This window comes from Nocardia macrotermitis, from assembly GCF_009604405.1.
Lineage (GTDB): Bacteria > Actinomycetota > Actinomycetes > Mycobacteriales > Mycobacteriaceae > Nocardia > Nocardia macrotermitis.
The window spans coordinates 114,604-345,289 of sequence record NZ_WEGK01000009.1 but is presented as its reverse complement, the minus strand read 5'-3'; the positions used below and the strand labels follow the sequence as shown (position 1 = coordinate 345,289).

The window sequence follows — 230,686 nt, the reverse complement described above, 5'->3', positions numbered from 1 at the left end:
GGCCGCGGTGCTGGTGGTTTCGACCGAACTCGGCGAGCAGCTGGTCGGCTACGTGGTCCCCGCGCCGGGCGCGCACCTGGACGCGGAGGCGCTGCGCACCGCGGTCGCGCGTCGGCTGCCCGCGTACATGGTTCCGGCCACCATCGTGGAGTTGGCGGAATTCCCGCTGAACCCCGCCGGCAAGCTGGACCGCAAGGCGCTGCCGCGTCCGGTGGTGGCCGCCCGCGAGTTCCGGGCCCCGGCCACGCCGATCGAGGAGATGGTGGCGGGCGTCTTCGCCGATGTGCTCGGTATCGACCGGGTCGGCGCGGACGACGACTTCTTCGCCCTCGGCGGTAATTCGCTGGTCGCCGCGCAGGTGGTGGCCCGGCTGACCACGGCGCTGGACGCGCGCATCTCGGTGGCGGCGCTGTTCGACACCCCCGTGGTCGCGGATCTGGCCGCCGGAATCGTGCCCGGTTCGGGCAATACCGCGAGCCGCCCGCCGCTGGTGCGGGCCGAACGTCCGGAGCGGGTGCCGCTGTCGCTGGCACAGCAGCGGATGTGGGTGCTCAACCAGATCGATCCCGAATCCCCCTCCTACAACCTGCCTTTCGCGATCCGCCTGAGCGGGACGCTGGACGTGGACGCCCTGCGCTCGGCCGTCCTGGACGTCCTGGACCGGCACGAGGCGCTGCGTACCCGATTCCCGGTCGCCGGGCCCGGCGGCGAGCCCTACCAGGAGATCTGGTCGGTGGCGCGCACGCTGCCGGACGGGCTGGTGGTGGAAACCGCCACAGTCGAGGATCAGGACCGGATCGCCGAGCTGATGTCGGCGGGCTTCGATGTCACCGAACAGCCGCCGGTGCGGATCCGGCTGTTCTCCGACGCCGCAGGCCGCGAACATCTGTTCGTCGTTGTGGTGCACCACATTTCGGCCGACGGATCGTCGCTGGCGCCGTTGGCCCGCGACCTGGTCACCGCCTACGTGGCGCGGCAGGCGCAATCGGTGCCGGGCTGGGCGCCACTGCCGGTGCAGTACGCCGACTTCGCGCTCTGGCAGCGCGCGGTGATCGGCACAGACGACGACGAGAGTTCCGTCGCCGCACAGCAATTGCGGTTCTGGCGCGATCAGCTGGCCGCGATGTCCACGGCCGCGCGGCTGCCGCTGGACCGGCCGCGTCCGATCCGGCCGTCCGGACGGGGCGCGCTGGTGAACGCGGTGATCCCGGCCGACGCGCACGCTGGGCTGACCGATATTGCGCGCGAACACAATTCGTCATTGTTCATGGTGGTGCACGCGGCGCTGGCGGCGCTGCTGGTCCGGCAGGCGGGCGGCTCGGATATCGCGATCGGCACCCCGATCGCGGGCCGCGGTGCCGCCGAACTGGACGATCTGGTCGGCATGTTCGTCAACACGCTCACGCTGCGTCTCGCGGTGGATCGCGGCGCGCCGTTCGGGGCGCTGGTGGATCGGGCGCGTGCGACGGATCTGGCGGCCTTCGGACATGCGGATATCCCGTTCGAGCGAGTGGTCGAGGCCACCCAGCCCGCGAACGCGGACGCGCTGCTCCAGGTCGTGCTGTCGTTCCAGAACATGGAACAGGCCGAACTCGAACTGCCCGGCCTGACGGTCGCGGCCCTGGACACCGGCCAGATCACCGCCAAATTCGATCTGCTGGTGACCGTGGAACCGAACTACGGCCCGGACGGCACACCCGATCTGCTGGTCGCCGGATTCACCTATGCGACAGACGTTTTCGACGAGGCCACGGTGGCCGGGATCGCGCAGCGGTTCGAGCGGTTCGTCACGGCCGTCGCCGCCGATCCGACGCTGCTGGTCGGGGATGTGGATCTGCTGGACGCCGGGGAGCGCGGACCGGTCGCACCGCCCGCGCCGAGCGCGCCGCCGGTGGTGGAAACCGTTGCGGTGCCGACACTTCCGGACCTGCTGTACACCGCCGTGGACAACAACCCGGACGGCATCGCGGTGGTCTTCGCCGACGCGGCCGGGCAACTGTCCGAACTCGAATACCTCGACCTGGACGAACGCTCGACGCAGTTGGCGCGGGTGCTGATCGAGCGCGGTATCGGCCCGGAGGATCTGGTCGCGATCGGCATTCCGCGCTCGCCGGAGTCGATTCTCGCGGTCTGGGCGATCGCCAAATCCGGCGCGGGATTCGTGCCGGTCGACCCGAACTATCCCGCCGACCGGGTCGCGCACATGCTCGCCGATTCGCGTGCGGTACTGGGTATTACCGTCGAGGCGGTGCGCGCGGATCTGCCGACACAGGTGGAATGGCTGGTGCTGGACGACGCCGGGACCGAGCGGTTGATCGAGGCCGGTTCGGCCGATCCGATCACTGACGCGGACCGGCTGCGGCCCTTGCGTGCGAAGCATCCGGCGTACGTCATCTACACCTCGGGTTCGACGGGCCTGCCCAAGGGCGTGGTCGTCACGCATGCCGGTCTGGCGAGCTTCTGCGAGGAACAGCGCGAGCGTTATCGGGTCACGAGTAGTTCTCGCACACTGCATTTCGCCTCGCCGTCGTTCGATGCGTCGATTCTGGAACTGCTGCTGGCGCTCGGTGGCGGCGCGACCATGGTCATCGCCGCGCCGACCGTCTACGGTGGCGCGGAACTGGCCGCGCTGCTGGCCCGCGAACGGGTCACGCACGCCTTCATCACCCCCTCGGCGCTGGCCTCGGTCGATCCGAAGGGGCTGGACAAGCTGCGCGTGGTGATCGCCGGTGGCGAGGCGTGCCCGCCGGATCTGGTGCAGCGCTGGGCGATTCCGATCGGTGGCCGCCGCACCCGCGAGTTCTACAACGGGTACGGGCCGACCGAGACCACCATCATGACCAATATCAGCGCGCCGCTGGTGCCCGGTGAGACGGTCACCCTGGGCGGGCCGATTCGCGCCATCACCGAATACGTGCTGGACGAGCGGTTGTCGCCGGTGCCCGATCGCGCGGTCGGCGAGCTGTACATCACCGGTGCGCAGCAGGCGCGCGGATATCACGAACGTCCCGCGCTGACCGCGGCCCGTTTCGTGGCGAATCCGTTCGATCCCAGCGGTTCCCGGCTGTATCGCACCGGGGACCTGGTCCGGCGCACCTTCGACGGCGAGCTGGAATACCTGGGCCGCAACGACTTCCAGGTGAAGATCCGCGGCTTCCGGATCGAACTCGGCGAGATCGACGCGGTGCTGGCCGGGCAGGACGGTATCGACTTCGCGGTCACCGTCGGGCACGAATTGCCGACCGGTGCAACGATTCTCGTCTCCTACGTGCACGCCTCCGCCGGTGCGGTGGCCGATGCCGACGAGCTGATCGCGGTCGCCGAACGCCGGTTGCCCGCGCACATGGTGCCCACCACGGTCATGGTGCTGGACCGGATCCCGCTCACCCCGGTCGGCAAACTCGACCGTGCCGCACTGCCCGCGCCGCAGCTGCACACCCGGGAGTTCCGTGCCCCGTCCGGTCGGCTGGAGCAGGTGGTGGCCGAGGCGTTCACCGAATTGCTCGCTCCCGCAACGCCGGTCGGCGCGGACGACGATTTCTTCGAACTCGGCGGCAACTCGCTGATCGCGACCCGGCTGATGGCGCGAATCGGCGCGGCATTGGACGCGCGGGTCCCCGTGCGGCTGCTGTTCGAGGCCTCGACGGTGGCGGCGCTGGCAGCCCGGTTGCAGGATCAGGCCGTGGCTGACAACCGTCCGGCGCTGGTGGCCGGGCCACGGCCGGAACGGATTCCGCTGTCCCCGGCCCAGCGCGGCATGTGGCTGCTGAACCGCTTCGACACCGCGTCGGTGGCCTACAACGTGCCGATGGCGGTGCGGCTGCGCGGCGAACTCGACGTGGACGCGCTGCGGGCCGCGGTCGCGGACCTGGTGACCCGGCACGAGATTCTGCGCACGGTGTATCCGCTCGCGGCCGACACCGGTACCTCGGGCGGGGATGCCGCGACGCCGGACGACGGTCCGGTGCAGGTGATTCTGCCTGTGGCGCAGGCGGTTCCGCCGCTGCAGGTGCAGCCGGTCGACCCGGCCGGGATTGCGGAGGCGGTCGCCGAACTCGCGCGGACCGAATTCGATCTCACCGTGCGGGTGCCGCTCGTGGTCGCGCTGTTCGATCTCGGTACCGGTGGATCTGCCTCGGGCGAGCGCGAATACGTGCTGGCCGTGGTGGTGAATCACATTGCGGCCGACGGCTCTTCGATCGGACCGCTGGCCCGCGATCTGATGCTGGCGTACGCCGCGCGCAGCGCCGGACATGCCCCGCAGTGGGAGCCGCTGCCGGTGCAGTACGCGGATTACAGCATCTGGCAGCGCAGCGTGCTCGGCACCGAGGACGATCCGGAATCGCTTGTGGCCCAGCAGATCTCCTACTGGCGCAGCGCGCTGGAGGGCCTGCCGGATCAGCTCGATCTGCCCTCGGACCGTCCGCGTCCGCTGCTGCGTTCCTACACCGGCGGACGCGTCGAGGTCCGGATCGACGCCGACACCCACCGGGCTCTCGCGGAATTCTCGCGGGCGCACAGCGCGACGCTGTTCATGACCGTGCACACCGCCCTGGCGGTGCTGCTGGCGCGACTGTCGGGCACCGACGACATCGCGATCGGTTCACCGGTCGCCGGGCGCGGTGACGCCGCGCTGGACGATCTGATCGGCATGTTCATCAATACGCTGGTCTTCCGCACCCGCTACGACGCCGGCGCCACGTTCAGCGAACTGCTCACCCGCCAGCGCGACGAGGACATCCGAGCCCTCGCCAACGCCGACGTCCCGTTCGAACGGCTGGTCGGCGTGCTGGATCCGGTGCGTTCACCGGCCCGGCATCCGCTCTACCAGGTGGCGCTGTCCTTCCAGAACCTCGCGCCGGTGGCCCTGGAGATGCCCGGACTGGGCGTCTCGGGATTGGATATCGGCGTGGAGGTGTCGCAGTTCGATCTGCACTGGATGATCGGCGACACCTACGACGCCGAGGGTGCGCCGCAGGGCATCGGCGGCATCGTCACCTATGCCTCGGACATGTTCGAGCACAGCACGGTTCAGGGTTTCGTGGATCGCTTCGTCGGGCTGCTCGGCGTCCTGGCCCGCGATCCCGAGGCGGTGCTGGGCGATATCGACGTGATCGATGCCGCCGAGCGCGCGGAACTGCTGCGTGAGGCGGTGGACACCGCGCACGTGGTGCCCGATGAGCTGCTGCTGAGCGGATACCGGCGCGCGGTCGCGGCGGATCCGGACGCGGTGGCCGTGGTGCACGACGAGACGGTCTGGACGTATGGGGAGTTCGACGAGCGCGTCAACCGGCTGGCCCGGTATCTGATCGGCCGCGGCATCGGTCCGGAATCGGTTGTCGCGCTGGCGATTCCGCGTTCGCCGGAACTGATGGTCGCGATGTACGCGGTGCTGACCGCGGGTGGCGCCTACCTGCCGCTGGACCTCGGACATCCGGCCGGACGCATCGCGTACGTCCTGGAGACGGCCGAACCCGCGCTGCTGCTGACCACCGGCGGTGCGGTCGTACCGGGTGCGGACGGGATCGATCTCGACACGCTCGAGCTGTCGGAATACTCCGCCGCACCCGTCGGCGCGGACGAACTGCGCGCACCGCTGCGCGCCGCCGATCCGGCCTACGTGCTGTTCACCTCCGGGTCGACGGGCCGCCCGAAGGGTGTGCTGGTGCCGCACGGCGCGATCACCAACCAGACCGCCTGGATGGCCGAGCACTACGCGATCGTGCCGCGGGACGTGTACCTCCAGAAGACCGCGACCACGTTCGACGTCTCGCTGTGGGGCTACTTCGTGCCGCTGTGGGCGGGCGCGCGGGTGGTGCTGGCCGCACCGGCCGGACAGCGGGACCCGCGCTATCTCGCGGAGCTGATCGAGACGCATCGGGTGACGGTCACCGATTTCGTGCCCTCGGTGCTCCAGGTGTTCCTGGCTGCCGCGCAACCCGCGCAGGTGACCTCGCTGCGGGCGGTGTTCGCGATCGGCGAGGCGCTGCCGCCCGGCACCGTCGCCGAATTCGCCGCGCTGTCCGCGGCCGGGCTGCACAATCTGTACGGCCCCACCGAGGCCGCGGTCTCGGTGACCTACCGGCCCGCCTCCACCGAGGACCGCACCACCGTGCCGATCGGTGTGGCGCAATGGAATACGCGCACCTACGTGCTGGATTCGCGGCTGCGGCTCACCCCGGCCGGGGTGGTCGGCGAATTGTATTTGGCGGGAACGCAATTGGCGCGCGGCTACATGCGCCGACCGGATCTGACCGCCGATCGGTTCGTCGCCGATCCGTACGGGCCGTCCGGCGCGCGGATGTACCGGACCGGTGATCTGGTGCGGCGCCGGGCCGACGGCGTGCTGGAATACCTGGGGCGCAGCGACTTCCAGGCGAAGATCCGCGGGCACCGGATCGAACTGGGTGAGATCGAGACCGCGCTGCTGGACGACGCCTCGGTCGCTCAGGCGGTCGTGGTGCTCGCGCCCTCGGAGATCGGTGATCAGCTCGTCGCGTATGTGGTTCCGGCGGTGGAGAATCTGTCCGTCGATACCCTGCGCGCGTCGCTGACCCAGGTGCTGCCCTCGTACATGGTGCCCTCGGTGGTCATGGTGCTCGACGAGATGCCGATGAACGCCAGCGGTAAGGCCGATCGGAAGGCGTTGCCGCGGCCGGTGTTGCGGACCCGCGAATTCGTCGAACCGGCCACCGACACCGAGCGTTCGGTCGCCGCGGTCTTCGCCGAGGTGTTGCAGCTCGACCGGGTCGGCGCGGAGGACGATTTCTTCGCCCTGGGCGGTAGTTCGCTGCTGGCCTTCACCCTGCAGCGCGGTCTGAACGGCCGACTCGGTATCGATGTGCCGATGGCCGCGCTGTTCACCGCGCCGACCGTGCGTGCCCTGGCCGCGCGGATCGACGAGCCGGGTGAATCGGCGGTCGCGGTGACCGATCCGCGGCCCGCCATGGCCGCCGACGCGGTGCTGGACTCGGATATCGACGCGGCCGGTGTGCTGCCCGCGCGGGCGGGCGAGCCGCAGGACGTACTGCTCACCGGCGCAACCGGATTCGTGGGTACGCACCTGCTGCACGAGCTGCTGGAGAGCACCTCGGCGCGGGTGTGGTGCCTGGTGCGCGGCGAGGACGATGTCCAGGCGGACAAGCGGATTCGGGAATCGCTGGCGCACTACCGGCTCTGGGACGAGGCGTACGCATCCCGGATCGTCGCTGTCGCAGGCGATCTGGGCGCACCGCGGTTCGGGCTGGACCAGGCCGGGTACACCCGGCTGGCCGAGCGGGTCGACGTGATCTTCCACAACGGCGCGCGGGTCAACCACATCGAGCCCTACGCGCGACTGCGGGCGGCCAATGTGTCCGGTACGCGGGAGGTGCTGCGGCTGGCCACGAACGGGCGGATCAAGCCGGTGCACTACATCTCCACGGCCAACACGGTGATTCCCGTCGCGCTGACACCGGATTTCACGGGTCCGGAGGATACCCAGTTGAGCGTCGCGGAGGTGTCCGACAACGGGTACGTGGCGAGCAAATGGGTTGCCGAGCAACTGGTTCGGCAGGCGGGCGAACGTGGCGTGCCGGTGCGGATCTACCGTCCGGGCCTGGTCTCGGGTGATCCGCGCAGCGGTGTGAACAGTGCCGACGACTCGTTCTGGAATATGATCCGGGCCGCGGCCATCCTGGGTCTGGCTCCCGACACCGGCGACGCCGCGATGCCGCTGATTCCGGTGAACTACGTCGTCTCGGCGATCGTGGCGCTGGCGGCGGAACCGGCCGACGGCACCGCCTACCACCTGGTGAACCGGACCGCCGTGCGGATCGGCGAGATCTTCGAGGCCATGCGCCGCAACGGAATTCCGGTCGAGATCGCACCCGTCGAGCAGATCGCGGCGCGGTTGGCGCAGGAGGCTGCCGCCCGCGATGCCGCCGGTGACGACTCTCTGGTCCGCGCGGCCCTGGTGAGCGGCAACTACGGAGCCTCTCCGATCACCGTCGCCGACACCCACACCCGCGAGGCCCTCGCCCGGTACGGGATCGCCTGCCCGCCGGTCGATTCCGACACGTTGGACGCGTACGTCGCGGCCTTCGTCGAGTCGGGATTCTTCCCGGCGCCGGCGGGGGAGCAGGTCGGGGAGGACTGATCTGTCGCGCGGGTGTCACTGTGGCGCAAGCATTTACGTGCCGCAGTGACACCCGCGCCGATCAGGATCCTGGCATGAGGATCATCACTGGGGCAGTCGCGGAACGGTTGATCGACTGTTCGGGTGTCTTTGGGGCGTAGGTGATTACGGGTCGCAGCGACGTACGTGCGACTCGGTAGTCGATCCTTCGAGGTTGGTCGATCCTTCGCGGTCTTCGAATGTGTCTGGCGTTCCAGCGATTACGCGCGGGGCGGCGGAGCTGGATCGTCCGAGGATCAGATGGGCCGCAGGTCGATCATCTTGCGGAGGCGGGCGCGATCGCGTTCGAGGCGACGGGCCTCGTAGGCGATGGGGAAGTAGCGCAGGCGCTCGGGGAGCAGGGGGACGGTGCGGCCGACGAGCCAGCCCAATACGCGCAGGGTCGCCTCGTCGGTGGTCGACCAGTTCAGGCCGAGTTTCTCGCGGGCGACCTCGGGGGTGGTGCCAACGGTGAAGAAGTATTGCAGCCGGCTCACCGGCGTCGTCGCGGCGCGCCAGACCGGTGTGAGCGGGCGGGGGAGGAACGACGGTGGGGCGATGCGGCGGCTCACCTTCAGGAAGTCGTAGGCCACGGGGGTCGCGGTCAGCTGGTTCTCCAACTTGTCGTGGAAGTAGTCCAGCCATTCGCGGTAGGTCGGCGGAATCTCCTTGGGCGCCACCGAGAAATTGCGCATCAACTGCACGACCTCCTGGTAGTACTCCTCCTTGTCGGCCTCGCTCAGTGGCGTGCGGGTGAAGGGTTTCGCGCCCTCGGTGTAGGCGTAGACCGCGGTGTGCAGCACCCACGCCCACGGTCCCGACGACAGCGCGGTATGCCGAACACCCTGTGCGTCAACGGTATTGAGTGTGGTGTGCATCTTGCGGAGCCGATCCGCCTCGGCCAGGGCCTCGTCCCCGGCGTAGATCCACATCATCACCGAGGCGATACTGCGGAACGCGCGGCCCATCGGATCGGTGCGGAAGGTCGAGTGTTCGTCGACGACCGCCGCGATCGTCGGCTCCATCGTCTGCAACAGGAACGCCGAGCCCGAGGTGAACGGGAAGGTGACCAGTCCGACCTCGTCCCACATCCGGCTCTCGGAGGTGAACGGCCGACGGGCCGGAAGTTCGCGGTCGGCTGGTTCGGTACGTGTGGACGCGGTCACGGGTGATCTCCTTCGATCGCACAGGCAGCGCATCTTCTCGATGATGAGAAGGTTGTCGTAAAAGTCTCTCATCATGTCGCCGGGCTGGCAAGGTCTGCCGATCCGGTGGAAGAATGGAGTTCTTACCAGATACGGAAGGGAGAGTGATGGCGATGATCCACCCGCACCACACCATCCATCGCCCCCTGCTACCGACGCTGCGCGCCTACCTGCACCACCCGCTGCGGCGTCACCCCCTCACCCGCGAGGAACGCCGCAACCTGGCAACCTCCACCGCCCACCCCGCGGTGTACAGCGCGTCCCTGGGTTGTCATCCACATCTGTGACGCGCCTGTTCAAGGCGAGCACCGAATAAGTCCGGGTACCAACAGGATTCGAATATTCCCGGCATGCGGGCGGACGCTCCGATCGGTCCGGGGTGACCGCGGGGACGACGAACAGCGCTTGCTCTCATGGAAATTCGGATTTGCCAGTGGGCACGCCGGGAATGGGCAGCCGGTATCTTTGGCCTGGTGGCAATGTGGAAAACCGGAGTCGCTGTGCTGGCGGCCGTCTTGGTGTCCTCGTTCGGTACGGTGACCGTCGACGCCGCACCCACCCGGCCCGCCGAATCACGCGCCCCCACAGGACGTTTCCAGGAGCTACTGGTGCCGTCGAGCATGGGGCCGATCCCGGTGCAGGTGCAGTGGGCCGCGCACGGCGGCAGCGCCGCGCTGTATCTGCTCGACGGGTTGCGCGCGCCCGCCGATCACAGCCAGTGGGTGAGCGATACCGACGCGCTACGCCAATTCGTCGGGGACAACGTGACTCTGGTGTTCCCGGTCGGCGGCCATTCGAGTTTCTACACCGACTGGTACCGCCCCAGCAGCACCAACCACCAGCGGTTCACCTACAAGTGGGAAACCTTCCTGACTCGGGAACTGCCCGCTTACCTTGCCGGATACGGTGTTTCGCGCACGAACGACGCCATCGTCGGCGCCTCGATGGGTGGCGACGCCGCCGTGATCCTGGCCGCCCACCACCGCAACCAGTTCCGCTTCGCCGGGTCCTTCTCCGGATTCCTGAACCCTACCTACCCGCTCTGGAACGAGGGCATGCGCGCGGCCATGTGGGACGAGGGCAACTTCAACGTCGACGACATGTGGGGCCCACCCGGCGATCCGGCCTGGAACCGCAACGACGCTGTCGCCCAAGCCGATTCGCTGCGCGGCCTGCCGATGTACATCTACTCGGGCAACGGTTCACCCGGGCCCCTCGACGCATCCCACGCCGTCGGCGACACGGTGAACGCGATGGGCCTGGAATCCATGGCCCGGATCGCCGCCCAGATCTTCCGCGACCGCCTGCACACCCTGAACATCCCCGCCCGCATCGACATCACCGACGGCACCCACACCTGGCCCTACTGGCAACGCGCCCTCGCCACCGTCCGCCCGATGATCCTCGCCGCCCTCGGCGTCCACTGACCCGAACACGAAGAAGTCCGCCCGCCCCGCGAAGTGCTTGCGGGACGGGCGGACTCGTGACGAACCGCTACGACTTACACATCGTAGTACAGCTCGAACTCGTACGGGTGCGGGCGCAGGTTGATCGGGGCGATCTCCTGGTTGCGCTTGATGTCGATCCAGGTTTCGACGAGGTCCTCGGTGAAGACGTTGCCTTCGGTGAGGTACTCGTGGTCGGCCTCGAGCTTGTCGATGACCGACGCCAGGCTGGTGGGGGCCTGGGCGATGTTCTTGGCCTCCTCCGGCGGGAGCTCGTAGAGGTCCTTGTCGACCGGGGCGGCGGGCTCGAGCTTGCGCTTGATGCCGTCCAGGCCGGCCATCATCATGGCGGCGAAGGCCAGGTACGGGTTGCCCGAGGAGTCCGGCGCGCGGAACTCGAGGCGCTTGGCCTTCGGGTTGTTGCCGGTGACCGGGATACGCACGGCGGCCGAGCGGTTGCGCTGCGAGTACACCAGGTTGATCGGGGCCTCGAAGCCCGGGACCAGGCGGTGGTACGAGTTGACGGTCGGGTTGGTGAACGCCAGCAGCGACGGGGCGTGGTACAGGATGCCGCCGATGTAGTGACGCGCCAGATCCGACAGTCCGGCGTAGCCGGCCTCGTCGTGGAACAGCGGCTTGCCGTCCTTCCACAGCGACTGGTGCACGTGCATGCCCGAGCCGTTGTCGCCGAACAGCGGCTTGGGCATGAAGGTGACGGTCTTGCCCTCCTGCCACGCAGTGTTCTTCACGATGTACTTGAACAGCTGCAGGTCATCGGCCGCGGCGAGCAGGGTGTTGAACTTGTAGTTGATCTCGGCCTGACCGGCGGTGCCGACCTCGTGGTGGCCGCGCTCCAGCTCGAAACCGGCGTTCTGCAAGTTGGTGGCGATCTTGTCGCGCAGGTCGACGTAGTGGTCGTACGGCGCGACGGGGAAGTAACCACCCTTGTTGCGCACCTTGTAACCACGGTTCGGGGTGCCGTCCGGGTTGAACTCCGCACCGGTGTTCCAGGAGCCCGACACCGAGTCGATTTCGTAGAACGCGCCGTTCATGGCCGAGTCGTAGCGGATCGAGTCGAAGATGTAGAACTCCGCCTCGGCGCCGAAGAACGCGGTGTCCGCGACGCCGGTCGAGCGCAGGTACTCCTCCGCCTTGCGGGCGATGTTGCGCGGGTCGCGGCTGTACGCCTCGCGGGTGAACGGGTCGTGCACGAAGAAGTTCATGTTCAGCGTCTTCGCAGCCCGGAACGGGTCGATCCGCGCGGTGCTGAAGTCGGGCAGCAATAGCATGTCCGACTCGTCGATCGACTGGAAACCGCGCACCGAGGAGCCGTCGAACGCCAGCCCCTCCTCGGCCAGATCGGCCGTGAACGCCTTGGCCGGGATCGAGAAGTGCTGCTGTACACCGGGCAGGTCGGTGAATCGAATATCGACGTATTCGAGTTCCTGCTCCTTGATGTAGCTGATGACCTCGTCGGCCGTGCTGAACGCCACTTGTACTCCTTACGGGTCGGTTCCCAGCCCGTACCGATTGCTGGGTATCGCTGCTTGACGGTATGGATGCGGTGTTTCCCGACAATCAAGGCTGTGTTTCGCCAGTGTTACACGTGCTGCTGGGCGGGGTGTACGCCTCCCCGGCGGACCGGGGTGACGCTGGTATCGCCCAGCCGTGCTCGACCAGCAGGAACATCCTGCCACCGGAGGGTGGGGTGCGCGTGCACCGGTTGCGCAAAAATGTGGCCGACATCTCGGTGCCCGGCGTCCGGTTCACAGTTGGTGAACATCCGGGGTCACCCGATCGGGGCGTCGCGGGTCTCGGGCATCCCCAGCACGACCGCGGCGCTCGCCAGCGACAGTGCCAGCACGTAACCGGCGAACAGTGTCGCGTGCTGCGAAGCGGTGAGCCAGGTCTGCAAGTACGGCGCGGTCCCGCCGAACACCGCCGTCGCGATCGCGGCGCCGAGCCCGCTGCCCGTGGCGCGGATTCCGGTCGGGAACAACTCGGCGTAGACGGCCGGGATGATCGCGGCGAACGGTGCCAGGAAGACCATCGCCACGATCAACGCCACGGCCAGTTGCCAGGGGCCGCGGCCGAGCAGCGCGGTCAGCGGGAAGATCACCGCCGCACTGCCGAGGTTGGCCAGCAGCAGCACGGGTCGGCGGCCGATCCGGTCGGCCAGCGTGCCGTACAGCGGCAGCATGGCGATCATCACCACCGAGGCCAGCACGCTGATCCACAGCACCTGTGCCGCGGGAATCCGGTGCGCGGCCACCTGCTGGGCCGGGGTGCCGATCACCCAGAGGTAGAAGGTGACGGTGCCGCCGAGCGTCAGGCCGAACGCTCGCGCACAGCCGATCCGGTGCGTCCACAGGCCCCGCCACAGCGGCACCTCGGGCGCGGTGTTGCGGCTGAAACTCGCACTCTCGGTCAGCCGCAACCGCATCACCAGCGTGTACGCGCCGACGACGCCGCCCAGCAGGAACGGGATCCGCCACCCCCACGCCCCCATCTGCGCCTTGCTCAGCACGCCGGAACCGATCGCGCCCAGCACGGTCGAGACGATGATTCCGGTGGTTCCGGAGATGTAGATGAACGCGCCCCACCTGCCACGCCTACCCGGCGGCGAGGATTCGGCCAGATACGTCTGCACCGCGGGCATCTCGCCACCGTGACCGAGCCCCTGCGCCAGCCTGGCGATGACCAGCAATATCGGTGCGGCCAAGCCGATCGCCGCGTGCGTCGGACTCAACCCGATGAGCAGGCTGCCGCCCGACGCCAGGGCGATCGATCCGATCAGAGCGGCCCGTCGGCCTCGCCGATCGGCATACCAGCCGAACAGCAGGCTGCCGATCGGCCGCATCACGAATCCGACCGCGAACACCGCCAGAGCCGACAGCAGAGCGAGCATGCCGGTCGCGGCGGGGAAGAACTGGTGCGCGAAGAACGGGGAGAAGGTGCCGAAGATCGCCCAGTCGTACCATTCGAGCGCGTTACCGGTGCCTGTCGAGAGCAGGGTGCGCCAGGTGGGTGGGGGAGTGCCGGATTCGGTTGCATCCGGGGGATCTTCTTGTGGGAGAAGACTGTTCGGCTTGTCAGGTACGTCGACATGGTCGGGGTGTGCGGCAGATGTACTGGTGGACATGGGATTTCCTCGGGAATAGCTGTTGACCGGCTGGAGTCTTGATGGGCGGATCCGGTTGGTGTGCGAGCCTGGAGCCTCCGCGCCGTGTGCGGGCGGGTGTTGGGCGGAATGCGAGAGAGACTGCGCGGCAACGGGCTTCGGTATCGCTGTGATGGCTCGTCGTTGGACGCTCGGCACCGTTGGGTGTGGAGCTCTGTGGCTGATGCGAGTCGGCGGTCGTCGCGTCGTGTGGGGCTGTGCGTTAGTCGGATTGTGGAAGGGGTTGCGCGGCAATGGTCTTCGGTGGCGCTGTGCTCTCCGATCGCTGGGAGGTCGGTTCTGTCGAGTGTGGAGCTCTGTTGCTGGTGTGAGCCGGGGGCGTCGTGTCACGTGCAGTCGGGTGTCAGGCGGAATGTGAAAGAGACTGTTCGGCAATAGTCTTCGATGTCGCCGCGATCTCCAGTCGGCGGAAGGCCAGTTCCGCCAGATAGGAAGCCCCGTCGGAGAGGATCGTGTCGTCGAAAATCGCGTAGGGGGAATGGATATCGGGTGCGGTGGCCGGGTCGGTGTCCGGTGGGCAGGTGCCGAGCAGGATCATCGCGCCGGGTATGTGATCGAGGATGTTGGAGAAGTCCTCGCCCGCGCACAGGGGTTGCGGCAACTCCTCGAAGCGGTGCGGACCATGTAACGCGGTGGCGACGTCGGCAGCGAAGGCGGCCTCGGCGGCATCGTTGACGGTGGCCGTGACATACGGCGTGACGTGTGCGTCCGCCTCGACGCCGAAGGCATGTCCGATCGACCGACAGGTCCCGGACAGGCCCGCTCGCAACGCATCTCGGATCTCCGGAGTGTGCCAGCGCAGCGTCCCCCGGAACTCCGTGCTGTCGGGGATGACGTTCCCCGCGCTGCCCGCGTGGATCGCCCCGATGGTCAGCACCGCGGTGTCCTGCGGGGCGACGGTGCGGGTGAGCAGCCCCGGCAGGGCGGTGATCATCGCGGCCGCGGCCCCGATGGTGTCGCGGGCCAGATGGGGTGCCGAACCGTGCCCGCCCTTGCCGCGCACCGTGACGTGCAACAGATCGCCCCCAGCCAGCAGCGCCCCGGGACGGGTGGTCAAGACCCCGTGCGGGAAGCGGGCCGACATGACGTGGATCGCGTACGCGGCGATCGGCGGCGCGCCCGCCGCCTCGAGCACCCCCTCCCGGATCATCCGGGCGGCCCCGTCCTGTCCCTCCTCGCCGGGCTGGAACATGAAAATTACGTCACCCGAAAGGTTTTCGCGTCGTCGCGCGAGCAGATGCGCGGCCCCGACCAGCATCGCGGTGTGCAGATCGTGCCCGCAGGCGTGCATCGCCTCGACGCGCGAGGCATAGTCCAGGCCCGTGCGTTCGGCCAGCGGCAGCGCGTCCATATCGCCGCGCAACAGCACTGCCGGACCCGGTCGGCCGCCACGCAGCACCGCGGTCACCGAGCCGAGTTCCTGTCCGAGCGTGAGTTCCAGCGGCAGACCCGCCAGCGCGTCCAGCACCCGCCGCCGGGTTCGGGGCAGATCCAGGCCGAGTTCGGGATCGCGGTGGATCGCGCGACGCAAACGGACCAGATCCGCTTGCAACGCTTGGCTTTCTGTCGATGTCGGCATCGCCGGGACCTCCTGTGGTGCGGAATCGTGACAGGATGGCGAGCGGAGCAGAAGAGTCGGTAAATCTGCCGGATATTTCGAAAATTGGTGTCCCGATGCAGGATTCTGACATCGACCTGGACGAGCTGGATCTCGCGGTGATCAACTGCCTGGAGATCGCACCGCGCGCCTCCTGGCAGCGGATCGGCGCGGCGCTCGAGGCCGACCCGGCGACCATCGCCCGGCGCTGGCAGCGCCTGAGCCGGAGCCGGGTGGCCTGGGTGAGCGGTCGCGCGTCCGGACTGCCCGACGCGTGTCAGGCCATCGTGCTGGTCGACTGCGCGACCGGAGCCGCGAACGACACCGCGCAACAACTGGCGCGCTGGCCGCACGTACTGAGCGTCGAGCACATCAGCGGCAGTCACGATCTGTCGTTGCTGATCACGGTGCCCGGGCTGGGTGCGCTCTCGCGCCTGCTGCTGGAATCGCTCTCGGCCGTGCCCGGCGTCGTCGCGACCCGCACACTGCTGATCACCCGGACGTTCCGGCTCGGCGACCACTGGCAGTTGAACGTCCTGGACGCCACCCAGCGCGCCCGGCTGGCGGCCGGTGTGCGCCCCTGGCCCGATCGCCCACCGCGCCCGCGCCCCCTGGACGTCTCCGATCGAACCCTGCTGCTGCGTCTCGGCGAGGACGGCCGGACCGCGCTCTCGGATCTCGCCCGCGAAACCGGCCTCAGCATCAGCACGGTCCGCCGCCGGATGGACGGGATGATCGCGGGCGGACAACTCCAGGTGCGCTGCGATATGGCGCTGTCCCTGTCGGGCTGGCCGGTCGGCATGTGGGTGTGGGCCCGCGCCGACCCGAACGACCGGCGCACCATCGAGGCGCTGCTCGCCATCACCGGCGCACGCGTGTGCATGCGGGTGTCCGGCGGTGAACCGAACCTCGTCGTCGGCTTCTCGCTGCGCACGGTGCACGAGGTGCCGGTGGTGGAGTCACGAATGTCCGTCGAGGCGCCGCGACTGCGGATCCTGGGCACCTCCATCGTGCTGCGGTTCATCAAGCGGATGGGCCGGGTGCTGGACGCCGACGGTCGTAGCCGGATGGTCGTTCCGATGGAGATCTGGGCGGATCCGGGCGAGCCGCCGCGGTAGCCCGCCCCACCCTCGGGATCGACCTCGCGGCGCGGGGATACGATTCAGGAATGGCACGTATCACCGGTTCCTGGCTGTCCGGACCCAGTGCGGCGGGTTCCGGGGATCCGCTGCCGGACGAATATCCGGGCAAGTTGCTGGGACTGCCGAAAACCGGGGTCGGTTCGCTGGCGCCGATGTCGCGGCGCATCGTCGGCATGTTCGTCGACTGGATCATCTCGACCGGTATCGCCGCGCTGATCGTGCGGCCCGATCCCGCGCGCATCATCGCGCACACCCACGTCGCGGCCGGGCAGCAGCCGCCGACCAATTTCGAGGCCGTGACCAGTGCGTTGTCCACGCCGACGCTGCTGGTCTGGTTCATCATGGGCGTCGTCACGGTGACGTTGTTCGGATTCACCCCCGGCCAGTTCTTCCTGCGGATGCGGGTGGTGCGGGTCGATCTCATGGAGGCGCTCGCCGAACAGGGCAAGGCCGGTACGACCACGTCGGACGGCCGGACCAGGCCGCCGGGGTTCGACGCCGGAGTCGGTATCGTGCGCGCGCTGGTTCGTCAGGTGCTGCTCATCTTCGTGGTTCCCGCGCTGTTCGCCGATTCGGACGGCCGGGGTATGCACGATCGCGCGACCGGAACCGGTCTGGCCCGCACCCGCTGACCGCACACGCAGAAGGCCCGCGTTCCGGAACGCGGGCCTTCTGCGTGTGATCTTCGTCCGAGCCGCTCAGCTGCGGCGACGGACGGTGCGCTGCACGCCACGCATCTTCGCGCCGCCGGGCAGCGGACCCTTGGGCAGGGCCGGGCCGCCGCGGGTGGCGAGGGCGGACAGGCGGCCCTCGATCAGATCCATCCGCTTGGCGTCGATGTTGCGGGGGAGTTTGGTCAGGTAGCGCTGCAGGTTCTTGAGCGGGATCTGACCGTCCTCGTTACCGATGACGACGTCGTAGATCGGGGTGTCGCCGACGAGGCGGGCGGTCTTCTTCTTCTCCTGGGCCAGCAGCGATTTGACCCGATGCGGGGAACCCTCCGCGACCAGGACGACGCCGGGCAGGCCGATCACCCGGTGCACCGCGTCGAGCTGCGCGGTGGCCGCGACGGCCTGGGTGGGCCGCCACTTACCCTGCAGGTTGTCCAGCACCCACCAGGCCGCGCCGGGCTGATCGTCCATCCGGGCATACGCGTTCTTTTGGGCGCGGCGGCCGAAGATGATGAACGCCACCAGACCGCCCAGCACCAGGCCGATCGGCAGCAGGTACCACTGCATGTGCACGAGCAGGCCGATGACCACCAGGATCACCGTGATGCCGACGAAGGCGCCGATCATCAGGGGCAGCAGCAGCTTGTCTTCCTTGCGCTGCATCTGGAAAACCTGCCAGAGCTGCTTGCGCCGCTCCTTGGAGGCTTGTTTGCGCGCCGCCTTCTCCGCGGCCTTCGCTTCCTTCGACGGCTTGGAACCGCCCTTGCCTGCTGCCATGGTTCTCAGAATAGTGTGCGGTGATCGGCGATGACGCACCGGTGAGCGAGGTCGGCGGCATTCGTGGTTCAGGCGGGGGTGTTCATCCGGGTGCGCATCGAATCGGCGAGTTGACCCGGCATTGCCTCGTGCCGGATGTACGTCCGGGTGAACTGGGCCGCGCCGTGGGCGAGGGAACGCAGATCTATCGCGTACCGGTCGAGTTCGAGTTCGGGCACCTCGGCGCGGATCACCGTGCGCGCGCCGGAGATCGGTTCGGTGCCCAGCACCCGGCCGCGGCGGCTGGACAGATCGCTCAGGACCGTGCCGACATGTTCGTCCGGGACCGTGACGTGCACCTCGGCGATCGGTTCGAGCAGATGTAGCCGGGCGGCGGTGGCGGCCTCGCGCAGGGCCAGCGCACCGGCGGTCTGGAACGCCGCGTCGGAGGAGTCGACCGAATGCGCCTTGCCGTCGTACAGCGTCACGCGGATGTCGACCAGCGGACAACCGGTGGCCACACCGCGGGCCGCCTGCGCTCGCACCCCCTTCTCCACCGACGAGATGAACTGTCGCGGCACGACTCCGCCCACCACCTTGTCCACGAATTCGATGCCCGCACCCTCCGGCAGCGGATCCACCTCGATCTCGCAGATCGCGTACTGGCCGTGGCCGCCGGACTGTTTGACGTGCCGCCCGCGCCCGGACGCGCCGGTGGCGAACGTCTCCCGCAACGCCACCTGGTGGTCGACCAGATCCACCTGCACCCCGAACCGGGACCGCAACCGTTCCAGCGCGACATCGCGATGCGCCTCGCCCAGACACCACAGCACCAGCTGATGGGTCTGCCCGTTCTGTTCCAGATGCACCGCGGGATCCTCGGCGACCAGCCGGGCCAGGCCCTGCGAGAGTTTGTCCTCGTCGGCCTTGCTGTGCGCCCGCACCGCGACCGGCAGCAGCGGCTCGGGCATCGGCCAGGGCTCGATCAGCAGCGGAGAGTCCTTCTGGGACAACGTATCTCCGGTCTCGGCGTGCCCGAGCTTGGTGACACACGCGATATCACCGGCCACGGCCTCGGCGACCGGGCGCTGCTGCCGCCCGAACGGTGCCGAGATCGCGCCCACCCGTTCGTCCGCGTCGTGATCGGGTTCGGGTTCGCCGTGTCCGCACGGGGTGTGGCCCCACACGTGCACCGTCTCGTCCGGGCGCAGCGTGCCCGCGAACACCCGCACCAGCGAGAGCCTGCCGACGTACGGATCGGACGTCGTGCGGATCACCTCCGCGGCCAGCGGCGCGTCCGGATCGCAGCACAGCGGAGTCGGGGCCGAACCGTTGCCCGGACAGGTCGCGGCCACCGAATGCTCTGCGGGCGTGGGGAATCCGCGCGTGATCAGATCGAGCACCTCGACCATGCCGAGCCCTTCGCGCGCACCTTCGGGCGGCGGCGCGGCGAGCAGGATCGGATGGAAGGCGCCGCGCGCCACCGCGCGTTCGAGATCGGTGACCAGGGTGTCCAGGTCGATCTCCGCGCCTTCCAGGTAGCGGTTCATGAGGGTCTCGTCCTCGCTCTCGGCGATGATGCCCTCGATGAGCTGCCCGCGCGTCCGCTCGATCAGCGCCGCCTGTTCGGGGGTCGCCTCGGTGCGGGTGTGCTCGCCTTCGGAATAGTCGAAGACCCGCTGGGTGAGCAGATCGATCAGCCCGGTCACCGGGCGATGCCCGTCCGCGCCCGCCGGTCCGTACACCGGAAGATGCAGCGGCAGTACGCTTTCGGTCGCGCCGCCGCCGAGCAGTTCGCGGCAGGTCCGAGCCATATCGTCGAAGTCGGCGCGGGCGGCGTCCAGATGGGTGATCACCAGCGCCCGCGGCATCCCGACCGCGGCGCACTCCTCCCACAACGCGAGCGTCTGCCCGCCCACCCCCTCGGCCCCCGCCGCGGCCGAAACAATGAAAAGGGCCGCATCCGCTGCCCGCAGACCGGCCCTGAGCTCTCCGACGAAATCGGCATAACCCGGTGTATCCACCAGATTCACCTTGATCCCGTCCCACGCGACCGGCACCACCGACAACTGCACCGACCGATGCTGCCGCTGCTCGATATCGTCGTAATCCGACACACAGGTCCCGTCCTCGACCCGCCCCGCCCGGTTCACCGCCCCCGTGGCCATCGCCAGCGCCTCCACCAGCGTCGTCTTCCCCGCCCCCGAATGCCCGACCAACACCACGTTCCGAATCCCGTCGGGCCGATCGGCCAAAACAGCCTTCCCCTCGCCCCCAGCGGACGAACTCACTCTCTCGGCCATCTTGTGCTCCCGAAGTCTCCTCGAGCCCCGATAAACACCACGTGTGGTTTTATCCGAGTTTCCCCCGATGTCACCGAGACATCAACGCCGCGACTTCAACTTTTCAGCGACCCGAGTAGCGATCTCGATGATCTGAGCGGCCTTCCACCCCACCACCCCGATCTTCGTCTCGGGCGTATGCACGAGGATCTGCCGAATACTGGCGATCTCCTCGGTGGTGTCCCCGGAGTCTTCGTCGACGACCAGCGCCCCCACAGCGTCGGCCGCCCGCAGCCGTTCGGTGTCGATGATCTGATAAGGCGGGTAGTCACCCGTGTAGACCTCACCGGCACGAATACGCCTGAATTCATCCGGCGAGGTCACCTCCGGCACCATCCGCACCTGGATGCTCCGAGGCCCCCCGGGCTCTGCCCAGTCACAGTCGACAGTGCCTGGGACCAGGTCAGGATCCGGTTCCTGCCGCCACACCTGCAACCCAGTGATCTGATCGCGAATCAGGTCGGCAACCACCTGGCAGTCCAATGTTCGTGCCGCAGGCGAAGACTGAGCGTTCACAGGTGTCACCTCACTGTCGCTGGTCGCCGTGCCACAGCCGGAAACTGCCGCGACGAGGATTATCGCACCGATGACAGGTGCGGTTACTTCACGCGCTCGGCGTCCGATTCGCGGTCGAAGGTTCCGGATCATTGGCATCTGGGTTTCTGGAGTGTAGGAAAGGCGGTGATGATGCGGCCGTTGTTGGCGTCGATGACCACGTTCGACCACTGAGTCTTACCGGTCAATCGACCGTCGCGTTTGACGTACTCCCACAACTGCAGTCCGAGAACATATGTATTGTTCGGCAGGCTGTAGCAGGCAACATCGGGTTTGCGCAGGGTCTTCTCGATGATCCGGTCCGCGTTGTCCCGCCAGTTGTAGCTATAGTCGACGGCTCCCCACTTCCGGTCGTGCTGTCTGCTTTGAAGGTGTCGGTAGCCGTATCTGTCGTTTCCGCATTGCAGCACGGATTGGCCCTCCGTGAAGACCCTGTCGCCGATCTTGATCGTGCCGCGGTCGAAACTGCGAACCGTCTTGTCATCAGGGGAGTTGATGCCGCATGCTCCCCAGGTTTTAGCCTCGTGGAGATACGGTTCGATGGCTTCCCGAGGAGTCGGGGGACGAGATGATGGCGGGCTGTACGAACACGCTGCGTTGGCCGGATGCCCTGGCAACGCCGGTGGAACATACCCGGGGACCGGGATGATCGCCTGACATGGATTGGGGGCCGGTTGCGGGGCTGGCGGCGTCAGCGCGGCCGCCGGCGGCGAAACCGAAGTCGTCGACGGTGGGGCAGTGGGAATCGTGGTCTGTGGTGCGGGAACTGCGGGAGTTGGGAGACCTGGAGGTGGGGGCGGCAGAGACGGCAGCGTCGGCTCTTCGATTTCCGGGAAGTTGCCGAAACAGGGCCACCCCGGGTGCAGGATCTGCCAATCCGGGCACGGCACATACGGATTGATCGGCTTGGCCTCGGCCTGCGACGCGGTACGGGTGCCGGTGACAGCCACACCGAATACCATCACCAGAACCACCACCACGGTGAGCATTCCCACCCGGTGTCCGAACCGTGTCACCGTCCGATCGGCCGACATCGGTTGTCTCACAGGTAGATCGGGTCGCCGTACACAGACAGGGCATTGTCCGCAGTAGGCGTGGAGATCCTGACCTGCGCGTACGAACGCAAACTGACCGGCCCCATACAGCCGTCGATCTTGATGTGGACCTGATCGGAAGTGATCGATCCGTGTCGACCAGTCAATGGCTTGGTGCCGAACGGAATGTCGGTGATGGTGCCGGGCTTGAGGTACACGGTTGGTGTAATCGTCGCACTACCGCCCACTCCGGACGTCACCCCGATCGTGACACTCGGTCCGATCGCCAAACCGATTGCCGCGCCATTGGATACATCGACCTGACAACCGATCTGGTACCCGAGAGCGACGGTCCCCGAGTTCACGGGTGCGTTACCCGAGCCCGTGATATCGGCAACTGCCTTCAGGCTGACAAAGCCTTCCCTGGTGAACAAGGTCGAGGCCAGATTCGGATACCGGTCGAGACTCTCATCGGTCTTCGTGATCCGCATGTGCCAACCATCATCGGTGATGGTCTCCCTCGACTTGTCCGCCAAAGGATCCGCCGTAGCAGTACCGCTTCCTGCGATACCGATGACGGCAATGCTCAACAGACCGGCAACCGCCGTGAACATCCCCCGCGCATGCATGAAACTCCCCCCGCATTGATCGTTGATCTTTTGGAGCGAATTACGTTGTGCAACAAACGAATTGTCCAAGAACCGCCCCTGTCGTGAGAACGCTAGCACGGCGGTGGCGACCTTGTCCATGCGAGTGACAGCAAGGGAGATCCATGGGATTTCGTCAATCGGTCCGGATGTCTCGCTGTCGGCACAACGGGATGCGTGGGGGACGGGCGGTTAGGAGCCGAAGCGGGCCAGGACCGAGGTGGCTTCCTGGGAGGCGGTGCCTTCGGTGGCGAGGTGGGCCATCTCGGGGGCGATTTCGCGGCCGTGGTGGGCCATGGCCTGGGCGTAGAGGCGGCCGGCGCGGTAGGAGGAGCGGACCAGGGGGCCTGCCATGACGCCGGCGAAGCCGATCTGTTCGGCGGTGCGGGAGTGGTCGAGGAATTCTTCCGGCTTGACCCAGCGGTCGACGGGGTGGTGGCGGGGGGAAGGGCGCAGGTACTGGGTGATGGTGAGGATGTCGCAGCCTGCTTCGTGGAGGTCGCGCATGGCCTGGGTGACCTCCTCGGGGGTTTCGCCCATGCCGAGGATCAGGTTGGACTTGGTCACCAGGCCGTCCTCGCGGGCCGCGGTCAGTACCGCCAGCGAACGCTCGTAGCGGAAGGCGGGGCGGATTCGCTTGAAGATGCGCGGGACCGTTTCCAGGTTGTGGGCCAGCACCTCGGGGCGGGCGGCGAACACCTCGGCCAGCTGATCGGGGTCGGCGTTGAAATCCGGGATCAGCAGCTCCACACCGGTGTTCGGGTTGAGGCGCTTGATCGCGTGCACCGTCTCGGCGTAGAGCCACGCGCCGCCGTCGTCCAGATCGTCGCGGGCCACGCCCGTCACCGTGGAGTACCGCAGGCCCATCGCCTGCACGCTCTCGGCGACCCGGCGCGGCTCGTCGCGATCCAGCGCGGCGGGTTTGCCGGTATCGATCTGGCAGAAATCGCAACGGCGGGTGCACTGCTCGCCGCCGATCAGGAAGGTGGCCTCGCGGTCCTCCCAGCATTCGAAGATGTTCGGGCAGCCCGCCTCCTCGCAGACCGTGTGCAGCCCTTCACGTTTCACCAGACCCTTGAGCTCGGAGTACTCCGGGCCCATGGTGGCGCGGGTGCGGATCCACGCGGGCTTGCGCTCGATCGGCGTCTCGGCGTTGCGCGCCTCGATACGAAGCAGCTTGCGGCCGTTGGCCGATGGCGTACCCGGCGCGGGAGCCTGAGGCGCGGCGGAATCCGAACCGGACGGGGTGGTGCCGGTCGGAGCGGTCGATGTCGGGGTGTCGACGGAGGTCACTCGACCGATGCTACGCCCGCGCGATCAGGCGCCCGGTGCGGCTCCGGCCGGTGTGACATGCGCAATATCATGATCGGAAACCGGCAGCCGCCCATCGAGTGCGCGCACGATCGCGTCGGCCACCGCCGGGAGCACCTCGGACACGGTGATCTCGCGGCCCAACTCGCGGCTCAACGTCGTCACCCCGGCATCGCGGATACCGCAGGGCACGATCACCTCGTAGGCGTCCAGGGAGGAATCGCAGTTGAGCGAAATCCCGTGCAGCGCAACACCGCGTTCGACGCGCACGCCGATCGCCGCCACCTTGCGCGCGGGTTGCAGGGAGTTCGCCGGAACCCACACGCCGGAGCGTCCGGGCACCCGCCCACAGACCAGACCCAGCTCGGTGCAGACCGCGATGAGGGCCTCCTCGAGGCGGCGCACATAGTCGATCACATCGACCGGTTCGGCCAGTCGCACGATCGGATAACCGACCAGCTGACCCGGCCCGTGCCAGGTGATCTTGCCGCCGCGATCGGTGAGCACCACGGGACTGCCATCGGTCGGCATATCGCGCGGTTCGGTGCGCCGGCCCGCGGTGTAGACCTGCGGATGCTCCAGCAACAGCAGATGGTCGCGGCCCTGCCCCACGGCGCGCTCGGCGGCGATGCCGCGCTGCATTTCCCGGGCGCGCTCGTAGTCGACCACGCCGAGATAGTCGATCTCGACCGGCGAATGGTCCATGCGGGCCGAGTCGTTGCGGCGGCGGGCCGGGGGAATCACCGGCAGTGCGGAGGTTTCGGTCACGCCGTCACCGAGCGGGTCCGGGATGTTCACGTGCTCGCCCCGTAAGGCTGCGCTGGCGGGATCGGTCATCGCGGGGACGTTACGCTATCGTGATCCGCCTGCGCGAGCTCCGTGGGGCCCAATGTGAGCTGCATCAATGTCAGGTCCATCCATCCGCCGAATTTGTGTCCTACTTCCGGTAGTACCCCGACCGTGCGGAATCCGAACTTCTCGTGCAGTGTGATCGAGGTCGTATTCGAGGATTCGATCGCGGCGATCACCGCGTGCACGGCGCCGGCGCGTTCGGCCCGCGCCAGCAGTTCGGTCAGCAGCGCGGTGGCGATACCGCGCCGATGGAACCGGTCCGCCACGTACACCGAATTCTCCACGGTGAACCGATAACCCGACTTGGGCCGCCACTGCCCGTAGCTGGCGTATCCGGCCACCGCGCCGTCGAGCTCGGCGACCAGCACCGGGAACCCGCCCGCCGTCCGCGTCCGCCACCAGGCCAGCCGCTCGGACAGGTCGACCGGCTCGGTGTCCCAGATGGCAGTGGTCTCCGCGATCGCGTCGTTGTGGATCGCAAGGATCTCCGGCAGGTCGGTTTCGCGCGCATCGCGGATCAGCGGCGCGGGCTGTCGGTTCTCGGTCACCAGCCCACGGTAATCGGTGCGAATCCCGCGACCGAGCGGTCGGGATGTGATATTCACCCAGGTCGGGCCGGGATGAGCGGGTCGAGTCGTCGAGAGTATGAACCGCGGGCATCCTCGTGCCGGGGTGAATCAGGTGCCGGTCCGGTGCGGCCTCAGTCGCCGAAGATCGCCGCGAGAGCCTGGCCGATGGTGCGGTGCTCGAAGGGGTAGCCCGCGTCTTCGAGGGCGGTCGGGATGGCGCGGGGGCCGTGCAGGATCGCCTCTTCGGCGAATTCACCGATCAGCAGATGTAATGCCGTGGAGGGCACCACGAGTGGGGCCGGGCGGTGCAGGGCGCGGGCCAGGGCACGGCTGAATTCGGCATTGGTGACCGGCGCCGGTCCGGCCAGGTTGACCGGGCCGCGCAGGGTGTCGTTGTGCAGGGCGAAGGTGATTGCGCCGATCTCGTCGGCGAGGGAGATCCACGGCACGTACTGACGCCCGCTGCCCAGCCGTCCACCCAGACCGAGCCAGTACAGCGGTTCGAGCAGTTTCAGCAAGCCGCCGTGCCGGGACAGCACCAGGGCGCTGCGGAGGTGGACCACACGCACGCCCGCGTCGTCGGCGGGTCTGGTCGCGGCCTCCCAGTCGCGGCACAGCGTGCCCAGGAAACCCGTTCCCGCGGGGGAGGTTTCGGTGACGATCCGGTCCCCGGTCGCGCCGCCGTAGTAGTGCACGCCGCTGGCATTGATCAGCGTCGGCACCCCGGCGGCCGCGACCGCGGTGGCCAGCACATCGGTCGGGGTGAGCCGGCTGTCCCGCAACTCCTGCTTGTAGCTGCCGTTCCAGCGTCGGCGGCCCACGCCCGCGCCGCACAGATTGATCGCCGCGTCCGAACCGCGCAGGGCGCGCTCGGGCACCTGAGCGCGAATCGGATCCCAGCTGAACTCGTCGCGGGCGGCGGCGGGACGCCGCACCAGTCGGACCACTTCGTGCCCGTCCCGGCGCAGCGCCGCCACCAGTGCCGTTCCGATGGAACCGGATGAACCGGCGATCACGACCCTCATGGGGTGTTACCGAATTTTCTTGTTACAGGCCGAGATCCGCCTCGAACGCGGCCTCTTCCAGCCGATGCCGGATGGTGGTGAGGAAACGTCCGGCATCGGCGCCGTCGATGAGCCGGTGATCGTAGGTCAGCGGCAGGTAGCACATCGAGCGGATGCCGATGAACTCGTTGCCGTTGTCGGCGATCACGATGGGGCGTTTGACGATCGCGCCGGTACCCAGCATCGCCGACTGCGGCGGAACCAGGATCGGGGTGTCGAACAGGGCGCCCTGGCTGCCGATGTTGGTGATGGTGAAGGTGCCACCGGCCAGCTCGTCCGGCTTGAGGCCACCGTTGCGGGCGCGGTTGGCGATATCGGCGATCGCGCGGGCCAGACCGGCCAGCGACAGGTCGCTGGCGTTGTGGATGACCGGCGAGAGCAGACCCTGATCGGTGTCCACCGCGATACCCAGGTGCACCGCGGAGTGGTAGGTGATCTCCTTGGTGTCCTCGTTGTAGGAGGCGTTGATGTTGGGGTGTACGCCCAGCGCCTCCACCGCGGCCTTCGCGAAGAACGGCAGGAAGGTCAGGTTCACGCCCTCGCGATCGGCGAAGGCGGACTTGGCCTTCGCGCGCAGCGCCGCGATCTTGGTGACGTCGGCCTCATGGGTCTGCGTCAGCTGCGCGGTGCTCAGCAGCGATTCGCGAGTCTTGGTCGCGGTGATCTGCCGGATGCGGCTGGCCTTCTGGACGGTGCCGCGCAGGGCCTGCAGCTGCGGGCGGACACCGGCGGGCGCTGCGCTCGCGGCTACCGGAGCGGCGGCGGGTGCTGCTACGGCGGCGGGCGAGGGGGCCTTGGCGGCCTCGGCCGCGGCGAGTACATCCTGCTTGCGGATGCGGCCGCCGACGCCGGATCCCTGGACCGCAGCCAGATCGACGTTGTTCTCGGCAGCGAGCTTGCGGACCAGCGGGGTCACGTAGGGGGCGTCGCCGTTGCCGTTCGAGGGGGCGGCGTGAGCCGGGCTCGAGACCGGAGCGGGGGCGGCGGCCGGAGCCGGTGCGACCGGTTGCGGGGCCGGTGCCGGAGCGGGGGCCACAGCGACCGGAGCCGGAACAGGCGCGGGGGCCGGAACAGGCGCGGGAGCCGGGACAGGTGCGGGAGCCGGAGTGGGCGCGGGAGCCGGGGCGGGGGCCGGGGCCGGGACGCCGCTGCCGATCACGCCGAGCTGACCGCCGACGGCGACCACGTCGTCCTCGTTCGCGCTGATCTCCAGCAGGGTGCCCGCGACGGGCGAGGGGATCTCGGTGTCGACCTTGTCGGTGGACACCTCGAGCAGCGGCTCGTCGACCGCGACCGAATCGCCGACCTGCTTGAGCCAGCGGGTGACCGTGCCCTCGGTGACGGACTCGCCCAGTTCGGGCATCTTGACCGGGGTGCCGGATGCGGCGGCCGGGGCCGGGGCGGCGGCAACGGGAGCCGGGGCCGGGGCGACGGGCTGGGGCGCGGGGGCGGCCGGCTGCGGGGCCGGAGCGGGCGGGGCGGGCGCGGGGGCCGGAGCGGCGACGGGCGCCTCGTCGGCCGCGCCGATCACACCCAGCTCACCGCCGACCTCGACGACGTCGTCCTCCTTGGCCACGATCTTGGTGAGCACACCGGCGGCCGGGGCGGGGATCTCGGTGTCGACCTTGTCGGTGGACACCTCCAGCAGGGGCTCGTCGACCTCGACCGTGTCTCCTTCCTGCTTCAGCCACCTGGTCACGGTTCCCTCGGTGACACTCTCACCAAGGGCCGGCATCTGGACGGAGAAGGCCATGTCCGTTGACTCCTATAACTGCTCGACGGGTCTACAACAGTTGTCTCTCGGCGGACCCCCGCCGCGGGTCGCGGCAGATGTCCGAGTCTATTCGGCAGGTGCGCCGGGCCCTCGGCGGTGATGAGAACTCCGCCTGTGCGCCCCGGCCGCACGAGCCGCCGACCGCCACCGAAATTCTGTGTGGCACCGGAGATCCGTGTGGGGTTCTTGTTCCGACTGTCCATCCTTGCACTCGCCGCCGCGGCGTGTAGCACAGGGCGGCCCGTGTCCGGTGGTCGCACGGCGCCGCCCGAGGCTTCCGGCATGCCGTCGCATCGGCTGGCACTATCGATGAATCGGGTGTGATTCGAAACCCGATATATCGGACAGGAGGTCGGCGGGGGATGGGTTTGCTGGATCGTTTCCGCCAGTCGGTGGATCGTGTGCGGGCACCCGGTGGCGGGGGAGCCACCGGCGATGCCCGATATCTGGACGAGTGGGTGCGCTCGCACGTCGGCGTCGAAGCCTACGTGGAACCGAAGACGACAGTGACCGATGTCACGGTCGTGCTGGTGGCGCACGACGGCGAATGGACCCGCCGCACGGTCGGCGAGCGCGGCGCGCAGCGGCTGTCCGGCCGTCTCGGCATTCCGGTGTACGACGTGCGCCGGACGGGCTACCCGCAGCGCATGCGGGACTTCGACGCGCGTCGCCGCATCGAACGCAAGCGGGCGATGGAACGGGAACTGCGGGGCCTCGGCGACTGACCGGGTATCGCCCGGTTCCCGGTAGCGCCGCGCGACTCCGGAGGGCGCGGTTACCGGCCGGAGACGGACGGTTCGCAACCCGGGACCCACGACTGTCGGAGTCGTGGTCGCGCGCGAACCGGCCGTCGTCATCGGCTACTCCGCCGCGATGTCGCTGAGTACGGCGATGAGTGTGCGCACCGGAACGCCGGTGCCGCCCTTGGGCACGTAACCGAAGGCGCCGCCGGTGTTGTAGGCCGGGCCGGCGACGTCGAGGTGGGCCCACTGCACGCCCTCGGCGACGAATTCCTTCAGGTACAGCGCGGCCACCAGCATGCCGCCGAAACGGTGCGGGGAGACGTTCGCCAGATCGGCGATCTTGGAGTTGAGGTCCGCGCGCAACTCGGTGGGAAGCGGCATGGCCCAACCGTTCTCGCCGATCTCCCGGGACAGGTGCGCGACCCGGTCGCGGAACTCCTCGGTACCCATGACGCCCGGGGTCCGGCTGCCCAGCGCGACCAGTTGCGCGCCCGTCAACGTGGCCACATCGATCAGATATTCGGGCTCGTCCTCGCAGGCTCGCACGATCGCGTCGGCGAGTACGAGCCGCCCCTCGGCATCGGTGTTGATCACCTCGACCGTGGTGCCGCCGTACTGGGTGAGCACATCACCGGGGCGCTGCGCGGTGGCCGAGGGCATGTTCTCCGCCATCGGCACCGTCGCCGTCACAGTGACGGGCAGCTCCAGCGCGGCCGCCGCGATCGTGGCCGCGATGACCGCCGCCGCGCCGCCCATATCGGAGGTCATGTTCTCCATGTTGGCGGCCGGTTTGATCGAGATGCCGCCGGTGTCGAACGTGATGCCCTTACCGACCAGCGCGACCTTCTTCGCGCCGCCCGCATGGGTGAGGCGAATCAGCCGCGGCGGGCGCGAGGAGCCCTGCCCGACGCCGACGATGCCGCCGTAACCGCCTGCGGCGAGCGCCTTTTCGTCCAGGATCTCGACCTGAAGACCGGCCTGCTCGGCGAAAGCCTTTGCGCGCTCGGCGAATTCGGCCGGGAACAGGTGGCTGGGCGGGGTGTTGACGAAATCGCGGGCGAGGGCGACCGCCTCGGCCACCCGGATCGCGCGCCGCACGGCCGCGTCGTCGGCGGGATCGGCGACCAGCAGATCGACCCGCGCGAGCGGGCCGTCCTCCGGCTTCGAGGCGGACTTCTCGGAGCGGAAGGCTGTGAAGGTGTACGCGCCGAGGAAGAATCCCTCGGCGGCCGGACCCGGACCGGGGGCCAGGCGGGACAGGGTGGTGGCGGCGCGGCGCACGCCGGTCAGCGCGCGGGCCGCGACACCGGCGGAACGGCGCACCTGTTCGGCGTCGATACCGTCGGGTGCGCCGAGGCCGACCGCGAGCACGCTGGTGACACCGGTGAACTCGGCCGGGGCGGGGATGCGGGTGAGCTCCTCGCTCGACCCCTTCGCGCCGACCGCGCGCAGGCTCGCCAGCACCGCGGCGAGGGACTCGGCGCCGATGGCGCCGATGACGACCTCGTCGTCGCTCCCGGCAAGCGCCGGACCGTCCTCGCCGCTGACGATGCCGAGCACCAGCACGTCGGTATCGGGGGCGAGGGAATCGACCGGATCCACATCCGGTCCGAGCGGGCGATCTGTAGCAGCTGTCATGCGGAACAGGCTACTGGCCGTGGACGACATGTCACCGGACCAGATCACAGCCGCACCCCGTACATGGAGACGCACCCGAAATCGGTGCGGCAGCGGGTGCGTCTCCACGCAAGGGGTGCGGCTGTTCGGCGGGTGCAGACGGGCGGGAATTCGGCGTCTAGGGTTGGCCGGGTGAACGACGCGAACCTGCTACGTGGGCCGATCCACGACGTGCACGTCGAACTGGGCGCGAATTTCGCCCCCTTCGGCGGCTGGGAGATGCCGGTGTCCTACGCCGGGACGGTGGCCGAGCACACCGCGGTCCGCACGACCGTCGGCGTCTTCGACGTGAGCCATCTGGGCAAGGCCACCGTGTCGGGGCCGGGCGCCGCGGAGTTCGTGAATTCGGCGCTGACCAACGATCTGCGGCGGATCCGGCCGGGTAAGGCCCAGTACACGCTGTGCTGCACGCCCGAGGGCGGGGTGATCGACGATCTGATCGCGTACTACGTCACCGACGACGAGATCTTCCTGGTCCCCAACGCGGCCAACACCGCCGCGGTGGTCGCGGCCCTGCGCGCGGCCGCGCCCGAGGGCATCACCATCACCGACGAACATCGCGGCCACGCCGTCTTCGCGGTGCAGGGCCCGGCGTCGGCGAGCGTGCTGACCGCGCTCGGGCTCCCGGCCGAGATGGAGTACATGGCCTACGCCGACGCGGAGTGGGACGGCCGCCCGGTCCGGGTCTGCCGCACCGGCTACACCGGCGAGCACGGCTACGAGCTGCTGCCGCGCTGGGACGACGCCGAGCCGCTGTTCCGGGAACTGGTGCGGCAGGTGCGCGCGGCCGGTGGCGAGCCCGCGGGCCTGGGCGCGCGCGACACGCTGCGCACCGAGATGGGCTATCCGCTGCACGGACACGAACTGGCACTGGACATTTCGCCGGTGCAGGCGCGCGCGGGCTGGGCCGTCGGCTGGAAGAAGCCGGAGTTCTGGGGCAAAGCCGCACTGGAACAGGAGAAGTCGACCGGACCGAGCCGAATCCTGTTGGGGCTCAAGGCCCTCGACCGTGGCGTGCTGCGGCAGGGGCAGTCGGTGCTGCGCGGCGACGAGGTGATCGGCGAGACCACCTCCGGCACCTTCTCGCCGAGTCTCAAGATCGGTATCGCCCTGGCCCTGCTCGACACCGCGGCGGCTCTGGAGCCCGGCGATCAGGTCGAGGTCGACGTGCGCGGTCGACGGCTGAAGGTGGAGGTCGTCCGGCCCCCCTTCGTCACCCCGCACACCTCCTGATCAGGGTCGATACCGACGCGGCCGCGCATCTCCCGCGACCCGGCATCGCACGGCCCCGGGGCGCTGGCCGTGCGTGCCGACCGTCGGGTGGTGGCGTGGCCGCTCAGTGATACCGCTTGGGCGCGTTGGGCATTGTGTCCGGGTGGTCCCCGACGCACGGGGTCGAACAGAGTACACAACGGTGGGCCGAATGGGGCGGATTACCTTGCGGCTAGGATCGAATCATGACCGCTGCCGCACAGTTCACCCGTATTCCGCATCCCGCGCCCACCTCGGCGCAGCGACGGCAGGAGATCTTGGCGGCACCCGGTTTCGGGCGGTACTTCACCGATCACATGGTGTCGATCGACTACGCCGACGGGCAGTGGACCGATGCGCGGGTCGAGCCGTATGCGCCGCTGTCGATGGATCCGGCGACGATGGTGTTCCACTACGGTCAGGCGATCTTCGAGGGTCTCAAGGCGTACCGGCAGAGCGACGGCAGCATCGCGACGTTCCGCATCGACGCGAATGCCGCACGCTTCCAACGGTCTTCGCGCCGGATGGCGATGGCCGAACTGCCCGAGGAGCTGTTCATCGAGTCGGTGCGCCAGCTGCTCGAGGTCGATACGGACTGGGTGCCCGCCGCCGGTGGCGAGGATGCGCTGTACCTGCGGCCGTTCCTGTTCGCGACCGAATCGGGCCTGGGTGTCAAGCCCGCCGGCGCCTACAAGTACTTGCTGCTGGGCTCGCCCGCGGGGGCCTACTTCCCGCGCGGCCTGAAGCCGGTGCGGGTGTGGCTGTCCACCGAATACGTGCGGGCCGCCCCCGGCGGTACCGGCGAGGCGAAGGTGGCGGGCAACTACGCGGCCTCGCTGCTGGCTCAGAAGCAGGCCAGTGAACAGGGCTGTGACCAGGTGGTCTGGCTCGACGCGTGCGATCACCGCTACGTCGAGGAGATGGGCACCAACAACCTGTTCTTCGTCTTCGGATCGGGTTCGCAGGCGCGGCTGGTGACGCCCGAGCTGTCCGGTTCGCTGCTGCCGGGTATCACCCGCGACTCGCTGCTGACGCTGGCCGCGGACGCCGGTTACGAGGTGGAGCAGCGCCGCGTCTCGGTCGAGGAATGGCGCAAGGGCGCCGAATCCGGTGAGATCACCGAGGTTTTCGGCTGCGGCACCGCGGCCGTGGTCATCCCGGTCGCGTCGGTCCGCTCCGCCGACGGCGAGTTCAGCATCGGCAACGGTGAGCCCGGCGAGGTCACCATGGCGTTGCGCGACACGCTCACCGGCATCCAGCGCGGCACCTTCGCCGATATCCACGGCTGGATGCGCGCACTGGCCTGATCCCCCCGACCGGCGCGCGGCCGGGTTTTTCAGCCCGGCATCAACATCTGCCACTGTTCGAGGGTCTGTGGCCGCATGACGTAGTTCTTCTCGCGGACCTGCGACAGCGCCGCGCTCGGCTCCTGCGAGTACCAGTGCCCGGGATACACCACCGGATCGCCGGACAACTCCGCCAGATGACGCAGGCTGCGGAACATCGAGTCCGAATCCCCGCCCGGGAAGTCGGTGCGCCCGCAGCCGTCCACGAACAGCGTGTCACCCGCGACGAGCCGATCCTCGAACAGGAAGCACATGCTGCCGGGGGTGTGCCCGGGGGTGTGCAGTAATTCGATCTCGAAACCGCCGACGCCCACCTTGTCGCCGTGCTCGTGTCCGGTCAGTTCGCTGGGCGCGATCCCGGTGACATTGGCCACCCACGGTAGCTCTTCCTGATGCACGTGCACCGGAACCTGCACCCGCTCCAACAGTTCGCGCACCCCGCGCAGGGTGAAACCCATCATCGTGCCGCCCACGTGATCGGGATGATGGTGCGTGGCCAGCACCCCGGTCAGCCGCAGTCCGTCGCCCTCGGCGATATCCACCAGATCGCCCGCCGCGTACGCGGGATCCACCACGATGCAGTCGCCGGTCTCACGATCACCGATCAGATACGCGAAATTCCGCATCTGAGTGGCGATCGGATCGCCCACAGCCCAATCGCGTCCGGCGAGTAGCTGACGGAAGTACAAACGGTCGGATCCCATACGAACCACCCTATTGCCAGTCGGTCAATCGCACGCATCCGGCCGGGTTGTGAACGGTCACCGTGCTAGCGGCTCGCGAACAGTGCGCTACACACCGCAGGTGTGAATCCGTCGCGACCGGGTCGCGGCGTGCCCTACGGTGTGTGCGATTCGCCTTGTCGCCGAACGGTTTCCGGGCGACCGACAGCAGGGGCTCAGTTCAGGACGGTGGCGATCTCGGCAGCCGCCTCGGCGCCGTACGCCGCGCCGATCCGCTCCAGCGCCCGCTCGCGATCGAGCACCCACTCCTGGGTGCCGACCGTCTCCAGCACCAGCACGGCGATCAACGAGCCGAGTTGCGCGGAGCGTTCCAGGCTCAGTCCGCCGGTGTGGCCGGTGAGGAATCCGGCGCGGAACGCGTCGCCGACGCCGGTCGGGTCGACCTTCGAAAGTTCCGGCACCACTTCGACATTCACCTCGACCCCGTCGGGATCGACGATCACCACACCCTTTCCGCCGAGGGTGGTGACCCGGATGCCGACGCGGCTGCTGATCTCCTCGGGGGTCAGGCCGGTCTTCTGCAGCAGCAGGCCCCACTCGTACTCGTTGGTGAAAAGGTATGCGGCGCCGTCGATCAGGTCCAGCGCCTGTTCGCCGTCGAGGCGGGCGAGTTGCTGGGAGGGGTCGGCGGCGAAGGCGATGCCGAGTTCGCGGCACTGCCTGGTGTGTCGCACCATCGCGTCGGGATCGTTGGCGCCCACCAGGACCAGGTCCAGCGTGTTGTTTCCGGCGAGATCGGCGATCGAGATGTCGCGGGCCTCGCTCATCGCGCCCGGATAGAACGAGGCGATCTGGGCCATCGTCTCATCGGTGGTGCAGACGAACCGCGCGGTGTGCGCGGTCTGCGAGATCCGCACGCCCGAGCAGTCGACGCCGTTGTCCTCCAACCACTTCCGGTATTCACCGAAGTCCGCGCCGACCGCGCCGACCAGCAGCGGGGTGCGGCGCAGCAGGCCCATCGCGTAGGCGATGTTCCCGGCGACACCGCCGCGGCGGATGACCAGATCGTCGACGAGGAAACTCAGCGAGACGTGCTGCAACTGATCGGCGAGCAGCACATCGGAAAACTTTCCAGGGAAACGCATCAGATGGTCTGTCGCGATGGATGCGGACACTGCGATGGTCACGAAAACCCGGTCCTTCACTGTCGAGGCGAGATCAGCCTTCACCGTACCGCGTGATGATCACGAGTGGTAAGGGTGAACACATGACACCGGCGCGTGCGGTCGAGCCCGCGACGCGATGACCGCCGCAGACCCCGCACGCGCCGAAACGAACGCAGCGCGGAACTCGCAGGGAGTTCCGCGCCGAGGGGCAATATCAGTTGAAGCTGTCGCCGCAGGCGCAGGATCCGGTGGCGTTCGGGTTGTCGATGGTGAAACCCTGCTTCTCGATGGTGTCGACGAAGTCGATGGAGGCGCCCTGCACGTAGGGGGCGCTCATCCGGTCCACGGCCAGCTTGACGCCGCCGAACTCGACGATCAGATCGCCGTCGAGGGCGCGGTCGTCGAAGAAGAGCTGGTAGCGCAGGCCCGCACAGCCGCCCGGCTGCACCGCGATGCGCAGCGACAGATCGTCGCGACCCTCCTGATCGAGCAGCGCCTTGGCCTTGGAGGCGGCGGCGTCGGTCAGTGTCACACCGTGTGTGGTGGTCTCGTTCTGCACAGTCATGAACTCTCCTAGGGACCTGTGTTCAACCCGTAACAGCGCACGGCTCGTAAGCGGTCAACGTCACCCCCGTGGGTGTCTATTCCAATAGTGCCACTCCGGCCGGGCCCGGGTGTCCGCGCACCCCGGAAACGCCGGGTTACCGGGGGTTGAACGGTGTGGTATGAGTTGTGACACAACAATCTGGGCGTACCGCATTTCCAGGGCGATGCTCTATCCAATAGCCTGGTCGGCGTGAAGTTCCTCCGCCGCGGCGATGCAGCCGGTAGTAACGACCTCGCCGAGGAAGCCCCGGCCGCCGAGACCGATGGCTCGACCGCGCATGTCGCGGCCACCGCGGGTAAGGGGCGACCGACTCCCAAGCGGCGGGATGCCGAGGGTAGACGCCGTGGTCCGGTGGCTCCGGCGCCGATGACCCAGAAGGAAGCGCGGGCCAGGCGCAAGGCCACGCGCGGCAGTAAGGCCGACCGCAAGGTCGCCGCCGCCGAACGCCGGGCCGCCGCCGCGGACCGGCGGGCCCGGATGGCCGCGGGTGAGGATCAGTATCTGCCCGCGCGCGATCGCGGTCCGGTCCGCGCGTATGTGCGTGATCTGGTCGACGCCCGCCGCAATCTGGTGGGTCTGTTCATGCCGCTGGCGCTGCTGCTGATCGTGGCGATGTTCCTGAATCCGGCGGTGCAGATCTACGTCACGCTGGCGATGCTGGTGATGATGGTGTTCATGGCCGGTGAGGGTGTGGTGCTCGGCCGCATCATCAACCGCCGGGTGCGGGAGCGTTTCCCGGCGAGCACCAATTCGTCGATGCAGTTGGGCTGGTACGCGTTCGTGCGGGCCTCGCAGATTCGCCGGATGCGGATGCCCAAGCCGCGGGTCAATCCGGGCGACAGCATCTGAGCCGCGCCCTGAGCCGGATCCGTGTGGTCCGGCCGGGCTGATGCGATGTGAGTCCTGTCTGGGCTCCGGGGCCGTTGCCGCTCGGCGTCGGTCGTATCCGGTGATCGGCTGAATGTCGCCTGCTGTGAGTCGAATCCGGTGAGCGCCCGCGCCTGCCGGAACTGCGCGAGAGCGCCGAATCACATCGATCGGGTGTGAATTCCGGGCGGGCTCAGCCGTGTTCGCGGATGCCGTTCGACGTGGTGATCAGAATTCCGTAGCGGGCGGTGTCGGCAGGTTGGATTCCGGTGCGTCGCGGGGGTTCCGGGACGAATGTGTACAGGCGGCTGGTCAATTCGCCGATGACGGTCCGGGTTCGGTGGAGACGGGCGCGAATTGTCATGGGGGAGTCCTGATTTCAGCGGGTTTCGCGGATGCCGAGGATGGCGCGGAGTTCGTGGTCGATCCGGGCCGCGTCGCGGTCGACGACATTCGAGGATCCGGCGGGGTGGGCGCCGGTCCGGTGGTGGAGGTAGACCGTCAGCGCGGCGATGACCAGGAGAAACAGTGTCAAAGTAGCCATGGCAGTAAGTTTGCGCGCGAATATTTGAAGCCAACAGTGGCGGTAATGTCATACTTCGGCAATATTCAGCCAAGTACACTGGTGAGGTGCTGTCCAAGGTCGCCGTCGTGCTCAATGAACATCTGGCCATGTTCGAATTCGGGGTCGTCTGTGAGGTTTTCGGACTCGACCGCAGTGAGGACGGGCTACCGGTGTTCGACTTCCGGGTGTGCGGGGCGCAGCCGGGGCGGCCGCTGGTGTCGAGTTCGCCGGGGATCACCGTGACCCCGCAGTACGGGCTGGAGGAGTTGCGGGGCGCGGACCTGGTCGCGATTCCGGCCTTCCCGTTCGGGTCCGGGACGGACTTCGATCCCGTTGTGGTGCAGGCGGTTCGCGATGCGGCCGCGGCCGGGGCGATCGTGCTGACGGTGTGTTCCGGCGCGTTCCTGGCCGGTGCGGCCGGACTGCTCGACGGCCGCAAATGCACCACGCACTGGCGGTATGTGGAGCGGTTGGCGCGGATGTATCCCGAGGCCACGGTCGACCCGGACGTGCTGTTCGTCGACGAGGGCGCGGTGATCACCAGTGCGGGCACCGCGGCCGGCATCGATGCCTGCCTGCATCTGGTGCGTCGAGAACTGGGCAGCGGGGTGGCCAACAAGATCGCCCGCCGCATGGTGGTGCCGCCGCAGCGGGACGGCGGGCAGCGGCAGTTCATCGAACGCCCTGTCGCCGACTGTGATTCGGATTCGCTCGGCGACACCATGCGCTGGATGAACGAGCATCTCGAACTGCCGCACACCGTGGAGGATCTGGCCTCGCGCTCGGCCATGTCCACGCGCACCTTCGCCCGTCGTTTCGCCGCCGAGGCGGGCACGACGCCGGTGAAATGGCTGACCTCGCAACGCATTCTGCTGGCCAAGCAGTTGCTGGAGGAGACCACGCTGGACCTCGAGACTATCGCCGGACGGTGTGGGTTCGGCTCGGGGGCCCTGCTGCGCCACCACTTCCAGCGTCAGGTCGGTATCGCGCCCACCGAGTACCGCCGCCGCTTCGGGTCCTGAGCCCCGCGTCACTCCTCGCCGGAGAAGCGCCCCCAGGCGGACTGCCGGGTGATGCCCAGCGCCCCGCCGATCCGGGCCCAGGTGACTTTGCGATGACGCAGTTCCTGCACCCAGTCGCGCAGGTTCTGCTCGACCTGATCGGCGGCGGCCGCGACGCGCGGAATGAATTGGAGCATTTCGTCGTCCGACATCGACTCCCAGATCTGGAGTGGTCTCGGGGTGTCGGAGTCGCGGTGCTGTTCGGTGATCGTCGCGGCCAGTCCGATGCATTCGTCGCAGATGTGCACGCCGGGACCGGCGACGAGCCTCGCCACCTCGGTGTGGGGTTTGCCGCAGAAGGAGCAGCGGGGTGGGGCGGGGGTCGGCGCGGTCATCGGGTCCTCCTCGGGGTTTGTCAGGACTTGCCTGACATGAGTATGTATCTGTCAGGTGTGTCCTGACAAGGGGTATGTGGATCGGGATGAGGTGGCGGTGCGCGCATGTCGTGGTGGGGCGGGGATTGGTACCGTTCTGGCGTGTTGAACGATGCTTCGAGGCAGCGGCCGCTGCGGACGCTGGTACTCGGTGGGACACGGTCCGGGAAGTCGGCGTTCGCCGAGGAACTGGCCGGCCGGTCCGGTCCGGTCCGGTATGTGGCGACCGCCGCGGTGGATCCCGCCGATGGTGATTTCGCCGACCGGGTGGCGGCGCATCGGGAGCGTCGGCCCGCGGACTGGCAGGTCGTCGAGGGCGATCCGGTGCGTGCGTTGGCCGAGCCGACGCCGATGACGCTGATCGATGATCTGGGTACCTGGCTGACCGGGCGGATCGATGCGCGGGCGGCCTGGGAGTCACCGCGCGGGACGGTCGCGCCGGACGTCGAGGAACTGGTCGCGGCGATCGCCGGATACCAGCAGTCGCTGGTCATCGTGAGCCCCGAGACCGGGCTGGGCGTGCTGCCGGGTACGCGCTCGGGGCGGTTGTTCACCGATGAGATCGGCACGCTCAATCAGCGGGTGGCGGCGTTGTGCGATGAGGTGTACCTCGTCGTCGCGGGGGTTCCGGTGCCGGTTCGGGAGATCGGAAACGTCGCTGCGGCAGGCACTTCGGTCGATGCGCGGCAGCACCCGGCCGAGGGGAGCGTCGCTGCGGGGGAAGGCGCTACACAGGACACGGTTGCGCCGGACGGTGTGGGCGCTGCGGGGAGTGGAACCGTTGCGCAGGTTGCTGCGGCGGGAACGCTTGGCACACGCGAGGAGGTGGCCGCGCGGGACAGTGCGGTTGCGCCGGATGGGGCGGGCGCGCTGGCTGCGGTGGGTTCCGTTGGGGGAGCGCAGGATTCGGCGAACGGTTCGGCGGCGGTGTCCGCGATTCCCGGGGCGGCCGACCCGATGTACGACTTGTCCGGCGAGGCACCGGTTTTCGGGATCGCCACGCCGCCGGATCAGCACGTTCGGGTGCGGGCGCAGGAGCGGCAGTTACAGCTGACCAAGCCCGCGGGGGCGTTGGGACGGCTGGAGACGTTGGGCAACTGGGTTGCCGCGTGCCAGGGCGTATGCCCGCCGCGGCAGTTCGAGCGGGCCCGGGTGGTGGTGTTCGCGGGTGATCACGGCATTGCGCGACACGGGGTTTCGGCCTATCCGAGCGAGGTCACCGTGCAGATGGTGGCCAATATCGTGGCGGGCGGCGCGGCGGTGAACGCCCTGGCCCGGCTCGCGGACGCGACCGTGCGCGTGGTGGATATCGCGGTGGATGCCGACACCGATCCGGTCGCCTCGGCGTACAAGGTGCGCCGGTCCAGCGGTGCCATCGACCGTGAGGACGCCCTGACCGAGGCCGAGGTGAACGCCGCGCTGGCGGCCGGGCGCGCGATCGCGGACGAGGAGATCGACGGCGGCGCGGATCTGCTCATCGCCGGAGATCTGGGGATCGGGAACACCACTCCCGCAACGGTTCTCATCGCCACCATCACCGATACCGAGCCGGTGCTCGCGGTCGGCCGTGGTACCGGTATCGATGACGCGGGCTGGATGCGCAAGGCCGCCGCGGTGCGTGATGCCATGTGGCGGGCCCGGCCGCATCTGTACGATCCGGTCGCGCTGCTGCGCGTCGCGGGCGGCGCGGATCTGGCCGCGATGGCCGGATATCTCGCGCAGGCCGCGGTGCGCCGCACACCGGTGATCCTGGACGGCGCGGTCGTCACCTCCGCCGCCCTGATCGCCGACGCGCTCGCGCCCGGCGCCTCGGCCTGGTGGGTCGCGGGCCATCGCTCGACCGAACCCGCGCACAGCGCCGCGCTCACCAAACTCGGCCTGGAACCACTGGTCGAGATGGATATGCGGCTCGGCGAGGGTTCCGGCGCGGTCACCGCCCTGCCCGTGCTGCGCGCCGCCGTCGCCGCTCTCACCGAAATGGCCACCTTCGGCGAAGCGGGCGTCAGCACCGCCGACGACACCGCTCCCGCAACGCCCTGAGCGACGATGTCCCGCCCCCGCGCGTTGCGCCCCGACCACATGTGCCGTCCGCTGATACGGCGATCGGTCGAGTTGCCGCACAGTCGGTTCGATCCACTGCGGGGCCGATCGGACAGCAGCGCGGGTAGCCCGTGGCCGGACGGTGCGGTCGATGCTCCGGTGGATCGTGCTGCGCTCGAGATGATTCGGCTGGATCTGGCTGGGCGGCGTGGCTTGCCGGTGGGCCGTGCTGTGTTGGCGACGATTCGGCTGGATCGGGCGAGGCGGTATGGCCTACGGGTGGGTCGTGCTGTGTTGGAGGCGATTCGGCTGGATCTGGCTGGGCGGCGTGGCTTGCCGGTGGGCCGTGCTGTGTTGGCGAGGATTCGGCTGGATCGGGCGAGGCGGTATGGCCTACGGGTGGGTCGTGCTGTGTTGGAGGCGATTCGGCTGGATCCCGCTGGGCGGTATGGCTTTGCCGGTGGATCATGTTGTGTTGGCGACGATTCGGCTGAATCTGGCGAGGCGATATGGCCTGCCGGTGGGTCGTGCTGTGTTGGAGATGATTTGGCGAGGCGGTATGGCTCGCCGGAGATTCGACGGGATGTGGCGACCACGGACAGGGTGAGGTGAGTTGCGGGTGAACGGGATTCGGCTGGCGTTCTCGTGGTTGACTGTGCTGCCGGTGGCGGGGCCGGACGAGGTGGATCGGGCAGTGGCGGCTCGGGCGATCGCGATGGCTCCGGTGGTGGGGATCGTGTTGGGGGCCGCGGCGGCGGGGCTGATGTGGGTATTGGGTGTTGCGGGAGCGAGTTTCGCGGTGGCCGGGTTGATCGTGGTGGGGGCGCTGGCGTTGATCACGCGCGGGATGCACCTGGACGGGCTCGCCGACACCTTCGACGGGCTCGGTAGCTACGGTCCGCCCGAGCGTGCCCGGGAGATCATGAAGAGTGGCGGGGCGGGGCCGTTCGGTGTTGCCGCGATGATCTTCGCCATTGGGCTGCAAGCGTTCTCGTGTGCGTCGCTGGCCGGATCGGGGCGGTGGGTCGCCATCGGGGCGGCGGTCGCGACCGGGCGGGTCGCGGTGGTGTTGGCCTGTCGCCGCGGCTACGAACCCGCGCCCGGATCGGGTTTCGGGGCGCTGGTCGCCGGGACACAGTCACCCCGGGTTGCCGTGCCGTGGGCCGTGATCGCCCTCGCCGCAGGGTTTTTCGCCGTTCCCGGCCGCTGGTGGCTCGGCATCCTCGCGGCCGCGATCGGTCTCATCGCGGCCGGAATCCTGGTGCGGCACTGCGTCACCCGTTTCGGCGGACTGAACGGCGATATCCTCGGCGCCGCCCTCGAGTTGAGCACCACGCTGACCTTGGTCGTCGCAGCGTTTGTCGTTCGCTGACAAGCAGGTTCGGTGACGGGGCTCAGCGGTCGGAGCGGGGGCGGGTGAGGGTGAAGTGGTCGACGACCTTCAGAGTGTTGGTGGGGCCGGTGAGGGCGTAGTAGGTGGCCTTGATGGTGGTGTTGCCGCCGGGGGTGCCGGGGTCGACGTCGAAGGCGCAGAAACCGTAGGGGTGCTCGGAATCCTTGAAGGCCGACCAGGGGGCTTGTTCCTGCACGTAGACGGGGGTTTTCTTACCGGTGCCGGAGTCCGTCGCGCCGACCGTGGTGACCACGCGGCACTGCTCGTCGGGGAAGAACAGGGCGTTGGACGGCGCCGAGGTGCCGCCGCCGCCGATCACCAGGTGGACCGTGCCCTTGGTGGTATCGATGAGATCGGTGCGGGTGTCCGCCGGTTTCGGGGTGAGGGTGTCGGTGCCCAGCACCCCGCGCACGGGATGTGAACGCTCGTAATGGTGTTCGTGTCCGGCCAGCACCAGATCGACCTGGTACTTGTCGAACAGCGGCAGCCATTCCTGCCGGATCCCCAGATCGGCGCCGTTGAATTTGTCGGCCGAGGAGATCGCGGTCTGGTGCATGAACACCACCACCCAGTCGATCCCGCGATCCGCGCGCGCCTTGGTCAATTCGCTTTCCAGCCAACGCTTCTGGGCGCCGCCGGAATAGCCGCGCACATAACTGCTGCCTGCGTCCTGATAGCAGATGTCGTCGTTGGCCAGCGCGATGACGCGCACGCCGCCGACGGTGAACGAGTACCACAGCCCCCGGGCGAGTTCCTCGCTGCCCGAATCGGGCACGGTGAAGTAGGTCTGGAACGCCTGATACCCGATCGGCCCGTTGCCGAGTTCGTTCTCGTGATTGCCGGGCGCGGGCATCCACGGCCGATAACGCGCCGAGCGAGAGTTGTTGGCCCACCAGTCGTTCCAGGTGCGGATGCGGTCGGTGGCCAGGTTCGCGTAGCACAGATCGCCGTTGACGAGGTTGAACAGCGGTGCCACGCGCTCGATTCCGGCGGTGACGTCCCCGGCGAACGGCGAGCCGAGATTGTCGTTGACGTACGCGCCGTTGGTGAGTTTGCCCAGCGTCGGCGTGCCCTGATCACCGAAGCTGGTGAACCGGAACGCCGCTCGCCCGCTCGGCGCGGTCCGCAGGGTGCCCAGTTCCGGCGGCGCGCCGTCGTGCCCGGCGGCGTAGACGTAGTCGGTATCGGGGGTCAGCCCGGTCAGTCGCGCATGATGGGCGGTGATCTCCACACCGGACTTGCTGTCCCGATAGGTGCGGGTCTGTGCCTGCGTCGTCGTCCCGAATCCGGCCGCGGCCGTGCCGTAACGCACCATCGGATTACGCACCGAAGCGGTTGTGTACCAGGAGATCACCGCCTCGTGCGCCGCATCGGCCCCGTATTGCAGATGCAGACCCGAAACATGCGGCGCGGCAGTGCTGTCCGCGCTCATCACCAGATCCGGTGAGCGCGGCCAGAATTCGGCGGCCCGGCTCTCGCCGTCGCCGCGCAATGCGGTGGCCCCGCCCGCCCCGACCGCGAGTCCGGCGACCGCGGCCCCCGCCGACGCGCCGAACAGCCACCGCCGACTCACACCGCGAGCCGATGCCGTCTCCTCGACGGCCCCGGATCCGGTGTCGCCGCTGGAACCCTGATCCTCCGCCATGAATCCAGCTAACCCTGATTCGGTGCTGCTGCGGCTACGGCGCGGCGAATACCAGGTGAACCGGTGGGCGCGGGTGCAGTCCGTGTCCCGCGGATGTTCACGGGGCATCGGAAATTCTCCCCGGCAGCGGGTGCGGCATGAAGCCGTCCGCGAACAACAGCGTCGGCCCGCTCCGCAGGTGCGCGAACGTGGCCGCCGAGCGTTGCACCACCCGGCTGCCGGTGAGCCCGCCCTCGATCCGATAGCTGATCTCGACCCTGGAAGCCTCGCCCGACAGCCCTCGGGTCAGCGTCACCCGCTGCGGGTCGGCCTCGTCGGGAGTGAATTCGATCCCCCTGATGTGCATGCCGATCAGGGTATGTTGTGTGGTCGGCCGACGGAACGGCGACCGTTACAGGCGGACCGGGTAGGTGGGTTCCTCGATGGCGGGTTTGATGCGGTCCTCGACGAAGATGCCGTGCCAGACCATGAACACCAGTACCGTCCACAGTCGGCGGCTGTGGTCGACCGTGCCGGTGCGGTGTGCCTCGAGCATGGCGGTGATCGCGGCCTTGTTCAGCAGGTGGTCGGTCTGTGATTCGGCGATCTGCCCGGCGGCCCAGTCGTACAGTTCCGGGCCGCGCAGCCAATGCCGCAGTGGCACCGGGAAACCCAGCTTGGGGCGGTGCAGCACGTGTGGCGGGACGATCTCCTCGAGTGCCCGGCGCAGCGCGTACTTGGTGGTCTCGGGGGTGATCTTCTGCTCGTACGGCAGCTGTTCGGCGATCGCGAACACCTCGGGGTCCAGGAACGGGACCCGCAGTTCGAGGGAGTTGGCCATGGTCATCTTGTCGGCCTTGACCAGGATGTCCCCGCGCAACCAGGTGAACAGGTCCAGATGCTGCATGCGCGCCACCGGATCCCAGCCGCGCGAGCGGGCGTAGATCGGCGCGGTGACGTCCTGGTGGGTCCACTCGGGCCGGAAATCGCGCAGTACCGAACGCAATTGGGCGTCGCTGAAACTGCGTGCGTTGCCGTAGTAGCGCTCCTCGAGGGGCAGCGATCCGCGATGCAGCAGGCTCTTGCCCCGGGTGCCCTCGGGAATCCGGTCCGACAGCTTGCCCAGCAGCTTGCGCGCGCCCCGCGGCAGATACTCGAAAGGCTTCAGCGACAACGGTTCCCGGTAGATCGTGTATCCGCCGAACAACTCGTCCGCGCCCTCGCCCGAGAGCACCACCTTGACGTGCTTGCGCGCCTCCTTGGCCACGAAGTACAGCGGCACCAGCGCCGGGTCGGCGACGGGATCGTCCAGGTACCAGACGATTTCGGGGATCGCGGCGGCGTACTCCTCCGGGCTCACCATCCGGATGAAATGCTTCGCGCCGATCGCTTCGGCGGTCTCGGCGGCCACGTCGGCCTCGGAGTAACCCTCGCGTTCGAAGGCCGAGGTGAAGGTCAGCAGGTTCGGATTGTGCTGGATCGCCAGCGCCGCGGTCGCGGTGGAATCGATACCGCCGGACAGGAACGCGCCGACCGTCACGTCCGCGCGCATGTGCTTGGCGACCGAATCCCGCAGTACGTCGGCGATTTCGCGATACCGCTGCTCGGCGCTGTTGGCCGCGAACGGGCGCACCCGGAACCTGGGCTCGAAGTACCGGGTGATCTTCGGCTGCTCGCCCGGCGTCAGCGTTGCGTAACAACCGGATTCGAGACGCCGCACATCCGCGTGCAGGGTCTCGGGCTCGGGCACGTACTGCAACACCGTGTAGTGCTCGACCGCCCGCACATCGATCGTCCGCGACAGCCCCAGCGGCCCCAGCAGTTCGAGCAGGCTCTTCTTCTCGCTCGCGTACGCGGTGCCGCCCGGACCCGTCGCGACGAACAGCGGCTTGATGCCGAACCGGTCGCGCGCGATGACCAGCTGCCGGGTCTCGGTGTCCCAGATCGCGAAGGCGAACATGCCGCGCAGCCGCGAGAACGCCTCGGTGCCCCAGAAGTGGTACGCCGCGACGATCGACTCGCCGTCGCCCTCGGTGCGGAACTGCGCGTCGTGCTCGGCTGTCAGCTGCTCACGCAGCTCCAGGTAGTTGTAGATCTCCCCGTTGAACGCGAGCGCGTACCGCTCCGGACTCTCCGGCGGGCCCCAGCGCAGCGGCTGGTGCGAATGCTCGATGTCGATGATCGACAGCCGGTTGAAACCCAGGATGATGTGCTCGTCGTGCCAGGTCCCGCGCTCGTCGGGCCCCCGGTGACGTCCACATTGCAGCGCCTCGTACACCTGGTGCACGACCTCGTCGGTCGCCACATCGGCGGTCAGAAATCCGAGCAGGCCACACACGGCGTGGGGAACCTCATTTCCGGGATCGGGGGGTGGGCCTGAACGAACGAGCGGCCCCAGCACACGGCGACGTGAGTTGTAGTGCCCGAGTATGCCGTACGGACCTGCGCGGTGTCATGCCACGTGGTGGCAGAATCAGGCAATCCTGTGGGGGAGGTGCCATAGCGTGCATCCGGCGCACGCGGCGGCCGTCGATCGGGCATCGCCATCAGGCATCTCGGAGGTCCGGTGGCGCCCCCCTCGGAGCCCGCTCCCGATCTCCGGAGTGTCGAATCCGACCCGCGCACAACGCGGTACCCGGTTTGGTCTACGCTGCGTAGTACTCGGGAACTCCCGAGGTGGACTGTGCGTTTGCGAGGTCCGCCGGTGAGATTTCGAACGTGCTGAAAATGTGCCGTCCGGCCCGCCCGGCGGTGCCGAGTCGGATAGACGACCAGGAAGGCGTTGAGCGTGGCGCACAAGGCGAGCGAAGCGATAGGGGCGCGGCCCGACGGGGGCGCTACCTCCCGCGGACGGGGCCGCATGCTTCGGCGGGCCGGGCTGGCGGTGTCCCTGGGGATCACTGTCATCGCCGTTTCCGGCTGCTCGATCGACAATCCCGTGCTGCGGTTCGGGTGGCCCTCGGGTATCACCCCACAGGCGACCAAGATGCGGGAGCTGTGGACCTGGTCGGTGCTGGCCGCACTTGCCATGGGTGTGCTGGTGTGGGGTCTGACGTTCTGGACCGTCACCTTCCACCGCAAGAAGCCGAACTCCCCGGAGTTCCCCCGCCAGACCGGCTACAACGTGCCGCTGGAACTGACATACACCGCGATTCCGTTCGTGATCATCGCGGTGCTGTTCTACTTCACCGTGGTCGTGCAGAACTACGTGCACGACAAGGTGTCCAATCCGAACGTGGTCGTGGATGTGACCGCGTTCCAGTGGAACTGGAAGTTCGGTTACCAGAAGGTCGACGAGAACGGCCAGGTGTACGACGGTGTCGACCACACCCGTCAGGGCCTGGATCAGCAGATCCTCGACGAGTACAAGGAGCGTCGCAAGGACGGGCACGCCCAGCCGGGTCCGGACCACGGCCTGCCCGAGAACGACATCACCTACCTGCACTACGACAAGGTCGAGACCGTCGGTTCCAGCACCGAGATCCCGGTCCTGGTGCTGCCGACCAACCGGGTCATCGAGTTCCAGCTCGCCTCCGCCGACGTCATCCACTCCTTCTGGGTGCCTGAGTTCCTGTTCAAGCGCGACGTGATGCCGGATCCGAAGGAGAACCACTCCGACAACATCTTCCAGATCTCGAAGATCGAGAAGGAAGGCGCGTTCGTCGGCCGCTGCGCGGAGATGTGCGGCACGTTCCACTCGATGATGAACTTCGAGGTCCGCGCGGTGTCGCCGGAGAAGTTCGACCAGTACATGGCTGCCCGCAAGGCAGGCAAGACCAACGCCGAGGCGCTGGCGAGCATCGGTGAGTCGCCGGTGGCGGTGTCCACGCACCCGTTCAACACCGACCGCACCCTGCGTTCGGCGTCCGAGGCCCAGCAGAGCAACTGAGGACTGAACTGATATGAAGGTCGAAGCACGCATCTTCGAGCTGCTCACGGTGTTCTTCATCATCGTGGCCGTCGTCTACGCCTTCTTCACCGGGCAGTCCGAGACCGGTGTGGAATGGGCAGGCACCACCGCGATCGTGCTGACCGCGGGCCTGACCCTGATCGTGGGCACCTATTTCCGCTTCGTCGCCCGTCGTCTGGACCTGCGTCCCGAGGACTACGAGGAGGCCGAGATCGTGGACGGCGCAGGCGATCTGGGCTTCTTCTCGCCCGGTAGCTTCTGGCCCGTCAGCCTGGCCGGCGCCGCCGCCATCACCGCGATCGGCTTCGCGTTCTTCCAACTCTGGCTGATCGCCATCGGCGTCATCTGCGTCCTCACCGCCGCCGCGGGCCTCGTCTTCGAGTACCACATCGGCCCCGAGAAGCACTGAGCCCCAACATGAATCAACGCCCCGGCCGTTTCGGCCGGGGCGTTGTCGTTGTGTGGGGTGGTCCGGAGAGCCGACGGATCCGGGGTTATTCGGCGGCGGCGTAGCGGTGGGCTCGTTCGGAGCGGCAGATGTCGTCGATGGCGTGCGTGATTTCGCGGAGGGCGTCGGTGCGGCCGGTGAAGGCGCTGGCGGGGCGGAGGCGGCAGGTGAAGCTGATGAAGCCGTGGTCTTCGCCGGTGCGGTCGTGCAGGTAGGGGGAGCGGACGCCGTAGGTGAGGGCCGAGATGACGGTGAAGCACTCGTTGCGTTCGCGGTATTCGGAGAACAGGTCGTGCAGGCGGTGGAAGACCGCGGTGTAGGTGGACAGGGGGGCGAAAACCGCCGCGCGATAGGCGGGTCCGCGTTCGGAGGTGCTGATCACGGTGTCGGCGAGGTATTCCGCGTCGCGCAGGGTGAGCACCTTCGGGGAGAACATCAGGGCGCCGGCGGCGGCGTTGCGGACCGGCATACCCGCGCGGCCGCCCGCGGCCGAGGCGATCGCGCCGAGGGATTTGCGGGCGCGGGAACCGAGTTCGCGGCGGGCGCGCAGGGTGGTCGTCGCGGTGGTGGGGTGCAGGCTGGACCACTGGCCGAAACGCACCGTGCCGAGTTGGATGTTGCCCGTGCCGACCGGGCGGGAGACGCGCAGCGGCGCCGTGTCGACCCAGCGGCCGACCTGCAACATCGCATCGCCGGGCTGTTCGATCGCGGCGATGGTGTGCTCGACGAAACCGTCGAAGTCCAGGAAGCGGTGCGCGTCGGAGGTGAGCCAGGTGTGGTCCTTGTCGACCTCGACCGCCTGCAGGGTGAGCGCGGTGATGATGCCGGTGCGGCCCGCGCCGCCGAGGATGCGGTGGAAGCGATCGGCGTGATGGTTGCGTCCGCAGGTGCCGAAACGGCCCTCGGGATCGACGTATTCGAGTGCGAGGACGTTGTCGCTGAACATGCCGTACCGGTGCGAGGCGGTGGACAGCCCGCCGACCGCGGCGAATCCGCCCGCGGTGATCTCCCGGTGGTCACCGACGATGGGCAGGCCCAGGCCGTGCGCGGCGAGGGTGCGATCGATATCGGACAGCCGCGCACCCGCCTGCACCCGCACCTGACGGGCCTCGGCGTCCACGGCCTGCACCCGGTTCATCCGGCGCAGCGACAGCACGATTCGGCGGTCGGGCGGGCCGGGCTCGTCCTCGCTGTCGACGCTGCGCTCGCCACCCCGGACCGTCAACGGTTGCGGTCGTGAATCTCGCACGGTGCGAACGACATCCGCGGTATCGCGCGGTAGATATTCCTCCGGAAGGGCGGCCAGCGACGTGCTCATGGCCTCACAGCTAACCACAGTTGCACCCCTCCCGTCTGCCCCGAAGGTGTGGCGGATGCGAGACTCGCCGATGAATTTTTCGCCGGCGGGACGATCGGTGCGATTCCGGTGCGGCACAGGAGATTAGACGTCCCGTGCGCGGGTTCGCTCCGGCTCTGCGACGGGCACGGGAACCGGTGCTGGTGACAGGCGATCACATGCGGGCGAATTGGTGCACCGGATGCTTCTGGGACGGGTGGTGAACCGTTCGCTTCGAGACGTTGCACGGTGCCGGGACGAGTGGGCGCGCTGTCGGCCGACAGTGGGATCGACCGCCGCCATGATCAGCGGATGCGCTGGGATATCCATCATGGTGATGGGTGAGGTTCCGAGCGGGCGGGCCGGGGAGCGACCAGGTCGACCCGGCGGGGCTCAGTCGCGCGGCAGGGCGGGCGGGGGTGTGCCGGAGTCGTGGCGTAGGGCGGCGGTGACGGAGTCGGCTACTTCGCGGGTGGCGGTGCCGAGGGTGGTGAGTTCGGCGGCGGACAGGAGAGTGTCGGGGCAGGCGACCACGGCCGCGGTGACGGTGGGGCCGAGGAAGACGGGGGCTGCGACGGTGACCACGGCGTTGGTGGGGCCGAGTTCGTCGGGGAGGTAATCGATGGTGATCAGGTCGGTGATCATGGCGCCGAGGCGGTGGCGCAGGGGGTCGGTTACCGGCGAGTTGCGTAGTGCGGCAAGGGCTTCGAGCATGGGAGCGGAGTCGTCGGCGAGGCGTTCGACCGAGTAGCCGCGGGTGCGGACCGCCTCGAGGACCGCGATCAGGCGGTCCCGATGGGCCGGGTCGGCGTGGCCGAGCCAGGTCTCGCGGTCGGGTTCGGGGGCCCAGGCCAGGAATTCGCGGACCACCGGCGGCGCGAGCGGGAGGCGGCGGCCGGGGCGGATCCACGGCAGCGTCGGAGTGCCCGCGACCTCGGTGATCGCGATCGCGCCGTCCTCGCGCTCGGCGAGGAACACCGGGATGCCCTGCCGCGCGGAGAACTCCCGGATCGGGGCCAGCGCCAGGCGGCGCAGCGGGAACGCGGCCTCGGCGCGGCGGGCGACGGTGAGCAGGCCCAGCCCCAGGCCGTAGTTGCCGTCGGCGTCGCGGACGGTCCAGTGGTCGGCAGTGAGCTGGGTGAGCACGGCGTGCGCGGTGGCGCGGGACAGGTCCGTCTCGCGGACGATCCGGGCCAGCGAGAGATGCTCGCCGACGTGCCGGGACAGCAGCCCGATCACCTGGACGACGCGATGCGTGGGGGGTGATGCGGGCGCGGGCGAACCATTTTCTGGAACAGGTTCTTGACCGGCGTGCCGCTCCCGGCCTATCGTCGGTGTCATAATATCGAACGATAGCGTCGAATATTCGACATCGCAACTCCGGTTAGTATTCGGGCGGACGGGCCCGACCGGGTGTGCGGTGCGAACGATCCGTCGCGGTGAGTGGGTGAGAAGTGTGATGCGCACGGGATACGAGCTGTCGCATCTGGCGGCCCTGGAGGCCGAATCGGTGCATATCTTCCGCGAGGTCGCGGCCACCTTCGAACGGCCGGTGCTGCTGTTCTCCGGCGGTAAGGATTCGGCCGTGATGCTGGAGGTGGCGCGCAAGGCGTTCTGGCCCGCGCCGCTGCCGTTCACGCTGCTGCACATCGACACCGGGCACAATTTCGACGAGGTGCTGGAGTTCCGCGATCGGGCCGCCGAGCGGGCCGGGGCCCGGCTGCTGGTGGCGCGGGTGCAGGACGATATCGACGCCGGGCGGGTACGCGAGCGTCCGGGCGAGACCCGCAATCGGTTGCAGACCACGACGCTGTTGCGCGCGATCGGCGAGCACCGCTTCGACGCGGTGTTCGGCGGGGCGCGACGCGACGAGGAGAAGGCGCGGGCCAAGGAACGGGTGTTCAGCTTCCGGGACGAGTTCGGCGCGTGGGAGCCGCGCGCGCAGCGTCCGGAGATCTGGAACCTGTACAACGGCAGACACCGTGCGGGCGAACACATTCGGGTGTTCCCGCTGTCGAACTGGACCGAGCTGGACATCTGGGAGTACATCGACCGGGAGGCGGTCCAGCTGCCCTCGCTGTACTACGCGCATCGGCGGCGGGTGTTCGAACGGGACGGAATGTTGCTGGCGGACAACCGTTTCCTGACGCCGGGCGCGGACGAGCCGGTGTTCGAGACGTCCGTGCGCTTCCGGACCGTCGGCGATGCGACCTGCACCGGATGCGTCGAGAGCGAGGCCGCCGATCCGGCCGCGGTGATCGCCGAAACCGCGGTCACCCGATTGACCGAGCGTGGTGCGACCCGCGCGGACGACCGGATCTCCGAGAGCGGCATGGAGGATCGTAAGCGAGAGGGCTACTTCTGATGAGCCGCAACCTGTTACGCCTGGCGACCGCGGGCAGCGTCGACGACGGTAAGTCCACGCTGATCGGCCGCCTGCTGTACGACTCCAAGAGCCTGTTCAGCGATCAGCTCGCTGCCATCGAACGGGTCAGCGCGCAACGCGGTGACGGCGCGGCGGATCTGGCGCTGGTGACCGACGGCCTGCGCGCGGAACGTGAGCAGGGCATCACGATCGACGTCGCCTACCGCTACTTCGCCACGCCGCGAAGGAAATTCATCATCGCCGACACCCCGGGCCACGTGCAGTACACCCGGAACATGGTGACCGGCGCGTCCACCGCGGATCTGGCGTTGATCCTGATCGACGCGCGTAAGGGCGTGGTCGAGCAGACCCGGCGGCACGCGTTTCTCGCTGCGCTGCTGGGGGTTCCGCACCTGGTGGTGTGCGTCAACAAGATGGATCTGGTGGACTTCGCGCAGCAGCGATTCGACGAGATCCGTTCGGAATTCGCCGATTTCGCCGCGAAACTGACCATCGGCGACCTGAGTTTCGTCCCGGTGTCGGCGCTGCTGGGCGACAACGTGGTCGAGGAGTCCACGCGGATGCCGTGGTATCGCGGCCCGGCGCTGCTGGCGCATCTCGAGGATGTGCACATCGCCTCGGACCGCAATCTGATCGATGCGCGGCTGCCGGTGCAGTATGTGCTGCGGCCGCGCGGCATGAGCGGGTCAGGGCCGGAGGCGGCAGCGGAGCGTAACCACGTAGGCCCCCCGCTCATGCCCCACGATACAGCGGACGAGCCGCGCAGTTACGCGGGGACGATCGCGGGCGGCATCTTCAAACCGGGTGACGAGGTCGTGGTGCTGCCGTCCGGGCGGACCAGCCGGGTCGCGCGGATCTGGGGTCCGGGCGGGACGAAGGTGGACGAGGCGTTCACCGGAATGGCCGTCTCGCTGGCGCTGGAGGACGAACTCGACATCGGGCGCGGGGATGTGCTCGCGCGTCCGGGCAACCGGCCGCACATCGATCGGGAGATCGACGCGACGGTGTGCTGGTTCGACGACGAGGCGGTGCTGCGGCCGGGCACGGAGTACACGATCCGCACCGCGGCCCAGTCCGCGCGGGTGCGGGTGAACGAGCTGGACTACCGGCTCGATGTGAACACCCTGCACCGGGTCGAGGACGCGGAAAGCCTGGCGCTCAACGACATCGGCCGGGTGCGGCTGCACAGCCGGGCGCCGCTGATGTTCGATCCGTACCGTGACAATCGCCGCACCGGCAGTTTCATCCTGATCGACGAGGTCACCAACCGGACGGTTGCCGCGGGCATGATCCTCGCGCGCGAGACCGGGAGACGTAGTGAAATCGTCTGGCACAGTTCGGCTGTCGAGCGTTCGGAACGGGCCAGTGCCGGGGCGACGCTGTGGCTGACCGGGCTGTCGGGTTCCGGGAAATCCACCATCGCGGTGGAATTGGAACGGCGACTGGTGAATTCGGGTCGTCCGGCGTATCTGCTCGACGGTGACAACCTGCGGCACGGGTTGAACGCGGATCTGGGTTTCTCCGATGCGGACCGCCGGGAGAACATCCGGCGCGTCGCCGAGGTCGCGGCGCTGTTCGCGGATGCCGGTGTGGTGGTGATCGTTTCGCTGATCAGCCCGTTCGCCGAGCAGCGGGAGCAGGCGCGGCAGGTGCACGCGGACCGGGGGCTGCCGTTCGGGGAGGTCTTCGTGGACACCCCGCTCGAGGTGTGTGAGCGGCGCGACCCGAAGGGGTTGTACGCGCGGGCGCGGGCCGGGGAGATCCGGGATTTCACGGGTATCGACTCGCCGTACGAGCGTCCCGAACACGCCGAGGTCGTCATCACTCCCGACGACGGCACCCCCGCCGAGGTCGCCGCCCGGATTCTCGAATCGCTGCGACCGTAGCGGCGGCACAACACAATTCATCCCGACCAATCCCGACGAACGACGAATCAGGAATCGAATGGACAACCCACCCGCGTTCACCGAGCCGTTCCAGGCGGCGATCGCCGAGGCCGAAAAGCTCATCGCCGCAGCCGATTTCATCGACAGCGACGCCGATCTCGCCGAGGGGTACGAATATCTCGCCGGGAGTATCGCCGCGGTGCTGCAACTGTCGGGCGTACACGGCACGAGCCATCCGCAGTTCGTCACCTCGACCGGCCCGTACACCAAGATGGGCCTGGACAATCCCGATACGCTGTACTACCACGCGAATATCGAGCCCGGCGCGGAATATCTGCTGACCGGAACCCGGGGCAGCACAGTGGATCTGAGCTTCCAGGTGCTCGAGGGCGATTACACCGCGGGCGGTGTGCCCAACGGTGACGACGCGTTCGACGACCGGCGCGTGCAGATCGACGCGGATGGCGGTTATCGGCTGCGATTCGGCCCGCCCAAGGAGGATCCGGGCCCGAATTACTTCGTTCTCGCCGAGGGCGCGTCGATGTTGGCGGTGCGCGAGGTCTACGGTGATTGGGCGAACGAGCGCAAGGGCACCATTCGCATCGAGCGCCTGGATACCGTCGGAACCGCCCCTGCCGCAGCGGATCTGGAGAAACTGCGCAAGCGTTATCGGGCCGCGGCGCGGCAGTTGGTGCAGCGCGTGCACACCTGGTTCAACTTCCCGAAGTGGTTCTATCTGGACCTGCCGGTCAATACGCTGACCGAACCCCGGCTCACCCCGGGCGGATTGAGTACGCAGTTCTCCTCGGTGGGCCACTTCGATCTGGCCGAGGATCAGGCGCTGCTGATCACCGTGCCGAAATCCGATGCGCCCTATCAGGGTTTCCAACTCGGCAGCCGCTGGTACATCTCGCTGGATTACGTGAATCACCAGACGAGCCTGAACAGTACGCAGGCGCAGGTGGATCCGGACGGGATGATCCGCATGGTGGTGTCGGCGGGTAATCCCGGTATCGCCAACTGGATCGAGACCACCGGACGTCGCAAGGGCATTCTGCAATTCCGCTGGCAGCGCGTTTCCCGGGAGATGACTCCCGCCGATGGGCCCACCGTGCAGTTGCTCGCCCTGGACGAGGTCGCCGCGCATCTGCCGCACTACGAGATCAACAAGATCGACGAGAGTGGTTGGCGGGCAAGGATTGCCGAGCGTCAGCGGGCGTTCGCGGACAGGATGCTGTGATGCTGCTTACGGATAAAGTGGTCGTGGTCAGCGGTGTCGGACCGGGGCTGGGCCGGTCGATCTGCTTGCAGGCCGCGGCGCAGGGGGCGAAGGTCGTACTGGCCGCGCGCACCGAGTCTCGATTGGCCGAAGTGGCCGCCGAGGTGCAGGCCGCGGGCGGGACCACCCTGAGTGTTCCGACCGACATCACCGACGACGCCGCGGTCGAGAATCTGATCGCCCGCACCGTGGAAACCTTCGGCCGGGTGGACGCGCTGGTCAACAACGCGTTCTCGGTGCCGTCGATGAAACCGTTGGAGCGCACCGACTTCCAGCAGATCCGCGACAGCGTGGAACTCACCGTGCTGGGCGGGTTGCGGGTGACCAAGGCGTTCACCGACGAACTCGCCAAAGCCGAGGGTTCGGTGGTGATGATCAACTCGATGGTGCTGCGTCACTCCGAACCCCGTTACGGCAGTTACAAAGTCGCCAAGGCCGCGTTGCTGGCGATGTCGCAGACCCTGGCGACCGAGCTGGGGGACAAGGGAATTCGCATCAACACCGTCGCGCCCGGCTATATCTGGAGCGATCAGCTGAAATGGTATTTCGGTGAGGTGGCGAAGAAATACGGCATCACCGCCGAGCAGGTGTACGAGCAGACCGCGAGTCGCTCGGACCTCAAACGCCTGCCCGAGCCCGATGAAATCGCCCGCGCCGTAGTATTTTTCGCCTCCGACTGGTCCAGCGCCATCACCGGCCAGACCCTCGACGTCAACTGCGGCGAATACCATTCGTGAAGGAACGGAACCCATGACCCTACGTACCGACGTCGGCACGATCGAGGATCTGCACGCCTCGGCGACCAAAGCCTGCGGGCTCACCGATTTCGGCTCCGACGACTACACCGAGGCGCTCGGCGTGCTGCTGGAGTCGTATCGGCGCGACGCGGATCTGACCGAACTCGGCAGCAAGATGAATCGCTATTTCCTGCGCGGCGCCCTGGTGGCGCGCGCGTTGAGCGAGGCGTCCTGGCGGGATCATCCGAAATATGTCGAAACCCCGGTCACCAGGCCGATATTCGTGACCGGGCTGCCGCGCACCGGCACCACCGCGCTGCATCGGCTGCTCGCCGCCGATCCGCAGCATCAGGCCCTCGAGATGTGGCTGACCGAATATCCGCAGCCGCGCCCGCCGCGCGAAACCTGGTCGCAGAACCCGATTTTCCAGCAGATCGATGCCGGATTCGCGCAGCATCACGTGGAGAATCCGGAATTCATGGGCCTGCACTACATGTCCGCCGCCGAGGTGGAGGAGTGCTGGCAGTTGCTGCGGCAGACCGTGAAATCCATTGCCTACGAGAGCCTGGCCTGGCTGCCGACCTATTCGCAGTGGTTGCAGCGGCAGGACTGGACCAATGCGTACGTCCGGCATCGCGAGAATCTGCAACTGATCGGACTCGGTGACGAGCGGCGCTGGATCCTGAAGAATCCCAGTCACCTGTTCGCCTTGGACGCACTGCTGAAGGTGTATCCGGACGCGCTGATCATCCAGACCCACCGCGACCCGGTGACCGTATTGGCCTCCTCGTGCAGTTTGTCCGAACATGCCACCAAGGGGTGGTCGAATACGTTCTCCGGCAAGCTGATCGGTGAATCGCAACTGGAGTTGTGGTCGCGCGGGCTGCGCGAGTTCACCGCGGCGCGCGGGCGGCACGATCCGGCGCAGTTCATCGATGTGGATTTCGCGGATCTGCGCGCCGATCCGCTCGGCACCGTCGAGTCGATCTACCGACGGTTCGGTATCGAATTCACCGACGCGGCGCGGGCGGCGATGACGGCCCTGGATCAGGAGAGCCGCAGCGGCGATCGCAAACCCGCGCACCGGTACGAACTGGCCGATTACGGGCTCACCGAGGATCAGATCAGGGCGCACTTCCCGGGCTGAATCCAGCGGCGGCGCGGGGCAGATCGGGCGGATCCGCGCCGCCGCGACCCGCCCACCGGCATTGATCGTTTTGGCGTGTCCGGCGCGGATCGCCTAAGTTCCGGAATCGCCTTTGTTGTGGGCGGATTCGGGGCCGGAGGACATTGTGGTGAGTGAGGCTGTGCGCGACGAGGTCAATATCGTCATCTTCCGGTACGGAGAGTCCGGGAAGATGGCCGATACGACCGTTCCGGTACTGGTCGAGGACGGGTACCGGCAGGCTTGGCGGACCGTGATCCGCGAATACGGGATGGCCGCGGAGTCGGTCACCGGTATCGCCTCGGACTGGACACCGACCGCGGCCGACGAGAGTTTCCTGCGGAAGAACTTCCCGAACCTGCGCGAGGTGTCCGCGGCCTTCACCCGGCCCGACGCGGACGGCTGGGATCAGGCGCTGGCCGCCGCGGAACAGGCCCGGCAGGAGGCCGAGCGGCAGCTCGACCAGGAGGAGCGCCACCGCGCGAACCGGACCGACCGCGAGGCGGGTTCGGACGAGCCGCTGATGATCCCGATGTTGCGCACGGCCGCCGCGCCGCCGCCGCTGCTGGCGCATCGCGAGCTGGTTCCCGGTCAGCTGTACGTCGTGGTCGCGGGCGTCGCGCCGACGCCGACGGGCTCGCTCGGCATGCACTGGGTGCTCGAAAAGCATGTGCAGGACACGGATTTCACCTTCGAGGACGTACTCGCGGAGGCCAACGCCAACCTCGGTGAGGGTCTGCGCACCGTCCTGCGCGGTGAGTCCGCCCGCGACCGGGTCGTGCACTTCCAGGGCATCGACTCGCGCCACCTGCCCGCCGCTGCCCTGGCCCTGCCCGGTTTCGCCGACCGCGTCTCGGGCCTGATCGGCGGCGACAGCTTCGTCGCCGCCTTCCCCTGCGAGGATCACCTCTACTTCGCCCGCGCCGACTCCGAAGCCTCCGCCACCCTCGCCGACCTCGTCCGCGAACCACACGACTGCGCTTCCGACCTGATCCCCACCGTCCTACTCCTCGACCCCGCCGGAATCCGCATCCTGGCCCAGTTCCCCCGCTGACCGTTCCCGTCCGCGATCCGCCGACAGATCTCGGGCAAGGTCGCGGGCCCGTCGGCCGAGCCCAGTTTCCCTCGCTGACGGTTTCCCGGCTGCGGCCCGCCGGCAGATCTCGGGCAAGGTCGCGGGACCTGTCCGCCGAGTGGGAAGTGCCGGGACAACTTGTGTGACAAGGGTCCCGGGCGCACGATCGGACGCAGGCCGTCGCTTCGGCACGGGTGATCTCGCTGGCCTGTGGACTTGTCGCGGTTCGCGCCTGGCAATTCTCGGTACCAACGACATGGCCCGGCTGCCGTTGGTCGGCTCATCGACTCGGTCATGCGGGAGACCTGGACGCGCGCCGAGCGATTGTGCTGCCGACGAACCGCTCGAGCCCACCCACGACCGATGGCGGTATGTGCTCGCCTCGCCCCATATCGGCTTGCCGGGCTTGGTGTTCGGGCTCGCAGCCTACGGCTACGGGACCGTGTCCGCGTTGGCCGTGCTCTATCTGCGCAGCCTCGACGCCGGTGGCGCGACGATCGTGTTGTCGATGTTCGCCCTCGCCTTCCTGATCACCCGATTCGCGGGAAGTCCGCTGGTCGATCGCGTCGGCGGAGTCGGCATCGCGACGTGCTCACTCACCGTGGAATCCACCGGGCTGCTGCTGGCGGGGCTGATCCGGACCGAATCGGCCGTACTGACCGGCGCGGTGCTCGCGGGCGCCGGACTCGCGTTGATGTACCCGGCGACGGTCGCGATCACCCTGGGGCGCACCGGGCCGCTGCGTCCGGGAGCGGCGGTCGGAGCGGTCACCTCGTGCTGGGATCTCGGCATCATGGTGGCGGGGCCGCTGGGTGGTGTGCTCGCCGTCGGAGTGGGGTATCGGGCGGCATTCGTGCTGGCAGCGGTCCTGGGGGTGGGGGCGGCGGTGGTCGCGGGTAGCGTGCTGCGCAGACCGGTCCGGGCTGGGGCCGAACTCGTGCCGGAGAAATGAGGTGGGTGGATGCCGGTCAGGGCCGGGGAGACGATCGATCCCGATGCCACCCGGGCTCGGGTACTCGATGTGGCCGCGCGGTTGTTCTACGAGCGCAGCCTGGCCGCGGTGGGGATGCGGGAGGTCGCGGCGGCGGCCGGCGCCTCGCCGTTGACCATCTATCGCTACTTCGAGTCCAAGGAGGGGCTCGCCGAGGCGGTGGTGCGGGAGCGTAGCGATCGGATCCACGCCTGGCTGGGTGCGGGGCTCGCCGAGGCGCCCGCGGGGCGTGCGCGGGTGGGCGCGCTGTTCGAACTGCTGACGCGGTGGTTCGCCGAACAGGGTTTCCGGGGTTGCGCGGTGGTCAACTACAGCGCGGACAGCCGTGGTGGGCCCAGTGCCCGGGAGGTCACCCGCGGTCATCTGATGCGTTATCGAAAGTTGTTGCAGCAGTTGCTGACCGAGGCGGGAGTGGCCGATCCGGCGCCCGTGGCGCGGCAGTTGCTGCTGCTCATCGAGGGCGCCACCGTGGTCACCCAGATCGACGGTGACGGTGGTGCGGGGGCCGACGCCCGGGTGGCCGCGGAAATCCTGCTCGACGCGGCGCTGGCCCGCACACCGGGCGAATCGTGAATGTGGTTACGTGGAGGGCGAGAACCTAAGGAGCGCTCGAGATGACTGAGTTCGCGAATCTGGCGGAATTCGCCGCCGCCGTCGGCACCGAGATCGGGGTCAGCGACTGGATGACGATCGATCAGGAGCGGGTGAACACCTTCGCCGACGCCACCGGCGATCACCAGTGGATCCACGTCGACCCGGAGCGGGCGGCGCAGGGACCGTTCGGCCGGCCCATCGCGCACGGATTCCTGACCCTGTCGCTGTCGGTGCCGCTGATGAATCAGGCCACCACGGTCGGCGGGATCCGGATGGGAATCAACTACGGGCTCAACAAGGTCCGGTTCATCACCCCGGTTCCGGTCGGCGGGCGCATCCGGGCCCGCGTCACCCTGGACGCGGTGAGCGAGATCCCCGGCGGCATCCAGGCCCAGCGCGGCGTCACCATCGAACTCGAGGGCGCGGAGAAACCGGCCTGCATCGCCGAGAGCATCGCCCGCTACCTGTCCTGAGCGCGCCGCGACCTCAGCCGAACGGAATCACCCGTAGCGGAGCCTGATCCGGGGTGAGGGTGCCGATCACCGGAATGCCCGCGCCGACGAAATCCCCGACCGCGCGACCGAGATGGTTCGAGGAGGTGACCACGACCGCGCTGCGCGCACCGATCGACTCCATCACATGCTGGGAGTAGGTCGCGTTCTGCACGGTCGTCTCGGCGCGCGATTCGGTGTGCACGCGATCCGCCGGAATGCCGTGTGCGACCAGCCATCCCGCCATCGCCTGCGCCTCGGTGACGCCGTTGTGCGGATTGCCGCCGGTGACGATCACCGGGGCGGCGGGCGCGAGGATCGCCTGCACGTATCCGGCCTCGAGGCGCTGGATCAGTTCGGGGCGCATACTGCCGTCGGGTTGCAGGCCGTAGCCGAGGATCACGATGGCGGTGTCGGCACCGTATCCGGCGGTCAGCGGCAGTCCGGGCAGTCGAATCGCCGTGGGGTGCAAGGCCGCCAGCACAGCGGCGGGGATGTCGGCGAGCGGATTCGGCTGGATGGGGGCGGCGTCCGCGTGCCCCGCGGTCGCACCGAGCGTCGACGTCGCGGCGGTGAGCAGTATCGCGACCGCGGTGCGGCGTGCGCTGGAACGGAACCGGATGAGCATCGAACCTCCCGGAGGATCAGGCGCGGCCGGTGATCAATGTCCGTCGATGATCGGTCCGGAAACCGCTGTCGCACCGCCGAAGACGCGAACCCTCACCGAATTCCGAAGGACCCGAACCAAATCTGTGCATGCTCCCAGCGGGGTTGTGAATTGCTCTGATCACCACGGGGATTCGACTGTCCGGGGCGTGTCCGCTCCGGTCCGGAGAACCGATTGCGTAGTCCGACCAGGCATTTCACCGTGTATCGCCGATCACACGATGTCCGGTTCGCCTACCGTGGGCGGGGCCGCCGAATGGGCGAGAAGCGCTCGGCGGCGACGAATCGGAGGGGATGAGTATGACTACGTCCGACAACGACGTCCGGGTGCCGCAACACCCCGGACGGTCTTCGCGAACCGCTTCGCCGAACTCTATGAAGCGGCCGGAAACCCGACACTCAAGCGTGTCGCGACGGTGGCCGGTGCGCGCTGTTGGCCGAAGACGGTTGGGACAGCACCATTCTCACGCCCGGTCCGGACCCGCTCACCGCACTGCGGCACGCGATCGGCCACGAGGAGGACGAGGATTCCGTTACTGCGGCGTTGTCCCGATGGGCCGGCGCCGCCCGGCGACTGCTCGTGATCGATCAGGCCGAGGAGGTGTTCACCCAGTGCCGCGACGAAGCGCAACGCGACCGCTTCCTGTCCGCCCTGGAACATCTGGCGATCCGCGACGACACCGACCCGGTCGCGGTCGTCCTCGCGGTCCGCGCCGACTTCTACGCCGCCTGCCTGGACCACCCCGTCCTCGAGTACGCACTCAAGCACCGCAGCTACCTCCTCGGGCCGATGCGCCTGGACGAACTCGCCGAAGCCGTCACCCGACCGGCCGAAATGCTCGGCTGCGAACTGGAGCCCGGCCTCGAGGAACTGGTCATCACCGAACTGTGCGGTATCGGACACGCCGAACAGCGCCACGCCTACGACCCCGGCGCGCTACCGCTGCTCTCGCACGTCATGACCGCCGCCTGGGAACGCCGCTCGGGCCGCCGCCTGACCATCGAGGGATATCGCGCGGCCGGTGGCGTCGTCGGCTCGGTCGCCGCCACCGCCGAACGCGCCTGGACCGGCCTGACCGAATTCCAGCAGGCCGCCGCCAAACAGATGCTGTTCGGATTGATCACCGTCGGAAGGGATTCGCGCGATACGCGGCGGCGGGTTTCCCGAGAAGAGTTGACCCGCAGGGTGATCGAGGCGGCCGACGCGGCGTTGGACGCGCTGGTACGTACCCGGCTGATCACCATGGACGCCGAAACCGCTTACCTCACACACGAAATCGTCCTGGACGCCTGGCCGCGGCTGCGTACCTGGCTGGACGAGGATCGGGTCGGTTCGCTGGAACGTCAACGGCTGCACATCGATGCCGTCGATTGGGCCGCAGGGACGGGATCCCTCGCTGCTGTATCGAGGCGCACGGTTGGAATCCGTCGCCGAACACGCGGCGGGCGGTTCGCTGGCTCCCGTCGCGGACGAATTCCTGTCTGCCTCGCAGGCTGCCCGGCGTCGACAACGGCGGAATGCGATGGCGGTGCGGGCGGTGCTGGCGTTGTTGTGCGTCGTCGTGGTGGTGCTGGCGGTGCAGGCGCGGTGGGAGAGCAATACCAATGCGCGCCAACGAGATGACGCGCAGTCTCCCGGTCTCCTCGTATTCCGGCCCGACGGACGACAGTTGGCGATCGGCGGCACCGATGGACGAATTCGGTTGTGGGACACCAGCAATCCGGACCGGCCCGTCCGGGTGGGGCAGTTCGTATCCGGTCGGACCGATCCGCACGCGGTGTACACGCCGGATGGACGGATGCTGGCGGTCATCGGTACGCCGGTGCACGCGGTGCGGTTCTGGGATGTGCACGATCCCGCGCACGCCCGGCCGGTCGGTCGGCCCGTCGGCGGCGTGGGCACACCGATCGTCGCGATCGAATTCGATTCCCGGGGACAGCGTTTCGCCACGTTGGGCGGCGATACGACGATTCAGCTGTGGGATTTCACCGATCCCGCACACATCACGGAGACGGGCGGTTCGATCATCCCGACGGAGGATTCGTGGCACGCGGGCGATATCGCCTTCACACCGGATGGCGAATATCTGATCGGAGTCGGCGTCAGGGGCGAAATCCGTTGGTGGGACCTGAATCCCGATCATTCGTTGCGACGAGTCTGCCGGATTTCCGGGGATGTTCTTACCGCCGATGTATGGCGGCGGTACCTCCCCGGAGTGCCGTACCGGGCCGCATGCGAAGGGCAGGCGTAAGGAGCGGATCAGGGACTTCGGCCATCCATGGGAGATGAACCGAGGCCCTGTGGCAGAGGAATGAGCCGAGGCGCGTGCACGACGAGGCGTGCGCGATCAATCGTCGCCGAGCTCGTTGCTCAACGCCGCCCACCGCTCCAGCAACTCCGTGGCCGCACCACCGTCCACGGCCCGCGCGACCCGATCCAGTGACGCGGCCAGCGCATCGTGGATATCGCCGCCCGCCGATTCGGGCGTCAGCTCGTACGCCACGATCGCGGCCGCGGAGTTCAGCAGCACCGCGTCCCGCACCGCACCCGGCGCACCGGCGAACATCTCCCGCGCGATGGCGGCGTTGACCTGCGCGTCGCCACCCCGCAACGCCTCGGGGGCGACCCGCTCGATGCCCAGCCGCGTCGGATCGACGGTCGTCTCGGCGACGCCGCCGCCGGTCACCACCCAGACGTCGGTGGTGTCGGCGGTGGTGATCTCGTCCAATCCGTCGTTCCCGCGCACCACCAGCGCGTTCTTACCGCGTCCGGCGAAGGCCCCGGCGATCACGCCGACCAGGTCCGCGAACGCGCAGCCGATCAGCCCGGCCTCCGGTTGCGCCGGATTGGTCAGCGGGCCGAGCACGTTGTAGACGGTCGGGATGCCGATCTCGCTGCGGGCGCGTCCGGCGAACCGCAGTCCGGAGTGGAAGATCGGGGCGAAACAGAAGCCGATGCCGACCTCCCGCACACACCGCGCCACCGATTTGGGGCCCAGCGCGATCTTCACCCCGAGCGCCTCGAGCACGTCCGCGCCGCCGCTCTTGGACGACGCCGCCCGGTTGCCGTGCTTGACGACCGGAATTCCGGCCGCCGACACCACGATCGAGGACATCGTGGAGATGTTCACCGTGCCCGACCGGTCGCCGCCGGTGCCGACGATATCGATCGCCGCCCCCTCGATCGGCACCCGTTTGGACAGCCCGAGCATGGCGTCGGCCAGCCCGGCCAGCTCGCCGGGGGTCGGGCCCTTCATCTTCATCGCGACGCCGAACGCCGCGATCTGGGCCTGAGTCGCGTTGTCGGAGAAGATCTCATCGATCGCCCACGCGGTCTCCTCCGTGGTCAGCTCGACCCCGTCGGTGAGGGCCCCGAGAATCCGGGGCCAGCTGCGCGCGCTCATTCGGCCTCTCCTGTCGCATGTGCCGTGTTCCGGCAGTCCGGCTTCCACCCTAATCAGGGATTACGCGCGGTCGTCCGGCACCACCCGATGTCCGGGGCGGCGACCTCGACGATCAGGTCCGCGGCGGTTGCAGCGCATCCCAACCCAGGGCCGTGCCGTCGTGCCGCTGCGCCAGGCTCGCCATCCGCGAACGTTCCTGCGAACAGTGCAGCGCGTCGAGTATCTGCATGCGCTGCAACAGCAGATCCGCTGTGGCCGGGGCGGTTCCGGCGGGGGAGTAGCCGTCCTGCGCGGCCAGCGCGGTCACCGTCTCGACGTGCTCGGCGGGGATCCGCAGATGATGCCGCAGCAGCGCCGGAATCCCGGGCGTCCACGACTCCGCGGCCCGTTCCAGCGCGGCCGAACAGGACTCCGCGTCATCGAAACTCGACACCACGACCACCGGATCCACCTGCTCGGGATCCCACCCCGCGCTCGCTCCCCGACCGGTCCAGCGCTGCCATGCCGATCGCCATCCCATACCGACCTCCGTACCCACGATCGCGGTGTTCCGTCGACGCCGTGCGCGCCCGGAACACCACGATAGAAATCGCGCCCGCGCGAGGCGAAACGGGTCTCGCGAGCCTCCCTCGAACCCCCGGAACCGGCCCCGACCTGGCAAGATCGACTTCGGTACCGGACACGCCGAAGTCGTGCCGAGACCCCGTCCGGCCCTGCGGATTCCGACACGGAACAGCAAGATTCGCACCCGAGTACTCCCGTCGTACTACGACGAGTCATACTTACCGGCGTGACGACCGCAGTAGGGACACCAGGATCGGCCATAACCCAGCGTGTGCACTCGCTGAACCGGCCCAACATGGTCAGCGTCGGAACCATCATCTGGCTGTCCAGCGAGCTGATGTTCTTCGCCGGCCTCTTCGCCATGTATTTCGTCGCTCGCGCCCAAGCCCACGGCAACTGGCCGCCGGAGCCGACCGAGCTCGACATGAAGCTCGCGGTACCGGTCACGGCCGTGCTGATCGCGTCGTCGTTCACCTGCCAGATGGGGGTGTTCGCGGCGGAGAAGGGCGACGTGTTCGGCCTGCGGCGCTGGTACGTCGTGACCTTCATCATGGGGCTGTTCTTCGTCTGCGGTCAGGCCACGGAGTACCACGGCCTCTACAGCGAGGGCACCTCGATCTCGAGCAGCGTGTACGGCTCGGTGTTCTTCATCACCACCGGCTTCCACGGTCTGCACGTCATCGGCGGTCTCATCGCGTTCATCTTCCTGCTGATCCGCACGAAGGTCTCCAAGTTCACTCCGGCGCAGGCCACCGCGGCGATCGTCGTCTCCTACTACTGGCACTTCGTCGACATCGTCTGGATCGGGCTGTTCGCCACGATCTACTTCGTCCGCTAGCCCGGCGCACAGCACGAGCATCAGTCGGTTCCGTCTACTCCAAAAGGGACACAGATGAGTTCATCTCCCCCGTCAGTGCCTGAAGAGCCCCACAGCGGGGCCGGGAACGCGCAGGCCACCAAGACCCGCAAGCAGCGCCGGATGCGCCGGAAGCTCGCCGGCGGGCTGGTTCTTCTGATGGCTCTGGTCGGAGCCGGTTTCGCTGCGTCGGCACTGACCCCGCACGCGCAGGTCGCCACCGCGGACGAGGATCAGTCCGCCCTGATCCGTCAGGGCAAGCAGCTCTACGACACCTCCTGCATCACCTGCCACGGCGCGAACCTGCAGGGTGTGCAGGATCGCGGCCCGAGCCTGATCGGTGTCGGTTCGGCCGCAGTGTACTTCCAGGTTTCCAGCGGTCGCATGCCCGCGCCGTCGAACTCCGCGCAGATCGTGCGCAAGGAGACGAAGTTCGACGAGACGCAGACCGACGCGCTGATGGCCTACATCGCCGCCAACGGCGGCGGCCCGTCGGTGGTGCGCGATCCGGACGGCAAGATCGCCCAGGAATCGCTGACCAAGGGCGCCGACCTCGGCGTCGGTGGTGAGCTGTTCCGGATGAACTGCGCGTCCTGCCACAACTTCACCGGCAAGGGCGGCGCGCTGTCCTCCGGTAAGTTCGCCCCGCCGCTGGCCCCGGCCAGCGAACAGCAGATCTACACCGCGATGCTGACGGGTCCGCAGAACATGCCGAAGTTCTCCGACCGGCAGCTGACGCCGGACGAGAAGCGCGACATCATCGCCTACATCAAGAACCGCACCAAGTCCGACCCCGAGGGCGGCTACGGCCTCGGCGGCTTCGGTCCCGCGACCGAGGGTCTGGCCATGTGGATCATCGGCATCGTCGGTGTGGTCGGTGCCGCGATGTGGATCGGATCCCGTTCATGACAGACAAGGAGAACGACGACATGGTTCGGTCGGACGACGATCTGAACCCGACCGAGGAGCAGCTCGACGCGATGTCCCGCGACGAGCTGGTCGAGCTCGGCACCAAGCGGGACGGCGTCGACGTCGTCTACCGCGCTCCGCGCTGGCCGGTTCCGGGCACTCGCGCGGAGAAGCGGGCCGAGCGTCAGGTGGCGTTCTGGTTCGTCGTGTCCACGCTCGCCGGTATCGCCCTGATCGGGGTGTTCCTGTTCTGGCCGTGGCGATACAAGAGCCGTGACGAGTCCGGCGCGGGCATCTACTCGCTGACCACCCCGCTGTACGGCCTGCTGCTGGGGGTGGCGGTGCTGGCCATCGGCGTCGCGATGGTGTTGATCCGCAAGAAGTTCATCCCGCCGGAGATCGCCATCCAGGTCCGGCACGACGGTCCCTCGCCCGAGGTCGAACGTCGTACCCTCGGCGCCCAGCTGGGCGACGCGCTGGAGACCTCCACCCTGGGCCGCCGCAAGCTGATCACCCGCACCGCGGGCCTGGGTCTGGGCGTGCTCGGCGTGGGCGCGCTGTTCGTCTTCGTCGGCGGCCTGATCAAGAACCCGTGGGCGCAGGGCAAGAAGTCGCCGCTGTGGGTGTCCGGCTGGACCCCCGACTACGTCGGTCAGACCGTGTTCCTGCGCAAGGACACCGGACGTCCCGAGGACGTCGTGCTGGTGCGCGCCGAGGATCTCGACGCGGGTGGCATGGAGACGGTGTTCCCCTGGAAAGAGGAGTGGCGCGGCAACGACAAGGAGACCCTGGAGTCGCTGCGCGGCGTTCGCAACGCGGTCATGCTGATCCGCTTCCGTCCCGAGGACGCGGCCCGCGCGATCAAGCGCAAGGGTCAGGAGAGCTTCAACTACGGCGACTACTGGGCCTACTCGAAGATCTGCACCCACCTCGGCTGCCCGACCTCGCTGTTCGAGCAGCAGGACAGCCGCATCCTGTGCCCGTGCCACCAGTCGCAGTTCGACGCCCTCCACTGGGGTAAGCCGATCTTCGGCCCCGCCGCCCGGGCCCTGCCGCAGCTGCCGATCACCGTCAACACCGAGGGCTACCTGGTCGCCAACGGCGACTTCATCGAGCCGCTCGGCCCGGCCTACTGGGAGCGTCGTTCATGAGGGAGCTTGCGACCGAATCGTCAACACAGCGTGCAGGGCTTATTCCTGCGCCGAGCGCCAGCGAGGTGCGGGAATGAGCCCGAGCAAAGCGGCCGCGCAGGCCAATGAGATGGACGAGCGGTACCGTGCGGCGGCGTTCGTCAAGCGTTCGATCAACAAGGTCTTCCCGACCCACTGGTCGTTCCTGCTGGGTGAGATCGCGCTGTACGCGTTCATCATCCTGCTGCTGTCGGGTATCTACCTGACGCTGTTCTTCGATCCGTCGATGACCGAGGTTGTCTACAACGGCTCGTATCAGCCGCTGCGCGGTGTGTCGATGTCGCGGGCGTTCGAGTCGGCGCTGGACATCACCTTCGAGGTGCGCGGTGGTCTGTTCGTCCGCCAGGTGCACCACTGGGCGGCGCTGCTGTTCGCCTGCTCGATCATCATCCACCTGCTGCGCATCTTCTTCACCGGTGCGTTCCGCAAGCCGCGCGAGGCGAACTGGGTCATCGGTTCGCTGCTGCTGATCCTGGCGATGTTCGAGGGCTTCTTCGGCTACTCGCTGCCGGACGACCTGCTCTCGGGTACCGGTCTTCGTGCCGCCTTCGGTGGTATCACCATGGGTATTCCGGTGATCGGCACCTGGATGCACTGGCTGATCTTCGGCGGTGACTTCCCGGGCACGATCATCATCCCGCGTCTGTTCATCGCGCACGTGCTGCTGTTCCCGGGCATCATGCTGGCGTTGATCGCGGCGCACGTGGCGCTGGTCTGGTACCAGAAGCACACGCAGTTCCCCGGACCGGGCCGTACCGAGAACAACGTGGTCGGCGCGCGCATCGTCCCGGTGTTCGCGGCGGATCAGGGCGCGTTCTTCATGTTCACCCTGGGCATCGTGTCGGTCATGGGTGGCGTGTTGCAGATCAACCCGATCTGGAACCTGGGGCCGTACAACCCATCTCAGGTGTCGGCGGGTTCGCAGCCGGACTTCTACATGATGTGGACCGACGGTCTGGCGCGTCTGATGCCGCCGTGGGAGCTGTATCTGGGCCGGTACACCGTTCCGGCTCCGGTCTGGGTGGCCCTGCTCATGGGCGCGGTGTTCATGGTGCTGATCGCCTACCCGTGGATCGAGAAGCGCCTGACCGGCGACGATGTGCACCACAACCTGTTGCAGCGTCCGCGCGACGTGCCGGTGCGCACCGCGATCGGTGCGATGGCACTGGCGTTCTACCTGGTGCTGACCCTGGCGTGCGTCAACGACATCATCGCGCTGAAGTTCGACATCTCGCTGAACGCGACGACGTGGATCTTCCGCATCGGCCTGCTGATCGCGCCGCCGATCGCCTACTTCCTGGCGTACCGGATGTGCATCGCCCTGCAGCGTTCGGATCGCGCGGTGCTCGAGCACGGTATCGAGACCGGTGTGATCAAGCGACTGCCGCACGGTGAGTACATCGAGGTGCACCAGCCGCTGGGCCCGGTCGACGACCACGGCCACCCGATCCCGCTGGAGTACCAGGGCGCGACGGTGCCGAAGAAGATGAACAAGCTGGGTTGGGCCGGTAAGCCCGGCGCCGGTTCGTTCCTGCGGTCCGATCCGGCGGCGCAGGCCGCGGAGCAGACCGCCTACGACAACGAGCAGCACCACAAGCAGCTCGAGATCCTGGCCGAGTACCAAGATCAGAACGTCGGCGGCGGCAAGGACGAGCACGGCCACTGAGTTCGTTCTCACAGCGCAGGCCCCGAACCGGAAACGGTTCGGGGCCTGCGCTTTTCGCTGGGTACCTCGGTTACGGGCGGCTCATTCGCCGATGGAGAATCCGGCCTCGACCTCGGCCCGCGAATACGACTTGAACGCGATGTGCGTCGTCGTCCGCAGCACACCCGCGGTCTTGTTGACGTGTCCGGTGACCACTTCGGCGATCTGCTCGTGATCGCGCACCCGCACCATCGCGATCAGGTCCACATCGCCCGCGCACGAGTACACCTCGGTCACACCTTCGAGATCCGCCAGCGCCTGCGCCGTCTCGGGAATACGAGCGGCGTCGGCGTGAATCAATACGATCGCGGTAATCATGCAGTGAGTCTAGATCGGCCGCGCTCCGGACCTGCGGGAAGACGGCGTGGTGGCGGCCTCGAGGCGGGACATCGCGGCCGGTGTTCGGATGGGGCGGTGAACTTCCTGGTGTTCCGGAGAACATCAGCGCGTGGCCGGGCGTTCGTATCGGATGGGTGGTACTCGCGGTTCGGTGGCGCGGTGGCGCGGTGGCGCGGTGGCGCGGTGGCGCGGTGGCGCGGTGGCGCGGTGGCGCGGTGGCGCGGTGGCGCGGTGGCGCGGTGGCGAACGAGCGGGTCGTGCAGTATCGCGCCCTGATACGTGGTGGGACATCTTGCTGGACAACGGGTCACGTGACACGGATGCCGATTGCGGTGTGAGGACTCGTTCGCGCGATGTCGTTCGAAGGGACTCTCGCGGTCGGCGTCGCGGGTAGGTGAGCCTGGCCGGTCGATGGTGGCGCGGGGTGGACGGGAGTGGTCAGGATTCGGTGCTGGTGAGGTAATCCCGGCCCGCGGCTTCGGTCTGGGCGGCGGCTTCGGCGCGTTCGGTCCAGGCTGACCAGGGGCCCGCGCCGAGGCGGGGTTCGGCGTAGCCGTGGGTGGTGTGGACGATGCGGGTGCCGGGTTGTTCCAGCCAGTTGATGAGGAGTGCGGTTTCCTCCGGGGGTGCGCCGCGCAGTGGGGGATGGCAGCGGTCGTCGGGGGAGTCGGTGCCGGGCAGGGTGGGGGCGGTGGCGTCGAGGCGGGTGGGGAGGACGGTTTCGGCGGAGGCGATGAGGGCGTCGACGATGGGCATGGGTGGGATGCCGCGGGCGGCGGATCCGGCGGCGGCCAGGCGGCCGTAGCGGATCACGGCGAAATCCCAGCCGCCCGTCTCGGCTCGGCGTGCGGCAACGAGTTCGGCGATGCGGGCCAGAGCGGCGAGGCGCTGGGTGCGGCGCAGGGCGCGGACGACCGCTACGGTGCGGTCCCGGATTCGGGCGGCGATCTCGAAATTCTCTGCGGTGGAACAGGTTTCGAGACGTTCGCGCATGGCGTGCAGCGGTAGGTCGCAGCGGCCGTCGAACAGGTCGCGCACCGCCTGTGCGGTGGACGCGTATTCGCTTGCGGTGCTGAGGGTTCCGGACTTTCCGGCGGGGCAGTCGCCGACCGTCACGGGTGGGCAGTCCGCGCCGTGGTGGCCGGTGCGGGGGATGCGGGTGGTGCAGGTGCGCAGGCCGCAGTACTCCGCGACGGTGGCGGCGATCTCGGCCGCGGCGGCGCGAGATCCGAAGGGGCCCAAGCTGTCCCGGGACGGTGTGCGGGTGCTGGTGAAGCGGGGGAACGCCTCGTCGGTCAGGGTGATCCACCACGCGCGCTGCGGGAATTTCGAGCGCCGGTTGTACGGCGGGGTGTGCGCGACGAGCAGTCGTAACTCGCGCACCCCGGCCTCGAGTCGGTGCGCGCACAGGACGTGTTCGACCCGCGTGGCCAGGGCGACCATCTCGCGCATTCGCGGGCGGGTCTCCGATCCGGTGAAATACGTGCGCACCCGCCGCCGCAGATTCACCGCCGTGCCGACATAGAGGACCTCGTCCGACGGACCGCGGAACAGATACACCCCGGGCGCGGCCGGAAGATTCTCGGCCAGGAAACGTTTGGACCGCAGCCGCTTGGTGACCGCGGGCAGATAGTCGGCCAGCTCCGACAGACTGTGCACGCCGAGATTGCCCACCCGGCCGATCAGCGCGTGCAGCACGTCGACGGTGGCGCGGGCGTCGTCGAGCGCGCGGTGCGTGGGGCGGGTCTGCGCGCCGAGCAGTTCGGCCAGCGCGGACAGCCGCACGGTGGGCGCCTCGTCTCGGGGCAGGATGCGCCGGGCCAGTTGCACCGTGCACAGCACCTGGAAGGCGGGCCAGGCGGTCGCGCACCGGCCCGCGGCCGCCTTCAGGAAGCCGATGTCGAAACGGGCGTTGTGCGCGACCAGCACCGCACCGGCCGCGAATTCCAGGAATCCGGGCAGCACCGCCTCGATCCGGGGCGCGTCGCGGACCATCGCGGTGGTGATCCCGGTGATCTGCACGATCTGCGGCGGGATCGCGCGACCGGGATCGACCAGGGTGGCGAATTCGCCCAGCACCTCGCCGCCGCGCACCTTGACCGCGCCGATCTCGGTGATGGCGTCGCCGTCCGGGCTGGTGCCGGTGGTTTCCAGGTCCACCACGACGAAGGTGGTGTCGTACAGCGGGGTGTCCAGATCGTCGAAGGCCAGCTGGGCTGGGCGCGGGGCGGGAGTGGACACGGCGGGAGCGTAGCGCCGGGGTACGACAGAAATCGTGATGCGGCGGATGCGCCGAGATCTCACCGCAATACCCGATATGTGCCGAGTAATTCAGGGCGAAACGCGTAAAAGTGGCTGGAGTCACATTGATTCGGTTTCCGAATCAGTCGGGCCGGATCTCCGGGAATTTTCCGGGCGCGGTCGACCGGCGTCGGCGGGGCTCGCGCCAGCGTGCGGACCGTACGGTCGCGTACGGAGCCGCGCGCACTTGCTACGTGCCGATTTCCCGATCGGGCCGATTCGAAACCGATATTCGGCGCTCGGCTCACGGTAGGCCCTCGGTCCATGAGAAAGGCCAGGTCAACTTCGGTTGTTATGGTTTCGTGATTGGTGTGACATATCTCGCAGAAATTCATGCTCGTAAAAGTTGCCGACTTCTGCTGTGCATGCTTGCGGCTTTACAGCGCACCGTTATGTGTTCGTAATCTTGTCGAGACCTCGCGGAGTTCGACGCACCACCGGGTGCGGCGTCGCGGGGCAGATGAGGAGTCACCGCATCATGGCGATCAAGCGACACGCCCACCGGGCCGTTGCGGCCGGAGCCGTCGGCGCTGCCACCCTCAGTGCACTGCTGCTGTCCGCCGTGCCCGCGACGGCCGCGCCGGTCACCATTCCGGGCGTCGGCAACGTCGAGGTGCCCGATCAGATCATCGCGGCGATCCCGAAGGGCGCCATCCCGCCGAACGTGATTCCGCCGGGCGTGGTCGTTCCCGGCATCTCCCCGACGCCCGCCCCGGCCGAGTCGGTCGGCCAGCGCGCGGCGAACGCGGCGCTGTCCCGCGTCGGCGACCCCTACGTCTACGGCGCGTCGGGCCCCAACGCCTTCGACTGCTCGGGCCTGGTCAAGTGGTCCTACGCCCAGGCCGGTCGCGATCTGCCGCGCACCAGCTACGGCCAGCTGTCCGCGGGCGCCCCGGTCGGCCTGAACGACCTGCAACCCGGCGATGTCGTGTCCTACTACGGCGGCAGCCATTCGGGCATCTACGTCGGCAACGGCAATATCGTGCACGCGTCCACCGCGGGTCAGCCCGTCAAGGTCGCGCCGCTGCACGCGATGCCCATCGCCGGCGCCCGTCGGTACTGACCCGCTTACGCGACCGTGATCGTTCTGTGCTGTGCTGTGCTGGACATCGTGGGTCGCGGTTCCGTAACCTGATCGAGACCTTCGTGATGACTAGTCCGGAACACGGAATGGGGCCCTGCAGGCAGTGACCGCGCACTATCGGAACAGACGAACCAGACGCCTGGTGGGCGGGTCATTGACGGTGGGCGCGCTGGTGTTCGGCGCGGGTACCGGTGGCGGGGCCCTCGCGGAACCGGTCGCACCGCCGACCAGCGCCAGCGATGCCGTGCAGAAGCTGCTCGCGCTGTCCCACCAGTCCGAACAGCTCAATCAGCAGGCGCTGAGCGCGCAGCAGGATCTCGACGCGAAACTCGGCGTCGAACGCGCCGCCGACGCCAAGCTCGCGCAGGCCGATCAGGTGGTCGGCGCCGCCCAGGCCGAGGTGCGCAAATACCAACCGGCCGTGGACCGTACGGCGATCGCCGCCTACATGGGCGCGCGCACCAACCGGATGTTCTCGGTGCTGGCCAGCGATTCCCCGCAGCAGCTGCTGGATCAGATGTCCACGCTGGACGTGCTCCAGGCGCAGACCAGTGAGCAGCTCGCCCAGTTCACCAAGGCGACCAACGCGGCGACCGCGGCCCAGTCCACCGCGCACCAGGCGTCCGATGTCGCCCGCACCGCCGCCGAGAAGGCGAATACGGTGCGCTCGGATCTGGAGAAGAAGCGCGCCGATCTGCAGGGCGCGATCGCCCAGGTCATTCAGGCGTGGGGCGCGCTGTCGGCGGGCGACAAGAGCTCCCTGGCCGGATCGCTGTTCCCGCCGGGCTTCGATCGGGATTCGCTGTTGCGCGGGCTGGTCCCCGGCAGCGGCACCAGCGCGCTGGCCGCCGGGATGACCCGGGTCGGCGATCCGTACGTCTGGGGTGCGACCGGCCCGGACCAGTTCGACTGCTCGGGTCTGGTGCAGTGGGCGTTCCACCATGTCGGGATCAATCTGCCGCGCACCTCCCAGCAGCAGGCCACGGTCGGCACTCCGGTGCAGCGCGATCAGTTGCAGCCCGGTGACGTGGTGTTCTTCTACTCCGATGCCTCCCACGTGGGGATCTACGCGGGCAACGGACTCATCTTGCACGCTTCGACTTTCGGCGTCCCCGTGAAGGTGGCGCCGATGGGGTCGTTCCCCTTCTACGGGGCACGGCGATACTGGATCGGGATGCCCTAATCACAATGAGGTGAGCGCGAGCGTGCTGATATGACTGCGGTGACTCGGGTTCGGAACTGGTTGGCGGCCAAGCGGCGGTTCGAGTTCGTCGCAACGGTCGCGATGGTGATCGCGTTGACCGCGGTCGGTGGTGCGCTGGTGTTGCTGCCGAAATCGGCATTGCAGATTCGCCCGGTGCCCGCGACCGCGGATGCGGCCGTGCCCTCGGTACCGGCCGATCCGCAGCTACCGGAGCTGCGCCGGACGATGGAGTCGTACGCGCCGGTGATCACCCGGCAGGTGTGTACCGACGACGGCCGGCTGTCGGTGGTGCTCGGGCACCCCTCGCAGCGTCGCGACGTGGATGCCCTGGCCGCCGATGTCGGCGCGGCGGTCGCGTCGGTGACCAAGCTGTGGGGCACCGACTGGGCCCGGCACGCGGTGATCGCGGTGGCCTCGGATCCGGCCGAATTCGCCGCCCTGACCCACGACAGCGGGGAGGTCTCCGATCAGGTCGCGGCGGCCTCGGTGTCGGACCCGTTCGTCCCGCCCGAGAAGCCGACCGGACAGCGCGTCGTGTTCAGCGCCGCGGCGGGCGGGCGGCTGGGCGACGTGGGCCTGCGGGAAACCTTGCGGCACGAGCTGACTCACGTCGCGGCCCGCGCGGTCACCGTGGACGGCTCACCGCAGTGGGTGCTCGAGGGTTTCGCCGAATACTCCGCGCATCGCGGTTCGGAGCGCACCTTCGCGCAACTCGCCCCGACCCTGACCGCCAGGGCCCGCGCCGGGACGTTGCCCGCGGATCTGCCCGCCGACGACGCCTTCGCCCCGACCCCGGGCAACGACGCCGCCCTCGCCTACGAGCAGGGCTGGTCCGCCAACGCCTACGTGGCCGAACGCTACGGCGAACCGAAACTGGTCGACCTCTACCGCCACCTGGCCACCGGCCCCCAGGACCCGGCCGCCCTCGACACCGTGCTGCGCACCACCCTCGGCGTCGGCCGCGCCGATTTCGTCGCCCGCTGGCGCGACTGGATCAGGTCCCGCGCCACCACCTGAGCCCGGACTGCGCTCTCGACGCTTCCGTCAATAGACTGCCCGCATGGCGCGCACCCTGCTGGTAACGAACGATTTTCCGCCGAGACCGGGCGGTATCCAGTCCTACGTGCATGCGCTGGCCATGCAGTTGCCGCCGGACGAATTGGTGGTGTACGCGCCGCGCTGGCGGGGGGATTCGCATCTGCGGTTCGACGCGCAGCAGCCGTTCCAGGTGGTGCGGCATCCCACGACGCTGATGGTGCCGACGCCGCTGGTGTTGCGGCGGGCGGCGAAACTGTTGCGGGACGAGCGGTGTGAGACGGTCTGGTTCGGTGCGGCCGCGCCGCTGGCGCTGATGTCGCCGCTGTTGCGGCGGGCCGGCGCCGAGCGCATCGTCGCCAGTACACACGGGCACGAGGTGGGTTGGTCGATGCTGCCGGTGGCGCGGCAGGCGTTGCGGGCGATCGGGAACACCACCGACACGATCACCTACGTCAGCAAATACACGCGCCGGCGTTTCGCGTCGGCGTTCGGCGCGCAGTCGGCGCTGGAGTACCTGCCGCCGGGTGTGGACAGCGAGGTGTTCCGTCCGGATCCGGCTGCGCGCCAGGAACTTCGGGCACGCTACGGCCTGGGCGAGCGGCCCACCATCCTGTGCCTGTCGCGCCTGGTGCCGCGCAAGGGCCAGGACATGCTGATCATGGCGATGCAGGAGATCAGGGATCGGATCGACGGCGCGGTGCTGGTGATCGCCGGTGGCGGCCCGTACGAGGAGAAACTGCGCGGGCTCGTGCAGGCCCTGGAGCTGTCCGATCAGGTCGTGTTCACCGGCCGGGTGGCCGCCGGCGAGCTGGCCGCCCACCACACCCTCGCCGACGTGTTCGCCATGCCGTGCCGTACCCGGGGCGCGGGCCTGGACGTCGAGGGGCTGGGCATCGTCTACCTGGAGGCATCGGCGACCGGTGTCCCGGTGGTGGCCGGAAACTCCGGCGGCGCACCGGAAACCGTGCGCGAGGGCCGCACCGGACGGGTCGTGGACGGCCGTTCGACCGCGCAGATCAGCGAGGCGATCGTGGAGATCCTGTCCGATCGCGACGCGGCCGCGAGCATGGGTGCGGCCGGGCGGGACTGGGTGAGCACCCAGTGGCGCTGGGACGCGCTCGGCGACCGGATGCGCGCACTGCTGGACGGGAACGTGCGATCGAGCGGCGCGGATCGGTTGGGTTAGGCTCAGGCGCATGAGCAGCATCCAGGTGGCGGATCAAACCTTCGTCGCAGCTCCCGGAAGTGCGGTCGGTGAGATCCTGGCCGACCGCGGCCACTGGCGTCGCTGGTGGCCCGACCTCACCCTCGAGGTGCGAGAGGACCGGGCCGACAAGGGAATTCGCTGGACGGTGAGTGGTGCGCTGACCGGCACCATGGAGGTGTGGCTGGAACCGTCGCTGGACGGGGTCATCCTGCATTACTTCCTGCACGCCGAACCCGCGACCGGCACGGATCTGGTCGCGGCCAACCGCGCCCGCCGGGTCGCCGGTAAGAAGATGTCGTTCGAGATCAAGGCGCGCCTGGAGGCCGGGCGCGCGGCCGGTGAACGGCCCGCGCACGCCACGTCCGACCTGATCGTCTCCTGAATTCTGTTCTCCCGCACCGCACGCCGGAAAGGAACCGCTGGCAGTCATGGCCGACCGGACCCAGAGGTCGATCATCATCGATGCACCGTCGGATCGGGTGATGGCCGTCATCGCCGATCTGGAGGCGTACCCGGAATGGGTGGCGGCGGCGCGTTCGGTGGAAGTTCTCGACACATTCGCCGACGGCCGGGCCCGGACCGCGCGGTTCGTGCTGGACGCGGGCGTCGTCAAGGACACCTACGTCCTGACCTACACCTGGCGTCCCGACGGCCGGGCGGTCAGCTGGCAACTCTCCAGCGGTGATCTGCAGAAGGCGCAGGACGGCAGCTACGAGCTGATCGATCAGCCCGACGGCACCACCCAGGTGGTCTACGAACTCACCGTCGATCTGACCATCCCGATGATCGGCATGTTCAAGCGCAAGGCGGAGAAGGTCATCACCGACACCGCGCTGAAGGAACTCAAGAAGCGGGTCGAGGACTGACCGGTTCAGCGCCCTCCGCGGATTCCCCGGCCGGGTCCGCGACTCGCCCCGCGGGCTCCGCGCAGGAGTCCGCGGCGGATGGGTCGCGCGGGACGCGGCTCGAGCTGTTCGCGGGTAAGGGCGGTGTCGGCAAGACGACGCTGGCCTGCGCCACGGCGATGGCGTACCGGGCGGCGGGGGAGTGCGTGCTGCTGGCCTCGCTGGATCAGGCGCATTCGCTGGGTGACGCGCTGGGCCACCGGTTCCCGCGCGACCCCGGGACCGTCGCCGGGGTGACCTCGGTGCTCCCGGGCCTGGACGTCATCGAGGTGGATTCCCTTGCGCTGCTGGAGGATCGGTTCCGCGGCGTGGTGCGGGTGCTGGGCGGCGCGGGCCATGAGCACGGGGTGGACCTGGGCTCGCTGGACCCGGCCGAGCTGACCGGTCTGCCGGGCGTGCAGGAGTTGCTGATGCTCAGCGAGATCGCCCGGTTCGCCGACGAGGGCGACTGGGACGTCATCGTGGTGGACTGTCCGCCGACCGCGGACATGTTGCGCATCGTCACCGGTCCGAGCACGCTGCTGGGCTATCTGGACCGGATCTGGCCCGCGCACGCGCGCGCGATGAGCGCGGCCGGGCGGGATCTGCGCCAGGCGATCCTGGCCGTGACCGCCGAGCGGATCGCCGGCGCGGTCGCCCGGGTGCGCGATCTGCTGGCGGATCGGTCCCGCACCGGAATGCGGCTGATCACCGTCGCCGAACGGGTCGCGGTCGCCGAATCGGTGCGGGTGCGTTCGGCCGCGGCGCTGCTGGATCTGCGGCTGGACGAGGTCGTGGTGAACAAGGTGCTGCCGCCGCTGCCGGAGGCCGAACCGGCGGATCATCCCGCGGTGCGCTGGTACGCCGAGCGACGTGCCGAACAGCTCGGCGTCATCGCCGATCTGCGGCGGCGCATCCCGGATCTGCCGGTGCGGATCGCCCATCACAGCGGGTCCGAGCCGGTCGGCGCGGAACCGCTGGCGGCATTGGCGCTGGAAACGCGTGGTAATCGGGCGGGAACCGGTCCAGACCCTATGCTTGGCGGCGACGCGGCGGGCCGGGACGCGCGACCCGGCGAGCCGCAGGTGCGGCTCGAGTCGGGCAGCGGTCTGCAATCGGTGTACACGTTGCGGCTGGCGTTGCCCGTGGTCGACCCGGCGACGCTGCGACTGGGACGAGTGGAGGACGATTTGATCGTGGGAGCGGACGGGATCCGGCGTCGGCTGCGGCTGGCCCCGGTACTGCGGCGATGTACCGTCGACGGCGCCGAGCTGGGCGACGGCCTGCTGGTCGTGCGCTTCCGTCCCGACCCCGAGGTGTGGCCGCGATGAACGATTTCCGCCAGGCGCACGGTCCCGAACACGACGCGCGCGTCGGTGAACTCGCCGAGGAACTGCGGCTGCTGGCCGAGGTGCTGCTCGAGCGGGTCGAGCCGATGCTGCGCCGTGCGGCCGCGGACGGCGGCGCGGAATGGGCCGGTTGCAGCTGGTGCCCGCTGTGCGCGGCGGCGGCGCTGGCGCGCGGGGAGCACCACGACGTGGTCGCCTCCCTCGCCGCGCACGGCACCGCCATCGTGACGGTGCTGCGCGAGGCGCTGGCCGGGGTGCCGGTCGAACCGGTGCTGCCGACCGACGAGCCCGAGGACTCCCCGGCGGATCGCGCGTCGGCCGACGAGGCATCGAAAGACGCTGCGCCGCAGGACGATCCATCGGACGACGCCGCGGATCCGTTCGGTCCGCGCGCCGCGGCCCCCGACGCGCGGAGTTTCTCGGCCGCCGTCCACGACGCCGGAACACCTTCCGGCGCACAGGAATCCGAAGTGCGGGCGAGTTCCACACCGGCGGGAGACGGCAGACCCCGGTACATCTCGATCCCGGTGCAGATCAAGGTATGACCACGCGTATCGGGCGGGAACGGCCCCTGACCGTCGGAATCGATGTCGGCGGCACCAACATTCGCGCGTCGGTGGTCGACGGCGCGGGTGAGGTGCTCGACTCCGTGCAGGCTCCGACCCCGCATTCGGAACGGGCCCTGGACGACGGTCTGGAACGCGCGGTGCGCGAGTTGCGCGGGCGGCACCGGATCGGCGCGGTCGGCCTCGCGGTGGCCGGATTCGTCGACGAGACAAGGACTTCGGTGCGTTTCGCCCCGCATCTGCCGTGGGAGGATTCGCCGGTCGCGAGCAGACTGTCCGAGCGACTCGAACTGCCGGTCATCCTGGAACACGATGCCAATGCCGCGATGTGGGCCGAATACCGGTTCGGTGCGGCGGCCGGTGCACACAACGGCGTGCTGGTCGCGATCGGCACCGGCATCGGCGCGGCGCTGCTGGTCGGTGGTGAGCTGTATCGCGGAAGTTTCGGTGTGGCACCGGAATTGGGACATCTCCAGGTCGTCCCGAACGGCCGCGCCTGCCCGTGCGGCAAACGCGGCTGCTGGGAGAGGTATTGCAGCGGAACGGCATTGGTGGACACCGCGATCGAGCGGCTGGCCATCGATCCGGCCCGTTCGACGATCCTGGCCCGCGAGGTCTCCCGCGATCCGGGCTCGCTGACCGGACGCCGGGTCGCCGGCGCCGCGCAGGACGGCGATCCGGTCGCCCTGGAAGTGCTCGCGGACTTCGCGCGTTGGCTGGGTCTGGGCCTGGCCTTCGTGAGCGATATCTTCGATCCGGATCTGGTGGTCATCGCCGGTGGGGTGAGTTCCTCGGCCCCGCTGTTCCTGGACGAGGCGCGCGAACATTACGCTGCCTCGATCACCGGCGCCCGGCATCGGCCGCTGGCTCGCATCCGCACCACGCAACTCGGTGAGGGCGCGGGCATGATCGGCGCGGCGGAACTGGCTCGTACGGCGTTGGGTGCGGGGCCCGCCGCTGAACACCACGTTCCGGTGGTGTGAAATCCCCCGTGCGAACTTGGTCACAACTCATCACCGGCGGTAGAGTCGGCATCGGACTGTGGTGCCCGCGACGACGCCGGTCCCGGAAATCAGACTGGGGTGAAAGGACGCAATGTTCTACTGGCTGTTGAAATTCGTGTTCCCGGGTCCGTTCATGCACCTTTTCAATCGGCCTACGGTCGAAGGTGTGGAGAACATCCCGCTGGACGGACCGGTGATCCTCGCGGGCAATCATCTGTCGTTCACCGACTGGCTGTTCACGCCGTTGATGAGCCCGCGCCGGATCACCTATCTGGCCAAGGCCGAATACTTCACGAGCCCGGGCATCAAGGGCCGACTACAGAAGTTCTTCTTCTCCGGCACCGGCCAGTACCCGATCGACCGCAGCGGGGCCGACGCCGCCGAGAGCGCGCTGAACACCGCCCGCAAGCTGCTGAACGAGGGTCGCGTGGTCGGGCTGTACCCCGAGGGCACCCGCTCGCCCGACGGGCGGCTGTACAAGGGCAAGACCGGCGTCGCGCGCCTGGCGCTGGAGACCGGCGTCCCGGTGATTCCGGTCGCGCTGATCGGCACCGACGAGGTCTGCCCGCCCGGACCGTTCCGCTGGCGGATGCGCAAGGTGAGCGTGAAATTCGGTAAGCCGATCGACTTCTCGCGTTACGAGGGGATGGGCGGTAACCGTTTCGTGGAGCGCGCGGTGACCGACGAGATCATGTACGAGTTGATGCGGATGTCCGGGCGGGAATACGTGGACGTCTATGCGGCCAGCCTCAAGAAGGGCGTGCCCTCGGGCAGCCGTCCCGAGGCCGACCGCATGCCGGAATCCATTGCCGGATAAGCACTTTCATTTTCCGTTCGCGGAAATTGCGGAAAACAGCGCGTCGCATCACCTGCGGCGCGCTTTTTCTATCGCCTCGAATTTGGCCAGATTGTGCCGGGCGTCGGCGAGGGCGTCGTGCGCGTCGGCGGGAATCGGCGGCAGCTGCGGGCGTCCGGCCATATCCCAGTGCTGGCGCAGTTCGTTGGTGTAGCGGGGCATATCGGTGGGCAGATCGACCATCGAACCCCACAGCTGGCACAGCGCGACGTGATCGTAGGCCCCGACCCACGCCCACAGCTCCGGCTCGATACCGGTGCGGGGGATCAGGAAACGGTAGATGTCGTCGCGGATCTGACGCCGGGTGCGCCACAGCGGGGAGGACGGTGCCGGCAGTTTCGGCAGCACGTTGCGCCGCACCCACGGGCCCGCCTTCGTCGCGTCGAATTCGCTGGACACCGCGTAGTACTCCCGGCCGTCCTCGCAGGCGACACCGATCGAGACCAGGTCGATGGTGGTGCCGTCCTCGATGAATTCCGAATCGTAGAAGTAGCGCACCGGTCGAGGTTACGGCGTGTTCGCCGCACGTTCGCGAACTGCCCCACCTCCGGGTGAGCGCGAGTTCGCGGCCGAATCTATTCTTGTCTGGTGAACTGGACCGTCGACGTACCGATCGATCGCCTGCCGGAGTTGCCGCCGCTGCCCGCGGAGATGCGTCGCCGGCTCGACGACGCGCTGAGCCGTACCGCGTTGCAGCAGCCGTCCTGGGATCCCGAACAGGCCGAGCGGATGCGCACCGTACTGGAGAGCGTGCCGCCGATCTGTGTCCCCGCCGAGGTCGAGGAGTTGCGCTCGCACCTGGCCGAGGTGGCGCGCGGTGAGGCTTTCCTGATGCAGGGCGGTGATTGCGCGGAGACGTTCGCCGACAACACCGAACCGCACCTCCGCGGCAATATCCGCACCCTGTTGCAGATGGCCGTGGTGCTGACCTACGGCGCGAGCCTGCCGGTGGTGAAGGTGGCCCGGGTCGCGGGGCAGTACGCCAAACCGCGTTCGGCCGACACCGATGCCAAGGGCCTCAAGTCCTACCGTGGCGACATGGTGAACTCGATCGTCGCGGATGCCGCACTGCGCGAACACGATCCGTCGCGGCTGGTGCGCGCCTACGCCAATGCCAGCGCGGCGATGAACCTGGTGCGCGCGCTGACCGGCGCGGGCATGGCCGATCTGCACAAGGTGCACGATTGGAACCGCGATTTCGTCGCGCAGTCCCCGGCCGGGGCGCGGTACGAGCAGCTGGCCGAGGAGATCGATCGCGGCCTGCGCTTCATGACCGCCTGCCGGGTGCAGGATCCGAGCCTGCAGGCGGCCAAGATCTACGCCAGCCACGAGGCGCTGGTGCTGGACTACGAGCGGGCGATGCTGCGGCTGTCGTACAACGCCGCGGGTGATCCGGTGCTGTACGACCTGTCGGCGCACTTCCTGTGGATCGGGGAGCGCACCCGGCAGCTGGACGGCGCGCACATCGCGTTCGCGGAACTGCTGGCCAATCCGATCGGACTCAAGATCGGTCCGGGCACCACGCCCAGCCAGGCGGTGGAGTACGTGGAGCGGCTCGATCCGAACAACGAGCCCGGCCGGTTGACGCTGGTGGCCCGGATGAGCAATCACAAGGTGCGCGACGTGCTGCCGCCGATCATCGAGAAGGTGCAGGCGACCGGTCACCAGGTGATCTGGCAGTGCGATCCGATGCACGGCAACACCCACGAATCCTCGACCGGTTACAAGACCCGGCACTTCGACCGGATCGTGGACGAGGTGCAGGGCTTCTTCGAGGTGCATCGCGCGCTGGGCACCCACCCCGGCGGTCTGCACATCGAGCTGACCGGCGAGAACGTCACCGAATGTCTCGGTGGCGCGCAGGACATCTCGGATCTGGATCTGGAGGATCGCTACGAGACGGCCTGTGATCCGCGCCTGAACACCCAGCAGTCCCTGGAACTGGCCTTCCTCGTCGCCGAGATGCTGCGCTGATCGCCGACGAGGAGGGGGCCGCAGCGTTGAACGTGGTATTCCGCGGGGCGGGTGTGTTGCGGGTGGATCCCGCCGATCGCACCATCCTGCGGTTGCTGCGTGACCGGGATCGGGACGGGATTCCGTCGGAGGTGGTGTTGCGCGACGGCAGTCGGCTGCTGATCTTCAACATCTCCTGGGGTTACGATCCGGCCGCGGTGTCGGCGCAGGTGACGACGAATATCAGTCCGAGTATCGGCGGGGTGTCGGTGGATGTGTTCACCACCGACACCGTCGTCGCGATCAACGATCCGGAGACCGGAGCGCCGTTGCTGGCGGTAGCCTGACCGCCTTACCGGTGGGGTGGAGCGTCCGTGTTGCGATGCAGGAAATCGGGATGCGAGTGCGTAATTCCCTGTGTCCCTGCGGCTTTTGGCATCCCGCTATGTTCCCGCCGACAAACGGTTCTATCGGCCGGGGCAAAATTAGCTGAGCTGTTGCTGTATTGGAACTGGTGCGTTAGGTTTTCAGTGTTGATCCGCCGGGGTGGCGGACACTACGCGGGAAATGCTGTGGGAGGACCCGATGCGCGCGATGCCGGTAGCCGGAGAATTGCTTACAGGGATGGGAAGGCGGGCCGCGGCGCGGCGACGACCGCAGCATCCCACCGGCATGGGAAACCGGCCGGTACCTACGACAACCGAGCTGGTCACACACGAAATGCTGGTCGACGGACTCGCGGTGTCGGTGGTGATCGAACGTCCCGAGGTCGACCACGGCGGGTGCAGCTGGCGCTGCCGGATCCGGGTGGCGCGCGGTGACGCCCGCCGCGAGCAGTCCCAGGTCGTCGGGATCAGCTCGCAGGAGGTGCTCGATCAGGCCCTGGATCTGGCCGCCGAACGCCTCGGCATCAGCCGCGCGGATCTGCTGGCCGGAGCCAGCGTCGGCGCGCCACTCAGAATGGCAGGACGGTCAAAGTAATCGTGCTGCCCGGCGCGACATTGCTGCCGCCGAACGGCGTCTGCACCCGCACCGTGCCCTGGTCGGTGCTGAACACCTGGTTCAGCACCACCTTGAAGCCCAGGCCCTCCAACTCCGAACGGGCCGCGCTCGCGCTCTTGCCGACCTCGTCGGGCACCTGCACCGCGTTGGACACGTAGAGGGTCACCGTGCTGCCCGACAGCGCGGAGCTTCCTCCGGGCGGATCGGTGCCGATCACCTGGTCGGCCTTCACTCCAGCGTCGAACCGGGTCTTGGTGTCCTGCACCGTGATTCCCACACTCTGGAGTGCGGCCTTGGCGTCGTCCACGCTCTTGCCGCTCACATCGGGCACGGTGACCCGCACGGATCCCTTGCTGCGGAACACCTTCACGCTCGCCCCCGAGGGCAGCGCGGTCCCCGGCGCCGGATCCAGTTGCGCCACCGTACCTTTCGGCGCGGTACTGGCGATCTCCCCGCTGTCCACCGGAATCAGGCCCTGATCGCGGATGGCCTGCTGCACCGACTGCACGTCCTGACCGGAACGGAACCGCGGCACCTGCGGTTTACCGCTGGACACCAGCACCGCGATCGTCGACCCCTTGAGCACCCGCTGCCCCGCCGATGGATCGGTACCCACCACGCCGCCGACCGGAACGGTATCGGACGCCTTGGCGCGCTGGGTGGTGGAGAATCCGGCCTGTTGCAGTGCCGTGGTCGCCGCGGCGGTGTCCATACCCGCGATCGCCGGGACCGCCGCATAACGTTCGACGCCCAGATACCAGCCGCCGACGCCGAGCAGCAGCGCCAGCGCCACCACGATCCCCACCCAGATCAGCACGCGCCGCCGCGAGGTGTTGCGGTCGTCGTCGTAGTCGGGATAGTAGGGCTCGCGCGGTTGGGGTGCGGCGTAGCCGGTCGGCTCGGCGCGCGAATGCGACGTGGTCAGCACGCGGGTGTGCGGGGAGCCGGCCGATTCGGCGGCGATCCGGGTGGTCGCCGGTTCGGGCGGCGCCGGATGCTGCGGGGTGACCGCGCGGTAGCGGGCGGACTGGTGCTCGGCCGATTCGCGCGGCGCGGGCACGCGGTAGGCGGGCAGGTTCAGCTCCCGCACGATGCGGCGTAGTTCCGCGGCCATCTCGGTGGCGTCGGTGAAGCGGTGCGCGGGCTCGCGCGCGGTGGCCCGCGCGACCAGTTCGTCGAATTCCGGCGGGACGCCCTCGATGAACCGGCTCGGGTTCGGGACGTCCTTCTCCACCCGCTGATAGGCGATCGACAGCGAGGTGTCACCGGTGAACGGCGTTCTGCCGGTGAGCATCTCGAAGATCAGGATGCCGAAGGAGTACACGTCGCTGCGCGCGTCGGCGCTGCCGTTGGAGACCTGTTCGGGGGACAGGTACGCCGCAGTGCCCAGGATGACGCTCGAGGAGGTGATGTTCGAGCCCGCCACCGCGCGGACCAGGCCGAAGTCGGCGATCTTGACCTCACCGGCGTCGGAGATCAGCACGTTCTCGGGTTTCACGTCGCGATGCACCAGCCCCGCGCGATGCGCCACCCCGATCGCGGCCAGCACCGGCTCGGCGACCGCGGCCACCGCGTGCGGGGGCATCGGGCCGCGCTCGCGCAGCAGTTCGCGCAGGGTGCCGCCCTCGACCAGTTCCATGATCAGGAACGGGTGTTCACCGTCGACGCCCTGGTCGTACACCGCGACCAGGGAGGGGTGTTTGAGTTTGGCGACCGCGCGGGCCTCGAATTCGAAGCGGCTCAGGAACTGCGGGTCTCCGGCGAACTTCGGATCCATCACCTTGATCGCGACCGGCCGGTCCAGGCGCGTGTCCACCCCCCGGAACACCATCGACATGCCACCCCGGGCGATCGGCGCGTCGATACGGTAGCGCCCGTCCAGTATCTGGCCGATCAACTGCCCTCCGCCGCCTTTCACGAAGCTCTCACCTCTCGCTGTGCCACCCCGATGGTGGCACCACCGATCGTATAGGCGTGACCCGCAGACTACCGTTGTCGGCGTGAGCGCATTTCCATGCAGCGACGACGTGCTGCCGGAGTCGGTGACCCTGCTCGCCCTGCCCGATGTGGCCGAGCAGCTGGGTATGGCCGTGACCAGAGTGCACCAGATGCTGCGAGATCATCAGATCATCGCGGTCCGACGCGACGGCATCGCGGGCATCCCCACGGACTTCTTCGACGCGGACGGCGCGGTCACCAAACATCTGACCGGCCTGATCACCGTCATGCGGGACGCGAAGTACACCGACGAGGAGATCCTGGAATGGGTCTACCTCACCGACGAGACCCTCCCGGGCCGCCCCATCGACGCGTTGCACGGACCTCTTGCCCGGGAAGTGATCCGCCGGGCGGCCGCGGACCCGTTCTGATCGATGTCCTCGGCTTCCGGTTCGCGGCCCCTCGCGTGTTGCCGCTGAGCCCGCGCCGGGCACGGGTTCCGTGCGCCTGTCACGTGTTTCATAGGTGAGGTGGGTCGCGAACAGTGCTTGTCGGAGTGCGATGGGCCGGGCGGCACCGGGGCGCCAGCCGGTGAGGGCCGCGGGGAGCCGGGTCGCGAACGGTGCTTGTCGGAGTGAGATGGGCCAGGCGGCACCGTGGCGCAGCCGGTGAGGGCCGCGGGGAGATAGGCCGCGGGGAGCCGGGTCGCGAACAGTGCCTGTCGGAGTGCGATGGGCCGGGCGGCACCGGGGTGTCAGCCGGTGAGGGCCGCGGGGAGGTGGGTGGCCGCGACGCGGAGGCGGCGATGTCCCGGGACGACGACTCTGCGGGTGAAGATCTCGTAGCCGGCGTGCTCGATCTCGTCGAGGATGGCGGCGTAGAGCAGGGCGGCGGTGTGGATGGCCGGGCGGACGCGGGGGTGCAGCAGGGCGATACCCGGGTCGGCGATGCGGTAGAGCGCCCGGTTGGTGGCGATGAGGTGGGCCAGGGCGCGGCGCAGGCGCGGGTCGGTGTGGCCGGTGCGGCGGCAGTGGCGCAGGAGGTCCTCGTCGACGCCGAAGGCGGCCAGTTCGGTGGCCGGCAGGTAGATCCGGTCGCGGTCGAGATCCTCGGCGACATCGCGCAGGAAATTGGTCAGCTGGAAGGCTTCGCCGAGCGCGGCCGCCGCCGGTTCGGCCTCGGCCACCGGTACGACCGTGCCCAGCACCGGCAGCATCTGCAATCCGATCGCCGCCGCCGAGCCTCGCATGTAGTCGCGGAGTTCGGCCATCGTGCGATACCGGTTCCGGAATCGCGCGCTGCCGGGCACATCCATCCGCATGGCGTCGAGGAAGACCCAGAAGTGCTGTGGCGCAATGTCGTACCGGGTGATGGTGTCCGCGACGGCGGCCAGCACCGGATCCGGATCGACCGGGCCGCACCGATCCAGGCGGGCGCGCAGCTGCGCTTCGATCCGGTCCAGTCGCGCCACCGCCGCGGAATCGGTTGTGCCCGGGGCGATCTCGTGATCGACGATATCGTCCACGGTGCGCGCGAAGGCGTACAGCGCGTGCACGGCCGGGCGTCGCTCGGCCGAAAGCAGCCGGGTCGCAAGGAAATACGTGCGCCCGTGCGCGGCGGCGACACCCCGGCAGTGCCGGTACGCCTCGGACAGGTCCCCGCCGGGGACCCGCGCGGCGGCAACCGTCGTCATCGCGAGGAGCGGATGCTACCGGACGGTTTCCCGGACCCCGCGCGCAGCCGCAGCGGGTCGACCGTGCGCAACGACAACGCCGCCACCACCGCGGCGAAGGTGGCCGCCGCGACGTACCAGAAGCTGTACAACCCGATCGCCCCACCGGGCTCGAACACCAGCATCAACCACGTGCACAGCCCGACCAGCACACTCAACGTCGTGGTGGACATCGCGAACCCGGCGGCCAGCGCCAGCGGCCACGAGTAGTACCAGGGCAGCGCGGCGGGCGAGAGGATCACGATCGCGACGAACGCGATCACGATGCCAAGCACCGCCTGACGCTCGGTGAGCTTGAACCGCCACCACGTCCAGACCAGCGCGCCCACCATGGCGATCTCACAGATCGGCCGGGTCCAGTCCAGCACCGGATTGAGCGCCCACGGCGTGAACCAGGTGACGATGTGCGCGAGGATCGTCGGCAGCGAGAGCCAGTTGATGATCTTGTTCGATCCGGACAGCGCCGTCAGCCAGCCGATGCCCACCCCGGCCGCGGCCGAGGCGGCGGCGAACACCGCCACGAACACCGTCAGGCCCAGCCCGCCGATCTTCGCGAACGTCCAGATCGGATGCGGGAGCGGCTCCTCGTTCTTCGCCGCGCGGCGTTCGCGTTCGTGGATCATCCAGATCCACACCAGGAACGGCAGCGCCACCCCCGCGGTCGCCTTGATCGCCACCCCGATCGCGACCACCACGATGCCCGCGACGTGATGCCGCTCCAGCACCAGCGCGATACCGGCGGCCATCAGCCCGACCATCAGCATCTCGTTGTGCACGCCGCCGATCAGGTGGATCAGCACCAGCGGATTGAGCACCGCCAGCCACAGCGCGACCGTCGGCTTTCCGCCGAGGTGCTTGGTCAGATGCGGGACCGCCCACATCATCAGGGCCAGACCGGGCAGCATCACCAGCCGCATGGCCCAGGTTCCGGCCACCACGTTGTCGCCGGTGATGGTGGTGATCCACTTGCCCAGCAGCAGGAAGATCGGGCCGTAGGGTGCGGTGGTGCTGGTCCACACCGGGCTCACGTTGTCCAGCAGCACGCCCGGATTCGCGACCGGACCCACCTTGTACGGATCGAAGCCGTCCCGCAGCAGCGCGCCCTGCGCCAGGTAGGAGTAGACGTCCTGGCTGAACATCGGCACCGCGAACAGCAGCGGGAAGATCCAGATGCCCACGATCGCGCGCAACTCGTTGACCGTCACCGGACTGTCCGGATCGCCGCTGTCGCGCAGCGCCGAGACCAGCCGCGTCCCGCCGCCGAGACCGATCGTGATGCGGCCCAGCCGGACCCACGCCACGATCATCGACAGCACACCGAGCCAGACCACGATGGTCGCCAGCGTGTAGCCGTGCCCGAAGCGCAGCCAGGACAGATGCGCGGATTCCAGCAGCGGATCGTTGCGTCGCACCGCGCCCGCGCCGAGCCCGCCGAGAGTGATCAGCAGCGAACCCCAGAAACCCAGGAACGCGGCATGGCCCTCGGGGCTGCGCAGGAATTCACCGGCGATCCGCAACTGCCGGCCGACGGTGCGCGATCTCGCCGCGACCTCGGGTTGCGGGGTCGCGGTGGTGATCAGGGGTTCCGCCGTCGCGGTCGATGGTTCGGGGGTCGGCATAGGTCGTCGTTCCCCCCGGGAATCACGTGCGGTCGAAACTGCGGTCATTGGGTCGCGGGCCAGTTTAATAGTCCTGTCGGGAACACTATCGCGCCGGTCGGCACGCATTGTATGTCGGTATGGCGGTAACTCACCCGGCGACGCCCGTCGCGGCGTTCGCCGATCCGGTGCGGGCGGGCCGCGCGACCGGTCCACGGGGCGTATCCGATCCGGTGATGCGCTGGGCGGCGAGCTTCCCGGACAGCAGTGTCGTGGGCACTCCGACGCCCGGCGTGGTCCCGCAACCGGCCAGCACGACGTTCGCCGCCGAGCGTGGCAGATTGCGGGTGCGGAACGGCCCGGTCTGCCGGAACAGATGCGCCGCCGAGAACGGGGTTCCGGCGATCATGCCCTGATCGGCCCAGGTGCGCGGGGTGTCCAGGTGGTCGACGGTGAAATGTTCGGCGATGCCGTGATAGCCGCGCTGTTCCAGGACGTGCAGCAGCTCGCGCAGGTAGGCCGGGCCCAGCCGGGGCCAATCCAGCGGCGCGGCAACCAGATTCGGGCAGGGAGCCAGCAGCGAGAACGGCTCGTGCCGGGTGTCGCGCTCGATGAACAGTCCCGGATCGCTGAGTGCGGGACGGGTCAGCAGCAGGGACGGATCGCTCATCGTGCGGCCCCGGCCACGTCGCGCGGCGATCTCGGTGAACGTGCGATCCCAGGCGCGGCCGAATTCGATGGTGTGATGGGCCTGCACCGGCCAGCGCGCGGCGATCTCGGCCGGAACGGTGCCGTGCGCGACCACCGCCGACGGTGCCGCGCGCAGCGGACGCCGCCGGGGGATCCCGAAGCGCGACAGTGAACCCAGATCGGCGGTGAGCACCACCGCGTCGCAGTCGTAGCCGCCCGCGTCGGTGCGCACCCGGTGTGCCCGGCCGTCGCGGTACTCGATCCCGGTCACCTCGACGCCCAGTTCGAGGCGCCCGCCCGCGTCGGTGAACGCACCGGCCAGCGCCGCGGTCACCGCCCGCATTCCGCCCCCGGGGAAGTACACGCCCAGCGAGGTGTCCATGTGCGGAATCGATCCGTACACCCCGAGCGCCTGCGCGGGAGCCATCCCGGCGTACAGGGCCTGGAAGGTGAACAGCCGGGCCAGCCGCTCGTCGCGCAGCGTCCGCCGCACATGCGGGCCCAGCCGCCCGAACGCGCCCGCCCGCACCAGCTCGATCAGCGCCGCCCGCTTGCGGCCGATGGTGACCATGTCCAGCGGGGAATCGAAATTGGTGTCCATGAACTCGCCGTAGGCCGCGCCGTAGATGCGGGCCAGCCAGGCACGCAGCTGCCGGTACCGCTCGGCCTCGTCCGGTCCGCAGGTCCGCGTCACCTCGGCGGCCATCTGCTCCGGATCGGAGAACACCGAGATGGTCGATTCGTCGGCGAACCGCGCCCGATAGGCCGGGGCGAGCCGATGGATGCGCAACCCCCGCGACGTGCTGTCCTCACCGACCGCGCCCAGCGCCTCGTCGATGAGTCCGGGCACGGTGAGAACCGTTGCCCCGGAATCGATCTCGTAATCCGGCCCGCGATACACCCCGACCCGCCCGCCGGGATGGTCGGCCCGCTCGAGCACGGTGACCTCGCGTCCGGAACCGACCAGATGCAGCGCCGCGGACAACCCCGACAGCCCCGCGCCGACCACGATCACGCGATCGGTGCGTCCGGTGACCGTCCTCATGCGACGCGTCGGGTGGCCGCGCGGGCCATCGCCTCGAGCCGTCGCTTGGCCGCGGGCGTCGCGGAACATCCCGCCAGCGCCGCGAGGCCCTGCTCGGTGAGCTCGGTGATCCGCCGCTCCACGTCGTCGACCGCGCCCAACCCGGTGATGACCTCCCGCAACCGGTCCACCTCGTCGGAGGTCAGATCGGTGCCCAGGCGTTCGCGCAGCAGTGCGGCCGCGGCCGGATCGGTGGCATCCGCGCGCCGCAGCGCCTCCGCGATCAGCACCGTGCGCTTACCCTCGCGCAGATCATCGCCGGAGGGTTTGCCGGTCACCGCCGGATCGCCGAAGACGCCGAGCAGATCGTCGCGCAGCTGGAAGGCCAGCCCGATATCGGTGCCGAAGGTGCGGTACGCCGTGATCAACGGCGGATCGGCGTCGGCCAGCGCCGCGCCCAGATGCAGCGGCCGCTCGATCGTGTAGGAGGCCGTCTTGTACCGGTTCACCCGCATCGCCGACTCCACTGAATCGTCGGCACCGGCTTCACCGTGGATGTCCAGCAGCTGCCCACCCAGCACCTCGGTGCGCATGGCCGCCCAGACCGGGGTGAACCGGGCGCGCGCGGCCGGATCCAGCCGGGCCGCCGCGACCATGTCGTCGGCCCACGCCAGGGCCAGATCGCCGATCAGGATGCCGACGCTGATGCCGAAATGTCCTGCGTCACCGCCCCATTCGCGCGCGGTGTGACGGGTCTCGAAGTCCACGTGCACGGTCGGGAAGCCGCGCCGGGTGCGTGAGGAATCGATGATGTCGTCGTGGATCAGCGCGCACGCCTGCACCAGTTCCAGCGCGGCGCACGCGTGCAGCACCGCGCTGGCCTGCGGACCCTCCGGATCGCCGCCCGCGCCCAGCCACCCGGTCCAGGCGAAGGCCGGACGGGTGCGTTTGCCGCCGCGCAGCACGAAATCCTGTAGCGCCTCGCTCGCGTCCACGAAGACCGGGCCCAGCTGGGCGACGATCTCCCGGCGCGTGGCGAAGAACCGATTCAGCGCCTCGGTGACAGCGCCGACCAGTTCGGCCGCATCCGCCGCCGGACCAGGACGTGTCGAGGTATCGGCCGACAACGGAACCTCCCAGGGGTGACTTACCGCGACAGCACCGATGAAAAACACTGACGCATATGGTTCGGACGCGCGGGCGTCCCTGGATGGGAACGATACTGCGTCGCGGTCCGGCCCGGTCGCGGCGGACGGCCCGGCCCGTGCGGCAGGTCGCACCACTACACTGGCCCGGTGAGTTTCGACAACGTACGGGGACGCTCGACCCCAGGCCGACCCCGCCCGCCGCAGGTTTCCGGAACTCCTTCGGTCGTCGGGCGGCTGGGGCCGCGACCCGACGGGACCATCCCGTTCTCGGTGGAATTCAATCCGCCGCGCGATTCGGCCGCCGAGGCCCGGCTGTGGCGCGCGGCACGCGAATTCGAGCGCATGCACCCGGCTTTCGTCTCGATGACCTACGGCGCGGGCGGCTCCACCCGCGACCGCACCGCCCGCGTGACCGGCGAACTGGCGCAGGAGACGACGCTGCTGACGGTCGCGCATCTGACCGCTGTCGCGCACAGCGTCGCGGAACTGCGTTCGATCGTCGGCGTCTACGCCGACGCCGGCATCCGCAATCTGCTGGTGCTGCGCGGTGATCCGCCCGGCGATCCGCTGGGGGAGTGGGAGCAGCATCCCGAGGGCGTGGAATACGCCGAGGAACTCGTGCGCATGGTGCGCGATCTGGGTGACTTCCATGTCGGGGTGGCGTCGTTCCCGCAGGGTCACCACCGCTCGCCGGACCTGGACCACGACACCCGCTTCCTGTGCGCGAAACTCCGTGCGGGCGCGGAGTATTCGATCACGCAGATGTTCTTCGACGTGGATCACTATCTGCGCCTGCGGGATCGGGTGAGCGCGTGCGATCCGGTGCAGGGCGAGAAGCCGATCATCCCGGAGTTGATGCCGATCACCTCGCTGCGGACCGTGCAGCGTGCCGAGGAACTCTCCGGCCGCCCGCTCCCGGCCGGGCTGCTGACCCGGCTGGAACGCGCGGCGGGCAACGACCCCGAGGCGAATCGGGACGCGGTGCGCGAGGTCGGTATCGAGATCGCCACCGAGATCGGTCAGCGGTTGATTGCCGAGGGTGCGCCGTGCCTGCATTTCATCACCCTGAACTTCGCCAAGGCGACCACCGAGGTGCTCACCAATCTCGGATACACCGTGGCACCGACGCCGGTCGAAGCCTAGTCGGCGTTTCGCGCTCGGATTAGCGGCCCATGTGCTGATCGGGCGCGTACAGTCACGCGCACCCGTGACGACTTAGGAGAATGCCGATGGCCGTATTGCGCAGTCTCGTCCGTGTCGCCGGTGTGGTGAGCGTTTCCGCCGCGCTGGCCTGCACCGGTTTCACCGCCGCGTCGGCGGCGCCGCCGGGGCCGTCCGCGGCCGCTGCCGCGTCGGCGGTGACCTCGGCCTGGCAGGGCGCGATCGCGCAGACCGATGTGGTCGGTGCGTACCAGCAGGCGATCCAGGGTTTGCAGCGGTTCGGGATGAATCCGTTCCTGTATCCGTCGGCGTCGGCGTTCTGCGCGGACGGCAGCAGCCTGGGCCTGGTTCCGGCCATTGCGGGCGCGGTGCCCGGACCGTGGCCGAAGACCACAGTGAGCGTGCCGGGCGTGGATCTGTCGGCAGTCAAGGCCGGACACACGATGTTCGCCTTCGTGCCCTATGGGATGGGCCCGGACGGCGCGGACACCTCCGGTATGCAGGTCGCCTGGTTCAACGCCAGCACCGGGCAGAGCGGGATGAGCCCGATGGGTTCGGTGCCCGACGTCGCGGCCTCCATGGTCCCGCCGCAGGTCCTCCCGGCCATGCGCCCCCTGGCCCAGCAGGCCATCGAGAACTTCCTCGGCACCGCACTGCCGATGGGCGGGGTCCGCGCGGTCCCGGTCGACACCGGCTCGGGCACCGTCCTGGCCGCCGTCTTCGGCACCGTGCACAACGGCAACCACACCTGCCTGTTCCTGCCCACCGTGGGCGTCACCCGGGTCGCCTGAGCCGACCCGCCGCGCCCGCCCGGCGAATCAGCCGGGCGGGCAACAGGATTCGAACAGCAGCCGACTTCGTCGGCAGCCCATTGCCGCCCGACGCCGGAAGAGTCTGTCGGGCAATCGCATTCGGCACGTCGTCGCACTCCGTCCCTCGCATCGAGCGAGTCCGGTTGTGCGCGGCTGCCCGCCCCGGAACAGTCTGTCGGGCAGGCGCATTCGGTACGTGGTCGCACTCCGCCCCTTGCATCGAGCGAGCCCGGTTGTGTGTGGCTGCCGCCCCGGAACGGTCTGTCGGGCAGGCGGATTCGGTGTCCTCAGCTGACGCGTTCGGCGACCGCGCGGCCCTTCCAGGTGAGGGCGCCGGCGCGGTGGCGGCGGTGGGAGCGCAGCGACAGGCGTAGGTAGGCGGCCACCGAGAGCGGGTGGGCCAGGGCGGCGGGGATGTCCGAAGGGGTCAGGGGCCCACCGGATTCCAGGGAGCGGGCGACCAGGCGGCTCGCCACGGCGCAGGAATAGCCGAACAGGCCGATGCGTCGAGTGGCGCCGCGGCCGAACAGGGCGGCCAGGGGTGGGGCCCAGAAGGCCAGGGCGGCGGTCGCGCCGACCGCGGCACTGCCCGCCGGGGAGCCGTAGGCCGACCACAGCCAGCGGGTGTATCCGGTGTCGAGTTCGGTTGCGCCCCGGTACATCCGGGTATTGGCGATGCGGCCCGCGGACACCAGGACGGTACGTCGTCCGGTCCGGCGCACCTCCCGGGCCAGCGCCAGATCCTCGGTCACCTGCGTGGCCACCGCGGCATGCCCGCCCGCCGCGCGATAGGCGGCAGCGTCGAAGGCCAGGAACTGCCCGCAGGACACCGCCGTGGAAGGCCACAGGCTGCGTCCGGCGAGTCGCACCGGCAACGTCGCGGCCCAGGACCAGCACAGCAGCGGCTGCACCAGCGTCTCGGCGAACGACCCGGCCAGTTGCCGCGGCCACGGCGACACCAGACCCGCACCCGTGCGGCGCAATTCGCCAACCGCGGCCGCGATCGCACCGGCCCCGATCCGCACGTCCGCGTCCAGGAAGATCAGCGCGCCCGCCGGCGGATCATCGGAATCCGCGTTCGCCCAGGCGATCTCGGCCAGCCGGTCGCACGCGGCGGACTTGCCGGTCCAGCCGGGCCGCGCCTCGATCCGCGCGGTGACGATGGTGAACCGCTCGTCGTCCCCGGCCGCCGCGACCGCCGCCGCGTAGGTCTCGTCCCCGGACCCGTCGTCCAGGATCAGCACCCGCATCCGCGAAACTCCGTGCTGCCCACGCAGATCCGCGATCAGGCCGGGCAGTCGTGTCGCCTCGTCCCGCGCCGGGATGCAGACGGTCACCGGCTCGATCACCGGCGGGCCGACCACTCCGAGCCGTCGCACGGTGAGCCGGTTCAGCACGGTCAGGGCACAGCCCGTCGCCGAGACGGCCGTTCCGGCGACGACCGCGCCGCGCACCAGAGTTCTCATACGTTTCCGTTCAGACCTTCTCGCGCGGACGCGGTTCACGCAGGCGCGCAACGTAATTCGGGGTCGGGTTCCGGCTCAGATACGCGATGACGGCCACCAGCGCGGCGACCGCGAGCGTGATACCACCGACGATCCCGGCCCATCCGGCGAACGACCGGGTGTTCGGATCAGCATAGGTGGCCTCGGCCCGCACCGTGCTCACATCTCCGGCGGGCAGTTTCCAGGACACCACCGAATCGCCGTCGCGGGTGCCGTTGGTGGTGGCCACCCGGGCCGGGAACGCGACGGTGAACTGGACGTCCGAACCCTGCGGCGGCACCGACTTCAGGTCCGCGCGGCCGGTCAGCGTGACCAGATCGCCGGTCCGGACGAACTGCAGGTTGAACATGCCCTGCGTCTGATCGGACAGGCCGCCCAGTTCGCCGACCTCACCGAAGGTCAGATCGTCGAAATACACCTGGCTGCCCATGTAGCCGTCCTGGCTGTACGCCTCGACGCGCACCTTGGCCGACAGCGCGGGCGGCACCTTGAGCTGCGGTCCCTTGTCCTTGTCGTTGGCCGGGACCACCGCGACGACGATATGGCCGGACACCCGGTCGTTCGAGGACACGCCCATCGAGACCTGCACCCGCAGGCAGCCCGCCAGCAGGGGCAACAGCATGGCCAGCAGGAATACCGCCGACCAGGCGCGACGGCGCGTCGGGGGCTGCGGGCCGCGGCGCGGTGGTGCGCTCGCGACGTCGGGCATCGGTGGTGTCGGACTCGGCTGCACGGCTCACATCGTGCCATGGCCCGCCGAGCGGACCGGCATGCGACGGGCCGAGGTGTACAGCAGCGGGACACCGAGCAGGCCCAGGCCGAGGAATCCGTACCCCGCCGAGGCGGGAAGGCCCAGGAAGACCGCGTGGGCGAGGGTGGAACCCAGCCAGGTCCACAGGAACACCGCCACCGGGACAGCGGGTCCGCGGTCCGCCGGGACGTCGGCGCGGTCCAGCAGTTCCAGTAACGCGGCCATCAGCAGCGCGACCGCGAACCAGCCCAGATAGTTCGTGTACGGGATCTGCGGGGTGCCCGGCAGTCCGGGCAGCGGCGAGCACCAGGTCCACTGTCCGGCGGACACCATCTGCGGGTCCAGGAACAGATCCCAGCCGACCGCGCCGAGGGCGGTCAGCGGGATACGTGTCCGGGCGCGTGGTGTGCCGGGCGGACTCAGCAGTCCGGCCACGACCCAGACCGGATACAGCCCGCCCGTCCAGGCCAGCGGCACCAGCAGCGGCACCCCGGCCAGTTCCGGGCCGAGGCGGTGCCGCGCGTAGTCGTAGCAGCCGAAGGGAAATCCCGTTGTCACACCGCAGATCTCGGCGACCAGGCCGAGCCCGGACACGATCAGCAGCAGTCCGGCCGCCCAGCGCGGTCCACGGGTCGCCCAGGCGTGCGTCACGGCGGTGAGTGCGGACAGCAGGACCACCGCCGCGGTCACCCGGTCCCGCGCGACGCCCGTGGCCAGCGGATAGGTGATCTGGGTGAGGACCAGCAGCACGGCCGCGACCGCGGGCATCCGGCGGACCGCGGCGCGGACCGCCCGCGCCCTCACGACCTGCGCCACCGCGGACGGCGTAGATCCCGCAGCGCCAGCCGGGCGGCACTGCGCCCGCTGGCCCCCGAGACGCCGCCGCCGGGATGGGTCGAGGCCCCGGTCAGATAGACGCCCGGCGCGTCCGGCACCCGCTGTCCGGACAGCTCCGGCAGCGGCCGCCAGAAGAACATCTGATCCAGCGACATCTCCACGTGCATGACATTGCCGCCGATCAGGCCGAGTTCCCGTTCCAGATCGGCCGGGGTCTGCACGAACCGGTCCAGCACGGTGTCGGCGAAACCCGGTGCGGCCGAGTCGAGTTCGGCGATGATGCGGTCGCCCTCGCGCTCGGCGTGCGCACTCCAGTCGCTGCCGTCGGCCAGCTGCCGGGGATGCCACTGCGCCCACAGCGAGAGCTGATGCTGTCCGGCCGGGGCGATACTCGGATCCAGCGCGCTGAAACTCATGGCCAGCACCACCGGCCGCGGCGGCAGCTCCCCGGCCAGCGCCGCCCCGTGCGCCAGGCGCAGCTGTCGCCGGTCGGTGGCGAGCAGTTGCAGGCCGCGGGTCGATTCCGCTTCGCTCGCACCCGGATAGCGGGGGAGTGCGCTGGTTGCGGCCCGCACCACCATGCCGATTCCGGGGCCGACCCGGATGCGTCGTCGCCAGTCGTCGAGCGTCGCGGCGTCGAATCCGCCCTGCCGCAACAGATCCAGCGTGGTGAGAATGTGGGTGCCCGCGATCACGGTGTGCGCGAACAGATCTCGGCCCGCGGCCGTGCGCACCCGCCAGCCCGCGCCCGCGCGACGCAGTTCGGTGACCGCGTCGCCGCAGGACAGCACCCCGCCGTCCGAACGCAGCCGGGCGATGAGAGCCGTTGTCAGCGCGCCGCTGCCGCCGATCGCGCGCCCCGGCGGCAGGGTGTGCATCAGCGCCGCGAAGCCGACCATCGGTGCGGTACCGGGTTCGGACATCGGCGGTCCGGACTGCGCGCCGAACCAGGCCAGCGCCGCCTTGAGCCGCTCGTCGTCGAAGAGGTTGTCCAGCAACGCGTCTCCGGATTGCAGGAATTCCCGGGACAGCGCGCTGCCGCCGGATCGCGCGTCCAGGCCCCAGAACGAGCGCAGCAGCCGCCCCGGACCGGGCGTTCCGGCGAACGAGCGCATCACCCGCTGCGCGCGCGGTCCCCACACCCGCACGAAATGCCGGTAGGCGTCCGCGTCGCGGGTGCCGCAGGCGGTCGCGATGGCCGCGCAGGTGCGGTCCAGGTCGCGATGGAACACGATCGGCGCGAGGTCGGTGCCCGGCGGCGCGGGCGCGAAAGCCCAGGGGTCGCAATCGATGTAGCGCAGGCCGAACCGGTCGAGTTCGAGTTCCTCGATGATCCCGGTGTGCCGGATCATGATGTGCGCCGAGGAGCCGCGATCGACCAGATGTCCCGGGAACCGCTCGACGGTCGAGACCGCGCCGCCGGGCACCTCGTCGCGCTCGAGTACCTCGACCGGCTCGCCCGCCCGCGCCAGATAGCAGGCCGCGACCAGCGCGTTGTGGCCCGATCCCAGGACCAGGATCGTCACGGCCGCACGACCGGCGGTTCGGCGATCGACGGGTTCCGCAACGGCAGCGGACGCCCCAGCACCGCGAAGCGGCGGGTGTCGCCGGAGAACACGAAATGCCGCACCACATCGGTGAATCCCTGTCTGCGGTACAGCTTCCAGGCGCGGTTGGCCTCCCGGTCCACCTCGGGGGTGGACAGCAGCGTCGCGCGTTCGGGGCGGTTGCCCAGCAGCCGGGTCAGCAGCGTCTCGCCCAGGCCGTGGCCCTGTGCGGTGGGGTGGACGTGCAGTTCGGTGAGTTCGAAGTAGTCCGCGAGCAGATCCCGGGCGGCGTACTCGGCCCAGCCCGACCGCCGCATCCCGTTGTGCACCTGCTGATGCCACCACTGGTGCGGCGCACCGTGATAGCCGTAGGCGATGCCGACGATGGGCGCGCTGCGCAGGTCGAGTCCGCCGTTCTCGTCGGGGATCACGGCGGCCACGGCCTGCCAGCCCGGCCGGGAGGTGTGCTCGGTCCACATCGGCGCGCGGTGGTACTCGGTGCCGCGCGGATAGTCCATCGCCGCGACGTAGACGGACAGTGCGTCGTGCAGCCGGGAACGTAGGGCGGCGGCCGAGAGGTCGACGACGACGGGGGCGGTGGCGTGGGGAAGTCTGGCGGCTGTCATATCCGGTCGGCGCGGCTCTCGTTCGGCCCGGGCGCTCGCCGCGGGCGCGAGCGCGAAAGTTTGTCGGTGGTCGTCTCTATATTCACACTCATTGAAACGTTCGAATATCTGTTCGGTTCGCGTGGTCGGCGATGTACCGCGGGAATCAGGGTGTACGACGGTAGGAGGTGCCGTGATGGCAGGTCGGATGGAGCGTCCGGGGCACGCGGGGCGGGCGAGCGGTCTGCTGGACAAGGCGGACGGGCTGCTGTTGCAGGCCGCGGCCGAGCCGGATCCGCGCGAGCGGTTCCGCACCGCGTATCTGGGCGCGCTGCGCGGCGCGGGTGCGGTCCTGGCGCTGACCGGGGCCGATCGCGCGCCGCGGGCCCGTTCGCGCAATGCCTGGGTGCTGATGCAGCAGGCCGCGCCGGAATTCGTGATGTGGTCGGACTACTTCAGTTCCTTCTCCGAGACCCGCGCCGCGATCGAGGCCGGACTGGATCGTCCGGTCGACGCGCGGCTGGCCGACGAGTTCGTCTCGCGGGTGGGCGCGTTCCTGCACGACGTGGAGGATTCCATCACCACAGCAGGCCGGATGCGGCCGATCACGGGCTGGCTGGCGGACGGCTCGGCGTGAACATCGGCGAGTAGGTGGTACCGCACTGATCGAACTCGTATCATGGTGGCAGAGAGCCGCCAAGGTCGGCTGTCCGTCGCCTACCCGGAGGCGACCACCACACCTAGTGCCGGGGGAGGTACCGTGCCACTCTCCGAGCACGAGCAGCGCATGCTCGAACAGATCGAGAGCGCGCTCTATGCTGAGGATCCCAAGTTCGCCTCGACTGTTCGAGGCGGACGTCTCCGCTCTGCCACGGGCAGACGCAGACTTCAGTCGGCCGCGCTCTTCGTCCTCGGTCTCTGCCTGTTGATCGCGGGCATCGCCCTGCCGGTCAAACCCGGCGGGTTTCCCATCATCAGCCTGTTCGGCTTCATCGTGATGTTCGGCGCCGGCGTCCTGCTGCTCCTGGGTAGCTCGGGCGCGTCGGGTTCCGGTCGTCGCGGTGCGGACGCGTCGCAGGGCGGCGGCCCCACGCCGGGCCGCGGCAAACAACGCAAGCAGGGTGGTGGTTTCTCCGCCCGCATGGAGGACCGGTTCAGGCGCCGGTTCGAACAGGACAACTGACAACGCCCGGATCCGTTCGACGGATCCGGGTTTTGCGCTGCGCCCTATCAAGGTCGGATAACGCGACACTCAAGGGCAGATAACGCGACACGCCGCACGACGTGCGGCGTGTCTTTTCTTTTGTCGTGTTCGAGGGCTTGCGTGAGCGATCCCCACCGCGCCCCACACGATTCCCCACCTTCCCCCACCCGCGCCGGTCGCGGCCGCGTTTCGTGCAGTTATAGCAGATGCGCTCGAGGGGTTTGCTGGCAGTTTTCGGGTCATGCGCTCGAGCGTGTTCGCGTGTCGTGTATCTCGGAAAAATCTCCCCACCTGGCCGATAGCTGGTGTGACCAGGGAAATCTGGTACGCCGGGAGTGAGATCGCCGCGGCTTTCGATTGAAAGTGGGGGAAAGTGGGGTAATGTGGAGCGCGCACAAGCGGAGACCGACCAGACGAGGTGATCCTGCGGGAGGTGTCGGGAAATGTTTCTCGGTACCTACACGCCGCGGCTGGACGACAAAGGGCGACTCACGTTGCCCGCGAAGTTTCGGGACGAATTGGCGGGAGGGTTGATGGTCACGAAAGGGCAGGACCACAGCCTTGCCGTGTATCCGAAGGAGGAGTTCACCGCGCTCGCGCGGCGAGCCGCCGCGGCGTCCCGGAGCAATCCGCAGGCACGGGCTTTCGTCCGAGCCTTGGCGGCGTCCACGGACGAACAGCGGCCCGATGCCCAGGGGCGCATCACGCTGTCGGCCGAACACCGCCGCTACGCGAGTCTGACCAAGGACTGCGTGGTGATCGGCTCGGTCGATTTCCTCGAAATTTGGGACAAACAGGCGTGGGAGTCCTACCTCGCCGAGAACGAGGAGGACTACTCGATGGCCGGAGACGAGTCGCTGGGCGGCATCTTCTAACCCCCGAGCGAGGCGAGTGTCCTGCGGCCTCTGCCCGACGCGGACCCTGACGTACTTCCCCAACGCCAGGTGCCGTGCTTCGGTCAGAGACCCCGGGACATTGGCCGTCCGACCGAGTGAGTTCGAGCGCAACGCAACGCCGCGACAGGGGCGAGGAGGATCTGGAGGTCGAGGTGGATCTTGCCGATCACACACCCCGTCATGTTCCGGTCCTGTTGCAACGAGCCGACGAAATCCTCGGTCCCGCACTGCGATCCGGCGGTGTCATGGTCGATGCGACACTCGGCCTGGGCGGTCATTCCGAGTACTTCCTGCGTACCTATCCCGAGATCCATCTTGTCGGTCTGGATCGCGATACCGAGGCGCTACAGCTGGCGGCCGCGCGGCTGGCCCCCTTCGAGGACCGAATCACCCTGGTACACACCAGATATGACGGTATCGCCGCGGCGCTGGCACAGGCCGGTTTCGCGGAAACCGGTTCGGTGCGAGCGATCCTGATGGATCTGGGCGTGTCCTCGATGCAGTTGGACGAGGCCGATCGGGGTTTCGCCTACTCGGTGGACGCGCCGCTGGACATGCGGATGGATCCGACCACCGGCCCCACCGCCGCCGACGTGCTCAACACCTACAGCCACGGCGATCTGGCCCGGGTGCTGAAAACCTATGGGGAGGAACGCTTCGCGGGCCGGATAGCCAGCGAGGTCCTGCGGCGGCGGGCGCAGCGCCCGTTCACCACCAGCGCCGAACTGGTCGAACTGCTCTACGCGGCGATCCCGGCGGCGACCAGACGCACCGGCGGGCATCCGGCCAAGCGCACGTTCCAGGCGTTGCGGATCGAGGTCAACCGGGAGCTGGAGTCGCTCGAGGCCGCGGTGCCCGCGGCGCTGGACGCGCTCGCGGTCGGCGGCCGCATCGTGGTCATGTCCTATCAATCGCTGGAGGACAAAGTGGTCAAACATGTTCTCGCGGAGCGATCGACCTCGCGCACGCCGATGGATCTGCCGGTCGAATTACCCGGTATGGGACCGGAATTCACGATCCTGACCCGCGGCGCGGAGAAGGCCACGGCCGCCGAGATCGAGGACAACCCGCGCGCGGCGCCGGTACGGATGCGCGCGGCGGAACGAATTCAGGCGTCGCGATGAGTTCGCGCGACGTGCGAACGGTAGGGGAGGCGGGACTATGAGCGTGCGGACACGGGTGGACGCACCACGACGTGGCGGGCAGACCACGCAGCGGCGCGGGACGTCGCGCCGGGTACACGATCAGCCGGCCGCGGGGGCGTCGGCCCGGCGGCGCACCCGGAGCAGGCGCGGTCCGGTGCTGCCGCCGCTGCCGGGGCGTTCGATGATGAGCGGCCGGATTCCGTTCGTGGTGGCGATTCTGGTGCTGCTGGGCTGCGGCCTGATGTGCACCCTGCTGCTGACCACGCGGTCGGCCGAGGACAGCTATCAGCTCAGCGACGCGCGCCGGATCAATCAGCAGCTCTCCGACGAGCAGGCCGAACTGCAACGGCAGGTGGCCGCCGCCGACGCCGCGCCGGAATTGGCAACTCGGGCAAGGGAACTGGGCATGATCCCGGCGAAGGATCCCGCGCGCCTGGTGGTCGCGCCGAACGGCGCGGTCACGGTGATCGGTAAGGAGACCGCGCAGTCGGGTCCGCCCGCGCCGCCGCTGAACACCACCCCGGCCGCGCCGACGCCCGCGAATCCGGCTCAGGGACAGGGCGAACGGATCGTCCCGGTGACGGCGCTGCCGAATCAGAATCCGGCCGACGAGAACGCCGCGCCCACCTCGGCGCAGCCGACCACCACGGCCCCGGTCACCCCGACCCGGAACCCGAGCGCGGCCGCCCAGGCCCCGACGACGCCCGCGACCCCGGCCCGGCCCGCGCCGAATCCGGCGTCCCCGGCTCCGGCCGCCCGCGTCGATCAGACTGTGCCGGTGCAGAATCCGGTCGCCCCCGCCGCGACGCCGCTACCCGCGGCCGGGGGCGGGCAGTGAACCCGGGTGCTCGGGGCCGCGGCGGCACCTCGCCGTCGGGTCGGCGCGGCACCCGCCCGGCGCGCCCGCGCCCCCGGCAGCGCGCCGGGGCCCGCGGCGGGGCCGGAATGGACTCCTCCTCGCGGCTGCGGTTCGGCGGCGGCCGGATCGGGATGCTGGTGGCCCTGCTGGTCGTGGCACTCCAATTGCTGTGGATCCAAACGGTTTCCGCGCCGAAGCTCTCGGCCGAGGCGGCGGCGCAGCGCACCGTGAACAAGGTCGACTACGCGCTGCGCGGTTCGATCACCGACCGCAACGGCAAGGCGCTGGCATTCACGGTCGCCACTGATTGGCTGAGTTTTCAGCCGGTCATCGTGCGTAAACAGCTCGCCGCGGCGCACGAGAAGGACGCCAAGGCGCCCGATCCGGCCAAGCGGCTCGCGGCCATCGCCAAGACCATCCACGACAAACTCGGCAGGGACGCCCCCTCGGAGCAGGACCTGCTGGACAAGCTGAACAGCAAGGACACCTTCGTCTATCTCGTGCGGGATGTGGATCCGCGGATCGCTACCGAGATCACCGACGAATTCCCCGAGATCGGCAAGGACCGGCACGACCGGCTGGTCTATCCGGGTGGTTCGCTGGCCGCCAATATCGTCGGTGCGACCGGCTGGGACGGGCACGGGCAGATCGGGCTCGAATCCTCGCTGGATTCGATCCTGGCCGGTACCGACGGCTCGCACACCTACGACCAGGGTTCGGACGGCGCGATGATCCCGGGCAGCGAACGCAATCGCCATCCGGCCGTGAACGGCACCGACGTCGAACTCACCCTCGACTCGGATCTGCAGTACTACGTGCAGCAGCAGGTGCAGCAGGCCAAGGACCTGTCCGGGGCGAAGGACGCCTCGGCCGTGGTGCTGGACGCGCACACCGCGCAGGTGCTGGCGATGGCCAACGACAACACCTTCGATCCGGCCAAGGGGCCGCAGTTCTGGAGTTCGGCGAATCTGGGCAATCCCTCGGTCACCGACGCCTTCGAGCCCGGTTCGGTGAACAAGATCGTCGACGCCGCCGCGGCCATCGAATACGGCCTGACCACGCCGGACGAGGTGCATCAGGTGCCGGGCAGTATCGAGATGGGCGGGGTTACCGTGCACGACGCGTGGTCGCACGGCGTGATGCCGTACACGACCACCGGCATCTTCGGTAAGTCCTCGAACGTCGGCACCCTGATGCTGGCGCAGAAGGTCGGCGAGGACCGCTACGCGGACATGTTGAAGCGGTTCGGGCTCGGTCAGCGCACCGGCGTCGGACTGCCCGGCGAGAGCGCGGGCCGGGTGCCGCCGCGTGACCAGTGGTCCGGCTCGACGTTCGCGAATCTGCCCATCGGACAGGGCTTGTCGATGACGCTGTTGCAGATGACCGGGATGTATCAGGCCATCGCCAACGACGGCGTGCGGATCCCGCCGCGCATCGTGAAGTCCGACACCCAACCGGGCGGTGGGCGTTCGGACGAGAAGCAGCCCGACGGGGTCCGGGTGGTGAGCGCGAAGACCGCGCAGACGTTGCGGCAGATGTTCCAGGCCATCGTGCAGAAGGACCCGATGGGGTATCAGCAGGGCACCGGAACGCCCGCGGCGATCGCGGGGTACCAGGTCGCCGGGAAGACCGGTACCGCGCAGCAGATCGATCAGGCGTGCCACTGCTATTCCGAGAGCCGTTACTGGATCACGTTCGCCGGGATGGCGCCGGCGGACAATCCGCGCTACGTCATCGGCATCATGCTGGACGCGCCGGTGCGCAGCTCGGACGGCAGCGGCGGGCAGTCCGCGGCCCCGCTGTTCCACAACATCGCCTCGTGGGCGTTGCAGCGTGACCGGGTGCCGCCCTCTCCCCCGGCGAAAGAGCTTGTGTTGCAGGCGATGTGAACGGCCGGGCGGTGTCGGGTCCGGTTGGGCGGACCAATACCATGCACGGGGACCCACGCAATACCCAGCCGCGTTGCCCGGCTGTGATCCGGCGTCGGTACCCTGACTCGTCGATCCGAAACCCGTCCGCGGCGGATTTGCCGAGTAGAGCCGCATTGTGACTGAGAGGAGCCTCGTGCCCGTGCAGCCCAGCCCGCAGGTGCTGCGTCCGGCGGTGCCGCCGTCGACGGAGTTGCACACGGTCGTCGAGCTCACGGGCGCGCGCCTTTCCGGCGTCGGCGTCGGCGAGCTCACCGGGGTGGTGATCACCGGAATCGAGCAGCGTTCGAATGCGGTGCAGCCGGGGGATCTGTTCGCCGGGCTCGCCGGTGCGCACGCGCACGGCGCCCGGTTCGCCGCCGACGCGGTGGCGCGCGGCGCGGTCGCGGTGCTCACCGATGCCGTCGGCGCCGAATCGATCGGCACACTCTCGGTGCCCGTTCTGGTGCACGAGAATCCGCGTTCGGTGTTGGGTGAGCTGTCCGCGGCGATCTACGGGAATCCGTCGCAGCGGTTGCGGGTGCTGGGTATCACCGGCACCTCCGGGAAGACCACCACGTCCTATCTGGTCGAGGCGGGTCTGTCCGCGGCGGGACTGCGCACCGCGTTGATCGGCACCATCGAGACCCGCATCGGGGGGCCCCGCCCGAGCGGTCAGGGCTGCGACGCGCCCGGCGGGCCCGGAGGAGGCAGCGTGCGTAACCACGCAGGGCCCTCGGAAGCGTCGCCATCGGATTCTGCGGAGGCAGCGTGCGTAACCACGCAGGGCCCCCGCTCGGGCGGCAATTGGTCCTGGGTGCCCAGTGCGCTCACCACGCCCGAAGCCCCACAGCTGCACGCGATGTTCGCGCTGATGGTCGAGCAGGGCGTGCAGGCGGTGGTGATGGAGGTGTCCAGTCACGCGCTGGCGCTGGGCCGGGTGGACGGGGTGCGGTTCGCGGTGGGGGCGTTCACGAATCTGTCCCAGGATCATCTGGACTTCCATGCCGATTTCGAGGACTACTTCGCGGCCAAGCGCAAGCTGTTCGTCCCGGAGTCGCTCAGCGCGTCGTCCGGGTCGGTGGCCGCGCAGACCTGCGTGATCTGCGTCGACGACGCCTGGGGCCGACGCTTGGCCCGCGAGGTGGGCGGGCGCGCGCCGGTGGTGACGGTGTCGACCGGTGCCGGTCCGATCGGCGATGGCGCGGAACCGGATTGGACCGCGGTGGACGCGACCACGCTGGGCGGTGGCGAGCAGCGGTTCACCGCGCTCGGGCCGGGTGCCGCGTCCGGTGCGGAACAGTCCGGTGCATCAGCCCCGGCCGAGAACGTGAAAGTCGATGTGCGGCTGCGTCTTCCGGGCCGATACAACATCGCCAACGGCCTGCTGGCGATCGCGGTGTGCGCGGCGGCGGGCGTGGACGCGGAGGTCGCCGCGCGGGCGCTGGCCGAGGTCGATGTGCCGGGCCGGATGCAGCGGGTGGATCGCGGCCAGGATTTCCTGGCCGTGGTCGACTACGCGCACAAACCGGCCGCGGTCGAATCGGTCATCGCGACCCTGCGCGAATATCTGAAGGGTTCGAACGGCAGGCTGGCCGTGGTGGTCGGCGCGGGCGGCGATCGGGACGCCGGTAAACGCCCGTTGATGGGCGCGACCGCCGCGCGCGGTGCGGAATTGGTGATCATCACCGACGACAATCCGCGCAGCGAGGATCCCGCGACGATCCGCGCGGCGATCGGCGCGGGCGCGCTCGGCATGGCCGAGGCCGAACGTGGTGAGGTCACCGAGATCGGTGACCGGGCGGCGGCCATCGCCGCGGCGGTGGACTGGGCTCGGTCCGGCGACGTGGTGCTGGTGGCCGGTAAGGGGCATGAGACAGGGCAGGAGATTGCGGGTGTGAAGTATCCGTTCGATGACCGAGAGGTGCTGGCGGAGGCACTCTGCCGGCGATCGGTGCCCGATGACAAGGACCTGACGGTTTCATGATCGAGATGACCCTGCGGGAGATCGCGGAGATCGTCGGCGGCACGCTGCACGATGTTCCCGATCCCGCGGTGACGGTGACCGGTGCGGTCGAATTCGATTCGCGCCGAATCAATTCCGGAGATCTGTTCCTGGCGTTGCCGGGTGCGCGGGTCGACGGGCACGACTATGCGGCCGGGGCGGTGGCCGCCGGTGCGGTCGCGGTGCTGGCCGCGCGACCGGTCGGGGTGCCCGCCGTGGTGGTGAGCCCGGCCGGCCAGCGGGGGGCCGACGGCGGTTCGGCCTACGTGCTGGCGCACGACACGGACGGTTCGGCGGCCGCGGTGCTCGCGGCGCTGGCCAAACTGGCCCGCGCGAGTGTGGAACGTCTGACCACGAACGGTGAGTTGACCGTCGTCGGCGTCACCGGCTCCTCCGGCAAGACCTCGACCAAGGATCTGCTCGCGCAGGTCCTGACCCCGCTCGGCGCGGTGGTCGCGCCGCCGGAGTCGTTCAACAACGAACTCGGTTTCCCGTGGACGGCGTTGCGCGCCGATGCCAGCACTCGTTTCCTGGTGCTGGAGCTGTCCGCGCGCGGACCCGGACATATCAAGGCGCTCACCGAGATCGCGCCGCCCTCGATCGCGGTGGTGCTCAATGTCGGCACCGCGCATCTGGGCGAATTCGGCAGCCGCGACGCGATCGCGCAGGCCAAGGGCGAGTTGGTGGAGGCGCTGACCTCCTCGGGGGTCGCGGTGCTCAATGCCGACGATCCGAACGTGGCCGCCATGGCGACGCGCACCGTGGGACGGGTGGTGACCGCCGGGCAGTCCGAGAGCGCCGCTGTGCGCGCGCTGGACGTGCAGCTCGACGAATCCGCGCGCGCTCGATTCACCTTGCGCGCCAACGGTTCCGAGGTTCCGGTGCGGCTGTCGGTGCACGGTGAGCATCAGGTCGCCAACGCGCTGTCGGCCGCCGCGGTCGCGCTCGAATGCGGTGCGGACCTCGAGACGGTCGCGCGGTCGCTGTCGAGCGCGCGGGCGGCCTCCAAGCATCGGATGGATGTGCGCACCCGCCCGGACGGCGTCACGGTCGTCAACGATTCGTACAACGCCAACCCGGATTCGGTGCGTGCCGCGCTCAAGGCGCTGGTGACCATGGCCCGCGCGGGCGCGACCGGCGGACCCGGCGGTAAGCGGCGCAGCTGGGCGGTGCTCGGCGAAATGGCCGAGCTGGGCGAGGATTCGGTGGTCGAACACGATCGCATCGGCCGCCTCGCGGTCCGGCTGGACGTGGACCGGCTCATCGTGGTCGGCGCCGGACGTCCCTCGCACGCCCTGCATCAGGGTGCGGTCATGGAGGGCTCCTGGGGTGAGGAGTCGATCCTGGTCGACGACATCGCCGCCGCGCTCGAGATTCTCGACGCGGAACTCGCACCCGAGGACGTGGTGCTGGTGAAGGCATCCAACTCCGTCGGATTGTGGGCGGTGGCAGAGCATCTCGCGCCGGGCAGCACAGCGCCCGGCGCCGGTACGGAGGGCTCGGAAGTGCCTCCTGTGGACACGGAAGCGGGCCGATGAGGCAGATTCTTTTCGCGGCGGCGATCGCACTGGCGGTGTCGATCCTGTTGACGCCGTTGCTGATCCGGATGTTCGCCAAACGTGGCTTCGGCCAGGAGATCCGGATCGACGGACCCGAGAGCCACCAGGCCAAGCGCGGTACCCCGACGATGGGCGGCGTCGCGATCCTGGCCGGTCTGTGGGCCGGATACCTGGGTTCGCACCTGATCGGCATCGGTTACCGCGCCGAGGGACCGACGGTCTCGGGCCTGCTGGTGCTGGCGCTGACCACCGCGCTGGGCGGGGTCGGTTTCATCGACGACTTCATCAAATTGCGCAAGGGCCGCAACCTCGGCCTGACCGCGGCGGGCAAATACATCGGACAGCTCACCGCGGCAGTGGTTTTCGGCGTGCTGGCGTTGCAGTTCCCGGGCGCGAACAAGCAGACCCCGGCGAGCCGGCACCTGTCGTATGTCCGCGACATCACGACGGTGTCGATGGGCGTGATCATCTTCCTGGCGTTCGTATGCCTGGTGGTGGTCGCCTGGTCCAACGCGGTGAACCTCACCGACGGCCTGGACGGTCTGGCCGCGGGGTCGATGAGCCTGGTGCTGGGCGCGTACGTGATCATCACCTTCTGGCAGTACCGCAACGCGTGCTCGGTGCACGCCGAGGCGGGCTGCTACAACGTGCGCGACCCGCTGGACCTGGCGCTGGTGTGCGCCGCCGGCGCCGCGGCCTGCATCGGATTCCTGTGGTGGAACGCGGCTCCCGCGAAGATCTTCATGGGTGACACCGGTTCGCTGGCCCTGGGCGGGTTGATCGCGGGCCTGTCGCTGCTCTCGCGTACCGAACTGCTGATGATCGTGATCGGCGCGCTGTTCGTCGCGGAGACCACCTCGGTGGTGTTGCAGGTCGCGGTGTACCGCACGACGCGTAACCGGCTGTTCAAGATGGCGCCGTTCCACCACCACTTCGAACTCAGCAAATGGGCCGAGACTACGGTGATCATTCGGTTCTGGTTACTCGCGGGCATAGCGTCGGCGATCGGACTCGGTTTGTTCTACAGCGAATACCTCTCTCAGGTCGGGTAAAGCAGCAATGGTCGAACACACTCCGCGGGCCCTGCGATCGCCGGGCCCCATGCTCGAATTCCTGCGTGGCCGTGACGTTCTCGTGGCCGGTTGGGGCGTATCGGGTCGTTCCCTGATCGATCCGCTGCGCGATATCGGCGCGACCCCGGTGGTCACCGACGCCGGGGCAAAGGCGATGGCCGAGGCGGCCGAACTGGGCCTGGACACCGCCACGGGGGAGAGCCTGCTCGAATCCGGTGGGCTGGACCGCTTCGCGCTGGTGATCACCAGTCCGGGCTGGCGGCCCGACTCCCCGGTGCTGGCCACCGCGGTCGCCGAGGGCGTACCGGTCTGGGGCGACGTCGAATTCGCCTGGTGGGTGGATCAGGCGCGGCTGTACGGACCGGTGCGGAAATGGCTGGTGATCACCGGCACCAACGGCAAGACCACCACCACCCAGATGACGCACGCGATCCTGCGCGCGGCCGGGATCGCCAGCGTCGCGTGCGGCAATATCGGCCTGCCCATCCTGGACGCGCTGCGGCGCACGCCGGGGCCGCAGGTGCTGGCGGTGGAACTGTCCTCGTTCCAATTGCATTGGGCCCCTTCGGTACGTCCGGAGGCGGGCGTGGTGCTGAACGTGGCCGAGGATCACCTGGACTGGCACGGCGGCCTGGACGCGTACGCGGCGGCGAAGTCACGGGCGCTGATGGGCCGGGTCGGCGTCGTCGGCCTGGACGATCCGGTCGCCGCGGCGCTGGCCCGGCGGTCGCGGGCGCGGCGCACGGTCGGTTTCCGCGTCGGCGTCCCCGCCGACGGTGAACTCGGCGTGGTGGACGGCAAACTGCTCGATCGCGCGTTCACCAAGGCCGCGATCCTGGCCGAGGTGCGCGATATCAGCCCGCCCGGTCCGGCGGGGGTGGCCGACGCCCTCGCGGCGGCGGCGCTGACCCGATCCATCGATGTCGCACCGCAATTCGTGAAAGAGGGGTTGCAGGAGCACAAGGTGGGCCCGCATCGCGCGGCCTCGGTGCGCGAGCTGTCGGGCGTGGAATTCGTCGACGACTCCAAGGCCACCAACCCGCACGCGGCCCGGTCCTCGATCCAGGCGCACGCGCAGGTGGTGTGGATCGCCGGGGGACTGCTCAAGGGCGCGCACGTGGACGATCTGGTCGAGGAGGTGGCCGAACGTCTCGTCGCGGTGGTGCTGCTGGGTAAGGACGCCCCGGTCATCGCCACCGCATTGGCGCGACACGCCCCCGATGTCCCGGTCGTCGAGCTCGGTTCGGGTGACGATGCAGGGATGGGTGCGGAACTGACGTCCGAGATCGACGGCGCGGACGCGGTGATGGCCCGGGCGGTGCGCATCGCCGCCGGATACGCCACCAATGGTGACACGGTGCTGCTCGCCCCGGCGGCGGCGTCACTGGACATGTTCGCCGACTACACCCACCGGGGACGCAGTTTCGTCGCGGCGGTGCAGGCGCTGGACGAAGGAGATATCGGGAGCCAGCAGTGATGCGGCGGGTGGCGCCCGTGGTCAGTGAGGAGTGAGCGTGACCAAACCGGCGCGCAGAAGTGCGGGTACGTGGTTCGGTGCCTGGCTGGCGCGTCCGCTCGCCTCGTTCCATCTGGTCGTCACGATCGCCACCCTGCTCACCGTGCTCGGTCTGGTGATGGTGCTCTCGGCGTCGAGCGTGGAGTCCTACGCCGACGACGGTTCGGCCTATTCGCTGTTCATCCAGCAGTTGCTGTTCGCGGTGCTGGGTGCGGTGCTGTTCTATCTGGCGCTGCGGATTCCGTTCCGGGCGTTGCGGCGGCTGTCCTTTCCGATGTTCGCGGTGTCGGTGCTGGCGCTGGTGCTGGTGTTGATTCCGGGGATCGGCACCGAGGCGCAGGGTTCGCGACGCTGGTTCGATATCGGCATCGTGCATGTGCAGCCCTCGGAGATCGTCAAGGTCACGCTGATCATCTGGGGTGCGCATCTGCTGGCCACCCGGCGCGCGGAGAACGCCGGATACAAAGAGATCCTGATGCCGCTGGTCCCGGCCGGTCTGCTGTGCTGTCTGCTGATCGTGCTGGAGCCGAACCTGTCGACCACGATCGCGGTCGGCATCATCCTGGTGGCGCTGCTGTGGTTCGGCGGGTTGCCGGTGCGGCTGTTCGTCGCGATCGGCGCGTCGGGCGTGGTGGCGGCGTTGGTGCTGGCGATGACGGCCGGATACCGCTCGGATCGGATGCGCGCGTTCTTCAATCCGGGTGACGATCCGCAGGGCATCGGATATCAGGCGCGGCAGGCGATGTTCTCCCTCGCCGACGGCGGTATCTGGGGCCGGGGCCTGGGCCAGAGCCGGGCCAAGTGGAGCTATCTGCCCAACGCGCACAACGACTTCATCTTCGCGATCATCGGCGAGGAACTCGGATTCCTCGGCTGCGCACTGGTGCTGGGCCTGTTCGCGCTGTTCGTGTACACGGGTCTGCGGATCGCGAGCCGGTCCGCAGACCCGTTCCTGCGGCTGCTGGTCGCCACCGCGACGACCTGGATCACCGGTCAGGCGCTGATCAACATCGGTTATGTGGTGGGTCTGCTGCCGGTGACCGGCCTGCAGTTGCCGCTGGTCTCGGCGGGTGGTTCCTCGCTGGCGATCACGCTGCTGATGTTCGGCGTCATCGCCAGTGCCGCCCGGCACGAACCCGAGGCCGTCGCGGCCCTGCACGCCGGGCAGGACGGCCGGTTCAGCCGGTTGCTGCGGCTGCCGAAGCCGGAGAAGTATCCGCCCTCGCGCAGTGCGGCGACCCGGCCGCGCGGCGCCTCCCGGAGCTCGGCGACCCGGCGCGAATTGCCCGCGGCGCGCAGACGGGTAGATTCGGATTCCGCACGGCGCGAACGCCGCGGCACCGCGTCGCTGCGGACCACGCGGGCCTGGGAGCCCAGCTATCGGACGACACATGCGAGAGAACGGGGTAAGTCCAGGTGACCAGTAGCGGCGGCGTCGGGCCCGACATCGGGGGACGGGCGCTTTCGGTGATCGTCGCTGGCGGTGGTACCGCCGGTCATATCGAACCGGCCATGGCGGTCGCGGACGCGTTGCGCCGCCTCGACCCGACGATCCGGATCACGGCCCTGGGCACCGAGCGCGGTCTGGAGACGACCCTGGTGCCCGAGCGCGGCTATCCGCTCGAGTTGATTCCGCCGGTTCCGTTGCCGCGCAAGCCGACCGCGGATCTGCTGCGGCTGCCGGGGCGGGTGCGGGCCGCGGTAGCGCGCACCCGGGCGGTGATCGATGCGGTCGAGGCCGATGTGATCGTCGGCTTCGGCGGCTATGTGGCGCTGCCCGCCTATCTGGCGGCCGGGCGCGGGTTGCGTCGTCGCCGGTCGGTGCCGGTGGTGGTGCACGAGGCGAATGTGAAGGCGGGCATCGCGAACAAGGTCGGCGCGCGGCGCGCGGCGCGGGTGCTGGCCGCGGTGGCGAATTCGGGTGTGCGGGCCGCCGGTCGGTCCGATGCGGAGGTCGTCGGGATTCCGGTGCGCGAGTCGATCACGACCCTGGATCGGGCGGGTCTGCGCGCGGAGGCGCGGGAGCATTTCGGGTTGCCCGCCGACGGGCCGGTGCTGCTGGTGTTCGGCGGTTCGCAGGGGGCGCGCACGCTCAACGAGGCGGTCTCGGCCGCCGCGCCGCAGTTGCTGGCCGCGGGTATCTCGGTGCTACACGCCCACGGTCCCAAGAACACCTTGCAACTCGCCGCACCCGCCCCCGGTGACGCCGCGAAATATGTTGCGGTGCCGTATGTCTCGCGGATGGATCTGGCGTACGCCGCGGCCGACGCGACGGTGTGCCGCTCGGGCGCGATGACGGTGGCCGAGGTGTCGGCGGTCGGATTGCCCGCGTTCTACGTACCGCTGCCGCACGGCAACGGCGAACAGGAACTCAACGCGCGGCCGATCGTCGCGCAGGGCGGCGGCACCATCGTCGCCGACGCGGAGTTGACCGCGAAATATGTGCTGGATGAGGTGATTCCGCTGCTCACCGACCCGGAGCGGCTGTCGCGGATGTCCGCGGCCGCCGCCGGGGCGGGGCATCGGGACGCCGCCGACGCGGTGGCGCGGATCGTGGTGGAGGTGGCCGGGCGATGACCGACGAACAGGACACGACCGTAGCGGTCGGTGAGCTACCCGAGCTGCTGCAACGGGTGCACATGGTCGGTATCGGCGGTGCCGGCATGTCCGGCATCGCCCGGATCCTGCTCGCGCGGGGCGGATCGGTGTCCGGATCGGACGCCAAGGAGAGCCGCGGCGTGCTCGCGCTGCGGGCCCGGGGCGCGCAGGTGCGGATCGGGCACGACGCCGGGGCGCTGGATCTGCTGCCCGGCGGGCCCAGCGCGGTGGTGACCACCTACGCGGCCATCCCGAAGACCAATCCCGAACTGGTCGAGGCGAAGCGGCGCGGGGTGCCGGTGCTGCTGCGCCCGGCCGTGCTGGCCGAACTCATGCACGGCCATCACACGCTGCTGGTGTCCGGGACGCACGGCAAGACCTCCACGACCTCGATGCTCGTGGTGTCGTTGCAGCACTGCGGATTCGATCCGTCCTTCGCGGTGGGCGGTGAGCTGAACGAGGCGGGCACCAACGCCCACCACGGCACCGGCGGCTATTTCGTGGCCGAGGCGGACGAGTCGGACGGCTCACTGCTGCAATACGATCCGGACGTCGCGGTGGTCACCAACATCGAATCGGACCATCTGGACTTCTTCGGCACCGACGAGGCGTACGTCCAGGTCTTCGACGATTTCGTGGATCGGCTCACGCCCGGCGGCCTGCTGGTGGTGTGCCTGGACGATCCGGGTTCGCGCGCGTTGGCCGAACGGGTCGCGGCGCGTTCGTACGAACGCGGCATCCGCGTACTCGGTTACGGCTCCGGCGATCAGGCCGACGCCCCGGTTCCGGTCGGCGTGCGCCTGCTGTCCTGGCAGCCGCGCGACGTGGGCGGGGTGTGCACGTTCCAGCTCGCCGACGAATCCGCCCCCCGCACGCTGCGGCTCTCGGTGCCCGGACGGCATATGGCCCTCAATGCCCTGGCGGCGCTGCTGGCCGCGCTGGACACCGGCGCCGATCTCGGCGAGGTGCTCCAGGGACTCGAGGGTTTCGGCGGTGTGCATCGGCGCTTCCAGTTCGTCGGCCGGGAGAACGGCGTGCGGGTGTTCGACGACTACGCGCATCATCCGACCGAGGTGCGCGCGGTGCTCGGCGCGGCCGCGGAGTTGGTGCGGCAGGAGGCCGCGGACGGCGCGCGCTCGCGGCAGGGCCGGGTGATCGTGGTGTTCCAGCCCCATTTGTACAGTCGCACTGCGACATTCGCTACGGAGTTCGGCGCGGCGCTGGACGTCGCGGACGAGGTCGTGGTGCTGGACGTCTACGGCGCGCGGGAGAAGCCGCTGCCGGGCGTCAACGGCGCGCTGGTGGCCCAGTCGGTCTCCAAACCCGTGCACTACCAACCGGATATGTCGCGGGTGGGCCGGCAGGCGGCCGGGCTGGCGCGGCCGGGTGACGTGGTGATCACCATGGGTGCGGGCGATGTGACGATGCTCGGTGGTCAGATCCTCGACGGATTGCGGGTGCGCCCGCCCACCGGACGATGATCAGCGTCCGCCTGCGTCCGCCGTCGCGTCGAATGATGCTGTGCGGCTTGGCGGTTGCCGGACTCGTGGTGGTGCTGGCCCTGGTGGCGTGGTTCACGCCGCTGCTGGCGGCGCGCACCGTCACGATCGAAGGGCTGGCCACGGTGCCCGAGCAGCAGGTGCGTGACGCGCTCCAGGTGCCCGACGGCGTCTCGCTGCTGCGCCTGGACACCGACGAGATGGCGCGTCGGGTGGCGGCGATCCCGAAGGTGCATTCGGTGCGGGTGCGACGGGATTTCCCCTCGACGATCCGGGTGAGCGTGCAGGAGCGCACCGCGGTGCTCTACTTCGATTCGCCGCAGGGTTCGCACCTGCTGGACGCCGACGGCGTCGAATTCGCCATCGAGCCACCGCCTCCCGGGGTGCCGAAGCTGACGACCGCGCATCCGGGAGATAGCGACCCGGTCACTCGCGCGGCGGTGACGGTGCTCACCGCCGCCTCGCGGGGTTTGCGGGGTCAGGTGGGTGAGGTTGTGGCGCGGTCGGTTTCGGATATCGAGCTGGAACTGCGGGACGGGCGCACCGTGTTGTGGGGCGGCGCGGCCGATTCGGCGCGCAAGGCCGAGGTGGTCGTTCCGGTGCTCACCCGGCCCGGACAGGTATACGACGTTTCGACTCCGGATCTGGTGACGGTAAGGTGAGTGATACCCGTTGTGCCGTTGGCGTTTTCGGTGCGTGTCGCGATGCGCGCCGAGTCGCCGGGGTCGCCGGTGCCGATTCCCCCTGCCTCGAGCGGCTGTTCGCGATACGATGCGGGGCGGGCTCGGACGAGACGGATCGCACAAGATTCTGGTTCTCGCGTCGGCGCGCCTGCGCGCGGATTGCGGCGGGTACGAATAGCGTTCCGCAGCAGTCGGATACTTGACATAACGCCAACCCTATGGTTGAGGTTGAGGGTTTGCTCGGGCATGAGCCCGGGTTAGCCGGATCGAAACCATCCGCGGCTCGGCGCTCTGCCGGGAATTCGAAAACGACAGGCTTAGATCTAAGGAAGGCGAGAGCCCATGACGCCCCCGCACAACTACCTTGCAGTGATCAAGGTCGTCGGTATCGGCGGCGGCGGCGTGAACGCCGTCAACCGAATGATCGAACAGGGACTCAAGGGAGTCGAGTTCATCGCCGTCAACACCGACGCGCAGGCGCTGCTGATGAGTGATGCGGACGTCAAGCTCGACGTCGGGCGTGAACTCACCCGCGGCCTGGGCGCCGGCGCCGACCCCGAGGTCGGTCGCAAGGCGGCCGAGGATCACAAGGACGAGATCGAAGAGGTGCTCAAAGGCGCCGACATGGTGTTCGTCACCGCCGGTGAGGGCGGCGGCACCGGTACCGGCGGCGCGCCCGTGGTGGCCAGCATCGCCCGCAAGCTCGGCGCCCTGACCATCGGTGTGGTGACGCGGCCGTTCTCCTTCGAGGGCAAGCGGCGCAGCAACCAGGCCGAGGCCGGGATACAGGCACTGCGCGAGTCCTGCGACACCCTCATCGTCATCCCGAACGACCGGCTGTTGCAGCTCGGCGACGCGGCGGTCAGCCTGATGGACGCGTTCCGTTCCGCGGATGAGGTGCTGCTCAACGGTGTTCAGGGCATCACCGATCTGATCACCACCCCGGGTCTGATCAACGTCGACTTCGCGGACGTCAAGAGCGTGATGTCCGGCGCGGGTTCGGCGCTGATGGGTATCGGCTCCTCGCGCGGTGAGGGACGTTCGGTGAAGGCGGCCGAGGCGGCGATCAACTCGCCGCTGCTGGAGGCGTCGATGGACGGTGCGCACGGCGTGCTGCTCTCGATCGCGGGCGGTTCGGATCTGGGCCTGTTCGAGATCAACGAGGCCGCCTCGCTGGTGCAGGAGGCCGCGCACATCGAGGCCAACATCATCTTCGGTACGGTCATCGACGATTCGCTCGGCGACGAGGTGCGCGTCACGGTGATCGCGGCCGGATTCGACAGCGGCACCCCGACCCGTCGCCTGGACGCCCCCGTCACCCGCTCCACGATCGGCTCCGCGCGCGCGGGTGAGGTCGGCCAATCCCATTCCCGCGGTACCGATTTCCCGAGCCGTACCGCGGACCCGGCCCCTCCGCCCGCGACCCCGGCCCCCGTCTCCCGCGGCCCCGCGCCCTCCTATGAACCCCGCCCGGCCGTGGAACCGACGGTCGCCCACAACTCCCGCAGCCACATCCAGCCGCCGGAGGACGACACCGACGACGACGTCGACGTGCCCTCGTTCATGCGTCGCTAGTTCGATTCACCTGAGCACCCGTTCCTGAGCGGACGGGTGCTCACTTGTCTCTGGCCGAGTCCCCTGTCCGACTCTCGGGGCCGCCGGGTGTCGAGTCGGCGGATTCGGGCGTGGTCTGCCTTCGTGCGCCCGGCCGGTTATCCGTATTCCCTTCGAGATCGGTCGTCGTGTCGGCATCGCGGACGGTCGTCGGGCTGCGGCCGTGCCGTGAGGGTGGTTCGCGTGATGCGGCTGGGCCGGATGGTGGTGGGGGAGGGCTACTAATCTCGGGGGTATGCCAACGCAACAGCTGATGCGCACCCGGAGGGTTACCACCACGCGGGCGGGTGGGTTCTCGCGCGCGCCGTACGACTCGTTCAATCTCGGCGATCACGTCGGGGACGATCCGGAGGCGGTGCGGCGCAATCGGGTTCGGCTGGCCGAGGGGATCGGTTTGGCGCCGGAGCGGCTGGTCTGGATGGAACAGGTGCACAGCCGGACGGTCGAGATCGTGGACGGGCCGCGCGCGGAACCGGTGCCGGTGACCGACGCGTTGGTGACCACCGTCCCGGGCCTGGCGTTGGTCGTGCTGACCGCGGACTGCGTACCGATCCTGCTGTCCGACGATGAGGCCGGGGTGATCGCGGCGGTGCACGCGGGCCGGGTCGGCGCGCGGATCGGCATCGTGCCGCGGGTGCTGGAGGCGATGATCTCGGTCGGCGCGCGCCCCGAACGGATCGGCGCGTTCCTCGGTCCGGCCGCGAGCGGCGCGCGGTACGAGGTGCCCGCCGCGATGCGCGACGACGTCGAGGCACATCTGCCCGGCAGCGCCACCCGGACCGCCAACCGCACCCCGGGCCTGGATCTGCGCGCGGGCATCCGGCGGCAGCTCGAGTCGGCGGGTGTGGGTGCGGTCGCGGTCGATCCGCGGTGCACGATCGAGGACGCCACGCTGTTCAGTCATCGCCGGGGCGCGCCGACCGGACGTATCGCCGGAGTCATCTGGCGCGAGCCCACCGAGCCGCCGGCCTGATCCGGCCGGGCAGCGGTGTGCCGGGTGCGGGCCGGTTGCGGTGTGCGAGAACCGGTTCCAACCCGATGTCCGGAAATTGACGGGACACGCCCGGACCGATCGTGATAGGAATCGCAATCGAGGGAGAGGAATCATGATCGGCGAATTCGGAAGGGCCACTGCGGAATCCGGCACCCGGACCGATGCGCTCGCGACCGCGTTGACGGGGTTGTGCGAGCGCATCGACGCGGCCTGCCGCGCGGCCGGGCGCGATCCGGCGCAGGTGCGATTGCTGCCGGTCACGAAGTTTTTCCCGGCCTCGGACGTGGCGATCCTGTACCGGCTCGGGCGGCGTGAATTCGGCGAATCGCGCGAGCAGGAGGCGACCGCGAAGGCGGCCGAACTGGCCGATCTGCCGGGCGTGGAATGGCACATGATCGGCCGCCTGCAACGCAACAAGGCCAAAGCCGTTGCCCGCTGGGCGCATACGGTCCACTCGTTGGACAGCGCCCGGCTGGCAACGGCACTTGACGCGGGGGTCCGGGCGGTCCGTGACGCGGGTGAACGGCAGGGTCCGCTGCGGGTGCTGCTGCAAGTCGCCCTCGACGACGATCCGACCCGCGGCGGTGTCGCGCCGGCCGATTTGCCCGAACTCGCCGATCAGGTCGCGAGCCTGGAGAACCTGCAGCTCGCGGGCCTGATGGCGATTCCGCCGCAGCGTTGCGATCCGGATGCCGAGTTCGCTCGGCTGGCGGATCTGCATGTCCGATTTTTGACGCAACACCCCGCGGGGACCGAACTGTCAGCAGGCATGTCGGGAGACCTCGAGGCCGCGATTCGACACGGGTCCACCTGTGTGCGTGTCGGTACTGCCTTGATGGGCGCTCGACCGATAACCTCGGGATAGCAAACAAACCTCAGCAGTCACATTCGAAACATATGCTTGTGGCCGAAGAGGATTGAGCAGGACTTCAACACCCCAGGTCAACCGGGGCCGTAGGAAGGTCGACCAGGATGAGCGAGCGCAGCGAGCGAGTCGTCAAGGCAGTCACGAGCGTGCTCGTGCGGGGAGGCGTCAGCGAGGTGGGAGCCATGAGGGAGCGCAGCGAGCGAATCGAAAGCACAGCTACGAGCGTGCTCGTGCTGGCGGCGAGCGCTAGCGAGGTGCCGGCCATGAGGGAGCGCAGCGAGCGAATCGAAAGCACAGCTACGAGCGTGCTCGTGCTGGCGGCGAGCGCTAGCGAGGTGCCGGCATGAGTACGCTGCACAGGTTCAAGGCTTACTTCGGCATGGTGCCGCTCGAGGAGTACGAGGACGACTACGTCGACGATCGCGGGTCTCGGGGGATCGAGGACCGTCCGGCGCGTCGTTCGCGGGAGTTCTCCGAGCCGCGGTACGAGGGGGCGGGACGTTCTTCGCGTTTCGAGGACGATCGCTACGAGTCCGAGCAGAACTATCCGGAGCCGGCGTACAAGGCGCCGTATCAGCCCGGGTACACGGTGTCGCGGCGGAGCGAATTCGCCGACGACTCCTATTCCGACGACCGTTACGAGCCGTCGCGTCGGCCGACGCGAATCGAGTCCGCGCCGTCGGGGCGCTCGCGCGGCCTCGGTACCGGCTCGTCGATGATCCGCGGCACCACTCACGGTGCGCTGGCGGTCGACCCGGAGGTCGAGCGCAGGATGGAAGAGCGGCGACTGGAGGAGCGCGCTCGTTTCGAGCCCGCCCCGCGCCGCTCGCCGGTCTTCGAGGACGGAGGCCCGTTGTCCAAGATCACGACGCTGCGGCCGCGCACCTTCACCGAGGCGGCCATCATCGGTGAGCGGTTCCGCGACGGCACGCCGGTGATCATGGATCTGGTCGAGATGAGCAACGCCGACGCGCGGCGCCTGGTCGACTTCGCCGCGGGGCTGGCGTTCGCGCTGCGTGGCTCGTTCGACAAGGTGGCCACGAAGGTGTTCCTGCTCTCACCGGCCGATGTGGACGTATCGGCCGAGGAGCGCCGTCGCATCGCCGAAACCGGCTTCTACAACCAGAAATAACGCTCGAATCGGACGTTGCGTCGCGGCCGTGCACCCGGCTGACGCGCGACGCGCGGGGGATGCCGCGCCGTGGTGAACGGCGCGGGGAGTTTGCAGGACACCGAATCTGAGGCAGAGTGGCGGGGTGGCCCTGTTCAGTGTGTTGAACTACCTGCTGTTCGTCTTCTGGTTGCTGCTCATCGGCCGGATCATCGTCGAGTTCATCCGGAGCATCGCCCGGGACTGGCGCCCGCGTGGCGCGGTGGTCATCGGGCTCGAGGTGATCTTCACGATCACCGATCCTCCGGTGAAACTGCTGCGGCGGCTGATACCACCGGTCAACTTGGGCGGAATTCGGCTGGATCTGTCCATTATGGTGTTGATATTCATCGTGTTCATCTTGATGACGGTCACCGGCGGGCTCGGGCAGGCGCACGCGCCGGTGTGACAGAATGGGTCGTGACGAATAGCTTGCAAGATCTACCGCTAGACCTCCGTACGAAGCGTGAAGGGATCCTTCCATGCCGCTGACCCCAGCCGATGTGCACAACGTCGCGTTCAGCAAACCGCCGATCGGGAAGCGGGGCTACAACGAGGACGAGGTCGACGCGTTCCTCGATCTGGTCGAGCAGGAGCTCTCACGTCTCATCGAGGAGAACGCGGATCTGCGCCAGCGGGTTGCCGAGCTGGACGCCGAGCTGTCCGACGCGAAGGCGGCCCCCCGCCCGATGCCGCAGGCGGTGAAGCCCGCTCCGCCGCAGCCCGAACCGCCCAAGCCGATTCCGGTGCCGCCCCCGGCCCCCATGCCGGTCGCCGCGCCCGCCCCGGTCAAGGACAACAGCGCCGCCGACGCCAACCTACAGGCGGCCAAGGTGCTGAGCCTGGCCCAGGAGATGGCGGATCGGCTCACCACCGATGCCAAGACAGAGGCAGAGACGCTGCTGTCCAACGCGCGGGCTAATTCCGAGCGACTGGTCACCGAGGCGCGCACCCGCTCCGACGGCATGGTGTCCGAGGCCCGTCAGAAGGCCGAGACGCTGCTCTCGGACGCGCAGAGCCGGTCGGACAACCAGCTGCGTCAGGCCAAGGAGAAGGCCGACGCCCTGCAGGCCGACGCCGAGCGCAAGCACACCGAGATCATGGCCACCATCACCCAGCAGCGCAGCGTGCTGGAGAGCCGCATCGAGCAGCTCAAGACGTTCGAGCGCGAGTACCGGGTGCGGCTGAAGTCCTACCTGGAGTCCCAGCTCGAGGAGCTCGAGAACCGCGGTTCGGCGGTACCGGTCGACGGTGGTGAGGCCTTCGATGGCACCAACGGCAATCATGCGCCTGCGTCATTCGCCAAGGGCGGCAAGTAGTTTCGCTTCGGCTGTCGCCGTTCCCGCCAGCCCGGGACCGGTACGCGCAGCCGCGGCCGTGGTCGGAAGTTTCGTCGAGCCAGCAGGCCCGTCCAGGGGGTGACCATGCTCGTCCTGACACTTGTTCTCGCGGCTATCGGATTCGGCCTCCTGGTCGCCGCACTGACCACCGGTTCGGTGGTGTGGGCCTGGGGATGCATCGTGGTGTGCGTCATCGGCGCGGTGCTGCTCCTGGTGAGCGCCCTGTCGATGCGCGATTCCGACGATGACACCCAGACGCGTCCGGGTCGGCACGTCAAACACTGAGCCGTGCCGCGCGCGGCGCGCCGGTGGTCACGCGATGCGAACGCGGACCGCGGTCGGAAATAGTTTTGACCGCACTGGCTACAATCAAACCTGTAACTACGGCATTGATCCGGCAATCACCGGGGAGTCTTCGGAAGAACGGCTGCGCGGCCTCGTGAGCTGCGACGCTCAGTAGAACCGAACGGGTGGGCCCGTCACAGCTCACAACGAGAGGTCCGGCGCTGTCACCATTGCGCCGGGCAAGCGGGGTGGTACCGCGGTCTCGGCGCACCGGCGCCGATATTCGTCCCCGTGCCCACAGGCTGCGCTGCGGCGCATACGGCACGAGGAGACACGTCCCGACATGGCGGACGAGACAACCCACCGCAAGGCAGAGGCCGGCGAGGTCCGGGACAGCTATCCGCGCGTCGATCTGGGCGTCGGGGGTCAGGTTTCCTTCCCGGAGCTGGAGCAACGCGTCCTGGACTACTGGGCCGCGGACGACACCTTCCGGGCCAGCATCGACAACCGTTCGGACAGTGCCGAGTTCGTCTTCTACGACGGTCCGCCGTTCGCCAACGGTTTGCCACATTACGGACATCTGCTCACCGGATACGTCAAGGATTTGATCCCGCGTTTTCAGACGATGCGCGGTAAGAAGGTCGATCGGCGATTCGGTTGGGACTGTCACGGACTGCCTGCGGAGCTCGAAGCGGAGAAGCAGCTCGGTATCACGGACAAATCACAGATCGAACAGATGGGTCTTGCGGAATTCAATGCCGCTGTCAAATCCTCTGTGCTCCGCTACACCGGTGAGTGGCGCGATTATGTGACTCGTCAGGCCCGGTGGGTCGATTTCGACAACGACTACAAAACCCTGGATCTCGACTTCATGGAGTCGGTGATGTGGGCATTCAAGACGCTGTACGACAAGGGGTTGGTGTACCAGGGATTCCGGGTGCTGCCGTACAGCTGGTACGAGCAGACGCCGCTGTCCAACCAGGAGACCCGCCTCGACGACGCCTACAAGATGCGGCAGGACCCGGCCGTCACCGTGGACATGCCGCTGCGGGTGCCCGCCGATCATCCGCTGCACGATCTGGACGGCGCCAACGCGCTGATCTGGACGACGACGCCGTGGACGCTGCCGTCCAACCTGGCGATCGCGGTGCATCCGGACGTGACCTACGTCCAGGTGCGCGGGCAGGACGAGAAGCGGTATCTGCTCGCCGCCGAACGGGTTTCGCAGTACGCGCGCGAACTCGGGGCCGAACCCGAGGTGCTGGGTGAGTACGCGGGCGCGGCGCTGGCGGATCTGCGGTACGAGCCGCCGTTCGACTTCTTCGTCGGCCACCCGAACTCGCATCGGGTGTTGAACGCGGACTACGTCACCACCGAATCCGGCACCGGGATCGTGCATCTGGCGCCCGCGTTCGGTGAGGAGGACATGGATGTCGCCACCGCCAACGGGATCGAGCTGGTGCAGCCGCTGACGCCGGGCGGGCGGTTCACCTCGATGGTGCCGCCGTACGAGGGTCTGCTGGTGTTCGACGCGAATCCGGTGATCATCAAGGATCTCAAGGCGGCCGGGAAGCTGTTGCGGCACGAGACGATCGAGCACTCGTATCCGCACAGCTGGCGTTCGGGGCAGCCGCTGATCTACATGGCGGTGCCGTCCTGGTTCGTGGCGGTGACCGAGTTCCGGGACCGGATGGTGGCGTTGAACCAGGAGATCACCTGGGTGCCGGAGCACATCCGGGACGGGCAGTTCGGGAAGTGGCTCGAGGGCGCGCGGGACTGGAACATCAGCCGGAACCGGTACTGGGGCAGCCCGATCCCGGTGTGGATCTCCGATGATCCGGCGTATCCGCGCATCGATGTGTACGGGTCGCTGGACGAGCTCGAACGGGACTTCGGGGTGCGTCCGGACGATCTGCACCGGCCCGCGATCGATGAGCTGGTGCGGCCCAACCCGGACGACCCGACCGGCAAGTCGGTGATGCGCCGGGTGCCCGAGGTGCTGGACTGTTGGTTCGATTCGGGGTCGATGCCATTCGCGCAGGTGCACTACCCGTTCGAGAACAAGGAGTGGTTCGACGGGATGGGCGGGGAGCTGGGCCACAACCCGGCCGACTTCATCGTCGAGTACATCGGGCAGACCCGCGGCTGGTTCTATCAGATGCACGTGCTGGCGACCGCGCTGTTCGATCGTCCGGCGTTCAAGACCGTTGCCGCGCACGGCATCGTGCTCGGTGACGACGGGCTCAAGATGTCCAAGTCCAAGGGCAACTACCCGAACGTCAACGAGGTGTTCGACCGCGACGGCTCCGATGCCATGCGCTGGTTCCTGATGAGTTCGCCGATCCTGCGCGGCGGCAACCTCATTGTCACCGAGCGCGGTATCCGCGAGGGCGTGAGCCATGCGTTGCGGCCGCTGTGGAACGCGTGGACGTTCCTGCAGCTGTACGCCTCGAAGCCGGGGACCTGGCGCACCGATTCGGAGCATGTGCTGGATCGGTACATCCTGGCCAAGCTGGCGCGCACCCGGGACGTGATCACCGAGGCGCTGGACGTGTACGACATCGCCGGGGCCTGCGACGAACTGCGCTCCTTCGCCGACGCGCTCACCAACTGGTATGTGCGCCGGTCGCGTTCGCGGTTCTGGGAGGAGGACAACGACGCCATCGACACCCTGCACACGGTGCTCGAGGTGACCACCCGCCTGGCCGCGCCGCTGCTGCCGCTGGTGTCCGAGGTGATCTGGCGCGGGCTGACCGGTGGGCGTTCGGTGCATCTGACCGACTGGCCCGAGGCCGGGGAACTGCCCGCGGACACGGAGCTGGTCTCGGCCATGGACGAGGTGCGGTCGGTGTGTTCGACGGTGTTGAGCCTGCGCAAGGCGCAGCAGCTGCGGGTGCGACTGCCGTTGTCGGAGTTGACGATCGCTGCGGCCGATGCGGAACGGTTGCGGCCGTTCACCGATATCGTCGCCGACGAGGTGAACGTCAAGCGGGTCGACCTGACCACCGATGTGGCCGCGCACGGTCGTTTCGAACTGGTCGTGAACGCCCGTGCCGCGGGTCCGCGCCTGGGCAAGCAGGTGCAGACGGTGATCAAGGCGGTCAAGGCCGGGGAGTGGTCCGAGAGCCCCGAGGGCGTGGTGATCGCGGCCGGGGTGGAACTACTGCCCGAGGAGTACACCCAGCGCCTGGTCGCCGCCGAACCCGAGTCGACCGCCGCGCTGCCCGGCAATGCCGGCCTGGTGGTGCTGAATTCGGAGGTCACCGAGGAGTTGGAGGCCGAGGGGTGGGCGCGCGACCTCATCCGCGATCTGCAGGAGACCCGCAAGTCGCTGGGGTTGGAGGTGTCGGACCGCATCACGGTGGTGCTGGACGTGCCGGCGGATCATGCCGAGTGGGCGAGCACGCACCGCGAGCTGATCGCCGGTGAAATCCTCGCCACCACACTCACATTCGCCGATGCGGGACCGGAGGCGGCCGAGGTGGTCGGCGGGGTGAAGGTGTCGATCACCAAAGCCTGAGTCGAGGCCGATCGTACGGCGTGACCTGGACAATGTGCCCGTAGGGAGAGAAATCCCTACGGGCACATTGTGTTTCGGGGCAGTTCTATGGCAGTGGATCGTGATAAGCGGACAGCAGCCGGGCTCTCGTGAACAGCGCCGGTTGGTGGGTCCCGGGCATCGGTGAGCGGATATCGGTCGCGGCCAGTCGGGGATTCGGGCGAGAGTTCGGGACCGGTGCGGTTCAGTTGCGAGTTTCGGCGGGAGGTGGGGTGGCCGAGCGGTGTACCGCGAGTTGGATTTCCAGGAGTAGGCGGTCGGGGGCGGAGTCCAGGTCCAGGCCCATGAGTTGGGTGGCGCGGCGGACGCGGTAGCGCAGGGTGTTGGGGTGGATGCTGAGATCCGTTGCGGCCGTGCGGACATCGCCGTGGCGGGCGAGGTAGGCGTCCAGGCTGGCGAGTAGGTCGGCGGAGTATTTCGCGTCGTATGCCACGAGGGTGTCCAGGCGGGGGTCGCGGAGTTGGGGCTGATCGGCGATCAGGGTGAGGATTTCGGCGAGCAGGACCGTGGTGCGGGAGTGGGCCAGGGTGGTGACGGTGTCGGCGTCGGGGAGGTCGGCGGTGCGGTCCAGCACCCGGTCGACCTCGGCGCGGGCGCGGGCGGCGTCGGCCAGGCCGTCCACAGGGGAGGCGATGGCGGCGCGCAGGCGCAGGCCGGATCGGTCGGCGAGCTGTTCGATGACCTGTCTGGTCCAGGACGTCACCCGATCGGCCGAATGATGCTCGGGGAACAGCACATACAGCCGATCGCCGATCACCGTGGTGACGCAGTCTTGCCGAAAGGCGCTGGCGTGCAGGCGAAGTGTGACCGCGCCGCGGTGTACGGCGTCGTGGGTGCGGTGGGCCGGTTCGGGCTCGTCGGTGTGCCGGGCGAAGCCGACCACCGCCGCGCGCCCGTCCGCCGCGACGCCGAACGTCTCGGCGAAGGCGGCCACGTCGACGTCGCCGCCGTGCGCGCCGAACAGCCGCTGGATCAGCAGCGCGTCGGTGGTCGGCGCGTGCCGGGTGCGCCAGATGACCCGTGCGGCAATGGAAGCCGCGCCGCGCAGCACGCGGGGACTGTCCGAACGCAGCGGTTCCGCGCCCTCCTGCACCCAGATGGTGCCCAGTACCGTGCGCGGGCGGATGCCCGGCACGCCCGGCTCGCGGATGCCGATCGCGATGCGGCGCTTGGTTTCCCACTCCAGCTGGGCCGGAACCTCCACGGTGTCACCGGTGTTGCGCAGCCGGTCGAAGATGCCCTCGCGCTGCAACCAGTGCAGGTAGCCCGGCGGCCCCTGACGGCCCAGTACCGACAGCCGCCGCACCGCGTCGGCGCAGGCGCTGCTGTCGGCCGAATAGGCCAGCACCCGGGACTGGTCGTCCTCGATGGTGACCAGTCCGTGCGTGGATTCGGCCACCGAGGCCGCGAGCCCGAACAGATCGGTGTCCAGTGCCGGGGTGGCGGTCACCGTCAGCGGGCCGCCGCCCTGTCCGATGATCCGCCCGACGAGCGCGTGCACCATCTCCCAGCGGGCGTGCGGATGCACCGCGATCAGCGCGAGTCCGGCCGCGCGGGCGGCCTCGCGCAGCTCCTCGGCTCCCTTGGAGAACAGTGCGCGCGGGCGATACCGCGCCGGACAGTGCCGGGTGAGCTCGCGCAGCCAGTGCGCCGCGTCGGCGTCGGAGACTCCGACCTGGAGATACAGCTCCGGCAACGGCTGGGCGGGGGCCGCCTCGGGGACCGGGTCGTCCGGATCCAGGAAGGCCACCGAGCCGACCATCACGTCATCGCCCTCTGGCGTGTCCACCAGCGTGACGACCGAGCTGGTCAGCGCCGACAGCAGCTCCGAGAGCGGTATGAACTGATTCACACTCTTCATTCAATCCGACCAAAACTCATCCCGCAATTCGTCCGATGGAACAAGTCGTGACCGGTCTCGTCGGTGTTTATTTCCTGCTATGGACGCGATCACCACGGTCCCCGCACCGACCAACGAACCCGTGCACTCCTATGCGCCCGGCACCCCCGAACGCGCACGCCTGCGCGCCGCTCTGAACGAGCTGGCCGCCCACCCCACCGAGATCTGCCACGTGATCGACGGGCGCCACCGGCCCGGCACCGGAGCCGCGGTGGATGTGGTGCAGCCGCACCGGCACGCCGAGGTGCTGGGCACCCTGCACCTGGCCGAGCCGGACGAGGCCCGCGACGCCGTGGCCGCCGCCACCGACGCCGCGTCCGCTTGGCGCGCACTGCCTTTCGACGAACGCGCCGCGGTCTTCCTGCGCGCGGCGGATCTGCTGGCAGGCCCGTGGCGGGAGCGGATCGCCGCGGCGACCATGCTCGGCCAGTCCAAGACCTGCTATCAGGCCGAGATCGACGCACCCTGCGAACTGGTCGACTTCTGGCGGTTCAACGTGCATTTCGCCCGCGAGATCCTGGCCGGTCAGCCGGTTTCCGCGCCGGGGGTGTGGAACCGCACCGACTATCGCCCGCTGGAGGGTTTCGTCTACGCGATCACCCCGTTCAACTTCAGCGCGATCGCGGGCAATCTGCCGACCGCGCCCGCCCTGATGGGCAATACCGTGATCTGGAAGCCCTCGCCGACCCAGGCGGTGGCGGCCTATCACACGATGTGCCTGCTCGAGGCGGCCGGACTGCCGCCCGGGGTGATCAATCTGGTGCACGGCAACGGGCCCGAGGTGTCCGAGGTGGTGCTGGCCGATCCGCGGCTGGCGGGCATCCATTTCACCGGTTCCACGCGCACCTTCCAGCGGCTGTGGCGGGAGGTGGGTAGTCGGATCGATACCTATCGCGGCTATCCGCGGCTGGTGGGGGAGACCGGCGGTAAGGATTTCGTGCTCGCGCACCCCTCGGCCGATCCGGAGGTGCTCAGGACCGCGCTGATCCGCGGCGCGTACGAGTACCAGGGGCAGAAGTGTTCGGCGGCCTCGCGTGCGTTCGTCCCGCGTTCGGTGTGGTCGCGGATGGGCGCGGAGCTGATCGACGAGGTGAACGCGCTGCGGTACGGCGACGTCACCGATTTCACGAATTTCGGTGGGGCGGTGATCGATCGGCGTGCGTTCGACCGGCTCGCAGGTGTGCTGGATCGCGCGAAGTCGACCGCGAGCCTGACCGTCGCGGCGGGCGGCACGTGCGACGACAGCGTCGGCTATTTCGTCGCCCCGACCCTGCTGCTCGGTGACGATCCCGGTGACGACGCCTTCCGGAGCGAGTATTTCGGCCCGGTGCTGTCGGTGCACGTCTACGACGATGCCCGGCCCGGTGCGTTCGAGGACGCGCTGGATCTGGTCGACTCGGGTTCGCCCTACGCACTGACCGGCGCGGTCATCGCCCGGGATCGCCACGCCATCGAGAAGGCCGGGGCCGCACTGCGTTTCGCGGCCGGGAACTTCTATCTCAACGACAAGCCGACCGGCGCGGTGGTCGGTCAGCAGCCGTTCGGCGGCGCGCGGGCCTCGGGGACGGACGACAAGGCCGGATCCCCGCTCAATCTGCTGCGGTGGACCTCGCCGCGGTCGATCAAGGAGACCTTCGTTCCGGCGACCGCGCACGAATATCCGCATCAGGCCAGCGAATCCGGGGAATCGAGATGAGCGCGGTGCACACCGAACCGACCCAGCCCGCCGAGTCCGCGGCGCACCACCGGCCCACCTGGGCTCCGGGTAATCCGCTGCGGCCCGCGCTGCTGGCCGTGGCCCGATCGGCTCGCGCCGAACGCGGTATCACCCGGATGCCGGTGACCAGGCGGATCGTCGACCGTTTCGTCGCGGGCGAGTCCCGGGACGCGGCGCTCGGGACTGTGCGAGAGTTGTTGCGGCAGAACCGCTTCGTCACGATCGACTACCTGGGCGAGGACACCGTCGATCCCGCGCAGGCCGACCTGGTGGTGCGCGAGTACCTGCGCCTGCTCGAACCCCTGGCGAAGTTGCCGCGCGAGGCCGCGGATGCCCCACGCCCGCTGGAGGTTTCGGTGAAACTCTCCGCGCTCGGACAGGCCCTCGGCCGCGACGGCGACGCGGTGGCGCTGCGCAATGCCCGCACGATCGCCGAAGCCGCTGCGGCAGCGGGGATCTGGATGACCGTCGACGCCGAGGATCACGCCTCCACCGAGGCGCGGCTGGCGATCGTGCGCGCGCTGCGCCGGGACCATCCCGAGACGGTGGGCACCGTGTTGCAGGCGTATCTGCGCCGGACCGAAGCCGATTGCGCGGCGTTCGCGCAGGAGGGCGCGCGCATCCGGCTCTGCAAGGGCGCCTACGACGAGCCGGAGCCGGTGGCGTTCCGGCGCAAGCGCGAGGTCGATGCCTCCTATCTGCGCTGTCTGCGAATTCTGATGTGGGGCAAGGGATATCCGATGGTCGCCACGCACGATCCGGTCATGATCGAGGCCGCCGCGCTGTTGGCGACGGCGACCTCGCGCGGGCGTGCGGACTTCGAATTCCAGATGCTGTACGGGATCCGTCCCGCCGAGCAGGAGCGGCTGATCGGCCTGGGCCAGCATCTGCGGGTGTACGTCCCGTTCGGCGATCAGTGGTACGGGTACTTCGTCCGCAGGCTGGCCGAGCGACCGGCGAACCTGCTGTTCTTCCTGCGTTCGGCGCTGCCCGAGATCTGAGGCATTATTACTGGACCGTTAAATAGTGGTATGTACCACTGAAAGATGGCAGATGGTGATACAGTTCATGACGAGGTAGCGAACGACCGGGTCGGCTTCCATGAGGGGGAAGCCGAACCGGCCCACCTCGAAGATCTTCCCCAGCCCGATCGGCGGGGAAGTGTAGTGCTGCTCGGCGGGTGTTGCCGCTAGTGACGCCAACTGGTCACATCCGCCGAGCGGCGTACCCGACCACATCGGGGCTGTTCCGGGGCGCTCGCGTAGCATGACCCGGTTCGACCGACGTGATGAGGGAAAACCGTGACCGATCCTGCGCCCGCCGCCTCGCGGCCGTCCGACGAGAGCTCCGCTCCCGCCACGCCATCCGCCGCATCGCCGGCTGCTACGCCGGAGCGTCCGTCGGGTTCGGGCCGGACCATCGCGATCGCGAGCTTCATCGGCACCGCGATCGAGTTCTACGACTACTACATCTACGGCACCGCCGCGGCGCTGGTGCTGAACAAGCTGTTCTTCCCCGCGCTGTCGCCGGTCGCGGGCACGCTGGCCTCGCTGGCCACCTTCGCCATCGGATTCATCGCCCGTCCGGTGGGCGCGATCGTGTTCGGGCACTTCGGTGATCGCATCGGGCGCAAGGCCACGCTGGTGGTCTCGCTGCTGCTGATGGGGTTGTCCACCGCGTTCGTCGGACTGCTGCCCGGATATTCGAGTATCGGGGTGGCCGCGCCGATCTTGCTGGTGGTGCTGCGGGTGTTGCAGGGCATCGGGCTGGGCGGCGAATGGGGCGGCGCCGCACTGCTTTCCACCGAATACGCGCCGAAGAGCAGGCGCGGTCTTTATGCGGCCGCGCCTCAAATGGGTTCTCCCATCGGCTTCTTCGCCGCGACCGGGGTGTATTGGGCGCTGTCGGAAGGACTTCCGAAGGACGCGTTCGAGTCGTGGGGCTGGCGGGTGCCGTTCCTGCTGTCCTTCCTGCTGGTGGCGGTCGGATTGCGAATCCGGTTGCGGGTGGCCGAGACTCCGGCGTTCGCGAAACTGCTGGCGAGCAGGAACGCGGTGCGGGTGCCGACGCTCGAGGTGATCCGGCGCTACCCCAAGCAGCTGCTGCTGGGCGCGGGCGCGATCGTGGTGGTGTACGTGATGTTCTACACCGCGTCGACCTACTGCCTCACCTACACCACGAAAACCCTTGGCGTGCCCCGTAATACGATGCTCGGCCTGACGTTGATCGCGATCACGGTACTGGGCGTGACCACCTTCGTGGTGGCGCGGCAGTCCGATCTGCTGGGGCGGCGCAAGCTGCTGCTGGGCGGCGCGGTCTTCAGCCTGGCGTGGAGTCTGGTGATGTTCCCGCTGCTGAACACCCGCAATCCGATCCTCATCGCGATCAGCCTGTCCGGTGCGCTGCTGTGCATGGGCATCGGCTGGGGTCCGCTGGGCGCGTACCTGCCCGAACTGTTCGGCACCGATGTGCGGTATTCGGGGGCGGGCATCGCCTACAACCTCGGTGGCGTGCTGGGCGGCGGCGTGGCCCCGCTGATCGTCGCGCAACTCGGCCAGACCCGCGGCACCACCGCGGTCGGTTTCTTCATGGCCGCGATGGCGGTGATCTCACTGCTGTCGCTGTTGGCGCTGCCCGAAACGCGACATCGGAAACTGAGCGAGGTGTAGTTCCAGCGAACTACCGGCTCGGCCTTCGCGACACGCGGGCTTGACGAAGAGTACCCGCATCGCCGCAGATCAATCCGTTTCGGCTCGGAATCCTCGCCTTCGGTTACAGGGGAGCCCTTGTGTGATGGATGGGACATACGGTACAACAGCTATGTTAGGGCAACCCTGATGCTCTAGTTGAGCTTCGTGTTCCACCCGATCTCCCTCCTGTTCGACCCCAGCTGAGAACAACGCACTACCAGGCATGTGGTCCCGGCCGAGATGCCCGTGGGGAAGCGGTCATCCGAGAGCTCTTCGTCTGTGCCGATCGGTCGCCGGGGCACTGGCCTCGGTGGCGTCTGCACCCCGAAGGGCGAGACCATGGCAAGTACGGCATCGCGTGGCAGATCGACCCGGCAGTTGACCGGCACCCTGATGGGATTGCTGGTCGCGGCCGCGGTCGCCGGGACGGTTCCGGCCGGTACGGCCGGGGCGGATCCCGGCATACCCCTCATCGCGAACAGCGGCAGCGCCGAATCCGGCAGCGCCTCGGACCCCGTCGCGGGCGGCACGGGCAGCGCCTCGTCGGGTTCGGGCAGCGGCTCGGCGTCGGGCAGCGCGACCGGCTCGGCGAACGCCGGTATCGCCAGCCCGCGCGCGATGCTGGCGCTGTCCATCGCGCAATCCCAGGCCGGTAAGCCCTACCAGTGGGGCGCGACCGGGCCGAACTCCTACGACTGCTCCGGCCTGGTGCAGTGGGCGTACCGCTGGGTCGGCATCTTCCTGCCCCGCACCACCTGGCAGCAGGCGCGCGCGGGAAGTCCGGTGCCGCTCAGCGCGATTCGGCCCGGCGACGTCGTGGTGCTCAACGCCGACGGCTCGCACGAGGGCATCTACGTCGGCAACGGCACGGTGCTGAACGCCTACGACTACGGCGTCGGGGTGGTGTACTCGCCGCTGAGCAAGTTCAAGATCTACGCGATCCGGCGGTTCTTCTGAGCGACCCGCCGGGGCTCAGTCGGTGACGAGCTGACGCAGCAGCGGACCGTACTGCGGGTGGTTCAGCGCCGAGGCGAACTGGGCGGTGAGGTAGTCCGCCGGGTTGCCGGTGTCGTACCAGCGGCCGCGGATCACCTGGCCGTAGGCGGCGTTCGAACCGGCGAAGGCGTTGATCGCGTCGGTGAGGTACACCTCGCCGGTGCGATGCGAGTACCACTCGGCGACCTGCTTGTCGAGTTCGGCGATGATGCCCGGGGTGACCACGTAACCGCCCACCGCGGCGAACGAGGACGGCGCGTCCTCGGGTTTGGGCTTCTCGACCAGTCCGGTGATGCGCATCAGGCCGTTGTCGAAGGTCTCCTCGACCACCGGCACCCCGTACCGCCCGGACTCGGCCGGTTCCATCGGCATCAGTGCCAGCACCGGGGATTTGGTCTTGTTGTAGGCGTCGATCAGCTGCTGGGCGCGCGGGATCTCGGCGACGAAGACGTCGTCGGGCCACAGCACCAGCATCGGCTCGTCGCCGAGGTTGCGCGCGGCGTTCAGCACCGGAGTGCCGTTGCCGTAGGGGCCGTGCTGGTCGAGATACGTGATGTGACCGAGGCGGCCCAGCTCGCCGACCTCCTCCACCGCGTCGGCGTAGGCGGACTTGCCGTCGGCGCGCAGCTGCGCGACCAGCGCGGGATTCGGGCGGAAGTGGTCCTGTATCAACGACTTTCCGGCGCTCACCACGATGGTGATGTCGGTGATACCGGAGGCCACCAGCTCACGGACGGTGTGCTCGATGACCGGCTTGTCGCCGACCGGTAGCATCTCCTTCGGGATGGCCTTGGTCAGCGGCAGCAGGCGCGAGCCGATACCGGCGGCGGGGATCACGGCCTTGCGGATAGTCATGATTCGATCATCACATAAAGCTACGGCCGAACATGTCGGTAGCCGAGCGTAGATTTCCCGGTATGACCACCCACTCCGACCCGGCTATGACACGGCTTTTTGCTGGTCAACCCGCATCTTCCGGGGTCGTCGGCGAGAGTGGACGCCAGCGTGGGCCGGGGGCGATCGCGCAGGAACCCGACAGCAATTTCACCGGTGCGGCGCAGGAAGTCGAGCCGGTGGCCCGGCGCTGGGTGCTGCACATCGATATGGATGCCTTCTTCGCCTCGGTCGAACAGCTCACCCGGCCCACGCTGCGGGGCCGCCCGGTGCTGGTCGGTGGTACCGGTGCGCGCGGGGTGGTGGCCGGAGCCAGTTACGAGGCAAGAGTTTTCGGGGCGCGCTCGGCGATGCCGATGCATCAGGCGCGGCGGCTGATCGGGGTGACCGCGGTGGTGGTGCCGCCGCGCGGGGTGGTGTACGGGGAGGTGAGCGGGCAGGTCTTCGAGACGTTGCGCTCGCGCATTCCGGTGCTCGAGACGCTGTCCTTCGACGAGGCGTTCGGTGAGCCCGCGGAATTGGCCGGCACCACCGCGCACGAGGTGCTGGAGTTCTGCGAGTCGCTGCGGCGGCTGGTGCGCGAACGCACCGGACTGGTCGCCTCGGTCGGCGCGGGCACCGGTAAGCAGCTCGCCAAGATCGCCTCGGGTCTGGCCAAACCCGATGGGGTGCGGGTGATTTCGCCGCGCGAGCAGGGGGAGTTGCTGGCCGCGCTGCCGGTGCGCAAGCTGTGGGGGGTGGGGCCGGTGGCGGGCAGCCGGTTGCGGTCGGTCGGTATCGAGACCGTCGGGGCGTTCGCGGCGCTGCCGGAGTCCGAGGCGGTGTCGCTGCTGGGCGGCAGTGTGGGCGCGGCGCTGCATCGGCTCGCCCGCGGACTGGACGATCGCCCGGTCGCCGAGCGGGCCGAGGCCAAACAGATCAGTGCCGAAACCACCTACGAGAGCGATATCGCCACGCTCGGGCAGTTGCGTCCGGCGATCGAGGAGATGGCCGCCGCCGCGCACCGCCGGCTGTTGCGCGACGGGCGGGCCGCGCGCACCGTGGTACTCAAACTCAAGAAGGCCGATATGAGCATCGTGACGCGCTCGTTCACGCTGCCGTACGCGACCGAGGATCCGGCCACTCTCACCGCCGCCGCACTGCGTTCGGCGCTCGACCCGGCCCGGATCGGCCCGATCCGCTTGGTCGGCGTCGGCTTCGGCGGCCTGTCGGCGGTGCGGCAGGAATCGCTGTTCCCGGAACTGGATCAGGCGACCGAACCGCGCGAGAACACCGAACTGGACGAATTCGTCGCACCCGAGCCGACGGTCACCCTGGCCACCGACACGCCGGGCGCACCCGACGCGCCGGTGCCGCCCGCGACCCGCTCCTACACCACCGAATATTTCTATCCCGGACGCGATGTGACCCATCGCGAACACGGCCACGGTTGGGTGCAGGGCAGCGGACACGGCCGTGTCACAGTGCGTTTCGAGACGCGCTCGACCGGGCCCGGCCCGACGCGCACCTTCGCCGCCGACGATCCGGATCTCGGTCCGGCCGATCCGCTCCTTAGTCTTCTTTGAAACTCTGCGGGTACCGTGAGGCCACTCGGGCAACCTCACCGGTGGGGTGAGTAGTTGTCACGGAGCACGCAAGAGACCAACTCGAAGGTAAAGGACGAGCATTGAAGCTTCAGAGGACTGGACGTATCGCGGTTGCCGCACTGGCCGTGGTGGCCGCGCTCGGCATGTCGGCCTGCGGTAGCGGTGACAAGCACTCGAGCTCCAAGGCCAAGACGACGACGAGTGCTGCCGCCGCGACCAGCACCAGCTACCCGGCGGTGCCGACGGTGGCGCAGCTGAACCAGGAACTGACCCAGACGCTCGACCCGAGCGTGCCTTCCTCGCAGAAGGTGCAGTACCTGGAGGACGGCGCGGCGGCGTTGCAGAAGGACCCGGAGATGATCAACAAGCTCATCACCGCCTACAAGCAGAACAACGCCAAGATCTCGGTGACCTCGGTCAGCTACCTGGGCGGCCCGACCCTGACCGCGAACGCGAACTTCTCGGTCAACGGCGGTCAGAACAACGTGGCCACCGTGCCGTTCGTCGCGCAGGACGGCAAGTGGAAGCTGCAGAAGCAGTGGGCGTGCAGCGGTTTGCAGAACCTGAACCAGACCTCGCCCGCTTGCAGCTGAGCGACGTCGTCGGGGCCGGTATCCGTACGGATACCGGCCCCGGCTGTTTTCGGCCGTGGATTCTAAGCGCAGACTGAGAATCGTCAAGCGATTTCGTCGGTTGCGAAGCGGTGACGCTAACATCTGCCTCCGTGACAGACACGATGGTGCGGGCGGATGAGGCGCCCGCGGCAGGTGAAGACCCCGGTATCGCACGACCCGGCAGGCAGTGGGCCAAGCCGGTGGCCTTCATCGCAGGTCTGCTCGGCGCGTTGTTCGCGATCGCCGTACCGTTGCTGCCGGTGCGGGTGGATCACACCACTGTGGCTTGGCCGCAACAGGATTCGCCGCGCGGCATCACCGCGCCACTGGTCGGCTACGCGCCGCTGACGTTCGACGCGTCGATTCCCTGCACGGCGACAAGGCAATTGGCCGCGCACGGCGGCGTGATCAGCTCGACGTTGCCCGCCGGTGCGCCGGATCTGGAACGTTACGGCTTTGTCGCACGGGTGAATCCGGCGCATGCCGGGCAGTCCGCGCGGTTCGAGGCGGTATTGCGCAATCAGTCGCTGCTGAGCGTGCCGCTGCGCGAGCTCGGCGACTGCACGTTCACGGTTCATGCCGATATCTCTTCCGCCACAGCGACTCTCGCCGGTTCGACGGTGAATCCCGTGACGTTGACCGGGGATTGGCGGCCGCAGCTGGTCGGGATCTTCAGCGAGCTGAAGACCACCGGAGGCGCGCACGTCACCGCGCAGGTGGACAGCCGGTTCTCGGTGGTGCCGACCTTCCTCAAGCGCGCGGCGACGATCCTGGCGATCGTGTGCACGCTGATCGCACTGGTGGCGCTGTATCGGCTCGACACCTTGGACGGGCGGCGGATCCGGCGGGTGCTGGCGCGGCGCTGGTGGACGTTCGGGCTGGTGGACGGGGTCGTCTTCGCGACGTTGGCGGTCTGGTACTTCATCGGCTCGACCACCTCCGACGACGGCTACCAGTTCGGCATGGCCCGGGTCTCACTGGTGTCGGGCTATATGGCGAACTACTTCCGGTACTGGGGTGTGCCCGAAACACCGGTCGGCACACCGTGGTTCGATCTGCTGGCGCGGATGTCGGAGCTGAGTACCGCGAGTCCGTGGATGCGGCTGCCCACGCTGCTGGCCGGGGTGCTGTCCTGGTTGCTGATCAGCCGGGAGGTGATTCCGCGTTTCGGGGCGGCCCTGCGGCACGATCGGGTGGTGCGCTGGACCGGGGCGCTGGGATTCCTCGCGGTCTGGCTGCCGTTCAACAACGGGTTGCGGCCCGAACCCGTTGTGGCGGTGAGCGTGCTGCTCACCTGGTGTCTGGTGGAGCGGTCGATCGCGGTGCGGCGGCTGCTGCCGTATGCGCTGGCGATCATCGTCGCCGCGTTCGCGTGCACCGCGAATCCCTCGGGCCTGATCTGTTTCGCGCCGCTGCTGGCCGGGCTGCGGCCGGTGTGGCGGCTGGGCGTGACGCGGGCTCGCGCGCTGACCGGAGCCGCCGACGGGGCGAAGGTGACGTGGTGGGCGTGGATTCGCGCCTACGGCGCGCTGCTGGCGCCGCTGGCCGGGGCCGGGACGTTGATCGTGGCGGTGGCGTTCTCGGTGCTGCCGATCTCGGACATGTTCGAGACCAATCGGGTGCATCAGATCGCCGGACCGGCCTCGCCCTGGTACGACGAATATCTGAGCTATCAGTGGCTGTTCATGCCCAACGCCGACGGTTCGATCGGACGCCGGTTCGGCATCGTCGCGATGTGGCTGGGGCTGCTGGTGTGCGCATTCGTGTTGTTGCGCAAGGGCGGTCGGATTCCGGGCACCACCGCCGGGCCGACCAAGCGGCTGCTGGGCCTCACCTTCGGCGCGATGCTGCTGCTGGCGCTGTCGCCGACGAAGTTCACCCATCACGACGGGGTATACGCCGGGCTGGCCGGATCGATCGCGGCGCTCACGGCGGTCGCGGTGGGCCCGCGGGTGCTGCGTTCGCCGCGGAATCGGGCGTTGTTCGCGGCGGTGGTGGCGCTGGTGCTGGCGCAGGTGTTCACCAGTATCAACCAGTGGTGGTACGTCTCGAGTCTCGGGATTCCGTGGAACGACAAGCCGCCGTCGGTGCACGGCTTCCTGGTCGAGAAGGTGTTCGTCGCGATCGCGGCGGTCTGTCTGGCGCTGGCCGCGTGGTGGCATGTGCGGGCGCCGGAACCCGGTACCCCGCACCGGATTTCGCCGCGCGCGTGGAAACTGGCGAAGATTCCGCCGCTGACCGTCGCTGCCGCGATCCTGGTGCTGTTCGAGGTGGCCTCGTTCGCCAAGGGGGCGGTGGCCCAGTATCCGGGCTTCTCGCTGGCTTCCTCGAATGTGAAGGCGGTCCTGGGTGAGCCGTGCGGCCTGGCGAACGACGTCCTGGTCGAGCCGGATCCCAACGCCTCGGTGCTGACTCCGCTGACGGGCAATCGGTTCGGCGCATTCGCCAATGGCGCAACGGGATTCGTGCCGAACGGGATCGGTGACCTGAGCCCGGACGGGCACGCCGCGGCCGCGGTGAGCAGTCTGGCCACCTCGAATACGTTCAATACCAAGGCCGGTGGTGATGTCGGCACCCAAACCGGCGGCGCGCCACTGCCCTTCGGGCTGGACTCGGCCACCACACCGGAGTTGGGCACGTTCGGGCAGGCGGGTCCCTCGGATCTGACCACCGGTTGGTACCGGCTGCCCGCCGCCGGTGATCGCGGCGGCATCATCGCGATCGCCGCCGCCGGGCGCATCCGGTCGGTGGACAAGGACGGCGTCCTCACGCCGGGACAATCGGTCGAGGTCGAATACGGTGCGAGCGATTCGGCGACGGCCGCGCATCCGCTCGGCCGGGTGACGCCGATCGATATCGGGCCCGCGCCCTCGTGGCGGAATCTGCGGGTGCCGCTGGCCGAGATTCCCGCGCAGGCCGATGTCGTGCGCATCGTCGCGAGCGCGCACAGCCTCGATCCGAGTCAGTGGATCGCGCTGACGCCGCCCCGGGTGCCGCACACCGTCACGCTGAACGATCTGATCGGATCCTCGCAGCCGGTACTGCTGGATTGGGCTGTGGGACTGCAATTCCCGTGCCAGCGTCCGTACGACCACAAGGACGGCATCGCCCAGATTCCGGGGTGGCGCATCCTGCCCGACCGCGGCGGTGCGCACGACACCAACCTGTGGGAGAGCCACGACGGTGGTGGTCCGCTCGGCTGGAGTCAGCAGTTGCAGCGCTCCAGCACGTTGGCCACCTATCTGAAGGACAGCTGGCGTTCGGACTGGGGCGAGTTGCAGCGGCTGACCCCGATCGACCCGTCCGCGGTCCGGGCCACGCCGACCGTCACCCAGGACACCCACAACGGTCTGTGGACTCCGGGGCACATCAATACGGCCTGGTAGACGCCTCGAACGCGCCCCGCGTATGAACTCGATTCATGCGCTGGGCGGGTCCGTGCGGGCCGGTTGCCGGTGGGGCGAACCGGCCCGCGCGGATGAACTCAGTGCCAGCTGCGGCGGTAGTTGTTGTGTTTGCGGGCGGGCGGGACGTGCTGTGACCCGTAGTTGGAGAGTTTGCCGCCCGGGGACTGCTGATCGGTGCGTTTCCCGCGACGCTCGCGCCGGGAAAGCGGCACCGAAGCATCCGGATCCGGTTGTGGCAGTGGGGATTGCGCAGGCATGACGCCTCCTGGAGGTTTGTGGCCGACTCATCGCATGACGAAGTACCGGCCAGGATGGAATGCCGGAGTGCGAGAGGAACTGCGCCCCGGGGCCGGAAGCGGCGGGGGCGCGAGCGAGAACAGGCTCAGGAGAACAGTGCGATCCACATGTCGACGACCGTAACAACGAATCGCCGTGCGGCGCATCCCATTTATCGCGGCCGGGATTCCGGGGGAGTGCCGCCGGGGATCGCTACGGGCCGGAAATGCCTTGCAGGCGTTGGATCTGCGTGCCGGTGAGGGTGCGCAGCGCCGCCGGGTCGACGGGTTTCTGACCGGCGCGGGCGACCTGGACGACCGTGCTGCCGACCAGCGCGACCGTCGCCGCGGAATACAGCGTCAGGCCCTGGCTGCTGGTGCGCACCTGGAAGGAGACCGAGGCGTCCCCGGCGCGGGGTTCGTCCAGTCCGCCGACCTGATAGCTGATCGCGACGCCGTCGGCGTCGGTGCCCGAATACGATCCGCAACGGCGCAGCAGATCCTGCACGGTGGTGAATGCCTTCGCCGCCGCACTGCTGGGATAACTGGCCGCATCGATATCGATACTGTCGAAGTCGGCCGCCGAATAGTGCACCGCCCCATGGGCACTCGCGCCGGGAACCTGATCGCTCACCGCGTCCAGCACCTTCGCGCAGTCCGCCGGATCGGTGTGGGATCGGTTCGTCGAGGTGGAGGGCGGGGAGTTGGCGTCGGTGCCCGGACCGACGTCCAGCGCCTCGAATTCGGGCGGAATATCGGCCCCGGCCAACAACTTCCCCTGCAATGTCGCCGAATCAGTGAGCGGCGCGGCGGTTATCGTCGCGGGTGCGGTCGCCGCACTCACCGCTGGTAGCGAGGGGGCGTCGTGGTGCGAACTACATCCGGCCGCGAACACCGCCGCCGCCGTGAGCACGGCGCCACCGCTCCAGGTACCCGGCTTCCGTATCGCCCGTATCGCGCTCACCGGCCCCACTGCACCTGTGTGCTGATGTTCTGGTGCAGCAGGATCGCGCTGTGCGGATCCCGGTAGGACTGGCGGCCCGCGACCGTGACCGAACCCGAAACCGGTAGCGGCAGATTCAGATCCACGGTGATGGTGCCGGTGCCGCGCATGGCGTAGTCGACGATGTCGAGCCGACCGGCGTCACTCGGCAGCGACCACACCTTGGCCTTGGGCGTCTGGGTGACGTCCAGTTGGATGGTGAGCAGATCGCCCTCGCGCTTGGTGAGTGTCGCGGTGGTGACCTGATCCAGCGGGACGCCGCTGGTCACCTCCTGGTGCACGGTCCACACCGCGCCCACCCCGACCGGATCCACCGGGAAGGCGATCGACTGGTAGACGGCCTGGTAGAACGCCTGTTCCAGGGCCGCGCAGGCGGCATCGGGGGTCTCCGGCTTGGGCGCGACCCGCAGCGAGGTGATCGCACCCACATCGCTCATCTCGAAGCCCGCGTGCGATCCGTCCGCCGACTGCAACTGTTCGGCCAGGCGCGGATCCGAGGACGTGGCGTCACCGAGCGTCAGATCCACGCCGTCGCGGCCGGTCTGCGCGACGAGCGGGATGGTGACCGTCGGCGGGGAGAAATCGTGCGGGGCCTGATCGTTCATCTGCTGCTCGATGTGGTGGACGGTGTGCAGCGTGACCTCCTGGGAGTTGCCCACGGCGAACGAGCGGCGCAGCAGCGCGTGCGGTTGCGCACCCGGCTTGACCACCGTGGTCTCCACCGCCGAGATCGGCATGGTGACCTCTTTGTCCATGGTGGGCGGCTCGAGTTCGACCTCGCTGCGGACCTCGGTGACGCGGCCGCACCCGACGCCCATGGTCGACAGCGCGACAGCGAGCGCCATGAGTAACACGCCCGGACGGGCGTACCGCACGGTCGTGCGAGAGTGAGAAGACAACACCGTCACGTCAGACAGGTTACGACCGGTACCTGAAAATCTGCTTTGACGCTCGCCGCCGAGTCCGGGCCGCCCTGCCGAGCGACAGGGTGGTTTCGGTCATGGTGAATGATGGGGGCTGTGAGTATCGACCGGCCGCGCGAGCAGCACACCGACGAGCACGAGGAGCAACCCCGGGATATCGCCGCCGCCGGCGACACGCCGGTGACCGCGGGGGAGGCGGAAGCGGACGGTGCGACCGAGCCCGCGGACGAGCTCGAGGACGAATCGCCGGAGCTGCCGCGCCGCACGCTGCCGGTGCTGCTGGCATTGGCCGCGGTGGCGTTCCTGCTGGACCTGGGGACCAAGGCGCTGGTCGTCGCGAAGATGACCCCGGGCGAACCGATTTCGATCATCGGTGACGTCGTCCGGCTGACGCTGGTGCGCAATCCGGGCGCCGCGTTCTCGATGGCCACCGGGATGACCTGGCTGCTGACGTTGATCGCCGCGGCCGTGGTGATCGGGGTGATCCGGATCGGGCGGTCGCTGCGGTCGGTGGGCTGGGCGATCGGGCTGGGGCTGGTGCTCGGCGGCGCGGTGGGCAATCTGATCGATCGGCTGTTCCGCGCGCCCGGCCCGTTGCAGGGGCATGTGGTCGACTTCATCTCGGTGACGCAGTGGTGGCCGGTGTTCAACGTGGCCGACTCCTCGATCGTGTGCGGGGCGATTCTGCTGGTCGTGCTGACCATGTTCGGATTCGAGCCGGACGGCACCCGGTCGCGGCGCGCGCAGGACGGGGAGCGGGAATGAGGGAGACGCGGGCGATGCCGGTGCCCGACGGCCTGGACGGGCTGCGGGTCGATGCCGGACTGTCGCGGCTGCTCGGGCTGTCCCGGACGGCGGTGGCCGCGCTCACCGAGGAGGGTTCGGTGCAGATCGACGGGTCGCCCGCGGGCAAGTCCGATCGGCTGGCCGGCGGGGCGTGGCTCGAGGTGGAGTTCCCGGAGCCGAAGCGGGAGCTGACGGTCGAGGCCACGCCGGTGGAGGGGATGAAGATCCTCTACGCGGACGACGACATCGTCGCGGTCGACAAGCCGGTCGGGGTGGCCGCGCACACCGGGGTCGGCTGGTCCGGGCCGACGGTGGTCGGCGGGCTGGCCGCGATGGGGTACCGGATCTCGACCTCGGGCGCGCACGAGCGGCAGGGCATCGTGCACCGGCTGGACGTGGGCACCTCCGGGGTGATGGTGGTCGCGCAGTCCGAGCACGCGTACACGGTGCTGAAGCGGGCGTTCAAGCAGCGCACCATCGATAAGCGCTATCACGCACTGGTGCAGGGACATCCGGATCCGTCCAGCGGCACCATCGACGCGCCGATCGGGCGGGCGCGCGGTAACGACTGGAAGTTCGCGGTCACCGCGGACGGGCGGCCGAGCGTGACGCACTACGACACCGTGGAGGCGTTCCAGGCCGCGAGCCTGCTCGACATCCATCTGGAAACCGGTCGCACCCACCAGATCCGGGTGCACTTCTCGGCGATCCGGCATCCCTGCTGTGGTGATCTGACCTATGGCGCGGATCCGCGGCTGGCGGAGCGGCTGGGGCTGGAACGGCAATGGCTGCACGCTCGTTCGCTCGGTTTCGCGCATCCCGCCGACGGGCGCTGGGTGGAGATCACCAGTTCGTATCCGGCCGATCTGGAGCACGCCCTGGACGTTCTACGCCATGCGTGAGCGTCTGCGTATCGCCGGATTCGCCGGTGCCGCAGTCGTTCTGGTCGTGCTGATCCCGATTCTGGGCTGGGCCGGGCCGCCGCGTCCGGCGGTGATCGGAACCGACCGGCTGGGACCGGATTCGGGCGAACCGGTCGCGGATTATCTTGCGCGGGCCCGTGATTCACTCCGGGGCGACGACAGCGGCGAACACTGGGCGCTGGTGACCCTCACCGCCGGTATCGTCCCGAACGATATTCCGAAAACGGTTGCGGGCCTGCGTGTCTCGCAGGTCATCTATCACGTTCCGATCAATCACGTCTACACCCCGCCGATCACCGTCCCCACCCCCGCCGACGACACGGCCGTCATCGCCTCGGCCCGCGCGGCCGCAGGAGCCCTGGACGCCTCGGAATCCTTCGACGCCCGCACCGCCCAGACCACCGCCGTCATGGCCGCCCGCCTGCACATCCCGTGCCGCTGCGCGGTGGATCTGATCATCCGGGGCACCCTCCCCGAGCTACGCACCCTCACCACCCACCCCAACATCCGTTCCGTCGAGGCCCTCCCCCCCAACGCCTCCGCCGGAGCCTTCGCCATCTTCCCCCTGCTCCCCGAACAAACCGACACCGTCACCCCGGGCCCCGACGACGGCTCCGTCCCCGCCCGCTGACCGGGTTCGGCCCGGGTCCCGAGTGGGCTGTGTAAGGGCGAAATCCGTTGTTGCGCTAGGAGGTTTTGCGGGGGCCGGTCAGCGTGTCGATGTCGATGGTCAGCGGGAACGGCTCCGACACCGTGACCGATCCGGTCGTGCGCGGGCCGATCTGGTAGTTCTCCTCGGTGTCGAGGGTGAAGATCGTCAGTCCTGCCGGGGCGCCGTCCAGAATATCGATCACCCAGTAGTGCGCGATTCCGTTGGCGGCGTATTCGCGGGCTTTGATCGCGAAGTCGCGAACCGCCGACTCGCCCGAGGTTGCGATCTCGACGGCGAGTGCGATCTGATCGCTGCGGATACGAGTCTGCTCGTCGACCTCGACCGGGGCGACTACGACATCCGGGACGCGGCGCGGTGAGCGTCCGATGAGTTCGGCTTCGAGTTCGGAGAATGCTTCCAGCCCTTCGGGCAATTGAGCGTTCAGTTGGAGCATCAACCGAAAGATCGCACGGCTGTGCGGTGGCGCTGGGCGTGCATTCACGAGGAGGAATCCGTTCTCGATCTCGTATCGATGATCTGTGTCGACAGCCAGCGCGTCGAACTCTTCCACGCTGATCGCGCGCTCACGTGGGATCGGTGCCGTCTCGACAGTCATCGTCCGCCTCCGGGAGTAACAGATGTCGTGCCGCGTCGGTACCGACACGTCTCGTACGTGTACGCACGCAAATCATCGCACTGCGCTACATCGCATCATACGGGTGCACCAGGCGGTATTCGCACGTCGTATCGGTGCACTGCGGTGAACACCTGCGCAGGTGATCGCGGAATCATGCGGATGTTCCGCAACATGGTAGTTCCCGTGGGATGGAGTGGGGACGTTCTAGTCTGAGATGCATGGCGAGCACCGAGCGGGCGGTCCGTAATGGCGGGTTGAGCACGGCCGAGGTGGATCAGCGGGTTCGGGATGGGCGGACGAATGCGATGCCGGATCGGACCGGGCGGTCTGTTGCGGACATTGTGCGGTCGAATGTGTTCACTCGGATCAATGCGATTCTGGGTGTGTTGTTCGTGCTCGTGTTGGCTACCGGGTCGTTGATCGACGGGATGTTCGGGCTGTTGATCGTGGCCAACAGTGTGGTCGGGGTCGTGCAGGAGTTGCGGGCCAAGCGGACGTTGGACAAGTTGGCGATCGTGGGGCAGGCGCGGCCGGTGGTGCGGCGGGACGGGGTGGCGCGGGCGGTTGCGCCGGGGGAGGTGGTGTTGGACGATCTGATCGAGTTGGGGCCGGGTGATCAGATCGTGGTGGACGGTGAGGTGCAGGAGGGGGAGCACCTCGAGATCGATGAGTCGCTGCTGACCGGGGAGGCCGACGCGATCGGCAAGGTGGCGGGGGATCAGGTGCTCTCGGGGAGTTTCGTGGTGTCCGGTTCGGGGGCGTACCGGGCGACGAAGGTCGGGCGCGACGCCTATGCCGCGCAGCTGGCGGCCGAGGCCAGCAAGTTCACGCTGGTGAACTCCGAACTGCGCAACGGGATCGACACCATTCTGAAAGTCATTACCTACCTGCTGATTCCGGCCGGTCTGGTGACGATCTACAACCAGCTGTTCTCCAGTCACGAGTCCTGGCGTTCCGCGCTCAACGGGATGGTCGCGGCGCTCGTGCCGATGGTGCCCGAGGGGCTGGTGCTGATGACCTCGATCGCGTTCGCGGTCGGTGTGGTGCGGCTCGGGCAGCGGCAGTGTCTGGTGCAGGAGCTGCCCGCCATCGAGGGGCTGGCCCGGGTCGACGTGGTGTGCGCGGACAAGACCGGCACTCTCACCGAGAACGGTATGCGCCTGGCCGAGATTCGCGTGTTGAGCGATGTTCCGCAGAAGAGTCTGCGGGCGGCGCTCGCGGCCATGGCCGCCGACGATCCGCGACCGAATGCGAGCGTCGCGGCCATCGCCGAGGGCTGCCCGGACGATCCGGGCTGGTCGCGCAGCGCGGTCGCGCCGTTCTCCTCGGCGAAGAAGTGGAGCGGCAGTTCCTATGGCGCGCACGGCAATTGGCTGCTCGGCGCACCGGACGTGCTGCTGGATCCCGATTCCGAGGCCGCGGCCACCGCGCAGCGGATCGGAGCTACGGGCCTGCGGGTGCTGCTGCTGGCCGAGAGCGATCGTCCGGTGGACGCGCCCGACGCGCCGGGCACGGTCACCCCGCGCGCGCTGGTGATCCTCGAGCAGAAGGTCCGCCCGGACGCGCGCGAGACGCTGGAATACTTTGCCGGACAGGATGTCTCGATCAAGGTCATCTCCGGTGACAACGCCGTCTCGGTCGGCGCGGTGGCCACCTCCCTGGGCCTGCCCGGCGGGCAGGATCCGGTCGACGCCCGCGAATTACCCACCGGCGCAGACGATATGGCCGACGCGGTGGAACAGCACACCACCTTCGGCCGGGTGCGTCCGGATCAGAAGCGGTCCATGGTCTCGGCCCTGCAATCGCGCGGACACACCGTCGCGATGACCGGCGACGGCGTCAACGACGTGCTCGCGCTCAAGGATGCCGACATCGGCGTCGCGATGGGCGCGGGCAGCCCGGCCACCCGCGCGGTGGCGCAGATCGTGTTGCTGGACAACAAGTTCTCCACGCTGCCGCACGTGGTGGCCGAGGGCCGCCGGGTGATCGGCAATATCGAGCGCGTCTCGAATCTGTTCCTCACCAAGACGGTCTACTCGGTGCTGCTGGCCTTCCTGGTCGGGGTCGCCGGAATCGGTTCGCAGATCTTCCATTACGACCCGATGCCGTATCCGTTCCTGCCCCGGCACGTCACCATCGCGGCCTGGTTCACCATCGGCATTCCGGCGTTCATCCTCTCGCTCGCGCCCAACAACGAAAGGGCGCGAACGGGTTTCGTGCCGCGGGTGTTGCGTCTGGCGGTGCCGTCCGGCTCGGTGATCGGCGTGATGACGTTCATCGCCTACCTGATCGCGTATCAGGGCGCGGGGCAGACCGAGACCGAGAAGGTGCACGCGAGTACGACCGCGCTGATCACGCTGCTGATCATCGCGGTGTGGGTGCTGGCGATCGTGGCCCGGCCGTGGGCGTGGTGGAAGGTCGTGCTGATCGCGGGATCCGTTGCGGGATACCTGATTCTGTTCACGGTGCCGTTCACCCGGCACTTCTTCAAGCTCGATCCGTCCGATACCGCGCTGACCGGCGCGGCGGTGGTGTGCGGGCTGATCGGCATCGTGCTGGTCGAATTCGCGTGGTGGCTGACCGCCGCGCCGACCGGGGTGGCCGGGCGGATGCTGACCCGGCGAGGTGAGCGCGAGAGCTGAGCCGCAGCGGGTACCTTCGGCTGTATGGAGGTGCTGCTGCATCAGATCGACGCGTTCGCCGACGCACCGTTCACGGGTAATCCCGCGGCGGTGATGCCGTTGCTCGCATGGTTGCCCGACGAGCTGTTGCAACAGCTCGCCGAGGAGAACAATCTCGCCGAAACCGCTTTCTACACTTCGGCTCTCCCGCCCGGGATCGGCGAGCCGCCGGGCATCGGACCGGCCTATCACCTGCGCTGGTTCACCCCGGGCACCGAGGTGGACATGTGCGGTCACGCGACGCTGGCCACCGCGGCGCACCTGTTCGAGGACATTCATCCGAGCGCGGATCGGCTGCAGTTCTTCACCCGGAGCGGCTGGCTGGCGGTGGATCGCACCGACGCCGACGAGCTGATCCTGGATCTGCCCGCGGTCGAATCCCTGGACGTGATACCGGATCCCGAGCTGGTGGCCGCGCTGGGGGTGCGCCCGGTGCGCGCGCTCAGCGGTCAGGACGAGGTGCTCGTCGTGGCCACCGAGCGCGAGGTGCGCGCGGCCCGGCCGAATTTCGGGGCGTTCCCGGCGCTCGCCCGCGCGGTGATACTCACCGCGCGTGGCGATTCCGCCGATTTCGTCTCGCGGGTGTTCGCCCCCGGCGTCGGCATTCCCGAGGATCCGGTCACCGGGTCCGCGCACGCCCAGCTCACTCCGCTGTGGGCCGCCGAACTCGGGCGCACCACGTTGTCCGCGCGGCAGCTGTCCCGTCGCGGTGGCGCGCTGCGCTGCGTGCTCGACGGTGATCGCGTGCTGCTGGCCGGACGGTGCCGCCGCTATCTGGATGGTGTTGTGCGGCTGCCGGAGTGAGCGTGCGGGTCAGTCCTGCGGGGCGATCGCGGGCAGGTGCACGACCTGTCCGGCGTAGGCCAGGCCCGCGCCGAAACCGAGCAGCAGCGCGGTGTCACCGGCCTTGGCCGCGCCCGAACGCAACAGCTGTTCCATCGCCATGGGAATGGATGCCGCACTGGTGTTTCCGGTGTCGGTGATGTCCCGCGCGATCGCGACCCGCTCGGGCATGCCCAGGGCCTTGACCAGTGCGTCGGTGATGCGGCTGTTGGCCTGGTGCGGGACGAACGCGTCCAGGTCCTCGACGGTGACCCCGGCGTTGTGCAGCGCGTCGCGACATGCCTTGTCCAGGAACGTGACCGCCCACCGGAACACCGCGGTGCCGTTCATCCGGATGTAGGGCCGCTGCGAGGTGCCGCCGCTGGCCTCGGCGGCCGCGACCTCGGCGAAATATTCCTGAAAGTCCTTGTCCTGCTTGATCGCCGCAGTCTGGCTGCCGTCCGAACCCCAGGCCACCGGGCCGATGCCCTCGGTGTCGGCGGGACCGACGACGACCGCGCCCGCGCCGTCGGCGAAGATGAACGCGCAGGTGCGGTCGGTGGGATCGAGCAGGTCCGAGAGGCGTTCGACGCCGATCACCAGCACGTGCCGGGCCTGACCCGCGCGCACCAGATTCGCGGCATTGGCCAGGGCGTAGCAGAATCCGGCGCATCCGGCGGAGATGTCGAAGGCGGCGGCGTTGTGCATGCCGAGTTCGGTGGCCACCACCGCGCCCGCCGAGGGGCCCAGCACCATCTGCGAGGAGGTCGCGAGCACGACCGCGTCGACCTGGTCGGCGCTCAGTTGCGCGGCGGCCAGCGCCTGGCGGGCCGCGGCGGCGCTCATCGCGACGATGGTTTCGTCGGGTTCGGCCCAATGTCGTGCGGCGATGCCCGATCGGGAGCGGATCCACTCGTCGGAGGAGTCGATCCGATCGACGATCTCGGCATTGGGGACGATGCGTCGCGGCCGGTACACGCCGATGCCCAGGGGTGCGGCATGGGCGTTCGGTGCGGCGGTGGCGATGAGCGCGGGCATGCTGATCCTAACTCTCTGCGTGAACCGATCGGTTCACACGGGAAAAGGTTTAACATGAACCGATCGGTTCAGGCAAGGGTAGGAGGGAGATCCCATGGCAGCGGGACCGCGCGCCCGGTTGATCGCCAGCACCATCTCGACGGTGCAGGAGCACGGCGTGCACGCGGCGGGCCTGAGCGAGCTGCTCAAGCGCAGCAACGCCTCACGCAACTCCCTGTATCAGCACTTTCCCGAAGGCAAGGGGGAGTTGGTCGAGGCGGCCGCGAGAATCGTTGCGCGCGTGGTGTATTCGCATGTGGCGAAGATGGCGGACGCGCTGGAGTCGGCGTCCTCGGTCGAACGCTGGCTGGACGAGCTGCTCGCGTTCTGGCGCGGCCCGCTCGAGGACAGCGACTATCGCGCCGGATCGTTCATGATGGCCGCCGCGCTGGACGAGATGAATCCGGCCGTGCAGTCCACGGCCGGGCAGGCGTTCGCGGAGTGGACCGCGCGGCTCGCCGACGGGATGGTGGCCGCAGGGATGGAACAGGCGACGGCGTGCTCGGTCTCGGGGATGGTGCTGTCCACGATCGAGGGGGCGATCGTGCAGAGTCGCGCGCTCAAGTCGAGTCACCCGTTCGAAGAGGTTCGCGCCCAGCTGTCCATTCTGCTGCGGCACCACTTGAGCTGGCGGTAGCGGGAGGCCACGAACCTCGGGGGTGCGCACGAGAAGGGCCGCGAACTGGTGCGTCTCGACGCCCTCCTGGTTCGCGGCCCTGATGTGGTGCTGTCCCTTGCCGGGGACTCGTGCGGCCTCCGCTTCGCTCCGATTCGTCAACGGTCGGGGGCTGTGCCGACCAGGTGGCCCGGAGGGTCAGGCGGTGGCCGCGTCGGAGGCGATGTCCGCGGACAGCGGGGCGACCGCGCCGATGATCTGGCCGACGATCTCGTCGGGGACGCCCGCCCCCTTCAGCGAGTCGGTCAGGTGGCCCGCGACCAGGTTGAAGTGCTTCATCATGATGCCGCGGCCCTGGTGCACCTGCTTCATCGGCGCACCGGTGTAGGGCTCGGGACCGCCGAGGGCGGCGGCGAAGAACTCGACCTGACGGCCCTTGAGCCGGGACATGTTGGTGCCGGTGAAGAAACCCTTGAGGTCGTCGTCGGCGAGGACCCGGACGTAGAAGTCCTCGACGACCGTCTCGATGGCCTCTTGACCACCGATCTTCTCGTAGATGGTCGTCTCCGGTTCGGGATCCGGGGTCGTGGTCTTGGACTTGAAGAGTGAGGGAATTCGCATGTGACCAGGACAACAGCGAGCTGTTGCGGATCGGTTAGTCCGTTGTCGCGGGCCGATTACCGTGCGTGGCAAGTCAATTGCCACAATCTCACGCGGGCCGACTGTGAGATGTGAGGTTGGCGCGGACCCGTCGTCCGAGGATAGCTCCGGCACGCCTGCGGACGCGAGGGCCGATTTTCGCTCGACACTCGTTACCGTCCGGAAGTACCTTCCTGATCGTGTGTGCGCAACGGTCCGGGACGACGGGCGAATCCGAATCCGGCGGCCGGCGGGCACGATGGGGGAGCGGCGGGGCGGTCTTCGGGGCCGCCGCCTACATCCTGTGGGGAGCGTTTCCGGCGTTCTTCGGTCTGTTGGAGTTCACCAGCGCGGTCGAGATCCTGGTTCAGCGGATTCTGTGGACACTCGTGGTGGTGCTGATCGTGCTGCTGGTGGCCGGGCGGATCCGCGAGATGCTGGACATCGATGCGCGCACCTGGCGGCTCGCGGCGGTCGCCGCGCTGGCCATCTCGGTCAACTGGGGTGTGTACGTCTACGGCGTGACGTCCGGGCACGTGGTGGAGTGCGCGCTCGGCTACTTCATCAACCCACTGGTGACGGTGTTGTTCGGGGTGGTGCTGTTCCGTGAACGGCTGGCGTGGCCGCAGTGGGTCGCGCTTGCGCTGGGGGTGGCGGCGGTGCTGGTGCTGACCGTGGACTACGGCCGTCCGCCGGTGATCGCGTTGCTGCTGGCCTGCTCGTTCGCCACCTATGGCCTGGTCAAGAAGGTGATCCGGCTGGATCCGCTGCGCAGCGTCGCCGCGGAGGGCGTGGTGTCGGCGCCGTTCGCGCTGGTGGCCGCGGTGGTGCTCGGCGTCACCGGACATGCGGCCTTCGGGCACGGGGTCGGGCATTCGGCCCTGCTCATGGCGGCGGGCCCGGTCACCCTGATTCCGCTGCTGCTGTTCGCGGTGGCCGCCTCCCGGACTCCGCTCTCGACGATGGGTCTGCTCCAATACCTCACGCCCGCACTGCAAATGGCGTGGGGAGTGCTGGTCGGGCACGAGCCGATGCCCGCCTCGCGGTGGGCCGGGTTCGGGCTGATCTGGCTGGCGCTGCTGGTGTTCACCGCCGACGCGTTGCGCAGACGGCGGGGCAAGGTCGTCACGCGGTAGGGCCGCACCCCCTCATCGGTGCGGCCCCGCCGGCGGTGTCACGGGGTGCCGGGCGGCACCTTGCGGGTGAAATCGTTGGTGTAGGTGCGGGCCAGATCGATGCGGTCGTGCACCGGTTTGACATTGGCCGAGTACTTACCCAGGATCTTCAGGACATTCTGTGCCCCTTCGGGTTTCATCAGACCGTCGCCGTTGAACATGCCGATCGAATCGTGGATGGACCGGATGTAGAGGTCCTTGCCGCCCGCGGCGTACTGCGGGGGCATCTTCGCGGCGATCTGCTCGGGGGTGTGCGCCTTGATCCAGCGCAACGTCTGCACGAAGGCGTTCACCAGCTTCTGCACGATCTCCGGATGCGACTGCACGGTGTCACACCGCATGTACAGCGACGCGGCGGGATACAGTCCGCCCAGCGCCGCCCGGGTACCGGCCTCGGTGCGCATGTCCAGCAGCACCTCGGCGGTTCCGGCCCGCACCATCTGCGCGACGGTCGGATCGGTGGTCATGCCCGCGTCGATGCCGCCGTGGTTCATGCCGGCGATGAACGTCTGTCCCGCACCGACTTTCACCCGGTCGTACTGCGAGGTGCCCAGGCCGGCCTGTCCGGCCAGGGCCTGGGTGATGAAATCGGTGGACGAGCCCAGCGAGGTGATGCCCAGTTTCTTCCCGGCAAAATCCTTGGGCGAGTTGATCTTTCCGCTCTGTGTCGTCGCGACGAGTTCGACCTCGCCGGGAACGTCGGCGAGCTGGGCCACCGTGCGCAGACACTGATCCTTGGATTGCAGGTCGATGGTGTGGTCGTAGAAGCCGACCACCGCCTGCACGTCCCCGGTCAGCAGCGTGGTCTCCGCGGTCGCGCCGGACTGCTGATCCAGCAGGTGCACGTCGATGTCGTTGTCCGCGAAGTAGTTCAGGCGCTGGGCCAGCATCGCGGGCAGGTAGATCACCTTGTCGATGCCGCCGATCATGATGGTGATCTGCGGCCGCCCGTCCTTGCTCGGAATGACCCGCGAATCACGGCAGCCGGTGACCAGCAGCAGTGCACAGACGGCCAGCAGCGCCGCCACGATGTGCTTGCGATATCTCATCTCTCACACCTCGTGTGCCGACTGTGCCTGCGACGGACGCCATTTCAGCAACCGGCCCTCGGCGAATCCGATCGCCCACTCCGCCACCAGCGCCACCGCGGTGATGATGATCATGCCCGCGTAGATACCGGCGGCGTCGAAGGTGTTCTGCGCGTTGGCGATCAGCAGACCCAGGCCCTTGCTCGCGCCCGCGTACTCGCCGACCACCGCGCCGATCAGCGCGAATCCGAAGGCGGTGTGCAGGCTGGACAGGATCCAGGTGGTCGCGCTGGGCAGCACGATCTGCGAGAGCACCTGCCAGCGGCTCGCGCCGAGGATGCGGGCGTTGTCGATGACGTTGCCGTCCACCTCGCGGGCGCCGGTGAAGGCGTTGAAGAACACCGCGAAGAAGGTCAGCACGACGACCGTGGCCACCTTCGACTCCAGCCCCAGCCCGAACCAGATGATGAACAGCGAGGCCAGCACGATACGCGGAACGGCGTTGAGCGCCTTGATGAACGGCGCGGCGACCTCGGCCCAGTACCGGCTGCGGCCCAGCAGCACGCCCAGCACCACACCGGCGACCGCGCCGATCACGAAGCCGACCACGGCCTCCTGCACGGTGGTGAGGATCTGCAACCAGATCGAGCCGAATTGCGTTCCGCTGCCGAACCATTCGACCAGGCGGTCCCAGATCAGCGACGGTTTGGAATAGAAGAACGGGTCGATCCACAGTGTGGCGGTCAGCTGCCACGCGCCCAGCCACAGCACGATGATCGCGAGGCGCAGCCCCCAGGTGCGCAGCCGGTTCCGCAGCACCCGACGGCGGGCGGCGGCGAGGATCTGCTCCTCCGACTCGGCCTCGAATTCGACTGTCGGCGAGTCGTTCTCGGTGATCTCAAGCGACACGACCGGCTCCCTTCGCGCGGGCGGCCTCGACCTGGTCACGCAGCGTGCCCCAGATCTCGGTGTACAGCGTGCGGAATTCGTCGGTGAGACGAACCTCCTCGACATTGCGTGGACGTGCCAACTCGACGCGGTAGTCGCCGCAGACCGTCGCGGGGCTCGCGGTCATCACCACCACCCGATCGGCCAGGGCGATGGCCTCCTCCAGATCGTGGGTCACGAACACCACCGCGGCGCCGGTGCCGGACCACACGCGCAGCAGTTCGTCCTGCATGAGCTGGCGGGTCTGCACGTCCAGGGCGCTGAACGGCTCGTCCATCAGGATGATCTCGGGATCGTTCACCAGGGTCTGGGCCAGTGCCACGCGTTTGCGCATACCGCCGGAGAGCTGATGCGGGTAGTACTTCTCGAATCCGGCCAGGCCGACGGTGTGCACCCACTGCGAAGCCCGTTCGCGCGCTTGGGATTTCGAGCTGCCGCGCAGTCGCGGGCCGAAGGCGACGTTGTCCAGGACCGTGCGCCACGGCAGTACCGCGTCCTGCTGGAACATGTACCCGATGCCCTCGGGAATGCCGTCGACGTCCTTGCCGCGCACCAGGGTTCGTCCCGCCGAGGTGCGTTCGAGACCGGACACCAGCGACAGCGTCGTCGACTTGCCGCAGCCGGTCGGTCCGACCACGGCGACGAATTCGCCCGGGGCGACGGTGAAGTGCAGATTTCGCACCGCCGTGTGGATACCACCGCCGGTTCCGGGAAAGCGCTTCGTCGCGCCCCGGAACTCGATGACAGGGTTGGTCATTGCCTGCTCCTGAAACTCTCGCCGCACCGCACGTGCGACCGCCGATCGACCATAAAGTGCTCCGGGTCACATCCGTCCGGTTGTGCGCACAACTCGTTTAACCTGCAATCTCCGCGTTCTGCGCATTGTGCTCAGCGTCGCGCCGCTACTTGTGCGCGTTTTGCTCGAGGTGGTAGAACGTGGTCGATGTCGGTGTTCGGCGGCCGGGTGCGGTTGCGGACGCAGATCGTGTTACTGCACATGGTGCTCGTCGCGCTCACGCTCGGTATCGCGTTCGGCGTGTTCGCGTACGTGAGTGAGCAGCGGTTGTCCGGGGAGTACGGGCAGCGGGCGCTGGCGATCGCGCGTACCGTCGCGGCGGACCCGGTGGTGCGGGACGAGGTGAACGGTTATTCCTCGGCGACCATGGCGCGCGGGGCGAAATCGGATGCCGAACTGGCCGGGGGACGGCTCCAGCGGATCGCGGAGGACACCCGCACCCGGACCGGCGCGCTGTACGTCGTGATCACCGACGACACCGGGATCCGGCTGGCGCATCCCACCCTCGACCGGCTGGGGGAGATGGTGAGCACCGATCCCTCCGCGGCCCTCGGCGGCGCGGAGGTGGTGATCCAGGAACGCGGCACGCTCGGTGAGTCGGTGCGGGCGAAAGTGCCTGTGCTGCAACCGGAGGGGGTCAAGGTCGTGGGTGAGGTGAGTGTCGGCATCTCGACCGCGGCGGTGCACGATCAGTTGCTCCGGGACCTGCGGCGCGCGGGTCTGCTCGCCGGGGTGGCGCTGTTCGCGGGCGTCATCGGGTCGCTGCTGCTGGCCCGGCGCTGGCACGAGTTGACCCTGGGGCTGCAACCGCCGGAACTCGCGGAGTTGGTGCGCGAGCAGGCGGCGGTGCTGCACGGGATCGGCGAAGGTGTGGTCGCGGTCGACAATCATTGGCGCACAACGGTTGTCAACGACGAGGCGCGGCGGCTACTCGGTGTCGACGGCGCGCCGGGCGTGGACGTGGACGAGATCGGGCTGACGCCGCGGGTGCTCGAGGTGTTCCGGGCGGCCCAGGCGCATCCGGTGCCCGCGGCGGTCGGGGATCGGCTGCTGGTCGTCACCGCGCGCACGGTCAGTCGTGAGGGGCGGGAACTGGGCGCGGTGCTGAGCGTGCGCGATCGCACCGACGTCGAATCGCTGACCCGTCAACTCGACGCGGTGCAGTCCATGAGTACGGTGCTGCGGGCCCAGCGCCACGAATTCGCCAACCGGCTGCACCTGCTCAGCGGGCTGCTGCACGGCGGCCGCCCGGAAGAGGCCACCCAATACCTCGAGGAGTTGCTCGGTTCGGGGCCGCTCGGTGCGGCGCTACCGGGGATGGACGCGCTGCGGGACCCGTATCTCCAGGCATTCCTGGCCGCCAAGGCCGCGCATGCGCGCGAGAGCGGTGTGCGGCTGCGGCTCGGGGCGAACACCTGGGTCGATGCGAATCTCGCTGTGCCCGTGGATGTCACGACCGTGCTGGGCAACCTGCTGGACAATGCCATCGAGGCGGCGCGGGCGGGTGATGACGCGCGGACGGTCGAGGTCGAACTCGTGCAGGAGGGCTCGACGCTGCACCTCACCGTCGCCGACAGCGGCGCGGGCGTACCCGCCGAACTGGTGGATGTCATTTTCACCGAGGGGGTTTCGACCCGGCCGGACAACGGGGTGCCCGGCGGGCGCGGGGTGGGGCTGGCGCTGTCCCGGCAGGTGGCGCGGGCGCTCGGCGGAGATCTGGTGCTGGCGAGTCCGGGCGGCGGCGAAAACGCCCTGCCCGGTGCGGAATTCATCGCCCGGTTGCCCGGGGTACTGGAGGAGACAGGCGCGGCATGAGCACCGAACTGCGGGTCCTGGTCGTCGACGACGACTTCCGGGTGGCCAATCTGCACGCCGGAATCGTCTCGGCGCTACCGGGTTTCGCGGTCGGGGCGACCGTGCACACCCTGGCGCAGGCACGGTCGGCGATCGCCGCGGGCCGCTACGATCTGGCGCTGGTCGATGTGTATCTGCCGGACGGTTCCGGGGTCGAGCTGGTGCGCGAGATCGCCTGTGACGCGATGATGCTCACTGCGGCAACCGAATCCGACACCGTGCGGGCGGCACTGTCGGCCGGTGCGCTGGCCTACCTGGTGAAGCCGTTCGATCATGCCGCCCTGGCCGCTCGTCTGGCCGGTTACGCGCGTTATCGGAAACTGCTGTCGGTGCCGGTGGTCACGCCCCGGGACATCGATACGGCCTTCGAAGCGCTGCGCCCGGCCGGTTCGGTCGGTGCGGGATCCTCCGGACCCGCGCCCGTCTCCTCCTCTCCGACAAAGGATCTGGTGCTGCGGGCGGTACGGGACGCGCCCGCGGCCCTGTCCGCCGCCGAGGTCTCCGCCGCGACCGGCATCTCCCGCGCGACCGCCCAGCGCTACCTGGCCACCCTGGTGGGTGCGGGCGCGCTACGCATGCGGCTGCGCTACGGCAGCACCGGGCGACCGGAACAGGAATACCTCGCGGTCGAGACGGACTGAATCGCGCATTTTTCAAACCTTGGGTAACTGCCGTGTGACAAGAGGGGTTTCGAGTTGGCATCGCCCGGCGGGGTGCTGCACACTGATCGCGGATCTGAGTTCCACCGTTGGTATCGGACCTGACGGGTGTCGAGCCCGGGCAACGAGTATTTATTGAGCATGCCATCTTCGTCCCTTGGAAAGGCGTTGTCGATGTGGCTTCCTGTGCTTCGATCCGAAGAGTTGACGCGCGACCCGATGCGCGTGATTTATTGGGGAACACCGGTGGTTGTGTTCCGCACCACGTCCGGTCGGCTGGGCGCGTTGGAAGATCTGTGTGGCCATCGCGGTATTCCGCTGTCCTGCGGCAGCATTCGCGGCGAGAATATCCGATGTGATTTCCATCATTTCCGATTCAATACCGACGGCGATTGTGTGAACATCCCGTCGGTTTTCCGTGCCGATGACGCCTTCCAGCGCAAGTGCGGCGTCCGGAAATTCCATGTCCGGGAAGAACTCGGCCTGATCTGGATATCGATCGAGGACGAGACGGCGGCGCCCTTTCCGGTCGATCTGGCCGGACTGCCGGAGGATCGCATCCTCGTCACCGGCGCATTCGACATCGGTGGCGATATCCGGGTCTGGATGGATCACTACCTGGACATGCCGCACTTCGCGTGGGCGCATGCCGAGAGTTCGTTCTTCGCCTCGCCCGAGCGGCCCGCGGCGATAGAATCCCCGGTCATCGGTGTGCGGGCGGACAGCACCTATCCGGCCCGGCCCGGTGTCGAACTGGATTTCCATATTCGTGACGACGGTCCGTCGGCGGATTTCGCGCTGTCGGTTCGCCTGTTGCTGCTGCTGGCGAATGTTCGGCGGCGACTGTCGGGGCGGGCCCGAAAAGAACGCGTCTATCGCATGCACGCGCGCGCGGATCTGCTCACCCCGGTGTGTCAGGACACCTGGCTGACCATGGGGCGTATGCCGGTGCGAATCATCGCGAGTGTCAATCCGATCGCCGAGGGCAAGAATCGTTTCGTCTACACCTCCGTCGCCGATGGTCGCGGCCAGGGGCGGCTGGGGCGGATGCTGGCCCGGCGGTTGATGCGGGATTCGGTGCTGCAACATCTCGCGATCGAGGATGGGCAGATGATCGCGCAGGCCCGTTATGTCGAGTGCGAGCAGTTGCGCGCGACCGAATTCGACCAGACCATTCTGGCGATGCGCTCGATGTTCGCCAACTATCAGCGTGAGAAGGCCAAACTTTATCCCGAAGGCTCGATGATGCATTCCCTCGAGTACGGGCCGGACCGGAGTATTGCCCCGTCCGCGGACAACAGTATGATCGAGAGCTGAATACAGTATGTCGGAGATGACAACTCTGGTCGGATTACTCGACCACAAAGCGCGTACCCAGCCCGAAATCGCGCCGCTGGAATTTCTCGGTGATACGGCGAATCCGCCGAATTACGCGGATCTGGATCGGCTGGCCCGCGCCACGGCTGCCCGGCTGACCGAGCTGACCGCACCGGGCGATCGGGTGCTGCTGGTGATGCCCAGCGGTACCGACTTCGTCGCGACGTTCTTCGGATGTCTGTACGCCCGGGTACTTCCGGTGCCGTGCCCGCCGCCGCTGCCCGGTCCGATGGCCGAGCGGTTCGCCGCGATCGTCGCCGATTGTGCGCCGAATCTCCTTGTCACCGAACGTGATTGGGTCGCGATGTTGGCGGCGGTCGAGGGACCGAAGCTGGTCTCGGCGCACGAGTTGCGCGAGAGTGCCACCGACCCAGCGGATTTCGTGCTGCCGGAGGTCCGGCCGTCGAATACCGCGTATCTGCAATACACCGGCGGGACCACCGGATCGCCGCGCGGCATCGTGCTGACCCACGCCAATGTGCTGGCCAATCTCGCGCTGGCATCGGCCGACAACGTGCTCACCGGCGAGGATCTCATGATCGGCTGGTTGCCGCTGTTCCACGATCTCGGCCTGGTCAGCCAGGTGCTGCAACCGCTCTACGACGGATACCGCGTGGTCATGATGCAGCCGCAGGATTTCGTCGCCGATCCGGCGCACTGGCTGCGCACGGTGTCCGAACGTGCGGCCACCATGGCCGCGCTGCCCGGTTTCGCCTACGACATGCTGCTGCGGCGGATACCGGCCGCCGAGCGCGCGACGTTGCGGCTGGATCGGCTGCGGATCGCGCGGACCGGGGCCGAGGTGCTGGATCCGGCGCAGATCACCGAATTCCTCGCCGGTTTCGCGGCGTCCGGGCTGCGGCCCGAATCCCTCAGTACCGCTTACGGTCTCGGCGAGGCTGTCGTGCACGTGTGTATCGCTCCGCTGAACACGCCGCCGGTCATGGTGCGTGCCGATCGGCAGCGGTTGGAGCGGGGTGAGGTCGTGTCCGGTGCCGAGGATGCCGAGACCGTGCTGCTGGCCGGGAGTGGGCGTCCGGGTTCCGGGGTGTGGGTGACGATCGCGTCGCTCGACGAACAACGAAGTCTCCCTGAGGGATTCGTCGGTGAGATCATGATCACCGGATCCAGTGTGGCAGCCGGGTACTGGGGTGTCGAAGGTGGGACCATCGCGGTCGGTGGTGTGGACGGTTTCCTGCCCACCGGTGATCTGGGCTGTCTGCTCGACGGCGAGCTGTTCGTCCTGGGGCGCACCGCGGATCTGATTGTCGCGGAAGGTCGTTGGATCTTCCCCGTCGATGTCGAACGCACGGCGGCGTCGGCCACCCCGTCCGTCCGGGCACACGCCTGCGCGGTCTTCGCCGTCGACGGCGCGGTGGTGCTGGTGGCCGAGACCAAGCACGCGGACGAGGCGGCGATCGAGGCGATCCGCGCGGGTGTTCTCGCCCGACATGGTCTGGAGCTGAAGGACATTCGGCTCGTCGGTCGCGGTAGCCTGCCGATGACCACCAGCGGGAAACTGCGCCGCGGCCGCACCCGCGACCTCTACCAGCAGGGTGCACTGAATTGAGTTCGCGGTGGCAGCATCTTCACCGCGACGGTGCTGCCACCGGAACGACCCGCGACCGATTCGCGAGTCGGCCGTCATCCCCAGTGACCGGCGGGTCGTGCCGCCGAATGGCCGCGTCGGTAGCCTCACCCGAATGGAGATCCGCACGGACGACCTGACCGGCCAGGACATCGTCGACCTGATCGGCGGGCACCTGGACGAGATGCGCGTGGTCACACCGAACGCGGACAGCATGCATGCCCTCGACGTCGATGCCCTGCGTCGCCCGGACATCACGGTCTGGTCCGTGCGTGAGGACGGCCGCCTCGCCGGTTGCGGCGCGATCAAGCGCCTGGACGCCCACCACGGCGAGATCAAATCCATGCGCACCGCGCATGCCCATCGCCGCCGGGGCGTGGCCGCGCTACTGCTGGCGCATCTGGAAACGGAGTCGGCGCGCGTCGGGATTACGCGGTTGAGCCTGGAAACCGGTGCGGAGGATTTCTTCGAGCCCGCTCGCCGCCTCTACCTCGGCCACGGATTCGAGTACTGCGAGCCGTTCGGCGATTACCGTCCCGATCCGCTCAGCGTGTTCATGACCAAGCGAATCGCGTGAATTGCGGGTCGGTTGCGGTCGCGGGAGGGCGTGCCATGCTGGGGTCATGAGCGTGCGGTCCGCTGGTGAGGTGAGGGTGTGAGCCGGTTCGAGGTGTGGGCCCCGGCGGCGGCGCGGGTGCGGGTCGAGGTGGCGGGGGCGGTCCACGAGATGCGGCCCGGTGCCGATGGCTGGTGGGTGGCCGAGGCCGAGGGTGGTCCGGGGGTTCGGTACGGATTTCTGATCGATGACGATGCGCTGGTCTTGCCCGATCCACGTTCGGCGCGACAGCCGGACGGAGTGCACGGGCGGTCGGCGCGGCATGCGTTGGATCCAGCTGGATGGACCGATTCCGGTTGGACTGGAAGACAATTGGCCGGATCGGTGTGCTACGAGCTGCATGTCGGGACATTCACACCCGAGGGCACGTTCGACGCGGCGGTCGAGCGACTGGACCATCTGGTGGAACTCGGGGTGACCACGGTCGAGTTGATGCCGGTCAACGCGTTCAACGGGGTGTGGAACTGGGGCTACGACGGTGTGTTGTGGTACGCGGTACACGAGCCCTACGGCGGGCCGGACGGGTTGCAGCGGTTCGTGAATGCTTGTCACGGTAGGGGTTTGGCGGTCGCACTGGATGTCGTCTACAACCATCTCGGGCCCTCGGGGAACTACCTGCCGCGCTTCGGGCCCTATCTCGGCGCGGAATCCAACACCTGGGGTCAGCAGCTGAATCTCGACGGACCAGGTTCGGACGAGGTCCGGCGTTACATCATCGACAACGCACTACGCTGGTTCGACGAATTCCACATCGACGCACTGCGATTGGACGCGGTGCACGCCCTGGTCGATCACCGTGCGATCGGACTGCTGGAGGAATTGGCCACCGAAACCGCCGCGCTCTCGGCCCGGCTCGGACGCCCGCTGAGCCTGATCGCGGAAAGCGACCTGAACGATCCGCGCCTGATCACCCCGTGCGCGGCAGGAGGTTTCGGTCTGCACGCCCAGTGGAACGACGATCTCCACCATGCGGTCCACACCGCCGTCTCGGGTGAAAGACAGGGCTACTACGCGGATTTCGGCTCCATGAGATGTCTCGCCGACACCCTGCGCAACGGATTCTTCCACGCCGCAACCTATTCCAGCTTCCGAGGCAGAACCCACGGCCGCCCCCTGAACACCCGCCTCATACCCGGCAGCGCGTTGATGGGCTACACCTGCACCCACGACCAGATCGGCAACCGTGCCCTCGGCGATCGCCCGTCCGCCTACCTCACCGATGGTCAACTCGCGATCAAAGCGGCCCTGATCCTCATCTCGCCCTACACGCCGATGCTGTTCATGGGCGAGGAGTGGGGTGCGCGAACTCCGTTCCAGTACTTCACTTCCCACCCCGAACCGAAACTCGCGGCCGCGGTCGCTGAGGGACGCAGGAACGAATTCGCCGACCACGGCTGGCCCGCCGCCGACATCCCCGACCCGCAGGCCCCGGCCACCTTCCACCGCTCGAAACTGGACTGGTCCGAGCCGGGGAACCCCACCCATTCCCGCCTGCTGAACTGCTACCGCGCACTACTGACCCTGCGCCGCACCGAGCCGAGCCTCGCAGATCCCAGGCTGGATCGTCTCACCGCCGAGTACGACGAAAATGAACGCTGGATCATTGTGCACCGCAACGGAATCCACCTCGCCTGCAACTTGTCCGAACATCCCGTGCGACTACCCGTCACCGGCGACCCGCTGCTGGTCTGGGATCCGATCCAGCAAACCGATTCGCACACAACAGTTCCCGCGCACTCCTTCGCCCTGCTCTCGGACCCGGAGCGTGCCGGAATCACTCGGCCGGTGGCACCCGCCGAGTGAGCCAGTCGACAACGTACTCGAGAACCTCCGGCGCCACGGTGACCTGTATTTGCCCGTATTCGGTCGGACTACCCGTGGTCGCGGGCTGCATGAGGTGGTTGAGCCCGTCGAAGACGTGGACATCCGCATCAGGATTCTCCGCCAGCAGAGTGCGTGCCAGCGGCGCGTTCTGCTCGAGCGGAACCTGGAGATCCTTCGACCCGAAGAACGCCAGCACCGGTATGCGCAGCGCACGCAACGCCGCGGCCGGGTCGTAGCCGACGAATGCGGCGAAGTTCGTGTTGACGATCCGATCCATCGTCGATTCGGGCTGTCGCTGCTCCGGCGGCAGGGCGGCGTTGTGTTCGAGGACGAACTGCCGGGCCCGCTCCGGATCACCGTCGAGCAGCAGCGTGGTGAGCTTTTCGACGAAGCCGAGCTGCGTGGCGATCTCGTCGCCGGATGCCTCGCGAACCGCCATGATCGCCCGGTTCTGGGCCAACAGCACCGCCCTGCCGGAGGCCGCGGGACCGGCCATCATGATCACGAACGCGATCCGGTTCTCCGGCCGGGAGGCGACCAGCGGCCCGAGGTAGCCGCCTTCGCTGTGGCCGAACAGTCCGACGCGTTGGGCGTCGATGTCCGGGCGTGAGCGCAGGAATTCCAGTCCCGCGACGACATCCCCCGCGAGATCGTCGTAATCGGCGTCGGCCAGGACGCCGCCGGTGCCGCCGACACCGCGTTTATCGGTGCGCAACACGGCGTACCCGGTTCGGGTGAGCGTGTCGGCGAGCAGCAGAAAAGGCTTGTGCCCGAACACTTCTTCGTTCCGGTCGTTCTTCCCGCTGCCGTTGAGCAGGACCACCGCCGGGTAGGTGCCGGGCGCCGGCGGCAGGGTGAGCGTCCCGGCGATCGTGATGTCGCCGCTGGGGTAGGTCACCTCCTCGGACCGGTACGGCCGGGGCTCGGCCGGTTCCTGCGGACGTGGCGGCACCGGAACCGTGCCGCGCCGCAGTGTCAGCGGCAGTTCGTGTCCGGCCTGGGTGAACGTCCCGGTGATCACCGCATCCGAGGGGTCGTAGCGGCCCGCGAAGGTGGGTGCGCCGGGCAGTCCGGGAATGGTGAAGGCGACTTTCTCGGGTGAGACGACGACCTCGGCGAGGGGATGTTCGAAAAGGCTCTGGACCGGCACCGTCAGCGATCCGCTGTCGCCGTCGAGGCTGATGCCCAGCGGTAACGGTTGTCCGGGGATCTCCAGCGTCCCGGTCCAATCGCCCGCCAGCGCATCCTCGCCGGCGTGTCGCCGGGGTCGTGGTGCGCGGTCGAGGACCGCGATGATCAGCAGAATCAGTGTCAGGACCCGCAACGATCGCATAACTCAGCGTAGCCGGGCGAACCGTACGCCCGTACCGTGGACAGGTGAGCAACGACGCTTTCCCCTCCGGCCGCGCGCCCCTGCCCGCGGGTGTGCGCGGATCCGCCGCCGCCGGATTCGCACCGCTGGTGCGCGCCTTCGCGACATTCGTGGGCGGTCGCCCCGGTGCCGGTGGCGCCTTGACGGTCATGCGACACGGCGAACCACTCGTGGACATCCGAACCGGTCAGGCCGCGCCCGGCACCGACTGGTCGCGCGATACCGGAGTCGTGGTCTTCTCCGCCACCAAGGGGGTGGCCGCCACGGTCGTGCACCGGCTCGCCGATCGCGGACTGCTGGACTACGACGCGCCCGTCGCCGAGTACTGGCCGGATTTCGGCGTCGCCGGGAAAGAGCGAATCACGGTGCGGCGCTTGCTGACCCACCGCGCCGGACTCACCTCACTGCCGTCGATCGCCGCCGGGATCGAGGATCTGCTCGACCACGAACTGATGGAACAGCGCCTGGCCGCCGCCGCGCCTGATCGGCTGCTCGGCGTCCCGGCTTATCATGCGCTCACCTTCGGCTGGCTGCTGGCCGGGCTGGCCCGCGCGATCACCGGACGCGGTATGGCCGAACTGTTCCGCACCGAGGTCGCCGAGCCGCTCGGCGTGGACGGTATCCATCTCGGCCGCCCGCCGGTGGGATCGCCGACAACCGTTGCGACACTGCAAGGTTCGCGGCTGGCGGCGGTGCGCGCACCGCTCGGCGCGATGTTGTTCGGCCACGCGTACGGCATCCCGGGCACGCTCGGCGCGGCCAGCCGGTCGCTGTTCCTGCCCGGTGTGGAGACCATCCTCGAGGGCGAGAACCCGCCGATTCTCGAGACCGAGATGGCCGCGGGCAACGGCGTGTGCAGCGCATCCGCCCTGGCCACGCTGTACGGCGCGCTCGGCGACGGCACGATCGACGGCCGCAGATACCTCTCGGCCCGCACCACCCGGGCCCTGCGCCGAGTCGAGACCTACCGCCTCGACCACACCCTGCTCTACCTGCCGATGATGTGGCACCTCGGCTACCACTCCATGCCGACTGTAGGCTCCCGCAACGGTTTCGGGCACATCGGCCTCGGCGGTTCCTTCGGCTGGACCGACCCAAACCAGGGCCTGTCCGTGGGTTTCGTCCACAACCGCCTCGACCTGAGCCGCTTCGTCTGGGATCAGATCGCCTCCACCTGGATCCTGCCGTTGGTGGTGCGCGGTGCGCACGCGGTTCCCCGAGCCTTGGATGTCGGCGAATCTCGCGGAGCCGCATAGCTTTCCGATGTTCCGATTCGGGTGACGCTCCCCGTGATCGGCGCGGTCCCGCCGACCCCCGACTTTTTATTGCCGAACCTGTCCCCGGGGTACTCTGGCCGCCAATCCCCTTGTCCTGCAACGACTTTCAGGATCTCGAAATGCGGTCGGTACCGGTCGGATATCGTTCGTGCACACTGTCCGGCACTACCATGAGCGTCGTCCGGCCGCGTCTCCTCGTACGTGCGAAAGCGGTTGTTGCGTAAGATGTTCGATGGTCCTCAGGTGAGGTAGCGGTAGGCGGGGGAGCCCGGGTCGAGGCGTTCGCACTGGAGAGGCGAGGCTTGGATGCGCTCCAGGAGGGAGTGCAGGCCGTCGGGGGAGCCGAGTTCCACACCCACCAGGGCCGCGCCGGTTTCGCGGTTGTTGCGCTTGACGTATTCGAAGAGGGTGATGTCGTCGTCGGGGCCCAGGACCTCGTCCAGGAAGCGGCGCAGCGCACCGGGCTCCTGCGGGAAGTCCACCAGGAAATAGTGTTTCAGGCCCTGGTGGACCAGGGAGCGTTCGATGACCTCGCCGTAGCGGGAGACATCGTTGTTGCCGCCGGAGAGCAGGCAGACCACGGTCGCGCCCGGGGGGACGTCGATTTCGGCGAGTCCCGCGACCGAGAGGGCGCCCGCGGGTTCGGCGATGATGCCCTCGTTCTGGTACAGCTCCAGCATGGCCGTGCAGATCGCGCCCTCGTCGACCAGCATCATCCGGAAAGAGCCTGCGCCCCTGGGGGATTCGGTCGCCGTGAGCAGGGGGAGGGAGGCGTGCGAGATGACCCGGCCGCCGAACTTCTCGACCGCGGCGTAGGGCAGATCGCCGATGCGCCGCACCGCCGCGCCGTCGACGAAGGGGTCGATATCGGGCAGCGTGACCGGGCCACCGGCGACCAGGGCCGCGGTCATCGAGGCCGCGCCCGCCGGTTCGACCGCGAGAATCGCCGTGGCGGGGGAACGTTCGCGCAGATAGGTGCCGATACCGGCCAGACAGCCGCCGCCGCCGACCGGGATGATCACCAGATCCGGTGTGCGGCCGAGTTGTTCGAGGATCTCCGCGGCGATGGTGCCCTGTCCGGCGGCGGTGCGCGGATCGTCGAAGGGCGGCACCATTGTCGCGCCGGTGCGGGCGACGTCGGCGGCGGCCTCGGCGGCCGCGGCGTCGAAGGTGTCGCCGACCGCGAGCAGTTCCACGAATTCGCCGCCGTGCGCCCGGATGCGGTCGCGCTTCTGCTTCGGCGTGGTCGTCGGGACGTAGATGCGGCCGGTGATACCCATTGCGCGACAGGCGAATGCGACGCCCTGCGCGTGATTACCGGCGCTGGCGGTCACCACCCCGGCCGCGCGCTCGGCGGCGGTCAACTGCACGATCAGGTTGTACGCGCCGCGCAGTTTGTAGGAGCGCACCGCGGTGAGGTCCTCGCGCTTGACGTACACCTCCGCGCCGGACAGCGCCGAGAGCCGATCGATCCGCTGCAGCGGCGTCGGGTCGATGATGTCGGAAATTCGCTTGGCGGCAGCATCGATCTCGTCCGCGCTCAGTTCGGGCAGCGGACCGGACAATTTCTCTGCGACATCAAGCGGTTCGGACACCCGAACATGCTATCCGGGCCCCGGACAGGCGTGTCGTGCGCCCGCCGTCAGCGCTCCGGCGGCGTCCACGAGCGGCTGTTACCACCGTGACCTGCGCGGATATCAGGTTGGGGGAATCGGTCGGGCCGCATGCGATTACGCCGGGATTGTCGGGCGGTGTGGGCGGATCGTCGCCGGGTGGAGTCGGCGAGTGCCGAGGTCCGGGCGGGTGAGTGCGGCACTCGGCCGTTGGGTGGATACGCAGGTCGACCGGCGTTCTCCGGCGAAGTTCGGTGGACCGAACTTAGATATCCGTGTACCCTGACCAGATGGTAGTGGTGAATCCGGAGCGAGCTGTCACCCGTGGTGCGCACGAGGTCGATATCGCCGGTGTGCGGTGGCCGGTGTACAAGCTCGAGGCGCTGGCCCTGGGTTTGTTCGTCGCTCTCGCGCTCGTCCTGATCACCGGATCCGCCCAGCTCGCCGTACTCGTCGCCGCGGCAGTGGCCGCCGTCCGCTGGGCCGTCGCCGTAATCGGTCCCCGCATTCATTCGATGTCCTGATTCGCGCCGCAGCGCTCGGCGGGCGAATTCCGATCGGTCCGACGATAGGCCGCGTGTGCCCTCGGCCCCGATCTTCCAATGTGACGACGGCACCGCTGCAATCCGATTGCCGACAGGCCGCCGTGTACTCCGTCGGCGTATGGGGTTAGCGCCACGGATTGTTTCGGCGTCTGTCCTGATCGGTCGCGTGATATGCCGATGTGTGGCGGCACCTGCGGCCGAGCCCGGCTCGACGGTGGAACCTCGGAACGGGATTGGGCAGGTCACTCCGGAACTGTCACTGCCGGACCGCGTGCCCGGCTGTGCGCGGGACTGTTTGGGGCGTAACACCTTTCGACTCGCCGCCGATTGCTGTGCGCGGCTGCTCCGGCAACAGGTGCTGTGAACGTTAACATCCTCCTGTGCGGAATCGTCCGCCGATACGTGGCGAACCGTGGCGTCCTCGGCATCGATTGAGGCGCAGGGTGATTCGCTTCGACGCGGGCGGGCGGTGGCGGAAATCGGTGTGGGCGCTAACCTGAATCATGGATCGACGCCGGTAGTCCGGCATGGAAGGTGGGGATGTGAGAGACCGGAACGGGCGCTCCCCGGGCAAGGCCGGACGTCCGGCGGTGATGACGGATGTCGCCAAACTGGCCGGTGTGTCACATCAGACGGTGTCGCGCGTGCTGAACGACAGCCCGCAGGTGCGTGCCGAGACGCGCGAACGCGTGCTGGCCGCGGTCGAGGCGCTCGGATACCGTCCCAACGCGATGGCCCGCGGCCTGGTCAGCCGCCGTTCCAAGGTGCTCGGCGTGGTCACCTTCGACACCGTGCTCTTCGGTCCGGCATCGATGATGCTGGGGATCGAAAGGGCCGCGCGCGCAGCGGGTTACGGCGTCAGCATCGCCGCCCTGGAGACCGTGGACCGGCCCAGTGTGCTGGCCGCGATCAACACCCTCGCCGATCAGGGCGTGGACGGGGTGATCGTGATCGCGCCGCAGCAGACCACCGCGTCCGCCCTGCATTCGATGCCCCGCCAACTCGTCGTGGTCGCGGTCGAGGCCGGTCAGGACGCCGGACTGCCCGCCGCCGTGGTCGACCAGTTCGAGGGCACCCGCCTGGCCGTGCACCACCTGTTGGAGCTGGGCCACCGCACGGTCTGGCACGTGTCGGGCCCGGCCGGTTGGCTCGAGGCGCGCGACCGCGCCCAGGGCTGGCGGCGCGCCCTGGAGGCCGCCGGTGCGGAGGTGCCGCCCATGATCGGCGGCGACTGGAGCGCCCGCTCGGGCTACGAGGCCGGCCTGCTGCTGGCCGCCCAGACCGGCGTCACCGCGGTCTTCGCCGCCAACGACCAGATGGCCCTGGGCCTGCTGCGCGCCTTCGCCGAACGCGGAATCCGTGTCCCCGAAGACATTTCGGTCATCGGCTTCGACGACATCCCCGAGGCCGCCTACCTGACCCCACCCCTGACCACCATGCGCCAGGACTTCGACGAGGTCGGCCGCCGCAGCATGCAGCTACTCCTGCAACTCCTGGAATCCGACAACGACGTCCCCGAACCGCCCCCGGTCGTCCCGACCCTCGTCGTCCGCGAGAGCACCGCCCCACCCGCGCGATAACTCCGCCGCAGAGGCAGCGCGCGGGCCACCTCCGAGAATCGCTTCGCGCGGCGGCAGTTTCGGGGCACGCAGGCTTTCCCGCGGCCGCATCGGACTGATCAGCACGAAGACGACCGCCGCACCCGAGACAACGGATGCGGCGGTCGATCGTGAAGCAGTTCAGCTGGCCAGACAGCCCGGCCCGAGCAGAGCTTTCAGGTCACCCATCAACGCCGACGACGGCGAGACGCGCAGATTGTCCGCGACCTTGAGCAGCGTGGTCTTCTCCCGCGAACCCACATGGCGGATGTGCACATCGGCGGTGCCGGGATGGCTCGACAACACCCGCTTGAGCGCACCGACCTTGTCGGGCGTGCACAGCCGGGTCGGAATGGTCACCGCCAGCGGCTTCTCCACGCCGATCGCGGACAGATCCGGCACCACCAGATCGTTGGCGATCAGCGAGACGCGGTCGTCGCGAACCGAGACCCGGGCCTTGACCAGCACCACGGCGTCGTCGACGATATCCATCCCGTACACCGAGTACGACTGCGGGAAGAACAGCACCTCGATACCACCGGTGAGATCCTCCAATTGCGCCGAGGCCCAGGGCAATCCGTTCTTGTTGACGCGCCGGTTCACCGACGCGAGAATGCCGCCGATGGTGACCTGCGCGCCGTCCTTCACATCGCCCTGGAGAATCGCGGGAATCGGCGTATCCGCCTGTGCCGCAAGAACATGCTCGACACCGTTGAGCGGATGCCCGGACACGTACAGCCCCAACATCTCTCGCTCCAGCGCCAGCTTGTGCTTGGACTCCCACTCCTCGTCGGGAACCTTCACATCGAACACCGAACTCATCGACTCGTCACCGTCGTCCAACCCGCCGAACAGGTCGAACTGCCCGATCGCCTCGGCCTTCTTGGTCGACATCACCGCATCGATGGCGTCGGAGTGCACCAGCAGCAGCCCCTTGCGCGGATGATCGAGCGAGTCGAAAGCGCCTGCCTTGATGAGGGATTCGGTGACCTTCTTGGTGCAGGCGACGGTATCGATCTTGTTCAGGTAGTCCGAGAAGTCGGTGTACTTCGACTTCTCCTTGCGCGCGGCGATGATCGAGGCCACCACGTTCGCGCCGACGTTGCGCACCGCACCGAGGCCGAACCGGATGTCCGCGCCGACCGAGGCGAAGTTGTGCTCGGACTCGTTCACATCCGGCGGCAGCACCGTGATGCCCAGGCGGCGGCAGTCCGACAGGTAGACCGCGGCCTTGTCCTTGTCGTCCCCGACGCTGGTGAGCAGGGCGGCCATGTATTCGGCCGGATAGTTCGCCTTCAGGTACGCGGTCCAGTACGAGACCAGGCCGTACGCGGCGGCGTGCGACTTGTTGAACGCGTATCCGGCGAACGGGAGGATGGTGTCCCACAGCGCCTTGATCGAGGCCTTGGAGAACCCGTTCTCCATCATGCCCTTCTCGAAGCCCTCGAACTCCGCCTCGAGCACCTCGGCCTTCTTCTTACCCATGGCGCGGCGCAGAATATCGGCTCGACCGAGCGAGTACCCGGCCACCTTCTGCGCGACGTGCATGATCTGCTCCTGGTAGACGATCAGGCCGAACGTCTCGCCCAGGATGTCCTTCAGCGGCTCCTCGAGCTCCGGGTGGATCGGTTTGACCTCTTGCCGGTCGTTCTTGCGGTCGGCGTAGTCGTTGTGCGCGTTCATGCCCATCGGGCCGGGGCGGTACAGCGCGCCGACCGCGACGATGTCCTCGAACGCGGTGGGCTGCATGCGGCGCAGCAGATCTCGCATGGGCCCACCATCGAGCTGGAACACGCCGAGAGTGTCACCGCGGGAAAGCAATTCGAAGGTGGCCGCGTCGTCCAGCGGCAGCGTGTCCATGTCCAGGTCGACGCCGCGGTTGGCCTTGATGTTGTCCAGCGCGTCACCGATCACCGTCAGGTTGCGCAGGCCCAGGAAGTCCATCTTCAGCAGGCCGATGGCCTCGCACGACGGGTAGTCCCAGCCCGTGATGATCGCGCCGTCCTGCGCGCGCTTCCACACCGGGATCGCGTCGGTGAGCGGCTCGCACGACATGATGACCGCGCAGGCGTGCACGCCCGCGTTGCGGATCAGGCCCTCGAGACCCTTGGCCGTCTCGTAGATCTTGGCGATCTCCGGATTGGTCTCGATCAGGGTGCGGACCTCGGCGGCCTCCTTGTACCGCTCGTGCTCGGGATCGGTGATGCCCGAGACCGAGATGTCCTTGGCCATGATCGGCGGCGGCAGCGCCTTGGTGATCTGGTCGGCGATCGCGAAACCGGGCTGACCGTGCAGGACCCGGGCCGAATCCTTCAGCGCCGCTTTCGTTTTGATGGTACCGAAGGTGATGACCTGGGCGACCCGGTCGGTGCCCCACTTCTCCGCGGCGTAGCGCACCATCTCACCGCGCCGGCGATCGTCGAAGTCGATATCGATATCGGGCATCGATACGCGCTCGGGGTTCAGGAACCGCTCGAACAGCAGACCGTGCGGCAGCGGGTCGATATTGGTGATGCCCAGCGCGTAGGCGACCAGCGAACCGGCCGCCGAACCACGACCCGGGCCGACGCGGATGCCGACCTCGCGGGCGTGGTTGATGAGGTCGCCGACGACCAGGAAGTAGGCCGGGAAGCCCATCTCCAGGATGACGCCGATCTCGTAGTCGACCTGGTCGAGATACTTCTGCGGCGGCCCGCCCGGGAACCGGCGATCCAGCCCGCGGCGCACCTCCTCGCGCAGCCAGCTGGCCTGATCGTGGCCTTCGGGGACCGGGAAGATCGGCATCCGGTCGCGGTGCTGCCAGACGTCGTCGTAGGGCTGGACCCGCTCGCCGATCCATTCGGTGTTGTCGCACGCGCCGGGCACCTCGGCGTCCCAGATGGCGCGCATCTCGTCGGCGGATTTGAGGTAGTAGCCGCTGCCGTCGAACTTGAAGCGGGTCGGGTCCGAGAGCGTCTTGCCGGTCTGAATGCACAGCAGCGCTTCGTGATTGGTGGAGTCGGTCTGGTGCACGTAGTGGCAGTCGTTGGTGGCCAGCGCGGGAATGTCCAGCTTGCGGCCGACCTCGAGCAGACCCTGACGCACCCGCGTCTCGATGGACAGGCCGTGGTCCATCACCTCGAGGAAGAAGTTGTCCTTGCCGAAGATCTCCTGCCACTTGGCCGCGGCCTCGAGTGCCTCGCGTTCGTGGCCCAGGCGCAGCCGGGTCTGCACCTCGCCCGAGGGGCAGCCGGTGGTGGCGATGATGCCCTCGGCGTGCTCGGCGATGATCTCCGCGTCCATCCGCGACCACTTGCCGAGCTGACCCTCGATCGAGGCCAGCGAGGACAGCTTGAACAGGTTGCGCAGGCCGGTCGCGTTCTCCGCGACCATCGTCATGTGGGTGTAGGCGCCCGAACCCGAGACGTCGTCACCCTTCTGGCTCGGATCACCCCACTGGACACGTTTGGTGTTGAACCGCGACTCGGGGGCGATGTACGCCTCGATGCCGATGATCGGCTTGATGCCCTGCTTCTTGGCCGAGTTGTAGAACTCCGAGGCGCCGAACATGTTGCCGTGGTCGGTCATGCCGACGGCGGTCATGCCGAGCCGCTCGGCCTCCTTGAACAGGGGCGTTATCTTCGCCGCGCCGTCGAGCATCGAGTACTCGGTGTGGTTGTGGAGGTGAACGAATCCCGAGGCTGACACGGGTAGAGATTATGCCTCGGGTACGACATGTTTTCGGGAGGCGGTCGCAGGCCCGTGCGAAAGCGCATGTGATAGCGCTCGATCGTGTCGCGAGGGTTCGATGCGAGTGGCCCGAACCGGAAACCGAGGTGTGCGGGAGCGGTTTTCGGGGAATGATGGGGCTGTGCGCGAGATTCCCCGAACGATTCGGGTAGTTCGCTACGCGCGCAAGACTTGTGCGTGGGGCGGGAGGATTCAGCCATGAAACGTCTGGTTGTGTGCTGTGACGGCACCTGGGGCTCAGCGAGCAACCCGCTGGTCACCAATGTCGTCAAGATTGCGGAAGCGGTCCGGTTGGACGCCGCGGTGGAAGCCGGGGGTTCGATCGGGCAACGGGTGTTCTACACCGACGGGCCGGGCTCGCGCGGGTACTTCATGGACAAGTACCTCGGCGGGGCGTTCGGTCTCGGCCTGGACGCCGGACTGTCCACCATGTACTGGCAGTTGGTGCTGAACTGGGAGCCCGACGACGAGATCTTCGTCTTCGGCTTCAGTCGCGGCGCGTACATCGCGCGCAGTCTCACCGGTCTGATCCACCGGATCGGCCTGCTGACCGCCGAGGCGATGATCGACGGGAAGTTCCCGGAGGCGATGCGAATCTTCCGGCAGCGCAAGGCGAATCCGGACGATCCGGATCCGGCCGAGTGGGCCGAGTTCCGGACCCGGTACTGCCAGAGCCCGGTGCCGATCAAGTTCATCGGCGTCTTCGACACCGTCGGGGCGATGGGCGTGCCCGGAATCACTTCGGACCGTTACCGATTCCACGATCTGCGGTTGTCGCCGAGTGTGCACACCGCGCGGCAGGCGCTCGCCGTGGACGAGCGTCGCCGCGTCTACGAGCCGTGTCTGTGGGAGGTCACCGACGAGGTCGGGGTCGCCCAGCAGCGGCCGGACCGGGTCAAACAGGTCTGGTTCGAGGGCTGCCACACCGATGTGGGCGGCGGTATGCCGGACAGTCGGCTCTCGGATCGGTCGTTGCGCTGGATGGTGCGCGAGGCCCGGGAGCAGGGGCTGGAATTCGACGACGAGTTGCTGGGCAAGATTCTCGAACGCGGCGAATCCGCCACCGGGCCGGTGCGTCCGAGCAACAATCTGACCCTGTTCTACCGGATCACGAACCTGGTCGGAGGGTTGTTCAATCCGCGTAACCCGCGGTTCTACCGCGATGCCTGGCGGCGGTTGGCCGCACCCGAGGACAAACGGGTGTACCTGGCCTCATGCGCCAAACCGCATGCGGACTACGACCCGGCGAACGTGCAGCGTTGGTCGCGGGAATGCGATGATCGCATTCCCGTCGAGCAGACCGGAAACGCCACTGCCACACCGGCTCCCGCGGCGACGGAGCCGGTGCGGGCCTGACGCGATACTGGTTCCTTCGCCGTGGACTCCCGGGTGCTCAGCGGATTCCGGGTGGCGTCGCGAGGGGCGAATCACCGCACCAGCAACGCCACCGGCAGCCGGGTGAACAGCTTCTCCAACCGGACCCGGCCGGTGAAGGTGTGCCCGGTGAGGCGATCGGTCCAGGTGCCCGACGGTAGGTCCAATGCCGCGTCACCCCAACCGGTTTCGTGCAGCCGGACGCTGTGCCGGGTGGCGGCCACGATCACCTGCGGTGGCTCGTCGACCCGGCCGCGGGCGTACGCGATCAGATGTCCGGCCCGGTCGCCCGCGGCGAACAACGGCGTGTACGCCCCGCCCACGAAACACTCCGGACGTTCGCGCCGCAGCCACAGCGCGTACGCCACGATCCACATCTTGGCCGCCCCGCGCGAATCCAGTTCCGGTGTGCCGGTGAGGGATTGCAGCATCGTCAGGCGATGTCCGAAATCGACCGGGCGGCGGTTGTCCGGGTCGACGAGCGAATCCTCCCAGAGCTCGCAGCCCTGGTAGATATCGGGAATGCCGGGGCCGCAGAGTTGAAGCAGCTTCTGCGACAACGCATCCGACCACGCGTGCGGCGCGAGTTTGATCACCGTCTCGGACAGCCCGCCGCCGACCTGGCCGTCGATCACCGCGTCGATCCACTGATGCAGCGCGGACTCGAATTCGAGATCCGGTTCTTCCCAGGAGGTTTTGGTGCCTGCCTCGCGAGCGGCCTTCTCCGCGAACAGATGTAGCCGCTCGCGCAGACCCGCGACCGTCGCGGCGGGCCGCCCGTCGTTGGGCCACATCCCGAACATGTTCTGCAACAGGAACAACGCGGTCGCCTCGTCCGGCGGCGGGGTGTTCTCGAACCAGCGGGGCACCGACTCGGCCCACAGCTCCGCGGCCTGGGACAGCACGCCGATCCGGGCGCGCACATCCTCGCCGCGTTTGGTGTCGTGGGTGGTCAGCGTGGTCATGGTGGCCGGCCAGCGTTGCGCGCGTTCGGAATTGGCGAGATGGAACTCCAGTACCGAGCGGCCGAACCGGGCCGGATTACCGCCCACCTCCTGTAGCGAGACCAGTCGCGCACCTTGGTAGTACATGGTGTCCTCGACGGCCTTGGCGGTCACCGCGCCGCACACCTGATGCAGCCGCACGGCCGCCTCGCCGTTCGCGGCCAGCGCGGTGACCAGCACCGACAGCGGCGCGGTCAGTTCGCTGCTGCGCTTGCACACCTTCTGCACGACCGCGGTGATCATGCCCGCCAGCGGCGCGTAGTCGGTGCGGTACACCGGCATGAAGGACAAGACCTCGATGGTGGCGTTGGTCAGCGCCATATCGCTGATCGGCACGGTGTCCGCGCCGTTGACCCCGGCGTCGCGCTTGATCGCCGCGACGAGCCGACGGATCTCGGGCACCAGCATCGATTCCGCCACCGCGCGTTTGATGCGATGTTCGTTGTTGCCGATCCACGCGCCGTTGCTGCCGTGGCCGCAGTACTTGCGGGAGAGTTCGGTGAGCGCCTTCTCCCCGTCGGCGTCGATGAGCACCCCGCCCAGGTCCGCGAGCGCGTCGTAGCCGGTGGTGCCGTCGATCGGCAGCATCGCGTCCAGGGGTTCGCGGTTGGACAGCACCTTCTCCACCAGCAGCAGCCGATGCGGGCCGATCAGCCGCCGCAGCCGGGCCAGATAGGCCGCGGGATGGGCCAGACCGTCCGGATGATCCACGCGCACACCGTCGATCAGATCGTGCTCGCACCAGGCGGCCAGTTCGCGATGGGTGATCTCGAAGACCGCCGGATCCTCCTGCCGGATCGCGGCCAGGCTCGACACCGAGAAGAATCGGCGATAGGTGCAGACCCCGGCCTTCCAGCTGACCAGGCGGTAGTGCTGTTTGTCGTGGATCCGCAGCGCGTTCTCCCCGTCGGTGCCCGCGGCGATGGGGAAACGCAGATCGTGCAGTGCCAGCATCGGTTCCGGGCCGCTGCGGTCGACGGTCAACGCGGCCGGATCGTTCTCGCTCTGGAGTACCGGCAGCGCCAGGCGACCGCCCGCGCCGTTGGTCGAACTCCAGTCGATGTCGAAGAAGTGCGCGAACTGGGATTTGCGCCCGTGGCACAACACATCCCACCACCACGGGTTCTGCCGCGGATCACTCACCCCGACGTGGTTGGGCACCAGGTCGACGATCAAACCCATTCCGCGCCCGCGCAACTCGTCCGAGAGCGCCTTGAGCCCGGCCGGGCCGCCCAGGGCCGCGGACACCGTGGTCGGATCGGTGACGTCGTAGCCGTGCGTGGATCCGCGCACCGCGGTCATGATCGGGGACAGGTACAGATGCGAAATGCCCAGCTGTTGCAGGTATTCCGCGATCGCGCGGGCATCGGCGAAGGTCAGCGCGTCCGGTCGCAGTTGCAGCCGGTAGGTGCTGCGGACATTCGTCTGCCGGAGCACCGGTGTGGTGTGGGACTCGGGGGTAGCGAATTCTGTCATCTCTGTCTTGATCTCATCATGGCGTGCGTGCGGCCCTATATCCTCGCCCACGTCGGCTCCTGGTCCTTCGTCCGGTCGGTCCGGCGCAGTACCAGCAGGCAGCGATCCGGCACCTCGACCACGGCCGGTGTGTCGTAGTCGAGTGAGGTGTGTCCGGTGGGGGTCGAACAATCCAGGGCCACCGACCACCGGGCGCCGAAATCCGGTCCCGGCAGGGTGAACTCGATGGGTGCGTCGTGCGCGTTGAAGCACAGCAGGAACGAATCGTCGTGGATGCGTTCGCCGCGCGGGCCCGGTTCGTTGATCCGGGCGCCGTTCAGGAAGACCGCGAGGGAGCGGCCGAAGCCCGAATCCCAGTCCGCGGCGGTCATTTCGGTGCCGGCGGGGGTGAGCCAGGCGATGTCGGGGGCGTCCAGGCGGCCGTCGCGGTCCTCGTCCGCGCCGGGGCGGCCGTCGAAGAAGCGGCGTCGGCGGAACACCGGATGTTCGGCGCGCAGGGCCAGCGCGGCGCGGGTGAATCGCAGCAGGTCCGAATTCTTCTGCGCCAGTGACCAATCCACCCAGGACAGCGGGGAGTCCTGGCAGTAGGCGTTGTTGTTGCCGTGCTGGGTGCGGCCCATCTCGTCCCCGTGCAGCAGCATCGGGGTGCCCTGCGAGAGGGCGAGAGTGGCGATCATGTTGCGGGTCTGGCGATTTCGCAGTTCCAGGATCCGCGGGTCGTCGGTGGGGCCCTCCACGCCGCAGTTCCAGGAGCGGTTGTGGCTCTCGCCGTCGCGATTGTCCTCGCCGTTGTCCTGATTGTGTTTCTCGTTGTACGACACCAGATCTCGCAGCGTGAACCCGTCGTGCGCGGTGACGAAGTTGACGCTCGCCCAGGGGCGGCGGCCGGTGGCCTCGTACAGATCCGAGGACCCGGTCAGCCGAGAGGCGAACTCGCCCAGCGTCGCCGGTTCACCGCGCCAGTAATCCCGCACGGTGTCACGGTATTTGCCGTTCCACTCGGTCCACAGGCTCGGGAAGTTGCCGACCTGATAGCCGCCCTCGCCGACGTCCCAGGGTTCGGCGATGAGTTTGACCTGACTGACCACCGGATCCTGTTGCACCAGATCGAAGAACGTGGACAGCCGGTCGACATCGTGCAGTTCGCGGGCCAGGGTGGCGGCCAGGTCGAAGCGGAAACCGTCGACGTGCATCTCCAGGATCCAGTAGCGCAGCGAATCCATGATCAGTTGCAGCGTGTGCGGATGACGTACGTTCAGGCTGTTGCCGGTGCCGGTGTAGTCGACGTAGTGCTGCGGATCATCCTGTGCCAGACGGTAGTACGCCGCGTTGTCGATCCCGCGCAGGCACAGTGTCGGGCCGAGGTGGTTGCCCTCGCCGGTGTGGTTGTAGACCACATCCAGGATCACCTCGATCCCCCCGGCGTGCAGCGCGCGCACCATCGCCTTGAATTCGGTGACCGCGGCCCCGGCGCGCGGATCGGCGGCGTATTCGTGGTGCGGGGCCAGATAGCCGAAACTGTTGTACCCCCAGTAGTTTCGCAATCCCTGGTCCAGCAGTACGCGGTCGTGCAGGAACTGGTGTACCGGCATCAGTTCGATCGCGGTGACGCCGAGCGAGACCAGATGTTCGACGATCGCCGGATGCGCCATCCCGGCGTAGGTGCCGCGTAGTTCGGGGGGCACCTGCGGATGCGTCATCGTCATCCCCTTGACGTGCGCCTCGTAGACGACCGTCTCGTGGTAGGGCCGTCGCGGCGGACGGTCGTCGGCCCAATCGAAGTACGGGTTGATCACCACGCCGGTCATGGTGTGCCCCAGTGAATCCCGGCCCGGCGTGTACAGCGACGGATCGTTGCCGAATTCGCCCGCGAACGCCTTACCGTACGGATCCAGCAGCAGTTTGCTCGGATCGCACCGCAGCCCGCGCTCGGGGTCGAACGGGCCGTGCACCCGGAACCCGTACCGCTGCCCGGGACCGATCGCGGGCACGTACGCGTGCCAGACGTACCCGTCGACCTCCTCGAGCGGGACACGGACCTCCGCCCCGTCCCGTCCGATCAGGCACAATTCCACCCGCTCGGCGACTTCGGAGAACAGCGAGAAGTTGGTTCCGGCCCCGTCGTACGTGGCGCCCAACGGGTACGCGGTGCCCGGCCAGACGCCGAGCGGCGCGACCTCACCGAGTGCGTCGGGTGCAACCATGCCTTCGACAGTAATGGGCGTCGCCGGGTAACCGGTGGGGGTGGGCCGCGAGATGTGGCGTGCAGCGCACCTCGGGCGGGGGTCGGGGGTCAGCGCAGGGTGCGCCGCCAGGTCTGTCCGAGCAGATCTCGGCCGAAGCTGTGGTGTGGTTCGGAGTCGACGAGTTCGAATCCGGCGCGCTGGTAGATGTGGCGGGCCGAGGTCAGCACGTCGTTGGTCCACAGCACCATGTCGCGGTATCCGGCGGCGGTGGCGAATTCCAGGCAGTGCTCGACCAGCGCGCTGCCCACGCCGCGGCCGCGGGCGGACGGTTCGACCAGCAGCAGGCGCAGCCGGGCGGTGTCGTCGTCCTCGCGCATGCAGAAGATCGCGCCGAGGCGTTCGCCGCCGGATTCGGCGATCCAGGCGCGTTCGCGGTGCGGGTCGTGGGATTCCAGGAAGCCGGTGACGATCCGGGCGACGAGCGTCTCGTAGCTGCCGTCCCAGCCGTATTCGGCGGCGTAGAGGGCGGCGTTGCGGGCGATCACCCAGCCGTGGTCGCCGGGCCGGGGTTCGCGGATCCGCACGGGTGCGTCGTGGCCGTCCAGGATCGTCTCGATGGTGCGCATGGCCTCGACCAGCCGCGCGTGGTCGGTGACGGACCGATCGGCGAGCAGTCCGGCGATACCCCGGCTGGACCGCTCGTCCAGATCGCCGAATACCGCGCGTCCGTGCTCGGTCAGCCGCACCTGCTGCCGCCGTGCGTCCTGATCGCTGCGCTGCCGTTCGACGAGCCCGTCCTTGGCAAATCGCGCCAGGATCCGGCTGAGATATCCGGGATCCAGATCCAGATTCCGCCGTAGCTCGACCACGTCGGAGGTCTCGGAATGCGCCAGCTCGAACAGGATCCGCGCCTCGGTCAGCGAGTAGTCGGTATCGACCAGATGCTCGTGCAGCACCCCGATCAGCCGGGTGTAGCGACGGTTGAACTCGCGGACGGCATCGATGTGCTCGGCGGCGACATCGTTCGCGTTCGAGGTGACGGCGGTGTTCATGGTCCTCGCTTCCGATCCGCTCATCTTTGACTTTGTCCAGATATTCTTTGACTAAGTCAAACAATACCTCAGCGGCCGCCGAGGTGGATTCTTTCCGGTGGTTTCGGATGCGGTGCGGCGGTGATTCGGCGAGGTGATAACTTGAACGGCGTTCAAGGACGCTCGCGTGAAGGATTGCCGTGGCACTGACTCCCGATGAGATCACCGCGCTGGATGCCGCCCATGTCTGGCATCCGTACGGCGGTTTTCCGGCTCCGACCGAACCGCTGGTCGTCGCCTCCGCCGCTGGGACCCGGCTCACGCTCGCCAACGGGCGTGAGTTGGTCGACGGGATGAGTTCCTGGTGGGCCGCGGTGCACGGGTATCGGCATCCGGTGTTGGACGCGGCGCTGGTCGGACAGGCGCAGCGGATGAGTCACGTCATGTTCGGCGGGCTCACCCACGAACCCGCGACGCGACTGTGTCAGTTGCTGGTCGAGCACACGCCCGACGGACTGGACAAGGTGTTCCTGTCCGATTCGGGATCGGTATCGGTCGAGGTGGCGGCCAAGATGTGCCTGCAATACTGGCGGGCGCTGGGGCGGCCGGGGAAGCGGCGGCTGTTCACCTGGCGCGGCGGGTATCACGGTGACACCTTCACGCCGATGAGCGTGTGCGATCCCGAGGGCGGGATGCATTCGCTGTGGACCGACGTGCTCGCCGAGCAGATCTTCGCGCCCATGCCGCCGAAAGACTATGAGCCGGAATATGTTCGGGAGTTGGAACGTCTGCTGGCCGAGCATGCCGACGAGATCGCCGCGGTGATCGTGGAACCGATCGTGCAGGGCGCGGGCGGTATGCGTTTCCATCATCCGGACTATCTGAAGGATCTGCGCCGCCTCTGCGACGAACACGGCATCCTGCTGGTCTTCGACGAGATCGCCACCGGATTCGGCCGCACCGGAACGTTCTTCGCCGCGGACCGGGTCGGCGTGCGCCCCGACGTGATGTGCGTCGGCAAGGCCCTCACCGGCGGCTACATGTCCCTCGCCGCGACCCTGTGCACCACTCGGATGGCCGAGACGATCAGCGCCGGCCACGGCGGCCTCATGCACGGCCCGACCTTCATGGGCAACCCCCTGGCCTGCGCCGTCGCCGTCGCCTCCATCGAACTACTGCTCTCCCGCGACTGGTTCGGCGAGGTCGCCGGAATCGAAGCCCGCCTGACCGCCGGACTGGCTGCGGCACAAGAGATTCCGGGCGTCGTAGAAGTCCGTGTGCAGGGCGCGATCGGCGTCGTCGAACTCGACCACCCCGTCGACATGCGCCAGGCCACCGCCGCCGCCGTAACCACAGGAGTCTGGCTCCGCCCCTTCCGCAACCTCGTCTACACCATGCCCCCCTTCATCAGCAGCCCCGACGACATCGCCCGCATCACCGCAGGCGTCGTTGCCGCCGCCGCGAGCTGAATGCGGCGCGGACCTGTCGGAGGTCATTTCGTACACGGGGTATTGCTCTTGAACGCTGTTCAAGTATGCTTCTCTGCTGTGAACATCGATCCGTTGGGCTGGTTGGACGAGCGGGCTACCGCGCGGGTGAGTGCCGGGTTGCGGCGGGAGTTGCGGGCGCGGGAGGCGCGGTCCGCGGCGATCGATCTGGCGTCCAACGACTATCTGGGGCTGTCGCGGCATCCCGAGGTGGTAGCGGCCGCGGTCGACGCTGTGCGGACCTGGGGGACCGGGTCGACGGGGTCGCGGCTGGTTACCGGGACAACCACTGCGCACGAGGAGTTCGAGGCCGAGTTGGCCGAATTCGTCGGTGCCGAAGCGGGTTTGGTGTTCGCCACCGGTTATGCCGCCAACCTCGGAGTGGTCACGGCGTTGGCCGGGCGCGGGTCGCTGGTGGTGTCCGATGCGGGGAGTCATGCCTCGCTGGTGGATGCCTGCCGGTTGTCGCGGGCGCGGGTGGAGATCGCGCCGCACTGTGATGCCGAGGCGGTGGATCGGCTGCTGGCCGAGCGCACCGAGGAGCGGGCGCTGATGCTCACCGATTCGGTGTTCAGCGCCGACGGTGATCTCGCGCCGCTGACCGAACTGCATCAGGTGGTGCGGGCCAACGGTGCGGTGCTGATCGTGGACGAGGCGCACGGCATCGGCGTGCGTGGCGACGGCGGGCGCGGGCTGGTGCAGGAGGTCGGGCTGGCCGGGCTGCCGGATCTGATTATCACCGCGACATTGTCGAAAGCCCTTGCCGCGCAAGGCGGTGCGGTGTTGTCGAGTGAGCGGGTGCGGGCGCATCTGATCGATTCCGCGCGCACGTTCATCTTCGACACCGGTCTGGCTCCGGCGGCAGTCGGTGCGGCGCGCGCGGCCTTGGGACTGCTGCGGCGCGATCCGGAGATGGGCGGGCGGGTGCTGACGCGCGCGGCGCAGATCGCCCGTATCGCCGGTGTGCCGCAACCGGATTCGGCGGTCGTCTCGGTCGTGCTGGGCAAGGCGCAGGTCGCCTACGACGCCGCGTGCGCGTGCCGGGAGCGCGGCCTGAACGTCGGCTGCTTCCGCCCGCCATCGGTGCCCGAGGGGACGTCGCGGCTGCGGCTGACCGCCCGCGCCGATCTCACCGATGCCGAGATGGACAGCATCGCAACGGTTCTGGGCGAGGTGCTGGCCCAGGCGCGGGCCGGGGATCCGCAGCGCGAGCCGCTGGCCACCGGCGCGTCCGCGTAACAAGCGTTGTTTCCTGTTGTGGGAGTGAGGATCTCGTGGGTGTTCTGATCGTGACCGGCACGTCGACCGACGTCGGCAAGACCGTCGTCACCGCGGCCCTGGCGGCGGCGGCCCGAGCGGCCGGACGTTCGGTGGCGGTCTGCAAACCGGCCCAGACCGGCGTGCGACCGGGTGAGCCCGGCGACCTCGCGGAGATCCGCAGGCTCGGAGGCGTCACGCGCACACTGGAATTGGCCCGCTACCCCGACCCGCTCGCCCCCGACACCGCCGCCCGCCGCTGCGGCAGCCCGCTGCTCACCCTCGCCGAAACGGCCGCGGGCGTGGAATCTCTCGCCGACGCCGACCTCACCCTGGTCGAGGGCGCGGGCGGATTACTGGTCCGGATGGGCGATTTCACGATCCTGGACCTGGCTCAGAAGATCAACGCCCCGGTCCTGGTCGTCGCCGCCGCGGGCCTGGGCACCCTCAATCACAGCGAACTGACCACCCGCGCCCTGTCCGCCGCGGGCGTCCCCTGCGCGGGCCTGGTCATCGGATCCTGGCCTGCCACACCGGATCTCGCATCGGACTGCAACCGCGCCGACCTGCCCGCCGTCACCGGCGTCGACCTGGTCGGCAGCATCCCGCAGGGCGCGGGCCGCTGGACTCCGGAACGTTTCGCCGACGCCGCCCCGAGTTGGTTCACACCCGACTGGACAGTGCGTCACCTCATGGTCTGATCCAGCACCGGACGAACCGAGAACTCCTTGGCCCCGTGCTTACCTCACGAAAAGTGCTGTTCCCCAGAAGACTTCGCGCTCGAAACACGCCCTGCTCCGGCTCGGTGCGAACCTGCCGCTCCTCGGAACCCGCTGCCCGGAGCTACTGTGTCGCTGATCGTTCGGGTGGTGTTCGTTGCGGACGCGGCGCTCAGCGCACCCGGCTGCCCAGCAGATGTCGCACGCCACCGAGGAACAATTGCAGACCGAAGTCGAAACGGTCGGTGGCACTGGGTGTTTCATCGCCGGTGAGAGATTCGTGAACCGGCGAGGACTCCTCGCTCAACGCACCCGCCGAATCCATCTGCATGCGCGACTGCTCGTCCACCGTGCCACCGAGGATGTAGTACAGCAGCGTGTATGCGGCTTGATCGGCCTCCTCGCGGGTCATCCCGCCGCGAATCAGCGCCCCGGCCAACCGTTCCCGGCCCTTGCTGGTGGTCAACCGGGACGCGTAGGTCGCCGAAACCACCTCTGCGCCATCGCGATACGCCAGCAGGCACGAGCGCAGCCGATGTGCGAGTTCGGAGACCTGTCCGGACCACTCGTCGGCATCGACCGTGTCCTCCATCGGCGCGAGAATCCGGTCGGCGACCGCGCCGAGCAGGGCCTGCTTGTTGGGAAAGTGCCAGTACAGCGCCCCCGGCTGGACGTGCAGGGAGGTCGCCAGCCGACGCATCGTCAGATCGGCCAGTCCGTACTGGTCGAGGATGGCGACGGCTCCGTCGACGACGTCGGTGCGGTGCAACTGCACGGGTGGCCCTTTCTGGCGACGAGCTTTGACTCCTGTCCCCAGGTACCTTAGCCTGAACACCGTTCAAGTACATCGTTCACGTTGCGCGGCCGCCCCGGCCACAAGAAGGGATTCGTGCTGTGACCCAGGCACCCGTCAAGACCGACGTCGACATTCTGGCGACCGCTCGCGAGCAGGTGCTCGAGCGCGGCGTCGGCCTCACCCAGGAGCAGACCGTCGAGGTGCTGCGGCTCGGTGACGACCGGCTCGAGGAGCTGCTGGCCCTGGCGCACGAGGTGCGGATGCGCTGGTGCGGCCCCGAGGTCGAGGTCGAGGGCATCATCTCGCTCAAAACCGGCGGCTGCCCCGAGGACTGCCACTTCTGCTCGCAGTCGGGCCTGTTCCAGTCCCCGGTCCGCGCGGCCTGGCTGGACATCCCCTCGCTGGTCGAGGCCGCCAAGCAGACCGCCAAGACCGGCGCGACCGAATTCTGCATCGTCGCGGCCGTGCGAGGCCCCGACGAGCGGCTGATGGCGCAGGTCGCCGCGGGCGTCGAGGCCATCCGCAACGAGGTCGACATCCAGGTCGCCTGCTCGCTGGGCATGCTCAACCAGGAGCAGGTCGACCAGCTCGCCGCGATGGGCGTGCACCGCTACAACCACAACCTGGAAACCTCCAGGTCGCACTTCCCGAACGTGGTCACCACGCACACCTGGGAGGAGCGCTGGGGCACCCTGCGCATGGTGCGCGAGGCCGGTATGGAGGTGTGCTGCGGCGGCATCCTGGGCATGGGCGAGACCATCGAGCAGCGCGCCGAATTCGCTTCGCAGCTGGCCGAATTGGAGCCCGACGAGGTGCCGCTGAACTTCCTGAACCCGCGTCCGGGCACCCCGTTCGGTGATCTCGAGGTGCTGCCCGCGGCCGAGGCGCTCAAGGCCGTGGCCGCGTTCCGGCTCGCGCTGCCGCGCACCATCCTGCGTTTCGCGGGCGGCCGTGAGATCACCCTCGGCGATCTGGGCGCCAAGCAGGGCATCCTCGGCGGTATCAACGCCGTCATCGTCGGCAACTACCTGACCACCCTCGGCCGTCCCGCCGAAGCCGATCTGGATCTGCTGGGTGAGCTGAAGATGCCGATCAAGGCGCTCAACGAGACCCTGTAGGTCGCGTCGCCGTCCGGTGGTCGCGGATCCGCCGGTACGGTTGAGGCGGTGCAGGGCCGGTCGCACGTCATCAAAGGTTCAAGGGGCGAGAAGTGGTCGTCGATATGGAAGAGCGGTACAACCCGTTCACGGGTAAGCGGATCGTCACCGGTGTGGACGATCCGGTGCCCGCGGCCGCCGCGCTCGGCCTCGAGCCGCCGCGGTTCTGCGAACAGTGCGGCCGCCGGATGATCGTGCAGGTGCATCCGGAAGGCTGGTGGGCGAAGTGCTCGCGGCACGGCGTGCTCGATTCGAAGTCCCTGGACCGCCGCTGATGGTCCATCAGGGTGTGGCCGAACCGCCCGCGTCGCGGCGGCGGGAAATCCGTGCCGCCCTCGCGGTGGTGCTCGCGGTGTTGGTGGTCAGTGCGCTCGGTGGGGTGGTGTGGGCGGTGTTGGCTCCGACCGAACGCGTACTGGTGGTGCAGCCCGGTCGCGGTGCGGCGCTGACGGGGGAGAGCACGCATCGTTTCGACGCGATCGCCGTGTTCGTCTGCATCGCCATGGTGGTCGGTGTGCTGACCGCCGCCGCTGTATGGCGTTTGCGCCGGGTGCGTGGTCCGATCATGCAGTGCGCCTTGCTGTTCGCGTCGTTCGTCGGTGCGGAACTGATGTCCTGGCTCGGTGAACTCACCGCCCACAGCATGCACCCCCACGCCTCGAACCCCCCGCTGCACACCATCGTTGCCATGCCTCCCTCGATCGACGGCTGGCGCACCCTGATCGACCATTGGATCCACTCCGATCTGTCGGCTGGTGCCTGGTCGGTTGTCATGGTCCAACCGCTGTTCGCGGCGTTGGTCATCCTGTTGCTGGCCGCCTTGAGCACGTCCGAGGATCTCGGTGTCGGCCCGGATGTTCCGCCGGGTGGCAACTCGTACGCCTCGGATATCACTTACGGCCCCTACGGATCTCCGGTTTCGAATGGTGCCGCTCTGGGGCATACCGGACCTTTCGAGGGTGCCGACTCCCGCTGAATCACGGTGGGCGCGAGGCGATTTCCCTGCGCCAGGCGATTCACACCCTTCCTGGACATCAACGAAACAGGCGATGTTCGTTCAGACCGTGACCGTCTCTCCGTCCGAGAGGATGGTCAGCGGGACGTCGGTCAGCATCCGGGGGCTCAGGAATCGGGCCATCGACTGCTGGCCGATCTGGCTGAGCATGACTTCGTGGATCTGGATCAGACGCCGAGGCGCGAGTTGACGCACGTAGTCGGCCGCCGCTCCGACGCTGGTCCACGGCCCGCTGGTGGGCAACAGCAGCGTGTCGACCGCGCAATCCGGGACGTGGTAGGAGTCGCCGGGGTGGTAGAGGCTGTCGTCGACGAGATAGCCGACGTTCGCCACGTTCGGGATGTCACGGTGGATGCAGGCGTGTTCGCCGCCGAAGACCGCGATGTCGAAGCCGGCGACGCTCACTCGGTCGCCGGGGGCTACCGCGGTGACCCGGCCGCGGTAGCCGAGCCATCGCTCCACCACCGGCCGCGGGCCGAAAACCCGCAGCTCGGGCCGCGCTTCCAGGCTTCGGGAGATCAGTTCCTCGTCGACATGGTCGAAGTGCTCATGAGTGATCAGGACGGCGTCCGCGGCGGCCACGGCCACATCGGCGTCCGGGGTGAACGTTCCGGGGTCGATGACGATCCGCCCGCCGTCCTCCCGGCTCGTCTTGGACAGGGTCACGCAGGCGTGGGCGTGCTTGGTCAGTCGCATTCTCTGCTCCGGTAGGTATGTAGTTTAATCTGTACAGATGAGACTGTACAGTTGATACTACATTTGTGCTAGGCTGTGAGCATGGACACCCCGCCTGCCGGGGGTGCGGCATCTCCTGTAGCACCCGACCGGGTCTCACTCGACCGGCTTGCCGCCGATCTGCGCGCGAGCGTCGGCGCGCTGGTCCGCTCCACCCGCTCCGTCGACCAGCTCGCGCCCATACCGGCCGCGGTGCTGGACCTGCTCGACCGACGCGGTCCGATGACCACCGCTGACCTGGCCGCGAGCCGCGGCGTGCGGCATCAGACGATGGCCACCGCCGTGAAGGAGTTGACTGGCGCGGGCTATCTGGCCGCGGGCCCCGACCCGTCCGATGCGCGCAAGAAGGTTCTCACGCTGACCGGCGCGGGCAAGGAGGCGATCGACCGCGATCGCCACCGCCGAGTCGGTCTGCTCGCCAGGGCTCTCGAGGACGGCCTCGATGAGGACGAACGGCGTGTCCTGGCCCACGCCCTGGCCCTCATCGACCGGGTTACGCGGACGATCGCAGGCAGCGTTGCCGCGTCGCCCACGCCCGGCGACGGACCCATCACCGGGGCGTGGTGACGAGGCGACCGGAATTCGCCCCTCGCCGGGCCCAGGCAGGATCGTGGCGGTCGGTGTTAACGCCGATCGCGCCGCTGCGACCGGGTGGATCCAGACCGTCGACGTACTGGCATCGGTGAGCATTAGTTCCTGCAAAAATGCTGTGAGAGAATCTATTTCATCACCACAATCTCTCGGTGCCCACGCACAGGGCGCGTGATCGAGCAGTTGGCAGGTCGACACTCCACTGGTTCGCGTCCAATTGCGGCCTGGGGCGTTCCGGCCGGTTATTGCCACAAGCTCTGGTAGGGCATGGGTGGCATCCAGTCGCGGACCTGGTCGTCGATGGTGATGGTTGCTAAATATGCTGCGGCGCAGGCAAATTGCTCTGCTGCGTGACGGTCGGCGCGGAAGTGTAGGGGTGCACCGTCGTCCAGTTGGACGGTCAGGTGGCATTCGTCCATTGACTCGCCCGGTCCAACGCGCGTGGTGTCAGCAATGACAATCCGACTGCTTCGGGCGCGGTGAGGCCGAGAGGTCTTGCGGTGGAGGCGATTTCGGTGGCGAGTTCGGCGATGAGGAGTGCGCCGACCGCGGCCGAGAGGCCGAGTGTGCGGCCGGGCAGGTATGAGACCACCCAGCCGTCCTGGCCCACTGATCGTGCGGTGTGGACGGTTCGATCGCTGATCATCAGTGTTCCGATCATCTGCAACGCCATGCCTCTCGGCCCCCTCGAGTTCGGAATCCGTGACCGGTCGTGATGCCGGTCACGTTCAGTCACAGCATGCACCGCACCTACAACAAATGCAATAGTTGCATTTTAAATAGGTACGTTTGTCTTAGTTGCTCTCTGGGCGCGGTTTGGCAAGACTGTGATCATGCGACAACCGCCGCCGCGCATCGCGGGCATCCACTTGCGACGACTGGCCGCGGAATTGCTCAGTCTTCGCGAGGCCGCTGGACTCAACCGTCAGCAGGTCCAGGATGCGACCAAGATCAGCGATGTCACCCTCTACCGAATCGAAGAGGCGGTGACCCGTCCGCAACAGCGCACGTTGCTGGCGCTGATGGACCTGTATCGCGCGAACGACGCCGAACGTGAGCTGCTGACAAGCCTTTTCAAGGACTCGACCAAGCGCGGACTACTGCTGCCGTACCACCATGACCTGCCCGAGCCGTACAACACCTACATCAGCCTCGAAGATCAAGCCGAGCAACTCCGGGCGTTCGAACCCCTTGTCATCCCCGGCCTACTGCAGACCGAGCAATACGCTCACGCTCTGATCGCGGAAAGTGACTCCGAGGCCGGTGCTGAGAAAATCGACAGCTATGTACGTTCTCGCCTGGATCGCCAGCAGAGACTCGGCGGCGAACGGCCGTTGAAGCTGTGGGCGATCATCGATGAACCGGCGATCCGCCGCATCGTCGGTTCATCGGACATAACCCGTGCGCAACTGCGGCGGCTGGTTCAGGCTGCCACGCTGCCGAACGTAACGGTGCAGATCATCCCCTTCGATTCCGGAGGTCATCCCGGGATGCGAGGTTCCTTCGCGCTCATGGACTTTCCCGAAGCGGAGGGACCCGAGGTCGTGTATCTGGACACCATGGCCGGACAGATCTTCGTGGAGGAGCAGGGCCAGGTCAAGCGGTACAACGAGCAGTTCGTCCAGTTGGCCGCGATCGCGCTCAGCCCGGCCAAATCGTCCAAATTGGTTGCCCAGCTTGCAGACTCTCTCGATGAGATTCCCCGGTAGAATACGGTCATGAGCTCGAAGGCCGAATTGACCGATGCGCAATGGCACAAGAGTGCACGGAGCCAAAGCGGAAGCGCCTGCGTCGAATTCGCCTTCGCCGGTGACCTGGTCGGCCTGCGCGACAGCAAATACCGTCGCGATCCCGCCAACGCGACCGACGACCAGCCGATGATCAGCCTCCCGCTCACCCACTGGCAACCGTTCCTCGAGGCGGCGGTCGCGGGTAGCCCCCGATCGGGCGAACTCCGGATCCTGCACCTCCATGACGGCGGCGTCACCCTCCAGGATCACGACGGTGTCGCCCTGACCTACACCGATGCCGAGTGGACCGCATTCCTCGCGGGCATCGCGGCCGACGATTTCGTCATGGTGGCCTAGAAGTTCAAGGCTCCCATAGAGTTTCGGAAATCGACCCGGAGTCTCGGACTGTTCGGTGCTGATGTGACAGCTACTTCACAGTCTCGATATTCCGCTTCCCGTACTGGCTGAGGTCTCACCAGTTGCGTTTCAGTGCAACAGGATTCGATTGGCCGTGCGCTGGTGTAGGTTCAGCTTCGGCGCGCGAGGCGTACGAAGTCGTACCGTTTGCCGTCGGTTCGAGCCGGTCAGTGCCGGTTCGCGATGGCGGGCGGGGTCGGCGGGGCGGCGTCGTAGGCCGCCTGCGCCGCGTGGATCGCGTCGCTGTGCCGGTCGACCCAGGTGACCAGGTCTGCGAGGCGCGGTGCCAATTCCGTTCCTAGAGTGGTTAATTCGTAGGTTACCTGGATCGGGACCGTGGGGGTTGCGGTGCGGTCGACGAGACCGTCGCGGGTGAGGGTCCGCAGGGTGTGCGACAGCATTTTCTCGCTGATGCCCGGGATGCGGTCGGCCAGTTGTGCGAAGCGGTGTGGGCGGGTCAAGAGCGCGGCGAGGACCAGGGTGGCCCAGCGACTGGTGATATCGGCCCGGATCGAAAGCATCGGGCAATCGGTGGCGAAGACGTCCCGGGAGGGCTCGGCAACGGCGGCCTTCTCGGTTAGCGGCTGACTCACAGGTAGAGCTTACCTGGAGGTACGTACTTACAAATGGTTAGTGTCCTCGATACGTTCGTCCCGTTCGGCAATCAGCACCGCGACGAGGAGTGAAACAATGGTCGATCTGAACGGACGTGTCGCCCTGGTGACCGGAGGCGGCAAGGGTATCGGACGGGGGATTTCCACGGCGCTGGCTGCCGCCGGTGCTTCGGTCGCGGTCAACTACGCCACCGACCGCGCGGCCGCCGACTCGACCGTCGCGGATATCGCCGCCAGCGGCGGCAGGGCCGTGGCCGTACCCGGCGACGTCGCCGTACCTGAGGACGTGGAGCGAATGTTCGCACAGGTCAACGCCACTATCGGCGCGGTCGACACACTGGTGAACAACGCCGGGATCTACACCTTCCAGCCCTTCGAGGACGTCACGCCGGACGACTTCGAGCGGCACTATCGGACCAATGTGCTCGGCGTGATCCTCACCTGCCAGAGCTTCGTGAAGCAGGTGCCCGGCGTCGGCGGGTCGATAGTCAACATCTCAACCTCCGGTATCGCGAACAACGCTCCCGGCCCGATCCTGTCGACCTCATCCAAGGCCGCGGTGACCACGCTGACCAGAATCCTGGCCAACGAACTCGGACCGCGGCAGATCCGGGTCAACGCCGTCGCACCGGGCGCGACCGATACCGACGGCGCCCGCGCCCTGGGCCTGATCAACGACGAGTTGGTCGCCGCGGTCGTCGCCGCCACGCCCCTGGGCCGACTCGGACATCCCGACGATATCGGCCCGGTGGTCGCGTTCCTCGCCTCGCGCGAGGCCGCCTGGATCACGGGTGACGTCGTCTTCGCGTCCGGCGGATCGCGCTGACACCGGTCGCTATCGGCACGGCGGACTGTAGGGCAGGTCCAGGATGCGTTCGCGCCACACCTCCGGTGTCAGCATGCTGCGGGTGATGTCGCTGGAGTCCGCGATGTGCCGATGCGGCGATGCGGCGTGGTTGGGGGTAGTGGCGTAGGGCGAGAAAGTGACCTGAGACCGGGAATGAAAAGAGCTACGGTGGGGGCCATGTACGTCATGCCGTCACAGCAGACCGAGGCTCGGCCGAACGGCGATGGAGGTGGGCGGAGGCTGGTCGGGCCCGGGTTCGCCGCGGTCATCGGTGTGGGGCTGCTGACCTCGGTCTATCGGTTCGACGGGACCTCGATGGTCCAGTACATCTTCAACATGTCCGGTCAAGCGGTGCTGCTGACATGTGTTGTCGCGTACCTGGTCGCGGCGGTGCTCACCGGTGCGCTCGGATTCGTGTTCGGCGCGCGATTCCCGACGGCGGTGACGTTGTCCGCGATCGTCGTCATGCTCATCGGCACAGCGCTGACCGCCCTCAGCCCCAACGCCGCCGTGCTGCTGGTGGGCCGTGTAGTCGGCGGGCTCGGTGCGGGTGCGGTCATCGGAGTGGTTGCGGCGCTGCTACGTCGACTCGGGGATCGGCGAGGTACCGCGGTGGCGGCGGCGCTCGGCATCCTGACCGCGCTGATCGCACCCGGTGTCGGCCAACTGATCTCGGAGGTGACCGGCTTCCGCGTGGTGTACCTGGTGGCGGTACCGTTCCTGCTCATCGCGCTGATCCTCACCGCCGTGAGCGGCTCCTCGGCCAAACGTCCCACCCAACCGATCCTCAACGGCATGCCGTACCCACCCCAGGGGCCCGCCCAATACCCCAACCCGTACGGCACGCAATACCCGCCGCAGATGCCGAACCAAGTGTCCCAAGGTGCGCAGTATCCGTCGCAGATGCCCGGCCAGTATTCAGACCAGGTTCCCCGAGGTGCGCAGTATCCGTCGCAGATGCCCGGCCAGTATCCGGACCAGGCTCCCCAAAGTACGCAGCATCCATCGCAGTATCCGGCTCCCCAAGACATGCAGTTTCCATCGCAAGCGACCGTTCAATATCCGAGTCCCGCCCCCAATGACACGCAGGGGCCGCCTCAACCTCCTCCCCACTGAACCCGCGGGTAGAACAGCACCTGCGCGAGCAACAGTTCCCCCGTCTCGGTCCCCGACTCGCCTGGAGTGTCGGCAGCCCACACGGTCCAACTCTCCCTTGCGATTTCTCGATGAAGCATGGCTCGGAGGCGAATCGGTCAGCTGTCGGCGTCACGGGTCCCGGACGGTGTCGAACCGGTGTTTCGCGGATTCGATCTGCCGATGTTCGGTCGAGTGCCAGATCTGTTGTCGCACAATGATTGCCGACCACCCAGAAATTCGATCAAGTCGGCGCGGATCGTGGCGGCGGTAGGTCTTGGACTTCCGGGCCACGGTGATGGAAGTGGCGGCGGTGAATAGCTTTGTCTGCCAGTAGATTTCGCTCGATCACCCGATAATCGGACGCAGGGTGTCCTGGAAGAGGTCGTCCACGGTTCGGTCGCCCTGAAAGTACTTGCTGATTCCCGCGATGTCCCTGCGCAACGCGGCCGGACTCACTGCCGGGAAAACGGTGCTGATCCAGGGCGCGACGGGCGTCGCGGGCCGTCTCGCGGTGAAGGTGGCCCGGCTGCTCGGCGCGGGCCGGATCGTCGCCACCGGCCGCGACGACCACGCGCTGGGCGAGGTGGCCGCCTTCGGCGCAGGCGCGGTGATCAACACCGCCGTCCCCGACGCGGAGCTGTGCGCCGCCTTCACCCGCGCCGCGCCCGACGGCTACGACGTCGTCCTGGACTTCCTCTGGGGCCGCCCCACCGAACTCCTGCTCCGCACCCTCCCCGAATCCTTCGCCCTCGGCACCCCGACCCGCCTCATCCAGGCCGGAGAATCGGCCGGCCCTACGATCACCCTCCCCGCCGAGAGCCTGCGCACCTCCGGCGTCGAAATCTGTGGCGCGGCAAAGGGAATCGACCGCCAAACCATCGCCACCTCCTACCAGGAGGTAGTTCGCTGGGCCACCACCGGCGAACTCGCCTTCGACGTCCAACCGACCCCGCTCAGCGACATCGAATCCGCCTGGCAACACCCCACCCCCCGAGGTAAACGCCTGGTCGTCCACCCCTGAATCCGTTGTCCCACAGGAAAATCAGTAGCTCCACCACCCATCCACGGCTACCGTGGAAGTACGACTGGAAAGGAGGTCGGCGATGAACCGCACGGCAGACAACACACCCGATACAACCCCGGCAGCACCCCCTGCCGAACGCGCCGACCTCACCGCCTGGCGAGACCGCCACGAACTCCGCAGATCCAATGCGGCCCAACCGATTACGAATAAGCGCATTTACCGCCGCACCACCAAACACCGCAAGCGGGACGACGACCGCTGAACGGTAGATCCAACCCGGCCGTGCCGACGCTCGATCGCCTTGCGTCGTCTTCCGTTATGGGTCTCCGAGTCATCTCGACAGCAGCATCTGGCGGATCAACCGGACCCACTCCATGTCCCACGTGACGGGCGATCAGCCGATACCCACTTCTCGTGATCTTCCACGGCGTAGTCGAATATGCTGACGCAACCCATTTCCCTCGATCTTCCGACGGAATGTTTCCCCGATGGGATACAGAAACCGTGTACCGGTCTTCGGTAGATCGCCGGAAAACAACTTCCGGAAGTCAGGATATCGTGGTGCATCTGCTGCGGGCGTCGTTCCGGTATGCCGCCCGCCAGGACTGGGACGCGATCGCCAAAGCGTTGAAACCGGTGTATACCGCGCCGACGGAATCGGCTGCGCTGGAACGGTTCTGCGAGTTCACCGATACCTGGGGTGGCAAGTATCCGGCGATCGTGCGGCCGACAGCATGGCCTCGATTTCCGACGATACCGATCGCAGGCCGGAGCTCGGACTGTCGTGTATTACTCCGAGTGACTTCACTGCTGCTGGGAGGGCAGCTGTATCGAGATTCATTTGCTCTGCCACGAGGTCCCCAGGTGTTCAACCAGCGCTATCGCGCCGAATCTACTGGATGTGTATGTGAAGTGGCGTTGTGGCGCAATGATTTTGGTGTTGTGCGTGACGGTCGTGGTCGAGCGCTTGTGTCGAGAGCTGAAATCGGGGCGGCGGGTGAGGGGCGTGGTGGAGATTCGTGGCGAGTTTGTCGCGTGTCCGGTCTGCTTGCCGGGGTAGGGGTATAGAACTGTGGGATGGGTGACGATCTTGTAGGGCGGGCGCGGGACCTTCTGCGGGGAGCGCCGGTGGTGGATGGGCACAATGATCTGCCCTGGGCGATGCGGTCGCATGTGCGGTATGACCTGGATGCTTTGGATCTGGCGGGGGATCTTTCGGGGGTGCTGCACACCGATCTGGATCGGTTGCGTGCGGGTGGGGTGGGGGCGCAGTTCTGGTCGGTGTTCGTGCCGTCGAGTCTGGCGGGGGAGCGGGCGGTGGTGGCGACGCTCGAGCAGATCGATTTCGTGCGGGGGATGATCGCGCGGTATCCGGATCGGTTGTGGGCGGCGTTCGGTGCGGCGGATATGGAAGTCGCTCGGGCGCAAGGGAAGATCGCCTCGCTGATGGGGGCCGAGGGTGGGCACAGTATCGGGTGTTCGCTGGGGGCGTTGCGGGGGCTGTATGCGCTGGGGGTGCGGTACCTGACGTTGACGCACAACGACAATGTGCCGTGGGCGGATTCGGCTACCGACACGCCGAAGGTCAACGGGCTCAGCCGATTCGGCGAGGAAGTTGTGCGGGAGATGAATCGGCTCGGCATGCTGGTCGATCTGTCGCACGTCGCCGAGACCACCATGCGCGCGGCGCTGGCCGTCACCCGCGCGCCGGTGATCTTCTCGCACTCCTCGGCGCGGGCACTGTGCGATCACCCGCGCAATATTCCGGACGATGTGCTGAAGTCGTTGTCCGCCAACGGCGGTGTGGCGATGGTGACCTTCGTGCCGCAGTTCGTGCTGCCCGCCGCGACGCGCTGGGTGGTGGACGCGGACGCGAACATGCGCGAGCACGGATTCCATCCGCTCGACACCGGTCCGGCGGCGATCGCCTGCCAGCGGGAGTTCGCGGCCGCGCATCCGCGACCGGTGCCGACGGTCGCCGATGTGGCCGACCACGTCGACCATGTGCGGGAGGCGGCCGGGGTCGATCATGTCGGTCTCGGCGGGGATTTCGACGGAATCGCCTTCGCCACAGCGGGTCTGGACGACGTCTCCGGCTATCCGAACCTGATCGCCGAACTCCTCGATCGCGGCTGGTCCACCACCGATCTGGGAAAACTCACCTGGCACAACGCCGTTCGGGTGTTACGTGACGCGCAGGACGTCGCGGACGAACTGCGCCGCACCGAGACGCCGTCGATCGCGACCATCGATCAACTCGACGGAAACGCCTGAGCGACAACCGATTCGACACCAAGGCGACGACGAGACATCGACGTCGCCCAGGTGAACCGGCCCCGAGTCGTGCGGCAGGCTCGCTCAGTGCGCCTCGGGCGCGGTGTCCTGATGTTCGGCCACGTACTCGGCCTCGATCGCCTTGGCGTGCCGGCGTTCGCGCACCTTCCACACGATCAAGCCGACGACCACGATGACCACCACCGCGATGGTCATCCCGCGCCCGACCGTCGAGGCGAGCTTCTCGTAGGAGTGACCGGCGAGATATCCGAGTACGACGAAGGTTGTGCCCCAGACGATGCCGCCCGTGGCGTTGTAGGCCAGGAACCGGCCGTAGGGCATGCGGGAGGTGCCGACCAGCGCGGGCATCACCGCGCGGAAGAACGCTGTGAACCGGCCCAGGAATACCGCCCAGCCGCCGCGCTTGGCCAGGAAGCTCTGCGCGTTGTCGAGCCGTCCTCGATAGCGGTCGAGCATCGACAGCCCGAGCAGCTTGCTGCCGAAATGCTTGCCGACCTCGTACCCCACACTGTCCCCGGCGATGGCCGCGACCACCACCAGCAGGATCATCGCCCACAGTTGCACATGCCCCTGACTGGCCGCGACCCCGCCGAGCACCGCCGCGGTCTCGCCGGGGATGACGAAACCGATGAAGATCGCGTCCTCGGCGAAAACCAGCAGTCCCACGGTCAGATAGACCCATACCGGTGCGATCTCGAGGATCCGCTGCATGAGCGAGTTCATGTCGGCCACGGTACCCGGCCGGGGGAGTGCACCGCGCAACGCGCAACAGGACAATTCGCCCATCGGGGGATTCGGTCGCCGCAAGGGAGCGCTCGACTTCGCTGAGCCTCCTCGCGCGGTCGGTAGCTATCCGATCGCTCCGGGGATGCCGATCGATCGATCAGACGTTTGCTCAGGTGGGCGGACGCAGGGCGGCGAATTCGTCGGTGACGCGCAGTCCGTCGTCGGAGAAGCGGTAGAGCGCGGCGGGACGCCCGCCGGACTTGCCGGGTGTCGAGGTGGCCCCGGTGGGCGTGATCACCTTGCGGCGACTCAGGACTCGTTGCAGGTTCGTCGTATCGACATCGTATCCCAATGCCGCGCAATAGATCTCACGCAGCGTCGACATGGTGAAACGCGAAGGGGCAAGGGCGAAGGCGATATTCGTGTAGGACAGCTTCGCGGCCAGCCGGGTGCGGGCGTGCTGTGCGACGGTGCCGTGGTCGAAGGACATCTCCGGGAGCGCGGAGACCGGATACCAACGGGTGTCGTCCGGCAACTGCGGGTCGGCGGTCAGCGGCACCAGGCCCAGATAGGCCGAGGCGATGCGGCGCGGCGGCGGCACCCGGTGCGGATCGCTGAACACCCAGACCTGCTCGAGATGCGACACCTCGCGCACGTCGACCTTCTCGGCGAGTTGGCGGCGGGCGGAGAAATCCAGATCCTCGTCGTCGCGCAACCGCCCGCCCGGCAGCGACCAGGTCCCGGTCTGCGGCTCCATCGCGCGCTGCCACAGCAGTACACCCAATTCGGTGTGCCAGCCGGATGCCGGTCGCCCCACATCGTGGCCGACCGACTCGTTGCTGGGCTGACCTGCTGCGATGGTGTCGCGGAAGCGACGAACTTGGAACACGGCGGTGAGCGATTCGTGAATGGTGCTACTATGGGGCACGTTTTCGATTATAAGTCGAAAACCGGTTGGATGCGAAATCGGCGAGTCATGCCGGTCGCAGAGAGAAGGAGCCATGCGATGACGATTACTGCATCGCGCAGCGATTCCGTGGGGGGCGGCGGTCGGGTGACGGGCGGGCCGATGACGTTGACCGGGCGCGTCGTAGACGGCCCGTCGGGGTTTACGGGTGTCGAGGCGACCCCGGAGTGGGCGGCGGAGATCAAGCGACTCGCACGTGAGCGCAATGCGACCATCCTGGCGCACAACTACCAGCTGCCCGAGATCCAGGACGTCGCGGATCATGTCGGCGACTCGCTGGCCCTGTCCCGCATCGCCGCCGAGGCCCCGGAGGACACGATCGTGTTCTGCGGCGTGCACTTCATGGCCGAGACCGCCAAGATCCTGAGCCCGGACAAGACCGTGCTGATCCCGGATCAGCGCGCGGGCTGCTCGCTGGCCGACTCCATCTCGGCCGACGAGCTGCGCGAGTGGAAGGCCGAACACCCTGGGGCACTGGTGGTTTCGTACGTGAACACCACCGCCGCGGTGAAGGCGCTGACCGACATCTGCTGCACCTCGTCGAACGCCGTGGACGTGGTCGCCTCCATCGATCCCGACCGCGAGGTGCTGTTCCTGCCCGACCAGTTCCTCGGCGCGCACGTCAAACGCGTGACGGGCCGGGACAACATCCACATCTGGGCGGGCGAATGCCACGTGCACGCGGGCATCAATGGTGACGAGCTGACCGAACAGGCCCGCACCCACCCGAACGCCGAACTGTTCGTGCACCCCGAATGTGGTTGTGCCACATCGGCTCTGTACCTCGCGGGCGAGGGCGCCTTCCCGGCCGACCGGGTGCACATCCTGTCCACCGGCGGCATGATCGATGCCGCCAAGGCCGCGCGGTCGAGCGAGGTCCTGGTCGCCACCGAGATCGGCATGCTGCACCAGCTGCGAAAGGCCGCGCCCGGCATCGACTTCCAGGCCGTCAACGATCGCGCCTCCTGCAAGTACATGAAGATGATCACCCCGGCCGCCTTGCTGCGCTGCCTGGCCGAGAACCGCGACGAGGTGCATGTCGACCCGGAAACCGCTGCGGCGGGCCGTGATTCGGTGCTGCGCATGATCGCGATCGGCAATCCGGGCGGTGGCGAGTGAGCATTCCGGATCCCGAGTCTGGGCAGCCGCGATGAGCGGCCCGACGATCCGGTGGGAGGCCGAGGCGGACCTGGTGGTGATCGGTGGTGGCGTCGCGGGGCTGACCGCGGCCCGCACCGCCTCGCTGCGGGGTCTGCGGGTGCTCACCCTGAGCAAGGGCGGCCCCGCGGACACCTCCACCCAGTACGCGCAGGGCGGCATCGCAGTCGTTGCACCGCACGGGGATTCGGTGGAATCCCATGTCGAGGACACGGTCGTGGCCGGGGTCGGATTGTGTGATCCCGAGGCGGTGCGCTCCATCGTCGAGGGTGGTCGCGACGCGGTCGCGGCGCTGACCGATCTGGGCGCGGTCTTCGATCTGGGCCGCGACGGCGAGGTTTCGCGCACTCGCGAGGGCGGGCACAGTACCCGGCGCATCATCCACGCCGGTGGTGACGCCACGGGCGCCGAGGTGCAGCGGGCGCTGAACGCGGCAGGTCTGCCGGTGCTGTTCGGCGCCGCCGCGGTGCGGATCGTCACCGGGCCGCGCGGGGTGCGGGGCGTTGTCGCGGTGTCGGACAAGGGTTTCGGTGTCGTGCACGCACCCGCGGTCCTGCTGGCCACCGGCGGTCTGGGGCAGCTGTACGCGTGCAGCACCAACCCGTCCGGGGCCACCGCGGACGGGATAGCGCTGGCCCTGCGGGCCGGTGCGACCGTCGCGGACCTGGAGTTCGTGCAGTTCCATCCGACCGTGCTGTTCACCCCGGGCGGTCTGGGGAGACGGCCGCTGATCAGCGAGGCCGTGCGCGGCGAGGGTGCGAAACTCGTGGATTCCCAGGGGGATTCGATCACCGAGGGCGTGCATCCGCGCGGTGACCTCGCCCCGCGGGACGTGGTCTCGCGGGCGGTCGCGGCCCGGTTGCGCGCGCTGGGGGAGGATCACGTCTTCCTCGACGCTGGCGCGATAGACGGCTTCCCGCAACGCTTTCCGACCATCACCGCATCCTGTCGCGCGGTCGGGATCGATCCGCGCACCGATCTGATCCCGGTCGCTCCGGCGGCGCACTACCAGTGTGGCGGTATCCTCACCGATCCTCACGGCCGCACAACGGTTCCCGGCCTGTACGCCGCGGGCGAGGTCGCTCGCACCGGCCTGCACGGGGCCAATCGGCTGGCCTCCAACAGCCTGCTCGAGGGCCTGGTCGTGGGCGAGCGCGCCGGTACCGCGGCGGCCGAGCGGCTCGGCGAACCCGGACGCGTCGGCGACCTCGGCGACTGGGAATTCCCGCGCGCGGACCGGAAGTTGTTGCAGGACTTGATGACCGAGAACGCCGGTGTGGTACGCGACGGTGACGCCCTGCGCGGGGCGGTACTGCGGCTGCTGCATCTGCTGAACGATCGCAACGGCGGATCGCGTGCGCTGCCCACCGATCTGACCGGACTCGCCGACGACCCGGACGGGACGCGGGACCTCGACGGAATCGTCACCGACATCGAGGACGCCGCCCTCACGCTCACCGCCCGCGCGATGCTGCTCGCGGCGGGCGCGCGCACCGAAAGCCGTGGCTGCCACACCCGATCCGACTACCCGGACACCCGCGACGACCTGCAACGCAGCATTTCGGTGCGGCTGGGTCCGGACGGCCGCCCGCAGTTGGTCACCCCCGGCTCCGAACACACCGGCAGTTGGGGCGTCGCGGTATCGAGGGCATCGTGAGCACGGCGCACATCGTGAGCCCGGCAGCCCACATCGAGACGAACGCAGGAGTACCCCGATGAGCCTGGATCCCGGCCTCGATCCCGAGGCGATCCGCACCCTGATCCGCACCGCGCTGGACGAGGATCTGCGGTACGGTCCCGATATCACCACGGCCGCAACGGTTCCCGCGCACGCGGCGGTGAAGGCGGCGATGGTTTCGCGTCAGCCGGGCACCGTCGCCGGAATCGATGTCGGGCTGCTGGTGCTGGACGAGGTGATCGGCGCGGGCGACTACGAGGTCACCGACCGGGTGCCCGACGGCACCCGGGTCGCCCCCGGCGACGCGGTCCTGAGCGTGCACGCTCCGACCCGCGGCCTGCTCGTCGCCGAACGCACCATGCTCAATCTGGTGACCCACCTGTCCGGTATCGCCACCGCGACCGCGGCCTGGGTGGACGCGGTCGCGGGCACCGAATGCCGCATCCGCGACAGCCGAAAGACGTTGCCGGGCATGCGTTCCCTGCAGAAATACGCGGTCCGGGCCGGTGGCGGTGTCAATCACCGGATGGGTCTGGGCGACGCCGCGCTGATCAAGGACAACCATGTGGTGGCCGCCGGATCGGTGGTCGCGGCCCTCGCGGCGGTGCGCGCGCTGGCGCCCGACATCACCTGCGAGGTCGAGGTCGACACCCTCGAACAACTCGACGCCGTCCTGGAACACGACGTGGAACTCGTGCTGCTGGACAACTTCCCGCTCTGGGCGACCCAGGCCGCCGTGCAACGCCGCAACACTCGCGCGCCGCGCACGAAACTCGAGTCCTCGGGCGGACTCTCACTGGACATGGCCGCCGAATACGCCCGCACCGGCGTCGACTACCTCGCAGTCGGCGCGCTCACCCACTCCGTGCGTGTACTGGACCTCGGGCTGGACATGTAAGGTCACTCTCCGGAACACATTGGGGCACAGGCATTCCGGGCATTGATCCGCGCAACGCCCGGAATGTCCGACGGCCTTCGTGAGCCGAAATCCCCTGCCTACGAGGTGAGTTCACGTTCGAGCGGTGTGCGGAACCGTGGAATCGCGCGAATATCGCCGTACCACGCCCCGATCCGACCGGCCTCCGCATCGATCCGTCCGGTGGCCTCCCGCCCGATGTCTTCCAGTGCACGCCAGACGATTTCACCGTCGCCCCGCTGCGCCCACCCGCCCACGACGCGCCCACCCCACCAGACCGTCGGCCCGACATTCCCGAACGTGTCGAACAGCGCGTCGCGATGCGGCCCGAGGAACCACTCGCGATCCTGCCACCCCATCGGCGTCGGATCGAGCGCGGGCAGCAGGGTGGGACCGGGTTCGGGTTCGGGCACCGGATCCAGATCCTCGGCGAGCACTGTGCCGGTGCTGCCGCCGTCGAGTGCGACCTCGGCGATATCCAGCTGCGCCAAGGTCTTCCGGACCTCGCCGAGGGTCCAGCCGGTCCACCACTTCAGATCCGAGACCGGCGCCGGACCGAACGCGTGCAACCAGCGACGCACGAGTTCGGCGCGGGCCTGCTCGGCGGATATCACGGGAACCCCTGCGGGCAACCAGGATTCGATCGGCTCCCACACGTACTGGGTGCTGGCCCAGCTGCCGTTCGGGCGGCCGCGCACGATCCGGCCCTCACAGCCCAGGATGAGCAGCACCCAGGTGGTGATGGCGGTGGGTTTGGAGTACGGCTTACCGGGCGCGGTATCGACCTGTGTGCGCAGCCGCGGTACCGCCGCCCCGAGTTGCGCGCCGGTTGCGCTGCCGCGCACGAGCAATTCGCGATGGGTTTGCTCCTCGACCTCACCCAGCCAGGCATCGATATCCCCGTCGACGACCTGCGCCAGATGACGCGCGTAGGTCCGACGCTGTTTGACCGCCTGCGCGTCGGCGCACGAAGCCTGCAGCGCGGGAACCAGATCCACGGGCGCGACGAACATGGTCCGCCGCATCGCGAGCATCCGCAGCAGCGTCCGGTCGGTGTAGAGCGCCTGCTCGATCCCCGCGGGTTCGAGTTCGCGACTGCGCGCGGCCAGGGACAGGAACACCGTCGCGGGATCGGTGGCGTGCAGCACGACCAGCGAACGGGTGATGGTCGCGGCGTCGTCCACGCGGGCGGCGGCGGTGAGCCGGTGCCGAACGGCCAGGCGGGCCCGCCGCTGTGCGGTGTCGATCGAACGCATGGGCGAATCCTAGCGGGTGCGGATCGGGTGCGGATATATGTGATCCACGACACTGCCTAGTGGTTCGCGAGCCGGGTGATCGTGGCCGTACGCGGTGCGAGGACCTGCGCTAGGTGAGTTGAGCCACCGATGATCTCGCTCCGGCAACGCGGTGATCTCGTGCGCATCGCACAGCGGCTCCACATATTTCCGTCGGATCACGCTCCGGCGTCGGCGTCGTCCGCGCGGCCCGCTACACTCGTGCGGGAACGAGCGTGGGTCCACCGCGCGAGGTAAGTCATGGATCGCGGAGAATTCGGAGTAGTGCCATCGAAACCGGCCAAGTGATCGCAGGGCATTACCGCCTGGTCGAGCGGATTGGTAGCGGCGGCACAGGCGTCGTGTGGCGTGCCGTCGACGAGCGGCTCGAACGGTCGGTGGCGATCAAGCAGATCCTCACCCAGCCCAGTCTGCCTCCGGGTGAGAAGGAGATCGTGCGTGCGCGCGCCTCGCGAGAGGCACGGAACGCGGCCCGGTTCCAGCACCCCAACGCGATCGTCGTCTTCGACATCACCGACCACGAGGGCGACCCCTGCCTGGTCATGGAGTACCTCCAGTCGCAGAGTCTGGCGATGGTGCTGTCCTCGCAGGGCACGCTGCCGCTGGACCAGGTGGCGCGGATCGGCGAGCAGGTGGCCTCGGCCCTGGTGGCCGCGCATCGCGCCGGGATCGTGCACCGCGACGTCAAGCCGGGCAATGTGCTGCTCGGTGAGAACGGCACCGTCAAGATCACCGACTTCGGCATCTCCAAGGCCAAGGGCGATGTCGCGCTGACCGCGACCGGCCTGATCTCCGGCACCGCCGCCTACCTCGCCCCCGAGGTCGCGCGCGGCACCGACCCGACGCCCGCCGCCGACGTCTTCGCCTTGGGCGCAACGCTTTTCCACGCCCTCGAGGGTGAGCCGCCGTACGGCAGCAACCCCAACCCGCTGGCCCTGCTGTACGCGGCGGCCAACGGTCAGCTCAGCCAGCCCCGCAACGCCGGGCAGCTCACCGATCTGCTGCTGGATCTGCTCAGCTTCGAACCCGAGGATCGGCCGAGCATGGTCGAGGTCCGCGATCAGTTGGCCGATTTCGCCGATATGGCCGACGACGCCGTGCCCACCCGCATGCTGGCCACGCATCGTTCCGCACCGCGCCGCCAGGCCACCCGCACCCTGGATCGCCGCGCCGAACAGGCCGAGATCTCGACCGCGGAGATGATGGCGCAGGAGGCCCCCTCGGAGCCGAGCCTGCCCCCCGTGCGCCCGGCCCGCCCCAACGCCCACCCCACCCGCTCGAACCCCATCGCCCGCCCCGAACCGGACGAGGAGCCCGGCAACCGCCGCACCCTCCTGTTCGTCGGCGGTTTCGTCGCGGGCCTGGTGATCGTCGGCGTCGCCCTCTACCTGCTCTTCGGTGGCTCCCCACCGGAATCCTCTTCCGCACAGGCGAATTCGACCTCCACCAGCGCCGCCGCGCAGACCAGCGCGCCCTCCAGCGCATCTCTCGGTGAGACCAAGAGCGCCGGTAAGGCCGATGGGGGATCCGCGGCCACCATGATCTCCAACTTCTACAACATCCTGGTCGGCAACGAGGGCAGCCTCAGCAACGCGTGGAGCATGCTGACCCCCGCCGCACAGCAGGTCTACGGCAGCGAATCGGCCTTCGAGAGTTACTGGTCGGACAATCCGGTGACCAGGTGGAGTTCGGTCAAGTCCGCCAGCGGGTCCAGCAATTCGGACGGATCGGTCGACATGCTGGTCGGCAACGTCACCAACGCCGGGCATTCCCGGTCGGTGTCGCTGCGCGTGATCGTCAACAGCAGCGGCAAACCGCTCATCGACAGCGATACCAAGTCCTGAGCTTTTTCCAGGCCCTGTCACGAATACGCCCAATGGCGCAATCGTGCACCCTAGGGTTTGCCGTACTCGTTGTGCCGGTTAGCCTTCCACTGTGGATATACGGCAGATGCTCAGAGAGGAGCGCGCCGAACTGGCCGCGCTGCTGCATTCGCTGAGCGAGCAGGAGTGGGAGTCGCCGTCGCTGTGCGCGGGGTGGCGGGTGCGCGATGTGGTGGGGCATCTGCTGTACGACGCGACCACTCTGTCGGACTACATGATGGTGGGGGTGCGCTGCGGGTTCTCCCCGGACGGGGTGAACAACGCGCTGGTGGACCGCGCCAAACCCCTGTCCGTCGCGGAGCTGCTGGACAGGTTCGAGCACAACGGCGAGCACATCACGCGGCTGGTCCCCAAGATCGGCCTGGCCGACATGTTCGTGCACCAGCAGGACATTCGCCGCCCCCTCGGACACCCCCGCACCGTGCCCCCCGAACGCCTGCGCGCGGTGCTGGCCCACCCGGACCCCTTCGCCCGCCCCGGCCGATACACCAGCGGCCTGCGCTTCATCGCGACCGACGTGGAGTGGTCGCGCGGCGTCGGCCCCGAGGTGAGTGGCCCGGGCGAGGCACTGGCCCTGGCGATGGTGGGACGCACCGTCGCCTTGGACGAGCTGACCGGTGACGGAGTGCCGATCCTGCGCCTGCGTCACGGGTGAACGCGCGCCGTCACGGCGTACCGGCATCGGCCGACGCATCGCGAGAATCATTGCGCCCGAATCCGATTCACTCCCGAGATACGGAGACCGCGCCGGGACGCCGTGCGTGCGGCGGCCCGGCGAACGCTCAGTCCCGCGTGACCGCGTACCCCGACACGTGCGTCGGCCGGATCGCCAGCTTCACGCGATCCTTCGCGTCGGGCGGCACGATCGGCCCGCCGCCGTAGCGCTGCGACAGGCTGCTGTACAGCGAGCCCTCCGGATCCGGTTCGACGTGGTCGACCACGCCGCGGACCTCGATGTAGCGATACGGCTTGTCCGGATCGAAGATCGAGATCGAGACGCGCGGTTCGGCGGCGAGGTTCCGGAACTTCTGCCGGGCGTTGGTGTGCGTGAACCAGATGTATTCGCCGTCCCAGACGAACCACATCGGGTTGACCTGCGGCGCGCCGTCGGGGCGGGTGGTGCCCAGGCTCGCGAAGATGGGGCGCTCGAGCAGGTCACGGGCCTTGGCGGGGATCTCGACCATCGTCCCTCTTTCCGTCGTCGGTGTGTGGTGTACGTCCGGATCGAACCACGCGGCGCGCTGCGGTATGCCCGGCCGGTCGGGCGGCGGATGGCGCGCGACGCGGACCCGATAGTCTGGTATGTGGTCCGGGGCCATCCTGCCTCGGGTGTGATGACCAGCACAGACAAGGATTCCACACCGCTATGACATCCCGCATCGAGCTCGCCCGCGTCGATCTGCGCGGTCGTACTCCCACCGCCGCCGAGCTGCGCACCGCGCTGCCGCGTGGGGGAGTCGACGTCGACTCGGTGCTGCATCATGTGCGACCGGTCGTGGAGGCGATTCGCGATCGGGGTGTCGAGGCGGCACAGGAGTTCAGCGAGAAGTTCGACGGCGTGGTCCCGGCCTCGATCCGGGTGCCCGCCCAGGAGCTGGACCGGGCGCTGGACGAGCTGGACCCGGCCGTGCGCACCGCGCTGGAGATCGCCATCGAGCGGACCCGCAAGGTGCACGCCGATCAGCGCCGCACCGACACCACCACCGAGGTGGTGCCCGGCGGGACCGTCACCGAGCGTTGGGTTCCGGTGGAGCGGGTCGGGCTGTACGTGCCCGGCGGTAACGCGGTCTACCCGTCCAGCGTCGTGATGAACGTGGTGCCCGCCCAGGCCGCCGGGGTCGGCTCACTGGTCGTATCCTCCCCGCCGCAGGCCCAGTTCGGCGGCCTGCCGCACCCGACCATTCTGGCCGCGGCGAAACTGCTCGGCGTCGAGGAGGTTTGGGCCGTCGGCGGCGCACAGGCCGTGGCCCTGCTGACCTACGGCGGCACCGACACCACCGGATCCGCACTCGAACCGGTCGACATGATCACCGGCCCCGGCAATATCTTCGTGACCGCCGCCAAACGCCTGTGCCGCGGCCTGGTCGGCATCGACGCCGAGGCCGGACCCACCGAGATCGCGATCCTGGCCGACGCCACTGCCGACCCGATCCACGTCGCCGCCGACCTGATCAGCCAGGCCGAACACGACGTGCTGGCCGCCAGCGTGCTGGTCACCGACAGCGCCGCGCTCGCCGACGCGGTCGAGACCGCGGTGAACGCGCAGCTCGAGGTCGTCAAACACCACCACCGGGTGGCAGAGGCGTTGTCCGGCAAGCAATCCGGCATCGTCCTGGTGGACACCATCGATCAGGGTCTGCGCGTGGTCGACGCCTACGCCGCCGAACACCTGGAGATCCAGACCGCCGACGCGTCCGCGGTCGCGGCCCGGGTCCGCAGTGCCGGAGCGATTTTCGTCGGCGCGTGGTCCCCGGTGAGCCTGGGCGACTACTGCGCCGGATCCAATCACGTGCTGCCGACCGCCGGGTGCGCCCGGCACTCCTCGGGGTTGAGCGTGCAGACCTTCCTGCGCGGCATCCACGTCGTGGAGTACACCGAGGCCGCGCTGAAAGACGTTGCGGGACATGTGGTCGCGCTGTCCAAGGCCGAGGATCTGCCCGCCCACGGCCAGGCCGTGCAGGCGCGATTCGAGGCGCTGTCGTGACGAGTGTGGCGAATATCCCGGGTGCCTCGATCTCCCTGGACGATCTGCCGCTGCGGGAGAACCTGCGCGGCAAATCCCCTTACGGCGCACCGCAATTGACCGTTCCGGTGCAGCTGAACACCAACGAGAATCCGCATCCGCCGAGCCGGGCGCTGGTCGACGACGTCGCCGAATCCATCCGGGCCGCGGCCGCGGATCTGCACCGCTACCCGGACCGCGACGCGGTCGCCCTGCGCACCGACCTGGCCGCCTATCTGACCCGCCAGACCGGCGTCGCGCTGGACGTGTCGAATGTGTGGGCCGCCAACGGATCCAACGAGATCCTGCAACAGCTGTTGCAGGCGTTCGGCGGATCCGGCCGCAGCGCAATGGGTTTCGTCCCGTCGTATTCGATGCACCCGATCATCTCCGAGGGCATCGACACCGAATGGGTTGCGGCCAAACGTGATGCCGATTTCACCCTCGACATCGACTACGCCCTCGCGCACATCGCCGAACGCCGCCCCGACGTGGTGTTCGTGACGAGCCCGAACAATCCGACCGGGCACAGCATCACTCAGCCGGACCTGATCCGGATCCTCGAGGCCGCGCCGGGCATCGTCGTGGTCGACGAGGCGTACGCCGAATTCTCCGGTGCGCCCAGCGCGATCGAGCTGATCGATCGGTTCCCGGCCAAGCTGGTGGTCAGCCGGACGATGTCCAAGGCGTTCGCCTTCGCCGGTGGCCGTCTGGGATATATGGCCGCCGCGCCCGCGGTGATCGACGCGATGTTGTTGGTGCGCTTGCCGTATCACCTGTCGGTGGTCACCCAGGCCGCGGCGCGGGCGGCGCTGCGGCACGCCGACGAGACCCTGGCCAGCGTCGCGGAACTGGCGGTGCAGCGCGATCGGGTCGCGAAGGCGTTGGGGGAGATGGGTTTCCGGGTCGCACCGAGTGACGCCAACTTCCTGCTGTTCGGTCCCTTCGCCGACGCACCGCGCGCCTGGCAGCGGTATCTGGACGAGGGCGTGCTGATCCGCGACGTCGGTATCCCCGCACATCTGCGCGTCACCATCGGTCTCACCGCCGAGAACGACGAATTTCTGCGCGTCAGCGCACTTCTGGCGGACACCGAGCGGGTGATCCCGTGAGCACCGATCCGGCCGCGGTCACACCGGCCGACACGAATCCCGAGTCGAGAGCGAGTATGCACCGAATCGCGCGGGTGGAGCGCACCACCAAGGAGTCCAGCATCGTCGTCGAGCTGGATCTCGACGGCACCGGTCGCACCGAGATCTCCACGGGCGTCCCGTTCTACGACCACATGCTGACCGCCCTGGGCGCACACGCCAGTTTCGATCTGAGCGTGCGCTCGGAGGGCGATATCGCGATCGAGGCGCATCACACCGTCGAGGACACCGCGATCGTGCTCGGGCAGGCGCTCGGCCAGGCCCTCGGCGACAAGAAGGGCATCCGCCGCTTCGGCGACGCCTTCATCCCGATGGACGAGACGCTGGCCCATGCGGTGGTGGACGTGTCCGGGCGGCCCTACTGCGTGCACACCGGCGAGCCGGATCACCTGCTGCACACCGTGATTCCCGGTGCGCCGGTCGCGAGTTCGGGTCCGCGTCCCGGGGCGCCCTATTCCACGGTGCTGAATCGTCACGTGTTCGAATCCATCGCCCTCAACGCCCGCATCGCGCTGCACGTGCGGGTGCTGTACGGGCGGGACCAACATCACGTCACCGAGGCCGAATTCAAGGCCGTGGCACGGGCATTGCGCGCCGCGGTGGAGTTCGACGAGCGGGTCAGCGGCGTGCCCTCGACGAAGGGGGCGCTGTGAAATCCGTTGCGCTGCTGGACTACGGCTCCGGCAATCTGCATTCGGCCCACCGCGCCCTGATCCGGGCCGGCGCCGACGTCACCGTCACGGCCGACCCCGAAATCGCTTTGGCCGCAGATGGTTTGGTGGTCCCCGGGGTCGGCGCCTTCGGCGCCTGCATGGCCGGATTGCGCGCGGTGCGCGGTGAACGCATCATCGGCAAACGTCTCGCGGGCGGCCGACCGGTGCTGGGCATCTGCGTCGGCATGCAGATCCTGTTCGAACGTGGCGTCGAATTCGGCGTGGAGACCGACGGCTGCGCCGAATGGCCAGGCACGGTCGAGCGCCTGTCCGCGCCGGTGCTGCCGCACATGGGCTGGAACACCGTGCGTACCCCCGCGGACAGCGTGCTGTTCGCGGGGATGGACGAGCAGACCCGCTTCTACTTCGTGCATTCCTACGCCGCCCAGAAATGGGCCTGGAGCGACGAGGACACGGCGATCCCCCCGGCGAAACTCACCTGGGCCGAACACGGCGTGCCGTTCCTGGCCGCGGTCGAGAACGGCCCGCTCAGCGCGACCCAGTTCCACCCGGAGAAGTCCGGCGACGCGGGCGCGCAGCTCCTGCGCAACTGGGTGAACTCGCTGTAGCAACCGACCAGGGCGTTTGTCGGCGCGGTCCGGGACGCCTCGATACGCCGGAGTCCCCGCCGACGCTCATCGCGCAGGTCGTAGGTTCGCCCCTCGACTCGGGCTATGGTCGAGGGGCGGTCGGGACCATGTGACGAAAGGGGCTGCTGTCGTGAACGTCCTGGGTACGGCATTCGATCTGCCGATGTGGTTGGGCTACATCAACACCGGCTCGGCGGGGATTCCGCTGCTGAGCGGTTCGGCGGCGGGGTCCGCGGCGGCCGGGTCCAGTTAGCGCGCTCGCGAGTGCTCCGGCGTCGCGCGGGCCGTTCCCGGCCGCTGTTCGGAGTCCGTTCCGGGCCTCGGGCCTGCGGCGGGTCCGGCCCGGAGCCGGAAGCAGTACGGTTGCCCAGTAGGCTACTGCCGTGAATCTTGTGCTGCTTCCCGCCGTCGATGTCGCCAATGGTGAGGCTGTTCGCCTGGTCCAGGGGGAGGCGGGCAGCGAGACGAGTTACGGATCACCGCGTGAGGCGGCCCTGGCTTGGCAGCAGGCCGGCGCCGAATGGGTCCATCTGGTCGACCTGGACGCGGCCTTCGGGCGCGGCTCCAACCGCGACCTGATCGCCGAGGTGGTCGGCGAACTCGATGTGAAGGTCGAACTCTCCGGCGGCATCCGCGACGACGACTCGCTGCAGGCGGTGCTGGCCACCGGGTGCGCCCGGGTTAACCTGGGCACCGCCGCCCTGGAGAATCCGACCTGGGCCGCCCGCGCGATCGGCGAATACGGCGACCGGATCGCGGTCGGCCTGGACGTGCGACTGACCGAGGGCGAATACCGGTTGCGCGGGCGCGGCTGGGTCAGCGACGGCGGCGATCTGTGGGAGGTCCTCGAACGGCTCGAACGGGATGGTTGCTCGCGCTACGTCGTCACCGACGTCACCAAGGACGGCACCCTGACCGGCCCGAACCTGGATCTGCTGCGCGAGGTCTGCCAGGCCACCGAGGCCCCGGTGGTCGCCTCCGGCGGTGTGTCCACGCTGGATGACCTGCGCGCCATCGCGGGCCTGGTCCCCGACGGCGTCGAGGGCGCGATCGTCGGAAAAGCCTTGTACGCCGGGCGATTCAGCTTGCCCGAGGCGCTGGACGCGGTGCTCGGCGTGGGCGGTCAAGGGCCGGAGGCGGTAGCGGAGCGTAACCACGTAGGCCCCACGCACACGCCCGATGGACACTGAGGAGATGACCGCGCAATCGGACAACCAGGCGCTGCTCGCCATCGCGAGCGAGATATTGGATTCGGCCACACCACGTTTCGTGGAGGGACTCGGCGCGCCGAGCGCGGTCGAGAAGGGGCGCGGCGATTTCGCCACCGCCCTGGATCTGGAACTCGAACGAACCCTGTCCGAGGCGCTGCTCGAGCGCACCGGAATCGCCGTGCACGGTGAGGAATTCGGCGGACCCGCGCTCGACTCGGGCACCTCGTGGGTGCTGGATCCGATCGACGGCACCTTCAATTACTCCGCGGGACACCCACTTTCGGGCATCCTGCTCTCGCTGGTGCACGACGGCATCCCGGTGCTGGGGCTGACCTGGCTGCCGCTGCTGGGCCGCCGCTACGCCGCCGCGGTCGACGGTCCGCTGCTGCTGGACGGGAAACCGTTGCCGCCCTTGGCATCCGGGACCCTGGCCGAGGCGATGATCGGGTTCGGCGCGTTCAACGTGGATTCGCGCGGGCGCATCCCGGGTCGGTTCCGCTTCGATCTGCTGGGTGCGCTGAGCCGGCTGTCCGGGCGGGTGCGCATGCACGGTTCCACCGGAATCGACCTGGCCTTCACCGCATCCGGGGTGCTGGGCGGCGCGGTCGTGTTCGGCCATCACCCCTGGGACAACGCCGCCGGAGTCGCGCTGGTGCGCGCGGCCGGGGGAGTGGTGACCGACCTGCTCGGCGAGCCGTGGACCATCACCTCGGGATCGGTGCTCGCGGCCGCGCCCGGCGTGCACGAAGAATTGCTGGAGATGATCAATACCGCGGTCGACGAGGCCGCAGGGGAGACGAACCGATGACAGTGGCCGTGCGCGTGATCCCGTGCCTGGACGTCGACGCCGGACGCGTCGTCAAGGGCGTCAACTTCGAAAACCTCAGGGACGCCGGCGATCCCGTCGAACTGGCCGCCACCTACGACGCCCAGGGCGCGGACGAGCTGACCTTCCTGGACGTCACCGCCTCCACCGGCGATCGCGGCACCATGATCGACGTGGTCACCCGCACCGCCGAGCAGATCTTCATCCCGCTCACCGTCGGCGGCGGCGTGCGCACCGTGGACGACGTGGACCGGCTGCTGCGCGCGGGCGCGGACAAGGTGTCGGTGAACACCGCGGCCATCGCGAATCCGGAGATCCTGCGGCAGATGTCCGAGCGGTTCGGCTCGCAGTGCATCGTGCTGTCCGTGGACGCCCGGACCGTGCCCGAAGGCACCGAACCGACCCCCTCGGGCTGGGAGGTCACCACGCACGGCGGTAAGCGCGGCACCGGTATCGACGCGGTCGAGTGGGCGGTGCGCGGCGCGGAACTGGGCGTCGGGGAGATCCTGCTGAACTCGATGGACGCCGACGGCACCAAGGCCGGTTTCGATCTGCGGATGTTGCGCGCGGTGCGCGCGGCGGTCTCGGTGCCGGTCATCGCCAGCGGAGGCGCGGGCAAGGTGGAGGATTTCGCCCCGGCCGTGCAGGCGGGTGCGGACGCGGTGCTCGCCGCGAGCGTGTTCCACTTCGGCGATCTGACCATCGGACAGGTCAAGGACGCCATGCGCGGCGAGGGGATCACCGTCCGCTAGCGTGGAGGGCGTGAGTCTGGATCCCGCCATCGCCGCCCGCCTCAAACGCAACGAGGCCGGACTGGTCGCCGCGGTCGCGCAGGAGCGCGGCACCGGTGACGTGCTGATGATGGCGTGGATGGACGACGAGGCCCTGGCCCGCACCCTCGCCACCCGCAAGGCGACCTACTACTCGCGTTCGCGGCAGCAGTACTGGGTCAAGGGCGAGACCTCCGGGCACACCCAGTACGTGCACGAGGTGCGGCTGGACTGCGACGGGGACACGTTGCTGCTGATCGTCGACCAGGAGGGCGCGGCCTGCCACACCGGCACGCACACCTGTTGGGATTCGGATGTCCTGCTGACCGACCAGAGCTGAACCGATCATCGCCGCGCCGAGTGGCTCGGGATGAGTTGTCGGACTGCGTGATTCGGGTCTCGGCGGGATACGGAGTTCGCGATGTGCTCGCAATGATCCGATCTCCGGCGAGCGTCACTCCGGTGCGGGTTCGGCGTTCTCCGTCGACGGTCTGCCGTTGGCGCGACCGAGTCCCCGGGTGAGCCCCTTGTCGAGTTGCGCGACCATCGCCTCGCCGAGTTCCGCGAGTTGCTCGGTCTGCCGCTCGTCCAGCCCGTCCAGGACCAGTCCGCGCACGGCCTCGAGGTAACCGGGGGTGGCCTGCTGGACCTTCAGCAGCCCGGTTTCGGTGAGTACCGCGTCCGCGCCGCGACGGCCCGTGGACATCTCGCGTTTGGCCCAGCCGAGCCGCTCCAATTTGGTCACCACATGCGACAGCCGAGATAGCGAGGCGTTTGCTCGGGAGGCCAGTTCGCTGAGCTGAAGTCGGTGTTCGGGCTCGGCGGCCAGTAGCTCGAGAACGAAGTACTCGAAGTGCGTGACGCCGGATTCCCGCTGCATCTGCGTATCCATGGCGGCGGGCAGCCGGGTCGTGAGCGCGACCAGGATTCGCCACGCTCGCTGTTCGGTGGGATTCAGCCACTTCGTCACTTCGAGCCTCTCTTACAGCCAAGTGACGTGATCTCGTTTGCGAAACTGGGTCTGGTTGATCGGTCAATCCACGGTCACCTGCAAACATGTAGTTTGCCATGATTTCGCTCGATGGTCACGGATGTTCTGAATGACGTGACATCTCTCACCCGTTGCGTTCCACGTCAGCGGGCTCGGCAGGTGCTTGCGACCCGCTGGAATCCCGGCGATGCCGCCCGGCGCGGCGCGTGCGCCAGCGCCCGCGCATCCGCAGGAACAGTGCGAGCAGGAACAGGATCGCCGCGACGATCGCGCCGATCAGCGAGGCGCCGCGAAAACCGGGCGCCTGGACATCCAGCACGCGTTCCCCGGCGTGCGCGGCGCCGCTGCCACCCCAGACGATGGTGAGCGTCATCAGATTCGGCACGGCCACCACCAGTGCCAGCACGGCCGCGCATCCGGCCAGGAACCGCCCGCCCTTGCGTCGCCAGACCACGACGCCGCTCAGCAGCAGGAACAGCGGGATCACCGTGCAGAAGAAGCCCAACCCCAGACCCGACCAGATGCCTTTGGCGAAACTGCCGTGCCCGGACATGGTCGCGATGCGCTGCGCCCACCAGCGCGGAATGAAGGAGGCCAGAATGAAATAGGCGACGACCAGCACCGCGATCACGGCGACGACGCCGATGATCCGATTTCGCCAGATATTGGTGCTGGATGATTGCTCCGCACTGTGCGAGGTCATATGACCAGCGTAGGCGGAATTAGCCGAAGTACCGGGCGCGGCACACGCCCGGTACCGAAAAGCCGGTCAGACCCCGAGCAGCGTGGCCACTTCCGGATTCTTGATCTGCATGACGTCCAGAATGCCGTGCGCCTTCAGGAACGGCTCGAGTTCCTTGATGCGGTCGGCGTGCTCGGCGTACTCGTCCGGGAATTTCCGCCGGTCCAGGCTTTCCAGGGCCTTCGCGTAGGTGACGAAGGTGGCCAGCGCGTCGGACCGCGCACCGCTGCTCTGCGGGCTGCGGGACATCGTCCGGGGCGCACCGCCCGGCTGCTGCGACGGGTACCGGGGGACCTCCGGTGCGATCGGTTGCGAGGGGTACATCGGTAAACGAACTCCGCTCTGTCTCGGGTGCCCGCCGCGCCGATCGGACTCGCGCGCCGCGGAGGGCAGGAAATGCTGGCTGGGGGCTCGAACGCATCCGCCGCCGGTGACCTCGTCCGCCCGCGAACGGCGCTCGTAAGGGTAACGCCCGGGGCGCTCACGCAGGGGGCGAACCGGGCAGGCTGGGTGTGGGCCGCGGGAATCTCGATTGCCCGGTCCTGAAATGATGGGTCGTATGCACGGCGCAACCGATCGTCCGGGGACCTCGACCACCACCACCCGCGAACACTTCCGTGCTCTCGCGGCCGAGCACCGGGTGGTCCCGGTGACTCGAAAGGTGTTGGCGGACTCCGAGACTCCGCTCTCGGCCTACCGCAAGCTGGCCGCCGACCGGGCGGGCACGTTCCTGCTCGAGTCGGCCGAGAACGGGCGATCGTGGTCGCGATGGTCGTTCATCGGCGCGGGCAGCCCGGCCGCGCTGACGGTCGTGGACGGCGAGGCCGCCTGGTACGGCCCGGCCCCCGCCGACGCCCCGTCCGGCGGCGATCCGCTGCACGCCCTGCGCGACACCCTCGAACTGCTGCGCACCGAACGTCTCCCGGATCTGCCGCCGCTGACCGGCGGCCTGGTCGGCTACCTCGGCTACGACATCGTGCGCCGGATGGAACGGCTGCCCTCGCTCGCGCAGGACGATCTGCACGTGCCCGAGATGGTGATGCTGCTGGCCACCGATCTGGCCGCGTTCGACCACCACGAGGGCGCGATCACCCTCATCGCCAACGCCGTCAACTGGAACGGCACCGACGAGCGCGTCGACGAGGCGTACGACGACGCGGTCGCCCGGCTGGACCGGATGACCGTCGCGCTGGCCGCGCCCGCCGACTCGACCGTCTCGGTGTTCGACCGCCCCGAGCCGGAGTACCGGCGGCAGCGCAGCAGCGCGGAACACCACGCGGGCGTGCGGCGGCTGGTCAAGGAGATCGAAGCCGGCGAGGCGTTCCAGGTGGTGCTCTCGCAGCGGTTCGAGATGGATTACGACGGCAGCCCGCTGGATCTGTACCGGATGCTGCGGGCCTCGAACCCGAGTCCGTACATGTATCTGATGCACGTTCCGGACGGGTCGGGCGAGACCGCGTTCTCCATCGTCGGCTCGAGCCCCGAATCGCTGGTGACCGTCAAGGACGGCGTCGCCACCACGCATCCGATCGCGGGCACCCGGTGGCGCGGGGCCACCACCGAGGAGGATGTGCTGCTCGAGAAGGATCTGCTGGCCGACGAGAAGGAGAACGCGGAACATCTCATGCTCGTCGACCTGGGCCGCAACGATCTGGGCCGGGTCTGCCGACCCGGCACCGTGCGCGTGACGGACTATCGCCACGTCGAGCGGTACAGCCACGTCATGCATCTGGTCTCGACGGTCTCCGCGGAACTGGCCGAGGGACGTATCGCCCTGGACGCGGTGCAGGCGTGCTTCCCGGCGGGCACGCTCTCGGGCGCGCCCAAGGTCCGCGCGATGCAGTTGATCGAGGAGTTGGAGCCGACCCGTCGCGGGGTGTACGCCGGAGTGGTGGGATATCTCGACTTCGCCGGTGACGCCGACACCGCCATCGCCATCCGCACCGCGGTGCTCAAGGACGGCATCGCCTATGTGCAGGCCGGTGGCGGCATCGTCGCGGATTCCGAACCCGAGTACGAGGACGCCGAGTCCAGGAACAAGGCGATGGCGGTGCTCAAGGCCGTCGCCGCGGCCCGCACGGTCCGCGCCTTCGCCCCCGACGCGGGCACGGCGGGCTGAGATGAACGCGGCTGAATCCCTGCCCGGCGACGAGCTCCCAGAACAGCCCGAAACCCCTGTGCGGCGGAGGAATCCGATCGGACCGGTGGTGTTGCTGGCGTTGTCGGCGGCCGCGCTGTGGGGCGCCTCGCGGATGACGTGGGTCACCATCACCTCCTCGGACGGGCTCACCGAACCGGCCACGCACCGGCTCGACGGGGGCGTCTGGTTCGGCGCGCTGACCCCGGTCGCGCTGGTCCTGTTGGCCGCGGTGGCGGCCGTCTTCGCGACGCGCGGCTGGTTGCGGCGGCTGGTCGGGGTGGTGGTCGCACTGCTCGCGGCGGTGGCCGCGGTACCCGGATTCGCGCTGCTGACCCATCACGGCAGGACGTCCGAGCGCGCCGCGACCCTCGCGCAGCTACCCGCCCGCGCGCACGTGGATCATGTGGTCACCGCGGGATTTCCGGCGGCGCTGAGTCTGATCGGCGCGGTGCTGGCGTTCGTCGCGGGTCTGCTGCTCGCGCGGATGCCCGAGGCCACGGCCCGGATGTCGGGTAAATACGACAACCCGGTGTTCCGGCGGGCGGCTGCGGCCGAGCAGGTCGCCCGGCAGCGCGACAACCGCGCGGACACTCCATCCGCAACTTCGGAGCACACCCCGTCCGGGACGTCGGAAACCGCTGCGCCGCAGGCGAGTCCCGCCGCGAACCAGCCGTTGTCCGAACGCGTGCTGTGGGATGCGCTGGACGCCGGCGCGGACCCCACCGACGACGGGGCCGAACGTGACCGGTGAGTCACATCCGCCCAGGTGCGACGCGGAACACCCCGCTGTCGGCGTCGGGAACATAGCCATTTACTCTTTATCAAGTTCGGTGAGAGACAACGGCCTGGGGGGATTCTCAGGCATCAACTCCGTCTCCCCAGAAAGGATTCGAGCCAGATGACGGTACTCGACTCGATTCTCGACGGGGTCCGCGCGGATGTGGCCGCTCGGGAAGCCCACCTGGATTTCCAGGCCGTCAAGAAGGCCGCCGCGGCCGCCGTGTCACCGCGCAACGCCCTGGCCGCCCTGCATCAGGACGGCGTCGGAGTGATCGCCGAGGTGAAGCGTTCCAGCCCCTCCAAGGGCGAGCTGGCCGACATCCCGGATCCCGCGAGTCTGGCGAAGTCCTACCAGGACGGCGGCGCGCGGATCATCAGCGTGCTGACCGAGGGACGCCGGTTCAACGGCTCCCTGGACGATCTCGACGCGGTGCGCGCGGTCGTCGACCTGCCCATCCTGCGCAAGGATTTCGTGGTCGGCCCGTACCAGATCCACGAGGCGCGCGCGCACGGCGCGGATGTGATCCTGCTGATCGTCGCGGCGCTGCCGCAGGACGTGCTGTCCTCGCTCATCGACCGCACCGAATCGCTGGGCATGACCGCTCTGGTCGAGGTGCACACCGAGGAGGAGGCCGACCGCGCGCTCGAGGCCGGCGCCTCGGTCATCGGCGTGAACGCCCGCAACCTCAAGACGCTCGAGGTGGATCGCGACGTCTTCGCCCGCATCGCACCGGGTCTGCCCACCGAGGTGATCCGGGTCGCGGAGTCCGGGATCAGCGGTACCGCGGATCTGCTCGCCTACGCCGGTGCCGGCGCGGATGCCGTGCTGGTCGGCGAGAGCCTGGTGACCAGCGGTGATCCGCGTGCGGCGGTGTCCGAACTGGCCACGGCCGGTACCCATCCGTCCTGCCCGCGCCCGCTGCGGCGGGGTGCGGCGCGATGACGCGGACGCAGGAACCGTTGCTGCCGCAGGCCAGCGAGGGCGTCACGCGGCGCAGTCACGAACCCGACGCGGGCGGGCATTTCGGCGTCTACGGCGGTCGGCACGTGCCCGAGGCGCTGATGGCCGTGATCGAGGAGGTCACCGCCGAGTACGACAAGTGCCGCGTGGACCCGGAGTTCCTGGGTGAGCTGGACCGGTTGCAGCGCGACTACGCCGGACGTCCCTCGCCGCTGTTCGAATGCCGCCGCCTGGCCGAGCACGCCGGGGGCGCGCGGATCTTCCTCAAGCGCGAGGATCTGAACCACACCGGTTCGCACAAGATCAACAATGTGCTGGGTCAGGCCCTGCTGGCGCAGCGGATGGGCAAGACCCGGATCATCGCCGAGACCGGCGCGGGTCAGCACGGCGTCGCCACCGCGACCGCGTGCGCCCTGCTCGGGCTGGAATGCATCATCTACATGGGCGCGGTGGACACCGCCCGTCAGGCGCTCAATGTCGCGCGGATGCGGCTGCTGGGTGCGAAGGTCGTCTCGGTGACCACCGGTTCGCAGACCCTCAAGGACGCCATCAACGAGGCGTTGCGCGACTGGGTCACCAATGCCGACGAGACCTACTACGCCTTCGGCACCGCCGCGGGCCCGCACCCGTTCCCGCTGCTGGTGCGCGATTTCCAGCGGGTGGTCGGACTCGAGGCGCGGGCGCAGATCCAGGCGCAGGCCGGGCGGCTGCCCGACGCGGTCGCGGCCTGCATCGGCGGCGGATCCAATGCGATCGGCATCTTCCACCCCTTCATCGATGACGCGGGCGTGCGCCTGATCGGTTACGAGGCGGCCGGTGACGGCGTCGAAACCGGAAGGCACGCAGCGACATTCACCGGTGGCACGCCGGGCGCGTTCCAGGGCGCGTACTCGTATCTGCTCCAGGACGAGGACGGGCAGACCATCGAATCGCATTCGATCTCGGCGGGTCTGGACTACCCGGGCGTCGGGCCGGAGCACGCCTACCTCAAGGACGTCGGCCGCGCGGAGTACCGCCCGATCACCGACGCCGAGGCGATGGACGCGCTGCTGCTGCTGTCCCGCTGCGAGGGCATCATCCCGGCCATCGAATCCGCGCACGCCGTCGCGGGCGCGCTGAAACTCGGTCGCGAACTGGGCGAGGGCTCGATCATCCTGGTGAACCTGTCCGGCCGCGGCGACAAGGATATGGACACCGCCGCGAAATGGTTCGGCCTGTTCGACGGGCCTGCTCAGGATGAGAGTTCGCGATGAATGTGGTCGGTGGTCGCGGCGACAAGGACATGGCAGTGACATCGAAGAGCGCCGCCGCGAAATGGTTCGGCCTGTTCGACGGGCCTGCTCAGGACGAGGGTTCGCGATGAACGTGGTCGGTGGTCGCGGCGACAAGGACATGGCAGTGACATCGAAGAGCGCCGCCGCGAAATGGTTCGGCCTGTTCGACGACGAGTCTCATGAGGAGCACAAGTGAGCCGGTTGGCCGATGCGTTCACCGCATGCCGCGAGGAGCGTCGGGCCGCGCTGATCGGTTATCTGCCCGCCGGGTATCCGGATCTGGCCGGTTCCATCGCCGCGTGCACCGCGATGGTCGAATCCGGTTGTGACGTCATCGAAGTCGGCGTCGCGTACTCCGATCCGGTGATGGACGGACCCACCATCCAGGCCGCCGCCGAACAGGCGTTGCGCGGCGGGGTGCGGGTGCGGGACGTCTTCGCGGTGGTCGAGGCGATCACCCGGGCCGGTGGCAAGGCCGTGGTGATGACGTACTGGAATCCCGTGTTGCAGTACGGCGTCGACCGTTTCTCCCGTGATCTGGCCGCCGCGGGCGGGCTGGGCATCATCACCCCGAATCTGATCCCGGAGGAGGCGGGCGACTGGTTCGCCGCCTCGCGGGCGCACGAACTGGATCGCATCTTCCTGGTCGCGCCGTCCTCCACCGAGGAGCGGCTGGCCGAAACCATCGAGGCCAGTAGCGGTTTCGTCTACGCCGCCTCCACGATGGGCGTCACCGGCGCCCGCGCCGCGGTGTCCTCGATGGCGCCGGAACTGTGCGCGCGGATCCGGGCGCATTCCGATATCGCGATCGGGGTGGGCCTGGGCGTGCGCAGCGGTGCGCAGGCGGCGGAGATCGCCGCCTACGCCGACGGCGTGATCGTCGGTTCGGCGCTGGTCACCGCCGCGAGCCAGGGGCTGGACCAGGTGCGCGCGCTGACCGCGGAACTGGCCGAGGGTGTGCGTTCGGCGGCCGTCGCCTCCTGATCCGCCGCGGCCGGGCCGACCGCGCCTGGTCCGGTGTCGGCGGTCTCCGTTACGGTGGGGCCCGTGACCTACCGAGTCCTGGCCGAAAGCGTTGTCGCCAACAGTGCCATGCACAGTTCCGTGCTGGCCTACATCCCCAGTCCGCCGCGCGGTGTCTGGAATATCGGGCCGTTGCCGCTGCGGGCGTACGCGCTGTGCATCATCATCGGCATCATCGCCGCGATCTGGCTGGGCGAGCGGCGTTGGCAGCAGCGCGGCGGGCAGGCGGGCGCGGTCCTGGACGTCGCGATGTTCGCGGTGCCGTTCGGTCTGATCGGTGGGCGGCTCTACCACGTGTGCACCGACTGGTACCGCTACTTCGACACGGGCAAGGACCCCTGGGACGCGCTGAAGGTCTGGGACGGCGGCCTGGGCATCTGGGGCGCGGTGCTGCTGGGCGGTGTGGGCGCCTGGATCGGCTGCCGGGTGTATCGAATTCCGTTGCCCGCCTTCGGTGATGCGATCGCGCCGGGCATTCTGCTGGCGCAGGCGATCGGCCGGTTGGGCAACTATTTCAACCAGGAACTGTACGGCCACGACACCACCAAGCCGTGGGGCCTGGAGATCTATCTGCGCTTCGACCACAACGGCCAGTTGGACATGATGAACGGCGTGTCCACCGGCGTGGTGCAGCGGATCGTGCAGCCGACGTTCCTGTACGAGCTGGTGTGGAACCTGATCGGTGTGGCCCTGCTGCTCTGGGCGGACCGCCGCTGGCGCATCGGCCACGGGCGGCTGTTCGCGCTGTACGTCGCGGTCTACACCTTCGGCCGGTTCTGGGTGGAGCTGCTGCGCGACGACGACGCCACACACATCCTCGGCCTGCGGATCAACACCTTCACCTCGACGATCGTATTCGTCTGCGCCCTGGCCTATTTCGTGCTCGCGACCAAGGGCCGCGAGGCCGCCGCGGCACTGCAACCCGGCGGCAAGCGGCCGTGGCCCTGGCAGTTCGGTGCGTTGCGGGCGCACGGTGCGGAATCCCAGGCCGCCGCTGCGGCCGCCGAGAATTCGGATGCGCCGGACAGCGAAGCCGGGCAAGCTGAGCCCGGCGACTCGCCGGACGATTCCCCATCGGACGCCGTGCCGGACGAGCACACCGCCGGTAGCGAAAGCGATGCCGCCGACGATGACGAATCGACGGTCTCCACGGCGACGAAGTCGACGGGCGCCTCGTCGAAATCCGCCGAGTAGCAGCTCGCGCGGCAGCCGATCCGCCACCCGGCGGGCGGGATGAGACAGACCGGCGCGGCACGGCCCGCCGACCAGGAGGACAGATGAGCGAATACGGCGAGGTGCGGCAGTGACCGACCCCTATCAGCCCGGGTACGGGCCGCAGTACGGCGCACCGGGCACCGGTCCCGGTATGGGCGGGCAGCCGCAGCCCGGCCCGCAGGACGCGTACGGCCAGTCCAATCCGTACAACCAGCAGGTGTACGGGCAGCAGCCGGGCTATCAGCAACCTGGCGGATACCCGCAGCCGGGCTATCCGGGCGCCATGTACGGCCAGCCCGCCGGGTTCGATCCGCAGGCGCCGTTCGGCCGCGACATGTACGGCATGCCCTATTCGGACAAGTCGAAACTGGTGGCGGGCCTGCTGCAACTGTTCCTCGGCGGCTTCGGCGCGGGCCGGTTCTACCTGGGCTACAACGGAATTGCCGTCGCGCAGCTGCTGGTCACCATCTTCACCTGCGGGCTGGGTGGCCTGTGGCCGCTCATCGACGCGATCATGATCTTCATCGGCAACGTCCCGGACACCTACGGTCGTCCGCTACAGGACAGCTGACGCACATCGGCGACCCGACGGCGCGAACGACCGGCGACACCCGGCGGGGAATTCGGCTCGTCGCGAGCGTAATACTGCGAACGTCGTGCGCGGATGCCGTAGGCTGTGCCGGTTCTGTCTGCTCGGGCTCGACTCGACGGGCCCGTCTGCCGGAGAGGTAATCCATTGCGCCGCAAGCTGTTCGCCGCCGTACTCGCCTTCGCCGCCGTGGCCGGGATGTCCGCCGGGTGCAGCGGCAGTAGCGATCCGAATGTCCTGAAGATCGGCACCGAGGGCACCTACGCGCCGTTCAGCTATCAGGGCAGCGACGGCAAGCTGACCGGCTACGACATCGAGGTCGCGCAGGCGGTGGCCGACAAACTCGGCAAGAAGGTCGAATTCACCCAGACCCCTTGGGATTCGATCTTCGCCGGTCTCACCTCCAAGCGGTTCGATCTGGTCGCCAACCAGGTGACGGTGAACGCCGATCGGCAGCAGAAGTACGCGCTGTCCGATCCCTACACCACCTCCGAGGGGGTCATCGTCACCCGCGCCGACGACAACTCGGTGCACGCGACCTCCGATCTGCGCGGCAAGACCTGCGCACAGTCCTCGACGAGCAATTGGAGTCAGGTGGCAGCGGCCGCGGGCTGCAAGGTCGAGGCCGTGGAGGGTTTCGTCCAGGCGATCCAGCTGCTGAAACAGGGCCGGGTGGATGCCACGGTCAACGACACGCTCGCGGTGGGGGAGTACACCAAGAAGACCGGTGACACCGCCGTGCGGGTCGCGGTGAAGACCAGCGACACCAGCAAGCAGGCGTTCGCCGCCCGCAAGGATTCCGGCGCGCTGATCGGCCGGATCAACGACGCGCTGACGAAGTTGCGCGCGGACGGGACGCTGGCGCGGATCTCCGAGAAGTACTTCGGCACCGACGTCAGCAAATAGGCCGGTCGCCGATCCATGGACGCCGCGACCTGGGACCTGATCCGGCACAACCTCGAGCCGATGCTCGTCGCGACGGTCACCAAGACGTTGCCGCTGACGGCGATCAGCTTCGTCGTCGGCCTGGTGCTGGCGTTGTTCGTGGCGCTGGCCCGGATGTCGTCGGTGCGGGTGGTCGCGGCGGTGGCGCGGTTCTACATCTCGGTCATCCGCGGCACGCCGCTGCTGGTGCAGTTGTTCATCGTCTTCTACGCGCTGCCCGAGTTGAACATCGTCATCGATCCGTTCCCCGCGGCGGTGATCGCGTTCAGCCTCAACGTGGGTGGCTATGCGGCAGAGGTGATTCGGGCGGCGATCCTGTCGGTCGATCGCGGGCAGTGGGAGGCATCGGAGGCGCTGGGGCTGTCGTATCCGCAGACGCTGCGGTTGATCGTGCTGCCCCAGGCCGCGCGAATCGCGGTGCCGCCCTTGTCCAATACCCTCATCTCGTTGGTGAAGGACACCTCGCTGGCCTCCACGATCCTGGTAACCGAGTTGTTGCGAGTGGCGCAATTGGCGGCCGCCCCGACCTTCGATTTCTTCGCCCTCTACGGAGTGGCCGCACTCTATTACTGGATCATCTGTCTGGTGCTCGGATTTGCGCAAACTCGTGTCGAAACGCGGTTGGCCAGACATCTCGCGGGGTGAGCCGGATCATACGTCCGTCCTATTGATAGCGAAGGGTATGCCCACTCGGCGAAGTGCACTGAGCAGGACTAGGCTCGAGCCGTGATGCGACGGACGAAGATTGTATGCACCCTCGGGCCGGCCACAGCCTCCGAGGACCGGCTCCGCGAACTTGTCGAAAGCGGCATGGACGTGGCCCGGCTTAATTTCAGTCACGGCGAACACGCCGATCACGCTGAGAACTACGAAAAGGTGCGGAAGGCCGCGGACCAGCTCGGTCGCGCCGTCGGCATCCTCGCCGATCTACAGGGCCCCAAGATCCGGCTCGGCCGGTTCGTCGAGGGCAAGACGATGTGGGCCACCGGCGAGGAGGTGCGCATCACCGTCGAGGACGTGGAGGGCACCCACGACCGCGTGTCCACCACCTACAAGGAGTTGGCCGCCGACGCCAAGGCGGGCGACCGCCTGCTGGTCGACGACGGCAAGGTCGGCCTGACCGTACTGCGCGTCGAGGGCGACGACGTGGTGTGCCGGGTGACCGAGGGCGGCCCGGTCTCGAACAACAAGGGCGTCTCGCTGCCCGGTATGGACGTGTCGGTTCCGGCCTTGTCCGACAAGGACATTGCCGATCTGGAGTTCGCGCTGAAGCTGGGCGTGGACTTCATCGCGCTGTCCTTCGTGCGCTCCCCGGCGGACGTGGAGCTGGTGCACGACGTGATGGATCGCGTCGGCCGCCGCGTCCCGGTGATCGGCAAGCTGGAGAAGCCCGAGGCGATCGACAACCTCGAGGCGATCGTGCTGGCCTTCGACGCGATCATGGTCGCGCGTGGCGATCTGGGCGTGGAGCTGCCGCTCGAGCAGGTGCCGCTGGTGCAGAAGCGCGCCATCCAGATGGCAAGGGAGAACGCCAAACCCGTGATCGTGGCGACCCAGATGCTGGAGTCGATGATCACCAACTCGCGTCCGACCCGCGCCGAGGCGTCCGACGTCGCCAACGCGGTGCTGGACGGCGCGGACGCGGTGATGCTCTCGGGTGAGACCTCGGTCGGCGAGTACCCGATCGAGACGGTCCGCACGATGGCCCGCATCGTGCACGCCGTGGAATCCGAAACCTCCACGCGGGTACCGCCTTTGACGCACGTGCCGCGCACCAAGCGGGGCGTCATCTCCTACGGCGCGCGCGATATCGGCGAGCGGCTCAACGCCAAGGCGCTGGTCGCGTTCACCCAGTCCGGCGACACCGTGCGTCGGCTGGCCCGCCTGCACACCCCGCTGCCGCTGCTGGCGTTCACGCCGCTGCCGGAGGTGCGCAGCCAGCTCTCGCTGAGCTGGGGCGTGGAGACGTTCATCGTGCCGATGGTGCGCACCACGGATGAGATGATCGGTCAGGTCGACAAGGAACTGCTGTCGCTGAATCGGTACGCCAAGGGCGATCTGGTGGTCATCGTGGCCGGGTCGCCGCCGGGAACCATCGGTTCCACCAACCTGATTCACGTGCACCGCATAGGCGAGGAGGACCACTGAGTTGAGTGCTTCACTGGGCGAGTCGGTGTCTACGGGTACTGGTGATCTGGATATTCTGCTCGGTCTTTTGGACCTCGAGCAGATGGGTGAGGACGTTTTCCTCGGCCAGCATCCGGAGAAGGTGTGGAGTCGGACCTTCGGCGGGCAGCTGGTGGCTCAGGCGATCATCGCCGCCGGTCGGACCGTGGGTCCCGAACGTCCGGTGCACGCGGTCAACGCGCATTTCGTGCGTGGCGGCGATGTGAAGAAGCCGATCGAATACCGGGTCGAGCGGCACCGCGACGGGCGCGCGTTCGCCAATCGCACGGTGACCGCCTATCAGGACGATCAGGAACTGTTCGTCATGCTGGCGGCGTTCCAGGACTACGGCAAGGGGCTCGAGCACGCCACCCCGCAGCCGCAGGTGCCCGACCCGGACGGGCTGCCGCGCGTCGAGGAGTCCTTCGAGGGCCTCGAGGACCGGTTGCAGATGTTCGTGCAGGCCCCGCATCCGATCGATATGCGGTATACCAACGATCCGGCGTGGATCCTCAAGGGCACCGGTGAGACCCTCAACCACAACCGGGTGTGGATGAAGGCCGATGGCACCCTGCCCGACGATCCGCTGATTCACGTTGCGGCGCTGGGCTATTCGTCGGACACCACGGTGCTGGACTCGATCATCACCACGCACGGGCTGTCCTGGGGTTTCGACCGCATCGTCGCGGCGACGGTGAACCACTCCATCTGGTTCCACCGTCCGTTCCGCTTCGACGACTGGGCGCTGTACGCCACCCAGTCGCCCGTCGCGGCCGGGCAGCGCGGCCTGGCCATGGGCCACTTCTATTCTCGCGCAGGGGAATTGCTGGCGACGGTGGTCCAGGAGGGGGTCATCCGGCACTTCCCGGCCCGGCGCTGAACCCCCGGACCGGCCGAATACGTTTCAGATCAGTTCGCGGTTCTCTTCGAGATCGAAACTCTCCCGATGCAGGGTGCGGATCTCGTAGGGGACCGCGTCCTGCGTCGAGAGGGACAGCATGAGGCGGGTCTCCAGCTGGGCCAGATTCGCCCCGGTGAGCAGTTTCGCGTCACCGACCAGGCTCACGGCGATCTCGTAGGTGCGCCGATCGCCCGGGTCCTGGTCCGGATTATCCAGTCTCCATTGGGTTTCCAGCATCGCGTGGTCCGGCTGGTCCGGTTCGACCGGCAGCGTGAACCGCCAGGCGAACAGGTCGCGATCGGCCACGTGCTGGTCGACCACCCTGCGGACGGTGGCCACGACCCGATCGAGCGTCTCGGGTGTCACGTAAACATGGAGAGAAACATCCGAAATGCGTTTCGGCATGTCTGAGTCCTGTTCTTGTGTCGAACCTTCGGCAGAGCCATTCGCCCGGCAGTGTAGTCGCTCCCGCGCGAATTGGGGAGCCGGGCCGTCGACGGGTGCGTCGGCGCGAATTGCTCAGGCCTGTCGGTCGATTCGAGTCTCGTCGACCACCGGCGGGTGATCCTGCCGCCCGCCGGGGAGCACCACCAGACGCGGACGGCCGCGCTCGTCGGTGTTGCGCCCGACGGGCATGCACATCCACAGCAGCAGCGGGGCGAGGGTTTCGGCGATCTGGTCGCCGATCTCGCAGTACTTCTGCGGGGACAGGCCCACCGGATCGGCGATGTTCTCCCGGCCCACCAGCGCCAGATCGTTACGGGCACGGTCCATCTCGTCGACCGTGCGCGCGCCGCTGACCTTGGCGATGCGGTGCGCCTGCAACAGCGTGAAGGTGCGGGGATGCGCGCCGGGGACGTGCGCGACGATGTCGTCGCGGATCTGTTCGGTCATGGCCAGGACCAGATCGGCGCGATCCACCAGCTCCGGTTTCAGGCGCCGGGAGCGGAATCCGCTGGCGTTCCCGCCGAGTCCGGTGATCGTCTGCGCCGCAAGCGGTTCCACGCCGAATCCGACCAGGGCGCGGGTTCCGGCGCTCTCCGCGGTGAGTTCGTACAGTCCGTGCTCGTCCGCGAGGGCGCGGGTGAGGCGTTCGGCGATCACCGAGCGGCACACATTGCCGGTGCAGACGAACAGGACATGCATGGCAGGTACGGTATGCGCCCGCGGGCGCGACGAGAAGAGCGCAATAGCGGAAATTCGCCATTTTCGCCAGATGTTCATTTTGGTGTAGCGAGTCGCGTGAGAACAGTTTGCTTGTGAATCGCTGCACGACGTGGAACTCGATGAATTATTTCCGGTCGGAATCTTTTCGGTAAAAAGTGTTTTCGTCGATCACGGGCGCGGCCTTCGGATCGGCGTCCTCGACGCGGCCGCGGGTGGAGAACAGCCGCCCGCGCATCGCCACTGTCGGCGCGATCCGGGCGAGTCCGGCCGGAGTGGTCATATCGTCGTACATGGTGTCGATGCCGCCGCGCAGGAAGTACGCCTCGTGCCAGAATCCGGTCCCGCCGGAGTCCCGCAGAAAACGCTGCCACCAGTCACGATGCGGTGCCGAACGGGTCCAGCGCTCCAGGCTGTCCAGGTCCCGCCAGTACTGCCGCGCGCCCCAGTGCGGCGGGAACAGCGACCAGATCAGATCCTCGTGCAGCAGCAGTCCGTCGGGCCGATCGTGGTGTGCGCGATAGAGTTTCGGGCCCAGCCCGAGCAGGCGCAGCATGCCCCGCGGCGTCCGGACGCGCATCCCGAGATAGATGACGACGAGATCCGGATATTCGGACAGATCCGCGGTGAGTCGATTCACGCGCATTCGCGACCTCCTGACGAGCGGGGCCCGGATACGACCCCTGTCGTGTTTGCACGTAATACGCGGGTGATCGGTTCGATCGCGGTGATTCGCGGGGCTCGTGAAATTCGGCGGATATTCCGAACGAGCCGCTGCCGATTGCCCGGCGGTTTGCCGATTGTGTGCGGAAGAGTTGGCGAGGTGCCGATGAGAAGGGGGGAAGCCGTGCTCCGCTTGGTGCCGAGTGTGGGACTCGAACCCACACGTCCTTTCGGACAACGGTTTTTGAGACCGTCGCGTCTGCCTGTTCCGCCAACTCGGCGCACCGGTTGAAAATCATAGCCGGTGACCCCGCCGAGAACCGAATCGGTGTGATACTGCCCCGATTCGCGCTGGGTAGGTGGGTTCTGGACGGCGTCGAACGGTACGCTTGCGGGAACTCGGATGCGTAGCGTTGCGGTCCGTCGAGGGCGGCGTCGGACTGTATCGGAGCATCGGGTATCGGCATCGGATTACGAGGGGTCTGTGAATGGGAACGTCAACAGGGGGCGTGAAGAAGGATGGGGCGACCGCCGCCAAGCGCGTGGTCGTGGCCGAGGACGAGGCACTCATCCGGATGGATCTCGTGGAGATGCTCACCGAGGAGGGCTACGAGGTCGTCGGTGAGGCGGGCGACGGCCAGCAGGCGGTCGATCTGGCCGGTGAGCTGCGGCCCGATCTGGTGATCATGGATGTGAAGATGCCGCGTCGCGACGGTATCGACGCCGCCGCGGAGATCGCGACCAATCGTGTTGCGCCCGTTGTGATCTTGACCGCATTCAGCCAGCGTGACCTGGTCGAGCGGGCCCGCGACGCGGGGGCGATGGCCTACCTGGTCAAGCCGTTCACCAAATCCGACCTGGTGCCGGCGATCGAACTCGCGGCCAGCCGTTTCCACGAGATCAGCGCGCTCGAGAGCGAGGTCGCGAGCCTGTCCGAGCGGCTCGAGACGCGCAAACTCGTCGAGCGCGCCAAGGGTGTGCTGATGCAGACGCAGGGGCTTTCGGAGCCGCAGGCGTTCAAGTGGATTCAGCGCACCGCGATGGACCGTCGCACGACGATGAAGGCGGTTGCCGAGGTCGTTTTGGAGAACCTCGCACCCAAGTCGTAGTAGCGATGTATTTGCTATGGATTAACACGGTGGAAACACGATCTTGACGAATATTCGGGATCGAAGGAGTGTCGGAGGCCCGATTGTGATGCGGAGCTAACGTCACAACGCTATGTTCTGTGCTTGGCCGACATGGTCGGCTCTCCCGGCAACCCCGGGAGAACAGAAGAACATAGAGGTGAATCGTGCTTGGTTCAATAACGCGGAGCACCACGCGGACTCGCGTGGTTCGCGGTGCGTTGGCGATCGGGGCGGCGGCCGTACTGGCCGTGGCCGGTTGCAGTAGCAAAACGACGTCGAACAACGCCGGTGGTGACAGCGGAGCCGGGCTGTCGATCAAATCGCTGGTGCAGGTCGACAAGCAGGGCAAGGCGGTGACCCAGACGGGTACCGCGAAGGCCGCCGACCCCGCCGGCGACGGTAAGGCCAAGTGTGCCGCCACCACCGCGATCGCGATGGCCGGTGCGCTCACCGGTGCGAACTCCGCACTGGGCATCAACATCGAGGACGGCGTGAAGCTGGCCCTCCAGAAGCACAACGCGGCGAACCCGGCCTGCCAGGTGCAGCTCAAGCCGTTCGACACCGAGGGCGATCCGCAGAAGGCCAGCCAGGTCATCCCGACGGTGATCAGCGACCAGTCGGTGAGCGCCCTGATCGGTCCCGCCTTCTCCGGTGAGACCAAGGCGACCGGCCAGATCATCAGCGACGCCGGCCTGCCCGCGCTGACCTCCTCGGCCACCAACGCCTCGCTGACCAAGAACGGCTGGAAGACCTTCTTCCGCGGTCTGGCCAACGACGACCTGCAGGGCCCCTCGGTCGCGAACTACCTGACCGGCGCGGGCGGCTTCAAGAAGATCTGCGTGGTGCAGGACGACTCCGATTACGGTGTGGGCCTTGCCAAGTCGGTCATCGCGGCGCTCGGTTCGGCCGCCGACGAGTCCTGCGCGGCTCAGGTGAAGACCGGTGACAAGGACTTCGCCGCGACCGTCTCGAAGGTGTCGGCCGCCAAGCCCGACGCGATCTTCTACTCCGGGTACTACGCCGAGGCCGCGCCGCTCGTCGAGCAGCTGCACTCGGCCGGCGTCACCGCGACCTTCGTCTCCGACGACGGCACCAACGACCCGCAGTTCGTCAAGCAGGCGGGCGATTCGGCCAAGGGCGCACTGCTGTCCTGCCCCTGTGGTCCGGCTCCGGACACCTTCGCCGCCGAGTACAAGGCGCTGAACAAGCAGGACCCGGGCGTGTACTCGGTCGAGGCGTACGACCTCACCACGATCGTGCTGAAGGCGATCGACTCGGGCAAGGTCACCCGTCCCGAGATCCTCGACTACGTGCGCAACTACGACGGCCAGGGCCTGGCGCGTCACTACAAGTGGGACAGCACGGGCGAACTGTCGAACGCTCTGATCTGGATGTACCAGGTCAAGTAGGGACCAACCCCGTATCGGCAACAGCGTGCACCGGGAGGCGAACCCTCGTCCCGGTGCACGCCCCTGCCATCACCTTGGCG

The 230,686-nt window shown here is 68.3% G+C and carries 205 protein-coding genes, 1 tRNA gene and 2 pseudogenes (1 of these 208 cut by a window edge); 134 read left to right on the top strand and 74 right to left on the bottom strand.

All coding sequences use genetic code 11. The features are described from left to right. On the top strand, positions 1–8,137 hold the 3' portion of the coding sequence (locus tag NRB20_RS22170) for a non-ribosomal peptide synthetase (protein ID WP_153412026.1). 6,023 nt of this gene lie to the left of the window's left edge; the window shows 8,137 of its 14,160 coding nt (coding positions 6,024–14,160); its start codon lies beyond the left edge, outside the window; it ends in the stop codon at positions 8,135–8,137. Between the two features lie 275 nt (positions 8,138–8,412). Here the strand turns inward: NRB20_RS22170 and NRB20_RS22165 are convergent, their stop codons facing one another. Continuing rightward, positions 8,413–9,321 (bottom strand): oxygenase MpaB family protein, encoded by a 909-nt coding sequence (locus NRB20_RS22165; RefSeq protein ID WP_319945255.1) that lies wholly within the window; start codon positions 9,319–9,321, stop codon positions 8,413–8,415. A gap of 146 nt (positions 9,322–9,467) precedes the next feature. Between NRB20_RS22165 and NRB20_RS22160 the strand changes: the two genes are divergently transcribed. Both NRB20_RS22160 and NRB20_RS22155 read left to right on the top strand, forming a co-directional pair. Beyond that, positions 9,468–9,647, top strand: coding sequence for a hypothetical protein (locus NRB20_RS22160; RefSeq protein WP_153412025.1), 180 nt, complete (start codon positions 9,468–9,470; stop codon positions 9,645–9,647). A gap of 192 nt (positions 9,648–9,839) precedes the next feature. Continuing rightward, positions 9,840–10,787: an alpha/beta hydrolase gene (locus tag NRB20_RS22155; RefSeq protein ID WP_153412136.1), complete on the top strand. Its 948-nt coding sequence runs from the start codon at positions 9,840–9,842 to the stop codon at positions 10,785–10,787. 74 nt (positions 10,788–10,861) lie between these two features. Here NRB20_RS22155 and glnA read toward each other — a convergent pair whose 3' ends face one another. From glnA to NRB20_RS22140, 3 genes are all read right to left on the bottom strand, one after another. Then, complete coding sequence (gene glnA, locus NRB20_RS22150) at positions 10,862–12,298, bottom strand: type I glutamate--ammonia ligase (protein WP_319945254.1); 1,437 nt, start codon at positions 12,296–12,298, stop codon at positions 10,862–10,864. Between the two features lie 296 nt (positions 12,299–12,594). Further along, positions 12,595–13,947, bottom strand: a complete 1,353-nt coding sequence (locus tag NRB20_RS22145) for an MFS transporter (protein ID WP_153412024.1) — start codon at positions 13,945–13,947, stop codon at positions 12,595–12,597. Between the two features lie 382 nt (positions 13,948–14,329). Continuing rightward, positions 14,330–15,565, bottom strand: a complete 1,236-nt coding sequence (locus tag NRB20_RS22140) for a M20 metallopeptidase family protein (protein WP_153412023.1) — start codon at positions 15,563–15,565, stop codon at positions 14,330–14,332. A gap of 95 nt (positions 15,566–15,660) precedes the next feature. On the opposite strand from NRB20_RS22140, the gene NRB20_RS22135 reads away from it, so the two are divergent. Beyond that, entirely contained in the window at positions 15,661–16,701 is a 1,041-nt protein-coding gene (locus NRB20_RS22135; protein WP_153412022.1) for an Lrp/AsnC family transcriptional regulator, read from the top strand. A 50-nt stretch (positions 16,702–16,751) separates the two neighbouring features. Continuing rightward, positions 16,752–17,357 (top strand): RDD family protein, encoded by a 606-nt coding sequence (locus NRB20_RS22130; RefSeq protein ID WP_153412021.1) that lies wholly within the window; start codon positions 16,752–16,754, stop codon positions 17,355–17,357. A 66-nt stretch (positions 17,358–17,423) separates the two neighbouring features. On the opposite strand, the gene NRB20_RS22125 is transcribed toward NRB20_RS22130, so the two are convergent. The 10 genes from NRB20_RS22125 to sucB all read right to left on the bottom strand — a co-directional run bounded on the left by NRB20_RS22125 (position 17,424) and on the right by sucB (position 28,279). Continuing rightward, positions 17,424–18,173, bottom strand: coding sequence for a DUF4191 domain-containing protein (locus NRB20_RS22125; protein WP_153412020.1), 750 nt, complete (start codon positions 18,171–18,173; stop codon positions 17,424–17,426). Between the two features lie 68 nt (positions 18,174–18,241). Beyond that, complete coding sequence (locus NRB20_RS22120) at positions 18,242–20,455, bottom strand: elongation factor G-like protein EF-G2 (protein WP_153412019.1); 2,214 nt, start codon at positions 20,453–20,455, stop codon at positions 18,242–18,244. Between the two features lie 81 nt (positions 20,456–20,536). After that, positions 20,537–20,818 (bottom strand): hypothetical protein, encoded by a 282-nt coding sequence (locus tag NRB20_RS22115; protein WP_153412018.1) that lies wholly within the window; start codon positions 20,816–20,818, stop codon positions 20,537–20,539. 320 nt (positions 20,819–21,138) lie between these two features. Then, positions 21,139–22,038 carry a hypothetical protein gene (locus NRB20_RS22110; RefSeq protein ID WP_153412017.1) on the bottom strand — a complete coding sequence of 300 codons (900 nt, stop codon included), beginning with the start codon at positions 22,036–22,038 and terminating at the stop codon, positions 21,139–21,141. 53 nt (positions 22,039–22,091) lie between these two features. Next, the gene (locus tag NRB20_RS22105) at positions 22,092–22,832 is read right to left on the bottom strand and encodes an MspA family porin (RefSeq protein WP_227833736.1); all 741 of its coding nucleotides are present in this window, start codon (positions 22,830–22,832) and stop codon (positions 22,092–22,094) included. Positions 22,833–22,922: 90 nt separating this feature from the next. Next, entirely contained in the window at positions 22,923–24,023 is a 1,101-nt protein-coding gene (gene lipA, locus NRB20_RS22100) for a lipoyl synthase (RefSeq protein WP_406603865.1), read from the bottom strand. A gap of 24 nt (positions 24,024–24,047) precedes the next feature. After that, complete coding sequence (gene lipB, locus NRB20_RS22095; RefSeq protein WP_264766368.1) at positions 24,048–24,878, bottom strand: lipoyl(octanoyl) transferase LipB; 831 nt, start codon at positions 24,876–24,878, stop codon at positions 24,048–24,050. Beyond that, complete coding sequence (locus tag NRB20_RS22090) at positions 24,875–25,441, bottom strand: GNAT family N-acetyltransferase (protein WP_319945253.1); 567 nt, start codon at positions 25,439–25,441, stop codon at positions 24,875–24,877. The genes lipB and NRB20_RS22090 overlap by 4 nt, the downstream gene beginning before the upstream one ends. 152 nt (positions 25,442–25,593) lie before the next feature. Then, positions 25,594–26,487 (bottom strand): TIGR01777 family oxidoreductase, encoded by an 894-nt coding sequence (locus NRB20_RS22085; RefSeq protein ID WP_153412016.1) that lies wholly within the window; start codon positions 26,485–26,487, stop codon positions 25,594–25,596. Between the two features lie 22 nt (positions 26,488–26,509). Further along, positions 26,510–28,279, bottom strand: coding sequence for a 2-oxoglutarate dehydrogenase, E2 component, dihydrolipoamide succinyltransferase (sucB, locus tag NRB20_RS22080; RefSeq protein WP_153412015.1), 1,770 nt, complete (start codon positions 28,277–28,279; stop codon positions 26,510–26,512). A gap of 383 nt (positions 28,280–28,662) precedes the next feature. Here sucB and NRB20_RS22075 point away from each other — a divergent pair, with 383 nt between their 5' ends. Next, on the top strand, positions 28,663–29,025 hold the full coding sequence (locus tag NRB20_RS22075; RefSeq protein ID WP_153412014.1) for an oxidoreductase: 363 nt from the start codon (positions 28,663–28,665) through the stop codon (positions 29,023–29,025). A 135-nt stretch (positions 29,026–29,160) separates the two neighbouring features. On the opposite strand, the gene NRB20_RS22070 is transcribed toward NRB20_RS22075, so the two are convergent. Then, positions 29,161–30,681: a leucyl aminopeptidase gene (locus tag NRB20_RS22070; protein WP_153412013.1), complete on the bottom strand. Its 1,521-nt coding sequence runs from the start codon at positions 30,679–30,681 to the stop codon at positions 29,161–29,163. A 171-nt stretch (positions 30,682–30,852) separates the two neighbouring features. Here NRB20_RS22070 and gcvT point away from each other — a divergent pair, with 171 nt between their 5' ends. Continuing rightward, the gene (gcvT, locus tag NRB20_RS22065; protein ID WP_319945252.1) at positions 30,853–31,953 is read left to right on the top strand and encodes a glycine cleavage system aminomethyltransferase GcvT; all 1,101 of its coding nucleotides are present in this window, start codon (positions 30,853–30,855) and stop codon (positions 31,951–31,953) included. 224 nt (positions 31,954–32,177) lie between these two features. Beyond that, positions 32,178–33,278 carry a branched-chain amino acid aminotransferase gene (locus NRB20_RS22060; protein ID WP_153412011.1) on the top strand — a complete coding sequence of 367 codons (1,101 nt, stop codon included), beginning with the start codon at positions 32,178–32,180 and terminating at the stop codon, positions 33,276–33,278. Positions 33,279–33,307: 29 nt separating this feature from the next. Here the strand turns inward: NRB20_RS22060 and NRB20_RS22055 are convergent, their stop codons facing one another. The 3 genes from NRB20_RS22055 to NRB20_RS22045 form a co-directional block, all read right to left on the bottom strand. Beyond that, positions 33,308–34,021 (bottom strand): MBL fold metallo-hydrolase, encoded by a 714-nt coding sequence (locus NRB20_RS22055; protein WP_153412010.1) that lies wholly within the window; start codon positions 34,019–34,021, stop codon positions 33,308–33,310. A 194-nt stretch (positions 34,022–34,215) separates the two neighbouring features. Next, on the bottom strand, positions 34,216–35,187 hold the full coding sequence (locus NRB20_RS22050) for a carbohydrate kinase family protein (RefSeq protein WP_319945251.1): 972 nt from the start codon (positions 35,185–35,187) through the stop codon (positions 34,216–34,218). Positions 35,188–35,380: 193 nt separating this feature from the next. Further along, complete coding sequence (locus tag NRB20_RS22045; RefSeq protein WP_153412009.1) at positions 35,381–35,731, bottom strand: HesB/IscA family protein; 351 nt, start codon at positions 35,729–35,731, stop codon at positions 35,381–35,383. 231 nt (positions 35,732–35,962) lie between these two features. Between NRB20_RS22045 and NRB20_RS22040 the strand changes: the two genes are divergently transcribed. Continuing rightward, the gene (locus tag NRB20_RS22040) at positions 35,963–36,622 is read left to right on the top strand and encodes a DUF3043 domain-containing protein (RefSeq protein WP_319945250.1); all 660 of its coding nucleotides are present in this window, start codon (positions 35,963–35,965) and stop codon (positions 36,620–36,622) included. A gap of 211 nt (positions 36,623–36,833) precedes the next feature. Here the strand turns inward: NRB20_RS22040 and NRB20_RS22035 are convergent, their stop codons facing one another. Together NRB20_RS22035 and NRB20_RS22030 are read right to left on the bottom strand one after the other, a co-directional pair. Beyond that, positions 36,834–37,004, bottom strand: coding sequence for a hypothetical protein (locus NRB20_RS22035; protein ID WP_153412007.1), 171 nt, complete (start codon positions 37,002–37,004; stop codon positions 36,834–36,836). A gap of 15 nt (positions 37,005–37,019) precedes the next feature. After that, positions 37,020–37,184 carry a hypothetical protein gene (locus NRB20_RS22030; RefSeq protein ID WP_153412006.1) on the bottom strand — a complete coding sequence of 55 codons (165 nt, stop codon included), beginning with the start codon at positions 37,182–37,184 and terminating at the stop codon, positions 37,020–37,022. Between the two features lie 86 nt (positions 37,185–37,270). Here NRB20_RS22030 and NRB20_RS22025 point away from each other — a divergent pair, with 86 nt between their 5' ends. Then, a complete protein-coding gene (locus tag NRB20_RS22025) occupies positions 37,271–38,227 on the top strand; it encodes a helix-turn-helix domain-containing protein (RefSeq protein ID WP_319945249.1) in 957 nt (318 codons plus the stop codon). A gap of 8 nt (positions 38,228–38,235) precedes the next feature. Here the strand turns inward: NRB20_RS22025 and NRB20_RS38995 are convergent, their stop codons facing one another. Continuing rightward, positions 38,236–38,601, bottom strand: coding sequence for a ClpX C4-type zinc finger protein (locus tag NRB20_RS38995; RefSeq protein WP_153412005.1), 366 nt, complete (start codon positions 38,599–38,601; stop codon positions 38,236–38,238). 141 nt (positions 38,602–38,742) lie between these two features. On the opposite strand from NRB20_RS38995, the gene cobT reads away from it, so the two are divergent. Both cobT and NRB20_RS22010 read left to right on the top strand, forming a co-directional pair. Beyond that, positions 38,743–40,680 (top strand): nicotinate-nucleotide--dimethylbenzimidazole phosphoribosyltransferase, encoded by a 1,938-nt coding sequence (gene cobT / locus NRB20_RS22015; RefSeq protein ID WP_319945248.1) that lies wholly within the window; start codon positions 38,743–38,745, stop codon positions 40,678–40,680. Between the two features lie 619 nt (positions 40,681–41,299). Next, positions 41,300–42,052, top strand: coding sequence for an adenosylcobinamide-GDP ribazoletransferase (locus NRB20_RS22010; protein WP_319945247.1), 753 nt, complete (start codon positions 41,300–41,302; stop codon positions 42,050–42,052). A gap of 22 nt (positions 42,053–42,074) precedes the next feature. Here NRB20_RS22010 and NRB20_RS22005 read toward each other — a convergent pair whose 3' ends face one another. From NRB20_RS22005 to asnB, 3 genes are all read right to left on the bottom strand, one after another. Then, positions 42,075–43,718, bottom strand: coding sequence for a purple acid phosphatase family protein (locus NRB20_RS22005; protein ID WP_153412002.1), 1,644 nt, complete (start codon positions 43,716–43,718; stop codon positions 42,075–42,077). A 97-nt stretch (positions 43,719–43,815) separates the two neighbouring features. Beyond that, complete coding sequence (locus tag NRB20_RS22000) at positions 43,816–44,064, bottom strand: hypothetical protein (protein ID WP_153412001.1); 249 nt, start codon at positions 44,062–44,064, stop codon at positions 43,816–43,818. A 45-nt stretch (positions 44,065–44,109) separates the two neighbouring features. Continuing rightward, positions 44,110–46,035, bottom strand: coding sequence for an asparagine synthase (glutamine-hydrolyzing) (gene asnB, locus NRB20_RS21995; protein WP_319945246.1), 1,926 nt, complete (start codon positions 46,033–46,035; stop codon positions 44,110–44,112). 522 nt (positions 46,036–46,557) lie between these two features. On the opposite strand from asnB, the gene ctaC reads away from it, so the two are divergent. Further along, on the top strand, positions 46,558–47,586 hold the full coding sequence (gene ctaC, locus NRB20_RS21990; protein ID WP_153412000.1) for an aa3-type cytochrome oxidase subunit II: 1,029 nt from the start codon (positions 46,558–46,560) through the stop codon (positions 47,584–47,586). Between the two features lie 13 nt (positions 47,587–47,599). After that, positions 47,600–48,016 carry a cytochrome c oxidase subunit 4 gene (locus NRB20_RS21985; protein ID WP_153411999.1) on the top strand — a complete coding sequence of 139 codons (417 nt, stop codon included), beginning with the start codon at positions 47,600–47,602 and terminating at the stop codon, positions 48,014–48,016. An 85-nt stretch (positions 48,017–48,101) separates the two neighbouring features. Here the strand turns inward: NRB20_RS21985 and NRB20_RS21980 are convergent, their stop codons facing one another. Both NRB20_RS21980 and NRB20_RS38990 read right to left on the bottom strand, forming a co-directional pair. Further along, entirely contained in the window at positions 48,102–49,373 is a 1,272-nt protein-coding gene (locus tag NRB20_RS21980) for an FAD-binding oxidoreductase (protein WP_153411998.1), read from the bottom strand. 411 nt (positions 49,374–49,784) lie between these two features. Next, complete coding sequence (locus NRB20_RS38990; RefSeq protein ID WP_153411997.1) at positions 49,785–50,732, bottom strand: helix-turn-helix domain-containing protein; 948 nt, start codon at positions 50,730–50,732, stop codon at positions 49,785–49,787. A gap of 118 nt (positions 50,733–50,850) precedes the next feature. Between NRB20_RS38990 and cysD the strand changes: the two genes are divergently transcribed. The 9 genes from cysD to NRB20_RS21930 all read left to right on the top strand — a co-directional run bounded on the left by cysD (position 50,851) and on the right by NRB20_RS21930 (position 59,977). Continuing rightward, a complete protein-coding gene (cysD, locus tag NRB20_RS21970) occupies positions 50,851–51,756 on the top strand; it encodes a sulfate adenylyltransferase subunit CysD (protein WP_153412122.1) in 906 nt (301 codons plus the stop codon). Beyond that, positions 51,756–53,663, top strand: coding sequence for an adenylyl-sulfate kinase (cysC, locus tag NRB20_RS21965; RefSeq protein ID WP_153411996.1), 1,908 nt, complete (start codon positions 51,756–51,758; stop codon positions 53,661–53,663). Before cysD ends, cysC begins: the two co-directional genes overlap by 1 nt. 58 nt (positions 53,664–53,721) lie before the next feature. Further along, the gene (locus NRB20_RS21960; RefSeq protein ID WP_153411995.1) at positions 53,722–54,903 is read left to right on the top strand and encodes a hypothetical protein; all 1,182 of its coding nucleotides are present in this window, start codon (positions 53,722–53,724) and stop codon (positions 54,901–54,903) included. After that, positions 54,903–55,679 (top strand): SDR family oxidoreductase, encoded by a 777-nt coding sequence (locus NRB20_RS21955; RefSeq protein ID WP_153411994.1) that lies wholly within the window; start codon positions 54,903–54,905, stop codon positions 55,677–55,679. The genes NRB20_RS21960 and NRB20_RS21955 overlap by 1 nt, the downstream gene beginning before the upstream one ends. 13 nt (positions 55,680–55,692) lie before the next feature. Beyond that, the gene (locus tag NRB20_RS21950; RefSeq protein WP_153411993.1) at positions 55,693–56,826 is read left to right on the top strand and encodes a sulfotransferase family protein; all 1,134 of its coding nucleotides are present in this window, start codon (positions 55,693–55,695) and stop codon (positions 56,824–56,826) included. A 148-nt stretch (positions 56,827–56,974) separates the two neighbouring features. Next, complete coding sequence (locus NRB20_RS21945; protein ID WP_153411992.1) at positions 56,975–57,898, top strand: hypothetical protein; 924 nt, start codon at positions 56,975–56,977, stop codon at positions 57,896–57,898. A 418-nt stretch (positions 57,899–58,316) separates the two neighbouring features. Continuing rightward, positions 58,317–58,871, top strand: a complete 555-nt coding sequence (locus NRB20_RS21940) for an MFS transporter (RefSeq protein ID WP_194289959.1) — start codon at positions 58,317–58,319, stop codon at positions 58,869–58,871. Positions 58,872–58,880: 9 nt separating this feature from the next. Then, positions 58,881–59,483, top strand: a complete 603-nt coding sequence (locus NRB20_RS21935; RefSeq protein ID WP_153411990.1) for a TetR/AcrR family transcriptional regulator — start codon at positions 58,881–58,883, stop codon at positions 59,481–59,483. A 41-nt stretch (positions 59,484–59,524) separates the two neighbouring features. Continuing rightward, a complete protein-coding gene (locus tag NRB20_RS21930) occupies positions 59,525–59,977 on the top strand; it encodes a MaoC family dehydratase (RefSeq protein WP_153411989.1) in 453 nt (150 codons plus the stop codon). 13 nt (positions 59,978–59,990) lie between these two features. Here NRB20_RS21930 and NRB20_RS21925 read toward each other — a convergent pair whose 3' ends face one another. Further along, positions 59,991–60,623, bottom strand: coding sequence for a YdcF family protein (locus NRB20_RS21925; RefSeq protein WP_153411988.1), 633 nt, complete (start codon positions 60,621–60,623; stop codon positions 59,991–59,993). Positions 60,624–61,094: 471 nt separating this feature from the next. Here NRB20_RS21925 and NRB20_RS37660 point away from each other — a divergent pair, with 471 nt between their 5' ends. Both NRB20_RS37660 and NRB20_RS21920 read left to right on the top strand, forming a co-directional pair. Continuing rightward, positions 61,095–62,285: an nSTAND1 domain-containing NTPase gene (locus NRB20_RS37660; protein WP_194289958.1), complete on the top strand. Its 1,191-nt coding sequence runs from the start codon at positions 61,095–61,097 to the stop codon at positions 62,283–62,285. Next, a complete protein-coding gene (locus tag NRB20_RS21920; RefSeq protein WP_194289957.1) occupies positions 62,185–62,913 on the top strand; it encodes a WD40 repeat domain-containing protein in 729 nt (242 codons plus the stop codon). The genes NRB20_RS37660 and NRB20_RS21920 overlap by 101 nt, the downstream gene beginning before the upstream one ends. Positions 62,914–63,009: 96 nt before the next feature. Here NRB20_RS21920 and trpD read toward each other — a convergent pair whose 3' ends face one another. Further along, positions 63,010–64,065 carry an anthranilate phosphoribosyltransferase gene (gene trpD / locus NRB20_RS21915; protein ID WP_153411986.1) on the bottom strand — a complete coding sequence of 352 codons (1,056 nt, stop codon included), beginning with the start codon at positions 64,063–64,065 and terminating at the stop codon, positions 63,010–63,012. A gap of 112 nt (positions 64,066–64,177) precedes the next feature. Continuing rightward, positions 64,178–64,585, bottom strand: a complete 408-nt coding sequence (locus NRB20_RS21910; RefSeq protein WP_153411985.1) for a hypothetical protein — start codon at positions 64,583–64,585, stop codon at positions 64,178–64,180. 270 nt (positions 64,586–64,855) lie between these two features. On the opposite strand from NRB20_RS21910, the gene ctaE reads away from it, so the two are divergent. The 4 genes from ctaE (at position 64,856) to qcrB (ending at position 69,250) form a co-directional block, all read left to right on the top strand. Continuing rightward, positions 64,856–65,467: an aa3-type cytochrome oxidase subunit III gene (ctaE, locus tag NRB20_RS21905; protein WP_222974967.1), complete on the top strand. Its 612-nt coding sequence runs from the start codon at positions 64,856–64,858 to the stop codon at positions 65,465–65,467. A 54-nt stretch (positions 65,468–65,521) separates the two neighbouring features. Next, positions 65,522–66,394, top strand: a complete 873-nt coding sequence (gene qcrC, locus NRB20_RS21900) for a cytochrome bc1 complex diheme cytochrome c subunit (RefSeq protein ID WP_194289956.1) — start codon at positions 65,522–65,524, stop codon at positions 66,392–66,394. After that, positions 66,391–67,545 carry a cytochrome bc1 complex Rieske iron-sulfur subunit gene (gene qcrA, locus NRB20_RS21895; protein ID WP_153411984.1) on the top strand — a complete coding sequence of 385 codons (1,155 nt, stop codon included), beginning with the start codon at positions 66,391–66,393 and terminating at the stop codon, positions 67,543–67,545. Before qcrC ends, qcrA begins: the two co-directional genes overlap by 4 nt. 73 nt (positions 67,546–67,618) lie before the next feature. Then, a complete protein-coding gene (qcrB, locus tag NRB20_RS21890) occupies positions 67,619–69,250 on the top strand; it encodes a cytochrome bc1 complex cytochrome b subunit (protein ID WP_153411983.1) in 1,632 nt (543 codons plus the stop codon). A gap of 81 nt (positions 69,251–69,331) precedes the next feature. On the opposite strand, the gene NRB20_RS21885 is transcribed toward qcrB, so the two are convergent. Then, the gene (locus NRB20_RS21885) at positions 69,332–69,607 is read right to left on the bottom strand and encodes an Lrp/AsnC family transcriptional regulator (RefSeq protein ID WP_153411982.1); all 276 of its coding nucleotides are present in this window, start codon (positions 69,605–69,607) and stop codon (positions 69,332–69,334) included. A 459-nt stretch (positions 69,608–70,066) separates the two neighbouring features. Beyond that, the gene (locus tag NRB20_RS21880) at positions 70,067–71,869 is read right to left on the bottom strand and encodes a DEDD exonuclease domain-containing protein (RefSeq protein WP_319945245.1); all 1,803 of its coding nucleotides are present in this window, start codon (positions 71,867–71,869) and stop codon (positions 70,067–70,069) included. A gap of 538 nt (positions 71,870–72,407) precedes the next feature. Here NRB20_RS21880 and NRB20_RS21875 point away from each other — a divergent pair. From NRB20_RS21875 to NRB20_RS21830, 10 genes are all read left to right on the top strand, one after another. Further along, positions 72,408–72,992 carry a C40 family peptidase gene (locus NRB20_RS21875; protein WP_153411981.1) on the top strand — a complete coding sequence of 195 codons (585 nt, stop codon included), beginning with the start codon at positions 72,408–72,410 and terminating at the stop codon, positions 72,990–72,992. 163 nt (positions 72,993–73,155) lie between these two features. After that, positions 73,156–74,196 carry an NlpC/P60 family protein gene (locus tag NRB20_RS21870; RefSeq protein WP_319945244.1) on the top strand — a complete coding sequence of 347 codons (1,041 nt, stop codon included), beginning with the start codon at positions 73,156–73,158 and terminating at the stop codon, positions 74,194–74,196. A gap of 30 nt (positions 74,197–74,226) precedes the next feature. Further along, positions 74,227–75,234 carry a hypothetical protein gene (locus NRB20_RS21865; RefSeq protein WP_153411979.1) on the top strand — a complete coding sequence of 336 codons (1,008 nt, stop codon included), beginning with the start codon at positions 74,227–74,229 and terminating at the stop codon, positions 75,232–75,234. 43 nt (positions 75,235–75,277) lie between these two features. Then, a complete protein-coding gene (locus NRB20_RS21860) occupies positions 75,278–76,441 on the top strand; it encodes a glycosyltransferase family 4 protein (protein ID WP_153411978.1) in 1,164 nt (387 codons plus the stop codon). 10 nt (positions 76,442–76,451) lie between these two features. Then, positions 76,452–76,844 carry a polyketide cyclase / dehydrase and lipid transport gene (locus NRB20_RS21855; protein WP_153411977.1) on the top strand — a complete coding sequence of 131 codons (393 nt, stop codon included), beginning with the start codon at positions 76,452–76,454 and terminating at the stop codon, positions 76,842–76,844. Between the two features lie 46 nt (positions 76,845–76,890). After that, a complete protein-coding gene (locus NRB20_RS21850; protein WP_153411976.1) occupies positions 76,891–77,328 on the top strand; it encodes an SRPBCC family protein in 438 nt (145 codons plus the stop codon). A 104-nt stretch (positions 77,329–77,432) separates the two neighbouring features. Then, on the top strand, positions 77,433–78,677 hold the full coding sequence (locus NRB20_RS21845; protein ID WP_153411975.1) for an ArsA family ATPase: 1,245 nt from the start codon (positions 77,433–77,435) through the stop codon (positions 78,675–78,677). Then, positions 78,674–79,240, top strand: a complete 567-nt coding sequence (locus NRB20_RS38305) for a hypothetical protein (protein WP_227833735.1) — start codon at positions 78,674–78,676, stop codon at positions 79,238–79,240. Before NRB20_RS21845 ends, NRB20_RS38305 begins: the two co-directional genes overlap by 4 nt. Then, entirely contained in the window at positions 79,237–80,244 is a 1,008-nt protein-coding gene (locus NRB20_RS21835; RefSeq protein ID WP_153411974.1) for an ROK family protein, read from the top strand. The genes NRB20_RS38305 and NRB20_RS21835 overlap by 4 nt, the downstream gene beginning before the upstream one ends. 112 nt (positions 80,245–80,356) lie before the next feature. Next, entirely contained in the window at positions 80,357–81,082 is a 726-nt protein-coding gene (locus NRB20_RS21830; protein ID WP_153411973.1) for a lysophospholipid acyltransferase family protein, read from the top strand. Between the two features lie 48 nt (positions 81,083–81,130). On the opposite strand, the gene NRB20_RS21825 is transcribed toward NRB20_RS21830, so the two are convergent. Next, the gene (locus tag NRB20_RS21825; RefSeq protein WP_319945243.1) at positions 81,131–81,619 is read right to left on the bottom strand and encodes a polyadenylate-specific 3'-exoribonuclease AS; all 489 of its coding nucleotides are present in this window, start codon (positions 81,617–81,619) and stop codon (positions 81,131–81,133) included. 90 nt (positions 81,620–81,709) lie between these two features. Between NRB20_RS21825 and NRB20_RS21820 the strand changes: the two genes are divergently transcribed. The 3 genes from NRB20_RS21820 (at position 81,710) to NRB20_RS21810 (ending at position 84,055) form a co-directional block, all read left to right on the top strand. After that, on the top strand, positions 81,710–83,095 hold the full coding sequence (locus tag NRB20_RS21820; protein WP_319945242.1) for a class II 3-deoxy-7-phosphoheptulonate synthase: 1,386 nt from the start codon (positions 81,710–81,712) through the stop codon (positions 83,093–83,095). A 26-nt stretch (positions 83,096–83,121) separates the two neighbouring features. Continuing rightward, on the top strand, positions 83,122–83,421 hold the full coding sequence (locus NRB20_RS21815) for a hypothetical protein (protein ID WP_040821110.1): 300 nt from the start codon (positions 83,122–83,124) through the stop codon (positions 83,419–83,421). Between the two features lie 325 nt (positions 83,422–83,746). After that, positions 83,747–84,055: a hypothetical protein gene (locus NRB20_RS21810; protein ID WP_153411971.1), complete on the top strand. Its 309-nt coding sequence runs from the start codon at positions 83,747–83,749 to the stop codon at positions 84,053–84,055. Here the strand turns inward: NRB20_RS21810 and pknB are convergent. Beyond that, on the bottom strand, positions 84,030–85,994 hold the full coding sequence (gene pknB, locus NRB20_RS21805; protein ID WP_319945241.1) for a Stk1 family PASTA domain-containing Ser/Thr kinase: 1,965 nt from the start codon (positions 85,992–85,994) through the stop codon (positions 84,030–84,032). The genes NRB20_RS21810 and pknB overlap by 26 nt on opposite strands. Positions 85,995–86,076: 82 nt before the next feature. Between pknB and NRB20_RS21800 the strand changes: the two genes are divergently transcribed. Beyond that, on the top strand, positions 86,077–86,445 hold the full coding sequence (locus NRB20_RS21800) for an Rv2175c family DNA-binding protein (protein WP_319945240.1): 369 nt from the start codon (positions 86,077–86,079) through the stop codon (positions 86,443–86,445). Positions 86,446–86,768: 323 nt separating this feature from the next. Here the strand turns inward: NRB20_RS21800 and NRB20_RS21795 are convergent, their stop codons facing one another. From NRB20_RS21795 to NRB20_RS21780, 4 genes are all read right to left on the bottom strand, one after another. Beyond that, positions 86,769–87,707 carry a phytoene/squalene synthase family protein gene (locus NRB20_RS21795; protein WP_153411970.1) on the bottom strand — a complete coding sequence of 313 codons (939 nt, stop codon included), beginning with the start codon at positions 87,705–87,707 and terminating at the stop codon, positions 86,769–86,771. Beyond that, entirely contained in the window at positions 87,704–89,365 is a 1,662-nt protein-coding gene (locus NRB20_RS21790; RefSeq protein ID WP_153411969.1) for an alpha-(1->6)-mannopyranosyltransferase A, read from the bottom strand. The genes NRB20_RS21795 and NRB20_RS21790 overlap by 4 nt, the downstream gene beginning before the upstream one ends. Before the next feature lie 130 nt (positions 89,366–89,495). Beyond that, on the bottom strand, positions 89,496–91,079 hold the full coding sequence (gene crtI, locus NRB20_RS21785; RefSeq protein ID WP_153411968.1) for a phytoene desaturase family protein: 1,584 nt from the start codon (positions 91,077–91,079) through the stop codon (positions 89,496–89,498). Beyond that, positions 91,076–92,185, bottom strand: coding sequence for a polyprenyl synthetase family protein (locus tag NRB20_RS21780; RefSeq protein WP_406603864.1), 1,110 nt, complete (start codon positions 92,183–92,185; stop codon positions 91,076–91,078). The genes crtI and NRB20_RS21780 overlap by 4 nt, the downstream gene beginning before the upstream one ends. 168 nt (positions 92,186–92,353) lie before the next feature. Between NRB20_RS21780 and NRB20_RS21775 the strand changes: the two genes are divergently transcribed. Both NRB20_RS21775 and NRB20_RS21770 read left to right on the top strand, forming a co-directional pair. After that, positions 92,354–93,349 carry a methylenetetrahydrofolate reductase gene (locus NRB20_RS21775; protein ID WP_319945239.1) on the top strand — a complete coding sequence of 332 codons (996 nt, stop codon included), beginning with the start codon at positions 92,354–92,356 and terminating at the stop codon, positions 93,347–93,349. Positions 93,350–93,435: 86 nt separating this feature from the next. Then, positions 93,436–94,158 (top strand): hypothetical protein, encoded by a 723-nt coding sequence (locus NRB20_RS21770; protein WP_153411967.1) that lies wholly within the window; start codon positions 93,436–93,438, stop codon positions 94,156–94,158. A gap of 308 nt (positions 94,159–94,466) precedes the next feature. Here NRB20_RS21770 and NRB20_RS21765 read toward each other — a convergent pair whose 3' ends face one another. Genes NRB20_RS21765 through NRB20_RS21745 form a run of 5 tightly spaced genes read right to left on the bottom strand, consistent with a single transcriptional unit; the run spans position 94,467 to position 99,445 of the window. Further along, on the bottom strand, positions 94,467–95,645 hold the full coding sequence (locus tag NRB20_RS21765) for a glycosyltransferase (RefSeq protein ID WP_153411966.1): 1,179 nt from the start codon (positions 95,643–95,645) through the stop codon (positions 94,467–94,469). A gap of 10 nt (positions 95,646–95,655) precedes the next feature. Then, positions 95,656–96,393, bottom strand: coding sequence for an LppM family (lipo)protein (locus NRB20_RS21760; protein ID WP_194289962.1), 738 nt, complete (start codon positions 96,391–96,393; stop codon positions 95,656–95,658). 27 nt (positions 96,394–96,420) lie between these two features. Beyond that, positions 96,421–97,203, bottom strand: a complete 783-nt coding sequence (locus NRB20_RS21755) for a carotenoid biosynthesis protein (RefSeq protein ID WP_153412104.1) — start codon at positions 97,201–97,203, stop codon at positions 96,421–96,423. A 32-nt stretch (positions 97,204–97,235) separates the two neighbouring features. Then, positions 97,236–98,798 carry a phytoene desaturase family protein gene (locus NRB20_RS21750; protein ID WP_319945238.1) on the bottom strand — a complete coding sequence of 521 codons (1,563 nt, stop codon included), beginning with the start codon at positions 98,796–98,798 and terminating at the stop codon, positions 97,236–97,238. Beyond that, a complete protein-coding gene (locus tag NRB20_RS21745; protein WP_153411965.1) occupies positions 98,795–99,445 on the bottom strand; it encodes a GNAT family N-acetyltransferase in 651 nt (216 codons plus the stop codon). Before NRB20_RS21745 ends, NRB20_RS21750 begins: the two co-directional genes overlap by 4 nt. Before the next feature lie 175 nt (positions 99,446–99,620). Between NRB20_RS21745 and NRB20_RS21740 the strand changes: the two genes are divergently transcribed. The 23 genes from NRB20_RS21740 (at position 99,621) to ileS (ending at position 126,139) form a co-directional block, all read left to right on the top strand. Then, positions 99,621–100,061: an SAV_6107 family HEPN domain-containing protein gene (locus NRB20_RS21740; protein ID WP_227833734.1), complete on the top strand. Its 441-nt coding sequence runs from the start codon at positions 99,621–99,623 to the stop codon at positions 100,059–100,061. Between the two features lie 123 nt (positions 100,062–100,184). Continuing rightward, positions 100,185–100,607, top strand: coding sequence for a DUF3040 domain-containing protein (locus NRB20_RS21735; protein WP_319945237.1), 423 nt, complete (start codon positions 100,185–100,187; stop codon positions 100,605–100,607). 464 nt (positions 100,608–101,071) lie between these two features. Further along, the gene (gene mraZ / locus NRB20_RS21730) at positions 101,072–101,503 is read left to right on the top strand and encodes a division/cell wall cluster transcriptional repressor MraZ (protein WP_153411963.1); all 432 of its coding nucleotides are present in this window, start codon (positions 101,072–101,074) and stop codon (positions 101,501–101,503) included. A 161-nt stretch (positions 101,504–101,664) separates the two neighbouring features. Then, complete coding sequence (gene rsmH / locus NRB20_RS21725) at positions 101,665–102,648, top strand: 16S rRNA (cytosine(1402)-N(4))-methyltransferase RsmH (protein WP_153412100.1); 984 nt, start codon at positions 101,665–101,667, stop codon at positions 102,646–102,648. Positions 102,649–102,685: 37 nt separating this feature from the next. Then, on the top strand, positions 102,686–103,507 hold the full coding sequence (locus tag NRB20_RS38985; RefSeq protein WP_153411962.1) for a hypothetical protein: 822 nt from the start codon (positions 102,686–102,688) through the stop codon (positions 103,505–103,507). A 107-nt stretch (positions 103,508–103,614) separates the two neighbouring features. Next, positions 103,615–105,417, top strand: a complete 1,803-nt coding sequence (locus tag NRB20_RS21715; protein WP_153412099.1) for a peptidoglycan D,D-transpeptidase FtsI family protein — start codon at positions 103,615–103,617, stop codon at positions 105,415–105,417. A gap of 175 nt (positions 105,418–105,592) precedes the next feature. Continuing rightward, complete coding sequence (locus NRB20_RS21710) at positions 105,593–107,422, top strand: Mur ligase family protein (protein ID WP_319945236.1); 1,830 nt, start codon at positions 105,593–105,595, stop codon at positions 107,420–107,422. Further along, complete coding sequence (locus NRB20_RS21705; RefSeq protein ID WP_153411961.1) at positions 107,419–108,978, top strand: UDP-N-acetylmuramoyl-tripeptide--D-alanyl-D-alanine ligase; 1,560 nt, start codon at positions 107,419–107,421, stop codon at positions 108,976–108,978. The genes NRB20_RS21710 and NRB20_RS21705 overlap by 4 nt, the downstream gene beginning before the upstream one ends. After that, the gene (gene mraY, locus NRB20_RS21700) at positions 108,975–110,051 is read left to right on the top strand and encodes a phospho-N-acetylmuramoyl-pentapeptide-transferase (RefSeq protein ID WP_153411960.1); all 1,077 of its coding nucleotides are present in this window, start codon (positions 108,975–108,977) and stop codon (positions 110,049–110,051) included. Before NRB20_RS21705 ends, mraY begins: the two co-directional genes overlap by 4 nt. A gap of 49 nt (positions 110,052–110,100) precedes the next feature. Beyond that, on the top strand, positions 110,101–111,549 hold the full coding sequence (murD, locus tag NRB20_RS21695) for a UDP-N-acetylmuramoyl-L-alanine--D-glutamate ligase (RefSeq protein ID WP_153412097.1): 1,449 nt from the start codon (positions 110,101–110,103) through the stop codon (positions 111,547–111,549). Between the two features lie 31 nt (positions 111,550–111,580). Next, positions 111,581–113,008 carry a putative lipid II flippase FtsW gene (gene ftsW, locus NRB20_RS21690; RefSeq protein ID WP_406603863.1) on the top strand — a complete coding sequence of 476 codons (1,428 nt, stop codon included), beginning with the start codon at positions 111,581–111,583 and terminating at the stop codon, positions 113,006–113,008. Next, on the top strand, positions 113,005–114,165 hold the full coding sequence (gene murG, locus NRB20_RS21685; RefSeq protein WP_319945234.1) for an undecaprenyldiphospho-muramoylpentapeptide beta-N-acetylglucosaminyltransferase: 1,161 nt from the start codon (positions 113,005–113,007) through the stop codon (positions 114,163–114,165). The genes ftsW and murG overlap by 4 nt, the downstream gene beginning before the upstream one ends. After that, on the top strand, positions 114,162–115,667 hold the full coding sequence (gene murC, locus NRB20_RS21680; RefSeq protein WP_153411959.1) for a UDP-N-acetylmuramate--L-alanine ligase: 1,506 nt from the start codon (positions 114,162–114,164) through the stop codon (positions 115,665–115,667). The genes murG and murC overlap by 4 nt, the downstream gene beginning before the upstream one ends. A gap of 47 nt (positions 115,668–115,714) precedes the next feature. Then, positions 115,715–116,347, top strand: a complete 633-nt coding sequence (locus NRB20_RS21675; RefSeq protein WP_153411958.1) for a cell division protein FtsQ/DivIB — start codon at positions 115,715–115,717, stop codon at positions 116,345–116,347. A gap of 363 nt (positions 116,348–116,710) precedes the next feature. Next, positions 116,711–117,943, top strand: a complete 1,233-nt coding sequence (gene ftsZ, locus NRB20_RS21670; RefSeq protein ID WP_153411957.1) for a cell division protein FtsZ — start codon at positions 116,711–116,713, stop codon at positions 117,941–117,943. 292 nt (positions 117,944–118,235) lie between these two features. Then, positions 118,236–118,955 carry a peptidoglycan editing factor PgeF gene (gene pgeF / locus NRB20_RS21665; RefSeq protein ID WP_153412095.1) on the top strand — a complete coding sequence of 240 codons (720 nt, stop codon included), beginning with the start codon at positions 118,236–118,238 and terminating at the stop codon, positions 118,953–118,955. 133 nt (positions 118,956–119,088) lie between these two features. After that, positions 119,089–119,841, top strand: coding sequence for a YggS family pyridoxal phosphate-dependent enzyme (locus NRB20_RS21660; protein ID WP_153411956.1), 753 nt, complete (start codon positions 119,089–119,091; stop codon positions 119,839–119,841). A 107-nt stretch (positions 119,842–119,948) separates the two neighbouring features. Continuing rightward, on the top strand, positions 119,949–120,191 hold the full coding sequence (locus NRB20_RS21655) for a hypothetical protein (RefSeq protein ID WP_153411955.1): 243 nt from the start codon (positions 119,949–119,951) through the stop codon (positions 120,189–120,191). Further along, positions 120,188–120,976, top strand: a complete 789-nt coding sequence (locus NRB20_RS21650; RefSeq protein WP_153411954.1) for a cell division protein SepF — start codon at positions 120,188–120,190, stop codon at positions 120,974–120,976. The genes NRB20_RS21655 and NRB20_RS21650 overlap by 4 nt, the downstream gene beginning before the upstream one ends. Before the next feature lie 124 nt (positions 120,977–121,100). Further along, the gene (locus NRB20_RS21645) at positions 121,101–121,403 is read left to right on the top strand and encodes a YggT family protein (RefSeq protein ID WP_222975084.1); all 303 of its coding nucleotides are present in this window, start codon (positions 121,101–121,103) and stop codon (positions 121,401–121,403) included. Between the two features lie 73 nt (positions 121,404–121,476). Then, positions 121,477–122,313, top strand: a complete 837-nt coding sequence (wag31, locus tag NRB20_RS21640; protein WP_153411952.1) for a DivIVA-like cell division protein Wag31 — start codon at positions 121,477–121,479, stop codon at positions 122,311–122,313. A 105-nt stretch (positions 122,314–122,418) separates the two neighbouring features. Beyond that, positions 122,419–122,619: a hypothetical protein gene (locus NRB20_RS21635; RefSeq protein WP_153411951.1), complete on the top strand. Its 201-nt coding sequence runs from the start codon at positions 122,419–122,421 to the stop codon at positions 122,617–122,619. Positions 122,620–122,962: 343 nt separating this feature from the next. After that, on the top strand, positions 122,963–126,139 hold the full coding sequence (ileS, locus tag NRB20_RS21630; RefSeq protein WP_153411950.1) for an isoleucine--tRNA ligase: 3,177 nt from the start codon (positions 122,963–122,965) through the stop codon (positions 126,137–126,139). Positions 126,140–126,362: 223 nt separating this feature from the next. Here the strand turns inward: ileS and NRB20_RS21625 are convergent, their stop codons facing one another. Beyond that, entirely contained in the window at positions 126,363–128,030 is a 1,668-nt protein-coding gene (locus tag NRB20_RS21625; RefSeq protein WP_319945233.1) for a PucR family transcriptional regulator, read from the bottom strand. A gap of 88 nt (positions 128,031–128,118) precedes the next feature. Between NRB20_RS21625 and pruA the strand changes: the two genes are divergently transcribed. The 4 genes from pruA to NRB20_RS21605 all read left to right on the top strand — a co-directional run bounded on the left by pruA (position 128,119) and on the right by NRB20_RS21605 (position 133,442). Continuing rightward, positions 128,119–129,774 carry an L-glutamate gamma-semialdehyde dehydrogenase gene (pruA, locus tag NRB20_RS21620; RefSeq protein ID WP_153411948.1) on the top strand — a complete coding sequence of 552 codons (1,656 nt, stop codon included), beginning with the start codon at positions 128,119–128,121 and terminating at the stop codon, positions 129,772–129,774. Then, entirely contained in the window at positions 129,771–130,796 is a 1,026-nt protein-coding gene (locus NRB20_RS21615) for a proline dehydrogenase family protein (protein WP_153411947.1), read from the top strand. Before pruA ends, NRB20_RS21615 begins: the two co-directional genes overlap by 4 nt. A gap of 300 nt (positions 130,797–131,096) precedes the next feature. Then, positions 131,097–132,464 carry an MFS transporter gene (locus NRB20_RS21610; protein ID WP_319945232.1) on the top strand — a complete coding sequence of 456 codons (1,368 nt, stop codon included), beginning with the start codon at positions 131,097–131,099 and terminating at the stop codon, positions 132,462–132,464. A gap of 360 nt (positions 132,465–132,824) precedes the next feature. Beyond that, positions 132,825–133,442, top strand: coding sequence for a C40 family peptidase (locus NRB20_RS21605; protein ID WP_153411946.1), 618 nt, complete (start codon positions 132,825–132,827; stop codon positions 133,440–133,442). 15 nt (positions 133,443–133,457) lie between these two features. On the opposite strand, the gene NRB20_RS21600 is transcribed toward NRB20_RS21605, so the two are convergent. Next, positions 133,458–134,336: a UTP--glucose-1-phosphate uridylyltransferase gene (locus tag NRB20_RS21600; RefSeq protein ID WP_153411945.1), complete on the bottom strand. Its 879-nt coding sequence runs from the start codon at positions 134,334–134,336 to the stop codon at positions 133,458–133,460. A gap of 248 nt (positions 134,337–134,584) precedes the next feature. Between NRB20_RS21600 and NRB20_RS21595 the strand changes: the two genes are divergently transcribed. The 3 genes from NRB20_RS21595 to NRB20_RS21585 all read left to right on the top strand — a co-directional run bounded on the left by NRB20_RS21595 (position 134,585) and on the right by NRB20_RS21585 (position 139,961). Next, complete coding sequence (locus NRB20_RS21595) at positions 134,585–135,940, top strand: DNA polymerase IV (protein ID WP_406603868.1); 1,356 nt, start codon at positions 134,585–134,587, stop codon at positions 135,938–135,940. A gap of 101 nt (positions 135,941–136,041) precedes the next feature. Then, a complete protein-coding gene (locus NRB20_RS21590; protein ID WP_153411944.1) occupies positions 136,042–136,554 on the top strand; it encodes a hypothetical protein in 513 nt (170 codons plus the stop codon). A 143-nt stretch (positions 136,555–136,697) separates the two neighbouring features. After that, positions 136,698–139,961, top strand: coding sequence for an arabinosyltransferase domain-containing protein (locus NRB20_RS21585; protein WP_153412093.1), 3,264 nt, complete (start codon positions 136,698–136,700; stop codon positions 139,959–139,961). A gap of 98 nt (positions 139,962–140,059) precedes the next feature. Here NRB20_RS21585 and NRB20_RS21580 read toward each other — a convergent pair whose 3' ends face one another. The 3 genes from NRB20_RS21580 to NRB20_RS21570 all read right to left on the bottom strand — a co-directional run bounded on the left by NRB20_RS21580 (position 140,060) and on the right by NRB20_RS21570 (position 142,105). Then, positions 140,060–140,239 carry a hypothetical protein gene (locus NRB20_RS21580; protein ID WP_153411943.1) on the bottom strand — a complete coding sequence of 60 codons (180 nt, stop codon included), beginning with the start codon at positions 140,237–140,239 and terminating at the stop codon, positions 140,060–140,062. A gap of 232 nt (positions 140,240–140,471) precedes the next feature. Further along, entirely contained in the window at positions 140,472–141,221 is a 750-nt protein-coding gene (locus NRB20_RS21575; RefSeq protein WP_153411942.1) for a sensor domain-containing protein, read from the bottom strand. After that, the gene (locus NRB20_RS21570) at positions 141,218–142,105 is read right to left on the bottom strand and encodes a hypothetical protein (protein ID WP_153411941.1); all 888 of its coding nucleotides are present in this window, start codon (positions 142,103–142,105) and stop codon (positions 141,218–141,220) included. The genes NRB20_RS21575 and NRB20_RS21570 overlap by 4 nt, the downstream gene beginning before the upstream one ends. A gap of 165 nt (positions 142,106–142,270) precedes the next feature. Here NRB20_RS21570 and lspA point away from each other — a divergent pair, with 165 nt between their 5' ends. From lspA to NRB20_RS38980, 3 genes are read left to right on the top strand one after another with little or no spacing between them, the layout of a single operon-like run. Further along, positions 142,271–142,948, top strand: coding sequence for a signal peptidase II (gene lspA, locus NRB20_RS21565; protein WP_227833732.1), 678 nt, complete (start codon positions 142,271–142,273; stop codon positions 142,946–142,948). Further along, on the top strand, positions 142,945–143,871 hold the full coding sequence (locus tag NRB20_RS21560; protein ID WP_153411939.1) for an RluA family pseudouridine synthase: 927 nt from the start codon (positions 142,945–142,947) through the stop codon (positions 143,869–143,871). Before lspA ends, NRB20_RS21560 begins: the two co-directional genes overlap by 4 nt. Continuing rightward, positions 143,864–144,523: a hypothetical protein gene (locus tag NRB20_RS38980; RefSeq protein ID WP_153411938.1), complete on the top strand. Its 660-nt coding sequence runs from the start codon at positions 143,864–143,866 to the stop codon at positions 144,521–144,523. The genes NRB20_RS21560 and NRB20_RS38980 overlap by 8 nt, the downstream gene beginning before the upstream one ends. Positions 144,524–144,578: 55 nt before the next feature. Here NRB20_RS38980 and NRB20_RS21550 read toward each other — a convergent pair whose 3' ends face one another. Next, entirely contained in the window at positions 144,579–145,160 is a 582-nt protein-coding gene (locus NRB20_RS21550) for a Uma2 family endonuclease (RefSeq protein ID WP_153411937.1), read from the bottom strand. A 239-nt stretch (positions 145,161–145,399) separates the two neighbouring features. On the opposite strand from NRB20_RS21550, the gene NRB20_RS21545 reads away from it, so the two are divergent. Then, on the top strand, positions 145,400–147,823 hold the full coding sequence (locus NRB20_RS21545) for an HAD-IC family P-type ATPase (RefSeq protein ID WP_153411936.1): 2,424 nt from the start codon (positions 145,400–145,402) through the stop codon (positions 147,821–147,823). A 24-nt stretch (positions 147,824–147,847) separates the two neighbouring features. Continuing rightward, entirely contained in the window at positions 147,848–148,666 is an 819-nt protein-coding gene (locus tag NRB20_RS21540) for a PhzF family phenazine biosynthesis protein (protein ID WP_153411935.1), read from the top strand. A gap of 9 nt (positions 148,667–148,675) precedes the next feature. Here the strand turns inward: NRB20_RS21540 and NRB20_RS21535 are convergent, their stop codons facing one another. Next, on the bottom strand, positions 148,676–149,722 hold the full coding sequence (locus tag NRB20_RS21535) for a beta-ketoacyl-ACP synthase III (protein WP_153411934.1): 1,047 nt from the start codon (positions 149,720–149,722) through the stop codon (positions 148,676–148,678). 94 nt (positions 149,723–149,816) lie between these two features. Between NRB20_RS21535 and NRB20_RS21530 the strand changes: the two genes are divergently transcribed. Next, positions 149,817–150,398, top strand: a complete 582-nt coding sequence (locus NRB20_RS21530) for a TetR/AcrR family transcriptional regulator (RefSeq protein WP_153411933.1) — start codon at positions 149,817–149,819, stop codon at positions 150,396–150,398. 177 nt (positions 150,399–150,575) lie between these two features. Here the strand turns inward: NRB20_RS21530 and NRB20_RS21525 are convergent, their stop codons facing one another. Beyond that, complete coding sequence (locus NRB20_RS21525; RefSeq protein WP_153411932.1) at positions 150,576–150,998, bottom strand: group I truncated hemoglobin; 423 nt, start codon at positions 150,996–150,998, stop codon at positions 150,576–150,578. Between the two features lie 218 nt (positions 150,999–151,216). Here NRB20_RS21525 and rarD point away from each other — a divergent pair, with 218 nt between their 5' ends. Then, complete coding sequence (gene rarD / locus NRB20_RS21520) at positions 151,217–152,152, top strand: EamA family transporter RarD (RefSeq protein WP_406603862.1); 936 nt, start codon at positions 151,217–151,219, stop codon at positions 152,150–152,152. Positions 152,153–152,190: 38 nt separating this feature from the next. On the opposite strand, the gene NRB20_RS21515 is transcribed toward rarD, so the two are convergent. Genes NRB20_RS21515 through NRB20_RS21505 form a run of 3 tightly spaced genes read right to left on the bottom strand, consistent with a single transcriptional unit; the run spans position 152,191 to position 154,924 of the window. After that, positions 152,191–153,240 carry an ABC transporter substrate-binding protein gene (locus tag NRB20_RS21515; protein WP_153411931.1) on the bottom strand — a complete coding sequence of 350 codons (1,050 nt, stop codon included), beginning with the start codon at positions 153,238–153,240 and terminating at the stop codon, positions 152,191–152,193. A 3-nt stretch (positions 153,241–153,243) separates the two neighbouring features. Next, positions 153,244–154,128 carry an ABC transporter permease gene (locus NRB20_RS21510; protein WP_319945230.1) on the bottom strand — a complete coding sequence of 295 codons (885 nt, stop codon included), beginning with the start codon at positions 154,126–154,128 and terminating at the stop codon, positions 153,244–153,246. Then, entirely contained in the window at positions 154,118–154,924 is an 807-nt protein-coding gene (locus NRB20_RS21505; RefSeq protein WP_153411929.1) for an ABC transporter ATP-binding protein, read from the bottom strand. The genes NRB20_RS21510 and NRB20_RS21505 overlap by 11 nt, the downstream gene beginning before the upstream one ends. A gap of 186 nt (positions 154,925–155,110) precedes the next feature. On the opposite strand from NRB20_RS21505, the gene NRB20_RS21500 reads away from it, so the two are divergent. The 6 genes from NRB20_RS21500 to treZ all read left to right on the top strand — a co-directional run bounded on the left by NRB20_RS21500 (position 155,111) and on the right by treZ (position 162,860). Then, entirely contained in the window at positions 155,111–156,778 is a 1,668-nt protein-coding gene (locus NRB20_RS21500) for an ATP-binding protein (protein WP_153411928.1), read from the top strand. Next, on the top strand, positions 156,775–157,458 hold the full coding sequence (locus NRB20_RS21495; protein ID WP_153411927.1) for a response regulator: 684 nt from the start codon (positions 156,775–156,777) through the stop codon (positions 157,456–157,458). Before NRB20_RS21500 ends, NRB20_RS21495 begins: the two co-directional genes overlap by 4 nt. 159 nt (positions 157,459–157,617) lie before the next feature. Continuing rightward, positions 157,618–158,793 (top strand): aromatic ring-hydroxylating oxygenase subunit alpha, encoded by a 1,176-nt coding sequence (locus NRB20_RS21490; RefSeq protein ID WP_153411926.1) that lies wholly within the window; start codon positions 157,618–157,620, stop codon positions 158,791–158,793. Positions 158,794–158,809: 16 nt separating this feature from the next. Further along, positions 158,810–160,423: an AMP-binding protein gene (locus NRB20_RS21485; protein ID WP_194289953.1), complete on the top strand. Its 1,614-nt coding sequence runs from the start codon at positions 158,810–158,812 to the stop codon at positions 160,421–160,423. 133 nt (positions 160,424–160,556) lie between these two features. After that, positions 160,557–161,018: a GNAT family N-acetyltransferase gene (locus NRB20_RS21480; protein ID WP_153411924.1), complete on the top strand. Its 462-nt coding sequence runs from the start codon at positions 160,557–160,559 to the stop codon at positions 161,016–161,018. Between the two features lie 78 nt (positions 161,019–161,096). Then, positions 161,097–162,860, top strand: a complete 1,764-nt coding sequence (gene treZ, locus NRB20_RS21475) for a malto-oligosyltrehalose trehalohydrolase (protein WP_319945229.1) — start codon at positions 161,097–161,099, stop codon at positions 162,858–162,860. On the opposite strand, the gene NRB20_RS21470 is transcribed toward treZ, so the two are convergent. Beyond that, on the bottom strand, positions 162,832–164,214 hold the full coding sequence (locus NRB20_RS21470; protein WP_153411923.1) for an alpha/beta hydrolase family protein: 1,383 nt from the start codon (positions 164,212–164,214) through the stop codon (positions 162,832–162,834). The two genes, treZ and NRB20_RS21470, sit on opposite strands and share 29 nt — an antisense overlap. 44 nt (positions 164,215–164,258) lie before the next feature. On the opposite strand from NRB20_RS21470, the gene NRB20_RS21465 reads away from it, so the two are divergent. Next, positions 164,259–165,509 carry a serine hydrolase domain-containing protein gene (locus NRB20_RS21465; protein WP_319945228.1) on the top strand — a complete coding sequence of 417 codons (1,251 nt, stop codon included), beginning with the start codon at positions 164,259–164,261 and terminating at the stop codon, positions 165,507–165,509. Between the two features lie 260 nt (positions 165,510–165,769). Here the strand turns inward: NRB20_RS21465 and ilvA are convergent, their stop codons facing one another. After that, positions 165,770–167,125, bottom strand: a complete 1,356-nt coding sequence (ilvA, locus tag NRB20_RS21460) for a threonine ammonia-lyase IlvA (protein WP_319945227.1) — start codon at positions 167,123–167,125, stop codon at positions 165,770–165,772. 308 nt (positions 167,126–167,433) lie between these two features. On the opposite strand from ilvA, the gene NRB20_RS21455 reads away from it, so the two are divergent. After that, on the top strand, positions 167,434–167,667 hold the full coding sequence (locus tag NRB20_RS21455; protein WP_153411922.1) for a hypothetical protein: 234 nt from the start codon (positions 167,434–167,436) through the stop codon (positions 167,665–167,667). A 563-nt stretch (positions 167,668–168,230) separates the two neighbouring features. Continuing rightward, complete coding sequence (locus tag NRB20_RS21450; protein ID WP_319945226.1) at positions 168,231–169,268, top strand: LacI family DNA-binding transcriptional regulator; 1,038 nt, start codon at positions 168,231–168,233, stop codon at positions 169,266–169,268. A gap of 159 nt (positions 169,269–169,427) precedes the next feature. Here NRB20_RS21450 and dnaE read toward each other — a convergent pair whose 3' ends face one another. Continuing rightward, positions 169,428–172,973 carry a DNA polymerase III subunit alpha gene (gene dnaE / locus NRB20_RS21445; RefSeq protein ID WP_319945225.1) on the bottom strand — a complete coding sequence of 1,182 codons (3,546 nt, stop codon included), beginning with the start codon at positions 172,971–172,973 and terminating at the stop codon, positions 169,428–169,430. A 240-nt stretch (positions 172,974–173,213) separates the two neighbouring features. Here dnaE and NRB20_RS21440 point away from each other — a divergent pair, with 240 nt between their 5' ends. Continuing rightward, positions 173,214–174,371, top strand: coding sequence for a DUF2235 domain-containing protein (locus tag NRB20_RS21440; RefSeq protein WP_153411921.1), 1,158 nt, complete (start codon positions 173,214–173,216; stop codon positions 174,369–174,371). Positions 174,372–174,442: 71 nt separating this feature from the next. Here NRB20_RS21440 and treY read toward each other — a convergent pair whose 3' ends face one another. From treY to NRB20_RS21425, 3 genes are all read right to left on the bottom strand, one after another. Continuing rightward, a complete protein-coding gene (gene treY / locus NRB20_RS21435; RefSeq protein WP_153411920.1) occupies positions 174,443–176,869 on the bottom strand; it encodes a malto-oligosyltrehalose synthase in 2,427 nt (808 codons plus the stop codon). A gap of 35 nt (positions 176,870–176,904) precedes the next feature. After that, positions 176,905–179,073 (bottom strand): glycogen debranching protein GlgX, encoded by a 2,169-nt coding sequence (gene glgX / locus NRB20_RS21430; protein WP_153411919.1) that lies wholly within the window; start codon positions 179,071–179,073, stop codon positions 176,905–176,907. 89 nt (positions 179,074–179,162) lie between these two features. Then, positions 179,163–180,131, bottom strand: coding sequence for a bifunctional helix-turn-helix transcriptional regulator/GNAT family N-acetyltransferase (locus NRB20_RS21425; RefSeq protein WP_227833730.1), 969 nt, complete (start codon positions 180,129–180,131; stop codon positions 179,163–179,165). 155 nt (positions 180,132–180,286) lie between these two features. On the opposite strand from NRB20_RS21425, the gene NRB20_RS21420 reads away from it, so the two are divergent. The 3 genes from NRB20_RS21420 (at position 180,287) to bioD (ending at position 183,531) form a co-directional block, all read left to right on the top strand. Next, positions 180,287–181,555, top strand: coding sequence for an adenosylmethionine--8-amino-7-oxononanoate transaminase (locus tag NRB20_RS21420; protein WP_319945224.1), 1,269 nt, complete (start codon positions 180,287–180,289; stop codon positions 181,553–181,555). Between the two features lie 78 nt (positions 181,556–181,633). Then, complete coding sequence (locus NRB20_RS21415; RefSeq protein WP_319945223.1) at positions 181,634–182,812, top strand: 8-amino-7-oxononanoate synthase; 1,179 nt, start codon at positions 181,634–181,636, stop codon at positions 182,810–182,812. A 35-nt stretch (positions 182,813–182,847) separates the two neighbouring features. After that, the gene (gene bioD, locus NRB20_RS21410) at positions 182,848–183,531 is read left to right on the top strand and encodes a dethiobiotin synthase (RefSeq protein ID WP_319945222.1); all 684 of its coding nucleotides are present in this window, start codon (positions 182,848–182,850) and stop codon (positions 183,529–183,531) included. 190 nt (positions 183,532–183,721) lie between these two features. On the opposite strand, the gene NRB20_RS21405 is transcribed toward bioD, so the two are convergent. After that, entirely contained in the window at positions 183,722–184,324 is a 603-nt protein-coding gene (locus tag NRB20_RS21405; protein WP_319945221.1) for a TetR/AcrR family transcriptional regulator C-terminal domain-containing protein, read from the bottom strand. Between the two features lie 119 nt (positions 184,325–184,443). Between NRB20_RS21405 and bioB the strand changes: the two genes are divergently transcribed. The 3 genes from bioB (at position 184,444) to NRB20_RS21390 (ending at position 186,478) form a co-directional block, all read left to right on the top strand. Continuing rightward, complete coding sequence (bioB, locus tag NRB20_RS21400) at positions 184,444–185,463, top strand: biotin synthase BioB (protein WP_319945220.1); 1,020 nt, start codon at positions 184,444–184,446, stop codon at positions 185,461–185,463. A 104-nt stretch (positions 185,464–185,567) separates the two neighbouring features. Then, positions 185,568–185,777, top strand: a complete 210-nt coding sequence (gene bsaP / locus NRB20_RS21395) for a biotin synthase auxiliary protein BsaP (RefSeq protein ID WP_153412082.1) — start codon at positions 185,568–185,570, stop codon at positions 185,775–185,777. Further along, complete coding sequence (locus tag NRB20_RS21390; RefSeq protein ID WP_153411917.1) at positions 185,777–186,478, top strand: DUF2567 domain-containing protein; 702 nt, start codon at positions 185,777–185,779, stop codon at positions 186,476–186,478. Before bsaP ends, NRB20_RS21390 begins: the two co-directional genes overlap by 1 nt. Positions 186,479–186,559: 81 nt before the next feature. Here the strand turns inward: NRB20_RS21390 and NRB20_RS21385 are convergent, their stop codons facing one another. Continuing rightward, complete coding sequence (locus tag NRB20_RS21385; protein WP_153411916.1) at positions 186,560–187,213, bottom strand: MBL fold metallo-hydrolase; 654 nt, start codon at positions 187,211–187,213, stop codon at positions 186,560–186,562. 81 nt (positions 187,214–187,294) lie between these two features. Here NRB20_RS21385 and NRB20_RS21380 point away from each other — a divergent pair, with 81 nt between their 5' ends. Continuing rightward, complete coding sequence (locus tag NRB20_RS21380; protein WP_153411915.1) at positions 187,295–187,819, top strand: MarR family winged helix-turn-helix transcriptional regulator; 525 nt, start codon at positions 187,295–187,297, stop codon at positions 187,817–187,819. Between the two features lie 424 nt (positions 187,820–188,243). On the opposite strand, the gene NRB20_RS21375 is transcribed toward NRB20_RS21380, so the two are convergent. Then, the gene (locus tag NRB20_RS21375; RefSeq protein WP_153411914.1) at positions 188,244–188,516 is read right to left on the bottom strand and encodes a hypothetical protein; all 273 of its coding nucleotides are present in this window, start codon (positions 188,514–188,516) and stop codon (positions 188,244–188,246) included. Between the two features lie 160 nt (positions 188,517–188,676). Here NRB20_RS21375 and NRB20_RS21370 point away from each other — a divergent pair, with 160 nt between their 5' ends. Further along, positions 188,677–189,552: a helix-turn-helix domain-containing protein gene (locus tag NRB20_RS21370; RefSeq protein ID WP_153411913.1), complete on the top strand. Its 876-nt coding sequence runs from the start codon at positions 188,677–188,679 to the stop codon at positions 189,550–189,552. 9 nt (positions 189,553–189,561) lie between these two features. Further along, positions 189,562–189,930, top strand: a complete 369-nt coding sequence (locus tag NRB20_RS21365; RefSeq protein WP_153411912.1) for a DUF397 domain-containing protein — start codon at positions 189,562–189,564, stop codon at positions 189,928–189,930. Between the two features lie 227 nt (positions 189,931–190,157). On the opposite strand, the gene NRB20_RS21360 is transcribed toward NRB20_RS21365, so the two are convergent. After that, positions 190,158–190,583, bottom strand: coding sequence for a winged helix-turn-helix transcriptional regulator (locus tag NRB20_RS21360; RefSeq protein ID WP_319945219.1), 426 nt, complete (start codon positions 190,581–190,583; stop codon positions 190,158–190,160). A gap of 97 nt (positions 190,584–190,680) precedes the next feature. Here NRB20_RS21360 and NRB20_RS21355 point away from each other — a divergent pair, with 97 nt between their 5' ends. The 6 genes and pseudogenes from NRB20_RS21355 to NRB20_RS21330 all read left to right on the top strand — a co-directional run bounded on the left by NRB20_RS21355 (position 190,681) and on the right by NRB20_RS21330 (position 195,886). Then, complete coding sequence (locus tag NRB20_RS21355; protein WP_153411911.1) at positions 190,681–191,430, top strand: SDR family oxidoreductase; 750 nt, start codon at positions 190,681–190,683, stop codon at positions 191,428–191,430. A gap of 198 nt (positions 191,431–191,628) precedes the next feature. Beyond that, complete coding sequence (locus tag NRB20_RS21350) at positions 191,629–192,567, top strand: MFS transporter (RefSeq protein ID WP_227833729.1); 939 nt, start codon at positions 191,629–191,631, stop codon at positions 192,565–192,567. A 448-nt stretch (positions 192,568–193,015) separates the two neighbouring features. After that, on the top strand, positions 193,016–193,609 hold the full coding sequence (locus NRB20_RS21345; RefSeq protein WP_153411910.1) for an MDR/zinc-dependent alcohol dehydrogenase-like family protein: 594 nt from the start codon (positions 193,016–193,018) through the stop codon (positions 193,607–193,609). 82 nt (positions 193,610–193,691) lie between these two features. Beyond that, the gene (locus NRB20_RS21340) at positions 193,692–193,874 is read left to right on the top strand and encodes a hypothetical protein (protein WP_153411909.1); all 183 of its coding nucleotides are present in this window, start codon (positions 193,692–193,694) and stop codon (positions 193,872–193,874) included. A 215-nt stretch (positions 193,875–194,089) separates the two neighbouring features. Further along, positions 194,090–194,359 (top strand): annotated as a pseudogene (locus NRB20_RS39780) (transposase); the annotation flags it as partial. Between the two features lie 330 nt (positions 194,360–194,689). After that, the gene (locus tag NRB20_RS21330; protein ID WP_153411908.1) at positions 194,690–195,886 is read left to right on the top strand and encodes a dipeptidase; all 1,197 of its coding nucleotides are present in this window, start codon (positions 194,690–194,692) and stop codon (positions 195,884–195,886) included. Positions 195,887–195,970: 84 nt separating this feature from the next. Here NRB20_RS21330 and NRB20_RS21325 read toward each other — a convergent pair whose 3' ends face one another. Further along, on the bottom strand, positions 195,971–196,630 hold the full coding sequence (locus tag NRB20_RS21325) for a DedA family protein (protein WP_153411907.1): 660 nt from the start codon (positions 196,628–196,630) through the stop codon (positions 195,971–195,973). 172 nt (positions 196,631–196,802) lie between these two features. Beyond that, positions 196,803–197,561, bottom strand: coding sequence for an NUDIX hydrolase (locus NRB20_RS21320; protein WP_319945218.1), 759 nt, complete (start codon positions 197,559–197,561; stop codon positions 196,803–196,805). A 78-nt stretch (positions 197,562–197,639) separates the two neighbouring features. Between NRB20_RS21320 and nadA the strand changes: the two genes are divergently transcribed. From nadA to nadC, 3 genes are read left to right on the top strand one after another with little or no spacing between them, the layout of a single operon-like run. Beyond that, complete coding sequence (gene nadA, locus NRB20_RS21315; RefSeq protein WP_153411905.1) at positions 197,640–198,719, top strand: quinolinate synthase NadA; 1,080 nt, start codon at positions 197,640–197,642, stop codon at positions 198,717–198,719. Positions 198,720–198,750: 31 nt separating this feature from the next. Continuing rightward, a complete protein-coding gene (locus NRB20_RS21310) occupies positions 198,751–200,415 on the top strand; it encodes an L-aspartate oxidase (RefSeq protein WP_153411904.1) in 1,665 nt (554 codons plus the stop codon). 58 nt (positions 200,416–200,473) lie between these two features. Continuing rightward, positions 200,474–201,334 (top strand): carboxylating nicotinate-nucleotide diphosphorylase, encoded by an 861-nt coding sequence (nadC, locus tag NRB20_RS21305; RefSeq protein WP_153411903.1) that lies wholly within the window; start codon positions 200,474–200,476, stop codon positions 201,332–201,334. Positions 201,335–201,432: 98 nt separating this feature from the next. Here the strand turns inward: nadC and NRB20_RS21300 are convergent, their stop codons facing one another. Next, complete coding sequence (locus NRB20_RS21300) at positions 201,433–202,608, bottom strand: winged helix DNA-binding domain-containing protein (RefSeq protein WP_153411902.1); 1,176 nt, start codon at positions 202,606–202,608, stop codon at positions 201,433–201,435. Between the two features lie 323 nt (positions 202,609–202,931). Between NRB20_RS21300 and NRB20_RS21295 the strand changes: the two genes are divergently transcribed. Together NRB20_RS21295 and NRB20_RS21290 are read left to right on the top strand one after the other, a co-directional pair. Continuing rightward, a complete protein-coding gene (locus tag NRB20_RS21295) occupies positions 202,932–204,491 on the top strand; it encodes a serine/threonine-protein kinase (protein ID WP_319945217.1) in 1,560 nt (519 codons plus the stop codon). Between the two features lie 106 nt (positions 204,492–204,597). Then, positions 204,598–205,185 (top strand): maleylpyruvate isomerase family mycothiol-dependent enzyme, encoded by a 588-nt coding sequence (locus NRB20_RS21290; RefSeq protein ID WP_153412078.1) that lies wholly within the window; start codon positions 204,598–204,600, stop codon positions 205,183–205,185. A 127-nt stretch (positions 205,186–205,312) separates the two neighbouring features. On the opposite strand, the gene NRB20_RS21285 is transcribed toward NRB20_RS21290, so the two are convergent. After that, a complete protein-coding gene (locus tag NRB20_RS21285; protein ID WP_153411901.1) occupies positions 205,313–205,714 on the bottom strand; it encodes a PPOX class F420-dependent oxidoreductase in 402 nt (133 codons plus the stop codon). Positions 205,715–205,896: 182 nt separating this feature from the next. Here NRB20_RS21285 and hisD point away from each other — a divergent pair, with 182 nt between their 5' ends. The 9 genes and pseudogenes from hisD (at position 205,897) to hisI (ending at position 212,853) form a co-directional block, all read left to right on the top strand. After that, positions 205,897–207,234, top strand: coding sequence for a histidinol dehydrogenase (hisD, locus tag NRB20_RS21280; RefSeq protein WP_153411900.1), 1,338 nt, complete (start codon positions 205,897–205,899; stop codon positions 207,232–207,234). A 5-nt stretch (positions 207,235–207,239) separates the two neighbouring features. Next, a complete protein-coding gene (locus NRB20_RS21275) occupies positions 207,240–208,364 on the top strand; it encodes a histidinol-phosphate transaminase (protein WP_319945260.1) in 1,125 nt (374 codons plus the stop codon). Between the two features lie 56 nt (positions 208,365–208,420). Then, positions 208,421–209,056 (top strand): imidazoleglycerol-phosphate dehydratase HisB, encoded by a 636-nt coding sequence (gene hisB, locus NRB20_RS21270; protein ID WP_153412076.1) that lies wholly within the window; start codon positions 208,421–208,423, stop codon positions 209,054–209,056. Continuing rightward, positions 209,053–209,685 (top strand): imidazole glycerol phosphate synthase subunit HisH, encoded by a 633-nt coding sequence (gene hisH, locus NRB20_RS21265; protein WP_319945216.1) that lies wholly within the window; start codon positions 209,053–209,055, stop codon positions 209,683–209,685. The genes hisB and hisH overlap by 4 nt, the downstream gene beginning before the upstream one ends. A 151-nt stretch (positions 209,686–209,836) precedes the next feature. Beyond that, positions 209,837–209,959 (top strand): hypothetical protein, encoded by a 123-nt coding sequence (locus NRB20_RS38970; protein WP_264766367.1) that lies wholly within the window; start codon positions 209,837–209,839, stop codon positions 209,957–209,959. Between the two features lie 130 nt (positions 209,960–210,089). Next, positions 210,090–210,815, top strand: a pseudogene (gene priA / locus NRB20_RS21260) (bifunctional 1-(5-phosphoribosyl)-5-((5-phosphoribosylamino)methylideneamino)imidazole-4-carboxamide isomerase/phosphoribosylanthranilate isomerase PriA); the annotation flags it as partial. Between the two features lie 85 nt (positions 210,816–210,900). Next, positions 210,901–211,725, top strand: coding sequence for an inositol monophosphatase family protein (locus NRB20_RS21255; protein WP_153411899.1), 825 nt, complete (start codon positions 210,901–210,903; stop codon positions 211,723–211,725). Next, positions 211,722–212,495, top strand: a complete 774-nt coding sequence (gene hisF, locus NRB20_RS21250) for an imidazole glycerol phosphate synthase subunit HisF (RefSeq protein ID WP_153411898.1) — start codon at positions 211,722–211,724, stop codon at positions 212,493–212,495. The genes NRB20_RS21255 and hisF overlap by 4 nt, the downstream gene beginning before the upstream one ends. Before the next feature lie 10 nt (positions 212,496–212,505). Next, on the top strand, positions 212,506–212,853 hold the full coding sequence (hisI, locus tag NRB20_RS21245) for a phosphoribosyl-AMP cyclohydrolase (RefSeq protein WP_319945215.1): 348 nt from the start codon (positions 212,506–212,508) through the stop codon (positions 212,851–212,853). 114 nt (positions 212,854–212,967) lie between these two features. On the opposite strand, the gene NRB20_RS21240 is transcribed toward hisI, so the two are convergent. From NRB20_RS21240 to NRB20_RS21230, 3 genes are all read right to left on the bottom strand, one after another. Then, positions 212,968–213,483: a MarR family winged helix-turn-helix transcriptional regulator gene (locus tag NRB20_RS21240; protein ID WP_319945214.1), complete on the bottom strand. Its 516-nt coding sequence runs from the start codon at positions 213,481–213,483 to the stop codon at positions 212,968–212,970. Between the two features lie 145 nt (positions 213,484–213,628). Next, positions 213,629–214,207, bottom strand: coding sequence for a permease (locus NRB20_RS21235; protein WP_153411897.1), 579 nt, complete (start codon positions 214,205–214,207; stop codon positions 213,629–213,631). A 66-nt stretch (positions 214,208–214,273) separates the two neighbouring features. Beyond that, the gene (locus NRB20_RS21230) at positions 214,274–214,570 is read right to left on the bottom strand and encodes a hypothetical protein (protein ID WP_194289952.1); all 297 of its coding nucleotides are present in this window, start codon (positions 214,568–214,570) and stop codon (positions 214,274–214,276) included. A gap of 235 nt (positions 214,571–214,805) precedes the next feature. Here NRB20_RS21230 and NRB20_RS21225 point away from each other — a divergent pair, with 235 nt between their 5' ends. The 11 genes from NRB20_RS21225 to NRB20_RS21180 all read left to right on the top strand — a co-directional run bounded on the left by NRB20_RS21225 (position 214,806) and on the right by NRB20_RS21180 (position 226,219). Continuing rightward, the gene (locus NRB20_RS21225) at positions 214,806–216,365 is read left to right on the top strand and encodes an anthranilate synthase component I (RefSeq protein ID WP_153411896.1); all 1,560 of its coding nucleotides are present in this window, start codon (positions 214,806–214,808) and stop codon (positions 216,363–216,365) included. Between the two features lies 1 nt (position 216,366). Then, entirely contained in the window at positions 216,367–217,137 is a 771-nt protein-coding gene (locus tag NRB20_RS21220; protein ID WP_153411895.1) for a TIGR02234 family membrane protein, read from the top strand. 147 nt (positions 217,138–217,284) lie between these two features. After that, a complete protein-coding gene (trpC, locus tag NRB20_RS21215) occupies positions 217,285–218,109 on the top strand; it encodes an indole-3-glycerol phosphate synthase TrpC (RefSeq protein WP_153411894.1) in 825 nt (274 codons plus the stop codon). Then, positions 218,106–219,380: a tryptophan synthase subunit beta gene (trpB, locus tag NRB20_RS21210; protein WP_153411893.1), complete on the top strand. Its 1,275-nt coding sequence runs from the start codon at positions 218,106–218,108 to the stop codon at positions 219,378–219,380. Before trpC ends, trpB begins: the two co-directional genes overlap by 4 nt. Positions 219,381–219,593: 213 nt before the next feature. Beyond that, positions 219,594–220,385, top strand: coding sequence for a tryptophan synthase subunit alpha (trpA, locus tag NRB20_RS21205; protein ID WP_319945213.1), 792 nt, complete (start codon positions 219,594–219,596; stop codon positions 220,383–220,385). Between the two features lie 108 nt (positions 220,386–220,493). Next, a complete protein-coding gene (lgt, locus tag NRB20_RS21200) occupies positions 220,494–221,618 on the top strand; it encodes a prolipoprotein diacylglyceryl transferase (protein WP_153412070.1) in 1,125 nt (374 codons plus the stop codon). A 109-nt stretch (positions 221,619–221,727) separates the two neighbouring features. After that, entirely contained in the window at positions 221,728–222,210 is a 483-nt protein-coding gene (locus NRB20_RS39350; RefSeq protein WP_319945212.1) for a TM2 domain-containing protein, read from the top strand. Between the two features lie 165 nt (positions 222,211–222,375). After that, the gene (locus tag NRB20_RS38280) at positions 222,376–223,134 is read left to right on the top strand and encodes an amino acid ABC transporter substrate-binding protein (protein WP_227833728.1); all 759 of its coding nucleotides are present in this window, start codon (positions 222,376–222,378) and stop codon (positions 223,132–223,134) included. 15 nt (positions 223,135–223,149) lie between these two features. After that, on the top strand, positions 223,150–223,818 hold the full coding sequence (locus NRB20_RS38275; protein ID WP_227833727.1) for an amino acid ABC transporter permease: 669 nt from the start codon (positions 223,150–223,152) through the stop codon (positions 223,816–223,818). An 81-nt stretch (positions 223,819–223,899) separates the two neighbouring features. After that, complete coding sequence (gene pyk / locus NRB20_RS21185) at positions 223,900–225,321, top strand: pyruvate kinase (RefSeq protein WP_319945211.1); 1,422 nt, start codon at positions 223,900–223,902, stop codon at positions 225,319–225,321. Between the two features lie 82 nt (positions 225,322–225,403). After that, on the top strand, positions 225,404–226,219 hold the full coding sequence (locus tag NRB20_RS21180; protein WP_153412067.1) for an acyl-CoA thioesterase: 816 nt from the start codon (positions 225,404–225,406) through the stop codon (positions 226,217–226,219). A gap of 24 nt (positions 226,220–226,243) precedes the next feature. Here the strand turns inward: NRB20_RS21180 and NRB20_RS21175 are convergent, their stop codons facing one another. The 4 genes from NRB20_RS21175 to NRB20_RS21160 all read right to left on the bottom strand — a co-directional run bounded on the left by NRB20_RS21175 (position 226,244) and on the right by NRB20_RS21160 (position 228,348). Beyond that, positions 226,244–226,606 (bottom strand): hypothetical protein, encoded by a 363-nt coding sequence (locus NRB20_RS21175; RefSeq protein WP_319945210.1) that lies wholly within the window; start codon positions 226,604–226,606, stop codon positions 226,244–226,246. A gap of 153 nt (positions 226,607–226,759) precedes the next feature. Further along, positions 226,760–227,386 (bottom strand): arsenate reductase/protein-tyrosine-phosphatase family protein, encoded by a 627-nt coding sequence (locus NRB20_RS21170; RefSeq protein WP_153411891.1) that lies wholly within the window; start codon positions 227,384–227,386, stop codon positions 226,760–226,762. A gap of 145 nt (positions 227,387–227,531) precedes the next feature. After that, a complete protein-coding gene (locus tag NRB20_RS21165; protein ID WP_153411890.1) occupies positions 227,532–228,050 on the bottom strand; it encodes a phenylacetaldoxime dehydratase family protein in 519 nt (172 codons plus the stop codon). A gap of 211 nt (positions 228,051–228,261) precedes the next feature. Continuing rightward, positions 228,262–228,348: transfer RNA gene (locus tag NRB20_RS21160), tRNA-Leu, on the bottom strand. A gap of 207 nt (positions 228,349–228,555) precedes the next feature. Here NRB20_RS21160 and NRB20_RS21155 point away from each other — a divergent pair. After that, entirely contained in the window at positions 228,556–229,176 is a 621-nt protein-coding gene (locus NRB20_RS21155) for an ANTAR domain-containing response regulator (RefSeq protein WP_153411889.1), read from the top strand. Between the two features lie 224 nt (positions 229,177–229,400). After that, on the top strand, positions 229,401–230,606 hold the full coding sequence (locus NRB20_RS21150; RefSeq protein ID WP_319945209.1) for a branched-chain amino acid ABC transporter substrate-binding protein: 1,206 nt from the start codon (positions 229,401–229,403) through the stop codon (positions 230,604–230,606). Positions 230,607–230,686: the final 80 nt, after the last annotated feature.

What these genes read in the sequence shown, in the direction of transcription:
- NRB20_RS21960 (WP_153411995.1), top strand. Translation starts at nt 53,722, where the DNA reads ATGGACAACCCACCCGCGTTCACCGAGCCGTTCCAGGCGGCGATCGCC.
- NRB20_RS21425 (WP_227833730.1), bottom strand. Translation starts at nt 180,131, where the DNA reads ATGAGCGGATCGGAAGCGAGGACCATGAACACCGCCGTCACCTCGAAC.
- NRB20_RS21455 (WP_153411922.1), top strand. Translation starts at nt 167,434, where the DNA reads ATGGTAGTGGTGAATCCGGAGCGAGCTGTCACCCGTGGTGCGCACGAG.
- NRB20_RS21285 (WP_153411901.1), bottom strand. Translation starts at nt 205,714, where the DNA reads ATGGTCGAGATCCCCGCCAAGGCCCGTGACCTGCTCGAGCGCCCCATC.
- NRB20_RS21230 (WP_194289952.1), bottom strand. Translation starts at nt 214,570, where the DNA reads ATGTACCCCTCGCAACCGATCGCACCGGAGGTCCCCCGGTACCCGTCG.
- NRB20_RS21325 (WP_153411907.1), bottom strand. Translation starts at nt 196,630, where the DNA reads ATGAACTCGCTCATGCAGCGGATCCTCGAGATCGCACCGGTATGGGTC.
- NRB20_RS21810 (WP_153411971.1), top strand. Translation starts at nt 83,747, where the DNA reads ATGGGAAACCGGCCGGTACCTACGACAACCGAGCTGGTCACACACGAA.
- nadC (WP_153411903.1), top strand. Translation starts at nt 200,474, where the DNA reads ATGAGCCTGGATCCCGGCCTCGATCCCGAGGCGATCCGCACCCTGATC.
- NRB20_RS21950 (WP_153411993.1), top strand. Translation starts at nt 55,693, where the DNA reads ATGACCCTACGTACCGACGTCGGCACGATCGAGGATCTGCACGCCTCG.
- NRB20_RS21440 (WP_153411921.1), top strand. Translation starts at nt 173,214, where the DNA reads ATGAAACGTCTGGTTGTGTGCTGTGACGGCACCTGGGGCTCAGCGAGC.
- NRB20_RS21525 (WP_153411932.1), bottom strand. Translation starts at nt 150,998, where the DNA reads ATGCGAATTCCCTCACTCTTCAAGTCCAAGACCACGACCCCGGATCCC.
- lspA (WP_227833732.1), top strand. Translation starts at nt 142,271, where the DNA reads ATGGGGGCTGTGAGTATCGACCGGCCGCGCGAGCAGCACACCGACGAG.
- NRB20_RS21740 (WP_227833734.1), top strand. Translation starts at nt 99,621, where the DNA reads ATGGCAGGTCGGATGGAGCGTCCGGGGCACGCGGGGCGGGCGAGCGGT.
- NRB20_RS21570 (WP_153411941.1), bottom strand. Translation starts at nt 142,105, where the DNA reads ATGGCGCTCGCTGTCGCGCTGTCGACCATGGGCGTCGGGTGCGGCCGC.
- NRB20_RS21660 (WP_153411956.1), top strand. Translation starts at nt 119,089, where the DNA reads ATGATCGGCGAATTCGGAAGGGCCACTGCGGAATCCGGCACCCGGACC.
- mraZ (WP_153411963.1), top strand. Translation starts at nt 101,072, where the DNA reads ATGTTTCTCGGTACCTACACGCCGCGGCTGGACGACAAAGGGCGACTC.
- NRB20_RS22125 (WP_153412020.1), bottom strand. Translation starts at nt 18,173, where the DNA reads ATGGCAGCAGGCAAGGGCGGTTCCAAGCCGTCGAAGGAAGCGAAGGCC.
- NRB20_RS21380 (WP_153411915.1), top strand. Translation starts at nt 187,295, where the DNA reads ATGGACACCCCGCCTGCCGGGGGTGCGGCATCTCCTGTAGCACCCGAC.
- NRB20_RS21505 (WP_153411929.1), bottom strand. Translation starts at nt 154,924, where the DNA reads ATGACCAACCCTGTCATCGAGTTCCGGGGCGCGACGAAGCGCTTTCCC.
- NRB20_RS21585 (WP_153412093.1), top strand. Translation starts at nt 136,698, where the DNA reads ATGGTGCGGGCGGATGAGGCGCCCGCGGCAGGTGAAGACCCCGGTATC.
- NRB20_RS21980 (WP_153411998.1), bottom strand. Translation starts at nt 49,373, where the DNA reads ATGAGCACGTCGCTGGCCGCCCTTCCGGAGGAATATCTACCGCGCGAT.
- pgeF (WP_153412095.1), top strand. Translation starts at nt 118,236, where the DNA reads ATGCGCACCCGGAGGGTTACCACCACGCGGGCGGGTGGGTTCTCGCGC.
- NRB20_RS22035 (WP_153412007.1), bottom strand. Translation starts at nt 37,004, where the DNA reads ATGACAATTCGCGCCCGTCTCCACCGAACCCGGACCGTCATCGGCGAA.
- NRB20_RS21860 (WP_153411978.1), top strand. Translation starts at nt 75,278, where the DNA reads ATGGCGCGCACCCTGCTGGTAACGAACGATTTTCCGCCGAGACCGGGC.
- hisD (WP_153411900.1), top strand. Translation starts at nt 205,897, where the DNA reads ATGACATCCCGCATCGAGCTCGCCCGCGTCGATCTGCGCGGTCGTACT.
- NRB20_RS21615 (WP_153411947.1), top strand. Translation starts at nt 129,771, where the DNA reads ATGAGCGCGGTGCACACCGAACCGACCCAGCCCGCCGAGTCCGCGGCG.
- NRB20_RS21350 (WP_227833729.1), top strand. Translation starts at nt 191,629, where the DNA reads ATGTACGTCATGCCGTCACAGCAGACCGAGGCTCGGCCGAACGGCGAT.
- ctaC (WP_153412000.1), top strand. Translation starts at nt 46,558, where the DNA reads ATGCTTCGGCGGGCCGGGCTGGCGGTGTCCCTGGGGATCACTGTCATC.
- NRB20_RS21745 (WP_153411965.1), bottom strand. Translation starts at nt 99,445, where the DNA reads ATGACAGCCGCCAGACTTCCCCACGCCACCGCCCCCGTCGTCGTCGAC.
- NRB20_RS21650 (WP_153411954.1), top strand. Translation starts at nt 120,188, where the DNA reads ATGAGTACGCTGCACAGGTTCAAGGCTTACTTCGGCATGGTGCCGCTC.
- NRB20_RS21375 (WP_153411914.1), bottom strand. Translation starts at nt 188,516, where the DNA reads ATGGCGTTGCAGATGATCGGAACACTGATGATCAGCGATCGAACCGTC.
- nadA (WP_153411905.1), top strand. Translation starts at nt 197,640, where the DNA reads ATGACGATTACTGCATCGCGCAGCGATTCCGTGGGGGGCGGCGGTCGG.
- NRB20_RS21370 (WP_153411913.1), top strand. Translation starts at nt 188,677, where the DNA reads ATGCGACAACCGCCGCCGCGCATCGCGGGCATCCACTTGCGACGACTG.
- NRB20_RS21310 (WP_153411904.1), top strand. Translation starts at nt 198,751, where the DNA reads ATGAGCGGCCCGACGATCCGGTGGGAGGCCGAGGCGGACCTGGTGGTG.
- NRB20_RS21655 (WP_153411955.1), top strand. Translation starts at nt 119,949, where the DNA reads ATGAGCGAGCGCAGCGAGCGAGTCGTCAAGGCAGTCACGAGCGTGCTC.
- NRB20_RS21530 (WP_153411933.1), top strand. Translation starts at nt 149,817, where the DNA reads ATGGCAGCGGGACCGCGCGCCCGGTTGATCGCCAGCACCATCTCGACG.
- NRB20_RS21605 (WP_153411946.1), top strand. Translation starts at nt 132,825, where the DNA reads ATGGCAAGTACGGCATCGCGTGGCAGATCGACCCGGCAGTTGACCGGC.
- mraY (WP_153411960.1), top strand. Translation starts at nt 108,975, where the DNA reads ATGAGGCAGATTCTTTTCGCGGCGGCGATCGCACTGGCGGTGTCGATC.
- trpC (WP_153411894.1), top strand. Translation starts at nt 217,285, where the DNA reads ATGACGGTACTCGACTCGATTCTCGACGGGGTCCGCGCGGATGTGGCC.
- hisF (WP_153411898.1), top strand. Translation starts at nt 211,722, where the DNA reads ATGACAGTGGCCGTGCGCGTGATCCCGTGCCTGGACGTCGACGCCGGA.
- NRB20_RS22140 (WP_153412023.1), bottom strand. Translation starts at nt 15,565, where the DNA reads ATGCCGACATCGACAGAAAGCCAAGCGTTGCAAGCGGATCTGGTCCGT.
- pruA (WP_153411948.1), top strand. Translation starts at nt 128,119, where the DNA reads ATGGACGCGATCACCACGGTCCCCGCACCGACCAACGAACCCGTGCAC.
- NRB20_RS21955 (WP_153411994.1), top strand. Translation starts at nt 54,903, where the DNA reads ATGCTGCTTACGGATAAAGTGGTCGTGGTCAGCGGTGTCGGACCGGGG.
- NRB20_RS21855 (WP_153411977.1), top strand. Translation starts at nt 76,452, where the DNA reads ATGAGCAGCATCCAGGTGGCGGATCAAACCTTCGTCGCAGCTCCCGGA.
- NRB20_RS22070 (WP_153412013.1), bottom strand. Translation starts at nt 30,681, where the DNA reads ATGACAGCTGCTACAGATCGCCCGCTCGGACCGGATGTGGATCCGGTC.
- treY (WP_153411920.1), bottom strand. Translation starts at nt 176,869, where the DNA reads ATGACAGAATTCGCTACCCCCGAGTCCCACACCACACCGGTGCTCCGG.
- NRB20_RS38275 (WP_227833727.1), top strand. Translation starts at nt 223,150, where the DNA reads ATGGACGCCGCGACCTGGGACCTGATCCGGCACAACCTCGAGCCGATG.
- qcrA (WP_153411984.1), top strand. Translation starts at nt 66,391, where the DNA reads ATGACAGACAAGGAGAACGACGACATGGTTCGGTCGGACGACGATCTG.
- NRB20_RS21830 (WP_153411973.1), top strand. Translation starts at nt 80,357, where the DNA reads ATGTTCTACTGGCTGTTGAAATTCGTGTTCCCGGGTCCGTTCATGCAC.
- NRB20_RS22120 (WP_153412019.1), bottom strand. Translation starts at nt 20,455, where the DNA reads ATGGCCGAGAGAGTGAGTTCGTCCGCTGGGGGCGAGGGGAAGGCTGTT.
- NRB20_RS22145 (WP_153412024.1), bottom strand. Translation starts at nt 13,947, where the DNA reads ATGTCCACCAGTACATCTGCCGCACACCCCGACCATGTCGACGTACCT.
- NRB20_RS22105 (WP_227833736.1), bottom strand. Translation starts at nt 22,832, where the DNA reads ATGGACAAGGTCGCCACCGCCGTGCTAGCGTTCTCACGACAGGGGCGG.
- NRB20_RS21170 (WP_153411891.1), bottom strand. Translation starts at nt 227,386, where the DNA reads ATGCATGTCCTGTTCGTCTGCACCGGCAATGTGTGCCGCTCGGTGATC.
- NRB20_RS21490 (WP_153411926.1), top strand. Translation starts at nt 157,618, where the DNA reads ATGCCATCTTCGTCCCTTGGAAAGGCGTTGTCGATGTGGCTTCCTGTG.
- NRB20_RS21600 (WP_153411945.1), bottom strand. Translation starts at nt 134,336, where the DNA reads ATGACTATCCGCAAGGCCGTGATCCCCGCCGCCGGTATCGGCTCGCGC.
- NRB20_RS21535 (WP_153411934.1), bottom strand. Translation starts at nt 149,722, where the DNA reads ATGCCCGCGCTCATCGCCACCGCCGCACCGAACGCCCATGCCGCACCC.
- NRB20_RS21850 (WP_153411976.1), top strand. Translation starts at nt 76,891, where the DNA reads ATGGCCGACCGGACCCAGAGGTCGATCATCATCGATGCACCGTCGGAT.
- NRB20_RS38985 (WP_153411962.1), top strand. Translation starts at nt 102,686, where the DNA reads ATGAGCGTGCGGACACGGGTGGACGCACCACGACGTGGCGGGCAGACC.
- NRB20_RS21485 (WP_194289953.1), top strand. Translation starts at nt 158,810, where the DNA reads ATGACAACTCTGGTCGGATTACTCGACCACAAAGCGCGTACCCAGCCC.
- NRB20_RS21470 (WP_153411923.1), bottom strand. Translation starts at nt 164,214, where the DNA reads ATGCGATCGTTGCGGGTCCTGACACTGATTCTGCTGATCATCGCGGTC.
- NRB20_RS38980 (WP_153411938.1), top strand. Translation starts at nt 143,864, where the DNA reads ATGCGTGAGCGTCTGCGTATCGCCGGATTCGCCGGTGCCGCAGTCGTT.
- NRB20_RS21835 (WP_153411974.1), top strand. Translation starts at nt 79,237, where the DNA reads ATGACCACGCGTATCGGGCGGGAACGGCCCCTGACCGTCGGAATCGAT.
- NRB20_RS22135 (WP_153412022.1), top strand. Translation starts at nt 15,661, where the DNA reads ATGCAGGATTCTGACATCGACCTGGACGAGCTGGATCTCGCGGTGATC.
- crtI (WP_153411968.1), bottom strand. Translation starts at nt 91,079, where the DNA reads ATGAGGACGGTCACCGGACGCACCGATCGCGTGATCGTGGTCGGCGCG.
- NRB20_RS21925 (WP_153411988.1), bottom strand. Translation starts at nt 60,623, where the DNA reads ATGCTCATCCGGTTCCGTTCCAGCGCACGCCGCACCGCGGTCGCGATA.
- NRB20_RS22085 (WP_153412016.1), bottom strand. Translation starts at nt 26,487, where the DNA reads ATGAGGGTCGTGATCGCCGGTTCATCCGGTTCCATCGGAACGGCACTG.
- lgt (WP_153412070.1), top strand. Translation starts at nt 220,494, where the DNA reads ATGCACAGTTCCGTGCTGGCCTACATCCCCAGTCCGCCGCGCGGTGTC.
- NRB20_RS21875 (WP_153411981.1), top strand. Translation starts at nt 72,408, where the DNA reads ATGGCGATCAAGCGACACGCCCACCGGGCCGTTGCGGCCGGAGCCGTC.
- NRB20_RS21795 (WP_153411970.1), bottom strand. Translation starts at nt 87,707, where the DNA reads ATGACGACGGTTGCCGCCGCGCGGGTCCCCGGCGGGGACCTGTCCGAG.
- qcrC (WP_194289956.1), top strand. Translation starts at nt 65,522, where the DNA reads ATGAGTTCATCTCCCCCGTCAGTGCCTGAAGAGCCCCACAGCGGGGCC.
- qcrB (WP_153411983.1), top strand. Translation starts at nt 67,619, where the DNA reads ATGAGCCCGAGCAAAGCGGCCGCGCAGGCCAATGAGATGGACGAGCGG.
- murC (WP_153411959.1), top strand. Translation starts at nt 114,162, where the DNA reads ATGACCGACGAACAGGACACGACCGTAGCGGTCGGTGAGCTACCCGAG.
- NRB20_RS22030 (WP_153412006.1), bottom strand. Translation starts at nt 37,184, where the DNA reads ATGGCTACTTTGACACTGTTTCTCCTGGTCATCGCCGCGCTGACGGTC.
- wag31 (WP_153411952.1), top strand. Translation starts at nt 121,477, where the DNA reads ATGCCGCTGACCCCAGCCGATGTGCACAACGTCGCGTTCAGCAAACCG.
- trpD (WP_153411986.1), bottom strand. Translation starts at nt 64,065, where the DNA reads ATGAGCGCGCGCAGCTGGCCCCGGATTCTCGGGGCCCTCACCGACGGG.
- NRB20_RS21235 (WP_153411897.1), bottom strand. Translation starts at nt 214,207, where the DNA reads ATGACCTCGCACAGTGCGGAGCAATCATCCAGCACCAATATCTGGCGA.
- NRB20_RS21365 (WP_153411912.1), top strand. Translation starts at nt 189,562, where the DNA reads ATGAGCTCGAAGGCCGAATTGACCGATGCGCAATGGCACAAGAGTGCA.
- NRB20_RS21550 (WP_153411937.1), bottom strand. Translation starts at nt 145,160, where the DNA reads ATGACTGTCGAGACGGCACCGATCCCACGTGAGCGCGCGATCAGCGTG.
- NRB20_RS21390 (WP_153411917.1), top strand. Translation starts at nt 185,777, where the DNA reads ATGGTCCATCAGGGTGTGGCCGAACCGCCCGCGTCGCGGCGGCGGGAA.
- NRB20_RS21935 (WP_153411990.1), top strand. Translation starts at nt 58,881, where the DNA reads ATGCCGGTCAGGGCCGGGGAGACGATCGATCCCGATGCCACCCGGGCT.
- NRB20_RS21920 (WP_194289957.1), top strand. Translation starts at nt 62,185, where the DNA reads ATGGCGGTGCGGGCGGTGCTGGCGTTGTTGTGCGTCGTCGTGGTGGTG.
- NRB20_RS22075 (WP_153412014.1), top strand. Translation starts at nt 28,663, where the DNA reads ATGGGTTTGCTGGATCGTTTCCGCCAGTCGGTGGATCGTGTGCGGGCA.
- NRB20_RS21790 (WP_153411969.1), bottom strand. Translation starts at nt 89,365, where the DNA reads ATGCCGACCCCCGAACCATCGACCGCGACGGCGGAACCCCTGATCACC.
- NRB20_RS21155 (WP_153411889.1), top strand. Translation starts at nt 228,556, where the DNA reads ATGGGAACGTCAACAGGGGGCGTGAAGAAGGATGGGGCGACCGCCGCC.
- NRB20_RS21930 (WP_153411989.1), top strand. Translation starts at nt 59,525, where the DNA reads ATGACTGAGTTCGCGAATCTGGCGGAATTCGCCGCCGCCGTCGGCACC.
- ftsZ (WP_153411957.1), top strand. Translation starts at nt 116,711, where the DNA reads ATGACGCCCCCGCACAACTACCTTGCAGTGATCAAGGTCGTCGGTATC.
- NRB20_RS21355 (WP_153411911.1), top strand. Translation starts at nt 190,681, where the DNA reads ATGGTCGATCTGAACGGACGTGTCGCCCTGGTGACCGGAGGCGGCAAG.
- NRB20_RS21500 (WP_153411928.1), top strand. Translation starts at nt 155,111, where the DNA reads ATGTCGGTGTTCGGCGGCCGGGTGCGGTTGCGGACGCAGATCGTGTTA.
- NRB20_RS21330 (WP_153411908.1), top strand. Translation starts at nt 194,690, where the DNA reads ATGGGTGACGATCTTGTAGGGCGGGCGCGGGACCTTCTGCGGGGAGCG.
- ileS (WP_153411950.1), top strand. Translation starts at nt 122,963, where the DNA reads ATGGCGGACGAGACAACCCACCGCAAGGCAGAGGCCGGCGAGGTCCGG.
- glgX (WP_153411919.1), bottom strand. Translation starts at nt 179,073, where the DNA reads ATGGTTGCACCCGACGCACTCGGTGAGGTCGCGCCGCTCGGCGTCTGG.
- NRB20_RS22000 (WP_153412001.1), bottom strand. Translation starts at nt 44,064, where the DNA reads ATGCACATCAGGGGGATCGAATTCACTCCCGACGAGGCCGACCCGCAG.
- murD (WP_153412097.1), top strand. Translation starts at nt 110,101, where the DNA reads ATGCTCGAATTCCTGCGTGGCCGTGACGTTCTCGTGGCCGGTTGGGGC.
- sucB (WP_153412015.1), bottom strand. Translation starts at nt 28,279, where the DNA reads ATGGCCTTCTCCGTCCAGATGCCGGCCCTTGGTGAGAGTGTCACCGAG.
- NRB20_RS21760 (WP_194289962.1), bottom strand. Translation starts at nt 96,393, where the DNA reads ATGCCCGACGTCGCGAGCGCACCACCGCGCCGCGGCCCGCAGCCCCCG.
- NRB20_RS21540 (WP_153411935.1), top strand. Translation starts at nt 147,848, where the DNA reads ATGGAGGTGCTGCTGCATCAGATCGACGCGTTCGCCGACGCACCGTTC.
- hisB (WP_153412076.1), top strand. Translation starts at nt 208,421, where the DNA reads ATGCACCGAATCGCGCGGGTGGAGCGCACCACCAAGGAGTCCAGCATC.
- NRB20_RS21180 (WP_153412067.1), top strand. Translation starts at nt 225,404, where the DNA reads ATGGGTGAGGACGTTTTCCTCGGCCAGCATCCGGAGAAGGTGTGGAGT.
- NRB20_RS21345 (WP_153411910.1), top strand. Translation starts at nt 193,016, where the DNA reads ATGTCCCTGCGCAACGCGGCCGGACTCACTGCCGGGAAAACGGTGCTG.
- NRB20_RS21255 (WP_153411899.1), top strand. Translation starts at nt 210,901, where the DNA reads ATGACCGCGCAATCGGACAACCAGGCGCTGCTCGCCATCGCGAGCGAG.
- NRB20_RS21635 (WP_153411951.1), top strand. Translation starts at nt 122,419, where the DNA reads ATGCTCGTCCTGACACTTGTTCTCGCGGCTATCGGATTCGGCCTCCTG.
- NRB20_RS22045 (WP_153412009.1), bottom strand. Translation starts at nt 35,731, where the DNA reads ATGACTGTGCAGAACGAGACCACCACACACGGTGTGACACTGACCGAC.
- NRB20_RS21220 (WP_153411895.1), top strand. Translation starts at nt 216,367, where the DNA reads ATGAACGCGGCTGAATCCCTGCCCGGCGACGAGCTCCCAGAACAGCCC.
- NRB20_RS21385 (WP_153411916.1), bottom strand. Translation starts at nt 187,213, where the DNA reads ATGCGACTGACCAAGCACGCCCACGCCTGCGTGACCCTGTCCAAGACG.
- NRB20_RS21290 (WP_153412078.1), top strand. Translation starts at nt 204,598, where the DNA reads ATGCTCAGAGAGGAGCGCGCCGAACTGGCCGCGCTGCTGCATTCGCTG.
- NRB20_RS22160 (WP_153412025.1), top strand. Translation starts at nt 9,468, where the DNA reads ATGGCGATGATCCACCCGCACCACACCATCCATCGCCCCCTGCTACCG.
- NRB20_RS22155 (WP_153412136.1), top strand. Translation starts at nt 9,840, where the DNA reads ATGTGGAAAACCGGAGTCGCTGTGCTGGCGGCCGTCTTGGTGTCCTCG.
- NRB20_RS22130 (WP_153412021.1), top strand. Translation starts at nt 16,752, where the DNA reads ATGGCACGTATCACCGGTTCCTGGCTGTCCGGACCCAGTGCGGCGGGT.
- NRB20_RS21770 (WP_153411967.1), top strand. Translation starts at nt 93,436, where the DNA reads ATGGCCGTATTGCGCAGTCTCGTCCGTGTCGCCGGTGTGGTGAGCGTT.
- cysD (WP_153412122.1), top strand. Translation starts at nt 50,851, where the DNA reads ATGCGCACGGGATACGAGCTGTCGCATCTGGCGGCCCTGGAGGCCGAA.
- NRB20_RS22110 (WP_153412017.1), bottom strand. Translation starts at nt 22,038, where the DNA reads ATGCTCACCGTGGTGGTGGTTCTGGTGATGGTATTCGGTGTGGCTGTC.
- cysC (WP_153411996.1), top strand. Translation starts at nt 51,756, where the DNA reads ATGAGCCGCAACCTGTTACGCCTGGCGACCGCGGGCAGCGTCGACGAC.
- NRB20_RS38990 (WP_153411997.1), bottom strand. Translation starts at nt 50,732, where the DNA reads ATGACACCGACGATAGGCCGGGAGCGGCACGCCGGTCAAGAACCTGTT.
- NRB20_RS21515 (WP_153411931.1), bottom strand. Translation starts at nt 153,240, where the DNA reads ATGAGATATCGCAAGCACATCGTGGCGGCGCTGCTGGCCGTCTGTGCA.
- NRB20_RS21910 (WP_153411985.1), bottom strand. Translation starts at nt 64,585, where the DNA reads ATGGGATGGCGATCGGCATGGCAGCGCTGGACCGGTCGGGGAGCGAGC.
- NRB20_RS21340 (WP_153411909.1), top strand. Translation starts at nt 193,692, where the DNA reads ATGAACCGCACGGCAGACAACACACCCGATACAACCCCGGCAGCACCC.
- NRB20_RS21765 (WP_153411966.1), bottom strand. Translation starts at nt 95,645, where the DNA reads ATGAGAACTCTGGTGCGCGGCGCGGTCGTCGCCGGAACGGCCGTCTCG.
- NRB20_RS21715 (WP_153412099.1), top strand. Translation starts at nt 103,615, where the DNA reads ATGGACTCCTCCTCGCGGCTGCGGTTCGGCGGCGGCCGGATCGGGATG.
- NRB20_RS21580 (WP_153411943.1), bottom strand. Translation starts at nt 140,239, where the DNA reads ATGCCTGCGCAATCCCCACTGCCACAACCGGATCCGGATGCTTCGGTG.
- NRB20_RS21480 (WP_153411924.1), top strand. Translation starts at nt 160,557, where the DNA reads ATGGAGATCCGCACGGACGACCTGACCGGCCAGGACATCGTCGACCTG.
- NRB20_RS22055 (WP_153412010.1), bottom strand. Translation starts at nt 34,021, where the DNA reads ATGGGATCCGACCGTTTGTACTTCCGTCAGCTACTCGCCGGACGCGAT.
- trpB (WP_153411893.1), top strand. Translation starts at nt 218,106, where the DNA reads ATGACGCGGACGCAGGAACCGTTGCTGCCGCAGGCCAGCGAGGGCGTC.
- NRB20_RS21495 (WP_153411927.1), top strand. Translation starts at nt 156,775, where the DNA reads ATGAGCACCGAACTGCGGGTCCTGGTCGTCGACGACGACTTCCGGGTG.
- NRB20_RS21225 (WP_153411896.1), top strand. Translation starts at nt 214,806, where the DNA reads ATGCACGGCGCAACCGATCGTCCGGGGACCTCGACCACCACCACCCGC.
- NRB20_RS21595 (WP_406603868.1), top strand. Translation starts at nt 134,585, where the DNA reads ATGGATGCCTTCTTCGCCTCGGTCGAACAGCTCACCCGGCCCACGCTG.
- NRB20_RS21560 (WP_153411939.1), top strand. Translation starts at nt 142,945, where the DNA reads ATGAGGGAGACGCGGGCGATGCCGGTGCCCGACGGCCTGGACGGGCTG.
- NRB20_RS22005 (WP_153412002.1), bottom strand. Translation starts at nt 43,718, where the DNA reads ATGGCGGAGGATCAGGGTTCCAGCGGCGACACCGGATCCGGGGCCGTC.
- NRB20_RS21755 (WP_153412104.1), bottom strand. Translation starts at nt 97,203, where the DNA reads ATGCCCGCGGTCGCGGCCGTGCTGCTGGTCCTCACCCAGATCACCTAT.
- NRB20_RS21165 (WP_153411890.1), bottom strand. Translation starts at nt 228,050, where the DNA reads ATGCGCGTGAATCGACTCACCGCGGATCTGTCCGAATATCCGGATCTC.
- NRB20_RS22060 (WP_153412011.1), top strand. Translation starts at nt 32,178, where the DNA reads ATGACCGCTGCCGCACAGTTCACCCGTATTCCGCATCCCGCGCCCACC.
- NRB20_RS21545 (WP_153411936.1), top strand. Translation starts at nt 145,400, where the DNA reads ATGGCGAGCACCGAGCGGGCGGTCCGTAATGGCGGGTTGAGCACGGCC.
- lipB (WP_264766368.1), bottom strand. Translation starts at nt 24,878, where the DNA reads ATGACCGATCCCGCCAGCGCAGCCTTACGGGGCGAGCACGTGAACATC.
- NRB20_RS21300 (WP_153411902.1), bottom strand. Translation starts at nt 202,608, where the DNA reads ATGCGTTCGATCGACACCGCACAGCGGCGGGCCCGCCTGGCCGTTCGG.
- NRB20_RS21865 (WP_153411979.1), top strand. Translation starts at nt 74,227, where the DNA reads ATGACTGCGGTGACTCGGGTTCGGAACTGGTTGGCGGCCAAGCGGCGG.
- NRB20_RS21985 (WP_153411999.1), top strand. Translation starts at nt 47,600, where the DNA reads ATGAAGGTCGAAGCACGCATCTTCGAGCTGCTCACGGTGTTCTTCATC.
- NRB20_RS21705 (WP_153411961.1), top strand. Translation starts at nt 107,419, where the DNA reads ATGATCGAGATGACCCTGCGGGAGATCGCGGAGATCGTCGGCGGCACG.
- NRB20_RS38995 (WP_153412005.1), bottom strand. Translation starts at nt 38,601, where the DNA reads ATGACCGCGCCGACCCCCGCCCCACCCCGCTGCTCCTTCTGCGGCAAA.
- NRB20_RS38305 (WP_227833735.1), top strand. Translation starts at nt 78,674, where the DNA reads ATGAACGATTTCCGCCAGGCGCACGGTCCCGAACACGACGCGCGCGTC.
- bsaP (WP_153412082.1), top strand. Translation starts at nt 185,568, where the DNA reads ATGGAAGAGCGGTACAACCCGTTCACGGGTAAGCGGATCGTCACCGGT.
- NRB20_RS21885 (WP_153411982.1), bottom strand. Translation starts at nt 69,607, where the DNA reads ATGATTACCGCGATCGTATTGATTCACGCCGACGCCGCTCGTATTCCC.